This window comes from Paracoccus zhejiangensis (assembly GCF_002847445.1).
Classification (GTDB): Bacteria; Pseudomonadota; Alphaproteobacteria; order Rhodobacterales; family Rhodobacteraceae; genus Paracoccus; species Paracoccus zhejiangensis.
The window spans coordinates 1,343,019-1,566,332 of sequence record NZ_CP025430.1 but is presented as its reverse complement, the minus strand read 5'-3'; the positions used below and the strand labels follow the sequence as shown (position 1 = coordinate 1,566,332).

The 223,314-nt window shown below is 65.4% G+C and carries 226 protein-coding genes, 4 tRNA genes, 4 pseudogenes and 2 riboswitches (1 of these 236 cut by a window edge); of the genes and pseudogenes, 126 read left to right on the top strand and 108 right to left on the bottom strand.

Translation table 11 applies throughout. The features are described 5' to 3' along the window. Positions 1-186 precede the first annotated feature (186 nt). Complete coding sequence (locus tag CX676_RS07755) at positions 187-732, top strand: recombinase family protein (protein WP_101752105.1); 546 nt, start codon at positions 187-189, stop codon at positions 730-732. A 225-nt stretch (positions 733-957) separates the two neighbouring features. Continuing rightward, positions 958-1,704: a hypothetical protein gene (locus CX676_RS07750; RefSeq protein WP_101752104.1), complete on the top strand. Its 747-nt coding sequence runs from the start codon at positions 958-960 to the stop codon at positions 1,702-1,704. 271 nt (positions 1,705-1,975) lie between these two features. On the opposite strand, the gene CX676_RS07740 is transcribed toward CX676_RS07750, so the two are convergent. The 6 genes from CX676_RS07740 to CX676_RS07715 form a co-directional block, all read right to left on the bottom strand. After that, positions 1,976-2,383: a transposase gene (locus tag CX676_RS07740; protein ID WP_101754208.1), complete on the bottom strand. Its 408-nt coding sequence runs from the start codon at positions 2,381-2,383 to the stop codon at positions 1,976-1,978. 86 nt (positions 2,384-2,469) lie between these two features. After that, positions 2,470-3,675, bottom strand: coding sequence for an IS256 family transposase (locus CX676_RS07735; RefSeq protein ID WP_101752090.1), 1,206 nt, complete (start codon positions 3,673-3,675; stop codon positions 2,470-2,472). 548 nt (positions 3,676-4,223) lie between these two features. After that, complete coding sequence (locus CX676_RS07730; RefSeq protein ID WP_157935874.1) at positions 4,224-7,220, bottom strand: hypothetical protein; 2,997 nt, start codon at positions 7,218-7,220, stop codon at positions 4,224-4,226. Positions 7,221-7,325: 105 nt separating this feature from the next. Then, complete coding sequence (locus CX676_RS07725; protein WP_101752101.1) at positions 7,326-7,580, bottom strand: helix-turn-helix domain-containing protein; 255 nt, start codon at positions 7,578-7,580, stop codon at positions 7,326-7,328. Between the two features lie 163 nt (positions 7,581-7,743). Next, the gene (locus tag CX676_RS07720; RefSeq protein WP_101752100.1) at positions 7,744-8,193 is read right to left on the bottom strand and encodes a hypothetical protein; all 450 of its coding nucleotides are present in this window, start codon (positions 8,191-8,193) and stop codon (positions 7,744-7,746) included. Beyond that, positions 8,190-9,515, bottom strand: coding sequence for a tyrosine-type recombinase/integrase (locus tag CX676_RS07715; RefSeq protein WP_198590303.1), 1,326 nt, complete (start codon positions 9,513-9,515; stop codon positions 8,190-8,192). The genes CX676_RS07720 and CX676_RS07715 overlap by 4 nt, the downstream gene beginning before the upstream one ends. A 389-nt stretch (positions 9,516-9,904) precedes the next feature. Between CX676_RS07715 and CX676_RS07710 the strand changes: the two genes are divergently transcribed. Together CX676_RS07710 and CX676_RS22930 are read left to right on the top strand one after the other, a co-directional pair. Further along, a complete protein-coding gene (locus CX676_RS07710; RefSeq protein ID WP_101752098.1) occupies positions 9,905-10,651 on the top strand; it encodes an alpha/beta hydrolase in 747 nt (248 codons plus the stop codon). A 204-nt stretch (positions 10,652-10,855) separates the two neighbouring features. Beyond that, positions 10,856-11,419: pseudogene (locus tag CX676_RS22930) on the top strand (alpha/beta hydrolase); the annotation flags it as partial. A gap of 269 nt (positions 11,420-11,688) precedes the next feature. On the opposite strand, the gene phaZ reads toward CX676_RS22930, so the two are convergent. Together phaZ and CX676_RS22925 are read right to left on the bottom strand one after the other, a co-directional pair. After that, a complete protein-coding gene (phaZ, locus tag CX676_RS07700) occupies positions 11,689-13,032 on the bottom strand; it encodes a polyhydroxyalkanoate depolymerase (RefSeq protein ID WP_408634482.1) in 1,344 nt (447 codons plus the stop codon). 308 nt (positions 13,033-13,340) lie between these two features. Further along, a complete protein-coding gene (locus CX676_RS22925) occupies positions 13,341-13,592 on the bottom strand; it encodes a hypothetical protein (RefSeq protein WP_232816614.1) in 252 nt (83 codons plus the stop codon). A 196-nt stretch (positions 13,593-13,788) separates the two neighbouring features. Here CX676_RS22925 and phaC point away from each other — a divergent pair, with 196 nt between their 5' ends. Together phaC and CX676_RS07690 are read left to right on the top strand one after the other, a co-directional pair. Then, positions 13,789-15,573, top strand: coding sequence for a class I poly(R)-hydroxyalkanoic acid synthase (phaC, locus tag CX676_RS07695; RefSeq protein WP_232816642.1), 1,785 nt, complete (start codon positions 13,789-13,791; stop codon positions 15,571-15,573). A 168-nt stretch (positions 15,574-15,741) separates the two neighbouring features. Next, the gene (locus CX676_RS07690; protein WP_101754206.1) at positions 15,742-16,194 is read left to right on the top strand and encodes a Phasin; all 453 of its coding nucleotides are present in this window, start codon (positions 15,742-15,744) and stop codon (positions 16,192-16,194) included. An 86-nt stretch (positions 16,195-16,280) separates the two neighbouring features. Here CX676_RS07690 and CX676_RS07685 read toward each other — a convergent pair whose 3' ends face one another. Genes CX676_RS07685 through CX676_RS07675 form a run of 3 tightly spaced genes read right to left on the bottom strand, consistent with a single transcriptional unit; the run spans position 16,281 to position 19,148 of the window. After that, the gene (locus tag CX676_RS07685) at positions 16,281-17,207 is read right to left on the bottom strand and encodes a serine hydrolase domain-containing protein (protein ID WP_232816613.1); all 927 of its coding nucleotides are present in this window, start codon (positions 17,205-17,207) and stop codon (positions 16,281-16,283) included. Next, positions 17,204-18,634 (bottom strand): cardiolipin synthase, encoded by a 1,431-nt coding sequence (gene cls / locus CX676_RS07680; RefSeq protein ID WP_101752095.1) that lies wholly within the window; start codon positions 18,632-18,634, stop codon positions 17,204-17,206. The genes CX676_RS07685 and cls overlap by 4 nt, the downstream gene beginning before the upstream one ends. 43 nt (positions 18,635-18,677) lie before the next feature. Further along, entirely contained in the window at positions 18,678-19,148 is a 471-nt protein-coding gene (locus tag CX676_RS07675; protein WP_101752094.1) for an SRPBCC domain-containing protein, read from the bottom strand. Positions 19,149-19,347: 199 nt separating this feature from the next. Here CX676_RS07675 and phaR point away from each other — a divergent pair, with 199 nt between their 5' ends. Further along, positions 19,348-19,980 carry a polyhydroxyalkanoate synthesis repressor PhaR gene (phaR, locus tag CX676_RS07670; RefSeq protein WP_101752093.1) on the top strand — a complete coding sequence of 211 codons (633 nt, stop codon included), beginning with the start codon at positions 19,348-19,350 and terminating at the stop codon, positions 19,978-19,980. A gap of 44 nt (positions 19,981-20,024) precedes the next feature. Then, positions 20,025-20,114: transfer RNA gene (locus tag CX676_RS07665), tRNA-Ser, on the top strand. Between the two features lie 484 nt (positions 20,115-20,598). On the opposite strand, the pseudogene CX676_RS07660 reads toward CX676_RS07665, so the two are convergent. Next, a pseudogene (locus CX676_RS07660) lies at positions 20,599-21,221 on the bottom strand (transposase); the annotation flags it as partial. A gap of 662 nt (positions 21,222-21,883) precedes the next feature. Between CX676_RS07660 and CX676_RS07645 the strand changes: the two are divergent. Together CX676_RS07645 and CX676_RS22920 are read left to right on the top strand one after the other, a co-directional pair. Further along, positions 21,884-23,241 (top strand): annotated as a pseudogene (locus tag CX676_RS07645) (transposase); the annotation flags it as partial. A 374-nt stretch (positions 23,242-23,615) separates the two neighbouring features. Then, a complete protein-coding gene (locus CX676_RS22920) occupies positions 23,616-23,870 on the top strand; it encodes an NUDIX hydrolase (protein WP_232816612.1) in 255 nt (84 codons plus the stop codon). Between the two features lie 381 nt (positions 23,871-24,251). Here CX676_RS22920 and CX676_RS22505 read toward each other — a convergent pair whose 3' ends face one another. Both CX676_RS22505 and CX676_RS07630 read right to left on the bottom strand, forming a co-directional pair. Then, positions 24,252-25,058 (bottom strand): hypothetical protein, encoded by an 807-nt coding sequence (locus CX676_RS22505; RefSeq protein WP_157935873.1) that lies wholly within the window; start codon positions 25,056-25,058, stop codon positions 24,252-24,254. Between the two features lie 238 nt (positions 25,059-25,296). Then, positions 25,297-25,530, bottom strand: coding sequence for a hypothetical protein (locus CX676_RS07630; protein WP_101752091.1), 234 nt, complete (start codon positions 25,528-25,530; stop codon positions 25,297-25,299). Positions 25,531-26,315: 785 nt separating this feature from the next. Here CX676_RS07630 and CX676_RS07625 point away from each other — a divergent pair. Then, positions 26,316-27,521, top strand: a complete 1,206-nt coding sequence (locus tag CX676_RS07625; protein WP_101752090.1) for an IS256 family transposase — start codon at positions 26,316-26,318, stop codon at positions 27,519-27,521. Between the two features lie 94 nt (positions 27,522-27,615). Then, entirely contained in the window at positions 27,616-27,912 is a 297-nt protein-coding gene (locus tag CX676_RS22500) for a hypothetical protein (protein WP_157935872.1), read from the top strand. Here the strand turns inward: CX676_RS22500 and CX676_RS23310 are convergent. From CX676_RS23310 to CX676_RS07605, 4 genes are all read right to left on the bottom strand, one after another. After that, positions 27,813-28,343: an amidohydrolase family protein gene (locus CX676_RS23310; RefSeq protein ID WP_408634487.1), complete on the bottom strand. Its 531-nt coding sequence runs from the start codon at positions 28,341-28,343 to the stop codon at positions 27,813-27,815. The genes CX676_RS22500 and CX676_RS23310 overlap by 100 nt on opposite strands. 80 nt (positions 28,344-28,423) lie before the next feature. Then, complete coding sequence (locus CX676_RS07615) at positions 28,424-29,206, bottom strand: amidohydrolase family protein (protein WP_232816610.1); 783 nt, start codon at positions 29,204-29,206, stop codon at positions 28,424-28,426. A gap of 626 nt (positions 29,207-29,832) precedes the next feature. Further along, a tRNA-Ala gene (locus CX676_RS07610) sits at positions 29,833-29,908 on the bottom strand. Between the two features lie 236 nt (positions 29,909-30,144). Next, positions 30,145-30,468 carry a TIGR02300 family protein gene (locus CX676_RS07605; protein WP_101752087.1) on the bottom strand — a complete coding sequence of 108 codons (324 nt, stop codon included), beginning with the start codon at positions 30,466-30,468 and terminating at the stop codon, positions 30,145-30,147. 103 nt (positions 30,469-30,571) lie between these two features. Here CX676_RS07605 and CX676_RS07600 point away from each other — a divergent pair, with 103 nt between their 5' ends. The 3 genes from CX676_RS07600 (at position 30,572) to CX676_RS07590 (ending at position 32,820) form a co-directional block, all read left to right on the top strand. Further along, positions 30,572-31,258, top strand: a complete 687-nt coding sequence (locus CX676_RS07600; RefSeq protein WP_101752086.1) for a M48 family metallopeptidase — start codon at positions 30,572-30,574, stop codon at positions 31,256-31,258. Positions 31,259-31,289: 31 nt separating this feature from the next. Continuing rightward, on the top strand, positions 31,290-31,958 hold the full coding sequence (locus CX676_RS07595) for a GntR family transcriptional regulator (protein WP_101752085.1): 669 nt from the start codon (positions 31,290-31,292) through the stop codon (positions 31,956-31,958). 121 nt (positions 31,959-32,079) lie between these two features. Beyond that, a complete protein-coding gene (locus tag CX676_RS07590; protein WP_101752084.1) occupies positions 32,080-32,820 on the top strand; it encodes an intradiol ring-cleavage dioxygenase in 741 nt (246 codons plus the stop codon). Positions 32,821-33,009: 189 nt separating this feature from the next. On the opposite strand, the pseudogene CX676_RS07585 reads toward CX676_RS07590, so the two are convergent. Beyond that, positions 33,010-33,579: pseudogene (locus CX676_RS07585) on the bottom strand (lipid-binding SYLF domain-containing protein); the annotation flags it as partial. Positions 33,580-33,650: 71 nt separating this feature from the next. Continuing rightward, on the bottom strand, positions 33,651-34,646 hold the full coding sequence (hemB, locus tag CX676_RS07580) for a porphobilinogen synthase (RefSeq protein WP_101752083.1): 996 nt from the start codon (positions 34,644-34,646) through the stop codon (positions 33,651-33,653). Between the two features lie 69 nt (positions 34,647-34,715). Here hemB and CX676_RS07575 point away from each other — a divergent pair, with 69 nt between their 5' ends. The 4 genes from CX676_RS07575 (at position 34,716) to CX676_RS07560 (ending at position 40,502) form a co-directional block, all read left to right on the top strand. Continuing rightward, positions 34,716-35,273, top strand: a complete 558-nt coding sequence (locus CX676_RS07575; protein ID WP_198590302.1) for a hypothetical protein — start codon at positions 34,716-34,718, stop codon at positions 35,271-35,273. Positions 35,274-35,335: 62 nt separating this feature from the next. Further along, positions 35,336-38,773: a transcription-repair coupling factor gene (gene mfd, locus CX676_RS07570; RefSeq protein WP_101752082.1), complete on the top strand. Its 3,438-nt coding sequence runs from the start codon at positions 35,336-35,338 to the stop codon at positions 38,771-38,773. Beyond that, positions 38,773-39,903 carry an aminodeoxychorismate synthase component I gene (locus tag CX676_RS07565; RefSeq protein WP_101752081.1) on the top strand — a complete coding sequence of 377 codons (1,131 nt, stop codon included), beginning with the start codon at positions 38,773-38,775 and terminating at the stop codon, positions 39,901-39,903. The genes mfd and CX676_RS07565 overlap by 1 nt, the downstream gene beginning before the upstream one ends. Beyond that, positions 39,864-40,502, top strand: a complete 639-nt coding sequence (locus CX676_RS07560) for an aminotransferase class IV family protein (protein ID WP_232816609.1) — start codon at positions 39,864-39,866, stop codon at positions 40,500-40,502. The genes CX676_RS07565 and CX676_RS07560 overlap by 40 nt, the downstream gene beginning before the upstream one ends. Before the next feature lie 7 nt (positions 40,503-40,509). Here CX676_RS07560 and CX676_RS07555 read toward each other — a convergent pair whose 3' ends face one another. Continuing rightward, a complete protein-coding gene (locus CX676_RS07555) occupies positions 40,510-41,277 on the bottom strand; it encodes a GNAT family N-acetyltransferase (RefSeq protein ID WP_101752080.1) in 768 nt (255 codons plus the stop codon). 150 nt (positions 41,278-41,427) lie between these two features. Beyond that, positions 41,428-42,570, bottom strand: a complete 1,143-nt coding sequence (locus tag CX676_RS07550; protein WP_101752079.1) for an AI-2E family transporter — start codon at positions 42,568-42,570, stop codon at positions 41,428-41,430. A gap of 247 nt (positions 42,571-42,817) precedes the next feature. Here CX676_RS07550 and ndk point away from each other — a divergent pair, with 247 nt between their 5' ends. After that, complete coding sequence (gene ndk / locus CX676_RS07545) at positions 42,818-43,240, top strand: nucleoside-diphosphate kinase (RefSeq protein WP_101752078.1); 423 nt, start codon at positions 42,818-42,820, stop codon at positions 43,238-43,240. A gap of 60 nt (positions 43,241-43,300) precedes the next feature. On the opposite strand, the gene CX676_RS07540 is transcribed toward ndk, so the two are convergent. Continuing rightward, complete coding sequence (locus CX676_RS07540; protein ID WP_101752077.1) at positions 43,301-44,488, bottom strand: cytochrome b/b6 domain-containing protein; 1,188 nt, start codon at positions 44,486-44,488, stop codon at positions 43,301-43,303. Between the two features lie 109 nt (positions 44,489-44,597). Between CX676_RS07540 and fabD the strand changes: the two genes are divergently transcribed. The 4 genes from fabD (at position 44,598) to CX676_RS07520 (ending at position 48,427) form a co-directional block, all read left to right on the top strand. Beyond that, positions 44,598-45,524 (top strand): ACP S-malonyltransferase, encoded by a 927-nt coding sequence (fabD, locus tag CX676_RS07535; RefSeq protein ID WP_101752076.1) that lies wholly within the window; start codon positions 44,598-44,600, stop codon positions 45,522-45,524. 58 nt (positions 45,525-45,582) lie between these two features. Continuing rightward, positions 45,583-46,320: a 3-oxoacyl-ACP reductase FabG gene (gene fabG, locus CX676_RS07530; RefSeq protein ID WP_101752075.1), complete on the top strand. Its 738-nt coding sequence runs from the start codon at positions 45,583-45,585 to the stop codon at positions 46,318-46,320. Between the two features lie 167 nt (positions 46,321-46,487). Beyond that, positions 46,488-46,721, top strand: coding sequence for an acyl carrier protein (locus CX676_RS07525; RefSeq protein WP_101752074.1), 234 nt, complete (start codon positions 46,488-46,490; stop codon positions 46,719-46,721). Between the two features lie 173 nt (positions 46,722-46,894). After that, a complete protein-coding gene (locus tag CX676_RS07520) occupies positions 46,895-48,427 on the top strand; it encodes a matrixin family metalloprotease (protein WP_101752073.1) in 1,533 nt (510 codons plus the stop codon). Positions 48,428-48,444: 17 nt separating this feature from the next. Here the strand turns inward: CX676_RS07520 and CX676_RS07515 are convergent, their stop codons facing one another. After that, positions 48,445-49,263, bottom strand: a complete 819-nt coding sequence (locus tag CX676_RS07515; protein ID WP_101752072.1) for a sulfotransferase family protein — start codon at positions 49,261-49,263, stop codon at positions 48,445-48,447. Between the two features lie 162 nt (positions 49,264-49,425). Between CX676_RS07515 and CX676_RS07510 the strand changes: the two genes are divergently transcribed. The 3 genes from CX676_RS07510 (at position 49,426) to CX676_RS07500 (ending at position 52,228) form a co-directional block, all read left to right on the top strand. Beyond that, a complete protein-coding gene (locus CX676_RS07510) occupies positions 49,426-51,000 on the top strand; it encodes a DUF5928 domain-containing protein (protein WP_101752071.1) in 1,575 nt (524 codons plus the stop codon). 20 nt (positions 51,001-51,020) lie between these two features. After that, positions 51,021-51,401 carry a histidine triad nucleotide-binding protein gene (locus CX676_RS07505; RefSeq protein WP_101752070.1) on the top strand — a complete coding sequence of 127 codons (381 nt, stop codon included), beginning with the start codon at positions 51,021-51,023 and terminating at the stop codon, positions 51,399-51,401. Positions 51,402-51,550: 149 nt separating this feature from the next. Continuing rightward, entirely contained in the window at positions 51,551-52,228 is a 678-nt protein-coding gene (locus CX676_RS07500; RefSeq protein ID WP_101752069.1) for a ZinT family metal-binding protein, read from the top strand. Positions 52,229-52,254: 26 nt separating this feature from the next. Here the strand turns inward: CX676_RS07500 and CX676_RS07495 are convergent, their stop codons facing one another. After that, positions 52,255-52,701: a GFA family protein gene (locus CX676_RS07495; protein WP_101752068.1), complete on the bottom strand. Its 447-nt coding sequence runs from the start codon at positions 52,699-52,701 to the stop codon at positions 52,255-52,257. A gap of 4 nt (positions 52,702-52,705) precedes the next feature. Continuing rightward, positions 52,706-53,656, bottom strand: a complete 951-nt coding sequence (locus CX676_RS07490; protein ID WP_101752067.1) for an ABC transporter ATP-binding protein — start codon at positions 53,654-53,656, stop codon at positions 52,706-52,708. A 68-nt stretch (positions 53,657-53,724) separates the two neighbouring features. Between CX676_RS07490 and CX676_RS07485 the strand changes: the two genes are divergently transcribed. From CX676_RS07485 to CX676_RS07475, 3 genes are all read left to right on the top strand, one after another. Continuing rightward, positions 53,725-53,928, top strand: a complete 204-nt coding sequence (locus tag CX676_RS07485) for a zinc-finger domain-containing protein (protein WP_101752066.1) — start codon at positions 53,725-53,727, stop codon at positions 53,926-53,928. A gap of 154 nt (positions 53,929-54,082) precedes the next feature. Then, positions 54,083-56,899 carry a DNA polymerase I gene (polA, locus tag CX676_RS07480; protein WP_101752065.1) on the top strand — a complete coding sequence of 939 codons (2,817 nt, stop codon included), beginning with the start codon at positions 54,083-54,085 and terminating at the stop codon, positions 56,897-56,899. Beyond that, positions 56,899-57,897, top strand: coding sequence for a cation diffusion facilitator family transporter (locus CX676_RS07475; RefSeq protein ID WP_101752064.1), 999 nt, complete (start codon positions 56,899-56,901; stop codon positions 57,895-57,897). Before polA ends, CX676_RS07475 begins: the two co-directional genes overlap by 1 nt. A gap of 10 nt (positions 57,898-57,907) precedes the next feature. Here the strand turns inward: CX676_RS07475 and CX676_RS07470 are convergent, their stop codons facing one another. Then, positions 57,908-58,747 carry a universal stress protein gene (locus tag CX676_RS07470; protein WP_101752063.1) on the bottom strand — a complete coding sequence of 280 codons (840 nt, stop codon included), beginning with the start codon at positions 58,745-58,747 and terminating at the stop codon, positions 57,908-57,910. Between the two features lie 375 nt (positions 58,748-59,122). Between CX676_RS07470 and CX676_RS07465 the strand changes: the two genes are divergently transcribed. Further along, positions 59,123-59,329 carry a cold-shock protein gene (locus CX676_RS07465; protein ID WP_101754201.1) on the top strand — a complete coding sequence of 69 codons (207 nt, stop codon included), beginning with the start codon at positions 59,123-59,125 and terminating at the stop codon, positions 59,327-59,329. Positions 59,330-59,399: 70 nt separating this feature from the next. On the opposite strand, the gene miaB is transcribed toward CX676_RS07465, so the two are convergent. Beyond that, positions 59,400-60,728, bottom strand: coding sequence for a tRNA (N6-isopentenyl adenosine(37)-C2)-methylthiotransferase MiaB (gene miaB / locus CX676_RS07460; protein ID WP_101754200.1), 1,329 nt, complete (start codon positions 60,726-60,728; stop codon positions 59,400-59,402). 116 nt (positions 60,729-60,844) lie between these two features. Between miaB and CX676_RS07455 the strand changes: the two genes are divergently transcribed. Beyond that, entirely contained in the window at positions 60,845-61,177 is a 333-nt protein-coding gene (locus CX676_RS07455) for a TfoX/Sxy family DNA transformation protein (RefSeq protein WP_101752062.1), read from the top strand. A gap of 6 nt (positions 61,178-61,183) precedes the next feature. Here the strand turns inward: CX676_RS07455 and CX676_RS07450 are convergent, their stop codons facing one another. Together CX676_RS07450 and CX676_RS07445 are read right to left on the bottom strand one after the other, a co-directional pair. Then, positions 61,184-61,471 (bottom strand): GNAT family N-acetyltransferase, encoded by a 288-nt coding sequence (locus tag CX676_RS07450; protein WP_101752061.1) that lies wholly within the window; start codon positions 61,469-61,471, stop codon positions 61,184-61,186. Continuing rightward, positions 61,471-62,109, bottom strand: coding sequence for a CDGSH iron-sulfur domain-containing protein (locus CX676_RS07445; RefSeq protein ID WP_101752060.1), 639 nt, complete (start codon positions 62,107-62,109; stop codon positions 61,471-61,473). Before CX676_RS07445 ends, CX676_RS07450 begins: the two co-directional genes overlap by 1 nt. A gap of 187 nt (positions 62,110-62,296) precedes the next feature. Between CX676_RS07445 and CX676_RS07440 the strand changes: the two genes are divergently transcribed. From CX676_RS07440 to CX676_RS07425, 4 genes are all read left to right on the top strand, one after another. Next, positions 62,297-63,877: a cytochrome ubiquinol oxidase subunit I gene (locus CX676_RS07440; protein ID WP_101752059.1), complete on the top strand. Its 1,581-nt coding sequence runs from the start codon at positions 62,297-62,299 to the stop codon at positions 63,875-63,877. Between the two features lie 5 nt (positions 63,878-63,882). After that, the gene (gene cydB, locus CX676_RS07435; RefSeq protein WP_101752058.1) at positions 63,883-65,049 is read left to right on the top strand and encodes a cytochrome d ubiquinol oxidase subunit II; all 1,167 of its coding nucleotides are present in this window, start codon (positions 63,883-63,885) and stop codon (positions 65,047-65,049) included. Between the two features lie 15 nt (positions 65,050-65,064). After that, positions 65,065-65,202 (top strand): cytochrome bd-I oxidase subunit CydX, encoded by a 138-nt coding sequence (gene cydX, locus CX676_RS07430; RefSeq protein WP_101752057.1) that lies wholly within the window; start codon positions 65,065-65,067, stop codon positions 65,200-65,202. A gap of 82 nt (positions 65,203-65,284) precedes the next feature. After that, complete coding sequence (locus CX676_RS07425) at positions 65,285-66,385, top strand: pyridoxal phosphate-dependent aminotransferase (RefSeq protein ID WP_101752056.1); 1,101 nt, start codon at positions 65,285-65,287, stop codon at positions 66,383-66,385. A 76-nt stretch (positions 66,386-66,461) separates the two neighbouring features. Here CX676_RS07425 and CX676_RS07420 read toward each other — a convergent pair whose 3' ends face one another. After that, entirely contained in the window at positions 66,462-69,551 is a 3,090-nt protein-coding gene (locus CX676_RS07420; RefSeq protein ID WP_101752055.1) for a valine--tRNA ligase, read from the bottom strand. Between the two features lie 199 nt (positions 69,552-69,750). On the opposite strand from CX676_RS07420, the gene CX676_RS07415 reads away from it, so the two are divergent. The 4 genes from CX676_RS07415 (at position 69,751) to CX676_RS07400 (ending at position 73,574) form a co-directional block, all read left to right on the top strand. Beyond that, the gene (locus CX676_RS07415; protein WP_101752054.1) at positions 69,751-70,755 is read left to right on the top strand and encodes a DctP family TRAP transporter solute-binding subunit; all 1,005 of its coding nucleotides are present in this window, start codon (positions 69,751-69,753) and stop codon (positions 70,753-70,755) included. 72 nt (positions 70,756-70,827) lie between these two features. After that, positions 70,828-71,508 carry a TRAP transporter small permease gene (locus CX676_RS07410; protein WP_101752053.1) on the top strand — a complete coding sequence of 227 codons (681 nt, stop codon included), beginning with the start codon at positions 70,828-70,830 and terminating at the stop codon, positions 71,506-71,508. A 3-nt stretch (positions 71,509-71,511) separates the two neighbouring features. Further along, positions 71,512-72,900: a TRAP transporter large permease gene (locus CX676_RS07405; protein ID WP_101752052.1), complete on the top strand. Its 1,389-nt coding sequence runs from the start codon at positions 71,512-71,514 to the stop codon at positions 72,898-72,900. 188 nt (positions 72,901-73,088) lie between these two features. Further along, positions 73,089-73,574, top strand: a complete 486-nt coding sequence (locus CX676_RS07400; RefSeq protein WP_101754199.1) for a DUF2087 domain-containing protein — start codon at positions 73,089-73,091, stop codon at positions 73,572-73,574. A gap of 183 nt (positions 73,575-73,757) precedes the next feature. On the opposite strand, the gene CX676_RS07395 is transcribed toward CX676_RS07400, so the two are convergent. The 6 genes from CX676_RS07395 to CX676_RS07370 are packed head-to-tail and all read right to left on the bottom strand — an operon-like array spanning position 73,758 to position 77,808. Beyond that, on the bottom strand, positions 73,758-74,426 hold the full coding sequence (locus CX676_RS07395; protein WP_101752051.1) for a glutathione S-transferase family protein: 669 nt from the start codon (positions 74,424-74,426) through the stop codon (positions 73,758-73,760). Further along, entirely contained in the window at positions 74,423-75,106 is a 684-nt protein-coding gene (locus CX676_RS07390) for a YceI family protein (RefSeq protein WP_101752050.1), read from the bottom strand. Before CX676_RS07390 ends, CX676_RS07395 begins: the two co-directional genes overlap by 4 nt. Positions 75,107-75,117: 11 nt before the next feature. Beyond that, the gene (locus tag CX676_RS07385) at positions 75,118-75,585 is read right to left on the bottom strand and encodes a VOC family protein (protein WP_101752049.1); all 468 of its coding nucleotides are present in this window, start codon (positions 75,583-75,585) and stop codon (positions 75,118-75,120) included. Further along, complete coding sequence (locus CX676_RS07380) at positions 75,582-76,247, bottom strand: glutathione S-transferase family protein (RefSeq protein ID WP_101752048.1); 666 nt, start codon at positions 76,245-76,247, stop codon at positions 75,582-75,584. The genes CX676_RS07385 and CX676_RS07380 overlap by 4 nt, the downstream gene beginning before the upstream one ends. Beyond that, a complete protein-coding gene (locus CX676_RS07375) occupies positions 76,244-77,038 on the bottom strand; it encodes a VOC family protein (protein WP_101752047.1) in 795 nt (264 codons plus the stop codon). The genes CX676_RS07380 and CX676_RS07375 overlap by 4 nt, the downstream gene beginning before the upstream one ends. A gap of 47 nt (positions 77,039-77,085) precedes the next feature. After that, a complete protein-coding gene (locus CX676_RS07370; RefSeq protein ID WP_101752046.1) occupies positions 77,086-77,808 on the bottom strand; it encodes a DUF1428 domain-containing protein in 723 nt (240 codons plus the stop codon). Positions 77,809-77,896: 88 nt separating this feature from the next. Between CX676_RS07370 and CX676_RS07365 the strand changes: the two genes are divergently transcribed. Beyond that, entirely contained in the window at positions 77,897-78,556 is a 660-nt protein-coding gene (locus CX676_RS07365) for a winged helix-turn-helix transcriptional regulator (RefSeq protein ID WP_101752045.1), read from the top strand. Here the strand turns inward: CX676_RS07365 and CX676_RS07360 are convergent. Continuing rightward, positions 78,547-79,011 (bottom strand): Lrp/AsnC family transcriptional regulator, encoded by a 465-nt coding sequence (locus CX676_RS07360; RefSeq protein WP_101752044.1) that lies wholly within the window; start codon positions 79,009-79,011, stop codon positions 78,547-78,549. The genes CX676_RS07365 and CX676_RS07360 overlap by 10 nt on opposite strands. 128 nt (positions 79,012-79,139) lie before the next feature. Here CX676_RS07360 and hppD point away from each other — a divergent pair, with 128 nt between their 5' ends. The 5 genes from hppD to CX676_RS07335 all read left to right on the top strand — a co-directional run bounded on the left by hppD (position 79,140) and on the right by CX676_RS07335 (position 82,341). After that, on the top strand, positions 79,140-80,252 hold the full coding sequence (gene hppD, locus CX676_RS07355) for a 4-hydroxyphenylpyruvate dioxygenase (RefSeq protein WP_101752043.1): 1,113 nt from the start codon (positions 79,140-79,142) through the stop codon (positions 80,250-80,252). A gap of 68 nt (positions 80,253-80,320) precedes the next feature. Then, entirely contained in the window at positions 80,321-80,683 is a 363-nt protein-coding gene (locus CX676_RS07350) for a Rieske (2Fe-2S) protein (protein WP_101752042.1), read from the top strand. A 110-nt stretch (positions 80,684-80,793) separates the two neighbouring features. Next, positions 80,794-81,174: a translation initiation factor 2 gene (locus CX676_RS07345; protein WP_101754198.1), complete on the top strand. Its 381-nt coding sequence runs from the start codon at positions 80,794-80,796 to the stop codon at positions 81,172-81,174. 112 nt (positions 81,175-81,286) lie between these two features. Continuing rightward, positions 81,287-82,060 carry an SDR family oxidoreductase gene (locus CX676_RS07340; RefSeq protein WP_101752041.1) on the top strand — a complete coding sequence of 258 codons (774 nt, stop codon included), beginning with the start codon at positions 81,287-81,289 and terminating at the stop codon, positions 82,058-82,060. After that, entirely contained in the window at positions 82,057-82,341 is a 285-nt protein-coding gene (locus tag CX676_RS07335; protein ID WP_157935871.1) for a putative quinol monooxygenase, read from the top strand. The genes CX676_RS07340 and CX676_RS07335 overlap by 4 nt, the downstream gene beginning before the upstream one ends. Here the strand turns inward: CX676_RS07335 and CX676_RS07330 are convergent. The 5 genes from CX676_RS07330 to CX676_RS07310 are packed head-to-tail and all read right to left on the bottom strand — an operon-like array spanning position 82,338 to position 85,399. Next, positions 82,338-82,964, bottom strand: a complete 627-nt coding sequence (locus tag CX676_RS07330) for an HAD-IA family hydrolase (protein WP_101752039.1) — start codon at positions 82,962-82,964, stop codon at positions 82,338-82,340. The two genes, CX676_RS07335 and CX676_RS07330, sit on opposite strands and share 4 nt — an antisense overlap. Then, a complete protein-coding gene (locus CX676_RS07325) occupies positions 82,961-83,446 on the bottom strand; it encodes a GNAT family N-acetyltransferase (RefSeq protein WP_157935870.1) in 486 nt (161 codons plus the stop codon). Before CX676_RS07325 ends, CX676_RS07330 begins: the two co-directional genes overlap by 4 nt. Continuing rightward, the gene (locus CX676_RS07320; RefSeq protein WP_101752037.1) at positions 83,443-83,919 is read right to left on the bottom strand and encodes a DUF2948 family protein; all 477 of its coding nucleotides are present in this window, start codon (positions 83,917-83,919) and stop codon (positions 83,443-83,445) included. The genes CX676_RS07325 and CX676_RS07320 overlap by 4 nt, the downstream gene beginning before the upstream one ends. Next, a complete protein-coding gene (gene murA / locus CX676_RS07315; protein ID WP_101752036.1) occupies positions 83,912-85,198 on the bottom strand; it encodes a UDP-N-acetylglucosamine 1-carboxyvinyltransferase in 1,287 nt (428 codons plus the stop codon). Before murA ends, CX676_RS07320 begins: the two co-directional genes overlap by 8 nt. Then, positions 85,199-85,399 (bottom strand): hypothetical protein, encoded by a 201-nt coding sequence (locus CX676_RS07310; protein ID WP_101752035.1) that lies wholly within the window; start codon positions 85,397-85,399, stop codon positions 85,199-85,201. 162 nt (positions 85,400-85,561) lie between these two features. On the opposite strand from CX676_RS07310, the gene CX676_RS07305 reads away from it, so the two are divergent. The 4 genes from CX676_RS07305 (at position 85,562) to CX676_RS07290 (ending at position 87,986) form a co-directional block, all read left to right on the top strand. Continuing rightward, a tRNA-Thr gene (locus CX676_RS07305) sits at positions 85,562-85,636 on the top strand. A 94-nt stretch (positions 85,637-85,730) separates the two neighbouring features. Further along, positions 85,731-87,044, top strand: coding sequence for a histidinol dehydrogenase (gene hisD / locus CX676_RS07300; RefSeq protein ID WP_101752034.1), 1,314 nt, complete (start codon positions 85,731-85,733; stop codon positions 87,042-87,044). Beyond that, positions 87,041-87,523 (top strand): UPF0262 family protein, encoded by a 483-nt coding sequence (locus CX676_RS07295; RefSeq protein WP_101752033.1) that lies wholly within the window; start codon positions 87,041-87,043, stop codon positions 87,521-87,523. The genes hisD and CX676_RS07295 overlap by 4 nt, the downstream gene beginning before the upstream one ends. A 4-nt stretch (positions 87,524-87,527) precedes the next feature. Continuing rightward, positions 87,528-87,986 (top strand): arsenate-mycothiol transferase ArsC, encoded by a 459-nt coding sequence (locus CX676_RS07290; protein ID WP_101752032.1) that lies wholly within the window; start codon positions 87,528-87,530, stop codon positions 87,984-87,986. 164 nt (positions 87,987-88,150) lie between these two features. Here the strand turns inward: CX676_RS07290 and CX676_RS07285 are convergent, their stop codons facing one another. Beyond that, positions 88,151-89,068 carry a DMT family transporter gene (locus CX676_RS07285; protein WP_101752031.1) on the bottom strand — a complete coding sequence of 306 codons (918 nt, stop codon included), beginning with the start codon at positions 89,066-89,068 and terminating at the stop codon, positions 88,151-88,153. A gap of 74 nt (positions 89,069-89,142) precedes the next feature. Further along, positions 89,143-89,293: riboswitch (FMN riboswitch) on the bottom strand. Positions 89,294-89,348: 55 nt separating this feature from the next. Beyond that, positions 89,349-89,582: a DUF1127 domain-containing protein gene (locus CX676_RS07280; protein WP_101752030.1), complete on the bottom strand. Its 234-nt coding sequence runs from the start codon at positions 89,580-89,582 to the stop codon at positions 89,349-89,351. 141 nt (positions 89,583-89,723) lie between these two features. On the opposite strand from CX676_RS07280, the gene CX676_RS07275 reads away from it, so the two are divergent. Continuing rightward, positions 89,724-90,596: a LysR family transcriptional regulator gene (locus tag CX676_RS07275; RefSeq protein ID WP_101752029.1), complete on the top strand. Its 873-nt coding sequence runs from the start codon at positions 89,724-89,726 to the stop codon at positions 90,594-90,596. A gap of 3 nt (positions 90,597-90,599) precedes the next feature. Here the strand turns inward: CX676_RS07275 and dtd are convergent, their stop codons facing one another. The 4 genes from dtd to CX676_RS07255 are packed head-to-tail and all read right to left on the bottom strand — an operon-like array spanning position 90,600 to position 92,166. Beyond that, positions 90,600-91,049, bottom strand: a complete 450-nt coding sequence (dtd, locus tag CX676_RS07270) for a D-aminoacyl-tRNA deacylase (protein ID WP_101752028.1) — start codon at positions 91,047-91,049, stop codon at positions 90,600-90,602. Beyond that, positions 91,046-91,459 (bottom strand): DUF6691 family protein, encoded by a 414-nt coding sequence (locus tag CX676_RS07265; RefSeq protein ID WP_408634481.1) that lies wholly within the window; start codon positions 91,457-91,459, stop codon positions 91,046-91,048. Before CX676_RS07265 ends, dtd begins: the two co-directional genes overlap by 4 nt. Beyond that, positions 91,459-91,884, bottom strand: coding sequence for a YeeE/YedE family protein (locus CX676_RS07260; RefSeq protein ID WP_101752027.1), 426 nt, complete (start codon positions 91,882-91,884; stop codon positions 91,459-91,461). The genes CX676_RS07265 and CX676_RS07260 overlap by 1 nt, the downstream gene beginning before the upstream one ends. 54 nt (positions 91,885-91,938) lie before the next feature. Continuing rightward, a complete protein-coding gene (locus CX676_RS07255) occupies positions 91,939-92,166 on the bottom strand; it encodes a hypothetical protein (RefSeq protein ID WP_101752026.1) in 228 nt (75 codons plus the stop codon). A 117-nt stretch (positions 92,167-92,283) separates the two neighbouring features. Here CX676_RS07255 and CX676_RS07250 point away from each other — a divergent pair, with 117 nt between their 5' ends. From CX676_RS07250 to CX676_RS07230, 5 genes are all read left to right on the top strand, one after another. Continuing rightward, positions 92,284-92,529 carry a DUF2312 domain-containing protein gene (locus tag CX676_RS07250; RefSeq protein ID WP_101752025.1) on the top strand — a complete coding sequence of 82 codons (246 nt, stop codon included), beginning with the start codon at positions 92,284-92,286 and terminating at the stop codon, positions 92,527-92,529. Between the two features lie 118 nt (positions 92,530-92,647). After that, positions 92,648-93,925: an imelysin family protein gene (locus CX676_RS07245; RefSeq protein ID WP_101752024.1), complete on the top strand. Its 1,278-nt coding sequence runs from the start codon at positions 92,648-92,650 to the stop codon at positions 93,923-93,925. 10 nt (positions 93,926-93,935) lie between these two features. Next, complete coding sequence (locus CX676_RS07240; protein WP_101752023.1) at positions 93,936-95,498, top strand: di-heme oxidoreductase family protein; 1,563 nt, start codon at positions 93,936-93,938, stop codon at positions 95,496-95,498. Beyond that, on the top strand, positions 95,498-96,490 hold the full coding sequence (locus CX676_RS07235; protein ID WP_101752022.1) for an imelysin family protein: 993 nt from the start codon (positions 95,498-95,500) through the stop codon (positions 96,488-96,490). Before CX676_RS07240 ends, CX676_RS07235 begins: the two co-directional genes overlap by 1 nt. Position 96,491: 1 nt before the next feature. Continuing rightward, the gene (locus CX676_RS07230) at positions 96,492-97,568 is read left to right on the top strand and encodes a DUF1513 domain-containing protein (protein WP_101752021.1); all 1,077 of its coding nucleotides are present in this window, start codon (positions 96,492-96,494) and stop codon (positions 97,566-97,568) included. A gap of 10 nt (positions 97,569-97,578) precedes the next feature. Here CX676_RS07230 and CX676_RS07225 read toward each other — a convergent pair whose 3' ends face one another. Further along, positions 97,579-98,103: a CAP domain-containing protein gene (locus tag CX676_RS07225; protein WP_101752020.1), complete on the bottom strand. Its 525-nt coding sequence runs from the start codon at positions 98,101-98,103 to the stop codon at positions 97,579-97,581. A gap of 138 nt (positions 98,104-98,241) precedes the next feature. On the opposite strand from CX676_RS07225, the gene CX676_RS07220 reads away from it, so the two are divergent. The 3 genes from CX676_RS07220 (at position 98,242) to CX676_RS07210 (ending at position 101,339) form a co-directional block, all read left to right on the top strand. Further along, positions 98,242-99,063, top strand: a complete 822-nt coding sequence (locus tag CX676_RS07220; RefSeq protein WP_101752019.1) for a TIGR00282 family metallophosphoesterase — start codon at positions 98,242-98,244, stop codon at positions 99,061-99,063. Between the two features lie 93 nt (positions 99,064-99,156). Continuing rightward, positions 99,157-100,938 carry an SLC13 family permease gene (locus tag CX676_RS07215; RefSeq protein WP_101752018.1) on the top strand — a complete coding sequence of 594 codons (1,782 nt, stop codon included), beginning with the start codon at positions 99,157-99,159 and terminating at the stop codon, positions 100,936-100,938. Positions 100,939-101,102: 164 nt separating this feature from the next. Next, entirely contained in the window at positions 101,103-101,339 is a 237-nt protein-coding gene (locus CX676_RS07210) for a DUF1127 domain-containing protein (protein ID WP_232816608.1), read from the top strand. Between the two features lie 126 nt (positions 101,340-101,465). On the opposite strand, the gene CX676_RS07205 is transcribed toward CX676_RS07210, so the two are convergent. The 3 genes from CX676_RS07205 to CX676_RS07195 form a co-directional block, all read right to left on the bottom strand. After that, positions 101,466-101,819, bottom strand: a complete 354-nt coding sequence (locus tag CX676_RS07205) for a hypothetical protein (RefSeq protein ID WP_101752017.1) — start codon at positions 101,817-101,819, stop codon at positions 101,466-101,468. Beyond that, positions 101,819-102,676, bottom strand: coding sequence for a hypothetical protein (locus CX676_RS07200; RefSeq protein WP_101752016.1), 858 nt, complete (start codon positions 102,674-102,676; stop codon positions 101,819-101,821). Before CX676_RS07200 ends, CX676_RS07205 begins: the two co-directional genes overlap by 1 nt. Before the next feature lie 237 nt (positions 102,677-102,913). Further along, the gene (locus CX676_RS07195) at positions 102,914-104,698 is read right to left on the bottom strand and encodes an SLC13 family permease (protein WP_101752015.1); all 1,785 of its coding nucleotides are present in this window, start codon (positions 104,696-104,698) and stop codon (positions 102,914-102,916) included. Between the two features lie 150 nt (positions 104,699-104,848). On the opposite strand from CX676_RS07195, the gene CX676_RS07190 reads away from it, so the two are divergent. Beyond that, positions 104,849-105,592: a YebC/PmpR family DNA-binding transcriptional regulator gene (locus CX676_RS07190; RefSeq protein ID WP_101752014.1), complete on the top strand. Its 744-nt coding sequence runs from the start codon at positions 104,849-104,851 to the stop codon at positions 105,590-105,592. Between the two features lie 130 nt (positions 105,593-105,722). After that, a complete protein-coding gene (gene queF, locus CX676_RS07185) occupies positions 105,723-106,184 on the top strand; it encodes a preQ(1) synthase (protein ID WP_101752013.1) in 462 nt (153 codons plus the stop codon). Positions 106,185-106,205: 21 nt separating this feature from the next. Here the strand turns inward: queF and CX676_RS07180 are convergent, their stop codons facing one another. Then, positions 106,206-107,591 carry a dipeptidase gene (locus tag CX676_RS07180; RefSeq protein ID WP_101752012.1) on the bottom strand — a complete coding sequence of 462 codons (1,386 nt, stop codon included), beginning with the start codon at positions 107,589-107,591 and terminating at the stop codon, positions 106,206-106,208. A gap of 165 nt (positions 107,592-107,756) precedes the next feature. On the opposite strand from CX676_RS07180, the gene hemA reads away from it, so the two are divergent. Both hemA and CX676_RS07170 read left to right on the top strand, forming a co-directional pair. Continuing rightward, a complete protein-coding gene (gene hemA, locus CX676_RS07175) occupies positions 107,757-108,986 on the top strand; it encodes a 5-aminolevulinate synthase (protein WP_101752011.1) in 1,230 nt (409 codons plus the stop codon). A gap of 159 nt (positions 108,987-109,145) precedes the next feature. Beyond that, on the top strand, positions 109,146-110,387 hold the full coding sequence (locus CX676_RS07170; RefSeq protein WP_232816607.1) for a helix-turn-helix domain-containing protein: 1,242 nt from the start codon (positions 109,146-109,148) through the stop codon (positions 110,385-110,387). Between the two features lie 74 nt (positions 110,388-110,461). Here the strand turns inward: CX676_RS07170 and CX676_RS07165 are convergent, their stop codons facing one another. Further along, entirely contained in the window at positions 110,462-111,511 is a 1,050-nt protein-coding gene (locus tag CX676_RS07165; protein WP_101752010.1) for a dipeptidase, read from the bottom strand. Positions 111,512-111,681: 170 nt separating this feature from the next. On the opposite strand from CX676_RS07165, the gene CX676_RS07160 reads away from it, so the two are divergent. Further along, positions 111,682-112,005: an antibiotic biosynthesis monooxygenase family protein gene (locus tag CX676_RS07160; protein ID WP_101752009.1), complete on the top strand. Its 324-nt coding sequence runs from the start codon at positions 111,682-111,684 to the stop codon at positions 112,003-112,005. 62 nt (positions 112,006-112,067) lie between these two features. Here CX676_RS07160 and CX676_RS07155 read toward each other — a convergent pair whose 3' ends face one another. After that, on the bottom strand, positions 112,068-114,323 hold the full coding sequence (locus tag CX676_RS07155) for a hypothetical protein (RefSeq protein ID WP_157935869.1): 2,256 nt from the start codon (positions 114,321-114,323) through the stop codon (positions 112,068-112,070). 276 nt (positions 114,324-114,599) lie between these two features. On the opposite strand from CX676_RS07155, the gene parA reads away from it, so the two are divergent. After that, positions 114,600-115,232 (top strand): ParA family partition ATPase, encoded by a 633-nt coding sequence (gene parA / locus CX676_RS07150; RefSeq protein WP_101752007.1) that lies wholly within the window; start codon positions 114,600-114,602, stop codon positions 115,230-115,232. A gap of 2 nt (positions 115,233-115,234) precedes the next feature. Here the strand turns inward: parA and CX676_RS07145 are convergent, their stop codons facing one another. The 7 genes from CX676_RS07145 to CX676_RS07115 all read right to left on the bottom strand — a co-directional run bounded on the left by CX676_RS07145 (position 115,235) and on the right by CX676_RS07115 (position 121,290). Continuing rightward, positions 115,235-115,972 (bottom strand): ABC transporter ATP-binding protein, encoded by a 738-nt coding sequence (locus CX676_RS07145; protein WP_101752006.1) that lies wholly within the window; start codon positions 115,970-115,972, stop codon positions 115,235-115,237. Continuing rightward, positions 115,969-116,958 carry a FecCD family ABC transporter permease gene (locus CX676_RS07140; RefSeq protein WP_101752005.1) on the bottom strand — a complete coding sequence of 330 codons (990 nt, stop codon included), beginning with the start codon at positions 116,956-116,958 and terminating at the stop codon, positions 115,969-115,971. Before CX676_RS07140 ends, CX676_RS07145 begins: the two co-directional genes overlap by 4 nt. Continuing rightward, entirely contained in the window at positions 116,955-117,758 is an 804-nt protein-coding gene (locus tag CX676_RS07135; RefSeq protein WP_101752004.1) for an ABC transporter substrate-binding protein, read from the bottom strand. The genes CX676_RS07140 and CX676_RS07135 overlap by 4 nt, the downstream gene beginning before the upstream one ends. Then, entirely contained in the window at positions 117,745-119,577 is a 1,833-nt protein-coding gene (locus tag CX676_RS07130) for a TonB-dependent receptor plug domain-containing protein (protein WP_101752003.1), read from the bottom strand. Before CX676_RS07130 ends, CX676_RS07135 begins: the two co-directional genes overlap by 14 nt. A 131-nt stretch (positions 119,578-119,708) precedes the next feature. Then, a riboswitch (cobalamin riboswitch) is annotated at positions 119,709-119,899 on the bottom strand. Positions 119,900-119,925: 26 nt separating this feature from the next. After that, positions 119,926-120,609 carry an NAD-dependent deacylase gene (locus CX676_RS07125; RefSeq protein WP_101752002.1) on the bottom strand — a complete coding sequence of 228 codons (684 nt, stop codon included), beginning with the start codon at positions 120,607-120,609 and terminating at the stop codon, positions 119,926-119,928. A 7-nt stretch (positions 120,610-120,616) separates the two neighbouring features. Next, a complete protein-coding gene (locus CX676_RS07120; RefSeq protein WP_101752001.1) occupies positions 120,617-120,919 on the bottom strand; it encodes a hypothetical protein in 303 nt (100 codons plus the stop codon). A 185-nt stretch (positions 120,920-121,104) separates the two neighbouring features. Next, on the bottom strand, positions 121,105-121,290 hold the full coding sequence (locus CX676_RS07115) for a heavy-metal-associated domain-containing protein (protein WP_101752000.1): 186 nt from the start codon (positions 121,288-121,290) through the stop codon (positions 121,105-121,107). Between the two features lie 51 nt (positions 121,291-121,341). Between CX676_RS07115 and CX676_RS07110 the strand changes: the two genes are divergently transcribed. Beyond that, positions 121,342-122,028 (top strand): HAD family hydrolase, encoded by a 687-nt coding sequence (locus CX676_RS07110; protein WP_101751999.1) that lies wholly within the window; start codon positions 121,342-121,344, stop codon positions 122,026-122,028. Beyond that, complete coding sequence (locus CX676_RS07105; protein WP_101751998.1) at positions 122,025-122,909, top strand: DMT family transporter; 885 nt, start codon at positions 122,025-122,027, stop codon at positions 122,907-122,909. The genes CX676_RS07110 and CX676_RS07105 overlap by 4 nt, the downstream gene beginning before the upstream one ends. On the opposite strand, the gene CX676_RS07100 is transcribed toward CX676_RS07105, so the two are convergent. Further along, entirely contained in the window at positions 122,906-123,331 is a 426-nt protein-coding gene (locus CX676_RS07100) for a hypothetical protein (protein ID WP_101751997.1), read from the bottom strand. The two genes, CX676_RS07105 and CX676_RS07100, sit on opposite strands and share 4 nt — an antisense overlap. 100 nt (positions 123,332-123,431) lie before the next feature. On the opposite strand from CX676_RS07100, the gene lepA reads away from it, so the two are divergent. Both lepA and CX676_RS22495 read left to right on the top strand, forming a co-directional pair. Next, positions 123,432-125,228, top strand: coding sequence for a translation elongation factor 4 (lepA, locus tag CX676_RS07095; RefSeq protein WP_101751996.1), 1,797 nt, complete (start codon positions 123,432-123,434; stop codon positions 125,226-125,228). Between the two features lie 142 nt (positions 125,229-125,370). Continuing rightward, positions 125,371-126,279, top strand: coding sequence for a DUF6414 family protein (locus CX676_RS22495; protein WP_157935868.1), 909 nt, complete (start codon positions 125,371-125,373; stop codon positions 126,277-126,279). A gap of 89 nt (positions 126,280-126,368) precedes the next feature. On the opposite strand, the gene CX676_RS07090 is transcribed toward CX676_RS22495, so the two are convergent. Then, a complete protein-coding gene (locus CX676_RS07090; RefSeq protein ID WP_408634486.1) occupies positions 126,369-126,842 on the bottom strand; it encodes an REP-associated tyrosine transposase in 474 nt (157 codons plus the stop codon). A gap of 204 nt (positions 126,843-127,046) precedes the next feature. Between CX676_RS07090 and CX676_RS07085 the strand changes: the two genes are divergently transcribed. Continuing rightward, complete coding sequence (locus tag CX676_RS07085) at positions 127,047-128,537, top strand: alkaline phosphatase (RefSeq protein WP_101754194.1); 1,491 nt, start codon at positions 127,047-127,049, stop codon at positions 128,535-128,537. A gap of 127 nt (positions 128,538-128,664) precedes the next feature. On the opposite strand, the gene CX676_RS07080 is transcribed toward CX676_RS07085, so the two are convergent. From CX676_RS07080 to CX676_RS07070, 3 genes are all read right to left on the bottom strand, one after another. Continuing rightward, on the bottom strand, positions 128,665-129,156 hold the full coding sequence (locus CX676_RS07080) for a hypothetical protein (protein ID WP_101751994.1): 492 nt from the start codon (positions 129,154-129,156) through the stop codon (positions 128,665-128,667). A gap of 88 nt (positions 129,157-129,244) precedes the next feature. After that, on the bottom strand, positions 129,245-129,436 hold the full coding sequence (locus CX676_RS07075) for a hypothetical protein (RefSeq protein ID WP_101751993.1): 192 nt from the start codon (positions 129,434-129,436) through the stop codon (positions 129,245-129,247). Positions 129,437-129,569: 133 nt separating this feature from the next. Further along, on the bottom strand, positions 129,570-129,983 hold the full coding sequence (locus CX676_RS07070; protein WP_101751992.1) for a DUF7282 domain-containing protein: 414 nt from the start codon (positions 129,981-129,983) through the stop codon (positions 129,570-129,572). Between the two features lie 181 nt (positions 129,984-130,164). On the opposite strand from CX676_RS07070, the gene CX676_RS07065 reads away from it, so the two are divergent. From CX676_RS07065 to CX676_RS07045, 5 genes are all read left to right on the top strand, one after another. Beyond that, positions 130,165-130,776, top strand: a complete 612-nt coding sequence (locus CX676_RS07065) for a holin-associated N-acetylmuramidase (RefSeq protein ID WP_101751991.1) — start codon at positions 130,165-130,167, stop codon at positions 130,774-130,776. Continuing rightward, positions 130,767-131,288: a holin family protein gene (locus CX676_RS07060; protein WP_101751990.1), complete on the top strand. Its 522-nt coding sequence runs from the start codon at positions 130,767-130,769 to the stop codon at positions 131,286-131,288. Before CX676_RS07065 ends, CX676_RS07060 begins: the two co-directional genes overlap by 10 nt. Positions 131,289-131,382: 94 nt before the next feature. Beyond that, positions 131,383-133,344, top strand: coding sequence for a heme lyase CcmF/NrfE family subunit (locus CX676_RS07055; protein WP_101751989.1), 1,962 nt, complete (start codon positions 131,383-131,385; stop codon positions 133,342-133,344). Beyond that, a complete protein-coding gene (locus tag CX676_RS07050; protein ID WP_101751988.1) occupies positions 133,341-133,808 on the top strand; it encodes a cytochrome c-type biogenesis protein in 468 nt (155 codons plus the stop codon). Before CX676_RS07055 ends, CX676_RS07050 begins: the two co-directional genes overlap by 4 nt. Before the next feature lie 78 nt (positions 133,809-133,886). After that, positions 133,887-134,657: an enoyl-CoA hydratase-related protein gene (locus CX676_RS07045; protein WP_101751987.1), complete on the top strand. Its 771-nt coding sequence runs from the start codon at positions 133,887-133,889 to the stop codon at positions 134,655-134,657. 192 nt (positions 134,658-134,849) lie between these two features. On the opposite strand, the gene CX676_RS07040 is transcribed toward CX676_RS07045, so the two are convergent. The 3 genes from CX676_RS07040 to CX676_RS07030 are packed head-to-tail and all read right to left on the bottom strand — an operon-like array spanning position 134,850 to position 137,038. Next, positions 134,850-135,830 carry a methyltetrahydrofolate cobalamin methyltransferase gene (locus CX676_RS07040; protein ID WP_101751986.1) on the bottom strand — a complete coding sequence of 327 codons (981 nt, stop codon included), beginning with the start codon at positions 135,828-135,830 and terminating at the stop codon, positions 134,850-134,852. A gap of 24 nt (positions 135,831-135,854) precedes the next feature. Further along, positions 135,855-136,739, bottom strand: a complete 885-nt coding sequence (locus tag CX676_RS07035; protein ID WP_101751985.1) for a methylenetetrahydrofolate reductase — start codon at positions 136,737-136,739, stop codon at positions 135,855-135,857. A 14-nt stretch (positions 136,740-136,753) separates the two neighbouring features. Next, positions 136,754-137,038: a virulence factor gene (locus CX676_RS07030; protein WP_101751984.1), complete on the bottom strand. Its 285-nt coding sequence runs from the start codon at positions 137,036-137,038 to the stop codon at positions 136,754-136,756. A 221-nt stretch (positions 137,039-137,259) separates the two neighbouring features. Here CX676_RS07030 and CX676_RS07025 point away from each other — a divergent pair, with 221 nt between their 5' ends. Together CX676_RS07025 and CX676_RS07020 are read left to right on the top strand one after the other, a co-directional pair. After that, a complete protein-coding gene (locus tag CX676_RS07025; RefSeq protein WP_101751983.1) occupies positions 137,260-138,879 on the top strand; it encodes a GMC family oxidoreductase in 1,620 nt (539 codons plus the stop codon). A 41-nt stretch (positions 138,880-138,920) separates the two neighbouring features. Then, positions 138,921-140,612 (top strand): amidohydrolase family protein, encoded by a 1,692-nt coding sequence (locus tag CX676_RS07020; RefSeq protein WP_101751982.1) that lies wholly within the window; start codon positions 138,921-138,923, stop codon positions 140,610-140,612. Here the strand turns inward: CX676_RS07020 and CX676_RS07015 are convergent. The 4 genes from CX676_RS07015 to CX676_RS07000 form a co-directional block, all read right to left on the bottom strand. After that, a complete protein-coding gene (locus CX676_RS07015) occupies positions 140,609-141,442 on the bottom strand; it encodes a metal ABC transporter permease (protein WP_101751981.1) in 834 nt (277 codons plus the stop codon). The two genes, CX676_RS07020 and CX676_RS07015, sit on opposite strands and share 4 nt — an antisense overlap. Next, the gene (locus CX676_RS07010) at positions 141,439-142,302 is read right to left on the bottom strand and encodes a metal ABC transporter permease (protein WP_101751980.1); all 864 of its coding nucleotides are present in this window, start codon (positions 142,300-142,302) and stop codon (positions 141,439-141,441) included. The genes CX676_RS07015 and CX676_RS07010 overlap by 4 nt, the downstream gene beginning before the upstream one ends. A gap of 70 nt (positions 142,303-142,372) precedes the next feature. Beyond that, on the bottom strand, positions 142,373-143,221 hold the full coding sequence (locus tag CX676_RS07005) for a manganese/iron ABC transporter ATP-binding protein (protein ID WP_101751979.1): 849 nt from the start codon (positions 143,219-143,221) through the stop codon (positions 142,373-142,375). Beyond that, positions 143,218-144,120: a metal ABC transporter substrate-binding protein gene (locus CX676_RS07000; RefSeq protein WP_101751978.1), complete on the bottom strand. Its 903-nt coding sequence runs from the start codon at positions 144,118-144,120 to the stop codon at positions 143,218-143,220. The genes CX676_RS07005 and CX676_RS07000 overlap by 4 nt, the downstream gene beginning before the upstream one ends. 101 nt (positions 144,121-144,221) lie before the next feature. On the opposite strand from CX676_RS07000, the gene CX676_RS06995 reads away from it, so the two are divergent. From CX676_RS06995 to CX676_RS06985, 3 genes are all read left to right on the top strand, one after another. Continuing rightward, entirely contained in the window at positions 144,222-144,647 is a 426-nt protein-coding gene (locus CX676_RS06995; protein ID WP_101751977.1) for a Fur family transcriptional regulator, read from the top strand. A gap of 74 nt (positions 144,648-144,721) precedes the next feature. Then, complete coding sequence (locus tag CX676_RS06990; protein ID WP_101751976.1) at positions 144,722-145,897, top strand: E22 family MetX-like putative esterase; 1,176 nt, start codon at positions 144,722-144,724, stop codon at positions 145,895-145,897. 77 nt (positions 145,898-145,974) lie between these two features. Then, positions 145,975-146,051 (top strand) — tRNA-Ile (locus tag CX676_RS06985). Positions 146,052-146,126: 75 nt separating this feature from the next. Here the strand turns inward: CX676_RS06985 and CX676_RS06980 are convergent. The 4 genes from CX676_RS06980 to ispG all read right to left on the bottom strand — a co-directional run bounded on the left by CX676_RS06980 (position 146,127) and on the right by ispG (position 150,191). After that, entirely contained in the window at positions 146,127-146,777 is a 651-nt protein-coding gene (locus CX676_RS06980) for a c-type cytochrome (protein WP_101751975.1), read from the bottom strand. Positions 146,778-146,790: 13 nt separating this feature from the next. Further along, positions 146,791-148,374: a flavin monoamine oxidase family protein gene (locus CX676_RS06975; protein WP_232816606.1), complete on the bottom strand. Its 1,584-nt coding sequence runs from the start codon at positions 148,372-148,374 to the stop codon at positions 146,791-146,793. Positions 148,375-148,476: 102 nt separating this feature from the next. Further along, positions 148,477-149,025 (bottom strand): DUF1697 domain-containing protein, encoded by a 549-nt coding sequence (locus CX676_RS06970; RefSeq protein ID WP_101751973.1) that lies wholly within the window; start codon positions 149,023-149,025, stop codon positions 148,477-148,479. A 41-nt stretch (positions 149,026-149,066) separates the two neighbouring features. Further along, entirely contained in the window at positions 149,067-150,191 is a 1,125-nt protein-coding gene (gene ispG / locus CX676_RS06965; RefSeq protein WP_101754193.1) for a flavodoxin-dependent (E)-4-hydroxy-3-methylbut-2-enyl-diphosphate synthase, read from the bottom strand. A gap of 191 nt (positions 150,192-150,382) precedes the next feature. Here ispG and CX676_RS06960 point away from each other — a divergent pair, with 191 nt between their 5' ends. Further along, positions 150,383-152,932 carry a penicillin-binding protein 1A gene (locus CX676_RS06960; RefSeq protein ID WP_101751972.1) on the top strand — a complete coding sequence of 850 codons (2,550 nt, stop codon included), beginning with the start codon at positions 150,383-150,385 and terminating at the stop codon, positions 152,930-152,932. A 191-nt stretch (positions 152,933-153,123) separates the two neighbouring features. Here CX676_RS06960 and CX676_RS06955 read toward each other — a convergent pair whose 3' ends face one another. After that, a complete protein-coding gene (locus CX676_RS06955; protein ID WP_157935866.1) occupies positions 153,124-153,588 on the bottom strand; it encodes a hypothetical protein in 465 nt (154 codons plus the stop codon). A gap of 158 nt (positions 153,589-153,746) precedes the next feature. Between CX676_RS06955 and prfB the strand changes: the two genes are divergently transcribed. The 5 genes from prfB to CX676_RS06930 all read left to right on the top strand — a co-directional run bounded on the left by prfB (position 153,747) and on the right by CX676_RS06930 (position 158,297). Then, positions 153,747-154,874 (top strand): peptide chain release factor 2, encoded by a 1,128-nt coding sequence (prfB, locus tag CX676_RS06950; RefSeq protein ID WP_101751970.1) that lies wholly within the window; start codon positions 153,747-153,749, stop codon positions 154,872-154,874. Positions 154,875-154,895: 21 nt separating this feature from the next. Beyond that, positions 154,896-155,441 carry an isochorismatase family protein gene (locus CX676_RS06945; protein WP_101751969.1) on the top strand — a complete coding sequence of 182 codons (546 nt, stop codon included), beginning with the start codon at positions 154,896-154,898 and terminating at the stop codon, positions 155,439-155,441. 108 nt (positions 155,442-155,549) lie between these two features. After that, positions 155,550-156,020 carry a GNAT family N-acetyltransferase gene (locus CX676_RS06940; protein WP_101751968.1) on the top strand — a complete coding sequence of 157 codons (471 nt, stop codon included), beginning with the start codon at positions 155,550-155,552 and terminating at the stop codon, positions 156,018-156,020. A gap of 111 nt (positions 156,021-156,131) precedes the next feature. Further along, on the top strand, positions 156,132-157,115 hold the full coding sequence (locus tag CX676_RS06935) for an aldo/keto reductase (RefSeq protein ID WP_101751967.1): 984 nt from the start codon (positions 156,132-156,134) through the stop codon (positions 157,113-157,115). Positions 157,116-157,247: 132 nt separating this feature from the next. After that, positions 157,248-158,297, top strand: coding sequence for a patatin-like phospholipase family protein (locus CX676_RS06930; RefSeq protein WP_101751966.1), 1,050 nt, complete (start codon positions 157,248-157,250; stop codon positions 158,295-158,297). On the opposite strand, the gene CX676_RS06925 is transcribed toward CX676_RS06930, so the two are convergent. The 4 genes from CX676_RS06925 to CX676_RS06910 all read right to left on the bottom strand — a co-directional run bounded on the left by CX676_RS06925 (position 158,261) and on the right by CX676_RS06910 (position 161,284). Beyond that, the gene (locus CX676_RS06925; protein WP_101751965.1) at positions 158,261-158,977 is read right to left on the bottom strand and encodes a DUF502 domain-containing protein; all 717 of its coding nucleotides are present in this window, start codon (positions 158,975-158,977) and stop codon (positions 158,261-158,263) included. The two genes, CX676_RS06930 and CX676_RS06925, sit on opposite strands and share 37 nt — an antisense overlap. An 85-nt stretch (positions 158,978-159,062) precedes the next feature. Next, entirely contained in the window at positions 159,063-159,977 is a 915-nt protein-coding gene (locus CX676_RS06920; protein ID WP_101751964.1) for a pseudouridine-5'-phosphate glycosidase, read from the bottom strand. A 70-nt stretch (positions 159,978-160,047) separates the two neighbouring features. Further along, a complete protein-coding gene (locus tag CX676_RS06915; protein ID WP_101754192.1) occupies positions 160,048-160,929 on the bottom strand; it encodes a PfkB family carbohydrate kinase in 882 nt (293 codons plus the stop codon). After that, a complete protein-coding gene (locus tag CX676_RS06910; protein WP_101751963.1) occupies positions 160,919-161,284 on the bottom strand; it encodes an ArsR/SmtB family transcription factor in 366 nt (121 codons plus the stop codon). Before CX676_RS06910 ends, CX676_RS06915 begins: the two co-directional genes overlap by 11 nt. Before the next feature lie 187 nt (positions 161,285-161,471). Here CX676_RS06910 and CX676_RS06905 point away from each other — a divergent pair, with 187 nt between their 5' ends. The 5 genes from CX676_RS06905 (at position 161,472) to CX676_RS06885 (ending at position 164,188) form a co-directional block, all read left to right on the top strand. Continuing rightward, positions 161,472-161,849 (top strand): AtpZ/AtpI family protein, encoded by a 378-nt coding sequence (locus tag CX676_RS06905; RefSeq protein ID WP_101751962.1) that lies wholly within the window; start codon positions 161,472-161,474, stop codon positions 161,847-161,849. A 1-nt stretch (position 161,850) separates the two neighbouring features. Then, positions 161,851-162,606, top strand: coding sequence for a F0F1 ATP synthase subunit A (locus tag CX676_RS06900; RefSeq protein ID WP_198590301.1), 756 nt, complete (start codon positions 161,851-161,853; stop codon positions 162,604-162,606). A 59-nt stretch (positions 162,607-162,665) separates the two neighbouring features. Continuing rightward, positions 162,666-162,902, top strand: a complete 237-nt coding sequence (locus CX676_RS06895) for a F0F1 ATP synthase subunit C (RefSeq protein WP_101751961.1) — start codon at positions 162,666-162,668, stop codon at positions 162,900-162,902. A gap of 84 nt (positions 162,903-162,986) precedes the next feature. Next, positions 162,987-163,634, top strand: a complete 648-nt coding sequence (locus CX676_RS06890; RefSeq protein WP_101751960.1) for a F0F1 ATP synthase subunit B' — start codon at positions 162,987-162,989, stop codon at positions 163,632-163,634. Beyond that, positions 163,631-164,188, top strand: a complete 558-nt coding sequence (locus tag CX676_RS06885) for a F0F1 ATP synthase subunit B (RefSeq protein ID WP_101751959.1) — start codon at positions 163,631-163,633, stop codon at positions 164,186-164,188. Before CX676_RS06890 ends, CX676_RS06885 begins: the two co-directional genes overlap by 4 nt. 67 nt (positions 164,189-164,255) lie before the next feature. Here the strand turns inward: CX676_RS06885 and CX676_RS06880 are convergent, their stop codons facing one another. Genes CX676_RS06880 through CX676_RS06870 form a run of 3 tightly spaced genes read right to left on the bottom strand, consistent with a single transcriptional unit; the run spans position 164,256 to position 167,713 of the window. Next, entirely contained in the window at positions 164,256-165,968 is a 1,713-nt protein-coding gene (locus tag CX676_RS06880) for a chloride channel protein (RefSeq protein ID WP_101751958.1), read from the bottom strand. Between the two features lie 28 nt (positions 165,969-165,996). After that, complete coding sequence (locus tag CX676_RS06875; RefSeq protein ID WP_101751957.1) at positions 165,997-166,809, bottom strand: NAD-dependent epimerase/dehydratase family protein; 813 nt, start codon at positions 166,807-166,809, stop codon at positions 165,997-165,999. Positions 166,810-166,819: 10 nt separating this feature from the next. Next, positions 166,820-167,713, bottom strand: a complete 894-nt coding sequence (locus CX676_RS06870; RefSeq protein WP_101751956.1) for a glycosyltransferase — start codon at positions 167,711-167,713, stop codon at positions 166,820-166,822. A 169-nt stretch (positions 167,714-167,882) separates the two neighbouring features. Between CX676_RS06870 and CX676_RS06865 the strand changes: the two genes are divergently transcribed. The 8 genes from CX676_RS06865 to CX676_RS06830 all read left to right on the top strand — a co-directional run bounded on the left by CX676_RS06865 (position 167,883) and on the right by CX676_RS06830 (position 176,414). Further along, a complete protein-coding gene (locus CX676_RS06865) occupies positions 167,883-169,262 on the top strand; it encodes an FAD-binding oxidoreductase (protein WP_101751955.1) in 1,380 nt (459 codons plus the stop codon). 164 nt (positions 169,263-169,426) lie between these two features. After that, positions 169,427-170,224: a glycoside hydrolase family 25 protein gene (locus CX676_RS06860; protein WP_101751954.1), complete on the top strand. Its 798-nt coding sequence runs from the start codon at positions 169,427-169,429 to the stop codon at positions 170,222-170,224. Further along, positions 170,197-170,856 (top strand): CPBP family intramembrane glutamic endopeptidase, encoded by a 660-nt coding sequence (locus tag CX676_RS06855; protein WP_101751953.1) that lies wholly within the window; start codon positions 170,197-170,199, stop codon positions 170,854-170,856. Before CX676_RS06860 ends, CX676_RS06855 begins: the two co-directional genes overlap by 28 nt. A gap of 12 nt (positions 170,857-170,868) precedes the next feature. After that, positions 170,869-171,225, top strand: a complete 357-nt coding sequence (locus CX676_RS06850; protein ID WP_101751952.1) for a VOC family protein — start codon at positions 170,869-170,871, stop codon at positions 171,223-171,225. 51 nt (positions 171,226-171,276) lie between these two features. Then, positions 171,277-173,052, top strand: a complete 1,776-nt coding sequence (aspS, locus tag CX676_RS06845; protein ID WP_101751951.1) for an aspartate--tRNA ligase — start codon at positions 171,277-171,279, stop codon at positions 173,050-173,052. Between the two features lie 75 nt (positions 173,053-173,127). Beyond that, positions 173,128-174,498 carry a DUF1800 domain-containing protein gene (locus CX676_RS06840; RefSeq protein ID WP_101751950.1) on the top strand — a complete coding sequence of 457 codons (1,371 nt, stop codon included), beginning with the start codon at positions 173,128-173,130 and terminating at the stop codon, positions 174,496-174,498. Positions 174,499-174,507: 9 nt separating this feature from the next. Continuing rightward, positions 174,508-175,677, top strand: coding sequence for a DUF1501 domain-containing protein (locus CX676_RS06835; RefSeq protein WP_101751949.1), 1,170 nt, complete (start codon positions 174,508-174,510; stop codon positions 175,675-175,677). A gap of 23 nt (positions 175,678-175,700) precedes the next feature. Further along, positions 175,701-176,414: a GNAT family N-acetyltransferase gene (locus CX676_RS06830; protein WP_101751948.1), complete on the top strand. Its 714-nt coding sequence runs from the start codon at positions 175,701-175,703 to the stop codon at positions 176,412-176,414. Positions 176,415-176,443: 29 nt separating this feature from the next. Here CX676_RS06830 and CX676_RS06825 read toward each other — a convergent pair whose 3' ends face one another. Next, positions 176,444-177,181, bottom strand: a complete 738-nt coding sequence (locus CX676_RS06825; protein WP_101754190.1) for a response regulator — start codon at positions 177,179-177,181, stop codon at positions 176,444-176,446. A 146-nt stretch (positions 177,182-177,327) separates the two neighbouring features. On the opposite strand from CX676_RS06825, the gene mce reads away from it, so the two are divergent. Both mce and CX676_RS06815 read left to right on the top strand, forming a co-directional pair. Then, a complete protein-coding gene (mce, locus tag CX676_RS06820; protein WP_101751947.1) occupies positions 177,328-177,732 on the top strand; it encodes a methylmalonyl-CoA epimerase in 405 nt (134 codons plus the stop codon). Further along, positions 177,732-178,004, top strand: coding sequence for a DUF1467 family protein (locus CX676_RS06815; RefSeq protein ID WP_101751946.1), 273 nt, complete (start codon positions 177,732-177,734; stop codon positions 178,002-178,004). Before mce ends, CX676_RS06815 begins: the two co-directional genes overlap by 1 nt. Here CX676_RS06815 and CX676_RS06810 read toward each other — a convergent pair. Both CX676_RS06810 and CX676_RS06805 read right to left on the bottom strand, forming a co-directional pair. Then, positions 177,958-178,677, bottom strand: a complete 720-nt coding sequence (locus CX676_RS06810) for an EI24 domain-containing protein (protein WP_101751945.1) — start codon at positions 178,675-178,677, stop codon at positions 177,958-177,960. The genes CX676_RS06815 and CX676_RS06810 overlap by 47 nt on opposite strands. Further along, positions 178,674-179,261, bottom strand: coding sequence for a nitroreductase family protein (locus CX676_RS06805; protein WP_101751944.1), 588 nt, complete (start codon positions 179,259-179,261; stop codon positions 178,674-178,676). Before CX676_RS06805 ends, CX676_RS06810 begins: the two co-directional genes overlap by 4 nt. A gap of 95 nt (positions 179,262-179,356) precedes the next feature. Between CX676_RS06805 and CX676_RS06800 the strand changes: the two genes are divergently transcribed. Beyond that, the gene (locus tag CX676_RS06800) at positions 179,357-179,608 is read left to right on the top strand and encodes a DUF167 domain-containing protein (protein WP_101751943.1); all 252 of its coding nucleotides are present in this window, start codon (positions 179,357-179,359) and stop codon (positions 179,606-179,608) included. Here the strand turns inward: CX676_RS06800 and CX676_RS06795 are convergent. Beyond that, positions 179,605-179,850, bottom strand: coding sequence for a hypothetical protein (locus CX676_RS06795; protein ID WP_101751942.1), 246 nt, complete (start codon positions 179,848-179,850; stop codon positions 179,605-179,607). The genes CX676_RS06800 and CX676_RS06795 overlap by 4 nt on opposite strands. Before the next feature lie 234 nt (positions 179,851-180,084). Between CX676_RS06795 and CX676_RS06790 the strand changes: the two genes are divergently transcribed. Together CX676_RS06790 and CX676_RS22750 are read left to right on the top strand one after the other, a co-directional pair. Then, positions 180,085-180,843, top strand: a complete 759-nt coding sequence (locus tag CX676_RS06790) for a M48 family metalloprotease (RefSeq protein ID WP_101751941.1) — start codon at positions 180,085-180,087, stop codon at positions 180,841-180,843. A gap of 206 nt (positions 180,844-181,049) precedes the next feature. Further along, the gene (locus CX676_RS22750; RefSeq protein WP_198590300.1) at positions 181,050-181,412 is read left to right on the top strand and encodes a hypothetical protein; all 363 of its coding nucleotides are present in this window, start codon (positions 181,050-181,052) and stop codon (positions 181,410-181,412) included. 67 nt (positions 181,413-181,479) lie between these two features. Here CX676_RS22750 and ilvN read toward each other — a convergent pair whose 3' ends face one another. The 3 genes from ilvN to CX676_RS06770 form a co-directional block, all read right to left on the bottom strand. Continuing rightward, positions 181,480-182,040, bottom strand: a complete 561-nt coding sequence (gene ilvN, locus CX676_RS06780) for an acetolactate synthase small subunit (RefSeq protein WP_101751940.1) — start codon at positions 182,038-182,040, stop codon at positions 181,480-181,482. A 67-nt stretch (positions 182,041-182,107) separates the two neighbouring features. Beyond that, a complete protein-coding gene (locus CX676_RS06775; protein WP_101751939.1) occupies positions 182,108-183,862 on the bottom strand; it encodes an acetolactate synthase 3 large subunit in 1,755 nt (584 codons plus the stop codon). Positions 183,863-184,022: 160 nt separating this feature from the next. Continuing rightward, positions 184,023-184,898: an arginyltransferase gene (locus CX676_RS06770; RefSeq protein WP_101751938.1), complete on the bottom strand. Its 876-nt coding sequence runs from the start codon at positions 184,896-184,898 to the stop codon at positions 184,023-184,025. A gap of 182 nt (positions 184,899-185,080) precedes the next feature. Between CX676_RS06770 and CX676_RS06765 the strand changes: the two genes are divergently transcribed. Further along, entirely contained in the window at positions 185,081-187,891 is a 2,811-nt protein-coding gene (locus tag CX676_RS06765; protein WP_101751937.1) for a [protein-PII] uridylyltransferase family protein, read from the top strand. 81 nt (positions 187,892-187,972) lie between these two features. On the opposite strand, the gene CX676_RS06760 is transcribed toward CX676_RS06765, so the two are convergent. Together CX676_RS06760 and carA are read right to left on the bottom strand one after the other, a co-directional pair. Further along, positions 187,973-190,348 (bottom strand): glycosyltransferase, encoded by a 2,376-nt coding sequence (locus CX676_RS06760; RefSeq protein ID WP_101751936.1) that lies wholly within the window; start codon positions 190,346-190,348, stop codon positions 187,973-187,975. A 68-nt stretch (positions 190,349-190,416) separates the two neighbouring features. Next, a complete protein-coding gene (gene carA, locus CX676_RS06755; protein ID WP_101751935.1) occupies positions 190,417-191,580 on the bottom strand; it encodes a glutamine-hydrolyzing carbamoyl-phosphate synthase small subunit in 1,164 nt (387 codons plus the stop codon). A 143-nt stretch (positions 191,581-191,723) separates the two neighbouring features. On the opposite strand from carA, the gene CX676_RS06750 reads away from it, so the two are divergent. Continuing rightward, on the top strand, positions 191,724-192,188 hold the full coding sequence (locus tag CX676_RS06750) for a GatB/YqeY domain-containing protein (protein WP_101754189.1): 465 nt from the start codon (positions 191,724-191,726) through the stop codon (positions 192,186-192,188). Positions 192,189-192,257: 69 nt separating this feature from the next. On the opposite strand, the gene CX676_RS06745 is transcribed toward CX676_RS06750, so the two are convergent. From CX676_RS06745 to CX676_RS06730, 4 genes are read right to left on the bottom strand one after another with little or no spacing between them, the layout of a single operon-like run. Further along, positions 192,258-192,737, bottom strand: a complete 480-nt coding sequence (locus CX676_RS06745; RefSeq protein WP_101751934.1) for a DUF2244 domain-containing protein — start codon at positions 192,735-192,737, stop codon at positions 192,258-192,260. A gap of 60 nt (positions 192,738-192,797) precedes the next feature. Further along, positions 192,798-193,259: a hypothetical protein gene (locus CX676_RS06740; RefSeq protein WP_101751933.1), complete on the bottom strand. Its 462-nt coding sequence runs from the start codon at positions 193,257-193,259 to the stop codon at positions 192,798-192,800. 30 nt (positions 193,260-193,289) lie between these two features. Then, positions 193,290-193,757, bottom strand: a complete 468-nt coding sequence (locus CX676_RS06735) for an Lrp/AsnC family transcriptional regulator (RefSeq protein WP_101751932.1) — start codon at positions 193,755-193,757, stop codon at positions 193,290-193,292. Beyond that, positions 193,754-194,209, bottom strand: coding sequence for an Lrp/AsnC family transcriptional regulator (locus CX676_RS06730; protein ID WP_101751931.1), 456 nt, complete (start codon positions 194,207-194,209; stop codon positions 193,754-193,756). The genes CX676_RS06735 and CX676_RS06730 overlap by 4 nt, the downstream gene beginning before the upstream one ends. 129 nt (positions 194,210-194,338) lie before the next feature. Between CX676_RS06730 and ilvC the strand changes: the two genes are divergently transcribed. Both ilvC and CX676_RS22490 read left to right on the top strand, forming a co-directional pair. After that, the gene (gene ilvC / locus CX676_RS06725) at positions 194,339-195,361 is read left to right on the top strand and encodes a ketol-acid reductoisomerase (protein WP_101751930.1); all 1,023 of its coding nucleotides are present in this window, start codon (positions 194,339-194,341) and stop codon (positions 195,359-195,361) included. A 178-nt stretch (positions 195,362-195,539) separates the two neighbouring features. Next, a complete protein-coding gene (locus CX676_RS22490; protein WP_157935865.1) occupies positions 195,540-195,854 on the top strand; it encodes a hypothetical protein in 315 nt (104 codons plus the stop codon). A 442-nt stretch (positions 195,855-196,296) separates the two neighbouring features. On the opposite strand, the gene CX676_RS06720 is transcribed toward CX676_RS22490, so the two are convergent. Continuing rightward, positions 196,297-196,674, bottom strand: a complete 378-nt coding sequence (locus CX676_RS06720; RefSeq protein ID WP_101751929.1) for a VOC family protein — start codon at positions 196,672-196,674, stop codon at positions 196,297-196,299. A gap of 96 nt (positions 196,675-196,770) precedes the next feature. Here CX676_RS06720 and soxR point away from each other — a divergent pair, with 96 nt between their 5' ends. Further along, positions 196,771-197,220: a redox-sensitive transcriptional activator SoxR gene (gene soxR / locus CX676_RS06715; protein ID WP_101751928.1), complete on the top strand. Its 450-nt coding sequence runs from the start codon at positions 196,771-196,773 to the stop codon at positions 197,218-197,220. A 44-nt stretch (positions 197,221-197,264) separates the two neighbouring features. Beyond that, positions 197,265-197,933: a lipoyl(octanoyl) transferase LipB gene (gene lipB, locus CX676_RS06710; protein ID WP_101751927.1), complete on the top strand. Its 669-nt coding sequence runs from the start codon at positions 197,265-197,267 to the stop codon at positions 197,931-197,933. Here lipB and CX676_RS06705 read toward each other — a convergent pair. Continuing rightward, positions 197,915-198,730: a helix-turn-helix domain-containing protein gene (locus CX676_RS06705; RefSeq protein ID WP_101751926.1), complete on the bottom strand. Its 816-nt coding sequence runs from the start codon at positions 198,728-198,730 to the stop codon at positions 197,915-197,917. The two genes, lipB and CX676_RS06705, sit on opposite strands and share 19 nt — an antisense overlap. A 616-nt stretch (positions 198,731-199,346) precedes the next feature. On the opposite strand from CX676_RS06705, the gene CX676_RS06700 reads away from it, so the two are divergent. The 3 genes from CX676_RS06700 (at position 199,347) to CX676_RS06690 (ending at position 203,169) form a co-directional block, all read left to right on the top strand. Next, positions 199,347-199,847, top strand: coding sequence for a c-type cytochrome (locus tag CX676_RS06700; RefSeq protein ID WP_101751925.1), 501 nt, complete (start codon positions 199,347-199,349; stop codon positions 199,845-199,847). 220 nt (positions 199,848-200,067) lie between these two features. Further along, a complete protein-coding gene (locus CX676_RS06695) occupies positions 200,068-201,747 on the top strand; it encodes a cytochrome c oxidase subunit I (RefSeq protein WP_101751924.1) in 1,680 nt (559 codons plus the stop codon). Positions 201,748-201,894: 147 nt separating this feature from the next. Then, positions 201,895-203,169, top strand: a complete 1,275-nt coding sequence (locus CX676_RS06690) for an NAD(P)/FAD-dependent oxidoreductase (protein WP_101751923.1) — start codon at positions 201,895-201,897, stop codon at positions 203,167-203,169. Between the two features lie 9 nt (positions 203,170-203,178). Here CX676_RS06690 and CX676_RS06685 read toward each other — a convergent pair whose 3' ends face one another. The 3 genes from CX676_RS06685 to CX676_RS06675 form a co-directional block, all read right to left on the bottom strand. After that, entirely contained in the window at positions 203,179-203,976 is a 798-nt protein-coding gene (locus CX676_RS06685) for a hypothetical protein (RefSeq protein ID WP_101751922.1), read from the bottom strand. 134 nt (positions 203,977-204,110) lie between these two features. Next, positions 204,111-205,304: a UbiH/UbiF family hydroxylase gene (locus CX676_RS06680; RefSeq protein ID WP_101751921.1), complete on the bottom strand. Its 1,194-nt coding sequence runs from the start codon at positions 205,302-205,304 to the stop codon at positions 204,111-204,113. Further along, on the bottom strand, positions 205,301-205,963 hold the full coding sequence (locus tag CX676_RS06675; RefSeq protein ID WP_101751920.1) for a pyrimidine 5'-nucleotidase: 663 nt from the start codon (positions 205,961-205,963) through the stop codon (positions 205,301-205,303). Before CX676_RS06675 ends, CX676_RS06680 begins: the two co-directional genes overlap by 4 nt. Positions 205,964-206,028: 65 nt before the next feature. Between CX676_RS06675 and CX676_RS06670 the strand changes: the two genes are divergently transcribed. Genes CX676_RS06670 through CX676_RS06655 form a run of 4 tightly spaced genes read left to right on the top strand, consistent with a single transcriptional unit; the run spans position 206,029 to position 208,261 of the window. Further along, entirely contained in the window at positions 206,029-206,655 is a 627-nt protein-coding gene (locus CX676_RS06670; RefSeq protein WP_101754188.1) for a GntR family transcriptional regulator, read from the top strand. Then, positions 206,645-206,968 carry a hypothetical protein gene (locus tag CX676_RS06665; RefSeq protein ID WP_101754187.1) on the top strand — a complete coding sequence of 108 codons (324 nt, stop codon included), beginning with the start codon at positions 206,645-206,647 and terminating at the stop codon, positions 206,966-206,968. Before CX676_RS06670 ends, CX676_RS06665 begins: the two co-directional genes overlap by 11 nt. Further along, positions 206,965-207,588 carry a DNA-3-methyladenine glycosylase family protein gene (locus CX676_RS06660; protein WP_101751919.1) on the top strand — a complete coding sequence of 208 codons (624 nt, stop codon included), beginning with the start codon at positions 206,965-206,967 and terminating at the stop codon, positions 207,586-207,588. Before CX676_RS06665 ends, CX676_RS06660 begins: the two co-directional genes overlap by 4 nt. 16 nt (positions 207,589-207,604) lie before the next feature. Then, a complete protein-coding gene (locus tag CX676_RS06655; RefSeq protein WP_101751918.1) occupies positions 207,605-208,261 on the top strand; it encodes an alpha/beta hydrolase in 657 nt (218 codons plus the stop codon). On the opposite strand, the gene CX676_RS06650 is transcribed toward CX676_RS06655, so the two are convergent. Further along, positions 208,262-208,807, bottom strand: a complete 546-nt coding sequence (locus tag CX676_RS06650) for a carboxymuconolactone decarboxylase family protein (protein WP_101754186.1) — start codon at positions 208,805-208,807, stop codon at positions 208,262-208,264. It abuts the gene before it with no gap. A gap of 42 nt (positions 208,808-208,849) precedes the next feature. On the opposite strand from CX676_RS06650, the gene CX676_RS06645 reads away from it, so the two are divergent. The 8 genes from CX676_RS06645 to CX676_RS22485 all read left to right on the top strand — a co-directional run bounded on the left by CX676_RS06645 (position 208,850) and on the right by CX676_RS22485 (position 220,430). After that, positions 208,850-210,172 (top strand): aspartate aminotransferase family protein, encoded by a 1,323-nt coding sequence (locus tag CX676_RS06645; RefSeq protein WP_101751917.1) that lies wholly within the window; start codon positions 208,850-208,852, stop codon positions 210,170-210,172. Positions 210,173-210,374: 202 nt separating this feature from the next. Then, a complete protein-coding gene (locus tag CX676_RS06640; RefSeq protein WP_101751916.1) occupies positions 210,375-211,346 on the top strand; it encodes a TAXI family TRAP transporter solute-binding subunit in 972 nt (323 codons plus the stop codon). 83 nt (positions 211,347-211,429) lie between these two features. After that, positions 211,430-214,279 (top strand): TRAP transporter permease, encoded by a 2,850-nt coding sequence (locus CX676_RS06635; RefSeq protein ID WP_198590299.1) that lies wholly within the window; start codon positions 211,430-211,432, stop codon positions 214,277-214,279. Beyond that, positions 214,272-214,694 carry a universal stress protein gene (locus tag CX676_RS06630; protein WP_101751915.1) on the top strand — a complete coding sequence of 141 codons (423 nt, stop codon included), beginning with the start codon at positions 214,272-214,274 and terminating at the stop codon, positions 214,692-214,694. Before CX676_RS06635 ends, CX676_RS06630 begins: the two co-directional genes overlap by 8 nt. 110 nt (positions 214,695-214,804) lie before the next feature. Next, the gene (locus CX676_RS06625; RefSeq protein ID WP_101751914.1) at positions 214,805-216,217 is read left to right on the top strand and encodes an amidase; all 1,413 of its coding nucleotides are present in this window, start codon (positions 214,805-214,807) and stop codon (positions 216,215-216,217) included. A 192-nt stretch (positions 216,218-216,409) separates the two neighbouring features. Then, complete coding sequence (locus tag CX676_RS06620) at positions 216,410-218,134, top strand: transcriptional regulator (RefSeq protein WP_157935864.1); 1,725 nt, start codon at positions 216,410-216,412, stop codon at positions 218,132-218,134. Between the two features lie 14 nt (positions 218,135-218,148). Then, positions 218,149-219,036 carry a phosphatase PAP2 family protein gene (locus CX676_RS06615; protein ID WP_232816604.1) on the top strand — a complete coding sequence of 296 codons (888 nt, stop codon included), beginning with the start codon at positions 218,149-218,151 and terminating at the stop codon, positions 219,034-219,036. Next, positions 219,033-220,430 carry a S8/S53 family peptidase gene (locus tag CX676_RS22485; protein ID WP_157935863.1) on the top strand — a complete coding sequence of 466 codons (1,398 nt, stop codon included), beginning with the start codon at positions 219,033-219,035 and terminating at the stop codon, positions 220,428-220,430. Before CX676_RS06615 ends, CX676_RS22485 begins: the two co-directional genes overlap by 4 nt. 6 nt (positions 220,431-220,436) lie before the next feature. Here CX676_RS22485 and CX676_RS06605 read toward each other — a convergent pair whose 3' ends face one another. After that, the gene (locus tag CX676_RS06605; RefSeq protein ID WP_101751911.1) at positions 220,437-221,312 is read right to left on the bottom strand and encodes a phosphoribulokinase; all 876 of its coding nucleotides are present in this window, start codon (positions 221,310-221,312) and stop codon (positions 220,437-220,439) included. A gap of 18 nt (positions 221,313-221,330) precedes the next feature. After that, positions 221,331-222,335 (bottom strand): class 1 fructose-bisphosphatase, encoded by a 1,005-nt coding sequence (locus CX676_RS06600; RefSeq protein ID WP_101751910.1) that lies wholly within the window; start codon positions 222,333-222,335, stop codon positions 221,331-221,333. Between the two features lie 89 nt (positions 222,336-222,424). On the opposite strand from CX676_RS06600, the gene CX676_RS06595 reads away from it, so the two are divergent. Beyond that, positions 222,425-223,314, top strand: partial view of a LysR family transcriptional regulator gene (locus CX676_RS06595; RefSeq protein ID WP_101751909.1) — the 5' portion only. The gene runs 43 nt beyond the window's last position; 890 of the gene's 933 nt are visible here — the first part of the coding sequence; its start codon is at positions 222,425-222,427; its stop codon lies beyond the right edge, outside the window.

Sequence of the window (223,314 nt, the reverse complement as noted above, 5' to 3'; positions counted from 1 at the left end):
AACACCCGCCCCGACAAGTGCGGGGCTTTTGTCGTTTTCCAAAGCGTCCTTGCCTGGTTCGAGTGTCCTACATGAGTATACCCTATAAGCGCTCCATGATCGGACAGTTTTTGTGTCCGAATAGGATTGAATTTTTATTCATCGGACGTCATTAGGGATGGGTCTAGATCCTAAAAGGACAGATCCATGAAGATCTACGGTTACGCCCGCGTGTCGACTGCTGACCAAGACCTGACCATTCAGCGCGAGGCACTGAAGGCCGCAGGGTGCGACACCATCCGTGAGGAGAAGGTCAGCGGCGCGAAGCTGCAGGGGCGTGATGAATTGCGTACCCTGCACCAGTTCATGCGGGAAGGGGACACGCTGGTCGTGACACGGCTGGATCGACTGGCCAGGTCGATGGATGACCTCTCGAGTATCGCTCGGCAGCTTGAGGTCAAGGGCGTGGCATTGAAGGCCACCGAGCAGCCCGTGGATACCAGCACTGCGGCAGGCAAGGCGTTTTTCCAGATGCTGGGGGTCTTCGCTGAGTTCGAGACCAACCTGCGCCGTGAACGTCAGATGGAAGGCATTGCCAAGGCGAAGGCCGAGGGCGTCTACAAGGGGCGCAAGGCGTCGATCGATCCGGCGCAGGTGAAACAATTGAAGGAGGTCGACGGTCTCAGCCCAACTGAGATCGCCAAGCGGTTGGGAGTTGCTCGGTCTTCGGTCTACCGATTGCTGGCATGCTGATTGGATCCCACTCCGCCACTATGGGGTCAAATACGACAAGGCAGTCACCAAGCAGGTTAAAGATCGAGCCGTATTGCGGAGGTCCGTAGACGGTTTGGTGAAACAAGAAGTTTCAATTTGCAGAGCGTGTCGTACCAAGACCGGCGCCAACACAAAGTTGGGTTCTTTTTTGATTTCTGTCGACTGTTCTAGGATGAATTTGCGGCACACATTTGGGGTATCTTCTTGACGCTGAACTTTCTGAATCTTACCGAAACTGAACGCGACAAGCCCATCTACCGGATCATGAAGGAGGAGCATGTAATCCGGTTATTTACGGAACGGCGGAATGTTTTGAGCCAGATACATAACTGGAAGGACAAGTTTGAAAATTTCCAAATGGCCCTAGGCGGCGTTCTGGACGGCGAGCGCTTTAACTACGGTTTCAAAAACGATTTCGTCGGTCAGTGCTGGACCAGGCACGCCCGGTCCGAGGCCATGTGGGGTATCTACGCCAATGATGCGTCTCAGCGCTTCCTGCGCATCAAATCTACTCCGCGAAAATTGCTCACCGCTCTGGTCAACGCGCATCCCGAGATGCCGCAAGATACCTGCTTCCTAGGCAAAGTTCTGTACAAGACCGAGAAGGAGCTGAAGGGCATTATCTGCGCCGGTGGGCAGTTGTCTATCTCAGCGGAAGATCTTGCACGCCCTCTGCTGCTGAAGCGCAATGCGTTCAAGCATGAGAATGAAGTGCGGCTTCTGTTTTTCGGTAAGGCAGAGGAGTATCACGACAAAGGGCTGTACCGGTACGATGTGGACCCTCACAACATGGTCACGCAAATTATGGCCGATCCGAACAGGGACCGTGCAGAATGGACGAAAGACAAAGCTCGTCTCAAAAGGGAGACGGGCTTTGCTGGAGAGATCAAGCGTTCGAAGATGTATGACCCGCCGGATTGGGCGCCACCAGTTTACAGCACCGTGGGCTAGCTCGCGGCTATCTGTCGGATGAAGTTAGTGTCCGAACTGTTTCTCTAATCGCCTCAGTCAAGGCTGACCTTTCTTGCCGGGTCTGGAACCGCATCCCCGATGGGGTGCGGGGCCAGATCATCGAGCTGGCCCTGGATGAGCATGAGCTGTCGCCGCGGGAGTTGGCCAGCTTCACCGACGAGAGTGTCAGGTCTTTTATGTATAGGTGATCCGTTTCATGCTTCCGTAACCCCGACAGCAAGCCAGATCCTAGTGTTGCTCGGCACTGGGATTATTGCAACAGGCCCTGAACCAGCCCCAGAACCGCCGGCAGGCTCGTCGGACCCTCAATCAGGATCCGCCGCCCGTCGGACAGCGAGATGTCGACCCGTTGAGCAAGGATCCTGCCCTCTGAAGATCGAGGCGTCTCGACAGCGTCATCCGTCGAATGCGGTCCTGCGGGCGATACGGAGATTTCGACCGGCAGAAACACGTCACCATCGGCGGCAATACTCGGCGCTTTGTCATCAGCCGGTGCAAACCGCGGATCTCTCAGCCAGGTGAAGAGCAGGTTCGAGTTCATCGAATAGCGCCGCGCAACTTGCGCGACAGAAACACCCGGCGCGCGTGTTTGCAGGCAGATCGATCGCTTCTCCTCAGCCGACCAGAACCGGTTCCAGTGCCCCTTCGTGCCCGCCATAGCGTGCCTCAAGATGTCCATTCCCGAGCATGAACAGGTCACGTCCGTCAAGGTGGTGTAATTTCTCGGATGGCCTGAGGGCATGATTAGGCGGCTTTCGTTGTGATGCTAAGAATGGGATCGATCTCCTCCTTGTCGATCTGGGCGAAGGCCTCGACCATCATGTAGCGGCTTGCAGTCTGCCACTCGTCGTTTTGTTCGAAGAGGACGGCACCGATCAGGCGCATGATGGAGGCCTCGTTGGGGAAGATCCCGACGACGTCGGCGCGGCGTTTCACTTCCTTGTTCAGACGCTCGATCGGGTTGGTCGAGTGCAGTTTGGTGCGGTGCTGGCGAGGGAAGGACATGTAGGCCAGCACATCGTGCTCGCTTTCGTCCATGAGGTCGGCCAGCTTTGGCCATCTCGGGCGCAACTGCTCGGCCACCTTGCGCCAGGTTTCGCCGGCATGGGCACGGTCGGGCTGGTCGAAGGCCTGCCGGATCGCGGCTGCGATGACGGTGTGCTGGCCGCGCGAAACATGAGCGAGGGCATTGCGCATCCAGTGAACGCGGCACCGCTGCCACGTCGCTTCGAACACCCGGGCGATGGCGGCCTTGAGACCGGTGTGGGCGTCGCTGATGACCAAGCGGACCCCACCGAGGCCGCGCGCCTTCAGCGAGCGCAGGAACTCTGTCCAGAAGGTTTCGGCCTCAGAAGGACCGATGCCCAGACCGATGATTTCCCTGCGCCCCTCGGTGTTCGCGGCCACGGCGATTATCGCCGCCACCGGCACGATACGGCCGCCCTGCCGGACCTTCAGATAGGTGGCATCCAGCCAGAGATAGGGCCAATCGCCGGTCAGCGGCCGGTTCAGGAACTCGCCGACCCTTTCGTCGATGTCCTTGCACAGCTTGGACACGGTGCTCTTGGAGATGCCCGACAGCCCCATGGCCTGCACCAACTCGTCGACGCGACGGGTCGAGACGCCACCGATCCAGGCTTCCTGGATCACCGCGACCAGCGCCTGTTCCGAGGTCTTCCGGGCTTCGAGGAAGCCGGGGAAATAGCTGCCCTTCCGGAGCTTCGGCACCCGCAGGTTCAGCGTGCCCAAACGGGTATCGAGAGCGCGCTCTCGATACCCGTTGCGCCAGGTCGTGCGTTCGCCGCTGCGTTCATGCCGGCCGGCGCCGATCAGGCCGTCGACATCACTCTCCATGATCAGCTGAAGAACGGCCTCGGCAATGCCGCGCAGGAAATCGCCCTGATCATGCTTGGCCAGAAGCTCGGACAGGTCCATGTTGGTCTTGGTCATCGGGGTCTCCGTAAGGTTCGTGGTTGAAGCGTCGAAACTCCACCTCGACCATACACCTCGATGGCCACCCGGGATTACACCGATGAAGGCGTAGAAATTACACCACGTCCGCGGACGCTAACCATGAACATTATCAGCCCAGGACCAGCATCGTCAGGGCAGACACGCCACACGGATACACCTAAATATAAGAAAGTACGCTATCTAAGAACGACATAAGGCCCCGCCGCTTGCGCGACGGGGTGAGGTTTTATTATACCTCATTCTGAGATGCTGGCATCATCAAACGCCGAATTGCTCTTCGGCTCTTGGCAGGTTGCATCATTGGAGTAGATCAACTGGTCTATGATCCCTTGCTTGATTCCGTGGTCGAATGGACGAGTGCGCCAAGATGCGCCAAGATGCGCCAAGTGCGCCAGGCTTTCCTCAGCATGCCAACCACATATACCTGCCGCTATTCGCTCATTACGAATGATAGAGATGCGCCGAAGAGATTTGCTGAGGGGGTAAACGTCGGCGCACTTGGCGCATCTTGGCGCACTTTCACCTCAATCCCCCTCGTTTGTGCTTCCAGTTTGGTTTTTGGGGAGCAGTTCGTTAGCTTGTGACACCCTGTCTCCAAGACTGAGAACCTTTCCCACGGCGCCGGCTGATGACCCGAGGCGCTTGATCCGGAAGACCGGACGAATCTTGCGGTCAGTTCTAGCTCCCAGGTTTTGCCGCACTGTCTCGACACGGTAGCTCCCGAGGTCGCCCTCATAAGTGACCCCCGCACTGCGCCTCAACAGGAATGCCAGTGCTTTCGCCGTCGGTACCTCATTCTCTCTCAGTGCCGCGACAAGGAGGTGTGCCAAGCTCGTGTCATTTAGGTGATCGATCGCTTCTGCCGCTGTGAACCACCCGCCATTGATGGAAAAAACGCCATTCTGTTCTCCTACGCGGACGGATGACAGAGCTTGGACCAACGGATATCCCTCCCGTAGTTGAACACCCTTTCCGTCCTCCTCCGATGCCTCCAACCACGGTTCAAAGAATCCGTCAGCCGGCAAGACGGACAGGATCGGCTGTGCTACAGCGGCGGACCATTCCGGGAACCCCCCTATATTACCCCGTGGCACTACCATCGGGTTCTGCAGGATCTTGACCAGGGCACCCAGGATTCGACTACGGTTATCGAGGGTCCAGCGGATGAAATGCGGATGCTTAAACTCCCGTCTGGCTGCAATCTCCCCCTGCAAATCGAGTCGGATGTTGATCGTCCGGCGAGCCATATCGCCGTCGACAACGACATTATTCCCCGTCGCAACTGTCACGATACCGGCCGGCCCTTTGAACATTTTGCTCTGTCCCAGCACTCGTCCAGACCAGACCACGTCAGTGATCAGCTTGGTCAGTGCAACATCACCCCGCCCAAGGAAGCTCCCAGACTTCAGGTTGTCGAGAAACAGCGCTGGGTGCCCTTCCATGATCGCAGCAGTGATTCTTTTCTCGCGCTCTTCCTCCTTGTCCGGATAATGCGTCGACGGTGGTAGTTCTCCAGTCACGGCAGCGATCAACCCCATAGCAAGCAGGCTTTTCCCTGTGCCTGCGCTGGGGGCCGTGATCAGGAAAAGTGGCGGCCCCATCGCATTGGACAAGGTCGTTTTGGCCATCAGGATGGATATCGGCACCATCAATGCTCCGGAGAGATCTTCCTGCGCTGCGAAGGGGAAATCTGCAAGCCACGCGTCACGGAGGAACTTCAACGCGTCTTCGACGCTGTCGAAATTCTCAAGGTTCAGCCTCGCTGTTTGCAACATCAAGCAAGTATCGGCATGGTAGGTGTTATCCCCGACCAAAAGCTCGCCTGCATGCCAGACGGGATAAGATGCGAAGCCGCGCAAGGGCGGCAGTCTCTCCCCCCATCCCTTGGCCATCAGGCTTGGATATGGAGCGCACAGGTGGCAGGAAAGCACTTCGTTGTTGCGCTTTGTTCTGACGAACCTCGCAACATCTGCGGCAACTAGATGTGCGCCGGCGGCGCTCAGCGGCTCGGCTTGGAGGAGGTGGGTCGGTGCGGTAACCAGCACCCCACCCTTGTCCCGCATCGGTAGTCCGCCTTCGCCAAGGACCGGTACCCGAGCATAGGCTGATTGCATGCGTCGTAGGACGGAGGGGATCCCACCGAACGCAAAGGCGAGATGGGCTTCCCCGACGAGACGTTCGAGCTGCTGCACGTTTTCAAGCACCATGTCCGGGTCAGTCAGATCAACGGTAACGCGGCGATCCGATGCATCCGGCAATTCTTGAGGCCCGAGCCGGTAGCGGGTTTCTGCGCCATGCGCATGGGAATAAATGATGCCCCCCTCGGCGAAGATCGTCGCCGAACGCGCCCAATCTCGATAATCTGGCTCGATCGGGTCACAGCATGGCATCTGCTTGTAGCGCTGGGGATCGTTGAGGATCTCGGCAACGCTCACCACCTCGTTCTCGCTCAGATGGATCAAATGCTGAGGAGAAAGGTCTTTGACCTCTCCTTTAGCCACCCTGATCAATTCGTCGCGCCGCTTTTGTGCCTTCCTCATTTTGACCTGCACGCGACGCTCGCCCAACTCTGGGTGTGCGCGCCGGATCTCGTTTTCGAGCCTGACGTCCACCCATGCCCCTCGGACGGCTTGGCCCTCGGCCTCACGCGCTGCCTTAGCCTCTCGGACCAGTTGCCGGTAATGTGCCTCATCGGCCTCGCTCAAATCCGGCAGGGCCCTCCGGCTATCGAACAGGGGAGCACCGTCGTGGTTCAGCAAAACGGGTTCTCCACGTTTTTGCTCGAGATCCTTTGAGCATTTCGCACCTGCGGCAAAGTCCAGCCTCTCCGGCTGCCACACAGCAGTGTCGAAGAGTCCGCGTTCGAGAAGTTGCCCCGATCCGCTTATCCGTATTTCGCCATACCCGGCCAACCACAGGCGCTTGTGCAACACCATCATCGCCCGCGAAGTATCAGATGCCTCCTCAAACATGATATGCCCATGCAAGCCCCGGAGACCGGTCAGGTCCTCACCGGTGGCGGTGATATGGATATGGGACGACGATGACGGCAACCACAGCGATTGCGTTCTCCCAAGTTCTGGGCAGACTTCGGCTAGGATAGCAACCAGATCTTCGGGTCGTTTGCCCTGCTTGCCCTTGTCCGGGTCGTGATCCAAAAGCGCGATCCCCGGACCGTCCGGGCAGGTAAAATCTTCGCGCGATCGAGCGATCGCCGGCGTCTTGTCACCCCGCCATTTGTGGGATGCCAGCTTTCCCTTGGAGAGGACAAGCAGCCCGGCCTCAGGCACCGATGCTTTAGGTATTCCGTAGGTCAGTACACTTTGCCCGGGCTCCAATTCCTTCAGCAACTCGGCAAAGTCACTGAGGGATGCAACGGTCTCTAGAAAGGCGGTGCCCTTTGCGAGCCAAAGCTTTCCCCCTTTCCCCAGCTTACGATCATCGACAAGCCACACCCGCTTGCCAATGCTATTCGGGGCGATAGTGTCGATGCGGGTCAATCGTGCGGGTTTATGTGCCATGATGCCATCCGTGGTGGAGTCTGGTTGCACTGTGTCGGTGAAACTCAGGGGACTATTGCCGGCTCGGTTGAGGTTCGCGCCGCCCTCGTGGACGGCGGACTCGTCTCAGGCGAGGATTCCCCTCGGCTTGATGCGGTTGCGCTCTTTCATCGCGTTGATGCTGGCGCGGGTGATCTTGACTCTCGCTCCGACCTTGTAGGCGACTACATCACCGGCATTGATCAGCGACCACGCGTAGGATGGGCAGCAGCGCACCTCGGCGCAGAACTCCTTGATAGTGGCGTCGGCATCGGCGACCGCCTCGCTCCGGGGTGGGATGCGTCGGGTCAGATTTGGACCTGATTTTGCGGGGATTGGCATGGTGGATCACCTTCGCTGAATGTCGGGTGATCCCTTCTCTACGCACGATTTTTCAGCTGAAGAACAGCTATTTTGTGCAACACCGAGGGCGTTTCACAAAATAGCTGTGCAGTACCGATGGCGTTGCACAAACGAGGTTCGCGGCCTTTAACCCAGGGACGAATCAGATTGTAATTCCTGCTTTCTTCAGCACATCGAAAACCGTCCGACCGCTGACGCCGCAGGCCTTGCCGACATCCTCACGGTAGGTTGCCTTTTGAGTGGCACCGCGCGGGTTGTCCCGGACATAAGCCAATATTCCGGCTGCCGTCTTCGCGGCAACCTCCTTCCGTTGCTTGTTGCGCCCGGCCAGCCGCGCGACCTGCAGTTCTTCAGCGACATGCCGCGCGATATCCCATTCCCTGCGAGCGGCCTCCAGTTCCCCGCCCTCGCTGTTCTCATATCTGAGGCGCATCCAGTCGTGGGTCGATACCTCTTCACTGCCGTCTTGATACTTGCTCAGCACCTTCGGCTTCCAAGGCTTCGGCTTGGGCAAAGATTGAGCAAACCGGAGTAATGCGGCCCGCAGCTCCTCTGGTGTCATTTTGTTCCGGTCGTCGGAGGACCCGCTCATGCCCGAACCTCCTCGAATAGCACGACTTTTCCATCCTCTTCGATAGCATCGATGCGGTCTGCCCACCGCTGCCACCATTCGCCCGCCTCGCGGTTCAGGGTGGAGAGCTGGTAATGACTGTCGCTGTCCGTTCCCCGGCTATGGGCGCTCAGACGGTCACGGATGTCGCGCCCGCCACCATGCTCGGCGACCCATGTCAGTAGCGACTTGCGATGGCAGTGAGTGCCGTACTCGTCGGGTAGCTTGAGTTCCGCACGGCGCTTGGCCCAAGCCTTGATGGTCGTCTCGTGCGCGCGATGACCGAAGATCCGGCCCTCGCGGGTCGTTTGCGAGGTCAATAGCGCTAGCGCTTGATTGGAGAGCATGACCGTATGGGGACGTTTGGCCTTCATTCGCGCGGCGGGGATAGTCCAGCGGCGTTCGGAGAGATCGATTTCGGACCAGACGGCTTCTCGGGCTTCGCTAATGCGCGTTCCGGTAAGGAGTTGGAAACGGATGATCGCGGCATCGGCGGGGTTCATTCCGGCGAGACCGCCCAGCATCGTCCGAAGGTCGGCGGGACCGGGGTAGTATTCCTTCACCTGCGCCTTGGGCGCTTTCCGCAACTTCATGGCCTGCATGCCCGTCGGTAAGAGGCGCTGCTCGTGCGCCCAGCCGAACATCGCGCTGATGCTGGCCTTGATGTTGTGTGCGGCTCCGGGCTGCGTATCCATGAGGTGCAAGTAGCAGTTCTCGAGGGCCTCGGGCGCCACCTCGCCCAGCGTCATGCCGCCGTGATGGGCGAGCAAATGCTTCGCCAGCACCTTCTGTGTCCGCTGCCATGAGCGGCGGCCCTTGGCTTGCTGGGCGGTGATGAACTTGTCCGCCAGCGCCTCCAGCGTCGTCGTGGAGCGCGTGTCCGCTGACTTGACGTCCAACCCCTCGCTGCGCATGACTGCCCACTTTTCGCGCGCTTCAGCGAGGCTGATGGCGGGGTACCGCCCGATGGTCGCCTGTCGCTGCCTGCCATTCGCTTGGCTGCGGTAGATCCAGCGTGAGCCACGCGTCGAGGCGACGAGGACCAGGCCGGCATATTGCGGATCGGTGAGGCGTTGGCCCGCCCTGAGGCGACGGCACTGTAGGTCGGTCAATTCGCGCGATGGGGCACCCTTGGCCTGCTCAAGTGCAGCGGAGACCGTGGAACGGAGTTCGCGCCGGATGCCGGTCGAGAGCGCGGCCTCGAGCAAGGCGCGGGCGATGTCGCGCGGATCGATGCCGTCCTCGCGTGCGCTGACGGCGAGGGTTGAAATGGCGGTGCGGAAATCGGATGTCTGTGATGGCATGGCCGGTGTCCTTAGCAAGAGCGGTCGTGTCAGTCGGGCGGTGTTGGTAGCGCCGCCCGACGCGTTCAACATAAGTGATGCCGTCCTCCGATTCTATAGTCGTCACTGATCCGTCACTGCTGGATGGGGATATTGCGGGGGTCAGGTGGGATCAGGAGAGGTGAGTGGTCAGGGTGTAAATAGAGTGCATCTTACTGATTTTATGGAAAAATAACCAATAAAATTATAGGCCTGAATATGTGCCGATGCGCAACGCCCGGTTGCGGGTTATGTCGGCGGGCGTCTTGCGCGCTGTGGCGCGGAAAGTCAACATGACCGAAAGACGGGGCGAACGCCCCCGAGACCAGCAAGACACGGATGCCAGCGCCGGGTCGGAAAGAGGATGGACGATGGTTGATTTCCTGAACGGACCCGAGGGGCGGCGCATCGCCCATGAGTATATGCCGGGGCAGGGACCGGGCGTGGTGTTTCTGGGCGGGTTCAAATCCGACATGGAGGGGACCAAGGCGCTGTTCCTGAAGGACTGGGCCGCAACGCAGGGCCGCGCCTTCCTGCGCTTTGACTATTCGGGCCATGGGCAAAGCAGCGGCGATTTCGAGGCCGGCAGCATCGGTGACTGGTTTCAGGATGCACTGGCGGTGATCGCCGAGCGGACCGAGGGGCCTCAGGTTCTGGTCGGCAGTTCCATGGGCGGCTGGATCAGCCTTGTGGTGGCGCGTGCCATGCCCGAGCGCATCGCGGGGCTGGTTACCGTGGCGGCGGCACCGGACTTTACCGAGGATGGCTATTGGGCCGGTTTCACCGAGGCGCAGCGCGAGGTGGTGATGCGCGACGGCCGGATCGAACTGCCAAGCGAGTACAGCGATGAACCCTATGTCATCACCCGCCGGCTAATCGAGGATGGCCGAAACCAGCTGGTTCTGCGCAGCCCGCTGTCGCTGCCCTTCCCTGTGCGCTTCCTGCAGGGCACGGCGGATGCGGACGTGCCGATGGGTTGGGCGCTGCGGCTGCTGGACCATGCCGAGGGGCCGGACCTGCGGCTCGCGCTGGTCAAGGGCGCGGATCACCGCTTCTCGACCCCGGACAACCTGGCGCTGATCGCCGCTTCGGTAGAGGAGGTGCTGGCGCGTGGCTGACCGGCGGGGCAGGTCGTGACCAAGCTTATCCTGCTGCTGGCGCTGGTTGCGCTGGCGCTGTGGCTCTTTGGGCCGCGCGAGCCGGTCCGGCTCGAGCCGGTGGCGGTGGACCTGCCGGGTGATCTGGATGGCTGGCTGACCGCGCGCGAGGCGGGGATCCGGCCGGATGTTGCCGCAAGGCTCATCTGGGCCGGTGAGCCGGGGATGCAAACCGATTTGTCGATCGTCTATCTGCACGGCTTCTCGGCCTCGCCACGGGAGCTGTCACCGGTGCCCGAGCGGCTGGCGGCGGAATTCGGGGCGAACCTCTTCATCACCCGACTGACCGGGCACGGACAGGATGGCGCGGCGTTGGCCGGGGCCAGCGTGGCCGACTGGTGGCGCGACACTGCCGAGGCCATTGCGGTCGGCCAGCGGTTGGGGCGGCGGGTGGTGGTCATCGGCACCTCGACCGGCGCGACGCTGGCGGCGGAGGCCGCGCGCGATCCCGCGCTGGGGCAGGGGATCGACGGGGTGGTGCTGATCTCTGGCAATTTCCAACTGAAGGCACGGGGCGTGCAGCTGTTGACCTGGCCCTTCGCGCGCTGGTGGCTGCCGCGGGTCGCCGGCGAGACGCGCTGTTTCGAGCCGCGCAGTCCCGATCACGCGGCAGCCTGGACCAGCTGCTATCCCACGGTCTCGGTCCTGCCGATGGCGGCGCGGGTGCGGCACGCGCGGGGCGGAGACTACGCCGCGGCCAAGCAACCCGCCCTGTTCATCTGGGCCGAGGCAGATCAGGTCGTCGATCCGGCGGCGGCGATGCGGGTGGCGCAGGGCTGGGGCGGCCCGGTCACCAAGGCCCCGATGGTGCCGGGACCGGGTGACGATCCGTCGCGGCATGTGATTGCGGGCGACATCGTCTCGCCGGGCATGACCGGCCCGGTCACCGGGATCATCGCGGACTGGCTGCGCGCGAGCCTGAACTGTGCTGGGCTGGCCGCGCAAAAGAAAACGGGCGGCACGAGGCCGCCCGATAAATCTGTCAGGCCAAGATCCCGTCAGATTGCCATCTTGTGGGTATCGGCCGGGCCGCCCGGGCCGGTACCATCCTTGCCGGAATCGATCGGACGCAGACCGGCGCGACGGCGATGCGGACGTCCCATGTTCTCGTCGATGAAGTCGAGAACCAGCGGGCGGATGTTCAGCCGCCAGCTCTTGCCGGCGAAGATGCCGTAATGGCCCGCGCCCTCTTCCAGGTGCTGGACCTTCTTGGCCGCCGGCACGCCGGTACAGAGCTTCAGCGCGGCAACGCATTGACCCGGAGCCGAAATGTCATCCTCGGCACCCTCGACAGTCATGATGGCGACATCGCTGATCTTGCCGATATCGACCTGCTTGCCATGGACGGTAAAGCGGTTCTCGGCGATCTCGAGGTTCTTGAAGATGCGCTCGACGGTCGAGAGGTAGAACTCGGCCGTCATGTCCATGACCGCCAGATATTCGTCATAGAAACGGTTGTGCTTGTCGCTTTCGCTGCCCTCGCCACGCGCATCGGCCAGCACCTTGTCGGCAAAGGCCTTGACATGTGTCTCGGCATTCATGGCGATGAACGACGTGAGCTGCGCCAGACCCGGATAGACCATGCGCCCGGCACCAGCATATTTGAAGCCGACCGACTGGATCGCCAGGTGTTCAAGCTGGCCCATGGTCAGGCGGTTGCCGAAATCGGTGACCTCGGTGGCCGCCGCATCGGGATCGACTGGACCACCGATCAGGATCAGCGCGCGCGGCTGCGACTTGGGGTCCTCTTCGGCCAGGATCGCGGTCGCGGCCAGCGCCAGCGGGGCCGGCTGGCAGACCGCGATGACATTGGTGTCCGGGCCGAGATGGCGGATGAAATCAACCAGATAGCCGGTATAGTCCTCGATGTCGAACTTCCCCTTGCTGACCGGGATGTCACGGGCATTGTGCCAATCTGTCACATACACATCGCAGTCCGGAAGCAGTGATGTGACGGTCGAGCGAAGCAGGGTGGCATAGTGACCCGACATCGGTGCGACCAGCAGGACCTTGCGCGGCATCGGGTTGCGGCGGGCAACGCGGAAACGGACCAGATCGCCGAAGGGACGCCGCAATTCGGGCTCCACATAGACGATGTGATCCTGCCCGTCCTCGCCGGCGATCGGCGGGATTTCCCAATCGGGCTTGACCACCATGCGCGAGAAACTGCGCTCGACCACGCTACCCCAGGCGCTGAGCACGCGGAACATCGGGTTGGGGATCAGCGCGAAGGTGGGGTAGGACGCAAAGGCTCGGGTGGTCGCACCCAGCCATTCATTGGTATTTCGAATCGTTTCCAATGCGTCGTAGGAAACGATCCCTTTGATGTTCTTGGTCGCCACGTCGTCCCCTTTCTGCGCTGCAGAGCCGGATTCGCCGCTGTTTTGCCGGGTTTCGTTGCGGAAACCCGCCTTTACGGTTCCTGCGCTCTGCGCATATGATCCTAGAGAGGTTAGGGGGGAGTTTGTTCCATGGCAAGCAAGCGCGACGGGTCCAGTACTAAAGTGTCGCGGCAGCGCGGCGTTGCCGCAACATCCGCAAAGCCCCTGAAGGAAAAAGTGAAAAATTCGGATCAGAGTGACGTTGCGTCACAACGCCGCGCTGCGGCGAAGCCGGCAGAATCATCTGCCGAGTCTGCAAGCAAATCCGCTCAAAGCGCCCGCTCGACCGCGAAGACCGGGGCGAAATCGGCCGCCAGGGGCGCCACGGGACCAGAAGCCAAGGCTGCTACTGCAGAAAAAACCTCCGGTGGTGTCGCGAAGACACGGGTAGCGGCCGCACGAAAGCCGGCCTCGCCGGCCGCAAGCAAGGCGGCAGAGTCGAAACCGGCGCGGAAAACCGCAGCCAAGTCGACCGACAAGCCGGCCAAGACCAGCGCTGCGCCGAAACCCAGCGCAGCCAAGCCCGCTGCGCGCCGGGCCTCTACGACCAAGGTCGTGGCTGCGCCGGAGAAAGAGGTGGCCGAAGCCGCCTCGACCCGCGCCAGCGAGGCCGTGGCCGAGCAGGCCAAGCCCGCCGCCGGGGCCAAGGCTGAAGGCGCCACCGCCTCCGCGACCGATGCGGCGACCGATGCGATGGAATCGGCCTTTGCCCGGCTGATGCCCGGAAACGGCTCGCTCGCGGCACAGAACCTGACCCAGAACCTCGAGCGGATCGAGACGCTGAGCCAGCGGCTGGTCAGTGCCATGTCGCAGCGCGGTATGCCCAACCCCTCGGTCGAGATGCCGGGGCCCGATCTCTATGTCGCCACAGCCGGCGCCTTCATGAAGACGCTGACCGAGCAGCCCTCGCGGATCATCGGCCAGCAGGTCAATTTCTGGGGCGAGACGCTGAAGCATTACGCGCAGGCGCAGGCTGCGCTCGCGCGCGGCGCCGCGCCAAGCGAGGACGAGGAAGGGACGAAGGACAAGCGCTTCAAGAACCCGCTTTGGCGTAGCCATCCCTTCTTCAGCTTCGTGCGCCGGCAATACGAGATCAACGCCAAGGCGATGTCCTCGGCGACATCCGATCTGGACATGCCCGACGAGACGGCGCGGCGGCGGCTGAACTGGCTGACCGGGCAGATCATCGACATGATGGCGCCGACCAATTTCCTCGCCACCAACCCGGACGCGCTGGAAAAGGCGGTCGAGACAGAGGGTGAGAGTCTGGTGAAGGGGCTGGAGAACCTGGTCCGCGATGTCGAGCAGAATGGCGGCGAGATGCTGGTCTCGCTGGCCGACCGCGACGCCTTTACCGTGGGCGAGAATATCGGCACGGCCGAAGGCACGGTTGTGCACCGCACGCCCCTCTTGGAACTCATCCAGTACAAGCCCACCACGGAATCGGCCCATGCCCTGCCGCTGGTGATCTTCCCGCCCTGGATCAACAAGTTCTACATCCTCGACCTGAAGCCGCAGAACAGCCTGATCCGTTGGCTGGTCGACCAGGGCCATACGCTGTTCGTCGTCAGCTGGAAGAACCCCGATGCCAGCTATGCCGAGACCGGCATGGATGACTATGTCTCGGCCTATCTCGACGTGTTCGAGAAGGCACTGACCCTGACCGACCAGAAAAAGCTGAACGTCGTCGGCTATTGCATCGCCGGCACCACCCTGTCGCTGACGCTGGCGCTGATGGCCAAGCGTGGCGACACGCGGGTGAACAGCGCCACCTTCTTCACCACGCTGACCGATTTCTCGGACCAGGGCGAGTTCACCACCTTCCTGCAGGATGATTTCGTCGACGGGATCGAGGCCGAGGTGCATCGCCACGGTATCCTGCGCTCGCAGATCATGTCGCGCACGATGAGCTTCCTGCGCGCCAATGACCTTGTCTGGGGTCCGGCCATCCGCAGCTACATGATGGGCGAGACGCCGCCGGCCTTTGACCTTCTGTTCTGGAACGGCGACAGCACCAACCTGCCGGCGAAGATGACCATCGAGTACCTGCGCGGCCTCTGCCAGCAGAACGCCTTTGCCGGCGACGGCTTCCCCGTTCTGGGCGAGATGGTGCGGCTGTCGGACGTGACCCTGCCGCTCTGCTCGGTCGCCTGCGAGACTGACCATATCGCGCCGTGGAAGGATTGCTGGCGCGGCGTGGCGCAGATGGGCAGCCCCGACAAGCGCTTCATCCTGTCGGAATCGGGACATATCGCCGGGATCGTCAACCCGCCCTCGAAGAAGAAATACGGCCATTATGCCGGAGGCAGCGATTTCGGCCATGGCGATCAGGGCTGGAAGGACAGCGCCACCTTCCGCGAGGGCAGCTGGTGGCCGCTCTGGGGCAAATGGCTGGAGGAGCGATCGGGAGAGATGATTCCCGCACGCGACCCGGGCAAGGGCTATGGCCCGGCGCCCGGCACCTATGTCCATGAACGGGGCGGTGCGAAAAGCGACGACTGATCAGGGGGTTGGCCCGCAGCCGCCGCGGTATCGGCAAGATTTTGCTGCATTGCAGCGAAAAAAACTTGAAATGCCGCGGCGCAGCATTCATATTGGCCTCACAGACGAACAACCCCCAGCGGTTTAGGGCAGTGACCCGGTCGAACCGCACCTCTAATGGAGACCATCATGGCCAAGACCACCGATTACACCAAAGCCTTCCAGGACATGTTCGCCAACTTCCCGGTTGACACCTCGTCCTTCACCGAAGCCTTCAAGTCGCAGAGCGCGCTGGGCGAGAAACTGTCGAAAGTGGCTCTGGAAGCTGCCGAGCGTTCGACCGACATCTCGGCTCGCTGGGCCAAGGACAGCATCGCCCGCGTTGGCGAGCTGGCTGCTTCGAAGCAGGAACCGGCCGAGTACACCAAAGCCGTGACCGACTTCGCTTCGGCCTCGGCCGAGCTGGCCGCCGAGCACCTGGCTGCCTTCGCCGAAGTCGCCAAGAAAGTCCAGATGGACACCGTCGACCTGATGCTGTCCTCGGGCAAAGACTTCGCTGCCGACGCTCAGAAAGCCGCTGAAAAAGCGACCAAAGAAGCTCAGTCGGCTGTCAAGAAAGCCACCGCCGCTGCCAGCAAGTAATCGCTGCGCGAGACGGATGTTTCGGGAAAAGGGGTGCGCAAGCGCCCCTTTTTCTTTGGGAAAGCTGCTGGCGCGTAGCGAAGCGGTCAGCCCCTGCCGGCGCAGCCGATCGCGGCGAATTCGGCGAGGCCTTCGTCTTGTCCATCCGTGAAGCTCGCCACGGTGACCGGGTCGTCAAGATCCGGAAAGTGATAGACCGCATTCACGCTGAAGGGACCGCCGCCGGAATGGCCGATGGTGCGTCCAATCCGGTCCCATTGACCGCTCATCAGGCCAAGGGCGTAACCGCATTCGGTCCAGGGTCGTCCCTCGATGGCCCCGCCGAGGGGGACGCGGTCCAGCATCCGGTTTAGTGTTCGGGGACCGAGAAGCCTGCCGGTGAATAGCCCGTGCAGCAACCTCGCGGCATCCGCCGCGGTTCCGACAAGGCAACCGTGATAGACCCAGCCGGGATGATAGCTGCGGGCGGCGTCCCAATGGACTTGGGCGAACTGTGCTCTCGTCAGGGCAAGTTCCACGCTGTGCAAGTCAAGGGGGCGGCAGATCAGGTCCTGTACCAAATGCGAGAACGGGCGGCCAGAAACCTCTTCGATCAACTCGCGGGCGAACATGGATCCGAGATTCGAATAGGACCAGCCGGCCCCTGGTTCGAAAAGCACGCCCTGCGCCATCGCAGCCGTGACAAGGTCGTCGCGAGACCACGGCTCGTCATCGTTCGCGACTGCCTGCCTGTATCGCGGAAGCCCGGTATAGTCAGGCAATCCGGCTGTGTGGTTCAGAAGCTGGCCGAGGGTAAACCGTCGCCCGGGCAGGCGGGTATCGAGATCGATGAGGCCCTGTTCGACCAGCCGCAGGGCGCAGATGGCGATCGCCGTCTTGGTAAAGCTCCAATAGGGAAAAATCTTCTCGGTCTCGCCAGGGCAGCGGTCGGGATCAGTGCCGGTCACACGGCAGCAAAAGATGCGTTGGTCGCGGGTCAACGTTGCGTCTGCTGAACGGGCGGTGTCGCTCACAACACCGGCCCCGCAATCGCCAGCGTGTTGTTCCACAGCCTTCTGCCCATGCCCCAGTTCTCGACCTCGGCCAACGTCACCTCGCGGCTCTGGCCCAGATAGTCCTGCTGGCGCGCGCGCATCGCGGCGGTGGTTGCCGGGTCGGCCAGCAGGATGTTGTTCTCGTAATTCAGGTCAAAGCTGCGGCGGTCCATATTGGCCGAGCCGATCAGGGTGATCTCGCCGTCCAGCGTCATCGACTTGGTGTGCAGAAGCCCGGGTCGGAACTCCCAGACCTTCACCCCCGCCGTCAACAGGTCCTCATAATAGCTGCGGCTGGCGGCGCCGACGGCGAAATCGTCGTTGCGGGCGGGGAAGATGATGGTGGTGTCGACGCCGCGATTGGCGGCGGCGCAGAGGCCCGCCTGGATGGCGCGGTCGGGGACGTAATAGGGCGTGGTCACGAACAGCTCGCGCCGGGCGGCATACATCAGGTTCTCGAACATCTCGGGCATGGCGGAATGGCGTACCGTCGGGCCGGTGCCGACGGCCTGGGCGGTGAAGCCCGCATGGGCAGGGGGCATCGGCTGGCGCAGCAGCGCTGACAGGTCCTCGCTGACATTGACCATCCAGTCGCTGCAGAAGAGATGCTGGTTCTGGCGCACGATCGGGCCCTCGAAGCGCATGACCGCATCGACCCAGGGGCCGAATTTTGCCTTGGGCAGGAAGGCCGGATCGGCGCAGTTCTGGCTGCCGCAATAGGTGATGCGATTGTCGATGACGACGATCTTGCGGTGGTTGCGGAGGTCGATCCGCCCGGTGAGGAAGGGTAGAAGCGGGTTGCCGGTCTTCAGCGCGATGGCCGTGTGAACCCCCGCCGCCGTCATCGCCGCCCAGTCCGGGCTGCGGGTCATGTCGCGCGAGCCGATGGCATCGACCATCGCTCGGCAGGTCACGCCGCGCGCCGCCGCGCGCTTCATCGCCTCGACCATCTTGGTGCCGTTGTGGTCGGTCAGCCAGATGTAAAAGAGCAGGTGCACATGATCCTGGGCCGCGTCGATATCGGCGACCATTTCGTCGATGGCGGCATCGGAATTGGCCATCAGCCGGGCGCTGTTGCCGCCGACCGGGGCATAGCCGCTGATCGAGCGGCCGACGGCAAACAGCGGGCGGTAAAGCTCGGGGATCGCGGCGGCGTTCCCGGGCGCGTCCCAGCCCGGCGCGGCGTCCGGGCGGGGCAGGCCGGCCATCACCTTCTGCATCCGCGCGACCCGCTTGTGGCCGATATCGGTCTCACCCAAGAGCACGTAGGCGATGGCGCCGATATAGGGCAGGGCGATCACGACCAGCAGCCAGGCGGCGCGGGAATCGGGCTGGCGGTTCTGGCGCAACAGGATGCGCAGGCCCACGGCAATGACGATCAGCACATGCAAAAGAACGAAGATCATGGGTCACAACTCCATCAAACCAATTACAACCGCAGCAGCGGCTCTACCCCAGCGATCCGACCGTGGCGGCCAGCTGATCCAGCGCCGCGCCCCAACCGGGTTCAAAGCCCATCTCGTCATGCTTCTGCGCCTCATTGGCACTGCGATGCAGCACCCGGGCGGCATAGCGGGTGCCGCCATCTTCGGGCGTGAAATCGAGGATCGCCGTCAGCGCCAGCCAGGGTTCTATCGGCCGCCAGCCCTCGGCCAATTGCGTGGTGAAGACCAGCCGGCGCTCGGGGATTGCTTCCAGAAAGCAGCCCTCGACATGGGGCTGGAAGGGGCCGTCGCCCTCGCGCATCAGCGTCTCGAGGCCCCCGCCCGGCCGCAGGTCCAGCTTGACCACCCGGCAGGCGTAGGGCGCCGGGATCCACCAGCGGGCAAGGATGGCCGGATCGCTCCAGGCCCGCCAGACCAGCGAAGGCGGGGCCGGGATCAGGCGCGAGATGGTCAGTTCGGCGGTGGCGTCAGTCATCGGCTTCTCCTCTCGCGCGCGGCTGTGGCCACCAGAATGACAGTGTCGCGCGCCGTCGCAACGGGAATCCGCGGCGCCGCACCCCCGTGCCAGCGCGCTACACTCCCGTGGCACGCTGCGACAAAATGGTGCTTTTCTTTTGCCTTTTCGCTGCACTGCGCCCATCATGCTGCAAATGCATCAAGACGGGGCTCAGTCCATGGCCGCAACCGAAACGCCGCTGCTGATCAAGCGCTATGCCAGCCGGCGGCTCTACAATACCGAGACCAGCGATTACGTCACGCTCGAGGATATCGCGGTCTTCGTCCGCGAGGGCCGCGAGGTGAAGATCGTCGACCTGAAGACCGGCGATGACCTGACCCGGCAATACCTGCTGCAGATCGTCGCCGATCACGAAAGCCGTGGCGAGAATGTCCTGCCCATCGACGTGCTGACCGACCTGGTGCGCAGCTATACTACCCAGGCGCAATCCGTGGTGCCGCAATTCCTGGCCGCCAGCTTCGAGATGCTGCGCGAGGGCCAGTCGAAGATGATGGAGAACATGGCGACCATGCCGAACCCGATGGCCAAGATGCCAGGTTTCGACGCGCTGCAGCGCCAGCAGCAGATGTTCCTGAAGGCGATGATGGGCGGCTGGCGCGGCGGTGCCTCGGGGCCTGACCCGGACGAGGCCGAGGAGGCCGAAGCCGCCCCGATGCCCGCGGCCCGCAAGGGTAAGTCCGCCCCCGCGCCCCAATCCCCGCCCGCTGCCGACGGTGCTGGCGACGGCGACGACATGGTCGAGATCCGCCGGCAACTGGCCGAATTGCAAAACCGCATCTCGAAGCTCTGATCCCGGTCTTGCGCGCCTGACGCCACCACGCTACACCCGCCGACGGAGAGGTGGCCGAGTGGTCGAAGGCGCACGCCTGGAAAGTGTGTAGGCGGGGAACCGTCTCGAGGGTTCGAATCCCTTCCTCTCCGCCAAACGTACTTGATTTTATTGAAAAATTCAGACGTTATTGAGATTTGCCCACCAACAAGCCCGCCATGCCATTTGCGCTTGTTTGCGATGAGATACGACAGGTTCGCACGAGCGGACCAGCCCAAGCCGCGAACCTGCAACACACTTTTCATGCCCTGCCACTTTTGCCGCATGGTGCGCGGCTTGCGAGTGCATTCAGAGGAAAAAAATTGTTCTGGGACGCGGGTTGTTGGGTCAACATCTGCTCAGGCATTCGATCGCCCCCATCTGACATACGCCCGCACCTCGAAAGTCACTATTTGCTAGCATCATTACGGCAGGCTCGGCCCGATGGCATGTGACAGCCCATGACGTAGCGGGCACCGAGCATGTCAGGTTTTATCAGGTTTCTGTACGGCAATTCTATGGGACCTTGCAGCCCGCTCGCGGTATGCCTCACGGCAATACCGTAAGCCGGTGCGGTGACACTCCGTCACAGGGAAACCACATGATCCTGAACCGACGACCATCCGTCAGCTGATCGGATACGAAGTCGAGCGACCAGCGCTGGTTCGGCATCAGCGGCACCGCCATCGTGGCTCGCATGCCGATCGCCCGCTTGCGGCCACCGCGGCGGCGGACAAGCGGCCGTTCCTCGCGGTAGATGCGGAACAGGCGCTTATGGTTCACCGCATGGCCCTCGCGCCGCAGGAACACATGCAGACGACGGTAGCCGAACCGACGGCGCACCCGCGCCGACTCCTTCAACCGTTCCCGCAGCACGGGGTCGTCCTGCTGGATCGCCTCGTAGCGCATGGTCATCCGACAAGAGCCGATCATCCGACACGCCCGCCGTTCGCTCATCCCGTGGACCTTCACCAGATGCACGACCGCTTGCCGTTTCCCGGCGGGCGTCACCACTTTTTTCCAAGGAGGTCCTTCAGCGCGTCATTATCCAGCATGGCATCCGCCAGCAGCCGCTTCAGACGCGCGTTCTCGTCCTCGAGCCCCTTCAACCGCTTGGCCTCGCTGACATCTATGCCGCCATACTTGTCCTTCCACTTGTAAACGGTGGCATCACTGACGCCATGCTTGTGGTATAGATCGACGACGGAAACCCCGGCCTTATGCTACAGAATTTCAATCGTGTCGGCTTGTTGATCCCCGAGGGAGTGCCGCACATGTGGCACGCGGCGATGGAGTCGAAAACCGTTCGGCTAACTGCTCTTGGGGAGCGCTATAGAAGCATTGCGGCAAAGGGACTGATATAGGCGGCAAATGAAACGGAGAGAGATTGAAGACGCCCTACAACGAGCTCTGGAAGATCTAGCGAATATTGAGCACGAGCGGTGGTCGCTTTGGCAAAAATATATGCACGGCAAGGGGCGTCAGCAGCCAGATGGAAGCCTGCTAATTCCGGCAGAGCTCGTTGCCCAGTGGAATCGGCAGCTCGCCAAACCATATGCGGGGCTGTCGGAACATGAGAAGGAGAGCGATCGTGCACATTGCTCAAATATCTACCAACAATCATCGATGTGTTGTGCTCCGAATAAATAGAGTGCCGAGCTTAACATCCTGTTTTTTGTCCAAATCGGAAAATTTAAGGACGTTGATCAAGTGGCAGCCGCTCGACTGCTTTGGGCCGACCATACCGAACGGCTCTGGCCGAGGTTGAATAACATTGCCGCAGCGCCGCAGGTCGGCAGTGAGCCGATGCTGTTCAAAAACTGTGGCCTTGATCGGGGCTGAGGCTTCTGATTCCCTTGATTTACAGGGATCTGGAGGGTCTGCGATGCTTGGAAAGCAAAAGGTTCATGCCCGGCTGTTTTACGAGTTTGATCTGGAGACGCACATCCCGTCCGACCATCTCCTTCGGGGTGTCGGCCGCTTCTTGGATCTGGTGGACCAGCACGAGGAGATGCGCGACTTCTACAGCCATACCGGGCGGCCTTCGATCGATCCTGAACTCATGATCCGGATGCTGGTGATCGGCTATGTCATGGGGCAGCGGTCCGAGCGGCGTCTCTGCCGGGAAGTGCACCTCAACTTCGCCTATCGCTGTTTCTGCCGGCTGGGGATCGAGGACAAGGTACCGGATCATTCGAGCTTCTCGAAGGTTCGACATGGCAAGTTCCGCGACAGCGATATCTTACGCCACGTCTTCGAGCGCGTGGTTGCGCAGTGCATCGCCCATGGCCTGGTTGGCGGTCAGGGCTTTGCCGTCGATGCCAGCCTGATCAGCGCCGATGTCCAGAAGCAGAGCTCCAGTCGCCAGAGCGAATGGGATGCCTCAACCGTCGATCCGCCGGAGGCCCCCAGGGCGGTGCGCGAGTATCTCGACACGCTCGATGAGGAAGCCTTCGGCGCAGCCACGCCCGTCAAACTCAAGTTCACGGCCCATGCCGATCCCCCCAGTCAGTGGACGGCAGCACGCAAAGGGCCTGCCTCTTCGCCTATTCGGACAACTATCTGATCGACACGGATCACGGGATCATCATGGATGTCGAAGCGACCCGTTCGGTTCGGCAGGCCGAGGTCGGCTCCACGCTTACGATGCTGGATCGCACGGCGGAACGCTTCGATATTCGCCCTGCCTGGCTGGCCGCCGATACGGCCAATGGTTCTGAGGAGAGCCTGGTCGAGATCGTTCTGAAGCGGCAGATCCTGTCTTTCATCCCGGTGATCGACAAAGGCGAGCGCACGGACGGCACGTTGTCACGTTCCGACTTCACCTGGGATGAAGTAATTGACCGCTACATCTGCCCGGAAGGTAAGGAGCTGCGGCACAGGCGACGGAACTATTCCGATCCGGCGCGCTTCTCGGCCGAGATGAAACCACGAAGATATCGCGCTTCGAAAGCCGACTGCCAAGCTTGCCCATTGAAGGCGCAATGTTGCCCGAACAGCGAAACGCGCAGCCTGCAACGCGGCAAATACGAGATCGTGCGCGAGTTCGCCCGAACCTGCACGGCGTCTGCCTTCAACGAGACGGCCTCAAGGCGGGGCAAGAAGGTTAAGATGCTCTTCGCGCATCTGAAACGTATCCTGGGGCTCAGCCGATTGCGGCTGAGGGGACCATTGGGAGTGAAGGACGAGTTCACACTCGCCGCCACCGCCCAGGACCTCCGGAAATTGGCCAAGCTCTGCCCGACATACACTACTGCGATGCAGATCGGCCGAAGAAGCCGATCAAGCGCACGCCATGCATGGAAGGAATTCCCCGAAGAGGACGTGCGGCACCATTCCAGGGCGAAGATCGCCGGCGAGTTTTTCAACACCATCAGCCCATTGCAGTCGTTTGGTCCTAGGCGTATCCCGCTCACATGAGCAAATGGCGCCCTGCATCCGGAATTCGCTTTGAGGCTTTGGGCCTGCACTGGAGAGGCAATCGGCTGCTCGCCTCCGAAGTATACGAGGACTCAGGGCGGCTAAAGGGTGTGCGCCCGCTTGGCGGTACGGTGGAGTTTGGCGAAACGGCATGGGCCGCTCTCATCCGAGAGTTTTAGGAAGAACTTGGCATAACGGTGAAAATCGTTGACGGCCCCGCTTTAGTCGAAAACATCTATGTTCACGAGGGGAGCCTCGGGCATGAGATGCTGGCAATCTTCGACGTGACGTTTCCGCCTGAGGCTTTCGCCGGACAGACCCGTATCGCGTTTCGAGAGGATAACGGTGCGGAGTGTTTCGCCGAATGGTTTGCTCTAGAAGAGCAGGACGGTCCTGGCCAGCCTCAACTCTATCCGACAGGCTTGAAGGCACACCTGCAAAGCAAGCGCTAAGCGGCAGCTTCGTCCCGCATTGCTACAGTCTGACGTTTGAAAATGCTGCGCCGGGGCGAGTGGCAGGTTCGGAGAAGCTGCACTGCAGCAGTGCGCTGCCAGCGAATAAGAGGAAAGGGCCGCTACTGTCTTTGCCATTTTCCGTATGGCCCTTCGCTGGTATGATTATGCACCTTGTAATTCGCGTCAGAAATATCTCGATAACGCAATACTGATTCAGCTATCTCCTTGGGAAATTATTTCATCAGATGCTTTACCGCCAATTAGTATTTGAATCGATAATATTTCCTGGTCCTTTGCTGCACCGATCTCAATGGATTTTCCATACAGCCGGTTCATTTCTTTGTTTGAGATACCGACCAGAAACTCGCTGTGATCCTTTTAGCCATGACCAGCGGTATTATCTTCAGCAAGAATATAGTCCTCGGCGGCACGGGCTCCTTCGACGCTGTCAAATTCATAGCTCGATTGCTTTGACCAAAGCGTCTCCCCGAGGGAACCACGTCGGTACCTGTTCAACTCTGCCACACGCTCTGACGCTTTGCCGGAGCCAACTTTGTAGGTCAAACCATGTCTGTCAGCGATCCAAGCGATGTAGAGTTCACGTCCGGGATCGATAACGGTTGCAGCGCGCGGTCCTGCCTTCGGGTGCCAGGGGCGTTTCAAAGACCCAGCAAATGGAAGCCGTTCTGACTCACCAGCCTTAATCACCTCGCGAACCTGCAAAGACATAAGCTGGGCGATCTGGTCGTGAGACATCGGGTGAATGGTCGCGGCACCTTGCATCCCGTAGTCCGCATGGTTTGGAATTAGTACGTTGTTGCTAACCTGATCAATGAATCTCCATGATCTCGAGATCGAAATTCCAAATGGCCAGCGGAATTTTCCGTCCTTACGATAATGTTCGACCGGTCTTTTAATACCGGGACGTCGGAATTCAATGTCGATAGTTTCGATTGGATCCGCGATCTGGACAGCACCTGCAAGGCGCCCATGCAGCATTGGATCCGCCTCCTTAGCGTCGCTGGTCAAATAGAGAACGACATCGCTAGGCTGGATGTACTCAAGGATCTTGGCGCGATATCCCTCATGGCTTAGAGCGAGGCCATCATACTCAGGAACATCGGGTGCCCCCAGGTCTTCGTCCAGTAATAGTTCATGCTGATCGGGCCTTTGCTCTGGTTCCAAACACTGGACCGCCTGAAGCTAGAATTTCCTTGCGGTCTCAAGATTAGGGTCTGGTGACGCCATCGGAGCAATGTACGGCCGCTTTGCGGAAGCCGCAGCGCAGCAGGACTATCCCGCCGCCGTGGACTAATTTTGCACTGCCGTTCTCAGGCGGCGTTACCATGAAAATGACGCGCGAATGGGCCGGTACTATGCCCAGCCGTTCGCTACGGTAAGTGCCGATTCTTTCCGCGACACCTTAGCGATAGGGGCAGATCAGACGGGCGGGTTCGATGGCCTCTTCGATATGCGGCAACCAAGTGGAGAAATCGTCGTTGGTTCGCTTGGCGCGGATTTCCTTCTGCGCATTGACCTCGGCCAGAGCAATAGAGATATCCTCGAAGACCAAGTGCCGTTCACCCGCAATCGCTTCAAGCGCATCCATCGTCATCTCGATGCCATCCGCAAACACTGCGGCGTAGATTGCCTTCATGAGTGCCTGTCGCTTTGTCGGATCAGACTGGGACCAGCAAGTGAGCGCCAAGGCATTGGGCGGAAGTGCGGAAATCTTAGGTTCGGCATACGCGATCCCATAGTAGGCCGCTCACCTGCATGTGTCTCGATGGCGGAACTCAGGTGCGTACTGCCCCGAAAGCACAGGCTGATCGAAGGGCGATCCTTCGGGCCGCGCGCGACGAATGAGTTCCACAGAGTTGACAGGGCACCATCCGATGTCTGTGCCAGTTTCGCTGGCAACGCGGCCAAGCTGCGACGAAGCCAGATAGGAGTATCGGCTACCCAGTCAGAGATATGCCTTCACCTTCACAACCGGCGCCTCCCAAGGAAAGGTTAGCGTGAGAACGTTCTGACCGCCAACGGCAGCTTTGTCCCGCATTGCTACCATCTGACGTTTGAAAATGCTGCGTTGGGGGGGCGAATGGCAGGTTCGGAGAAGCTGCACTACAGCATTGCGCTGCCCCGCGAGTGACCGCAAAGGGCCGAAGCACACTTAATAGTCACGAATAGTGGAGGCGGGAACCGCTGCGATAGCTAGGGTCTTCGCGTTTCCCACCTTTGCCTAGTCTACGCTGCCGACCATCATTTGCCCATTTGAGCAATCGGCGTCGATCGACTTGAATATGGCTGTCGGTTTTCGGTTAGCGTCCGCGGACGTGGTGTAATTTCTACGCCTTCATCGGTGTAATCCCGGGTGGCCATCGAGGTGTATGGTCGAGGTGGAGTTTCGACGCTTCAACCACGAACCTTACGGAGACCCCGATGACCAAGACCAACATGGACCTGTCCGAGCTTCTGGCCAAGCATGATCAGGGCGATTTCCTGCGCGGCATTGCCGAGGCCGTTCTTCAGCTGATCATGGAGAGTGATGTCGACGGCCTGATCGGCGCCGGCCGGCATGAACGCAGCGGCGAACGCACGACCTGGCGCAACGGGTATCGAGAGCGCGCTCTCGATACCCGTTTGGGCACGCTGAACCTGCGGGTGCCGAAGCTCCGGAAGGGCAGCTATTTCCCCGGCTTCCTCGAAGCCCGGAAGACCTCGGAACAGGCGCTGGTCGCGGTGATCCAGGAAGCCTGGATCGGTGGCGTCTCGACCCGTCGCGTCGACGAGTTGGTGCAGGCCATGGGGCTGTCGGGCATCTCCAAGAGCACCGTGTCCAAGCTGTGCAAGGACATCGACGAAAGGGTCGGCGAGTTCCTGAACCGGCCGCTGACCGGCGATTGGCCCTATCTCTGGCTGGATGCCACCTATCTGAAGGTCCGGCAGGGCGGCCGTATCGTGCCGGTGGCGGCGATAATCGCCGTGGCCGCGAACACCGAGGGGCGCAGGGAAATCATCGGTCTGGGCATCGGTCCTTCTGAGGCCGAAACCTTCTGGACAGAGTTCCTGCGCTCGCTGAAGGCGCGCGGCCTCGGTGGGGTCCGCTTGGTCATCAGCGACGCCCACACCGGTCTCAAGGCCGCCATCGCCCGGGTGTTCGAAGCGACGTGGCAGCGGTGCCGCGTTCACTGGATGCGCAATGCCCTCGCTCATGTTTCGCGCGGCCAGCACACCGTCATCGCAGCCGCGATCCGGCAGGCCTTCGACCAGCCCGACCGTGCCCATGCCGGCGAAACCTGGCGCAAGGTGGCCGAGCAGTTGCGCCCGAGATGGCCAAAGCTGGCCGACCTCATGGACGAAAGCGAGCACGATGTGCTGGCCTACATGTCCTTCCCTCGCCAGCACCGCACCAAACTGCACTCGACCAACCCGATCGAGCGTCTGAACAAGGAAGTGAAACGCCGCGCCGACGTCGTCGGGATCTTCCCCAACGAGGCCTCCATCATGCGCCTGATCGGTGCCGTCCTCTTCGAACAAAACGACGAGTGGCAGACTGCAAGCCGCTACATGATGGTCGAGGCCTTCGCCCAGATCGACAAGGAGGAGATCGATCCCATTCTTAGCATCACAACGAAAGCCGCCTAATCATGCCCTCAGGCCATCCGAGAAATTACACCACCTTGACGGACGTGACCGGTTTTCGCCGACCTGCGCTGTCGGTCGAGTGTGGCCAAGCCTGATGAATTTGATGTCGATCTGCACACAAGCCGACAAGCTGGCGAAGCGCCGGCAACTGCTTGAAGACATTGCGGTCGATCTGGAAGCAAACCCGGCTGCACCACCGTCCTGGTTGCGCCATGGGGCGTGCCTCGGCACGGAGATCTTGGTGGGCGGCAAGGCGCGCGAGGTTCAGTGCCACCGCTGGACCGATGAGGGCTATTTCATCGTCACCGAGGAGGCTCCGTTCCCTATCTCGATGCGAAGGCAGAGAACGGCAGCGCGTTTCGCGATCCGCAGGAGTTTGAGGCCCCGGTGAGGGATTACCGACAGCCTGACGGCGAGAAGTAGCAACGGGCCATGTCCCAGCCTGTCGCCAGCCTGACCGGCGAGGAATTGGGCGGGTGGGCGGATATGCATCGGGAACAGCGAAGGAATGACGCCGAGCGCATTGAACTTCGCGATCTGATCGAAACGTTCGAACTGGCCGTGGATCAGGACCGGGCGTCGATCCCCCTTGCCGTGCTTCGCCTCTGCTGCCGCCAGTCCTTCGATGAGAAGATCACTGGCCTTTTCCCCGTTGGCATGGGTAATGACCGGAAAATTATTGGCGTAGCTCCAATCCACCAGTTCGATAAACAGTTCTAGTGTTATTGATGCATATCCGCTGTATCCCTTCGGATAATCACCGGCCGGCGCATAGTAGGGTTGGTCGCGCCAGGCGGTAAAGCCCTGCGGCGATCCGTTGATGACCAGTTTCGCGCCGGCAACCCTGAAATGGTTTTTGTATTATCGGCTGTAATTCTTCGCACTATAATCGCGGGCAACCGTCAGGTCAGGAAAGGTGACGACATCGATCTTGAAACCGCCGGCTTCGGCAAGGCCGCGCCTGCCTCGCCGACGCCTTCGAGGATCTTGGGTAAAACCACGAAGAAAGCGTTCTCCTCGACCACGCCATTCGGCGTCTTGCCATCTTCCTCGCGTCGGATCACACCCCCCTCCGGGTCGGGCGTATCCGCCTCATAGCCCATCATCGCCAGCGCGGCCGAGTTCAGCACGCCGATATGGGTCGATTGGTGGATGATGATGACCGGGATGTCCTTCGAAACTGCGTCCAGATCCTCGCGCGTCGGGTGGCGCACTTCCGTCAGCTGGGCATTGTCATAGCCGAATCCCACGATCATGCCGAATTTCTCGACCTTTTCCGCGTTCTTCTCGGCCCATTCGGTTAGGATACGCTGGAGGCCGGCGATGTCGCTGCCCTCGCCACCGGGCGGCGGCAGAAGATTGGCCGAGAGCGCCTGCATGCCTCCCAGAAAGATATGACCATGCGGATCGACAAAGCCCGGCAGCATCGCCTTTCCGCCCGGGTCGACGCAGGCCGTATTCGCGCCGCGAAGCGCATCAAGCCCGCCCTCGTCGCCGGTATAGGTGATCTTGCCATCCTCAACCGCGACCGCCTGCACATAGACCGGCGTGTCACCTTCCATGGTCAGAATGGGGCCGCCCGAATAGATGGTATCGGCGTCGGCATGGGCAACTACGGGCAATGCCAGAATGGCAAATGCAGAACATGCTGTCAGGATGGATCGTTTCGTCGACGTCAGGCGCATATGTTCCATGAACTGATCTCACTGTTCCTCGAGAATTTTAACAGAACTGGATCGAAATGTGTCGGAAATATCCATGATATATGGAGCATGTCTTGGCGCGTCATAAGCCGACCAGTTTCGAACGAGACATTTGCTTACCTAGGTTAACGCGTCAAGCATTTCGTCATAAAATTTTCAATATCGCGTTGAAATATTTAAGAATCGTTTCGTCAAAATTGATTGGTCAATTTTCCCGCTGGGCCGATATTCTATCGCAAAGATGGAGTTTTCGAAATATACAAACCGTAATCAGAGAGATTATGCCGCACGCGCCGGTCCAAGCCATGCAGGAGGATCAAGGAGCTGACGGGTAGAGTTGATCGCCATGGTCGGGACGGTCCGCGGTCTCTCGGTCACCATGCGCCCGCGAAGGTCTGACTCGGCGAGACGCATGATCCACTGGACCGATACTACGTCAGGGATACCTCTCACGGACGCGGTTCAACGAGCTTTGCTCCGCGTCTTCCAGGTCGACAGATGCAGCAAATTCTGTAGTAAAACTTGTAGTGAAATGCCCTTACACAAAAGCGGTTCTGGGCGCAAATTATTGATATATATAAATATACTATCGCAAATCGGAGAATATTTGGTGGAGCCAAGGGGAGTCGAACCCCTGACCTCTTGAATGCCATTCAAGCGCTCTACCAACTGAGCTATGGCCCCACCGGAGGTCTCGCGCCGGCTTGTCGTCCTGCGCGTGGAGGGTCGTATATGAGGGGTGGCGGCGGGGCGCAAGGGCTAAATTCGGGTTTTCGTGCAGATTGTTTTGGGCATCGCCCAACCTCGTCCTTTCCGGCTCTGCGGCCCGAAAAAGCGCCATGAAAAAGGGCGGGGACCGATGACCGGACCCCGCCCCCTGTCACGCCCCGAGGGGCATGCGCGCCGTGAAACCGCGCGGCTTACTCGTCGTTCTCGTCCGAGACATCGGCGATGTCGTCCAGCGAGACGTCATCGTCGTCATCGTCTTCGTCCAGCAGGTCGTCGTCCAGATCGCCGCTGTCATCATCATCCAGATCATCATCGGAATCGATCACATCGTCATTGTCATTGGTGATCTTCGACGACTTCTCGGTCGCGATGACACGGCCGCGACCGTCGGTCAGGCTCTCGACCGTGAAGGTCGCGCCGCAGGCCGGGCAGGTCATCGGATCGTTCTGCAGATCATAGAAGCGCGTCGCGCAATGCGGACACAGGCGTTTCGTGCCCCATTCCTCTTTGGGCATGGTATTCTCCTTCAGCCGCGATTAGGGAAATCGGATAAATCGGCGTTCCCCTGCCACAGTGCAAGGGGGGTGTCAAAGGCTTTTCTGACGGGATTTTTCCGGCATGACCGGCAGCTTCACCACCGCGGACGGCACCCAGGTCCTTCTGCGCCGCTCGGCCCGGGCGCGGCGGATGACGCTGCGCGTGGCGCGCCATGGCGGCGATGTGGTGTTGACCCTGCCGCCACGGGTCAGCGAGGCCGAGGGGCGGGCTTTCGCCGAGTCGAAATCCGACTGGCTCAAGCGCACGGTGGCGCGTCTGCCGTCGGCGCAGCTGGTGGGGCCGGGGGTGCTGGTCCCGGTGGCGGGGCAGGGGGTGGTGGTCACGCCGGCGCCGGTCCGGGCCGCGCGGGTCGAGGATGGGGCGCTGTTGGTGCCCGAGGGGCGACCGGCGGGGCCGGTGGTCCAGGCCTTCCTGAAACATCGTGCCCAAGCGGCGCTGCTCGAGGCCTGCAACCGCCATGCCGGCGCGCTGGGGCGGCCGTTCCAGGCGCTCTCGCTCAGGGATACCCGCTCGCGCTGGGGCAGCTGCACCTCGGACGGGCGGCTGATGTTCTCGTGGCGGCTGTCGATGGCGCCCCATGAGGTGCTGGATTACGTTGCGGCACATGAGGTCGCGCATCTGGCCCATATGGATCATTCACCGCGCTTCTGGGCGGCGGTCGAGCGGCTGATGCCCGGCTATGCCCCGCGCCGGCACTGGCTGCGACAGAATGGCGACGGGCTGCTGGCCTGGCGCTTCCGCGATTGACCTTGCCGGGATTTGTGATCACAAGCGGGTCATGGACGCGGTGACCGACATTTCGCAACGCACGGGCGGCGGCGCCGAGCCCGCCGCGCATGAGCGGCTGTATCGCAGCCTGCGCAGCCAGATCATGCTGGGCGAATTGCCGCCGGGCCATGCGCTGACCCTGCGCGGGCTGGCGGCCGATCATCACCTGTCGATGACGCCCGCGCGCGAAGCGGTGCGGCGGCTGGTGGCCGAGGGGGCGCTGACGCTGTCGATCTCCGGCCGGATCGCCACGCCCGAGCTGACCGATGACCGGATCGAGGAACTGGCCGCCCTGCGCGCCCTGATCGAGCCGGAACTGGCGGCGCGCGCGCTGCCCAGGGCGCATTTCGCCCTGATCGACCGGCTGGCGCGGATGAACGGCCAGATCGCCGATGCGGTCGAGCGGCATGACGCCGTGGGCTATATCCGCAACAACCTGGATTTCCACCGCACGCTTTACCTGCGGGCGCAGGCCCCGGCGATGCTGGCGATGCTGGAAACCATCTGGCTGCAGCTTGGCCCGACCATGCGGGCGCTTTACGGGCGGGTGAAACGCAACGAGCCGCCGCGCCATCACCGGATGATCCTCGCCGCCCTGCGCGCGGGGGATGAGCCGGCGCTGCGGTTGGCGGTCCGGGCCGATGTCACCCACGGGCTCAGGCATCTGACCAGCGGTTAGCTGCGTGTAATCGGGCATTTTCCCGGGTGATCGGCGGATTTCAGCCATCGTCGTGAAAAGTTCTGGATCGAATCGCCAAAAGGTTGCGCAATTAACAAATGTGCCTTTGTGGGGGAGGCGTATGACGAATCGACGCGAGCTGCTGCGTCTTCTGGCTGCTTCGGCACCTGCGGTTGCCGGGATCGGCCTGTGGCCGTCGACACTTCTGGCGCAGGCCGAAGGCGCCGGGCTGATTGCGGCCAATGTCTGTCACCTGACACCGGAACTGACCGAGGGTCCGTTCTACATGGACCCGCATCTCGTGCGCAGCGACATCCGCGAGGATCGCGGCGGCGTGCCGATGACCATGCGGATGCAGGTGGTGACCGCCGATTGCCGCCCGATCAAGGGTGCCCGGGTCGATCTGTGGCATTGCGATGCGCAGGGCAATTATTCCGGCTTTGCCAATCAGGGCAGCCGCAGCACGCGGGGCGAGACCTTCCTGCGCGGTACCCAGATCAGTGGCGATGGCGGCGAGGTGGCGTTCCAGACCATCTTCCCCGGCTGGTATCGCGGGCGCACCACCCATATTCATTTCAAGGTGATCCTCGGCCGCGACGAGGCGCTGACCGGGCAGATCTTCTTCCCGGATTCGCTCAGCCAATACGTGTTCGAGAATGCGTCTCAATATGGCCGCAGCGCCGAGCAGGACACCACCAATGCCGATGACTGGATCGCCATCGAGGCGGGCGAGGGGGCCTATGCCAGCGTCAGCGACCGCAGTGACGGCTATGATGCGTCGCTGGTGGTGGCGGTTGACTATGCCAGCGACCACGCCGCCTATGAAACCCCGCACCCGCAGCGCGAGTTGATGCGCGCCTGAGCGGCAACGGCTGTTTCCCTTACGTTCGGTGGTGCTGGCCTGTCAGGCTGGCGAGGTCGGCCCCGCCAGCCCCTTCCCGGTAAGTCGGGCCGAGGTTCAGGCCGGCGGCTGACCACCAAGGCGCGGCATCTGCAGCTGCGGCATCTGCATCCCGGGCGTCATCGGTCGCATGCCGACATCCATCGACGAGGGGATGATGCGGGTGTATTTCGTGCCCTCGATGGTCGCGCCCGCCATCAGCCCGCTCTGGCCGAAGATCAGCGCCACGACGGGATGCTGCGCGGTGACCGTATCGGCGCCCATCGCCAGACCGCCGGAAGGCATGGCGTAATAGGCATCGGCCCCCGCCACCCAGCCCGGCGCGGTGCGGAAGGCCGCCAGCGCCTGCGGCGTCTGGAACACCAGCACATGCGCATATTGCTGCGCGCCCGCCTGGAAGCCGATGCTGGCCTGCGTGGCCGAATAGTAATCGACCGTCGCTCCGCCGATGCGCAGCGCGCCCTGACCGTAAGCCCCGCCGATGCCCAGCCCCGCCTCGGTCATCAGCGGCATGTAAAGGACACCCGCCGCGCTTTGCACCATCGCCGCGGTCGAGGGATAGGTGCTGACCATGTATTGATGCGTGGCATCGACCCGTGCATCCAGCCGCGCCGACGCGTTCTCTCCGACCGCGTTGTTGCAACCGGCCAGCGCGAGCGTCGTCAGCGCCCCTGCACCCAGCAGCAATCCACGACGGCTTACCCGATTGATATTGCTCATTGTCGCCTCGTTCATTGGTTGATCGGGCGCTTTACGGCCCGTTACCGGCAAACATATGGCAATTTCGCAGATCAGGCCAGCAATTCAGCCATCTGCGGCGCGAAATAGCTCAGAACCCCGTCGCAACCGGCGCGGCGGAAGGCCAGAAGGCTTTCGGCCATGGCATCGCGCGACAGCCAGCCATTTCGGATGGCGCCCTCGATCATCGCGTATTCACCGCTGACCTGGTAGGCAAAGGTCGGAACGCCGAACTGGTCCTTCACCTCGCGGCAGATATCCAGATAGGGCATCCCGGGCTTCACCATGACCATGTCGGCGCCCTCGGCCAGATCGCGGGCGACGCAGCGCAGCGCCTCTTCACGGTTCGCCGGGTTCACCTGATAGGTTTTCTTGTCGCCGATCAGCCGGCCCGAGGCGCCGACCGCATCGCGGAAGGGGCCATAGAAGGCGCTGGCGAATTTCGCTGCATAGCTGAGGATCGCCACATCCTTGTGGCCCGCCGCCTCCAGCGCCTCGCGGATCGCGCCGATGCGGCCGTCCATCATGTCGCTGGGGCCAAGGATATCCGCCCCCGCCTCGGCCTGCGCCAGCGCCATTTTCACCAGCGCCTCGACGGTCTCGTCGTTCAGGATCACGCCATCGACAACAAAGCCGTCATGGCCGTTGATGTTATAGGGATCGAGCGCGATATCGGTCATCACCGCCAGTTCGGGCGCGACCTCCTTGATCGCCCGGATCGCCTGGTTGCCGATGTTCATCGGGTCCCAGGCCCGCTCGCAGGTGTCGTTCTTCAGGTCGGGATCGGAATGCGGGAAGATGCAGATCGCCGGGATGCCAAGGCTGGCCGCGCGTTCCGCCGCCCGTTTCGCGCCGTCCAGCGTCAAGCGCTCGACCCCCGGCATCGACGGGATCTCGCCCTCGGCACCGGCCACCTCGGTCACGAAAATCGGCCAGATCAGGTTGCCGGCGGTAAAATTCACCTCGGTCACCATGTCCCGCAGCGCAGGGGTGCGGCGCAGCCGGCGCAGGCGCGTGGCCGGGAAGGGGGCGATGATCGGCGTTGCCATGAGGGGGCCTTTCCTTGGGATTGGGCACGTTCTAAGGTCGCGCGCACCTGATCACAAGGATGGCTGAACGTGCCGCAGATCGACGGATTCCTGGACCTGATGGACGCGCGCAGCTTTGGCAGCGTCTGGTTCTGGTTCGTGCTGATCCTGATCTGGGCCGGCAGCGGCCGGGCGGTGCTGGGTGTGCCCTCGGATGTCATCAATCGCGCCCGCCGCGATCCCATGGGCTTGCCCAGCCTCGCGCTGCTGGACTGGCTGACGCTGGCCCTGCCGCGCTGGCAGCTGGACCCGCGCGAGGGCGTGGCCTTTCTGGCGCTCGGCTCTTTCCTCGTCACCTCGCTCGGGGTTCTAGGCTTCGGCTATGGGCTGGAGCTGGCGCAGGCGGTGACACTGCTCTCGGTGCCGCTCTTGCTGCTGTTCCTCATGCGCCTCAGGCTGGCGCGGCGACTGAACCCGGTTCTGGCCGGCGCGCAGGATGGCACTGTCGCCCCGGACGAGGCGGCAGCGCGCGTGCTGAAGATCATCGGCTGGCACCGGCGGTGGGCCTTTCTTCTGTCGATGTCGGCCGTGGCCGTGACCGCGCTCTGGGGGACCTTGTGGCAATTGATGCATCCGAACGGGCTGTGACAGAGTCTATGAGAGGGGCCGCGCAACTTGACTTTGCCGGCCCGTGGTCTACCTGACCGCTCATGCCCGACCAGATCACCCTTTCCGGCGCCCCCGAGGGCCATGACGCTGCCCTGATCGCCCGCGAACTGTCGCGCGGCGCCCCGGTCATCCACATCGCCCGCGACGACCGCCGCATGGCCGCGATGCGCGACGCGCTGGCCTTTCACGCGCCGGATGCCGTGGTGCTGGATTTCCCGGCATGGGACACCACGCCCTATGACCGGGTCTCGCCGCAGGGCTCGGTTCAGGCCGCGCGCATGGCGACGCTGGCGGCGCTGGCGCAGGGCCGGATCAAGGGGCCCTTCGCCCTCCTGACCACTCTGAACGCCGTGCTGCAGCGGCTGCCGGCGCGGGATCTTCTGTCCCATGCCAGCTTCGCGGCGCGGGTGGGCGACCGGGTGGACGAGGGCGCCTTGCGCAATTTCCTCGTCCGCATGGGCTTCGTTCAGGCCCCGACCGTCACCGAGCCGGGTGATTATGCGATCCGCGGCGGCATCATCGACATCTTCCCGCCGGGCGACAGCGGCCCGGTGCGGCTTGATCTCTTCGGCGATGTGCTGGACGGCGCGCGCCGCTTTGACCCGGTCAGCCAGCGCACCACGGAGACGCTGAAGCGGGTCGAGCTTGCCCCCATGTCCGAGGTCATCCTCGACGAGGACGCCATCACCCGCTTCCGCCAGAATTACCGTCAGACCTGGGGCGGCGGCACCAATGATCCGCTGTATGAATCGGTCAGTGCCGGGCGCAAGCAGGCGGGGATGGAGCATTGGCTCCCTTGGTTCCACGAGCGGATGGAGAGCCTCTTCGACTATCTGCCCGGCGCATCGGTGATGCTGGATGACCAGATCGCGCAGGTCGAGGATGCCCGCCGCGCCATGATCGCCGAGCAGTATCAGGCCCGCCGCGACGCGCTGGCTGCCAAGAACCGCAGCGATACCGTCTATCGCCCGGTGCCGCCCGACCTGATGTTCCCGACCCGCGACGAGTGGCAGGGCTGGCTGAAGAACCATCGCACCATCCAGCTGCGCGTTCTGCCCGCCCCGCCGGGGCCGGGCGTGCTTGATGGCGGCGGCCGCATCGGGCGCAACTTCGCCCCCGAGCGTCAGTCAGAAGACGCGAACCTTTTCAAGGCGCTGGCCGATCATGTGAAGGCACTGCAGAAACAGGGCCGGGTGATCATCGCCAGCTTCTCCGAGGGCGCGCGCGAGCGTCTGTCGGGGCTGATCGCGGATGAGGGTGTCACCGGCGCGAAAGCCATCGCCGATCTGCGCGACCTGTCTGACGCGCCCGGCACGCTCGGCCTTGCGGTCTGGCCACTGGAGCAGGGCTATACCGCGCCGGGACTGGCGGTCATCTCGGAACAGGACGTGCTGGGCGACCGGCTGATCCGGGGCGCCAAGAAGCGCCGCCGGGCCGAGGATTTCCTGAAGGACACCACCAGCCTCACGCCGGGCGATCTGGTCGTCCATGTCGAACATGGCATCGGTCGCTATACCGGGCTCGAGACGATCAAGGCCGCCGGCGTGCCGCACGACTGCGTGGCGCTGGAATATGCCGGTGGCGATCGGCTGTTCCTGCCGGTCGAGAATATCGAGCTGCTCAGCCGCTATGGCCACGAGGAGGGCCTGCTCGACAAGCTGGGCGGCGGTGCCTGGCAGGCGCGCAAGGCCCGGCTGAAGGAACGCATCAAGCTGATCGCCGACAAGCTGATGCGCATTGCCGCCGAACGCCTGCTGCGGCCCGCTCCGGTGCTGGAACCCGATCACCATGACTGGGAGGCCTTCGCCGCCCGCTTCCCCTATAGTGAGACCGACGATCAGGCCTCGGCCATCGAGGATGTGGCGAATGACCTCTCGGCCGGTCGGCCGATGGATCGCCTCGTGGTGGGCGATGTGGGATTCGGCAAGACCGAGGTTGCCATGCGCGCGGCCTTCATCGCCGCCTCGCAGGGCGAACAGGTGGCGGTCATCGCGCCGACCACGCTTCTCGCCCGCCAGCATTTCAAGACCTTTGCCGAGCGGTTCCGTGGTACCCCGATCACCGTCCGCCCGCTGTCGCGCTTCGTCTCGGCCCGCGATGCCGCCGAAACCCGCAAGGGTCTGGCGGATGGCAGCGTCGATATCGTCGTCGGCACCCATGCGGTGTTGGCCAAGGCGGTCCGGTTCAAGCGCCTCGGCCTGCTGATCGTCGACGAGGAACAGCATTTCGGCGTCGGCCACAAGGAACGGCTGAAGGAGCTGCGCAGCGATATTCACGTGCTGACCCTGACCGCCACGCCGATCCCGCGCACCTTGCAGATGTCGCTGACCGGGGTGCGGGACCTGTCGATCATCGGCACGCCGCCGGTCGACCGTCTGGCGATCCGCACCTATGTCAGCGAGTTCGACAGCGTCACCATCCGCGAGGCGCTGCTGCGCGAGAAATATCGCGGCGGGCAAAGCTTCTTCGTCGTGCCGCGCATCTCGGACCTGCCGGATGTGGAACATTGGTTGACCGAGAACGTGCCGGAAGTGCGCTATCTGGTGGCCCATGGTCAGATGGCGGCGGGCGATCTGGATGCCCGGATGAACGATTTCTACGATGGCGGCCATGACGTGCTGGTGGCGACCTCGATCGTGGAATCGGGCCTCGACATCCCGACCGCCAACACCATGGTCGTCTGGCGTGCCGACATGTTCGGTCTTGCGCAGCTCTACCAGATCCGCGGCCGGGTCGGGCGCTCCAAGACCCGCGCCTATTGCTACCTGACCACCAAGCCCCGCGCGCCGCTGACCCCGCAGGCGATGCGGCGGCTGAAATTCCTTGGCGCCATCGACAGCCTTGGCGCGGGCTTCAACCTTGCCTCGCAGGACATGGACCTGCGCGGGGCCGGCAACCTTCTGGGCGAGGAGCAGTCGGGTCACATCAAGGAAGTTGGCTTCGAGCTGTATCAGGCGATGCTGGAAGAAACGATCGCCAAGCTGAAATCCGGCGAGATCGAAGGTACGCCCGAGGATGAATGGGCGCCGCAGCTGAACCTTGGCGTGCCGGTGACGATCCCCGAAAGCTATATCCCCGATCTGGACGTTCGCCTCGGCCTCTATCGCCGTCTGGCCGAGCTGACCACCAAGGTCGAGCTCGAGGGCTTCGCCGCCGAACTGATCGACCGCTTCGGGCCGCTGCCGCGCGAGGTTTCGACGCTGATGAACGTGATCCGCATCAAGGCGCGGGCGAAGGTCGCCAATATCTCGCGGCTGGATGCCGGGCCGAAGGGCGCGACGGTGCAGTTCCACGGCGACAAGTTCCCGAACCCCTCCGGTCTGGTCGAGTTCCTGACCGACCAGCGCGGGCAGGCCAAGGTCGAGGGCAACAAGATCGTCATCCGCCGCGACTGGGGCAGTGATGCCGAGCGGATCAAGGGCGCTTACGGCATTGCACGTGATCTGGCGGTCAAGGCCAAGGCCGTGGCGAAGGCGTGATGGACGGGCCGTCGATCCGCTTTGACACCGGGCCGCTGGACGGCGGCACGCTGTTTGCCGATCCCGTTCGCCTGATCCGCGCCGATACGCCCGACGAGGTCGCCGGGGCCTTTGCCGAGATCGAGGCCGCCCGGCGCGAGGGGCTTTGGCTTGCGGGTTATTTCTCCTACGAACTGGGCTATGCCCTGACCCCGCGCCTTGCCTCGCTGATGCCCGAGGGGCGTGACGTGCCGCTGATCCTGATCGGCGCCTTCGACGCCCCGCGACCCGCGCCGCCCTTGCCGGACTCGGCGGGCGCCAGCATTGGCCCGGCGCAGCCGCTCTGGACCCGCGAGACCTACAATCGCGCGATTGCCCGCGTGCATGACTATATCGAGGCGGGGGACAGCTATCAGATCAACCTGACCTTCGCGATGCGGGCCGCGTTCACCGGCAGCCCGGCAGAGGTCTATGCCGCGCTTTCCGCGCGCCAGCCGGTGGGCGAGGGGGCCTTTGTCGATCTGGGCGGCCTGGCGATCCTGTCGCGCAGCCCGGAACTGTTCTTCGCCGTCGATGCGCAGGGCAGGATCGAGACCCGCCCGATGAAGGGCACCGCGCCGCGCGGCGCCACGCCCGAAGCCGATGCAGCGGCGGCGGCGGCTCTGCTGGCCTCGGAAAAGGACCGGGCTGAGAACCTGATGATCGTGGACCTTCTGCGCAATGACATCAGCCGGGTCTGCACCGCCGGTTCGGTCAAGGTGCCGCAGCTGTTCCAGATCGAGACCTATGCCACCGTCCACCAGATGACCTCGACGGTCCAGGGCCAACTGGCCGAGGGTGCGGGACTGACCGAGATCATCGCGGCGCTCTTTCCCTGCGGCTCGATCACCGGCGCGCCGAAGGTCCGGGCGATGGAGATCATCGCGGAACTCGAGGACAGCCCGCGTGGCATCTATTGCGGCGCGATTGGCTGGGCCGATCCGGCCGGCCCGATGCGCTTCAACGTCGCCATCCGTACGCCCGTGGTCGAGGCGCCCGGACGCTTGCGGCTGAACGTCGGCGGCGGCATTGTCTACGACAGCCAAGCCGATGCGGAATGGAGGGAGGCGCTGTGGAAATCATCCTTCGCCGACCTCTCCCCGAGGGGCTGACCATCATCGAGACCATGCGGCAAGAGCCGGATGGATCGATCCCGCTCTGGCCGCTGCACCGCGCCCGCCTGCGCCGCGACTGCGCGGCGGTGGGGTTTCCGCTGGACGAGGCCGAGGCGGAACGGATCGCGCGGGAGCGCCGCCCCGAGGCAGGTGCGCTGCGGGTGCGGCTGACGGTGGATGCCGCGGGGCAGATCGCCACGACCCACGCGCCCCTGCCGCCCAATCCACCGGAATGGCGGGTGGCGCTGTCCGTGGTCCGTCTGGACAGCGCCGATCCCTGGTTGAGGATCAAAAGCTCGCAGCGCCCCGCCTATGATGCGGCACGGGCGGCGCTGCCCGAGGGCGTTGATGAAGCAATCCTGCTCAACGAGCGCGGCGAGTTTTGCGAGGGCACGATTACGAACCTGTTCCTGCGGCAGGACGGGCTGCTGCTAACCCCGCCGCTGACCTGCGGGCTGCTGCCCGGCGTGCTCCGGCAATCGCTGCTGGATCAGGGCGCGGCGCGCGAGGCGGTGCTGCATCCCGCTGACATTCAAGGCGATCTCTTCATGGGCAATGCGCTGCGCGGGCTGATCCCGGCGCGGCTGGCCGGCTGACGCGCGCTCAGGTCGGGTCGGGCAGGCTGGCCGGGCCACCGCGCAGGAAGCGGCGGCGGTTGGCCGAGATGGCGCTGACCTCCAGCCCGGTAAAGACATGCAGCGTGTTCATCTGCGGATCGACCACGGCATGATCGCTGACCCATCCCCCCATCGCCAGATAGCTGCGCAACAGCGGCGGCATCGCTGCCATCGCCTTCTTCGGATCGGGCCGGGCAAAGCGCAGCGCCCGGGCAAAGCGGAAGACCTGCGGCGCCTTGACCCTTGGCAGCCAGCGTTTCGGCGCCAGATGCCGTTCGCGCAGTATGGCGAAGGCATCGCCATAGGCTTCGGGCTCGGTGCCGATGAAGCTGGAACAGCCGAACAGCAGACCCACGCCCTCGGCCTCGACATAATCGGTCAGCATCGCCCAGGCCAGCCGCAGGATATCGGGATCGCTGTGGTCGGGATGGACGCAGAAGCGCCCCAGTTCGACCAGCTTGCCATCGTAATCCGCCAGCGAGGCGAGGTTGTAGTATTGTGCGGAATAGCTGCGGGCGATCTCGGACCCGCCCGACAAGGGCAGGATGCGGAAGCAGCAGACCAGGGTCCCGCTCTGCGCCTCTTCGATCAGCACATGGCGGCAGAGCGCGTCATGGCTGTCGCGGTCCAGCGAATCGTGATCCCCGCCCTCGGCCCGACTGCGCGCGAGAAAGCACTGCCAGCGCAGGTGCTGCGCGCGGCTGAGATCGGCTTCGGTTTCGGCGAAGCGGGTGGAATAGCGGCCTTGACGCATCAACAGTCTCGCCCATGCCCTTCTGCAGTTCGAGCCTATCCTAACCGGTTGCTGTGACGGAATCACAAAACAGCGCAGTCGAGGTTAATCCGGTGCGAAACCGCCGAAACCCGGTGCCGAAGGGCACATCCCGCCTTTCCCGGTTCCCGATCATCCGCCCACCTGTGCCGGAGCCTGTGCCGGGGGCGCGGGCGCATCGCCCAGAATCCCCTCGATATAGACCCGCTTGACCAGCACGATCAGCACCAGCACCAGCGGCGTCGCCAGCAGGATGCCGGCAAAGCCGAACAGCCCGCCGAAGGCGACGATGCCCATGACGCTGAGCACCGGCGGCAGGTCCGAGGCGTATTTCTGGATCAGCGGCATCAGCAGGTTGCCCTCGAGCTGCTGCACCGCGACGAACAGCAGCAGCACATAGACCGCCATGTCGACACCTTGGGTCAACGCGAACAGCACCGCAGGCGCGCCTGACAGGAACGGCCCGACATAGGGGATAATGTTGGTTAGCCCGGCGATCAGCCCCAGCACCATGGCGAGCGGCATCCCCAGCAGCCACAGGCCCAACCCCGTCAGCAGCGCCACCACCGCCATGTCCACCGCCTGTCCCGCCATCCAGCGGCCAAGCGAGATGTCGAGCTCGTCGCTGATCAAGCGCGCCCTCGGGCGATGGGGAATCGGCACCAGCTTCAGCGCGCCATCACGATAGCTTGGGCCATCGAGCGCCAGGAAGATCGCCATGGTCAGCATCAGCACCACGTTGGCAACGCCGCCGAAGACCGTGGTGATGGTGCCGGTCAGGAAGCTGAAGATGCCGGGCAAACCGCTGGCCGCGGTCGTGCCGCTGCCGCCCGAGCTGCCCGAGGGTTCCAGCTGCCGCTCGATGAAGCTGCCGATGTTGCTTTTGTCCAGCCAGTCGCTGACCTGCTGCCAGGCGGCGGGCAGGCCGCGCATCAGCTCGTTGAACTGGGCCGAGATCGCCGGGCCGATGCTGCGCATCAGCAAGAACGCGACCAGCACCAGCAGCGCCATGGTCAGCACCACGCCCAGCTTGACGCCGATCCCGGTCCAGCGATTGAGCAGCTTCGCCCCGCCCCTGAGTGCGATGGCGACGAGGATGGCGGCGAAGGTCAGAAGGATCAGCCCCTTCCAGACCCAGAGCGCGGCCAGAAGGATCGCGAGCGCGAAGACGGTCAGGATGGTCGCGACCGGCACCGCCCGTCTTGGCGCCAGCGGTCCCTGTGCGAGCGCATCCGTGTGGTCCTTGTTCTCGGCTGTCGGTGTCGTCTCGGGCATCGGTCGGCGGCTCCGGCGTGGGGGGCAGCCTCCGCGAGGGTGCCGATCCGTGGTGTTTCATCGCCCGCATCTTGGCAGACGGGGCGGGAATGTCAGCGGCGATCTTCCCGCGTCGGTGGAAAAGGCAGGTTGGCGCCGGTCCGTCACCTGCGAGCAATGCTTGCCCCTTGGCCGCAAGCCTGTTAACCGGTCGCGGATTTTTCCCGGGTGCGGCGCAGATGCCGGCCCCCCTGACAGGACGAAAACCATGGCGATCGAACGCACGCTTTCCATCATCAAGCCCGACGCGACCCGTCGCAACCTGACCGGCAAGATCAATGCCAAGTTCGAGGATGCCGGCCTGCGCATCGTCGCGCAGAAGCGCATCCACCTGTCGCCCGCCCAGGCCGGCCAGTTCTACGTCGTCCACAAGGACCGCCCCTTCTATGGCGAGCTGGTCGAGTTCATGGCCTCCGAGCCGGTCGTCGTGCAGGTTCTGGAAGGCGAGAACGCCATTGCCAAGAACCGCGAAGTGATGGGCGCCACCAACCCGGCCCAGGCCGATGCCGGCACCATCCGCAAGGACTTCGCCCTCTCGGTCGGCGAGAATTCGGTCCACGGTTCGGACGCCCCGGAAACCGCCAAGGAAGAGATCGCCTTCTTCTTCAGCGGCCTGGAACTGGTCGGCTGATCTGACTGCTGATTGATTGAGGGAAAGGGGGCCGGAATGGCCCCCTTTTTCATGCCGCGCCTACTGTCGCTTCGCCGTCAGCGCCACGTCGACCGTCACCCCGAACCCCACCGTCCCCTCATCCGCATAGCCCGCGCCGATGCCGAAATCGCGGCGATCCAGAACGGTCTGGCCGGTCATCGTCGCCGTGTCGCCGGTGATCGTCAGGGTGAAGGGCAGGGTGAGCGGAACCTCGGCGCCGGCCAGTTGCAGCGTCCCTCGGGCGACGTGGTCGGCGCCTTCGGGCAGGATATCGGCTTCGAAAATGGCGCGGGGATGGGCCTCGGCCATGAGGAAGCCGGGGCCGAGCGCGGTCTTGGTGATGGCGCCGAGCGACAGCGAGTCGAGCCGGATCGAAACCTCGACATGGCCGGTGCGGCTCGGCTCGTCATAGGCGATGGCGGCGGTCCAGGCGGCGAAGGTCCCGCTGACCGGGCTCGCCCCCTGCAGGACCGAGAGCCGCAGCGTGCCCTCCTCGACCTGCCATTCGGCGGCGCTTACGGGGGCGGGCGCGGTCGGCATCGGGGCTGTCGCCTCGGGCACGCGGGTCAACGCGAAGGTAAAGGCCGCGCTCCAGATCGCCAGCGCCAGCAGCGGCGCGACGAAGCCGGGCAGGCGGGGACCGACGGGCGGCTCGGGCAGGTCGCCGCGCCCGGTCATCCGCGCCAGCGTGGCATCGCGGTCGATCAGCCGGTGCTTTGCAACTCCTGCCATATGCAGGGCGATCAGCAGGGCGAGCAATATCCATCCGGTCCGGTGCATCGCGGAAAAGGCGGCGCTGACCGTCTGGTCCACCGGCAGCCCGGGCAGGCGCTGGCCAAAGGGCCAGAGGATGCGGGCGAAATCCCCCGGCGCGCTGGCATGGCGCAAAAGGCCCGAGAGCGGCATCAGGATCATCCCGCCATACATCGCCCAGTGGACGGTCGCAGCGAGCAGCGTCTCGGCCCGGCGTTCAGGGTGCAGCGGCGCGGGGCGCGGCTGGGTCAGGCTCCAGCCAAGCCGCAGCAGCGCCAGCGCCAGCAGGGTGACGCCGAGGGTCTTGTGGATCGAGAAGACCCCGAAAAGCCGCGCAATATCGCCGTCCGATGCTGCCGGCAGGCTGGTGGCATAGAGCCCGAGCCCGATGGCGGCCAGGATCAGCACCGCCATCAGCCAGTGAAAGCCTCGGGCAACGCGGCCATAGCCGCGCGAGGTGTTCCGGATGCCCATTGCAAGCTCCTGTTTTCCACGGCTTCCGGACCTAGCCCAACCCGCCTGTGGTTGCGAGTGGGCAAAAGCCCCGCTATCGGTAACAAGACCAAGAGAGTGAGGTGAGACCATGCGTGCATTCGTCTTCCCGGGCCAGGGCGCCCAGACCGTCGGCATGGGCCGCGAACTGGCCGAGGCCTATCCGGCGGCCCGGGATGTCTTTGACGAGGTGGACGAGGCCCTGGGCGAGAAGCTGTCCGAGCTGATCTGGACCGGCGATATCGACACCCTGACGCTGACGCAGAACGCGCAGCCGGCGCTGATGGCGACCTCGATGGCGGCCTTCCGGGCGCTGGAATCCGAGGGCATCAATATCCAGGACGCGAATTTCGTCGCCGGCCATTCGCTGGGGGAATACTCGGCGCTCTGTGCGGCCGGTGCGCTGACGCTGGCGGATACCGCGCGGCTTCTGCGCCTGCGCGGTCTGGCCATGCAGGAGGCGGTGCCGGTGGGTGTGGGGGCGATGGCCGCGATCCTCGGCCTCGATTTCGAGGCGGTCGAGGCGATCGCCCGCGACGCGGCCGAGGACGAGGTCTGCCAGGCCGCCAATGACAATGACCCGGCCCAGGTGGTCATCTCGGGGCACAAGGCGGCGGTGGAACGTGCGGCGGTAATCGCCAAGGAACGCGGTGCCAAGCGGGCGCTGATGCTGCCGGTCTCGGCCCCCTTCCATTCGGTGCTGATGCAGCCGGCGGCGGCGGCCATGGCCGATGCGCTGGCGGGGGTGGATATCCAGCCCCCGGCGGTGCCGGTCATCGCCAATGTCCGCGCCGAGGCGGTGATCGAGCCGGGTGCGATCCGGCGGCTGCTGGTCGAGCAGGTGACCGGCGCGGTGCGCTGGCGGGAATCGGTCGCCAACATGGCCGAGGCCGGCGTGACCGAGTTCTGGGAGATCGGCGCCGGCAAAGCGCTGTCGGGGATGATCAAGCGCATCGCCAAGGATGTGACCGTGCGCAATATCGGCCTGCCCGATGACGTGCGGGCGGTGAAGGGCTGAGAACGGGCCGGGGGCGCTGCCCCCGGGCCCCCGGGATATTTGGACCAGGTGAAAGCAGATGTTTGACTTGACGGGAAAGAACGCGCTGGTGACCGGCGCATCGGGCGGCATTGGCGGGGCGGTGGCCGAGGCGCTGCACGCGGCGGGCGCCACCGTGGCGCTGTCGGGTACGCGCGAGGAGCCGTTGCGCGAGCTGGCCGAGAAGCTGGGCAGCCGCGCCCATGTGGTGCCGGCGAACCTCTCGGATGCCGAGGCGGTGGTGGCGCTGCCCAAGGCCGCGGCCGAGGCGATGGGTTCGGTCGACATCCTGGTGAACAACGCGGGCATCACCCGCGACAACCTCTTCATGCGCATGTCCGACGAGGAATGGGCGCAGGTGATCGAGGTGAACCTGACCAGCGTCTTCCGGCTCAGCCGCGCCGTGCTACGCGGGATGATGAAGGCGCGCTGGGGCCGCATCGTCAACATCACCTCGGTCGTGGGGGCCACCGGCAATCCCGGGCAGGGCAATTACGCCGCCGCCAAGGCCGGTCTGGTCGGCATGTCGAAATCGCTGGCCTACGAGGTGGCGAGCCGCGGCATCACCGTGAACTGCGTCGCCCCTGGCTTCATCGAGACGGCGATGACCGACAAGCTGAACGAGCAGCAGAAGTCTGCGATCCTGACCCAGATCCCTGCCGGGCGCATGGGCGGGCCGGGCGATATCGGCGCGGCGGTGTTGTATCTCAGCAGCGCCGAGGCCGGATATGTGACCGGCGCGACACTGCATGTGAACGGCGGCATGGCGATGATCTGAACGCCGCCGGGGCGTTCACGAAAAGGCGACGAAAGCGGGTTGCAAGACGCATATCCGGTGCTATATCCCGGCCATAAGGCCGAAGGGGAACCGCCCTCGGCTGTCAATACGCCCTGCAATCAGGGGCGGGACCTTTGGGCGGATGCCCACGAAAGTGAGGAAGTGACATGAGCGATATCGCTGATCGCGTGAAGAAGATCGTTGTCGAGCATCTCGGCGTCGACGAGGACAAGGTCGTCGAGTCGGCCTCGTTCATCGACGATCTGGGCGCCGACAGCCTCGACACCGTCGAGCTGGTGATGGCCTTCGAGGAAGAGTTCGGCATCGAGATCCCCGATGACGCCGCCGAGACCATCCAGACCTTCGGCGACGCGGTCACCTTCATCAAGGGCGCCGTCTGAGTTTCGGACAGGCCTGAAGGCATTAAGCAGATGTGGCGCTTTCCCTTGTCGGAAAGCGCCATTTTTCTTATCCAGATGACATGTCCCGATTGAAACGCCATCGCCCTTCGCCCCTGTTGGCTCGCCAATTGCCGGGAAATCCGAGCGGCAATGAGACGAGGTAAGCTGTCACCATGGCCTATGTGAGCAACTACACCGCCCTGACCACCGGGGTGTGGCGCTGGAACAAGGCCGAGAAGGTCGGCACGCCGACGGTCGTGACCTACAGCTTTCTCGAACGCGGGGAACTGCCCAGTTTCGCTGAAAGCCCGCCCGCACAGACCGATGCCGGCAATCAGTATGTCCCCATGACCACGGCGCAGCGCGCGGCCATCCGCAGCGCCATGGCGCAATTCGAGGCGAAGTCGGGCCTGCGCTTTGTCGAGGTGAACGATCCGGCCGATGCCTCGATCAAGCTGCATGGCAACCGCTCGCCCGACCTGACCTCATGGGCCTACCTGCCGCCGACACCGACCGTCAGCGGCGATATCCACACCGGCGATGTCTTCGTCACCATCACCTATGATCCGAACCAATCCTGGACGATGAGTAGCTCGCGCGGCAGTTCGATCTATACCGTCATGATGCACGAGATCGGCCATGCGATCGGGCTGGAGCACCCGCATGAGGGGCGACGGCTGGCGCCCTCGATGGACAACCACGATTACACCGTCATGTCCTATGACTGGAGCTGGTCGGGCGACAGCACCGGGCGGTCGCGCGATACGTTGGGGCCGCTGGACCTGCAGGCGATCCGCTATCTCTATGGCGACAGCGCGGGCTATACCGCCGTCTGGCGCACCGCCGGGCAGTTCCTCGACATCGATGGCGGGGCCGGCAATGACAGCATCGTGACCGGCCGCGCGCCGAGCCTGATGAACGGGGGCACGGGCCATGACCGGCTGATCGGCGCGCAGTTCAACGACACGCTGAAGGGCGCAAGCGGCAATGACCGGCTGGACGGCGGCGGCGGGCAGGATCAGCTGGTCGGGCATCTTGGCGTCGACTCCCTGCGGGGCGGTGGTGGCGATGACGTACTGTTTGGGGTCGAGGGGAATGACCGGCTGTGGGGCGATGCCGGGAATGACAGGCTGAGCGGCGGCGCCGACAATGATACTCTGGAAGGAGGCGACGGCGATGACCAGCTTACGGGATCTGCCGGGGTGGATATTCTGTTTGGTCGCGCCGGCAATGACCGACTGAGCGGCGGAACTGGCACTGATACATTGGCAGGCGGTCTGGGAAACGATCAGGTTAATGGCAACGAGGGCGATGACCGCCTTTTGGGCGAGGGCGGGCGGGACAGCCTGTTCGGCGGCGATGGCCGGGATCGGCTAGATGGTGGGAAAGACAACGACCGGCTGATTGGCGGAGCCGGCAACGACCGGTTGGTTGGCGGAGCCGGTAATGACCGGCTGAATGGCGGGGCCGGGGCGGATGTCTTTGCCTTTGCCGGGCGGTTTGCCTCTGACGTAATCGAGGACTGGGAAGACGGCACCGATCAGATCTCGCTTCAGGGCTATGTGGAGTTTGACGATTTCGCCGATGTCGCGGCGGTTGCGCGCCAGCAGGGCGATCTTGTGTCGATCTCGCTCAGCGCCAGCGAGATCATCCTGATATCTGATACCCTTCTGTCCGAACTGGACCGCAGCGACTTTGTTTTCTGAAGTCCGGCCCGGACGGTTCAGCGCCCCAGCTTGGCGTGAACCTCGTCCAGGTCGACCTCGCCAAGCGGCATCTTGTTGTCCGGGTCGTCGAAATCATAGCGGAACAGCCGGAAATCTCTGCTGTACATTTCCCAGACCAGGTGCCGCGACAGGTCGTCGAAATAGTCGCTGACCTTGTGGGCGCGTTTCGGCCCGTGGCCCTCGGATTCGTTGAAGCGCGGCACGTCCTTCACATCGACCTTGACCGGGGTCTCGCTGGCATCCAGCACCTTCTGCATGCCCTCGTCGAATTTCTCGGTGAAGAAGATCTGGTCGTAATGCCCGCCATTGGTGATCAGCGTCGAGATATGGCCCGACATCGAGGACCAGTGGATGTCCGGCTCCATCGGCCGGCGCCAGCGGGCGGTGTCGCGGGCAAACAGCAGGAAGCGGCGGAAGGACTTGATCTGGTCGAAGTCGAACCCGTCCTCGGGGCTGCCGACCTCGATGCCATAGGTCTGGATCAGTTGCGGCACCAGCTTGCCGCGATAGCGTTTACCATTGCGCTGGATGCCGGCGATCTTGTCGAAGAACGAGGACAGGATGCGGGCATAGGGGTTGCGCACGCAGGTAAAGCTGACCCCGCGACCCTCGCGCACGGAGGTCTCGATCGGCTGCTGGCTGTGATCCTGCGCCCATTTGTGCAACCCATCGGTCGAGTCATGGATGTCGCCGTCGAAATAGCGGCCGTGATCGGAATAGAACATGATCTGGCCGATGGACGAGCAGGCGCATTTCGGGACGACCCGATAGACCATGCTTTCGCTTTCCGTCATCCAGACGCCGGGGAAACCCATGTCAGACCTCTTGTCCTTCGCTGCCGGCTCCTAGGGCATATTGCCTCGGGCTTCTTGCCCTGCCGGTCAAACTCGTTAGAGACAGAAAGCAAATCGGTGCGATGTTTTCAACGCCAGACGACAAGGTCTGCTTAATAGATTACAGGAACAGACGCCAAGACCATGGCCCGGATCGCCTTCATCCTGCTGACCCATAAAGAGCCCGAGGCCATCATCCAGCAGGCCACGCGGCTGACGGCGACCGGGGATTACGTCGCGATCCATTTCGACGGCCGCTCGGACCCGGGCGATTTCGCCCGCATCACCGAGGCGCTGGCCGGTAATCCCGGCGTCACCTTCGCGCGCCGGCGCTACAAATGCGGCTGGGGCGAATGGTCGCTGGTGGCCGCAACGCTGTCGGCGCTGCGGGCGGCCAGCGAAGATTTTCCGCTGGCCACGCATTTCTACATGCTCTCGGGCGATTGCATGCCGATCAAGTCGGCCGAGGAGGCGCATGAATTCCTCGATGCCGAGGATTGCGACTATATCGAGGCGGTCGATTTCTTCGATGGCGGCTGGATCAAGACCGGCATCAAGGACGAGCGGCTGACCCGCTATCACCTGTTCAACGAGCGCAGGAACAAGCGGCTGTTCTATGCCAGCCTCGATTTGCAGCGCCGGCTGGGGATCGAACGCAAGGTGCCGGATGACATCCGCATGATGATCGGCTCGCAATGGTGGTGCCTGCGCCGCCAGACGGTCGAGAAACTGCTGAAACTCTGCGACAAGCGACCCGAGATCATCCGCTTCTTCGCCCGGACCTGGATTCCCGACGAGACCTTCTTCCAGACGCTGGTGCCCCATGTCGTGCCGCGTGACGAGATCCGCTCGCGCACGCCGACTTTCCTGATGTTCACCGATTACGGAATGCCGGTGACCTTCTACAACGACCATTACGATCTGCTGGTCTCGCAGGACTACCTGTTCGCCCGCAAGATCAGCCCGGAGGCGCAGGAGCTGAAGGCCAAGCTGGGGGTGCTGTGGCAGGCCGAGGGCACGCGCTTTGCCATCTCGAACGAGGGGCCGGGCCTGTTCCGCTTTCTCGCCGGGCGGGGGCGCGTCGGTCGCCGCTTCGCCCCGCGCTTCTGGGAAGGGGATGCCGGACTGGGGCGAAAGCACTCGCTGCGGATCGTCGTGGCGAAGAAATGGCACGTGGCCAAGCGCCTGACCGCCGCCATCCGTGAACAGACCGACATCGCGGCGGTCGATTACCTCTTCAACGAGGAAGCGGCGAACCTGCCCGATCTGGGGGGCACCGAGAATACCCTCGCCAAGCGGCACCGCCACCGCCGCGCGCTGCTGCGACTTCTGTTCGAGCAGTTCGACAGCCGGCAATTGGTGATCTGCCTTGACCCCTCGGCGCTGGAGCTGATCAGCGATTTCAGCGGCGATCGCGCGAATATCCGTATCCTGCTGATCGATACACAGTTCGACGACGCCTATGTGCGCGGCCATATCGGCCGGGTCGGGCTGGCCGGCAAGAACACCTCGCCCGAGCTGATCGAACGCATCCTGCCGACCGTCCGCGCCGATCTGGAAGAAGAGACCGAGCGGCTGAGGGACATGAGCTATGCCGATTTCCATGTCATCTCGGCGGTTCAGGATGACGAGTTGAACACCGATGCGATGATGGCTTTTCTGGATGTGCCGCCGCAGGTCGCGCATGATCTGGTTTCGACGCCGAAGCTTTTTGACTGACCGCAGGAAAGGAACGCCCCATGGCCCCCGCCTATGACGACCAGAACATCTTCGCCCGCATCCTGAGGGGCGAGATCCCGAACCAGACCGTGGCCGAGAACGAGCATGCCTTGGCCTTCCGCGACATCGCGCCCAAGGCGCCGGTGCATGTGCTGGTCATTCCCAAGGGCAAATATGTCAGCTTCGACGATTTCTCGGCCAAGGCCTCGCCCGAGGAAATCACCGGCTTCATGCGGCTCTGCGCCGAGGTGGCACAGCTTGAGGGCGTGACGCTGGACGGCGGCAATGGTTACCGCGCGATCACCAATGCCGGCGCCGATGGCGTGCAGGAGGTGCCGCATTTCCACCTGCATATCATGGGCGGGCGGATGATGGGGCCGATGGTGACCACGCGCGGCTGATCTGTCGCAGGGCAGGGGTGGCGATGCCGCCCCTTGCCTGACCTCACGTCAGGCAGATCGATTGCAGCCCTTCGTGGTTTCGTCTAGACCATAAATGTTATGTTATCACGTAACATTAAATGATTCAAAACAACGAAAGGTCAAGGGACATGAAACCCCACTTCCTCCGCCCGATCAGCCTTCTTGCAACCCTCGCCATGCTGGGAATGGCCAGCTCCGCCGCGGCGACCGAGAGCACCGCCGAGGCGCAGTCGCACGACCATCACGGCCACAGCCATGCCGACGAGGCCGCCGAGCAGATCCACAAGGGCTATTTCAAGGACGACCAGATCGCCGCGCGCGAGTTGTCAGACTGGCAGGGCGACTGGCAGTCGGTCTATCCGTTGCTGAAGGCCGGAAGCCTCGATCCGGTCATGGCGCACAAGGCGGCGCATGGCGACAAAAGCGCCGAGGAGTATCGCAGCTATTACGAGACCGGCTACGGCACGGATGTTGATCGCATCACCATCGACGGTGACCGCGTCACATTTCATCGCGCATCGGGCAAGTTCGAAGGCCGCTATGCCAGCGACGGGCACGAGATCCTGACCTATGAAAAGGGCAATCGCGGCGTTCGCTTCATCTTCGAGAAGCAGGAGGGCGATGCCGCTGCGCCGCGCTTCATCCAGTTCAGCGATCACCGCATCGCACCCGAAAAGGCCGATCACTATCACCTCTACTGGGGCGATGACCGGGCCGAGGTGCTGGCCGAGCTGACCAACTGGCCGACCTATTATCCGGCCGCGCTGAGCGCCGACCAGATCGTCGCCGAAATGACCGCGCATTGACCGCACGGGCGGGGCGCGCCGATCGGTCAGCCCCGCCCGGACTGCTGGGCAAATTCCGCCATCAGCGCGGGAAACTCGGCCTCGGGCGGAAACTGTGTATAGGCATGGGTGGCGCCGATGCTGACCCAGGGCAGCTTTTCCTCGAGCCAGCATTCGATGAAGGGTTTCTCGGCTGCGCCGCCCTGGATCATGGTGCTGCGGATATTGACCAGCGGGCCGAGGAAGTCGGCGCGGGTGAAGACCCAGCTGAGGCAGAAGGCGCAGCAGTGATGCTGCAACTCGCCCTGCATCCCGCCCATCACCGTTTCGCCCTCGATGGTCACGACGTCCTGATGATAGAGGCTCGACAGCGAGAAGGCGCTGGCGGTCATCCTCTGGCAGCCGCTGCAATGGCAGGCCATGGTCAGCATCGGCGCACCGGTTACGCTGATCCTGACCTTGCCACAGCGGCAGCTTCCGGTGTGAACGGTCATGACATCACCCCCGTGTCAGATCGACAAAGACATCTTCCAGATCCGGCGCCTCGATCACCACGTCGATGATCGGCACCCCGGCACCGCGCAGTGCGTCGATCAACTGGTCGGCCCGGATCCGCGAGGGCGGATAGCTGATCGCCAGCCGTCCGTCTTCCCGCCATTCCGACCGCGCGCCTTGGGGCAGGGCTGGCACCGCCACGCGCCCGCCCGCATCGATCACCAGCGTCTTGCCATCCATGCGCCCCAGCAGCGCCTCGGTGCGGTCTCGGATGATCAGGCTGCCATGGTTGATGATGGCGATCTCGTCGCACATCTGCTCGGCCTCTTCGAGATAATGCGTGGTCAGGATGATGGTCATGCCCGCCTCGTTCAGCTTGCGCACATTGGCCCAGAGCATCTCGCGCAGCCCGATATCCACCCCCGCCGTCGGCTCGTCCAGCACCAGCACATGCGGCCGGTGGACCAGCGCCTTGGCCAGCAGCAGCCGCCGCTTCATCCCGCCCGAGAGGTTGCGGGTATAGCTTTCGGCCTGATCGGTCAGGCCGACCAGTTCCAGCAACTCGTCGGTCCAGCGTTCGGATTTCGGCACACCGTACAGCCCCGCCTGCACCTCGAGGCTGGCGCGCGGGGTAAAGAACGGGTCGATGTTCAACTCTTGCGGCATGACGCCGATGGCGGCGCGCGACTGGCGCGGGTTCACGTCCTGATCGAAACCCCAGATCACCACCTGTCCGGCGGTCTTGTTCACCAGCCCGGCGAGGATGTTGATCGTCGTCGACTTGCCGGCCCCGTTCGGCCCCAGAAGCCCGAAGATGCTGCCCGCGGGAATCGCCAGGTCCAGCCCCTTCAGCGCCTCTTTCGGCGCCTGACGCCCGCTTGCCGCATAGGTCTTGCGCAGCCCGGTGATTTCGATGGCATTGCGCGCCCTGTTCTGGCCCGATCCGTCTGGCATCGTCCTCTGTCTCTCGCTAATATCGGCACCAACTAACCCCTAATCCGGGCAAAGCTCAAGGAACCGACATGACCGCATCGCAAGGCCAGGACGCACCCGAGACCGTAACCGTCACCCGCTGGAAGGTCGCCTGCGATGGCGACGAGGATCTGGTCGGCCTCGGCCATCCCCGCGTCTGGCTGGCGATCCCGCGCGATACCGGCTGGGTCGAATGCGGCTATTGCGACAAGCGTTTCGTCATCGACCGCGAGCACGCGCACGACGACCACTGAGCGTGCACCGGATGTGCACCGCGCGTATACCGCCGGTGCACTGACCGCGCCAATCAACTTGCCCTGACGATCCCGGCTCTGGGGGCATCGCCCCCTTGGCCTTGGCCCGCGCTTTGTGTCAGAACGGACCCTGAACCGGAAAGGGACCAAGACCATGAGCTTCGGCAAGGGCCACCACCTGCACCTGATTGACGGCTCGGCCTTCATCTTCCGCGCCTATCACGCGCTGCCGCCGCTGACCCGGAAATCCGACGGGCTGCCCATCGGCGCGGTGGCGGGCTTTTGCAACATGCTGTGGAAATATGTCACCGACGAGCGCGGGGCGGATGCGCCGACCCATGCGGCGGTGATCTTTGACCATTCGGCCAAGACCTTCCGCAACGAGATCTATCCCGAGTACAAGGCCAATCGCCCGGAACTGCCCGAGGACCTGCGCCCGCAATTCCCGCTGACCCGCGAGGCGACCAAGGCCTTCAACATCGCCTGCATAGAGACTGAGGGTTATGAGGCCGATGACATCATCGCCGCGCTCTCCTGTCAGGCGCGCGATGCCGGCGGCTCGGTCACCATCATCAGCTCGGACAAGGACCTGATGCAGCTGGTGGGCAATGGCGTCGGCATGCTGGACCCGATGAAGAACCAGCCGATCGGCCCCGACGAGGTGTTCGAGAAATTCGGCGTCGGTCCCGACCGGGTGGTCGATGTGCAGTCGCTGGCCGGGGATGCGGTCGACAACGTGCCGGGCGCGCCCGGCATCGGCATCAAGACCGCCGCCCTGCTGATCCAGGAATATGGCGATCTGGAAACGCTGCTGGAACGCGCCGGCGAGATCAAGCAGCCGAAGCGCCGGCAGACCCTGATCGACCATGCCGAACAGATCCGCATTTCCAAGCGGCTGGTAACGCTGGATTGCGACACGCCGCTGGATTTCACGCTCGAAAGCCTCGAGGTGAAGGAACCGGACCCGCAGGTGCTGATGGGCTTCCTGTCCGAGATGGAATTCCGCACCCTGACGAACCGCGTGGCCGAACGGTTCAAGACCGAGGCGCCGGTGATCAGCAGCGCCCCGGTGGCGCCAGCCGCCGATGGGGCAGGGGTCGCGCCCAAGGGCGGGCCGGATTTCCCGGCCATCGACCGGGCCAGCTACACGACCATCTCGGACGCCGCCACGCTGGAGCAATGGATCGCCGAAATCCGCGAGGCGGGCCATGTCGCCATTGATACCGAGACCACCAGCCTCGACGAGATGCAGGCCGAACTGGTCGGGATCTCGCTTTGCGTGACGGCGGGCAAGGCGGGCTATATCCCGCTTGGCCATGTCGCGGGAGAGGCCGACCTGTTCGGCGGTGGCGCGAAGGCCGAGGGGCAGATGGACCGCGATGCGGTGCTCAAGGCGCTGAAGCCGGTGCTGGAAGACGATGCGATCCTGAAGATCCTGCACAATGCCAAATATGACTGGAAGATCCTGGCCCGACACGGCGTCCGCATGGCGCCCCTGGATGACACCATGCTGCTCTCCTATGCCCTTCACGCGGGGCTGCACAATCACGGCATGGACGAGCTGTCGCAGAACTACCTGAACCATGCGCCGCAGCCGATCAAGGATCTGATCGGCTCGGGCAAGTCGCAGATCAGCTTTGCGCAAGTGCCGGTCGACAAGGCCACCGGCTATGCCGCCGAGGATGCCGACGTGACCCTGCGCCTGTGGCAGATCTTCCGCCCGCAGCTGATGCCCAATGCCGTGACCACCGCCTATGAGCGGCTGGAGCGCCCGATGATCCCGGTTCTGGCCGGGATGGAGATGGCGGGCATCCGCATCGATCCGCAGCACCTGTCGCGCATGTCGGGGGCCTTTGCCCAGAAGATGGCGCAATACGAGGACGAGGCGCAGCGGCTGGCGGGGACCAAGTTCAACCTTGGCAGTCCGAAGCAGCTGGGCGAAATTCTTTTTGATCAGATGGGCTTGCAGGGTGGAGCCAAGGGAAAATCGGGGGCCTATTCCACCAGCGCCGATGTGCTGGAGGATCTGGCGGCCGAGGGGCATGACCTGCCCGCGCGCGTGCTGGACTGGCGCGGGGTGGCCAAGCTGAAATCCACCTATACCGACGCGCTGCCGACCTATGTGAACCCGGAAACCGGGCGGGTTCATACCAGCTATTCCATCACCGGGGCGCAGACCGGGCGGCTGGCCTCGACCGAGCCGAACCTGCAGAACATCCCGATCCGCACCGAAGAGGGCCGCCGCATCCGCGAGGCTTTCATCGCCGAGACGGGCAACAAGCTGGTCAGCCTCGATTACAGCCAGATCGAACTGCGCATCCTCGCCCATGTCGCCAATATCCCGGCGCTGCAGCAGGCCTTTCACGAGGGCATCGACATTCACGCCATGACCGCAAGCCAGATGTTCGGCGTGCCGGTCGAGGGCATGGACCCGATGGTCCGCCGTCAGGCCAAGGCGATCAATTTCGGGGTGATCTACGGCATCTCGGGCTTTGGCCTGTCGCGCAACCTGCGTATCCCGCGGGCCGAGGCTCAGGCCTTCATCGACACCTATTTCCAGCGTTTCCCCGGCATCCGCGAATACATGGACAAGACCGTGGCCGATGCCAAGCGCGACGGTTTCGTGCGCACTCTGTTCGGGCGGCGGATCAACACACCCAACATCAACGCCAATGGCCCGGCGGCGGGCGGGGCCAAGCGCGCCGCGATCAACGCACCGATCCAGGGGGCGGCGGCCGATATCATCCGCCGCGCCATGATCCGCATGCCCGTGGCCATTGCCGATCTTCCGGCAAAGATGCTGCTGCAGGTCCATGACGAACTGGTCTTCGAGGTGCGCGAGGATGCCGTCGATGACCTGATCGCGACTGCCCGCCGGGTGATGGAGGGCGCGGCCGAACCGGCGGTGAAGCTCGACGTGCCGCTGGTCGTCGATGCGGGGGTGGGAGACAACTGGGCGGAGGCGCACTGATGGGGGCGGGTCACAGCCACGGCGGGCACGGCCATCACGGGCACAGCCATCCGGTTCCCACGGGTGACCGCGCGATCCTCTGGGCGGTGATCGTCAATCTGGCGCTGACGGCGGCGCAGATCGTCGGCGGCTATGTCGCCGATTCCACCGCGCTGATCGCCGACGGGGTGCATAACCTGTCGGACGCTATGGCGCTGGTTCTGGCCTTTGGCGCGCGCCGGCTGGCGCAGCGCCCGGCCACGCCGGATTTCAGCTTTGGCTGGGGCCGGGCCGAAATCGTCGCCGCCTTCGTGAACTTCCTCGCGCTGATCGCGGTGTCGATCTGGCTGGCGATCGAGGCCTTTGGCCGGCTGACCGATCCGCCCGAGGTGGCGGGCGGGCTGGTCATGGGGCTGGCGAGTTTCGCGCTGATCGTCGATCTGGCGACGGCGGCGCTGGTCTATCGCTCGGCCAAGGAAAGCGTGAACATCCGCGCGGCCTTCCTGCACAATCTGGCCGATGCCGGTGTCTCGGTCGCGGTCATCATCGGCGGGGCGCTGATCTGGGCCTTTGGCTGGTACCTGGCCGACCCGATCCTGACCGTGCTGATCTCGGTGGTGATCCTGTGGCACATCGCCGGCGAGATCGGCCCGATCTTCCGCAGCCTGATGCTGGCCGCGCCGCCGGGCATCGAGCCCGACGAGGTGCTGGGCGCGCTTGGCCAGATGCAAGGCGCTGCGGGCGCGCATCACCTGCACCTGTGGCAGATCGATGAAAAGCGCAACGCCGCCTCGGTCCATCTGATCGCCGAGACGACCGAGTTCCACGGGCTGATCCGTGACGCGAAGTCGATGCTGCGCGAGAAGTTCAGCATCCATCACACCACGATCGAGATCGAATTGCCGGGCAGTGACTGTGCCGACGAGCCGGGCGAGGATCTGGCCGAGGATCATGATCACGACCACGATCATGACGACGACCATGGCCATGACCACGGGGGTCACGGCCACCGGCATTAGGCGCGGCGCGTCAGCGGGCCATCAGAACGGGCACGCGGGATTTCTCCAGCATGTTGCGCGTCGCGCCGCCCAGGATCGCCTCGCGGAAGCGGGAATGGCCATAGGCGCCCATGACGATCAGGTTGGCGTCGATCTCCATCGCGCGCTTGTTGATCTCGTCGCTGATGGTGGGGGTGGTGCGGGCGATGACAGCGACATCGGCCTTGACCCCGTGCCGGGTCAGCATCTGCGCCAGTCCGGCGCCGGGCTCCGAGCGTTCGACCCCGCTGCGGCCCGGATCGATGATCGCGATCTCGACCGATTCGGCGGCGCGCAGCAGGGGCAGGGCGCGGCGCACCGCGCTCATCGCCTCGGTCGACTGGTTCCAGGCGATCAGGATGCGCTTGAAGCCGCCGGCGGGCAGCCCGGCATCGGGCACCACCAGAACCGGGCAGCCGCCCTCGAACATCGCCGCCTCGATCACGGCCTCGCCGCCGGCCGAGGCCTTCTTGCCATAGGGCTGGGCCATCACCGTCAGGTCGGAATAGCGGGCGCGCATCCCCACTAGGTTGGTCATGCCGCCGGTCTGGGCGACGGCGGCGCGGACGCACCAGCGCAGGCCCGATGTGTTTTCCAGCCGGACGGTGACCGCCTCTTTCAGCGCCTCGGCCTCTTCGACCGCCGAATCGACCGATTCCTGGAAGACATAGGGGGTGCCGCCGGGGAAATAGTAACCGGGCTGGCTGAAATCGAAGCCGAGGCAGAGGATTTCCAGGTGGCCGTCCTCTTGCCGGGCCATCGCCTCGGCAGCCTGAAGTTGTAGCAACTGCCCTTCATCGGACAGGATGGTCAGGATACTTTTATAGCTCATGTCAGCCTCCTCGTGGCTGGTCGGGCGTGATGCTGCCCTTCCTTACAGGTAATCACGAAGCCCGGTCCCCACAAAGGCGTTTGCGCAAAAGAGCCGTGATTTCAGGGCAGAATTCCGGCAAAGCGGGCCAGCATTTGCTGCTGTCCTTGTCATCCTGCGACGGCATGCCGCAGGCGATTCCTTGCCGAAATGACGCAACGACGCGAATCCATGCTAGATCGCTTGATTATTTGCCCGAACGCGCTTAGGTGGCGCTGGCTACGTTATCTCTGCTTCGACCTGTTCTCCGCGTTGCGGCATCAGTCATCGAGTTTGATCTGACTGCGCCGGGCCGCCGCACTTCCGCGGGCGGCAAACATGAATGGAGACATCACGATGGCCAACGGCACCGTGAAATGGTTCAACGCCACCAAGGGTTACGGCTTCATCGCCCCCGAGGGCGGCAAGCGCGACGTGTTCCTGCACATCTCGGCGATCGAGCGCGCCGGTCTGTCGCACCCGCAAGACGGCCAGGCTGTCAGCTTCGACATCGAAGCCGGCCGCGACGGCCGCGAATCGGCGACCAACCTGAAGTTCATCTGACCTTCAGGCGCTGAGCGCGAACGGAAGGCGTCCCTCGGGGCGCCTTTTTTCGTTTCCGGATGTGCCGGCCTCAGGCGGCGAGTTCGCCGTGCAGCGAGTTCGGCGCGCTTTCGATGATGCGCACCTGCACCAGATCGCCCACCTGCGCCTCGGGCGCCTCGACAAAAACCGAATGCAGATAATCGGACTTGCCGATCATCTGGCCGGCGATCCGGCCCGGCTTTTCGAACAGCACGCCAAGCGTCCGGCCGATCATGCCTTCCTGCGCGGCCTTCTGCTGGCGCGACAGCAGGGCCTGCAATTCCTGCAACCGGGCATCTGCGACGGCGCCATCGACCTCGGGCCGGTCATAGGCCGGGGTGCCGGGGCGGGGGGAATACTTGAAGCTGAAGGCGGTGCCGAAACTCACCGCCGCGACCAGGCGCAGCGTGTCGGCATGGTCCTGGTCGGTCTCGCCGGGGAAGCCGACGATGAAGTCGCTGGTCAGCATGATGTCGGGACGCGCTGCACGGATGCGGTCGATCAGCCGCATGTAGTGATCGGCCGTGTGCTTGCGGTTCATCGCCTTCAGGATGCGGTCGGACCCTGACTGCACCGGCAGATGCAGGTAGGGCATCAGCTGCGGCACATCGCGATGCGCATCGATCAGGTCATCGGCCATGTCATTGGGGTGGCTGGTGGTATAGCGGATGCGGTCCAGCCCCTCGATCTCGCCAATGGCGCGGATCAGCCGGCCAAAGCCCCAGTCGCGCCCGTCTTCACCCGCGCCATGCCAGCCGTTGACGTTCTGGCCCAACAGGGTGATCTCGCGCACGCCGCGCGAAACAAGGTCGCGGGCCTCGCGCAGGATACGCTCGACCGGACGGCTGACCTCGGCGCCGCGAGTATAGGGGACGACGCAGAAGGCGCAGAACTTGTCGCAGCCCTCCTGCACGGTCAGGAAGGCGGCGGGGGCGCGGCGGGTGGCGCGGCGCTGGGGCAGGTGGTCGAACTTGTCCTCTTCCGGGAAGTCGGTGACGATCTTCGGCGCCTCGCCCCGGACCATCGCCGGCAAGCGGTGATAGGCCTGCGGCCCGACGACCAGATCGACCAGCGGCATCCGCCGGGTGATTTCCTCGCCCTCGGCCTGCGCCACGCAGCCGGCGACGCCGATCTTCAGATCGGGCTTCTCGGCCTTCAGCGGCTTCAGCCGGCCAAGGTCGGAATAGAGCTTCTCGGCCGCCTTTTCCCGGATATGGCAGGTGTTCAGCAGCACCATATCGGCCTGCGACTGATCCTCGGTCAGCTCATAGCCTTCCGCGCCCATGGCCTCGGCCATGCGCTGGCTGTCATAGACATTCATCTGGCAGCCATAGGTCTTGATGAACAGCTTTTTCGGGGCTGCGGTCGGATCGGTCATCGGCATTGTCCTCGGGATTGCCGGGCTGATACAGGAAAGCGGGGGAATTGGAAAGCCGGGGGCGCCGCCCCCGGACCCCCGGGGATATTTAGGCCAAGATGAAGGCGAGGGTGCGGATGGACAGCGATCTGACCACGATCCAGAGCATCGGGCCGGCGACAGCCGCCCTGCTGATCGAGGCCGGGGTGCCGGATGCGGCGACCCTCAGGGCGATGGGGGCGCATGAGGCCTATCGGGCGCTGCTGATCGCCGGGAACAAGCCGCATTTCATCTGGTACTACGTCATGCACATGGCACTGCAGGGCCGGCCCTGGAACGATTGCCGGGGCGAGGAAAAGGCCGGGCTGCGGCGGCAGTTCGACGATCTGGTCGCCGAGGTCAGGGGCGTGCCGTTGTCGGGGATCGAGGCCGAGTTGAGGGCGCTGGGTCTTCTCGCGCCACGGGGCTGAAAGGGCTCAGGGTAGAAGGTCCGACCAGTCCGGGTGGCGCTTGAACTGCGCGTTCACGAAGGGACAGAGCGGCATCACCTTGATGCCGGCCGCGCGGGCATCGGCGATCATCGCCTCGGCCAGCGCCAGCCCGACCCCGCGCCCGCCGATCTCGCGCGGAACGCCGGTATGGTCGGCGATGATCATGCCGGTGCCGGCCTTGGAGAAGGTCAGTTCGGCCTCGACCCCGTCGACCACGGTGACATAGCGGCCGCGGCTCTCGCTTTCCTCGCGCCGGATCTGGAAATCGCTCATCAGTCTGCCCCGTCCGCCTTGAACCCGGCTGCCTTGTGGCTGCCGTCACAGAAGGGCTTGTTCTTAGACTGGCCGCAGCGGCAGAGAAAGGCCTTGCGCACGGTCGTCACCTTCCGTCCGCTGCCGGCGATGATCTGCAGGTTGCCGGCGATCATGTTCGGGCCATCCTTGGTGGGCGTGACCTCCAGCGGGCCGTCGAAGGCCTCGAGCGGCTTGCCGTCTTTCGAGGGAATGTCGGAGGTGGCGCGAAACTCGGCCTTCAGATGGCTGTTGTCGCAGAAGGGCATCCGCTGCGACTGGCCGCAGCGGCACAGCACCGCCCGCATCCGCGGCTCCTGCCCGGCAATGCGGACATCGCCGCGCAACTCGTTGGGACCATCCTCCCAGGGGCGCAGGGTGTTGACCCCCGGCGCCTGTTCCTCGAGTCCGCCATCCTTGCGCTGATAGGTCAGCGCCCCCGAGGGGCAGGCGCCGATGACCCGGGCGATCTCCTCGGCGGGGGCGCTATCGGGAAAGATCCACTGGCCCTCGACCCCGGCGCGGAACACGCCCGGCAGGGCCAACACGCAGCGCCGCGCGTGGATGCAGCGCTTGCCGTCAAAGGTCACGATGATGCTGTCGGAGGAGGCGGGGGGCATGGGCAGGCTCCGTTGGCTGGCAATTGGGCTGGCGGGACGAATGCCCCGATTGATGCCGGATCAGAGGCCCCTGTCAACCAAGCAGAAATTAAGGGGGGGCGCGACGACACGCCGCGCCAGTTGACCATTGGTGCGGGCTTGCAAATCCGCTAGCGTGGCAGAACCCAAGCAAGGAGACCCCCCGCTCATGGAGTTTGGTGTTGTCGAACTGTCGCGACTTCAATTCGCGATGACTGCGCTATTTCATTTCCTGTTCGTGCCGCTGACCATCGGCCTGTCGATTCTCGTCGCCATCATGGAGACGGTCTATGTGATGACCGATCGCCCGATCTGGCGGCAGATGACCAAGTTCTGGGGCATGCTGTTCGGCATCAACTTCGCCATCGGCGTCGCCACCGGCATCACCATGGAATTCCAGTTCGGCATGAACTGGTCCTATTACTCGCATTACGTTGGCGATGTGTTCGGCGCGCCGCTGGCCATCGAGGGGCTGATGGCCTTCTTCATGGAGGCGACCTTCGTCGGCCTCTGGTTCTTCGGCTGGGACAAGCTGTCGAAACAGGCGCACCTGCTGGTCGGCTGGCTGGTCGCCATCGCCACCAATTTCTCGGCGCTGTGGATCCTGATCGCCAATGGCTGGATGCAGAACCCGGTCGGCGCCGAGTTCAACCCGATGACCATGCGGATGGAGTTGACCAGCTTCTACGAGGTCATGTTCAACAGCGTGGCGCAGGCGAAGTTCGTCCATACCGTCAGCGCCGGCTATGTCACGGCCTCGATGTTTGTCCTCGGTGTCTCGGCCTGGTACCTGCTGAAGGGCCGGCATGTCGATCTGGCGCGGCGCTCCATCGCGGTGGCGGCCAGCTTTGGCCTCGCCTCGGCGCTGTCGGTGGTCGTGCTGGGCGACGAATCTGGCTACGATACCGGGCTGAACCAGAAGATGAAGATGGCCGCGATCGAGGCCATGTGGCACACCGAGCCGGCCCCGGCCTCCTTCACCCTGTTCGGCATTCCCGACAAGGAAGCGCGCGAGACGAAATGGGCGATCCACATCCCCTATGTCATGGGGCTGATCGGCACCCGGTCCTTCAACGAGGTCATCCCCGGCATCGAGGACCTTGAATCCGAGGCGCGCCAGCGCGTGCGCTCGGGCCTGATCGCCTACGAGACGCTGATGACCATCCGCGAGGACCGCGAGGCGACCGACCCGGCGGTGATCCAGCGATTCGAGCAGCATTCCGAGAACCTCGGCTATGCCTTCCTCTTGCGTCGCTATCTCGACGATCCTTTGCAGGCCAACGACGAGCAGATCGCGCAGGCGGCCGAGGATACCATTCCCCCGGTCTTCCCGCTGTTCTGGGCCTTCCGCATCATGGTCGGCTGCGGCATGGCGCTGATCGCGATCATGGGCTTCTTCTTCTACCGCTCGTCCTTCAGCGGCGGACGGCACCCGCGATGGGCGCTGCGGCTTGCGGTGCTGGCCATCCCGCTGCCATGGATCGCGGTCGAGATGGGCTGGATCGTGGCCGAGGTCGGCCGCCAGCCATGGACCGTGGACGGCATCCTGCCCACGGCCATGTCGGTCAGCAATCTTTCGGTGACCGAGGTTCTGATGACGCTGATCGCCTTTGCCGTCTTCTACTCGGTGCTGGCCGTGGTCGAGATGGGATTGATGCTGAAATACATCCGCAAGGGTCCGCATGAGGATGTGGAGCTGACCGAAACCTGGATGGACGCGCATCGCGCCCGCCTGAGCCCGGCGGAGTAACCCCGATGATCATGCATGAACTGATTTCCTTCGAGATCCTGCGCGTCATCTGGTGGCTGCTGATCGGGCTGATGCTGATCGCCTTTGCCCTGACCGACGGTTTCGACATGGGGGTGGGGGCGCTTCTGCCCTTCGTCGCCAAGGACGATCTGGAACGCCGCATCGTCATCAACACCGTCGGCCCGGTCTGGGAGGGCAACCAGGTCTGGTTCGTCCTTGGCGGCGGCTCGATCTTTGCCGCATGGCCACCGCTTTACGCGATCAGCTTCTCGGGCTTCTACCTCGCCATGTTCCTGATCCTCGCGGCGCTGATCTTCCGGCCCGTGGCGTTCAAGTATCGCAGCAAGCGCGACGATCCGCGCTGGCGGGCGATGTGGGACCGGGCGCTGTTCCTGTCGGGCACGGTGCCGCCACTTCTGTTCGGTGTGGCGGTCGGCAACGTGCTTCTGGGCGTACCCTTCCACCTGACCGACGACCTGCACGCGGTCTACGAGGCGGGGCCGTTCATGAAGCTTTTCGGCCTCTTGCGCCCCTTCGCGATCCTTTGCGGGGTGGTGTCGGTGGCGATGATGGTGATGCATGGCGCCGGCTGGCTGGTGCTGAAGACCGAGGGCGCCATTCAGGCGCGGGCGCGCGACTATGGCGCCAAGGCCGCCGTGGTCGTACTGGCCGGCTATGCGCTGGCCGGGCTGTGGATGGCCTTTGGCGTCGACGGCTTTGCCTTCGTGACCGAGCCGCCGCATGACGGGCCGTCGAACCCGCTGGTCTCGGAGGTGGTGCACCAGGGCAGCTGGTTTGCCGCCTATGCGACCCGTCCCTGGATCATCATTGCCCCGATCATGGGCTTCGTCGGCGCGGGCATGGCAATGCGTGCGCTGCGCAATACCCGGGACGAGCTATCGCCGCTGATGTGGTCGAAGATGGCGATCGTCGGCATGATCTCCTCGGTCGGGCTGGTGATGTTCCCCTTCATCCTGCCCTCGAACACCAATCCGAACAGCTCGCTTACGGTCTGGGACGCCTCGTCCTCGCATCTGACGCTGTTCGTCATGCTGATCTGCGCGCTGATCTTCCTGCCGCTGATCCTGCTCTACACGGCCTGGGTCTACCGCACGCTCTGGGGCAAGGTGACCAAGGCCGATGTCACCGATCCCGACACACACAGCTATTGAGGAAAGGAGGCTCGCATGTGGTATTTCGCCTGGATCCTCGGCCTGCCGCTGGCGGCGCTGTTCGCCGTGGTCAACGCCATGTGGCTGGAACTGCAGGAGGACCGCCGGCTGCTGAACCAGCGCCGGCCGCCACGCTCGCGCGACGAACTTTAGGGGGGCGGTTTCACGATCTTCGGCACGTTACCGTCGCCGCGGGGCTTGCGCGAGATCACCAAATCGCGGAAGCCTCGGCATCATGAAAACGCCCCGCTTCGCCCCGATCCCCGCCAGCCTGCCCGCCACCGTGCCCTTCGTCGGCCCCGAAACGCTGGAGCGTCAGCGCGGCGCGCCCTTTGCCGCCCGGCTTGGCGCGAACGAGAACGGCTTCGGCCCCTCGCCGCGCGCGGTGGCGGCCATGGCAGAGGCGGCGGGCGAGATCTGGAAATATGGCGACAGCACCAATCACGAGCTGATGGCGGCGCTGGCCGCGCATCTGGGGGTGACGCCGGATCACCTGGTGGTGGGCGAAGGGATCGACGGGCTGCTGGGCCTTGCCGTCCGACTGATGATCGCGCCGGGCGATCAGGTGGTCACGTCCGAGGGCGCCTATCCGACCTTCAACTATCACGTCGCGGGCTTCGGTGGGGTGCTGAACAAGGTGCCCTATCGCGATGACGCCGAGGACCCGGCGACGTTGGCGGCAAAGGCGCGTGAGGTCGGGGCGCGGCTGACCTATCTCGCCAATCCCGACAACCCGATGGGCACATGGAGCGAGGGCAGGGCGATCGAGGCGATGCTGGACCAGCTTCCCGAGGGCGGTCTCCTGCTGCTCGATGAGGCCTATGTGGAGTTTGCCCCGGCTTCGGCCATCCCCACAATCAACGCCGACGACCCGCGCGTCATCCGCTTCCGCACCTTCTCCAAGGCTTACGGCATGGCCGGGGCGCGCATCGCCTATGCCTTCGGCAATCCCGAGCTGATCGCCGGCTTCAACCGCATCCGCAACCATTTCGGGGTGAACCGCATCGCGCAGGCCGGCGCACTGGTGGCGCTTGCCGATCAGGACTGGCTCGAGGCGGTGAAGGCGCAGGTCGTCGCCGCCCGCGACCGCATTGCCCGGATCGGCCAGCAGAACGGCTTGACCGCGCTGCCCTCGGCGACGAATTTCGTCGCCCTCGATACCGGGCGAGACGGGGCCTATGCCCGCGCGCTGGTGGCGGGGCTGGCCGAGGAGGGGGTGTTCATCCGCATGCCCGGTATTGCGCCGCTGGACCGCTGTGTCCGCATATCCTGCGGGCCGGAGGCCGAATTGGACCTCTTCGCCGAGGCTCTGCCAAAGGTTCTGGCGCGGCTCTGACCCCGAGGTTGGATGGATATTTGAACGAGAAAGAAACCAGCCTCTCGCTCGTCCAAATATCCCCGCCGGAGGCGTCCTACATCGCCGCCAGCTGCGCCAGTGCCGCGTCGAGCCGGGCAATATCCTCGTCCAGCGCCGCCAGCTTCTCGCGGGTTTCCTCGATCACCTCGGGCTCGGCGTTCTCGACGAATTTCGGGTTGCCGAGGCGCTTGCGCAAACCATCGGCATCCTTGATCGCCTTGCCTTTCGCCTTGTCCAGCCGCGCGCTTTCCGCCGCCGCGTCGATGACGTCACCGATGGGCAAGGCGAAGCTTGCCCCCTGCGCCGCCACCGCGATCATGCCCTTGGCCATGGCACCGTCCTGCGGCGCGTTCACCCGGGCCAGACGCTCGATCAGCGGTGCATTGGCGGCCAGTGCCGCGCGGGCGGCCGCGTCAGCTTCAGTCACGATCAGGTCGAGCTTGGCACCCGCCGGCACGCCCATCTGGGCGCGGGCCGAGCGGATGCTCTCGATCAGCGCGATCACCCAGTTCATCTGCCGGTCGGCGTCAGTATCGATCAACTCGGCGCCGTAGGTCGGCCAGTCGCCATGGACCAGCATCTTGGTGCGGTCGCCGGTGAGCCGCCACAGGTCCTCGGTGACGAAGGGCATGATCGGATGCAGCATCAGGTAGCACTGGTCCAGCACCCAGCCCATCGTGGCGCGGGTTTCCTCGGCATGTTCGCCATCGAAAAGCGGCTTGGCGAACTCGACATACCAGTCGCAGACCTTGCCCCAGACAAAGGCATAAAGCCCGGTCGCGGCGTCGTTGAAGCGATAGGTGTCCAGCGCCTCGTCGGTGGCAAGGCGGATGCGGGCGACCTCGCCGATGATCCAGCGGTTCACGGTATGGCTCGGCTCGGGCCGCGCGCCGCCGCCGCGGACGCCGTTCATCTCGGCAAAGCGGGTGGCGTTCCAGATCTTGGTGACGAAGTTGCGGAAGCCCTCGACATGGCGCGGCCCCAGCTTGGGGTCGCGGCCCATGGCGGCCATGCTGGTCAGGGTCATGCGCAGCGCGTCGGCGCCGAACTCGTCGATCAACAGAAGCGGATCGATGACGTTGCCTTTCGACTTCGACATCTTGGCGCCCTTCTCGTCGCGCACCAGACCGTGGACATAGACGGTGTGGAAGGGCACATCCTTCACCACCTCCATCTGCATCATCATCATCCGGGCGACCCAGAAGAAGATGATGTCGAAGCCGGTGACCAGCACATCGGTCGGGAAGTATTTCTGCATCTCGGGCGTGGTCTCGGGCCAGCCGAGCGTGCCGATGGGCCAGAGACCAGAGGAGAACCAGGTGTCCAGAACGTCCGGGTCGCGCCAGACGGGATAGACCAGTTTGGTCGGGTCCTGGCTGAGGTTATAGTCAGCCAGCCCCTGCGCGAAGGCATCGATGGCGGCGGCGCGGTCGGCAACCTCGATCACCCGGGCGATCTCCAGCGGCTGCGGCAGGCCGGCGATGCTGTCGCGGAAACGCTCAACCACCTCGGCGAACTGCGGCGCGGCATGGTGGATCTGGTCGCGATGAACCAGACCCTCTTCCAGCAGGGCGAAGATTTCCACCTCGTCCAGCGCGCCGTCATGATCATCGTCGACCTGGCCTTCCAGCGACAGGTCGAGCCCGTACCAGACCGGGATCTGGTGGCCCCACCACAGCTGGCGCGAGATGGTCCAGGGCTCGATATTCTCGAGCCAGTTGAAATAGACCTTCTTGTGCTGCTCGGGCAGGATCTGGGTGCGGCCATCGCGCACGGCCTCGAGCGCGGGGCCGACGATCTTCTGGGTATCGACGAACCACTGATCGGTCAGCATCGGCTCGATCACCACGTTCGAGCGGTCGCCGAAAGGCTGCATGATCGGCTTGGCATCGACCAGCGCCCGGCGCTCGAGATGCTCGGCGTTGGTTTCCTTGTCGATTTCCTTGTGCAGATAGGTGACGGCCAGACCTTCGGCCGTGATCTCGTCGATCACCCGCTCGCGCGCCTCGTAGCGGTCAAGGCCGCGCAGATGTTCGGGGACGAGGTTGACGTTCGAGACATCGCCAACATCCTCGCCCTGCGCGGCGCGGGTGGCGATCTCGGCGCTGTCCTCGTAGGACAGCCCGTCCTCGCGCATGGCGCCCTTGCTGTCCATCAGCGCGTAGAGCGGGATGCCGTTGCGCATCGCCACGGCATAGTCGTTGAAGTCATGCGCCCCGGTGATCTTCACCGCGCCCGAGCCGAATGTGGGATCGGGATATTCATCGGTGATGATCGGGATCAGGCGGCGGTGCGCCTTGGGTCCGACCGGAATTTCACAAAATTTCCCGACGATTGCGGCGTAACGTTCATCCGACGGATGAACCGCGACCGCGCCGTCGCCCAGCATGGTCTCCGGTCGGGTGGTGGCGATGGAGATATAGTTGCGGGTCTCGCGCAGGGTGACGTTGCTGTCCTCGTCGCGCTCCACGTATTCATAGGTTTCGCCGCCGGCCAGCGGGTATTTGAAATGCCACATATGGCCCGGCACTTCGCGGTTCTCGACCTCGAGGTCCGAGATCGCGGTCTCGAAATGCGGGTCCCAGTTCACCAGCCGCTTGCCGCGATAGATGATGCCCTTGTCGTAGAGATCGACGAAGACCCGGATCACCGCATCGTGGAAATTGCCCTCTTCGCCCTTGGGCGCACCCGGCGCGCCGGACATGGTGAAGGCATTCCTCGACCAGTCGCAGGACGCGCCGAGACGCTTCAGCTGGTTGATGATCGTGTCGCCGGATTCCTGCTTCCAGGCCCAGATCTTCTCGACAAAGGCCTCGCGGCCGATCTCGCGCCGGTTCGGCTCCTGCCGTTCGGCCATGCGGCGCTCGACCACCATCTGCGTGGCGATGCCGGCATGGTCCTGTCCCGGCTGCCACAGCGTGTCGAAGCCGCGCATCCGGTGCCAGCGGACCAGGATGTCCTGCAGCGTGTTGTTGAAGGCGTGGCCGATATGCAGGCTGCCGGTGACGTTGGGCGGCGGGATCATCACCGTGAAGGTTTCCTTGCGCGAGGCATTGGCCCCCGCCGCGAAGGCATTGGTTGCTTCCCATTCGGCCGCGATGCGGGCCTCGGCGGTCGTCGCGTCGAAGCTTTTGTCCATGGTCATGGTTCTGGTCCCGTTTTCTCTGCAACGGGGCTTAGCGAAACCGCGCGAAAAGGCCAAGGCTTGCCATGCGTTTCTGCCGGAACCGTCAAGGGCCGGGGCGGGAGTTTAGGGTTGCCATATCTGGATCGGTTGCCGAAAGTGAAAGCCTAAGCAAGCCGGGCCACATAATCCGGCTGCGAAAGTTTGGGAGGACTGCTTCATGAAATCGATTCTCACCGCCGCCTGCGGGCTGGCGCTCATGTCCACTGCTGCGCTGGCCGATCCGGCGAAATGCGATGACGGCGAAACCGTGGTGAAATTCAGCCATGTGACCAATTCCGACAAGCACCCCAAGGGCATCGCGGCGCAACTGTTCGCGGACCGGGTGAATGCCGAGATGGATGGCAAGATGTGCGTCGAGGTCTATCCGAACTCGACGCTTTACGATGACGATGCGCTGCTGGAGGCCATGCTGCAGGGCGATGTACAGCTGGGCGCGCCCTCGCTGTCGAAATTCGAGGCCTTCACCAAGGTCTTCCAGATCTATGACCTGCCGTTCGTGTTCAAGAACATCGCGGCGGTGGATGAATTCCAGGCCTCGGAAGCGGGGGCGGCGATGAAGGCCAGCATGGAGCGTCGCGGCATCCTTGGCCTCGAGTTCTGGCACAATGGCATGAAGCAGCTGTCGGCGAACAAGCCGCTGATCACGCCCGAGGATGCCAAGGGGCTGAAATTCCGCGTCCAGCCCTCGGATGTCATCATCGCGCAATTCGAGGCGCTTGGCGCCTCCGCGCAACCCATGGCCTTTGCCGAGGTCTATGGCGCGCTGCAGACCGGCGTGGTCGACGGGCAAGAGAATGCCTGGTCGAACATCTATGGCCAGAAATTCTACGAGGTGCAGGACGGCACCACCGAGACCAACCATGGCGTGCTGGACTACCTGGTCGTGGCCTCGGTCGACTGGCTCGACAGCCTCGACCCGGCGGTGAAGGACCAGATGCTGACCATCCTGAACGAGGTCACGGTGGAACGGAACGGCGCGGTCAACGATGTCGACATGGCGGCGCGGCAGTCGATCCTCGATGCCGGCGGCAAGATCGTCGAGCTGGATGATGCGCAGCGTCAGGCCTGGGTTGATGCGATGAAGCCGGTCTGGTCGCAATTCGCCGAGGGCGTCGGGCAGGAGAACATCGACGCCGCGCAGGCGATCAACGAGAAGCACTGACCCTGAAGAACAGGACCCGTCCCGCGCGCGTCGCGGGGCGGGCCGTTTCCCGCGCCACTCGGGGAGGGGGCAATGAGCTATCGTTACGAGCCGAAGGGTCCGGTCGGGCGCTTCGTCAACAGTCTTGAAGAAAACACCATCGCCATCCTTCTGGGGCTGATGACGATCCTGACCTTCGTCAATGTCATCCTGCGCTATGTGTTCCAGTCCTCGCTGATCTGGGGGCTGGAGCTGACGCTGGCGCTGTTCGCCTGGCTGGTGCTGCTGGGGATCTCCTACACGGTCAAGATCAATGCCCACCTGGGGGTGGATGCGCTGATCAACATCCTGCCTGCGGGCGCACGCAAGGCGCTGGCGCTGATGGCCGGGGCGCTGTGCATCTTCTATGCGCTCTTGCTGCTGAAAGGGGCCTGGGATTACTGGGCGCCCTTCGCCGGCTACCAGCAGACCGGAGGGCGCTGGTTCCCGACGGGCTTCATCCCGACCCGCGACCGCGCCTTCTACGTGACCGAGCAGATCCCGATGCCGGCTTTCCTGGCCTGGATGGGCGATGTGTTCAACATGGGCGAGCCCTACGAGAAGCTGCCGCGCCTGATCCCCTATTTCGTCCTGCCCTTCGGCATTGCACTTTTGCTGTTTCGCCTGCTGCAAGCCACCTGGCAGGTCTGGACCGGCGAGCGGCAGAGCCTGATCGTCAGCCATGAGGCCGAGGACGCCGTCGAGGAAGTCCGCCATCTCAATCGCGGAGACTAGGGCATGGATGTCCTTCTGCTGTTCGTCCTGATCGTCGGGCTGATGCTGCTGGGCCTGCCCATCGCCATCGCGCTTGGCCTGTCCTCGACCCTGTTCCTGTTGTGGTTCTCGGACACCTCGCTCGCCTCGATCGCACAGACGCTCTATAACGCGATGGAGGGCCATGCGACGCTGCTGGCCATCCCCTTCTTCATCCTCGCCTCCAGCTTCATGTCTACCGGCGGCGTGGCGCGGCGGATCATCCGGTTTTCCATCGCCTGCGTCGGCCATCTGCCGGGCGGGCTGGCGATTGCCGGGGTCTTTGCCTGCATGATGTTCGCGGCTTTGTCGGGCAGCTCGCCCGCCACCGTGGTCGCCATCGGCTCCATCGTCATCGCCGCCATGCGGCAGGTCGGTTACTCCAAGGATTTCGCCGCCGGCGTGATCTGCAATGCCGGCACGCTTGGCATCCTGATCCCGCCCTCGATCGTCATGGTCGTCTATGCCAGCGCCACCGATGTCTCGGTCGGGCGGATGTTTCTTGCCGGCGTCATCCCGGGCCTTCTGGCCGGGTTCATGCTGATGGCCACCATCCTGATCATCGCCATCTGGAAGAACATGCCGCGCGGTGAGTGGCAGGGCTGGGGCGAGATCTGGGCCAGCTTCCGCGAGGCCTTCTGGGGGCTGATGCTGATCGTCATCATCATGGTCGGGCTTTACGGCATACCGGGCGTGACCAAGGCGATCTTCACGCCGACCGAGGCGGCGGCGGTGGCGGCGGTCTGGGCCTTTGTCGTAGCGATCTTCATCTACCGCGACATGGGGCCGCTGCGTGACGGCGAGCGTCGCATCCCGCTGTGGCAGAAGCCGCAGGCGCTGGTCACGGCCTTCTTCCACCGCGGCACGCGCGATGTGCTGCTGGAGGCCGGCAAGCTGACCATCACGCTGATGTTCATCATCGCCAATGCGCTGATCCTGAAGCACGTGCTGACCGACGAGCAGATCCCCCAGCATATCGCCGGGGCGATGCTGGATGCGGGCTTTGGCAAGATCATGTTCCTGATCATCGTGAACGTGATCCTGCTGATCGGCGGGCAGTTCATGGAGCCCTCGGGCCTGATCCTGATCGTCGCGCCGCTGGTCTTTCCCATTGCCATCGAGCTGGGCGTCGATCCGATCCATCTCGGCATCATCATGGTGGTGAACATGGAGATCGGCATGATCACCCCGCCGGTGGGGCTGAACCTCTTCGTCACCTCGGGCGTGGCCGGCATGTCGATGATGCGGGTGGTCAAGGCCGCGCTGCCCTTCCTCGGCGTGCTGTTCGTCTTCCTGATCCTGATCACCTATGTGCCGATCCTGTCGACATGGCTGCCGACGCTGATGATGGGGCCGGAAACCATCGTGAGGTGAGACTTGCAGCGCGGCCGTGGCGGGGCTAGCCTGCCGCCACGGTCCGCAGTTCACCGAGGCGTCGCCGGCCATCTGGCCAAGCTGAACCTGTGCGAGAGATTGGACAGCCGCATCTTTTGCCGCGCGCTGACAAGGGCGACCATCGGCACCCCGCCTTGGGGTTTTCGCGTGGCTGGAAGGATGCCGCCATGACGCGTGATCTGAACGCCGTCTTCATCACTGACCTGTCGGGCTTTGCCCGCACGCTGGCCCGCGATCTGTCGGGGCAGGAAGTCCCCGGCCATCAGGCCATGCTGGCCCTGATCGCCCGCGCCGCCGGATTCAGGAACTACCAGCAGCTTCGGGCCGAGGCGCCCCGGCCCGCCGTCTCGAAATCGGTCGAGCGGGCGCTGCGCAATTTCGACACGCAGGGCCGGATGATCGCCTGGCCGGCGCAGACGAAACTGCAGGGCCTTTGCCTCTGGCGCTTCTGGGCCGGTCTGGCGCCGGGGCGTGATTACCGCGAAGCGGATCTGAACGCGGCGCTGAAGGAGTGGCACCTGTTCGGTGACCATGTGTTGCTGCGCCGATCGCTGATCGACCACCGGCTGGTCGAGCGCGCCACCGACGGCAGCTGGTATCGCCGCATCGAGCAAGCCCCGCCGCCCGAGGCGCTGGCGATGATCCGGGGGTGAGCGGAGCGCCCGGCCCGGAACAAGCGCGAAGCGCGCCGGGCCAGCGCCTGCCCGTCCGGGCGGGTAGGCGCTTTGGTGCGGCTGGTCCCGAGTTCCGGCAGGAGAGGGACTTGGCACCATAAAGCGCGCAGTCGGGCCGTTTGGGGCGCCTACCCACGGACAGGCGCTTGCCCTCTGCCGCGTTCAGCGAAACCGATCGGGCATCCGCTCGACAAAGGGGAACATGTCGAAATAAGGCTTTGCCTCGGCCAGCACCCTTGCGCAGGAAGGCCGTTCGAACAAGCGTTCGGCATAGCCCGTCAGCGCCGGAAAACCCTCGAACGGATGCAGGATGCCGGCATAGAACAGCGCCGGCATGGCGGCGCAATCGGCCATGCCGAACTCGCCAGCTGCCCAGTCCCGGCCCTGCAGATGCGCCTCGGCCGTCTTGTAAGCGGTGTCGAGCGTGGCGCGGGAGGCGGCGGCGATGGCAGGCTGCGCCTCGGCCGGCATGAAGAGATGCGACACGACGATCCGCTGCATCGGGTCATGGACATAGAGATCGAAGAACCGGTCCCACAGCCGCACCTGCCGCGCGGCATCCGGGTCGGCGGGGATCATCCGGCGCGGGCCGGGATGGTGCTGGTCGAGATAGTCGATGATGATCGAGGTCTCGGCCACGGTCTCGCCGCGCCCCTGATCGATCAGCGCCGGCATCTTGGCCACAGGCCAGACCCCGGTCATCAGCGCCTGATCCGCCGGATCACCCAGATCGATCAGCCGCGGGGTGAAGGCGGTGCCGTTCTCGTAAAGCGCGATCAGCACCTTCCAGCAGAACGAGGCCAGCGGGTGATAGTAAAGCGTCAGGCTCATGATTTCGGCGCGGGCTTGCGGGCGAATTCGGCGTCGATCTGGATCTCGATCGGGTCGGTGAAGAAGGCGTTCAGCCCATAGGCCTGCGGGTCGATGGTGGTCTCGGCATGCATCCCGATCAGATGGGCGAGAATCGGCAGGTCGTTTTCATCCCCGGTATAGCCCTCGCCGGCGCCGATCAGCGTCACGTCGAAGGTGGCGGGATGGGTCTGGCCCATGATGGTCAGATCGCCGGTGACGGTGCCGGCGGTATTGCTGACTGCATCAAATCCGGTGGCGGTGAAACTCGCCTCGGGATGGGCCTCCACGTTCAGGTAATCCGCGCCGGTCAGCGTTTCGGCAAAACCCGGATAGGGGTTGCTGATCGAGCCGGCCTGAACCGTCGCGGTTAGGGTGCTGGCAGCGGGATCCTCGGGGTTCCACTGAAGGCTGCCCGAGACAGTGTCAAAGCGGAAGACACTGACCGAGAAGTTCATATGCGGCACCCGGGCGATCACCGCCGTATGCGCCGGGTCGAGCACATAGGCGCCGGCACCCGCCGCGTGGTAATCGGGCTGGCCGCGCGGCACATCGGCGGGGGTGATGGCGGCGGGATCGACCGTCGCGGTGGTTTCGGCCCGTGCAAGGGCAGGGGCCAGCGCAAGGGACAGCGCCAGCAGCGGGGCAATGCGGGTCTTCATCAGTTATCCTTTCACTGGCCGTCAAAGGCCGCGCGCATCGTCGCAATGTCGAGCTTGGTCATCTTGTACATGGCCTGCCGCGCGCGTTCCGAGGCCTCGGGATCATCGGCAAAGGTCATCTCCATCACCGCGCGGGGGGTGATCTGCCACGACAGGCCCCAGCGATCGATCAGCCAGCCGCATTGGCTTTCCTGCCCGCCATCGGCGGTGAGGGCGTTCCACAGCCGGTCGGTCTCGGCCTGATCCTCGGTCAGGACCGAGATCGAGGCGGCGGGCGACAGGGTGAAATGCGGCCCGCCGTTAAGGATCATGTAGGGCGTGCCGGCGAGGTGGAAATTCACCACCAGCGCCGGGGTGTCGCCGCCCTGAAAGCCCACGGCCCCTTCGACGGCGCTGCCGGGGATCAGCGCGGTGTAGAAGGCGGCGGCAGCCGCGCCGTCCTTCTCCATCCAGAGGCAGGTGCGGACGGGAGAGGTCATGCCGGCGCCCCCTGCTTCTCGGCCTTGGCGCGGTCGGCATCGGTCCAATGCGCCATGTGATCGGCCATCGCCTTCTTGAAGCCCGGCCGCGCGGTGGCGCGGGCGACATAGGCTTTCAGCACCGGATGATCATCCAGCGCGCCATCGTCGCCGGCACCGCGCAGCACCTCGACCATCATCAGATCGGCAACCGAGAAGGTGTCGCCCACAAGCCAGTCGCGCCCTTCGAGCGCGGCAGCCAGTTGCGCAAGGCGGGGCTGAAGGCGCTTCATCGCTCGCTCGGCGGCGGCCTCGTCCTTGTCGAACAGTCCGGCGGTGACCCAAGCCATCACCTGCGGCTCGACGCTGTTCAGCGCGGCGATCAGCCATTGCGTCACCTCGGCCCTGCGCGACTCTGGCAGAAGCGCCGTGCCCTCTGCCAGATAAAGCGCGATGGCGCCGCTTTCGAACAGCGTCAGATCGCCATCCTTCAGCACCGGCACCTGCTCGAAGGGCTGCATCTCCCGATGGGCGGCAGATTTGGGTGAAACCGGCACGGTTTCGATGCGATAGGGAATGCCGGCCTCTTCGGCGGCCCAACGCGCGCGGATCTCGCGGACATAGCCCTGGGCAAAGGGTGGCACCCAGTCATAGGTGACGATGGTGACGGGCGCGCGGGTCATGGGGTGACCTCCTTCGGGCCGACCACGGCGAAATGCGCGCCCTGCGGGTCTTGCGCGATGGCGATGAAGGCGCCGCCCGGCACCTCTTGCGGGCCGTGGATGATCTGGCCGCCATTGGCGCTGATCCGGTCCATGGCTGCCGTCACGCCATTCGCGCCGAAATAGGGCAGCCAAGAGGTGAAGGGCGCATTGCCCAGGCCCATCATCCCGCCAATATCGGCACCGTTGTGCGAGAACAGCTGATAGGTGCCCATCTCGCCCATGTCGACAGGCGTCGATTTCTGCCAGCCGAAGAGACCGGAATAGAAGGCAAAGCCCGCCTCCGGGTCGCTCGACATCAGCTCGTTCCAGTTGCCATGCCCGGCCTTCTTCTGGTCGAAGGCGCCGGTCTCGTTGGCCTTGGCGATCTGTTCGGGCGTCATATTGCCGAGATCGGGCTGCAGGATGCCGAAGCGCCCACCCTGCGGATCGCCGACAATGGCGAAACGGCCGGTGCCGGGAATGTCCTCGGGGCCGACGAAATCCTTGCCGCCGGCCTTGAGGATGGCCTGCACCGTCGCGTCGCAATCATCGACGGCGAAATAGATCAACCAGTGCGGCGGCTGGTTGCCATCGGCATTGGCGAGGCCGGCGACCATGTCCTCCCCCGACTTCGCCAGCAGATAGTCGAAGCCGGGCACGCCCGCATCCTGCGCGGTCCAGCCCAGCACCTTGCCATAGAAATCTGCCGCTGCGGGGGAATCGCCGGATGTCAGCTCATACCAGCAGGGATTGCCTTGAAAGCTCGTCATGATCGCCTCCTCTTGATCAGGCGGTTGATCGGTCCCGAGACCGGATGTCAGGATTTCGCGGAATCGAAGATCGTGTCAAATCCCCCCCACATCATCCGCTTGCCGTCAAAGGGCATCTCGGGGAATTCCTGCCCCTCCATGTCGGCCTCCATCGATTTGGCGGCCGCGTCGCAGGTGGCGCGGTCGGGCCAGGCGATCCAGCTGAAGATCGGCGCCTCGCCCTCTTCGGCCAGGGTGGCGCGGTAGAAATCAGTCTTCTTGCCATGCGGCACGTCCACGCCCCAGCCCTCGATGGTGCCAAGCGCGCCATAGCCCTCGAACATCGACCAGGCCTCGCCCGCCATCTTGGTATAGGCGTCCTTGTTCTTCTCGGGCGCGGCCAGCGCGAAGCCCTGAACATAGGCCCCGCCATTCGGCTGCCCGGCCTCCCAGACCGGCTGGAAGCCGCCATAGATCATCCGGCTGCCATCGAAGGGCATATTGCCCATCGCCGCCATCTCGGGATCGCTCTGCATCTTCTCCCATGCCGCATCGGCGGCGGCCTTGTCGGGCCATTCGATCCAGGAAAACACGACCGTTTCGTCATCCTTGGCCGCGACCGCGCCCTGCAGGTCATTGACCTTGCCCTTGGGCACATCGGCGCCCCAGGTTTCGATCATCCGGGTCGCGCCATATTTCGAGAACAGACCCCAGGCCTGTTTCACATGATCAATATAGTCTTGCTTGTTAGCGGTGGGGACAGCCGCGATGGTGCCAAAATAATAGCTCATCAGAACCTCCTGTTGCCGGGGCGGAATCCCCGATCCGACTCGCATCCTGTCGCTTGCAGTATGAAAAAGCAACTGATAGTATGAAAATATGACCAAGAACGGCGAAACATCGCGCATCCGCTATGACGAGGGCTGCCTTGAGGCCCACGCCCTGAACGTCATCGGCGATCGATGGGCGCTGCTGGTGGTGCGCGAGCTGATGGTGGTGCCGAAGCGGTTTCAGGCGATCCGCGCCGGGATGCCGGGGATCACCGCCGGGGTGCTGACCCAGCGGCTGACGCAACTGATCGAGTCGGGCGTGGTCAGCCATGATCCTGACCTTGGGGTCTATGGGCTGACGCAATCGGGGCTGGCGCTGCATCCGGTGCTTATGGCGCTCTGCCATTGGGGCAGCCAGCATCAGGGCCATGACCCGCGCCGATTCATCAGCCCGACGGCGCTGATGCTGTCCATGTGCGCCAAAATCGACCGCGCCGCCGCCGCAGGGCAAGAGGTGGTCGCCGGTTTCGATATGGAGCGCGAGGCGTTCGAGCTGCGGATCTCGTCGGACGGGTCACTCACGGTGAAAGCCACCCGCAAACCCGAGGGCGATTTCCTCTTGCGCGGCAATGGCAACACGCTGGCCCGCGCGGTCTATGGACCCGAGCCGGTGGCGCGTCTGGCCGAGGCGGGGGTGATCGGGCTGATCGGCGATGCCGCGCGGGCGCAGGGTTTCGTGGATCTCTTCAGCCTGAACAATCAGGGCTGAAGCGCCAGCCCTTCCTCTTCCTTCAGCGTCTTCAGCACGATCTCGGACCGCACATGCGCCACCTGCGGATGCGGCAGCAGGTGCTGGTGAAGGAAGGCGGCGAAATCCTCGAGATCGCGGGCTCGCACGTCCAGAACGTAATCGGCATCGCCCGCGACCGAGAAGGCGGCGCGGATGTTCGGCTGCGTCTGGATGAAGCGGGCAAAGCTGTCATCGGTACCCTGTCCGTGGCTCTGCAGGTTCACCCTCGTGATGGCGCGCAGCCCGAAGCCCAAGCCCGCGGCGTTCAGCCGCGCTGCGTAGCCGAGGATTAGCCCGGCCTCTTCCAGAGCCGCCCGCCGGCGCGAGCACTGCGAGGGCGAGAGGTTGACCACCTCGGCCAGTGCCGCGTTGGTCATCGCCCCGTCGCGCTGCAATGCGGTCAGAATCGCAAGGTCAAAGCTGTCTATGGCCATTTCGTGCGCCAATCCGTCTCATGGTGCGAATTTCGTGCAATATGACCCGAAAACCGGCGAAAGATGCAAGCCCCATGCGCGGCCCCTGTGACATACTGTCGCCAAGCCGCAGATTGAGGAGTAGCGCCATGGGTCCCTTCCCGCATAACGCCCCGAAAGCCACCATCACCGCCGCCAACCCGGCCGGCACCGACGGGTTCGAGTTCGTCGAATTCGCCCATCCCCAGCCCGAGATCCTCGACCGCATTTTCCGCCAGATGGGTTTCGTTCCGGTGGCCAAGCACAAGACCAAGGACATCGTTCTCTATCGTCAGGGCGACATCAACTACCTGCTGAACGCCGATGCGGATGGCCATGCCGCCCAGTTCGTCAAGGATCACGGCCCCTGCGCCCCGGCCATGGCCTGGCGCGTGGTCGATGCGCAGCATGCGCTGAAACGCGCGGTCGAACTGGGCGCGGTGGAATATACCGGCCCCGGCAAGTCGCTGGACGTGCCGGCGGTGATCGGCATCGGCGGTTCGCTGCTCTACTTCGTCGACACCTATGGCGAAACCGGCAGCGCCTATGCGCGCGACTTCGACTGGCTGGGCGAGGTCAATCCGCGCCCCACGGGCTTCGGCTTCTTCTACCTCGACCACCTGACCCACAATGTCATCCGCGGGAACATGGACACCTGGTACAAGTTCTACCACGACGTGTTCAACTTCCGCGAAATCCGGTTCTTCGACATCAAGGGCAAGCAGACCGGCCTGACCAGCCGCGCCCTGACCAGCCCCGATGGCAAGATCCGGATCCCGATCAACGAAAGCGCCGACGAGAACAGCCAGATCGAGGAATATCTGAAGGAATACAAGGGCGAGGGCATCCAGCACATCGCGATTGCCTCGAATGACATCTATGCCGGCACCGATGCGATTTCCGCCGCCGGGATGGAATTCATGCCCGGGCCGCCCGCCGTCTATTACGACATGTCGAAAAAGCGCGTGACCGGCCATGAGGAACCGCTGGAGCGGATGAAGAAGCACGGCATCCTGATCGATGGCGAAGGCGTCGTCGGCGGCGGCGAGACCCGCATCCTGCTGCAGATCTTTTCCAAGACGGTGATCGGCCCGATCTTCTTCGAATTCATCCAGCGCAAGGGCGATGACGGTTTCGGCGAGGGCAATTTCCGCGCGCTGTTCGAATCGATCGAGGAAGACCAGGTTCGCCGCGGCGTGCTGAAGGCTGAACCCACCGCCTGATCGCATGTCGTAAACGGTATTTGCGCCCGGCCTTTGGTTCGGGCGCATTTTCATGACAGGAGCGACCCATGGCCTGGACCGATTACAGCACCGCCCCCGCACCCGGCACGCCCATCGCCACGCTCTCTGAGGTCAGCGGGGCAATGACGCTGATGCTGGACGGTCCGCAGGGCGAGTTCCCGCTGCTGCTGGTGCGCGCGGGCGAGGCCGTCCATGCCTATGTGAATGCCTGCCCGCATCAATACCTGCCGCTCGACTATCGCGGGCCGCAGATTCTCTCGGCAGACGGGGCCAAGCTGATGTGCACCGGCCACGGCGCGATGTTCGAGGCGGCGACGGGCGAGCCACTGTCAGGCGCCGATTGCGCGCTGGACCGGGTGCCGCTGGTGGTCGAGGGGGGACTGATCCTGATCGGCCAGGACGCGGGCTGAACTGAATCGGGTTAACATATCTGAAAGTACATAATAAAATTGGATCAGGTCAATTGTGATCACCGGGAGTTGAACATATAGGTTGCATCTCTGTTTATCGAGGGATGCTTATGATCAAGACAGTGATTGCAATTGGCACGGTGCTGGCCCTGGCCGGCTGCGCAACGATTACCCGCGGCAGCAAGGACGTGCTCATCGTCGAATCGACCCCGGCCGGGGCTCAGGTTCAGATGAGCAATGGCCAGACCTGCGATTCGACCCCCTGCACGTTCAAACTGCCCCGCAAGTCGGAACTGAATGTACTGGTCCAGAAGCAGGGCTGCAAGCCGCAGCAGATCCGCGTGACCAACAAGGTCGCCAATTCGGGCGGCGCGGCGATGGCGGGCAATGTCCTTGTCGGCGGCATCATCGGTGCGGGCGTCGATGCCAGCAGCGGCGCGATGCTGGATCTGGTGCCGAACCCGGTTGTTGCCAATCTCGAATGCCGCTGACCCGCGGTTGAGTTTGGCGAAGCCCCGGCCCTCTGGTCCGGGGCTTTTTCGTGGCTGGTCGACAATCACGGCGACGCATGCTCATCTGCCCCCGTCAGACACGGGAGGCAGCATGACGAGAACCATCCTCATCACCGGCGCGGGCTCGGGATTCGGCAAGGGCGTGGCGCTGGGGCTGGCCGAGGCGGGGCACAAGGTCATCGCGTCCTGCCAGATCTGGCCGCAGGTGACCGAGCTTCGGGCCGAGGCCGCGCAGCGGGGCCTGACCATGCAAGTCATCAAGCTGGACGTGCTCTCCGCGATCGACCGCGACCACGCGCTGGCGCTGGACTTCGACACGCTCTTCAACAATGCGGGCATCATGGAATCCGGGCCGGTGGCGGAACTTCCGCCCGAAATCGTCCGGCGCATCTTCGACACCAATGTTTTCGCGGCCCTCGAGATGGCGCAGGGCGCGGCGAAGAAGTTCATTCGCGCCGGGGCCGGGCGCATCGTCTGGACCTCGTCGGTGGCGGGTCTGGTCAAAGTGCCCTGGGACGGGGCCTATTCCGCCAGCAAATTCGCCGTCGAGGGCTTCTGCCTCGCGCTGCGTGAAGAACTGGCCCCCTATGGCGTCGAGGTCTGCACCATCAATCCCGGCGCCTATCGCACCGGCTTCAACGATACCGGGATGGAGGCGCAGGACCAATGGTGGGGGCACGGCGAGCGGGTGATGGATCACTGGCCGGTGCGCGAACTGACCCGGCAGGCCGATCCCGCCGAGATGATCGCGGCGATGATCCGGGTGCTGACCGAGGCCAATCCGCCCTATCGCACGGTGCTGCCGAAAGCCGCCCATGACATGGCCCGGCGCGAGCAGCAGGAGGAATGGGAGCGGCAGTTGTGAGCGGTCCGGTTCATGTCACCGCCCGCTTCCGCGCCCGCGCCGGTCAGGCCGGGGCGTTGATCCCGCTGCTTCGTGCACTGGCCGAGCACAGCCGGGGCGAGTCGGGCTGCCTCGGCTATGACTACCTGCAGAACGGCGATCTCTTCACCTCGGTCGAGATCTGGGCCACGCCCGAGGCCGAGCGCGCCCATAACCAGACGGAATTTCTCGACGCGCAACTGGTGAAGATCCTGCCGCTGCTGGACGGCAAGCCCGAGGTGATCCGCTGGCAGCGGATCTAGGCGCCGAAATCCAGCCGGATGTCGGGGCCGGGCAGCCGGGTCACGCCCGTATAATCGGCAATGCTGGCGGCACTGCCGGTGGCGCCGCCAAGGCCGACGCTCGGCATTCCGGCGTCTTTTGCCGAGGCGAGGCCGGCGGTCGAATCCTCGAAGGCCAGCATCCGGTCGGGCGCGAGGCCAAAGGCCTGCGCCGCCCGGGTGAAGGGTTCGGGATCGGGCTTCGGATGGGTCACGTCATCGGCGGTGATGACGATGCCGGGCAGGGGCAGCCCGCAGATACCTATCCAGCGCCGCGCCAGATCGGACGGCGCGGATGTGACCAGCGCCCATTCGTCAGGGTCGAGGCGCGCCAGCAATTCCGGCGCACCGGCCATCGGGCGCAAGAGATGCTCCAGCGCCGGCAGCCGGTCCAGCACCCATTGCCCCTCGGTCATCAGCTCGGCCTCAGGGGCGAAATGGGCGATGATCCGGTGCAGCGGACGGCCATGGCAGAAATGGATGACCGCCGCAGGGTTTAGCCCCCGGCGCTCAGCCCATTCGGTCCATGACGCGGCGATGACCGGGCCGGAATCGACCAATGTGCCGTCCATGTCAAAGGCCAGCGCCTCGGCGGAGAGGATCATGGCAGGCTTCTCAGCATCTCGATCTCGGGGTTGTCCGGGCTGTTGCTCGGCTCGTGCCGGTCGGAGGGGCGGAACCCAAGCCGGCGATAGAGCGCCTGCGCATGGGCCGCCCGATCCCGGACATTCAGGCCGATCGAGGTCATGCCCTGCGCCGCCGCATCGGCGATGGCGGCGCGGATGGCGGTTTCGGCAAAGCCCCGGCCACGCGCCTCGGGCCGGGCATAGACCGACAGAAGCCAGCCCCGCTGGTCATCGCTCGGGTCCAGACCCGCCTGCCAGGCGGCGACCGCCAGCGGCTCGCCCTCGGTCCGGCCAGCCGCGAAGGTGGGGACGTTGGCCAGCCGTTCGGCGAAATCCGCAAGCGGTCGGTCCTGCCAGTCGTCCAGCGTCGAGCCAAAGGCCTCGGGCGCATCGATCAGCGCCGCAAGCCGGATGGCGCGCCATTCCGCGGCGCGTTCGGGATCAAGCCGCCAGACTCTCATTCCGGGTGATGCGGTGCCTTGCCCGAGGGCGCGACATAGGGCCGGGTCACGTCGCGCAGGTCGAGATTGATGCATTCCACATCCGCTGCCAGCGTGCCGTCGCCGGCGAATTCCAGCAGCAGCCGCCCGGTGCCATCCGCACCCGGTTGCCAATCGATCGTCAGCAGTTCCAGAACCGTGTCGGCATCGCGGCTGAGCCCGTCGCTTTGCAACTTGAGCACGTCATTGACGATCAGCAGCGCCCGGACCCGCTCGAACTCGCGCTTCTCGCGCCGCGCGGCCTCGGCATCTTCCCACCGGAAGCGATTGATCAGCAGCGCCAGACGTCGGGCCTTGCTGTCATAGCTGAGTTCGTTCGCCGGCAGGATCGCGTCCTGCACCAGCGCCGAGATCACCCTCAGATCGGCCTCGCCCTCGGCCTTCAGCGCCAGCGGGCTGTCCGGCCCGGCATCAAAGAAGCCCGCATCAGCCATGGGCGGCCTCGCCTTCCTTCACCCGCTCGATCTTGGCGCCGACGCCGCGCAGCTTGCGCACGACATGCTCATAGCCGCGATCAAGGTGATAGACGCGGCTGACGATGGTTTCGCCCTCTGCCGCCAGGCCGGCGAGAATCAGGCTGACCGAGGCGCGCAGATCGGTCGCCATGACCGGCGCGCCTTTCAGCTTGCTGACCCCGGTGACGGTGGCATGGCCGCCATGAACCTCGATCCTGGCGCCCATCCGCGCCAGTTCGGGCGCGTGCATGAACCGGTTCTCGAAGATGGTTTCCTCGAGCACGCTGGTGCCTTCGGCAGTGCACATCAGCGCCATCATCTGCGCCTGCAGATCGGTAGGGAAGCCGGGGAAGGGTTCGGTCTTTACGTCCACGGCCTTGATGCGGCCATTCTTGCGCGCGACCTTGATGCCGCGATTGGTCTGCTCGACCGAGACCCCGGCCTCGTCCAACTTCTCGCAGAAGGCGCCCAGCAGATCGATCCGGCCGCCGAGGCATTCGACCTCGCCGCCGCAGATGGCAGGCGCCAGCATGTAGGTGCCCAACTCGATCCGGTCGGTGACGACCGGGTGGGTCGCGCCATGCAGGGCATCGACGCCCTCGATGGTGATGGTGCCGGTGGTCTCGCCCTCGATCCGCGCGCCCATGCGACGCAGGCATTCTGCCAGATCGACGATCTCGGGTTCGCGCGCGGCATTCTTCAGCACCGTGGTGCCGCGCGCCAGCGTGGCGGCCAGCAAAGCGTTCTCGGTCGCGCCGACCGAGACGATCGGGAAGTCGATCACCGCACCGCGCAAGCCCCCCGAGGGCGCCTTGGCGTTCACATAGCCCTCGCGCAGGTCCAGTTCCGCGCCCATCGCCTCCAGCGCCCGCAGATGCAGGTCCACCGGCCGCGCGCCGATGGCGCAGCCACCGGGCAGCGAGACCTCGGCATGGCCATAGCGCGCCAGAAGCGGACCCAGCACCAGGATCGAGGCGCGCATCTTGCGCACGATGTCATATTCGGCCCGCTGGCTGGTCAGGTCATGGCTCGACAGCGCCAGCACCGTGCCGTCCTGCAGAGAGGCTACCTCGGCGCCGAGACTGCGCAGCAGTTCGGTCATGGTGCGGATATCCGACAGCCGCGGGGCATTGGTCAGCGTAAGCGGCTGATCCGTCAACAGCGTCGCCGGCATCAGCGTCAGGCAGGCATTCTTGGCCCCGGCAATCGGGATCTCGCCATTCAGCGCCCCGTTGCCCGTCACGATGATCTGATCCATCTACTCGTCCCCTTCCGGCTTGCCGGTTATCTGGTCGTCCGGCTCGGCCTGACTGTGTTCCATATCGGTCTGCGCATCGGCCCGCTGATCGGTCCGCGCCCGCGCCTGCGCCTTGCGCTTGGCCAGGTTGGCCCTCAGCGCCGCCCGCAGGCGGTCCTCGCGGCTGTTCTTGCTCTGGCCTGTCTCGTGCTTCCCGTTCATCCGCCCCTGTTAACGATCAGGCCGCCGACAGTCCAGTTTTGAACGCGACACAGACCCGGCGTGACCCAAGGTCAGCAACGGTCAGCCGACGCCTTCCGGCAAAAATTCGCACACGAGGCCCTTGCGCCGCGTCGCCGCTTTGTCTAAACGCCCCTCCACGATGCTGTGGTAGCTCAGTGGTAGAGCACTCCCTTGGTAAGGGAGAGGTCGAGAGTTCAATCCTCTCTCACAGCACCAGACCCCCCACACCCTCCGAAACGCCTCGCCTGCACGCGCCCGCTTGAGGCCCCTCGCGCATGGCGCTAACAAGGCCGAAGCGCAGGAGCGGACGATGCCGATCACACTGAACACCTCGGATGCGGATTTCGACGCGGGTTTCACCCGGATGCTGTCGATGAAGCGCGAGGATTCGGCCGATGTGAATACGGCCGTCGCGGCGATCATCGATGATGTGCGTGCCCGTGGCGACCAGGCGCTCTGCGAACTGACCGCGCGGTTTGACCGGCTGGAGCTGACGCCGGAGGCGCTGCGCTTCACGCCCGACGAGATCGAGGCCGAAATCGCCCGGGTCAGCGACGAGGATCGCGCCGCCCTGACCATGGCGGCCGAGCGTATCCGTGCCTATCACGCCAGGCAGATGCCCGAGGATGCCAGTTGGACCGATCCCGAGGGCGCGACCCTTGGCTGGCGCTGGACGCCGGTGTCGGCGGCCGGGCTTTACGTGCCGGGCGGGCTGGCCTCTTATCCCTCATCGGTGCTGATGAACGCCATTCCCGCGCGGGTCGCCGGGGTCGAGCGGCTTGTGATCTGCGTGCCGACACCGGATGGCGTGGTCAATCCGCTGGTCCTCTTGGCAGCGAAGCTGGCCGGGGTCGAGGAGATCTACCGCATCGGCGGGGCGCAGGCGATTGCCGCGCTGGCCCATGGCACCAGGACGATCGCGCCGGTCGACAAGATCACCGGGCCGGGCAATGCCTATGTTGCGGCGGCCAAGCGGCAGGTCTTCGGCAAGGTCGGGATCGACATGATCGCCGGCCCGTCGGAGGTGCTGATCATCGCCGAGGGCGCGCAGAACCCCGACTGGATCGCGCTCGATCTGCTGGCGCAGGCCGAGCATGATGCCGATGCGCAATCGATCCTGATCACCACCGATCCCACGCTGGCCCATGCGGTCGCGGGCGCGGTGGACCGCATCCTGCCGACGCTGCCGCGCGCCGAGATCGCCGGGGCCAGCTGGCGCGACTATGGCACGCTGATCATCGCCCGCGATCTGGACGAGGCGGCGCGCCTGTCGAACCGCATCGCGCCCGAGCATCTGGAGCTGGTGGTCGACGATCCCGAGGCGCTGGCCCTGAAATGCGTCCATGCCGGGGCGATCTTCCTTGGCGCGCATACGCCCGAGGCCGTCGGCGATTATGTCAGCGGCCCGAACCATGTCCTGCCCACCGCCCGCTCGGCCCGGTTTTCCTCGGGCCTGTCGGTGCTGGATTTCCTGAAACGCACCACCATCGCCCGGCTGACCCCCGGCGCGCTGGCCGCCATCGGCCCGGCTGCCGTGCGGCTGGCGGGGGCCGAAGGGCTGCAGGCGCATGGCGCCTCGGTTCAGGCACGGCTGGAGCTGCTGAACGAAAGGAGCGGGGGATGAGCCGTCTCTGCAAGATCGAGATCGACGACAGCGGCGTCCCGCCCGCGACCCCCGAGATGGAGCAGGAGCGCAAGGTCGCGGTCTTCGATCTGCTCGAGGATAACAGCTTCGAGGTGCCGGGCCGCGACGGCCAACCGGTCCCCGCCGGGCCCTATCTGCTGGATCTCGCCATCCGCGAGGGGCGGCTGGTCTTTGACTTGACCAACGAGGGGGCCGAGAAGGTGGCCGAGTTCCACCTGTCGCTGGGTCCCTTCCGGCAGGTGGTGAAGGATTATTTCCAGATCTGCGAAAGCTATTTCGACGCGGTGAAGCGGCTGCAGCCGGCCCAGATCGAGGCCATCGACATGGCCCGGCGCGGCATCCACAACGAAGGCGCGCGCACCCTGCAGGAACGGCTGGAGGGCAAGGCGACGCTGGATATCGACACGGCGCGGCGGCTGTTCACGCTGATCTGCGCCCTGATCCCGCAGAAGGTCTGAGGACATGGCGGCAGACATCCCCGGCTCGGTGCTGTTCTGCTGCGACCATAACGCCATCCGCTCGCCCATGGCCGAGGGGATGATGAAGAAGTTCTATGGTCGCGCCGCCTATGTGCAATCGGCAGGGGTGAAGAACGATCTGGAGATCGACGGCTTCGCCGTGGCGGTCTGCAACGAGATCGGCGTGACGCTGAACAACCACCGCACCCGCAGCTTCGAGGAAATGAAGGCCTGGGGCGACGACCTGGGCGGGTTCGACCTGGTGGTGGCGCTGTCGCCGGCCAGCCAGCGGCTGGCGCTGGAACTGACGCGGGTGTTCCATCTCGACGTGGAATACTGGCCGATCATGGACCCGACCGGCATGGCCGAGGGGCGCGACGCCAAGCTGAACATGTATCGGCAGGTGCGCGACCAGATCCGCCGGATGATGATCCAGCGATTCGGGGAACCGACGGCGCTGTGACCTCTCGAGGCAGGACCCGGCCCGGGGACAAGGGCGAAGCCCGCCCGGGCCAGCGACCGACCGCCCCCTGGGCGGACGCTTTTTCACCGCCCCGCGCCGAACAGTCGTTCGATGTGGCGGCACCATAAACTGCCCCGAGCAATCGCCTCAGCGTCTCCCCGCGGTCAGCCGCCGGCCCTCTCACGCGTCAGGCGGTGGCCTATGCCACGCCTCTCCCGCGCCAGCAACCACAGCGACGCGCCCACGATCAGCGCCGATCCCAGCCACATGCTGCCCGGCGGCACGAAGCCAAAGACCAGCGCGCCGAGGCCGACATTGAAGGCCAGCTTCACATGGTCGAAGGGCTGCAGGAAGGCGGCATCCGCCGTGGCATAGGCCCGCGCCAGCGCGTACTGCGCCAGTGCCGTCAGCAAACCGGCGACGACCAGTGCCGCAATGGCCGGGGCCGAGGCGATGGCAAGCCCACCCGCCTCGGGCATCAGCGCCAGCCCCAGATTGAGCGGCGTCAGCAGCGCCAGCAGATACAGCGTCAGCGTCTCGGGCGATTCGGTGGCGGTCATGCGCTTGGTCATCAGCGAGGCCGCCGCCCAGAGCGCCGCCGCCCCGATGGGCGCGAAGGCCCAGAGGGTGAAGCCGTCCGACCAGGGCGACAGGATCACCGCGCCTCCGACGAACCCGGTCAGCACCGCGATCCAGCGCGCGGGCGTCACCTCTTCGCGCAGCAAGAGGCCGGCCCCGGCGGTGACGAAGAAGGGCGACAGCATGATCAGCGCGATGGCCTGCCAGATCGGCACATGCGCCAGCCCCAGCGTCCAGAGCTGCACCCCGCCCACCGCGAAGGCCACGCGCAAGAGATGCGCGCCGGGCCGGGCCGTGGCAAAGCCCTTCAGCCCGATCCCCTGCCAGGGCAGCAGGACCAAGAGCGCGATGAAATATTGCCAGAAGGTCGCCGTGGGGGCCGAGACGCCCAGCATCATGGTGACGTATTGCAGCAGCGTGTTGACGCAGGCGAAGCCCGCTCCGGCCCCGATCATCAGCGCCGCGCCGGTCATGGCAGGCTGTCCGCTTGCAGAAAGTCGCATCGATTAGGCCCCCTTCGTCATATCCGTCACGCAGGGGGCAATGGGCAAAATCCCGCGCCTGTGGCGCAGGGGAATGCCGCTCTCTCTCATCCGGACTGTGACCGTCGGCCCTGGAGTTGCACCAGATCTGCTGACCCCCGGCCTTGTGCGGCCGGGGCGCTCGCGGGCTTTGCGGGCAGGCCGCTTACCGCCGGTGGGGAATTTCGCCCCGCCCCAAGAGTGACGCGGCCAACCATGGCCGCGCCTTCCAGATAGGGCCGGGCAGGGCGGCTGGCAAGGCTCAGCGCCGGGCGTAGAAATGTTCGGGGGCGTCCCACATGCTGCGCCGGATCTCCTCGTCCACCTGTTCGCGGGTCAGGCCGACGTCCTGCAGCTGCTCATCGGTCAGCTTCGACAGGTCGATGCGGGTCTTGCGGACGTCGAAGGCAGTCAGGATACGCTCCAGCCAGTTCGGCCGGGGGATGATCCCCTGTCCCGTCACGACGCGCAGCATGGCGGCTGATTTCTGTGCCATCGTTCAATCCTCCTGATACCTGACATCATCAACAAAGATGAATGGTTTCTTTGAATCCATCTTCATTGCTGATAAGATGGCATCTGGAGAGTCATTCGTAAAATGAATGATTTTGATTTCATCGATCAAAGAGGTTGAGCAATGCGCAATCTGGATATCGCCACCCTCCGCTCTCTGCAGGCGGTGGCGGAACATGGGGCGGTGACCCGCGCCGCCGAGTCGCTGAACATGACGCAAAGCGCCATGTCGATGCAGATCAAGCGGCTGGAAGAGGTGTTCGAGCGGCCCTTGCTGGAAAAGCAGGGACGGGGCGTGGTGCTGACCGATTTCGCCAGGCTTCTTCTGACCGAAAGCCGCAAGCTGGTGGCGCTGAACGATGGCATCATCGCCCGCTTTACCGGGGTCAAGCCGGAATGCCGCTTGCGGGTCGGGCTGACCACCGACTGGCCGATGCTGCATTTCACCCAAGCCGTGCGCGAGTTTCGCAAGGCCCATCCCGAGGTCGAGGTGGTGCTGTCGGACGGGGTCAGCATCGAATTGCGAAAACAGTTCGAGCGGGACGAGCTGGACGTGATCCTGACCACCGAACTCGATTGCGGTGCGGGCGGCATCCAGCTTTACGAGATCGATCTGGTCTGGATGGGCGCGGTGGGCGGCAAGGCCTGGCGCGAACGACCGCTGAAGCTGACCAATTCGCTGAACTGCGCTTTCCTCAAGGGCGCCATCGCGCGGCTCGAGGCGGCGGGGATTGCCTGGGAACATGCTTCGGGCGTCGGCGGCTGCGAGCGGAACCTGATGCTGTCGGCGGCCGATCAGGGGGTGAACACCTTCCTGCGCCAGATCCCGCGCGAGGGGCTGGAGCCGATCGACCATGGCGGCGCTCTGCCGCCCCTGCCGCGCAGCAGCCTGAACATGTACCTGACCTGCGGCCCGGTCTCGGCGCTGGCCAGTGAGTTCGGCCGCTACCTGCGCCGCGCCGTGCAGGAGGAAAAGCTGGAGCAGGAGGCGGCGTAAGCCCTATCGCGGCGCTTCGGTATCCAGCCAGATGGTCACCGGCCCGTCATTGACCAGCTCGACCGCCATGTCGGCGCCGAACGCGCCGGTCTCGACGGGCAGGCCCAGATTGCGCAGGGCCTGCGCGAAGTGCTCGTAAAGCCGCTTGCCGTCTTCGGGCGCGGCGGCGGCAGAGAAGCCGGGGCGGTTGCCACTGGAATTGTCGGCGGCCAGCGTGAACTGGCTGACCACCAGGCAGCCGCCGCCCACATCCGTCACCGAGCGGTTCATCTTGCCCGCGTCGTCGCGGAAGATGCGCAGCTTTGAAATGCGCGCCGCCAGCTTTTCCGCCGTCGCCTCGTCATCGCCGCGCATGGCGCAGGCGAGGATCATCAGCCCCGCTCCGGTCTGGCCGATGATCTTGCCCTCGACCGTCACCGAAGCGCGGCTGACCCGTTGCAACAAGGCTCTCATGCGCGGCCTCTCCCATATCCATAGATCATCATGGCAGCGACCATAGCGGCGAAGAAGGCCCAGAAGGGCAGCCCGCCAATGCCGAGCGTGGCCATCGACGGACCGGGGCAGAGGCCCGAGAGACCCCAGCCCAGCCCGAACAGCGCCGAGCCAAGGACCAGTTTTCTGTCGATGCGCGGGGCAGGGGGCTCTGGAAAGGGCGTGCCGCTGACCGAGGCCCGCCGCCGCGCCGCGATCCGCCAGGCGATCGCCATGGGGATGATCGCGCCCGCCAGCACGAAACCGAGCGTCGGATCCCAGTTGCCAAAGACATCCAGCCAGCCCCGCACCTTTTCCGGCTGGGTCATGCCCGAGACCAGCAATCCCGCCCCGAACAGCCCGCCCGCCAGCGCCGCAAAGACCAGCCGCATCACGGCGCCCACCCGAGCGCGCGGGCGATCAGCACCGCGAGGCCTCCGGTGAGAAGATAGATCAGCGTGGCGACGATGCCCCGCAACGACAGGCGCGAGATGCCGCAGACGCCATGCCCCGAGGTGCAGCCATTGGCCATCCGTGTGCCGATGCCGACCAGCAGCCCGGCCAGAACCATGACGCCCAGCCCGGCCACCGGCAGGGCCGGTCCACCGATGCCGGCGCGTGACAGAAGGGCGGGAACTAGGATCAGCGCGGCGATGAAGACCGCGCGCTCGGGCGCATTCGCCCGGCCCGATCCATCGATCAGCCCGCCCAGCAAACCGCTGGCCCCCATGATCCGGCCGTTCAGCAACAGGAACATGGCGGCCGCAAGGCCGATCATCAGCCCGCCGATCAGACCGGCAATCCAGTCAGGGTCCATCTGCACCTCGCGCAAAGCGTTCGGGTGACAGGTTTAGGCCGATCGGTGCCAGTTTCAACTGCCGAGAAAGATCCCCAGCACCACCGCCATCAGCCCGATGGTCGAGGCGCCAAGCGCGGCCATGTTGACCATCAGCACGCGGCGCATCTTGTCCTTCAGCGCGGCATCATCCAGCCCCGCCTTGCGCGCCCGCGCCACCGTCGCGATGCACCACATCAGCAGCACCACGCCCAGCATGGTCAGCGCCGCACCGCCCCAGATCAGCCAATCGAATATCGTCATTCAGCGCCCCCTTGCGCCTTGGCCCTAGCCCCGATTGCACGGCGCGGCAAGACCGCCTATGCCTGCCCCCCGACGAGCCCGCGACGAGGCAGCAACCGAACCGGAGAGAAGATCAAGATGACCGACCCCTATAACGTGACCGCCGACGAGCTGCGCCAGTTCATCGAACGCATCGAGCATCTGGAAGCGGAAAAGAAGGACATCGGCGAGCAGGTCAAGGAAGTCTATGCCGAGCTGAAGGGCCGTGGCTATGACAGCAAGGCGATCCGCAAGCTGGTGACGCTGCGGAAGAAATCGGCCGACGAGCGGCAGGAAGAGGACGCCATCCTCGAGCTCTACAAGCAGGCGCTCGGCATGGTCTGAGCCGGCGCGGGCCCTGCGACACTTTTCCGATTGTTTCCCTTGGTCTATCCGATTGACAAATCTGAGGTCTTCGCTCAGGTTTTCGCGGATTGCCCCGAGTCCTTCGGAAGGAAAGCTCATGTCCCGCACCCGTTTCTCCCGCCCGCTGCTGCTGGCCGTTGCCCCCGTGCTGATGCTGGGCGGGGCTGCCTGGTCGGCCGAACCCGCCGAGGTTCTGGCGACCTATGCCGACATTGCCGAGGCCGGCTATGGCGACAGCCTGACCACCGCGCAGGCGCTGCGCGATGCGGTGGCGGCGCTGGTCGAGGCCCCGTCCGAGGAAACGCTGGCGGCGGCGCGCGAGGCCTGGCTCGCCGCCCGCGTTCCCTATCAGCAGACCGAGGCCTTCCGTTTCGGGAACCCGATCGTCGATGACTGGGAGGGCAAGGTGAATGCCTGGCCGCTGGACGAGGGGCTGATCGACTATGTCGATGCCGCCTATGGCGGGGCGACGGACGAGAACGATTACGCGGTGCTGAACGTCATCGCCTCGCCGACCTTCGAGCTGTCGGGCGAAGAGATCGACGCCACCACGATCACGCCCGAGCTGCTGCAGGACAAGCTGCACGAGGCGGCTTCGGTCGAGGCCAATGTCGCCACCGGCTATCACGCCATCGAATTCCTGCTCTGGGGGCAGGATCTGAACGGCACCGGCCCGGGCGCGGGCAACCGCCCCTTCACCGATTACGCCGCGAGCGATGCCTGCACCAACGGCAATTGCGACCGGCGTGGGCAATATCTGGTTGCCGCGACCGATCTTCTGATCTCGGATCTCGACTGGATGGCGCAGCAATGGGCCGAAGGCGGCGCGGCGCGGACGGCCGTCACCGCCGATCCGCAGGCCGGGCTGGCCACCATCCTCACCGGCATGGGCAGCCTCTCCTATGGCGAGCTGGCGGGCGAGCGGATCCGGCTTGGGCTGATGCTGAACGATCCCGAGGAAGAACATGACTGCTTCTCGGACAATACCGTGAACAGCCATTACTATGACGGGCTGGGCATCCGGAACGTCTACCTGGGCCAGTACGAGCGCGTCGATGGCAGCACGGTCCGCGGCCCCTCGCTGTCGGAACTGGTCGCCGCCGCCGATCCGGCGGTGGACACGCAGCTGAAGACCGAGCTTGATGCCAGCGTCGCGGCACTGGACGGGCTGCGCGAGGCGGCCAAGGGCGGCATGGCCTATGACCAGATGCTGGCACCCGGCAATGCCGAGGGCGAAAAGCTGATCATGGCGGCGGTGGACAGCCTGATCACCCAGACCCGCTCGATCGAGCGGGCGGTGACGGCGCTGGGTCTGGCCGATCTGTCGCTGGAAGGTTCGGACAGCCTCGACAATCCCGAGGCGGTGTTCCAGTAAACCGCGCATCATGCGTCTGACCTCTGGACTAACCCTCGCCCTTCTTGCCGCGCTGAGCCTGCCGCTTGGCGCGGAGCCGGTGGCGGGCGGCGACCCGCTGGCCGCTGATCCGCACCTGCAGGCGCTGCCGCGCACCGCACCCGAGGCCGAGCGCATCGCCCGCGTGACCGCGCCGACCACGGATTTCTCGGCCCCCGAGAAGTTCGAATCCAATCCCGGCGGCGGCGGCACCGTGCGGGTGCTGCCCACTGCCGATGCCTTCTCGCAATTTTCGGCCAATCTCAGTTTCGAGGACGAACTTCGTTTCAAGCTGGGCAACGGGTTATTCCGCAAGCTCTGGGTCTCGTCTCCCTCGTCAACGCTGGCCTCGGACGGGCTGGGGCCGCTGTATAATTCGCGCGGCTGCCAGTCCTGCCACCTGAAGGACGGGCGCGGCCAACCGCCCTTGCCCGACGAGGCCGGCGCGCATTCGATGCTGCTGCGCCTGTCCGTTCCCGCCGAGGCGGCCACGGGCGAGGTGGCGGACTACCTCGCCAGCCGCGACGGCACGCCGCTTGAACCCGCCGCGCCGCATCCGGCCTATGGCAGCCAGCTGCAACCCCTGGCCACGCCCGGCAAGGCGCCCGAGGGGCAGGTGGCGGTGTCCTGGACCGAGGAACCCTTCACCTTTCCCGATGGCGAGACCGCCAGCCTCTTGCGCCCCGACTGGCGCATCGATGATCTTCATTATGGACCGCTTGGCGATGGGGTGATGATCAGCCCCCGGGTCGCGCCGCAGATGATCGGGCTGGGTCTGGTCGAGGCGATCCCGGCGGGGGACATTCTGGCGGGCGAGGACCCCGAGGATGCCGATGGCGATGGCGTTTCGGGTCGGGCGGCGGTGGTGAAAAGCCCCGAATATGACCGGCTGATGCTGGGCCGCTTTGGGCTGAAGGCCGGGGCCGCCACCATCCGCGAACAATCCGCCGCCGCCTTTTCCGGCGATATCGGCATCTCGACGCCGCTGTTCCCCGATCCTTGGGGCGAATGCAGCGTGGTCGAGGCCGAATGCCGCGCGGGACCGCATGGCGACAAGGATGCGCGCGGCACCGAGATCGACGAGGAGGGACTGTCGCTCGTCGCCTTCTACTCGCGCAACCTCGCCGTGCCCGCCCGCCGCGATGTGGACGACCCCGAGGTTCTGGCCGGCAAGAAGCTGTTCTATGACTCGGGCTGCATCGCCTGCCACCGGCCGAAATTCGTCACCAGCCGGATGAGCGACCGGCCCGAGCAGAGCTTTCAGCTGATCTGGCCCTATTCCGATTTCCTGCTGCATGACATGGGCGAGGCTCTGGCCGACAACCGCCCCGAGGGCCGCGCGACCGGGCAGGAATGGCGCACCCCGCCGCTCTGGGGCGTCGGGCTGACCCAGCAGGTCAGCGGTCATAGCCGCTTTCTTCACGACGGCCGGGCGCGTAACCTGACCGAGGCGGTGCTGTGGCATGGCGGCGAGGCCGAGGCAGCGCGAGAGCGTTTCGTCACCCTGCCGGCCAAGGATCGCGCCGCGCTGATCCGCTTTCTGGGAAGTCTCTGATGCCTGGTACCAAGACATTCTTCCTCGCGGCGGGACTGGCCCTGTCGCTAGCCGCACCCGCAAGCGCCGATCTGGCCCGCGCGGTCGAGACGCAGATCCTGCCGGGCTATTCCGCGCTGGCCAGCACCACGCAGGCGCTGGCCGAGGCGACGGCGGCAAGCTGCGATCCGGCGGCGATCCGGCCCGCCTATGGCGCGGCTTTTGACGCCTGGATGCAGGTCGGTCATCTGCGGCTTGGCCCCGGCGAACTGGCGGCGATCACCATCGCCTTCTGGCCCGATACCCGCTCGGCCACACCGCGCGCACTGAACCGGATGATCGCCGATCAGGACCCGCTTGGCACCGATCCGGCGGAATATGTGCAGGTCTCGGCGGCGGCGCGGGGGTTCTTTGCGCTCGATACGCTGGTCTTTGACCCGGACCCCGCCGGCGATCCCGCCTATCGTTGCGCCCTGACCGCCACGGTGGCCGCCGATCTGGCAGCGCAGGCCAAGGCGCTGGACGCGGGCTGGCGCGAAGGCTTTGCCGCCACGCTGACCACGGCGGGAGAGGCGGGCAACAGCACCTATCTGGCCCCTGAAGAGGCGGTGCAGGCGCTTTATACCCAGCTTCTGGCCGGGCTCGAATTCACCGAGGATCAGCGCCTTGCCCGGCCCTTGGACAGTTTCGACAAGCCCCATCCTAAGCGCGCCGAGGCCTGGCGCTCGGCCCGGTCGCTGCCGAATATCCGCGCCTCGCTGAAGGCGCAGCGGGCGCTGGCAGTCGCGCTGGCCGATGCGCCGATCCCGCTGACCGAGGCCGCTTTTGACGCGGCAGATGCGGCGGCCAGTGTGGTGGTCGATCCCGGCTTTCAGGACATCACCGATGCGCAGGCCTGGTTCCGCGCCGATGTGCTGCGCCAGCGGGTGCTGGAGATCCGGCAGGCGGTCGAGGCGGAGCTGGGCGCGCAGCTTGGCGTTGCCGCCGGCTTCAACTCGGCGGATGGCGACTGAGATGCGGACCAACCGGCGCAGCTTCCTTGCCGCCCTTCTGGCCGCCTCGGCGGTGCCCCGGCTCAGCTGGGCCGATGCCGGCAGCCCGTCCTTCCTCGCCTGCGCGCGCGAGGCGGATGAAAGCTATGCGCTCTACGGGCTGACCGAGGGCGGCGCCGACACTTTTCGGGTGCCGCTGCCCGCGCGCGGCCATGCCGGGGCCGGTCATCCGACCCGGCCCGAGGCGGTGGTCTTTGCCCGCCGGCCCGGCGCCTATGCGCTGGTTCTCGATTGCGCCGGGGGCGAGGTCCGCCATCGCCTGACCCCGCCCGAGGGCCGGCAGTTCAACGGCCACGGAGTCTTCATCGCGGGCGGTGATCTGCTGGTCACGACCGAACAGCGGGCCGAGGATAGCGCCGGCTATCTGGGCCTCTGGTCGGTGACAGACAACTATCGCCGCATCGGCGAACGGCCCACCGGCGGCATCGGCCCGCATGAGGTGGTGCGGCTGGCGGATGACACGCTGGTCATCGGCAATGGCGGCATCGCCACCGACCCGGCGGATCGGACCAAGCTGAACATCCCGGTGATGCGGCCGAACCTCGCCTATCTCTCGCCCGAGGGTGATCTGCTGGAAACGGTCGAGCTGGCGGAAGACCTGCATTTCAACTCGATCCGGCATCTGGCCGTGGGGCCGGGCGGGGTGGTCGGCTTTGCCATGCAATGGGAGGGCGATCCCGAGGCTATCGTGCCGCTGCTCGGGCTGCATCGCCGGGGCGCGGCGCCGGTTCTGGCCAGCGCGCCCGAGGTTGAGCAGCGGGTCTTGCAGGGCTATGCCGGCAGCATCGCCTTTGACCGGACGGGGGCCGAGGTGGCGATCACCTCGCCGCGCGGCGGGCGGCTGCATCGCTTTGATGCAGCAGGGAGTTTCCTTGGCGCGGTGACGCGGGCCGATGTCTGCGGCCTGGCCGGGCTGGCACAGGGCTTCCTGATGACCGATGGCAGCGGCGGCGTGCTCATGTCCGAGGGCGAGGCGGTCAGGCCGCTGGCCCGCAGCCCGCGCAACTGGGACAATCACGTCATCGCGCTGAGCGTCTGAACGCCGGGGGCTACCAGCGGAAGGGCTGCACCTTGCCGGCGGCGGCTCTGGCTTCCTGCACCGCGCACCGCGCCGCATAGAGTCCGACCCAGTAAAGCCGCCCATCCGCCCCCTGCGCCACGCCGAAGCCCATAGATTTCGCCCGTGGGTCCTGCTGGTTCCGGGCATGGCCGGCGGAACCCTGCCACGCCTTCACCGTGCCACCCGCCGATTTCGTGCCCTGCGCGACGTTCTCGGCCGAGAAGCAGGCCCGGAAGCCTGCGCTTTTCACCCGTGCCATCGGCTTGCGGCCTTTGCTGTCGCGATGGCTGACCACCTGACGGCGGGCCAGATCGCAGGCATGGCGCTGTGCCACCTGGCTCAGCTTCGCATCGACCCGCAGCTGCGCCTGTCCGCGCGCCGCCCGCGTGGCATTGGTTTGCTGGGCCAGCGCCGAGACCGCCGGTGCCAGCCCGCTGCTGCTGCAACCGCCCTCTGACGCGAGGGCAGGGGCGGCAAGCATTGCCAATAGAAGAGATATCGCGATATGCCGCATAGACCGATCCTGAACCGTTCGTTTCAGGGTGGTTCTACCGGTAGTGGTATGAATGAAAAACTAACAACTCAAAGTATAGCAATAATCCGCCGGTCGCGATCCCTTGCCGCGCCCCGGCGCTTGGCTTAGGCAGATATCATGCGGATCCTGTTTCTCGGCGATGTGATGGGCAAGGCGGGCCGCCGCGCCATCACCGAGCGTCTGGCCCCCCTGCGGCAGCAATTGCGCGCCGATTTCGTCGTGGTGAACGGCGAGAATGCCAGTGGCGGCATGGGGCTGACCGCCGCCCATGCCAAGACGCTGCTGGAGGCCGGGGCCGATTGCCTGACCCTTGGCGACCATGCCTTTGACCAGAAAGACATGCTGGGCTTCATCGACAGCGAGCCGCGGATCATCCGGCCGCTGAACTTCGCCCGAGAAGCGCCGGGCCGGGGGGCGCGGGTATTCCAGGACCAGCGCGGGCGCAAGATCCTGGTGGCGCAGGCGTTGGGGCAGGTTTTCATGAAGCGGCCTTTTGATGATCCGTTCTCGGCCCTCGATGCGGTGCTGCGTGCCCATCCGCCGGGTGGGATGGTGCAGGCGGCGCTGATCGATTTCCATGCCGAGGCCACCAGCGAGAAGATGGCGGCCGGTCATTTCTGCGATGGCCGCGCCAGTCTGGTGGTCGGTACCCATACCCATGTGCCGACGGCGGATGCGCAGATCCTCAATCGCGGCACCGCCTATCTCAGCGATGCCGGCATGTGCGGCGACTATGACAGCATCATCGGCATGGAGAAGGCCGAGCCGCTGCGCCGTTTCCTGACCGGCATGGCCCGCGACCGCTTTACCCCCGCCAATGAAGAGGCGACGCTCTGCGGTGTCTTCGTCGAGACCGATGACCGAACCGGGCTTGCCACCTCGATCCTGCCGATCCGGCAGGGGCCGCGGCTGCAGCCCTCGCCCGGGACCGGCGCTTGATCGCTGGCCGGCAGCAGCACGGTCCTTGCAGCGCCTGCGGGAATCGGGGAAACATGCCGGCAGATCACGGCAGATCGCAGCCATGAGGGTTGAATGTTCGGATTTGAGCTGACCGGGACGGCATCGGCAATCGCCACGATTGTCATCATTGCCGGGATGCTGACCCTGTTCGTCCGCGAGGTCTATCCGCCCGAGGTGACCGCCATCCTCGGCGCGACGGTGCTCTTGTTCCTCGGCATCCTGAAGGTCGACCATATCGCCGGGGTGCTGTCCAACCCGGCGCCCTGGACCATCGCCTTCATGTTCATCATCGTCGGCGGGCTGGTCCGAACCGGGGCGCTGGACTGGATCGGCCAGAAGGCCGCGCGCCATGCGGGCGACCATCCGATGATGACGCTGGGGCTGATCTCCTGCGTGGTCTGCGCCATGTCGGCCTTCGTCAACAACACGCCGCTGGTCGTGGTGATGATGCCGATCTTCATGCAGCTGGCAAAAGAGATGCAGATGTCTCCGTCCAAGCTGCTGATCCCGCTGTCCTACCTGTCGATCCTCGGCGGCACGGTGACGATGATCGGTACCTCGACCAACCTTCTGGTCGATGGCGTGGCGCGCAGCGCCGGGCTGGAACCCTTCTCGATCTTCGAGATCACCCCGGTCGGCCTGCCGATGGCGGTGGTCGGCATCCTCTACCTGCTCTTGGTGGCACCGAAGCTGCTGCCCGAGCGCGATTCCATGTCGCAGCTGATGGGCAGTGGCCGCTCGAAGATGAAATTCTTCACCGAGGTCGCCATCCCCGAGGATTCGGCGCTGATCGGCAAGGCGCTGGACGAGGTGGATATCTTCACCCGCGACACCGCCCGGGTGATCGACGTGCTGCGCGGCGACGATTCGCTGCGCCGCGATCTGGCCGCCGTGCGGCTGGAGGCCGGCGACCGGGTGGTGCTGCGCACCCCCATGTCCGAGGTGCTGGGCCTGCAGAACAACAAGAACCTGCGGCTGGCCGACAAGCTTTCCTCGGTGCAGACTTCGACGGTCGAGGTGCTGATCACGCCGGGCTGCCACATGGTCGGGCGCTCGCTCGGATCGATGCGCCTGCGCCGCCGTTACGGCGTCTATGTGCTGGCGGCCCATCGCAAGAACCAGAATATCGGCCGCCAGCTGGACGACCTGGTGGTGCGCGTGGGCGATACGCTGCTCTTGGAAGGGGCGCCGGGCGATATCCAGCGGCTGTCGAGCGACATGGAGATGGTCGAGGTGAACGCCCCCTCGGACCGCGCCTATCGCCGCAAGAAGGCGCCGATCGTGGTGGCCGTGCTGGTCGCCGTGGTTACGCTCTCGGCCCTCAACATCGCGCCGATCCTTGTGCTCGCCTTCATCGGCGTGTGCGTGGTGCTGATCACCCGCTGCATCGATGCCGACGAGGCGCTGAGCTTTGTCGACGGCCAGCTGATGGCGCTGATCTTTGCCATGCTGGCGGTGGGGGCGGGGCTGGAAAGCTCGGGTGCGGTGGAACTGGTGGTCACGCGCATCGCGCCCTGGCTGGCCGAGGTGCCAAGCTGGGGGCTGGTGCTGGCGGTCTACCTGGTCGCCATGTTCCTGACCGAGACGGTGACGAACAATGCCGTCGCGGTGATCGTGACGCCGGTGGCGATCTCGCTGGCCGGGCAGCTGGGCGTCGATCCGCGTCCGCTGGTCGTGGCGGTCATGATGGGCGCCTCGGCCAGTTTTGCCACCCCGATCGGCTATCAGACCAACACGCTGGTCTATGGTCCCGGCGGTTATCGCTTCGCCGATTTCATCCGGGTCGGCCTGCCGCTGAACATCCTCATGGCGATCGTCGCCTCGCTGGTCATTCCGATCTTCTGGGATCTCTGACCTGGCGGGTGATACAGCGGGGCGCCTCTGACGCTACGTCAAGCATTTCCTGCCATGTCCCTGATGCAACGCAGCTTTGCGGCATCGGTCCTTGTCTCGGGCTGTCCCCTGTCCCACATGTTGCGGCGGGAGGAAGACGCAATTGAGACGACAAGGAGGCCATCATGGCTGACATCACCAGCGCCGCCCCGAAAACCGCCAATCCCGTTGCCAGCATCGCCAGCACCCTGACCGCGCCCTTCCGCGCCATCGGTCGCGGCTTGATCGCGCTGGCCGAGGCCGGCCCCCGCGCCGCCGCGCTGCGCCGCCTGAGCCAGCAGACCGACGCCCAACTGGCCGCGTGCGGCACCACCCGCGCCGACGAGGTCCGCCGCATCTTCGGTCCGGGTCTCTACCTCTGAGTTTCCTTGCATTGTGACGATTGCGCCGCGCCGGACCTGACGGGTCCGCGCGGCTTTTTGGTTAAGTAGCTGCTGCGTTCAACTCAGTCGGGAAGTTCGAAGTTCAGACGCGTCAGCGCTATCTCGTTAAACAGCGAGTCCGGCAAGCTGGATCAGGACCCCGAGCGGCAGAAAAATCAACACGCTCAGGACGTAGAGCAGAAGCGCAGCATTCTCGCTTGGCTGTCCTGTTGCGATCTGATCAAAACCGACGATCCCCAGAGTGCTGATGATGACGGCAATGATAGCAAGGACCGCCAATCGCCATCCTTTCAGCTCGGCTGCTGCGATGCCGATGGCCCCGCCGCCTATGCAGGCAACGGTGCCCACGGCTCTAACGGTCAGCTCGAGTCCGGGATGCGGTGGCAGAAGGTTCGTGCCGAACCAGCCGACCAAAGCGGCGACGCCAATCAGGCCCGCCTCTTTCACGCCAAATGCCATTACCGTGATTCCTGATTTTCGATGAGTGGCCCAAGATCGATCTTGGTGGCGGCAAGCACCTGACCCTCGGCGTTCAACATCGCTAAGGGCAGTGTCACCGGAGCCAATTCGGCCACATCGTTGAATACAAATTCAACTTCTCCGGAGAACCGGAGCGTCATGGCCCGACTGCTTTCGACGGGTTCAACAAACTGGACGCCAAAATCACCAGTGCCCGCAAAAACGTCGAGGTTTTCTTCGAAGATTGGCGCAAAATTAATTCTATCCGAAATTACGCCAGTCAGCACGTCCTCCGGAATGCCGAGGCCGGTAACACCGAGAAGGAAGCCTATATCGTTGCTGGAGGAATATAACTGCATGACAAGTACCTTATCACTCTGGAAATAGCGAATGATCGCGCGAACGAGACCGTTGATCTCACCGCCGCCGCGTCCGACCTCGGCACCGGTCTTCTGTGCGTTTCCGCTGGGGAGGTAGGCCCTGGCATCCTTCCGACCATCCGCACTCGTTATGATCGGCGCGTCTTGATCTATTGTGAACGTCGCGCTGTATTTGTTGAAACACGAGACCTGATCCTTGCCGAGTGGTTGGTCGAAAGGGATAAGGGCATCTGTTTTTTCCCAGATCAGCGATAGGTTATCGTCATGGAGGTTGCGGATGAAGTGCCAGGCACGTTGACCGTGCCCGTCGGGTGATGGATCGGCGTCAGAGGCCCATTCGAAATGCGTGGCAGTGCCTTGCGCCGTATCGCGCACGGCCCCTGGGGGCGACTGGTCGAACTGAGCAAGGTCGCATTCGGCAAAAGCAGCAACTGCCGTCAGACAGAGAAAGCCAAGCGAAAGTGAAAGGAACTTCATGGACAGATCCTCTATGCGAGTAAAAGAATCATATCAAACCCAGCTTATCACAAAAATCTTTCCTTGCATGAGATGTGATTGAATTCGGATTTTTAAGGGCGCAAGTTTAACCAAACTGCAGTCAATTCAGTTGGTGAAGATCAAAATGTGGGTTAGCCACCGCAGTTGCGACAGAGGTAAAATTCTAAACTGGTGATTTCCCTTTGTTCCCGATGATGGCTTCAGCAGTGCCGAGCCTCACCCCAGCGGCCAGACGATCAGCAGCATCGGCACCGAGACCAGCATCACGATCACCTCGAGCGGCAGGCCCATGCGCCAGTAATCGCTGAAATGGTAATCGCCCGGGCCGAGGATCAGGGTGTTGTTCTGATGTCCGATGGGCGTCAGGAAGGCGCAGGCGGCCGAGACCGCCACGCCCATCAGGAAGGCATCGGCATCCACCCCCAGCTGCTCGGCCAGCCTTATGCCGACCGGGGCGGCGACGATGGTGGTGGCGTTGTTGTTCAGCACGTCCGACAGGAACATGGTCGTCGCCATCAACAGGACCAGCGCCACCCAGGCCGGCGCGCCTTGCGTCGCCGCGACGATGCCGCTGGCGATCAGCGCGGTGCCACCGGTTGCGTCCAGCGCCACGCCAAGCGGGATCATCGAACCCAGAAGCACCACCACCGGCCAGTCGATATGGTCATAGACCTCGCTGATCGACAGAACCCCGAACAGCACATAGGCCACCAGCACGCAGCCAAGCGCGATGGGCATGGTGACAAGCCCAAGGCTGGTCAGGCCCACCGCCAGCGCGAAAAGCCCGATGGTCTGCCACATCTGCGCCTCGCGCATCACCGGGCGCGACGCCCCGTCGAGCCTGAGGCCGCCCAACGCCGCCGGCACCTCGTCCACCCGGCTTTCGGGGATCAGGAGCAGCATCAGGTCGCCCGGCTCGATGGTCTGGCGCGAGAGGCCGCGGGCGATGATCCGGCCCCTACGGCGCAGGCCCAGAAGCACCGTGTCATAGCGGTTCACCATGCCGATCGACTGCGCCGTCCGCCCGACGATCGGAGAGCCGACCGGCACGAGGCATTCGATCAGTCGCTGGTTCTCCTCGCGCCGACGGGCGCGCGGTTCGAGCCGGCCATCGGGAAAGGCGAGCTTGCGGGCCGAGCGGAAATCATCCAGCGCATCCGGGGTGCTGCGCAGCGCGAGGACATCGCCGGCCTCCAAGACGATCTGCTCCAGATCCGCCTCGACCGGGTGGCCGTGGCGGCTGACCGAGAGGATGCGGATCTCGGCCTTCTCGGCCTCCTCCTGCAGATCGCCGACGGCGCTGCCCAAGATGCTGCTGTCCTCGGTCACGACCAGTTGCGTGCGATAGTCGCGCAGCGCGGCATGGGCGGGGTCTTCCGAGGCACCACTGCCGTGGATCGGGATCAACCGCCAGCCGATCAGGGCGATGAAGGCGATGCCGGCCAGCGCGACCACGCCACCCACGGGAAGGAAATCGAACATCCGGTAGGGCTCGCCCAGCACCTCCTGCCGGAAGCCCGAGACGATCAGGTTCGGCGGCGTGCCGATCAGCGTCAGCATGCCCCCGAGGATGGTGGCAAAGGCCAGCGGCATCAGCGTCAGCCCGGCGGCCCGCCCGGCCTTGCGAGCGACCTGCATGTCGATGGGCATCAGGATCGCCAGCGCCGCGATATTGTTCATGAAGCCCGACATCAGCCCGCCGATGCCGCCCATCACCGCGATATGCAGGCTGACCGAGCGTTCGCGCGCCTCGATGATCCGCGTCAGCATCGCCTCGGCACCGGAACGCCTGAGCCCCGCCGTGACCACGAGGATCAGCGCCACCACCATCGTCGCCGGGTGTCCGAAACCGGCAAAGGCCTCGGCCGAGGGCACCACGCCCAGCAGAACCGCCGCCATCAGCCCGGCAAAGGCCACCAGGTCATGCCGCCAGCGGCCGGCGAACATCAGCACCATGACGGCGGCGAAGATCGCGAACAGGATGATCTGGTTATAAGTCATGTCCGCACCCTCGCACTCGTCACGGTTGAAGGATAGCGACGCGGGGCAATTGCGCAATCTGCCGGCGCTGCCGGTCTTGCGATCCGGGTGCAGGCTGGACTAAAAGCGCCACGATTGAACACTTCCGATGACCGCATAGGACCAGAGATCATGGCAGGCCATTCCAAATGGGCGAATATCCAGCACCGCAAGGGCCGGCAGGACGGGATCCGCGCAAAGCTGTTCTCGAAACTGTCGAAGGAGATCACCGTCGCCGCCAAGATGGGCGACCCTGATCCCGACAAGAACCCGCGCCTGCGCCTGGCGGTGAAAGAGGCCAAGTCGAACTCGGTCCCCAAGGACGTGATCGACCGGGCCATCAAGAAGGCCATCGGCGGCGATGCCGAGAACTATGACGAGATCCGTTACGAGGGTTACGGCCCGAACGGCATCGCCATCATGGTCGAGGCGATGACCGACAACCGCAACCGCACCGCCTCGAACGTGCGCAGCTATTTCACCAAGTCGGGCGGCGACATGGGCCAGACCGGCTCGGTTGCCTTCATGTTCGACCGCGTGGGCGAGATCATGTACCCGCTTTCCGTGGGCGATGCCGACACGGTGATGATGGCCGCGATCGAGGCCGGCGCCAGCGATGTCGATACCGATGACGAGGGTCACTGGATCTATTGCGCCGACACCGACCTGAACGACGTGACGGCGGCGCTGGAAGCGGCCCTGGGCGAATCGGAAACTGCGAAACTGATCTGGAAGGCGCAGGCGCCGACCGAGATCAGCGACCTGGAAACCGCGCAGAAGCTGATGAAGCTGATCGACACGCTGGAAGACGATGACGACGTGCAGACCGTCACCGGCAATTTCGACCTGTCGGAAGAGGTCGCGGCGCAGCTGTGACGGGATCGCCCGGCCGGGGGTTTTGCACCCCCGGACCCCCGTAGGATATTTGAGCCAAGATGAATGCGGCACGGGTTCTTGATCCGCGCCGATCCGGTCGCAGCCCACCCGGTCAAAACAGGAGCCTTGCATGAGCCATTACACCGACGCGCTGACCCAGCTGGGCCAGCCGACCCGCCTGCCGCAAAGCCCGGAGGAGGCGGTGCTTGAGCGGGTGCCCAATCCGCAGGCCGATACCGGCTACGTGGTGCGCTTTACCCAGCCCGAATTCACCAGCCTCTGCCCGCTAACCGGCCAGCCCGATTTCGCCCATCTGGTGATCGACTATGTGCCGGGCGACTGGCTGGTCGAGTCGAAGTCGCTGAAACTGTTCCTCGGCAGCTTCCGCAATCACGGTGCCTTCCACGAGGATTGCACTGTCTCGATCGGGCGGCGGCTGGTTGACCTCTTGTCCCCGCGCTGGCTGCGGATCGGCGGCTACTGGTATCCGCGCGGCGGGATGCCCATCGATGTCTTCTGGCAGACCGGTGCCGCGCCCGAGGGGATCTGGATCCCCGATCAGGGCGTCCCCGGCTATCGCGGACGCGGCTGAGCGCCGCGCCCGCGCCGCACGCTATTGCAGCGTCGCGAGGATGCGCGCCCAGGAGCGCGCGCCCTTGCTGAAGCTTTCGACGTTGTATTTCTCGTTCGGCGAATGGATGCGGTCATCGTCGCGGCCAAAGCCGATCAGCATCGAATCCATGCCGAGGATCTGCTGGAAATCCCCGGCAATGGGGATCGAGCCGCCGGCGCCGATATAGGCCGCCTCGCGCCCCCATTCCTCGGAAAGCGCTGCCTTCGCCGCCGCGAAGGCCGGGTCCGAGGTGTCCATGACGCTGGCCGGGCTGCCGCCATGTTCGTGGAACTCGACCCGGCAATCGGCGGGCAGGAAGCTTTCGACATGGGCGCGGAAGGCGCTGCGGACCTTGGCCGGGTCCTGCTGGCCGGTCAGGCGAAAGCTGACCTTGGCGCGGGCCTCTGCCGGCAGCACGGTCTTGAACCCCTCGCCGGCATAGCCGCCGGCTATGCCGTTGATCTCGGCGGTGGGCTGGTTCCAGACCATCTCCAGCGCGGTGCGGCCTTTCTCGCCGATAGGGTGCTTCAGCCCGACCCGGGACAGAAACTCCGCGGCGTCGAAACCGAGCGCTTGCCAGTCGCGGCTGAGCTCGTCGCTGAGTTCCTGCACCCCGTCATAGAAGCCGGGCAGGGTGACGCGGCCGTTCTCGTCCTTCAGCGCTGCCAGCGCGCGGGCAAGGACCAGGATCGGGTTGGCCGCCAGCCCGCCGAAACTGCCCGAATGCAGGTCGCGGTCGGCGGCGCGGATGATGACCTCTTCCCCGACCAGCCCGCGCAACTGCGTGGTGATCGCGGGCCGGCCATCGGCATACATGCCGGTATCGCAGATCAGCGCCAGCGAGGCCTTCAGTTCCTCGGCATTCTCGGTGAGGAAGGGGCGCAGCGAGGGCGATCCCGATTCCTCCTCGCCCTCGAACAGCAGCGTAAGGCCGGCGGGCAGGGCGCCGTGCACCGATTTCCATGCCCGGCAGGCTTCGACGAAAGTCATAAGCTGGCCCTTGTCATCGGCTGCGCCGCGACCGCGGATCACCGGACCTTCCGGCGTCTCTTCCAGCGCCGGCTCGAAGGGCGGATTGTCCCAGAGATCCAGCGGATCGACGGGCTGCACGTCGTAATGGCCATAGAACAGCACCGGCCGCGCGCCGCCCGGCTGCGAATGGGCGACCACCATCGGATGCCCGGTCGTGTCGCGCACGGAAGCTTCGAAACCAAGCGATTTCAATTCGTTGCACAGCCATTCTGCGGCGTCGCGGACATCGCCCTTGTTTGCCGGGTCGGTGGAAATCGAGGGGATGCGCAGGAAACCCAGCAGCCGTTCGATCGCCGCAGGCTGGCCTGCATCCAGTGCGGCCAGAACCTCGTCCAGCCTCGATTGATCCGCCACTCTGTGCTATCCTTTCCGAGAGATTTTATCTGTTTTCGGCATACGTCTTTCGCCGCATTGCGACAATTTGGCCCTGTCATTCTGCAGCCACTGCAGTTAACAGTACAAGACGCGCGTGATCAGACCATGATCGCACCCAGCCAGCTATGCAAGGGACACGCCGGGATGAACTACGACGCCCAACTGGATCAGGCCATCAACAAGCTGCACGAGGAAGGCCGCTATCGCACCTTCATCGATATCGAGCGCAGCAAGGGCCGGTATCCGCAGGCGGTCTGGACCCGTCCCGATGGCAGCAAGCAAGACATTACCGTCTGGTGCGGCAATGACTATCTGGGCATGGGCCAGCATCCGGTCGTCCTGACCGCCATGCACGAGGCGCTGGACGCGACCGGCGCCGGCTCGGGCGGCACCCGCAACATCTCGGGCACGACGGTCTATCACAAGCAGCTGGAAGCCGAACTGGCCGACCTGCATGGCAAGGAAGCGGCGCTTGTGTTTTCAAGTGCTTACATCGCCAATGATGCGACGCTCTCGACCCTGCCGAAGCTGTTCCCGGGCCTGATCATCTATTCCGACGCGCTGAACCATGCCTCGATGATCGAGGGGATCAAGCGCAATGGCGGCGCGCGGCGGATCTTCCGCCACAATGACCTTGAGCATCTGCGCGAGTTGCTGGCCGCCGACGACCCGGCCGCGCCCAAGCTGATCGCCTTCGAATCGATCTATTCCATGGATGGCGATTTCGCCCCGATCGGCGCGATCTGCGATCTGGCCGAGGAGTTCGGCGCGCTGACCTATCTCGACGAGGTTCATGCCGTCGGCATGTATGGCCCCCGCGGTGGCGGCGTGGCCGAGCGCGACCGGCTGAGCGCGCGCATCGACATCATCAACGGCACCCTTGGCAAGGCCTTTGGCGTCTTCGGTGGCTATATCGCCGCCTCGGCCAAGATGGTCGATGCAATCCGCTCCTATGCGCCGGGCTTCATCTTTACCACCTCGCTGCCGCCGGCGGTGGCTGCGGGGGCTGCGGCCTCGATCGCCTTCCTCAAGGGCGAGGGCGGTCAGAAGCTGCGCGATGCCCAGCAGCTTCATGCCCGCATCCTGAAGATGCGGTTGAAGGGCCTCGGGATGCCGATCATCGATCATGGCAGCCATATCGTGCCGGTCCATGTCGGCCATCCGGTGCATTGCAAGATGCTGTCCGACATGCTGCTGGCCGATTTCGGCATCTATGTTCAGCCGATCAATTTCCCGACTGTGCCGCGCGGAACCGAGCGTCTGCGCTTCACCCCTTCGCCGGTTCATGACAGCAAGCAGATCGAGCATCTCATTCGCGCCATGGATGCACTCTGGTCACGTTGTGCGTTGAATCGCGCCGAAATCGTGGCGTAAAATGCGCGAGGGGGTGTGAGGCTCTCACATCCGTGATAACCTTTCCCGACACAAAGGACGTTGCCCTCGTGATTCGCGTGGGTGACCGATAATCGCGCTGTGAGGCAGTTCGGTATGAGCGGTATTCGGGCAACTGGCCCGGAAGAAGGGGTGGCTCCGATGACGGACACCACTGGATTCTACGACGATGACACCCGCCTTGGTGACATCATGCGCGGCGAGCGTGCCACCAAGGGCAAGTCGCTGCTTGATGTGCAACGCGAGTTGCGCATTCGCGCCTCCTATGTGGCGGCGATCGAGAATTGCGACATCACCGCCTTTGACGCGCCCAGCTTCATCTCGGGCTATGTTCGGTCCTATGCGCGCTACCTGGACATGGACCCGGACTGGACCTTCCGCCGCTTCTGCGCGGAATCGGGATTCCAGCCGACCCATGGCATGTCGGCCTCGGCTGCCGGGCCCAAGCCCGCACGCCGCCCCTCGGACCCGGCCGAGGCGCTGGCCAATCCCCGCGCCCTGTTCATTCCCCAGCCCGAAAGCTTCTGGTCCTCGGTCGAACCGCGGGCGATCGGCTCGCTGGTGGTGCTGATCGCGCTGATCGCTGGTCTGGGCTATGGCGGCTGGTCGGTGCTGCAGGAAGTGCAGCGGGTCAACGTGACGCCGGGCGATGACGCGCCGACGGTGGTGTCGGACCTGGACCCGGTGCAGGCCGGCGGTCTGCCGCAACCGGAACTGGACCAGGGCGAGGGCGTCGATCTGGCCGCCAGCCTGCCGCAGCCGGAATCGCTCGACCGGGCCTATCGCCCGCAGATCCTCGAGGCGCCGGTGCTGACCGCCCGTGACGGGCCGATCTCGGCCATCGATCCGGGCCTGACGCTGCCGCCGGCACCCGCGGAAGCGGTCGTGGCGAACACCGGCACGACCGGGACGGGGACCGCGCCGGCGACGGTCGTGGCCTCGGGTGGCCAGCCGATGGATTTCGGCCCGCAACTTCCCGCCGAGCAACTGGCCGTGCGCACGGTTGCGCCCGATGCCCCCGCGCTGGAGCTTTTGGCCGCGCGTCCCGCCTGGGTGCGGGTGACGGCTTCGGATGGCACGGTGCTGCTGGAAAAGATCATGGATGCGGGTGAGCGTTTCACCCTGCCCAATCTGGAGGAGCCGCCGCAACTGCGCACCGGCAATTCCGGCGCCGTCTATTTCGCCGTCAATGGCCGCACCTATGGCCCGGCGGCGCCCGGTCCGCAGGTGGTGAAGAATGTCGAGCTGTCGGCGAACAGCGTCACCGCGAAATACGCCTTTGCCGACCTGACCGCCGATCCCGAACTGGCGCAGATGATTTCGGTGGCACAGGCGGGGCCGGTGCCGGGCGAGATCGGCCAAGAGGCGCCGCGCACCGAATAGATGGCTTTGCAGATTACAAAAAAGGCCCGGCGCGCCTGTGCGAGCCGGGCCTTATTTCTGTTGGGCCGTCAGCCTCAGCCGCCCCAGGTCCGTTCCAGCACGCCGATCCAGTTCTCGCTGGCGATCTTGCGGGTCAGGCTCTCGCCATAGCCGTGATCCAGCATGGCTTGGGTCAGGGCCGGCAGGGCGGCGGCATCGGGCAGGTCGGCGGGCATCAGCGCGCCGTCGAAATCCGACCCCAGCGCCACGCCATCCTCGCCCAGGATCGCCAGCATGTGGTCGAGATGGCGCAGGATCGGATCGAAGCCCTTGAACGGCACGCGCCGGCCATCGGCATTGAGGAAGCTGACGCCATAGTTCAGCCCCACGAGCCCGCCACTGTCTGCGATGACCCGCAACTGCCGGTCGGTCAGGTTGCGCGGCGTGGTGCAGAGCGCGTGGACGCAGCTGTGACTGGCGACCAGCGGGGCATCGGACAGCGCCGCCACGTCGTTGAACCCGGCCTCGTTCAGATGCGACAGGTCGATCATGATGCGCAGCCTGTTGCATTCGCGGATCAGGTCGCGCCCGGCGGCAGTCAGCCCCGGCCCCTGATCCGGACCGCCCGGATATTCGAAAGGCACGCCATGGCCGAAGACGGTCGGCCGCGACCAGACCGGCCCCAGCGATCGCAGCCCGGCCTGATGCCACAGATGCAGCGCATCCATGTCGCGGATCGCCTCGGCCCCCTCGATATGCAGGATGGCGGCGATGCGGCCGGCGGCGATGCTGTCGCGGATGCCCTTGGCGCTGCGGACCACGTCCAGCGTGCCGGTCCGTTCCATGCGATACAGCGCCGCCGCCTGCTCGAAGGCATGGGGCAGGGCGCTGTCATGGTCGATCTCGCCGGCCAGCGGCAGGGCATAGGGCGGGTTCTCCATCGCCGCCGCCGCTGCCGCGCCATTGGGATTGTCCCGCGCCGGGATCCAGATGGCAAAGAAGCCCCCGACCATGCCGCCCGCCTTAAGGCGCGGCAGATCCATATGGCCGCTGCCATCTCCGTTCAGCCACAGGTCATCGGCCGCAGGGCCAGCCGCCACGGCGCGCTGCAGATAGTCGTTATGACCGTCGAAGACCGGGATCATTTCAAGCTCCAAATAATTCGCTACCCTACATGCACCTTCGCGCCCGGCGGGACAATGGGCAGCTTTGCCGATGGCGGCAGCTTGCCGAACATGCCCCGTTAACCGTCTTTCCGCGCAGCGAGAATCGGCCTAACCCGAACGCCAGCCAAGCTCTGTGAAGGAGGCCAGCCATGCCCGAAATCCGCGCCGAATTCGACGGTCAGACCGTCATCTGCACCTTCGAGGTCACCCCCGGCAGTGCCGAGGATGTGCTGGAACTGCTGCAGGCTGCCTGGGACCAGGTCATCCGCCAGCAGCCCGGCTTCATCTCGGGCGCGATCCACCTGAACGACGCCCATACCCGCATCGCCACCTATTCCCAGTGGCGCGACCGCAAGGATTACCAGGCGATGCTGCGCAGCCAGGAAATGCGCCGTCGCAACCGCGACATCCATGCCATGTGCAAAAGCTTCGAGCCGGTGATGTACGAGGTGCAGGACGTGTTCCGCGCCTGACCCCGGCGCGCGAAAAAGGGCGGCGGAGTGACCCGCCGCCCGTTCCTCCCCAAGATCCCGCCTCAGCGGTTGCGGTAGTAGTCGACCACGTCGCCCTCGGTCTGCACCTCGCCCGCGATATCCAGCGCGGTGCCGATCTCGGACTGGATGGTGGCGCGGAAGCTGCCGTCACGCAGCCCTCCGCCCTGCAGGCTTTCCAGATGCGCGATGGCCTCGGGCCGTGCACTGAGACCAAGCGCGATCAGCGCGTATTCACTCAGCGTCCGGTCCTGCGCCCCGGTTTCGGGTGAAAGGCCCGTCACCGGCGCGAAGTCGCGTTCGGTCCAGACTCTCGGCTCGGTGCTGGCAATCAGGTAATCCAGCGCCGCCGGATCCTCCGAGCGGTTGGCGATGTAGCCAAGTGCCACCAGCGCCGAGACCCGGCCCTTCTCGGCCATGGCGGCGGCCCGGTCGGGCTCGATGCCTTCGGCACCGCCTTCGCCCGCCGGCCCCTGTTCGACATAGTCGATCAAGGCGGCGGTCGAGGCCGGATCGCCGATCATGCCGATCACATTGGCGATGTTCTCGTGATAGAGCACCTCGGCCGGGTCGTTCAGCATGTTGAGCAGGGTCTGGGCATCCGCCGGGCTGTAGCGCGCGGCCACATCCAGCGGCAGGCCCTCGAACCAGACCTGGCGCACGAACTCCTCGACCGGCATCAGCGCGGCCTCATTGCCCCCGCCAGCTTCGACCGTCATGTCGACCGGCACGATGAAGGCCGAGACCAGCGCCGAACCGCCATAGGAGCCGCATTCGCTGGCGTTGATGCGAAGCCGGTTCGAGCCGATCGAGGGGAACATCAGCGCGTCCGAGGTATCGGTGCGATGCGGCAGGCCGGTATTGTGGCCAAACTCATGCGCCCAGAGAATGCCCTCCTGCGTGGCGGTGAAGCGCTCGGTGATGAAGGACGCGCCCGGCGTCTGGCCGCAGCCGATGATCGAGGTGTTGAAGCCCGCCGAGCCGCAGAAATCGACCGTTGGCACCACCTTGATGTTGCCGTTCAGCCCGAAGACCTGCTGCACCTCGGCATTGGTGTTCAGGTTGCCATCGGTCTCGGCAAAGGCGCCGACCGCGCCATTGCGGGTCACGCCGACGGCGCAGGCGACATCGCCCGGCCCGTCATTGCGGGTCAGCACCGTGCCCAGATCGTTCAGGATGCTGTCGGCCTGCCCATCGGTCATGGCCAGCGTGTTGTGGCGCCGGATGGTCAGCGCGCGCACCGTGCGCGGCTGCACCTCGGACCACCAGCGATGCCACATGGCGCGATCGGTGCCACGGGCAAAGCAGTCCAGCCGGTTCGTACCCCAGCTGACGCATTCGGGCTGTTCCAGAATGGTGCCGCCAAGGCTTTCCCATCCGCCCCAGTTCTGGCCATCCCACCAGCGGTGATACATGGCGCGGTCAAGGCCGCGGGCAAAGCAGTCGATGCGGTTCGCACCCCAGTTCACGCAATCCGGGGCCTCCAGGATGGTGCCGCCCAGGTTCTCCCATCCGCCCCAGTTCCGGCCATCCCACCAGCGATGATACATCGCGCGGTCGGTGCCGCGGGCGAAACAGTCGATGCGGTTCGCGCTCCAGCTGGTGCAGTTCGGTGTTTCCAGGATGGTGCCGCCAAGGTTTTCCCATCCGCCCCAGTTCCGGCCGTCCCACCAGCGGTGATACATGGCGGCATCGGTGCCACGGGCGAAGCAGTCGATGCGGTTGGCCGCCCATGCGGTGCAGTCGGGCCGGTCCAGCAGCACGCCGCCGAGGTTCTCCCATCCACCCCAGTTCCGGCCGTCCCACCAGCGATGGTACATGGCCGCGTCGGTGCCACGGGCGAAACAGTCGATGCGATTGGCGCTCCACGTGACGCAGTCGGGCTTGTCCAGGAGCACGCCGCCAAGGTTCTCCCATCCGCCCCAGTTGCTGCCGTCCCACCAGCGGTGATACATGGCCGCGTCGGTGCCGCGGGCGAAACAGTCGATGCGGTTCGCCCCCCAGCTGACACATTCGGGCGAATCGAGGATCACGCCGCCAAGGTTCTCCCATCCGCCCCAGTTGCTGCCATCCCACCAGCGGTGATACATGGCGCGGTCGGTGCCGCGGGCGAAGCAGTCGATGCGGTTCGCCCCCCAGCTTGTGCAGCTTTGTTCTTCCAGCACGACGCCGCCGAGGGATTCCCATCCGCCCCATTCGGCGCGGGATTGTGTCGGAGCGGAGATCAGGGCGGCAAGCGCCAGCAGGGCCAGCGCGGCGAGCCGCCGCCAGCGCCCGATCAGACCAGACAAACGAAACATTTCAGCCTCTTACACAGGCGCGGCCAGTGGCGCGCGCCAAGGGTTGCTGTCGCCCGTTGGGCGGCATTTGATAATCTTATGGAATTATCCAACCGGCTGGATTTATATTTATTAATATAAATTAATGTGAAATTCAATCTGAATATAATTTGCAGGATGTTATTCAATTAAGCTAGTTAACCGTATTCTCCCCAACCCATGCTGCAGCTGCAAAATTGCCCGTGCATCCTGTGGTCGGCCACAGTAACCTGCGGAAAAGCGGAGGAAGGGACAGGCATGGCCGGACAGATCATCACCGTGGCCCAGCAGAAGGGCGGATCGGGCAAAACGACCATCGCGGTCAATCTCGCGGTGGCGCTGCGCTCGCGCGGGCATTCGGTCGCGCTGGTCGATACCGACCCGCAGGGCAGCATGGGCCGCTGGTTCATGGAGCGCAGCGAGCATTATGCCGAGGACGAGGCGCTGGATTTCTCGACCTCCTCGGCCTGGGGCGCGTCCTACGAATCCGAGAAGCTGAAGAAGCGCTTCGATTACGTCATCATCGACACGCCACCCAAGATCGACAGTGACCTGCGCCCGGCGCTGCGGGTGGCCGATCTGGTGATCGTGCCGGTCGCCTCGAGCCATGTGGACCTGTGGGCGACCGAGGGCGTGCTGGATCTGGCGCGGCGCGAGAAGGCGCCGGTGCTGATCGTGCTCAATCGCACCAAGGCCGGGACGCGGCTCGGCGCCGAGATCGCCGAGAAATGCGCGGAACTGGGCGCCGAGATCGCGGCGACGCAACTGGCCAACCGTGTGGCCTATGCCGAGACGCTGGGGCAGGGTCTGGGTGCGGCGGAAAAGCCCAAGGCCACCCCGGCGCGGGTCGAGATCGAGGCGCTGACCGACGAGATTCTCGCCAAGCGCTAGGCTCAGATCGGCAGGATGGCCGGGCCGTGCGGGGTGTCGATGCGGTGAACGCTGATGCCGAAGGCGCGGCTCAGGTTCTCCGCCGTCAGAACCTCGCCCGGCGCACCATCGGCCAGCACCTCGCCGCCCGCCAGCAGCACCAGACGGGTGCAGAACCGCGCCGCCAGCCCCAGGTCGTGGATCGAGGCGAGGATGCAGTGGCCTTCGCCCGCCAGCGCGCGGAAAAGCCGCAGGCAGGCCAGTTGCTGCGCCGGATCCAGCCCCGCCACCGGCTCATCGGCCAGAAGCAGCGGGGTTTCCTGTGCCAGCGCCCTAGCGATCAGCGCGCGGCCCTGCTCGCCCCCTGACAGCCGCGTGGCGGTGCGGGCGCGGAACGGTTCCAGCCCCATGCGGGAAATGGCCGCGTCGATGGCGGCGCGATCCTCGGCCCCGCTGGCACCGGGCCAGGGGATGCGGCCAAGCGCCACCAGGTTCTCGACGCTGATCGGCCAGGCGATCTCGCGCGATTGCGGCAGATAGGCGGCGCGGTGGGCACGGTCACGGGCCGAGAGGGCGGCCAGATTCGAACGGCCTACAAAGGGGATCAACCCCAGTGCCGCTTCCATCAGTGTCGATTTCCCGGCACCGTTCGGCCCCAGAAGGCCCACGAACTCGCCCGGCTCGACGCTGAGCGAGACCCCGCGCAGAACCGGGCGGTTGCGGCGGGTGACGGACAGGTTTTCGAGGGTCAGGAGGCTCATCCGAGGCCCCCGCGCGACCGTGTTTTCCAGATCAGGTGCAGGAACAGCGGCGCGCCGACCAGTGCGGTCAGCACGCCCAGCTTCAGGTCGCGCTCGGGCAGGATCAGCCGCACGGCAATATCGGCGGCCAGCACCATCGCCGCCCCGCCAAGCGCCGAGGCCGGCAACAGCCGCGAGGGTTGGGCGCCGACCAACGGGCGCAAGAGATGCGGCACCACCAGCCCGACGAAGCCGATGGTGCCCGCCACCGCCGTCGCCGGTCCGATCATCAGCGCCACGCCCGCAACCAGCAGCCAGCGCAGCCGTCCGGGTGCGATGCCCATGGCGGCGGCGGCGCTTTCGCCGAGGGTCAGCGCGTCGAGGCCGCGGCCAAGACGCATCAGGATCAGCCCGCCGAGGATCATCACCGGCAAAGCCAGCGCCACATGCAGCATCGAACGATCCGCCAGCGAGCCCATCAGCCAGAAGACGATCTCGTTCGCCGCATAGGGATTGGGCGAGAGGTTCAGCACCAGCTGCGTCCCCGCCCCGGCCAGCGCCGAGATGGCGATGCCGGCGAGGATCAGCGTCACCGAGCCACCGCGCGGACCGGCCAGCGCCATCAGCACCGCCACGCCCAAGGCAGCACCGGCCAGCGCCATCAGCGGCAGGCCAAGGGCGAGGCTGGCCGACAGCCCGATCTGGATGGCGATGACCGCGCCAAGCGCCGCCATGCCGCTGACCCCGATCAGCCCCGGCTCGGCCAGCGGGTTTCGCAGATAGCCTTGCAACGCCGCGCCCGAGAGACCAAGCGCCGCGCCAACGCCCACACCCAGAAGCGCGCGGGGCAGGCGGATCTCGCGCATCACGATGGGCAAGGGGCCGTCACCGCCAAGGATCAGCGCGCGGATCCCCTCGACGAAGCCGATGCCCGCCGGGCCGGTTGTCAGCGAGACGAGGAACAGCAGCGCCACCAGCGCCGCGAGGGCGAGCATCAGACGGCTCATTGCAGCGCCTCGATGGCATCGAGCACGAAAGGCGTGCCGCAGACCCAGTCGCGGTCGGTCACCTCGGCCATGCCGGGGGCCGCCTGTTGCAGCGCCGGGTGGTCCAGAATGGCCTCGGACCGCGACTGTCCGGGCCATTTCGCCCCGGTGATCAGCCGGTCGGGCTCGGACATGACCAGCAGTTCCAAGGGCAGGGCGGTGGTCGTCTCGATGCCGTAATCGCCGGCGATATTGTCGTAACCCGCCGCCTCGACAATCGCCCCGGCCAGCGTCGAACGCCCCGAGGTGAAGCCATTGGCATAATACAGCGCCGCCCGGCCATGCGTGGCGTCCTTGGCCAGCGCCGCAAGCCCCGCATCGAAATCTTCGATCAGCCGCGCGGCCTCGGCCTCGCGACCGAGCCAGTTTCCGATCTGGCTGATCTGCGCGCGGATGGCGTCGAAATCCTCGGCAGGCGGCAGCACCTCGACCCGGATCGCCAGCCGGCGCAGCATCGCCACCGCCGGCCCCGAGGCATATTGCCCGGCAATCACCAGATCGGGCCGCATCAGGTAGATCTCTTCGGCGCGGCCGTAATTCGGTGGATAGGCCGCCGCCACTTCGGCCATCGGCGACATGTTCGGGTCAGCCGCCAGATCGCTGACCGACACGAGTTGCCCCGGCGCCGCCAGCAGCATGGCGATCTGGTCGGTGCAGAGGTTCATCGACACCACCCGCCGGGGCGCCTCAGCCCCCGCGACCGCCGGCAGGGCGACGACCAGCGCCGCCGCCACACCGCGGACCAGATCAGAACTCCGCACGGATCCCCGCGAAGAGGGCGCGGCCCGAGGTGCCGTAGCCGCGCAGCACCTGGTAGTCCTGGTCGAACAGGTTCTCGACCCGCAGATAGCCGGTCGACCGGCCGGTCAGGTCATATTCGACCGAGGCATCGACCAGCGTATAGCTGGGCATTTCCGCCCCGCGATCGACCAAGCCCGAGGCATGGGTCAGCCCCAGCCCGAAGCGCGAGCGGTCCGAGATGTCGCCGTCGAGCCGCAGGTTCAGCACCCGCTCGGGCACCCGTTCCAACTGTTGGCCGTCGGGGCGCTCGGTATCGGTATAGGTGAAGTTGCCGCTGAGCCGCAGCCGGTCGTTCAGCGGCGTTTCACCCGACAGCTCGATCCCCTGACTGCGCGTGTCGCCGGGGATCTGTTCGTAGTGGAAGGTCGCATAGGAATAGTCGATCAGATCGGTCACGACCGAGTGGAAGGCGGTTGCGCGCAGGGTCGCGCCATTGGCAAAGCTGCGCTCGACGCCGATCTCGCCACCCTTGGCGGTTTCCGGCGTCAGGTCGGGCGTGCCGGCCCAGAAGCTGTAAAGCTCGTAGGGCGAGGGGGCGCGATAGCCGGTGCCCCAATTGGCGCGGAGCGTCCAGTTGTCATCTGGGCGCCAGGCCAGCGCCAGCCGGCCCGTGGCCTCGCTGCCGAATTGCGAATTGTGGTCGTGGCGCAGCGACAGGGCCAGATCCAGCCGGTCGTTGGGCGTATAGCGCGCCTCGGCAAAGGCCGAATTGGTGATGTAACCGGCATCGGTGCTGTCGCCCTGGAACTCCTCGCGGCTATGGGCCGCGCCCCAGGCCAGCACCACCTGCGGGTTCAGATCGACCGAGCCCTTGTATTCCAGCTCGGTCCGCTCGCCCTCGAAGGGATAGGTGAAGCCGTCATAGGTTTCCTGCCGCGAGGTCTCGCTGCGCTGCAGGGCCAGCCCGTGGCGGATGCCGCCGGCGTCGTAATCGGCATAGATCCGGCCACCGCGCAGGATGCCGTTGCTGGCATCGGCGCCATCTTCCAGCACCGGGAAATCGCCATCGGTCTCGGCCTCGGTCTTCTGCCAGAAGCCGGCGGCGCCGATGGTCAGGGCGTCGTTGACATCATAGCGGCCCGACAGCGTGGCGCGGGTGGCGCGGGCGCCATCGTCCTCGCGGTTGCCATCGGCCTCGTCCGCGACCGAGAAGCCATCAGTGTCGAGATGCTGAACCGTGAAGGCCAGCGCATGACGCTCGCCGGAAGTGGTGATGCTATAGGCCGCCCGCTTGGTGTTGTAGCTGCCATATTCCAGAGTCGCGCGCTGGCGGGTGCCGGGTTCGGTTGCATCCAGCGTGCTGATGGCGATGACCCCGCCGATGGCCTCGGAGCCGTAAAGCGCCGATTGCGCGCCCTTCAACACCTCGATCCGGGCGATGTCACCGGTCATCATCGCGCCGGGATCAAAGCGGATCTGGGTCGAGGAGGGGTCCGACACGTCGATCCCGTCGACCAGCACCTTCACATATTGCCCGGCAAGGCCACGGATACGCAGGGTCGACTGGGTACCGAAGCCGCCATTGGCGGTGGCCGAGATGCCGGGCAGGGTGGCCAGGTAGTCGGTCAGGCGCAGGGTGCCGTCGCGCTGAAGTTCCTCCTGCGTCACGACCTCGACCGTGGCGCCGGTGCGGCCCAGTTCGGCCTCGGTCTGATAGGCGTAGAGCGTGATCTCGGGCAGCACGTAATCGGCCGGCGGCAGCGCGGCCCCCTGCGCGGCGGCGAGGCCGGCAAGGGCGGTCAGCGCGGTCGAGGCGGCCAAAAGATGGCGGAGTTGCATCGGTTCGGTCCTTCAGGGCGCCCGGTCGTTGCGGGCGGGGATGGGTGATCCGGTGGGAAGGCGTTTCCGGCCGGACGGGTCAATGAACCACCGCGACGGACAAACCGTTTCGCACATGCGCCCCGCATGTGGTCAGGGTGATGGCCTTGGCAGGTCTCCTGGCTTCGCGGGTCGGGGCTTGGCCGGGTCTTCCCATCCGCAACCGCGAACAGTGACATGTCCGGCCTCGCTCGCCGCTGACAGTTGCGGGGGCAGCCGCGGAATTGCACCGCGTTCCCTTTTCACCGGGATCACTCCCGGAACCGAGGCAGGGCGGGGATTAACCGAAGCCGCGAAACGGGGCAAGAACTATCGGCGGCCGAGCCCGGCCACCCAGTTCGGCACCGTCTCGCTGGCCGGGCCGATGATGCGCTTGGCAAAATCGCGGGCATTGGCGCTGGCGGCGAGGTTCAGTTCCACGCAGGGGATGCCCCGGCGGGCGGCGTGCTGGGCAAAGCCGGCGGCGGGATAGACATTGCCCGAGGTGCCGATGGCGGCGAAAAGATCGGCTTCCTCCAGCGCCTGCCAGATCCGCTCCATGTGATAGGGCATCTCGCCGAACCAGACGATATCGGGGCGGGTGGCGGCGGCGCCGCAGGAGGGGCAGGGATCGGCGGGCTGCATGACCAAAGGCGCCGGCCAGCGATGGCCGCAGGCGGCGCAGAGGGCGCGGGTCAACTCGCCATGCATGTGGATGACATCCGCGCTGCCGCCGCGCTCGTGCAGGTTGTCGACATTCTGGGTGATCAGCGTCAGGTCATGCGACTGCGCCAGATCGGCCAGCGCGCGATGGGCCGGGTTCGGCTGAACCTCGGCCAGCCGGGCGCGGCGCTGGTTGTAGAAGCGGTGGACCAGGTCGGGGTCGCGTTCGAAGGCCTCGGGCGTCGCCACGTCCTCGACCCGGTGGTTTTCCCACAAGCCATCGGCGGCGCGAAAGGTCGCAAGCCCGCTTTCGGCGGAAATGCCCGCCCCGGTCAGAACGGCGATGCGCAACGCCGGCTCAGCGGCAATAGGCCTCGGCACTGCTGGCAAAGCGCTTGTAGCGCGACCAGAAGGCGTTGTCGGCGTCGCTTTTCGACATGCGGACCTCTTGCGCCTTGTGCGGCTCGCGGAAGAAGCCGGCGGCACGGCGCTGGTCGGACCGCGACAGCGTCTGGTTCGCCACCTGCTGGATGCAGCCGCAGAGCGGCGCATTGCCACGCGCGCGGTCCGAGCGCACGCAGGCGCTGTCGATCGGGCCGGCCATGGCCAAAGGGGTGGTCAGCACGACGGCGGCGGCCGCAATGATGATGCGGTTGAGCATTGGGACTGTCTCCTCGGTTCCTCGTCATCGGATGCCGCGGGCTTGTCGCCCGTCTCCTTTGGCACCGTCATGCCCCCAGATATAGCAAATTCCGGGGCGTCGCTCAATCTCTTGGGTATAACCCATTGGTCAGGGGCGGGCCGCCCGCAACATCAATATCTTGTGGCGTCGCGGCCCCGCGCGGATCAGGCCGGCTCGGGCGAATAGCCGGCGCCGCGGATCGCCGCCTCGGCCTCGGTCGCGTTGATTCCCTCGACCCGGACGCGCTTCGTCTCAAGGTCGATCTGCGCCGTGCCGCCGGCCTCGGTGACAGCTTCCTCGATCGCCGCCTTGCAATGGCCGCAGGTCATGTCGGAAACGGTGAACTCCATCGGATATCCTTTCGCTTGACGGCCCCGCACGGGCCGGCCACACCCGCGGGCATGGAATGGATCGGTTTCGACGCAGATGACACGCTTTGGGAAAACGAGACGTTTTTCCGCAGCACCCAGGCTGGCTTCGCCCGCCTGCTCGAGGGCCATGCGCCACCCGAGCGCATTGCCGCGCATCTCTTCGACACCGAATGCCGCAATCTGGCGCGTTACGGTTACGGCATCAAGGGCTTCATGCTGTCGATGGTGCAGACCGCGCTGGAGCTGACCGAGAACCGCCTGCCGGGCGAGGCGGTGGCGGAAATTCTGGCAATGGGGCAGGAGATGCTCGCCCATCCGGTGCATCTGCTGGAGGGCGCGGCGGGGGCGGTCGAGGCGCTGTCGGACCGCCGCCGCATCCTCATCACCAAGGGTGACGTGCTGGATCAGGAGCGCAAGATCGCGCTGTCGGGTCTGGCCGAGCGGTTCGACGCCATCGAGATCGTCCAGCACAAGACGCCCGATGCCTATGCCGCCGTCTTTGCCCGCCACGGCATCACCCCGGACCGTTTTCTGATGGCCGGCAATTCGATGAATTCGGACGTCCTGCCGGTGCTTCAGGCCGGCGGCAATGCGGTGCTGATCCCGCATGATCTGACCTGGCTGCACGAGCAGGGCGATGACCCCGATCATCCGCGCTTTCACCGGCTGGAGCGCATCGCCGACCTGCCGGCCCTTGTCGCGAAGCTGACCCCATGACCGGCAATGCCCGCGCGGCGGGGCTGATGGTCTTGGGCATGGCCTTCTTCGCCATCGAGGACCTGCTGCTGAAGCTGTTGGCCGTGCGGCTGAGCATCGGCGAGGTGCTGTTCCTGCATGGCGCGCTGGGGGCGGTGCTGTTCGCGCTTCTGATCCGGTTGCGCGGTCAGCCGACTGGCTGGCAGGGCGCGCGGCGACCTGTGGTGCTGCTGCGCAGTCTGGGCGAGGGGCTGACGGCGCTGACCTTTGTGGCGGCGCTGGCGCTAGGCGATCTGGCCTCGGTCTCGGCCATCACCCAGGCGCTGCCGCTGGCCATGACCATGGGCGGGGCGCTGATCCTGGGCGAGCATGTCGGCTGGCGGCGCTGGCTGTCGGTGGCACTTGGCTTTCTGGGCGTGTTGATGATCATGCGGCCGGGGACCGAGGCCTTTCACCCCGCGGCCCTGCTGGCGCTCGCCTCGGTCTTCTTCGCGGCGATGCGCGACCTGACCACGCGGCGGGTGCCGGTCGATGTCGGATCGGGCCTTCTGACCATCACCGCCTTCACCGCCATCGCCCTGTCGGGGCTGGTGCTGATGGCGGTTGAGGGGCAGGGGCTGCGGATGCTGGACCTGAACCAGTGGCTGCTGCTTCTGGCCTGCGTCTTCGTCGGGCTGGCGGGCTATCAGGCCATGGTCGTGTCGGTGCGGCTGGCCGATCTGTCGCTGATCGCGCCCTTCCGCTATACGCGGCTGGTCTTTGCGCTGATCCTCGCCGTGCTTGTGCTGCGCGAGCGCCCCGATCTTTGGACCCTCGCCGGGGCCGGGGTGATCGTGCTGTCGGGCGTCTATGCGATGTGGCGCGAGGCGCAGCTGCGCCGGCGGGCGGCGCGGCGGGCCTAGTCGGCTGATGCACGCGGATCGCTGGCAAGGCAGGGGTCCAGCATCACCCGCCGCCCCTCGGCCCGGATGAAGCCGCCGGCCAAGACCGCTCCGTCGCCCGGCTCAAAATCGCCGGTCTCGTAGGTGACGCAGAGCACCTGCACTTCTGCTGCCTCACACAGCACCAGGTAGGCCAGCACCCCGTCGCTTTCGACCGCGCTCAGCCTTCCGCGCACCGTCAGGCTGATCCGCTCCCCGGTCTCGGGCGCGTAGCCGACCCAGTCAGGCAGGGTGGCGCAGGTGGCGGCGCGGTCGGCCAGCGCCTCGCCGGGCCGGAACGGGGCCAGCGGGCCGAACGGGTCGGGCTCGACCGCCAAGGCCGCAGCCGCCAGGCCCGCACCGAGCGCCAGCGCCGTCACCCCCGTTTGCCACAGACTCGCCATTCCCCGATCCTGCGCCCCTGCGCCGGGCCTGTCCAGTGCCGGGTCCGCTGCCGCTCGAAACCCTCTTTCCGCGGCTCTTGCGCCCCTGTATAGCCCGGCCATGACCGACCTTGATCTCATCCGCAATTTCTCGATCGTGGCCCATATCGACCACGGCAAATCCACCTTGGCCGATAGGCTGATCCAGATGACGGGGACTGTCGCCGAACGCGACATGAAGGCCCAGCTTCTGGACAGCATGGATATCGAGCGCGAACGCGGCATCACCATCAAGGCGAACACCGTGCGCATCGACTATCCGGCCAAGGACGGGCGCAAATACGTGCTGAACCTGATCGACACGCCGGGCCATGTCGACTTTGCCTACGAGGTCAGCCGCTCGATGCGCGCGGTCGAGGGCAGCCTGCTGGTCGTCGATGCCAGCCAGGGGGTCGAGGCGCAGACGCTGGCCAATGTCTACCAGGCCATCGATGCCGGGCACGAGATCGTGCCGGTGCTGAACAAGATCGACCTGCCGGCGGCGGAACCCGAGCGGGTCAAGGAAAACATCGAGGATGTCATCGGCATCGACGCCTCGGACGCGATCCCGATCTCGGCCAAGACCGGGCTTGGCATTCCCGACGTGCTGGAAGCCATCGTCCAGCGCCTGCCCGCGCCCAAGGGCGACCGCAACGCGCCCCTGAAGGCGATGCTGGTCGATTCATGGTATGACGCCTATCTCGGCGTCGTCGTCATGATCCGGGTGATGGACGGCATGGTGAAGAAGGGCGACCGCATCAAGATGATGCAGACCGGCGCCATCTACGGCATCGACAAGCTGGCCGTGCTGCGCCCGCAGATGCAGGACATCGCCGAATTGGGGCCGGGCGAGATCGGCGTCTTCACCGCCTCGATCAAGCAGGTCCGCGACACCCGCGTCGGCGACACCATCACCCATGAACGCAAGGGCGCCGAGACGCCGCTGCCGGGCTTCAAGCCGGCGCAGCCGGTGGTCTTCTGCGGCCTCTTCCCGGTCGATGCCAATGATTTCGAGGCGCTGCGTGATGCCATCGAGAAGCTGGCGCTGAACGATGCCAGCTTTTCCTACGAGATGGAGACCTCGGCCGCGCTCGGCTTCGGCTTCCGCTGCGGCTTCCTGGGCCTCCTGCATCTCGAGGTGATCCGCGACCGGCTGGAACGCGAATACGACCTGGACCTGATCACCACCGCGCCAAGCGTGGTCTTCCGGCTGCACATGAACGACGGCGAGGTGCGCGACCTGCACAACCCCGCCGACATGCCCGACCTGACCTATGTCGACCATATCGAGGAACCGCGGATCAAGGCGACGATCATGGTCCCCGACGAATATCTGGGCGACGTGCTGAAACTGTGCCAGGACCGCCGCGGCATCCAGCTGGACCTGACCTATGCCGGCCAGCGCGCCATGGTGGTCTATGACTTGCCCCTGGCCGAGGTGGTCTTCGACTTCTACGACCGGCTGAAATCGGTGACCAAGGGTTATGCCTCCTTCGACTACCAACTGTCGGAATACCGCGAGGATTTCCTCGTGAAGATGTCGATCCTGGTGAATGACGAGCCGGTCGACGCGCTGTCGATCATGGTGCACCGCGACCGCGCCGAAAGCCGCGGCCGGGTGATGGTGGAAAAGCTGAAAGAGCTGATCCCGCGCCACATGTTCAAGATCCCGATCCAGGCGGCGATCGGGTCACGCGTGATCGCCCGCGAGACCCTGTCGGCCATGCGCAAGGACGTGACGGCGAAATGCTATGGCGGCGACGCCACGCGGAAGAAGAAGCTGCTGGAAAAGCAGAAGGCCGGGAAAAAGAAGATGCGCCAGTTCGGGAAGGTTGAGATCCCGCAGACGGCGTTTATTCAGGCGTTGAAGATGGAGTGAGCGGTGTGGGTTTGGCTCAAATCTCTGCTTGCACGAAAGGCGGATGCCGAACCTGACCTATCGGATAGAGCGGACACAATTAAGCGAAAATCCGCTGAAATAGAACGCGAGATAGGTGATTTTGAAAAGGACATTCGACAGGGTGGCAGAACAAGCAAAGGAAAATTTGATCCTTGATTTTTTGTATGTTGATCAAGATCGAATCTCCTCGATACTTTCGCAACTTAACGATTATGGCGCACTTGTTCAAATGGTGAGCCAAGAAACCGCAGTCCGAGCGAAAACCGAGGAGGTGGGTGCGCATGGGAAAGGTAACATCGGCGTCGCCAGCGGACAACTAGATGTCAAAGATGGGTACTCGGCGTCACTCCAGCGTCAGCGCCAACAGCTTTATGATGCTCGTTGGCTTAACACACTTAACTTTCTAGATGAAGCAACAGCGCGGGGCATGATCAATAAGACTATCGAGAATGCGCCTCCTGGCTCGATAGTAAGGCACTCTGGCCACCTATCAGTTCGCGATCTTGGTCAGTTAAAAAGCTTTTGGAAGCTACCCTCGTTTCAAGCAGCGGCACGCTCGGGAGTTGATGCGCAAGCGGGGATGCCACGGCAGCAAGTGCGAGCTAAGAATCGCACATCAACCAAGACTAAGAAAACTGAGCCTGATGGCCTAGAGCTTTTTCTAGAAATGTCAGAGCATCTGCCTCATACTGTTCAGGCCATTTTCCAGGGCGAAAAGGCGAGGGTGTGGAGCATACTACGCGAAGACTCGTTGCGTATTCGCAGTTCAGATATGATGCTCAACTATGGCTCGAATATCCCGGGAGTTTGGTCGGTTATCGGTATCGTCGATGCGTTACCCGGAGGGTTAGATCAGCAGGCTCCCGATTTTAGCAATTTTACTGGTGACGAAAGTGCAGCTGTAACAGCCATACTTGATGCGTTTGTTCCTGTATTTAGAAGCACAATGGGGAGGCCAAGTAACTGCTTCGGCGTAACGCCACTAGTCGTCTACAGAACTGTTGGCGCAAATTATGGTGAGCAACCGTAGGGTGGGGTTCCACCCCACCATCCGCGCGCGCCACATCAATAAACGCCAACCTGAACCGGACCCACGCAATGGTGGGGTGAAACCCCACCCTACGTCCGGGCGTCGCGATCAAACCGGCTGACCCAATCCATCCGCCCCCCCGCCTTGTCCCGATGGAAAGACGAATAGGGCCAATCCTCGGGCCGCTCGACCAACCTATGCTTCACCGGGTTCCACCAGCAATAGCGCAGATGCGCCGCGAGATCGGCCTCGTCGCGGAGATGATGCTCCCAGAACCTGCGCTGCCACAGCCCGGCATCGCCCTTCGCTACCTTGGAGGCCGAGCGTAGGGTGGGGTTCCACCCCACCTCCGCCGTCACCGCCCGGGTGCACCGCGCCTTGATCGCGCCCCACCTTGCCGAGTAATCTGTATCCCCATCCGGCAGGCGCCAGATGCAATGCAGGTGATCAGGCAAGACCACCCAGGCCTCGATCGCAAAGGGCCGCGTGGAGCGCGTCGCGGCAACCGCCATGCGCAGGCGGTCGATCTCCTCGACCAACAGCCAGCTATCCCGTTGCGCCAGCGTGACGGTGAAGAAGATCGGAACGCCGGGCAGGCGGGGGCGGAGATAGCGCGATATGCGCCAACCTCGCGCGGAACCGTTAAATCCGGGTGAACGGCCTCACGACCACCCCTCAACTCTACCCCCACGCGAAGCATTCCGCATTTGCTCTGCTCACGATTTCGTGTCCTTAATGTCTCTCGGATCATGAAAGGGGAGGAAATCATGTCTGTTCGACTCGCAACGCTGATCTCTGCCGCTCTTGCACTGCCGGCTTTCGCCGAGGTGCCGATCGCCCAGAAAGACAGCAAATGGTACACCGATGCCGAGGCGGTCATCGCCGCGCGCGAGGCGATCGCGCCCAACACGAAACGGGCCAAGAACGTCATCCTGTTCGTGGCCGATGGCAACAGCCTCTCGACCCAATATGCGACGCGGATCTGGATGGGGCAGAAGGCCGGGGGCCTCGGCGATGATTTCGTGCTGCCGCAGGAAAAGCTGCCCTTCGTGGGCCTGTCCAAGACCTATACCTCGAACGGCCAGACGCCGGATTCGGCGCCGACCGCCAGTGCGCTGAACACCGGGATCAAGTCGCGCAACGGCACCGTGAACATCGACGATGCCGGCGATTTCGACAGCTGCGATGCGGCGGCCACGGCCGGACTGACCACCTTCGCCGAGATCGTCACCGATATGGGCAAGTCGGTGGGCATCGTCTCGACCGCGCGGCTGACCCATGCCACCCCGGCGGCGGTCTTCGCCAAAAGCGCGCAGCGTGACTGGGAAGATGACAGCGAGCTGCCGCCTGATTGCGCGCAGAAGGACATTGCCGCGCAGATGGTCGATGCCGCTGATGCCGGCATCATCGACCTTGCGCTTGGCGGCGGCAGCCGGGGCTTTTTCCCCAATGGCATCACCGATGAAAACGGCGCCGCAGGCCGGCGGTTGGACCGAAACCTGGTCGAGGAACTCAAGGCCAAGGGCTGGCAATATGCCTGGAACCGCGAAACCACGCTGGCCGCCGATACGACCAAGCCGATCCTGGGTCTCTATGGCGAAAGCCACATGAATTACGAGGCGGACCGCCCCGAGACCGAACCCTCGCTGACCGACCTGACCGAAGTGGCGATCAAAAGCATGCAGGGCAACGAGAACGGCTATTACCTGATGATCGAGGGCGGCCGCGTCGACCATGCCAACCACGCCGGCAACATGGCGCGCGCGGTGACCGATGGCGAGGCCTTCGCGCTGGCCATCGAGAAGGCCCTGACCATGGTGGATACCGAGGAAACCCTGGTCATCGTCACCGCCGATCACGGCCACGGGCTGGAGTTCAATGGCTATTGCGGACGCGGCACGCCGATCACCGGCCTCTGCTATGACGTGGCCGATAATGGCAATGAGCACGCGGAAACCTTCGCCCAGGGTCTGGACGGCAAGCCCTTTACCGTCGCGGGCTACATGAACGGCCCCGGCTCGGTCATGGTCGGGGAAGAGGGCGCGAATGACTGGACCGGCACGCGCAAGGTGCCGACGCAGGAAGAGGCGACCCATATCGACTATCTGCAGGATGCGCTGGTGCCATTGCCCTCGGAAAGCCATTCGGCGGTCGATGTGCCGATCATGGCAGCCGGCCCCTGGGCGCATCTTCTGGGCGGCGTGGTCGAGCAGAACGTGATCTTCCACGTCATGCTGAAGGCCGTTTCTACCGAATAGGGCCGAGCCTGCAGGTCAACCGCATGGGGGGCAATGGCCCCCCATGCTCATTTCTGCCGCTTGCCGGGTTTGGCCGGGCATTCCCGGCAGGCCCGACGTGCGTGCACCCACCCAAGAGACCTCTCGCTTACAGCCACATCATCGCCAGCGTCACCGGCCCGGTGCCATCCGCGCGCTTCAGCAGATGTAGTGCCAGGTTCGCGCCATCGGGATAGATCGAGGCGATCAGATGCCCGCCGAGATCAGCGGAGGGGAAGAGATCCGGCAGATCGGCGAGTTGGCCCTCCGGACCCCATTCCACCGGACCCTCGTAAGCGGTGAAAGCGATCCCGCCGGCGATGCTGTCGCGTGCCATGACCAGCAATTGCGTCTGCCCGCCACCGGGAAAGCCATAGGGGCAATTGCTGCGCAAGACCCGGGCGGTGGCAAGCTGCGGGAAATAGGCCGAGGCCTGATGGCGGATCAGCGCAACCTGCTGGTCATCGCAGGCGCGTGGCCCCTCGGGTGCCGAGAAGGTCATCCTCGCCAGCAACATGATCGCCACGGCGATGGCAAGGAGGATGCCCAAGAGGCCCAACAGGGCGATCCCTGCGACCCGCATCACCCTGCCCCTGGCCATTGGCGTCACATCCGTCCTGCTCACTTGGAAACCCGATCCAGCAGACCATGCGCGGTAGCGGAGGACAAGGTCGCCGGATCAGCGCGCCTTATTTCCGCCGCTTGCCGCCCTTTGCCGTGCCGGGGAACCACATCCCCATCCAGGCCTCCATCCAGGCCTTCTGCCAGTCCTGCATCATCTGCGTCTGTGCCTTGCTCAACTCGGACATCATCTGTCCGCGCGCCGCGCCGGTCATGCTGTTGGCGGCGGTGAGCCAGGCGCTCATCCAGGGGTTCTTCATCGGGGTCTCCGGTTTCGGGTCATGTCAGGCAGGCTCAACGCGGCAGGGCGGCGGCTGGTTTCCAGTGGCGCAACAGCAAAAGGCCCCCCGCATCGCCTGCGGGAGGCCTTGGCCTGCATACTGACACGCAGGTTTACTGGGCCGTGATCGTGGCCATAACCAGCTTGTCATCGATGCGGATCGGGCCGTCTTCCTTGGCCCCCAGCGTGTATTCGAAGCTGCCGGTGGTCATGCCGCCATCCTCGCCATGGACCATCAGCATCAGCATGTCGCCCGTGGCGACCGGCTCGGTCAGGATGGCGGCGACATCGGCGGTTTCGCCTTCGCGGATCGGGGCGTAGGCCACGACCGGGCCGGGCTTCATCTCGGCATCGGTGCGGTGCACCACCAGCCAGCCATTGGCCGGGGCGACGACCTTGGTGGCGCTGACGATGCCATTGGCGACGCTCTGGTCGCTCGCCTCCACCATCGGGGCCATCGCATCCTGGGCAAGGGCAGAGCCGGCGGAGAGCGCCAGCAGGCAGGCGGTAAGGGTCAGTTTCTTCATGGTTTTCCTCCTGTCATGTGCCGGCGTCACGGGCCGGTTAATTACAGACACGCAGGCCATCCGGGATCGGACGCACCGCCTCACGCCTTTGTGAGGCCGCGCGCAACGCCCGCCCGGTTCATCCCGGCTTAACCAGCCTGCCGCAGTCTTCTCGCAGGTGATCGCGGAAAGGGGACAGCAGATGCCGAGCGTCGAGGAGATTGCGGCCGAGATCGTGGCGCGCGAGGGGGGCTTTGTCGATGACCCGGACGATCCGGGCGGGGCGACGCAATACGGCGTGACCCTTGGCACGTTGCAGAAGCTGGGCCGCGATCTGAACCGCGACGGGCGGGTGACGGCGGCGGATGTGCGGGCGCTGACACGGGCAGAGGCGCGACAGATCTTTGTCGAGCATTACTTCCAGCGCCCGCGCCTCAGCGAACTGCCCGAGGCGGTGCAGGCCAGTGTCTTCGACATGTATGTGAATGCCGGGGCGAATGCGGTGAAGATCCTGCAGCGGCTGGTCAGTCGCATGGGGTTTCCGTGCGCCGATGACGGTCTGGTCGGGCCGGCAACCATCGCGAGCGCCCGCGCGGCAGCCGAGGCCGCGCCGCGCCACCTGGGCGATGCTTACGGCATTGCCCGGCGGAACTATTACTACGCGCTGGCCGATCAGCGCCCGGCCAGCCGCAAATACGCGCGCCGCCGCGATGGCGGCAAGGGCGGCTGGATCACCCGGGCCGAGGAATTCATCTCGCCCGCCTATCACCTCAGCGCCAGCCAGCACCGCGAAAGGACCGCGAGATGGGGATGATCGACCGCTTTATCGGGATGGGGCCGACCGTCAGTGCCGTCGGGCAGGCGGCGACCGGCATGGCCGAGGTGTTCACCCAGAACGCCACACGGCGGATGGAGCTGGACGAGGAAGCCTATGCCCGCGCCATCACCCAGCTGGGGCAGGAGTTTCAGGCGGTGCCGGCAGGCGGGTTCGACCGCTTCGTCGACGGGCTGAACCGGATGCCGCGCCCGCTGATGACGCTGGGGGTATTGGGCTTGTTCGCCTATGCCATGGTTGAGCCGATCGGGTTTTCGGCCCGGATGCACGGCCTCGCGCTGGTGCCCGAGCCGCTCTGGTGGCTCTTGGGTGCCATCGTCAGCTTCTATTTTGGCGCCCGCGAGGCGCATCATTTCCGCAATCGCGGGGGGATTCCCGCGCAACCTGCGCAAGCCGCGACAGACGCTTCGGCGCTGATCGCCGCGCCGCAGCCCGGCGACGATTTCGCCGACAATGCCGCGCTCAGGGACTGGGCTGCGACCAAGGTCTAGCGGGCCACACGCAAAACTGACGATCTGCGGCCAAGGGGGGACTGTTCCCCCCTTTTTCGCGGGGGTAGACTGCCCACCAACCACCGGAGGTTCCATGATTGCTGAACTTGGCCATTTCGCCCTGATCCTCGCCTTTGCGGTGTCGCTTTATCAGATGGTCGTGCCGATGATCGGCGCGGCACGCGGCAATCGCGGCTGGATGGACAGCGCCCGACCGGCGGCGCTGGCGCAGTTCGGCCTGACCGCGATCAGCTTCGCGGCGCTGACCGTGGCCTTCGTCACCTCGGATTTCTCGCTGAAGCTGGTCTACGAGAACAGCCATACCGACAAGCCGATGCTCTACAAGGTCACCGGCGTCTGGGGCAATCACGAGGGCTCGATGCTGCTCTGGGTGATGATCCTCGCGCTGTTCGGGGCGGCTGCTGCGGCGTTTTCCGGCAACCTCCCGCCCAGTCTCAGGGCGCGCGTCCTGTCGGTGCAGGCGGCGATCGGTGCGGCGTTCTACGCCTTCATCATCTTCACCTCGAACCCCTTCCTGCGCTTGGGCAATCCGCCCTTCAACGGGCGCGACCTGAACCCGCTTCTGCAGGACCCCGGCCTCGCCTTTCATCCGCCCTTTCTCTATCTCGGCTATGTCGGCCTCTCGGTGTCCTTCAGCTTTGCCGTGGCCGCGCTGATCGAGGGGCGCGTCGATGCGGCCTGGGCGCGCTGGGTCCGGCCCTGGACGCTGGCGGCCTGGCTGTTCCTGACCATCGGCATCGCTTTGGGGTCGTGGTGGGCCTATTACGAGCTTGGCTGGGGCGGCTTCTGGTTCTGGGACCCGGTCGAGAACGCCAGCTTTATGCCCTGGCTGCTGGCGGCGGCGCTGCTGCACTCGGCCATCGTGGTGGAAAAGCGCGAGGCGCTGAAAAGCTGGACCATCCTTCTGGCGATCATGGCCTTCGGCTTCTCGCTGATCGGCACCTTCATCGTGCGGTCTGGCGTCATCACCTCGGTCCACAGCTTCGCCAATGATCCCGAACGCGGGGTGTTCATCCTTGCCATCCTCGCGGTCTTCGTCGGCGGGGCGCTGACGCTCTTTGCCGCGCGGGCGGGGGCGATGGCGGCCAAGGGCGTGTTCTCGCCGGTCTCGCGCGAGGGCGCGCTGGTCCTGAACAACATCCTCCTGGCGGTCTCGGCCTTCGTGGTCTTCATCGGCACCATCTGGCCCTTGGTGGCCGAATTCTTCTGGGACCGGAAACTGTCGGTCGGGGCGCCGTTCTTCAACCAGGCCTTCACCCCCTTCATGATCGTGCTGGCCGTGGTGCTGCCGGTGGGCGCGATCCTGCCGTGGAAGCGGGCGCAGGTCAGCCGGGCGATCCGCCCGCTGCGCGGGGCGCTGGCCGTCACGCTGGCCATCGCGCTGTTGATCTGGGCGGTGTCGAGCGGCCATTCCGCCATTGCCGTGATCGGCGCGGGTTTGGGCAGCTGGCTGATCGCCGGGTCGGTCGCCGAACTGATCCACCGCACCGGCAAATCCGGCCTCTCGCGCCTGTTGCGCCTGCCGCGCGCCGACTGGGGCAAGGCGGTGGCGCATTCGGGGCTGGGCATCACCTTCATCGGCGTGGCGCTGCTGACCGCGTGGCAGGTCGAGGATATCCGCGTCGCCCGGATCGGCGAAAGCTTCGATGTCGGCGGCTACCAGATGACCTTGCAATCGGTGGACGAGATCAAGGGACCGAACTACCTCTCGACCATGGCGGCCATCGCCATCGCCAAGGACGGGCGCGAGATCACCACGCTCTATCCCGAGAAGCGGGTCTACCCGGTGCAGGCCATGCCCACGACCGAGGCCGCCATCGACAACGGCATCTTCCGCGACATCTATGTGGTGATCGGCGACGCGCAGGCGGGCGGGGGCTGGGCGGTCAGGTCCTATGTGAAACCCTTCGCCAACTGGATCTGGCTCGGCTCGATCCTGATGGCGCTTGGCGGGCTGATCAGCCTTTCGGATCGCCGCTACCGGGTGGCTGCCGGGGCGCGCAAGGCGCCGGTCAACGCGGTGCCGGCGGAATGAGGCGCGTTCTTGCCATTATCGCGCTGGCGCTGCTGCCGACGCTCGCGCTGGCCGTTCAGCCCGACGAGGTGCTGCCCGATGCCGCGCTCGAGGCCCGCGCGCGCGAGATCTCGCAAAAGCTGCGCTGCCCGGTCTGCCAGGGTGAGAATATCGACGAATCGAATGCGCCGATCAGCCGCGACCTCAGGCTTTACGTGCGCGAGCGGCTGGTCGCGGGCGACACGAACCCGCAGGTGATCGAGGCGGTCACCGACCGCTTTGGCGAATTCGTCCTGTTCGAACCACCGGTGCGCGGGGCGAACCTGCTTCTCTGGCTGGCCGGGCCGCTGATGGCGCTGCTGGCGCTGCTGGTCGGCTGGCGCTTCCTGCGGTCACGCGAACGGGCCGAGACCGCCCCGCCCGCGCCCTTGAGCGACGAGGAACGGGCGCGGCTTGAGACCATCATGGGTGACGTGAAGGAATGAGCCGCCCGTGACGTTTGGTCCGGGCTTTCCCTTCGCGTCAATCTGGGCAAGATGGCGCGAACCCGAGGGAGGACCGCCATGAGCTTCGAGACCATCCAGTTTTCCGTCCGCGACGGCATTGCCACCGTGGTGATGAACCGGCCCGACGTGATGAACGCGCTGAACAGCCGGATGCGGTCCGAGATCACCGCAGCCATCAGCGGCGTCGGTGCGGAAGTGCGCTGCGTGGTGCTGACCGGCTCGGGCCGGGCCTTCTGCTCGGGTCAGGACCTGACCGATTTCGCCGCCGCCGCCGATGTCGAGGCGGTGCTGCGCGACGAATACGAGCCGATGCTGCAAGCCATCGTGAATTGCCCGGTGCCGGTGATCGCCGCGATCAACGGCGTGGCGGCGGGGGCAGGGGCCAATCTGGCGCTGTGCTGCGACGTGGTGATCGCCACTGAAAGCGCCCAGATCATCGAGGCCTTTACCCGTATCGGCTTGATCCCGGATGCCGGCGGCACCTGGTTCATCCCGCGCCTGGTGGGCCATGCCCGCGCCATGGGGATGATGCTGTTCGCCGAGGGCGTCCCGGCGAAACAGGCCGAGGAATGGGGCCTGATCTGGAAGGCGCTGCCCGACGAGGAATTCGTCGAGGGCGTGGCGGCTGCGGCGCGCAAGCTGGCCGCCGGCCCCAGCGGCGCCTATCGCCGCATCCGCACGCTGGTGTCGCAGTCGCTGGACAATGATCTGGAGGATCAGCTGAAGCTGGAAGCCCGGATGCAGAAAGAGGCGGCGAATTCGCGTGATTTCAGCGAGGGCGTGCAGGCGTTCCTGCAGAAACGTCCGGCGCAGTTCAGCGGGCGGTAATCACTGCGGAAGCACAGGCTGCGCACGGCCGCGGGTGGGCGTGCGCGGCGGGTGTGATCGTCACTTTATGGTGCCGCCACATCTGCGTTCACGCCCTGCGCAGGTGGTGAAAAGCGCCCGCCCGAGCGGGCGGCCGGGCGCCGCCTGTGCTGGTCGCACAGGCCCGTGTTCGTCGTTCAACCCTTGAGAGGCTTACCCCCGCGCGCGCCGACGCCCGCCACGCCCGCCACTGGCGGCAGCCGCCGCAGCAGCGGCCTCGGGGAAGGAGGTGCCGGCATGGACGGCCTCGATCACCCGGCTGAACTTGATCCATTCGCCGCCATTCGGGTCATGGTTCATCAGGAAGTTCGCGGCCTTGATCGCCTCCATCTCGGCGGCGCGGACCGGGTTCATGATGGCGCTGGTCATGCCGGCGCCGATGGCCATGGGCAGGAAGGCCGCGTTGATGCCGTGGCGGTTCGGTAGGCCGAAGCTGATGTTCGACGCCCCGCAGGTGGTGTTCACGCCCAGCTCGTCGCGCAGCTTGCGCACCAGCGCAAAGACCTGCTGACCGGCCGAGGCCATGGCGCCGACCGGCATGACCAGCGGATCGACCACGATGTCATGGGCCGGGATGCCGAAATCGGCGGCGCGCTCGACGATCTTCTTGGCCACGGCGAAGCGGACCTCGGGGTCCTCGCTGATGCCGGTATCGTCATTCGAGATCGCCACTACCGGAACGTTGTATTTCTTGACCAGCGGCAGCACCAGTTCCAGCCGCTCCTCTTCGCCGGTGACGCTGTTCAGAAGCGGACGACCGTTGCAGGCCTCGAGCCCGGCCTTCAGAGCGCCCGGAACCGAGCTGTCGATGCACAAGGGCACATCGACCAGCGCCTGGATCCGGGTGATCAGTTCCGGCATCAGCATCGGCTCGACGAAGTTGTTGTCGGCATAGCGCGGGTCTTCGGCCATCTTGTTGGTGAAGACCGCGCCCGAGTTCACGTCCAGCACCGTTGCCCCGCAGGCCACCTGTTCCAGCGCGTCCTTTTCGACGGTCGAGAAATCGCCCATCTCAAGCTCGGCCGCCAGCTTCTTGCGGCCGGTGGGGTTGATGCGCTCGCCGATGACGCAGAAGGGTTCGTCAAAGCCGATGATGACGGTCTTCGATGCGGATTCCAGAACGGTGCGGGTCATTATGGGCCTTTCAGGGCTAGTCGGTCAGGCCGCTTTGGCGCGGCTCAGCCAGTCGGTCGAGGCGGTGATACCACCAAGCGGAAAGATATGCGCGGCCTCGATGGCGAAACCGGGATTGGCGGCCTTGTGGCGGGCGATGGCGGTGATGAAGTCGGTCGGCTCGTAGGGAACCAGCAGCTTCGTCACGTCGCGGGCGCGGCGCTGCAGCACGCGCAAGGACGGGCCGACGCCGCACATGATGGCGAATTTCAGCATGGTCTGCAGTTTCGCGGGTCCCGCCAGACCGATGCGGATCGGCAGATTCAGCCCGACCGCCTGCATCCGGTTGGCCCATTCGATCACGGGTTTCGCGTCAAAGCAGAACTGCGTCACCACGGCCATCTGGGCATCCGTCCGCTGCGCGAAGTCCTGCTTCCAGCGAAGGGCCCGCAGCACCTCGGCCTCGCCGCCATTGGGGTCGATGTCGCGATTGCCCTCGGGATGGCCGGCGACATAGAGCCGCTCGAAATCCGCGAAAAGGCCGGTATCCAGCATCTGCATCGAATCGGCAAAGGGACCGCGCGGGGTGCTGAGCCCGCCGCCCAGAAGCAGCGCCGAGGTCGCGCCGGCGCCGCGATAGGCGGCGATCCATTCGGCCAGCGCCGCCTGCGACGGCACCACGCGGGCAGGGATATGCGGCACGGGCGCAAAGCCCTCGCGCGCCAGGCGGGTCACGGTCGCCTGCATGTCGGCCGGATCGGTGCCGTCGATATGGGCCACGAAGACCTGCGTCCCGGCCGGCAGGATGGCGCGGAAATCGGCGATCTTCTCGGCCGTTTTCGGCATCACCTCGATCGAGGCGCCCTGCAGGAAGGCGGGCAGGGGCGAGGTCATATCCTTCTTGGGCGTCCGAAACTGCATGAGCGACATCTTTTCAGCCTGTATTAAACCGGGTTCCAGCCGTCATTGGCGATCAGTGCCTTCAGACGGTCCTTGTCGTATTCGGCCTCGAGCCGGGTGGCTTCGGCCTGCGGGTCATCCCCCTCCGCCGGCGCGCGGCGCCATTGGTTCAGGTAATCGTCGGTTCCCGCCAGACCGGCCTTCATCGCGGCGCGGTCGATGGCCTGTTCGAAACGCTCGTCCAGCACGACGCGGGTCGCATTGCGGCCCTTGCCCATGGTCACCTGGGCAGGAATGTCGCGCCAATAGACAAGCGTCAGTCCGGACATGCGGGGATCCTCCTTACCGGCCTCAATAGGGCGCGCGCGGCGGGGCTGATCCACCGCTTGCGACCATGATGCGGGCCATTTGCGACACCGCCCCACGCTTCTGCCGCGCATGAGGCGCCGGCGCAACAAGCGGGGGCGTGAAACCTTTGCATGATCTTCATGAGCGGGGCCGAGAACGGGGGCGGTTGCGCGGCGAAAACCCGCGCGCTAGCGTCCGGTCCATGGATGAGACACGCGACTTCGGAACCTATGATTTCGTCATCATCGGCGCGGGCAGTGCCGGCTGCGTGCTGGCCAACCGCCTCAGCGCCGATCCGCGCCACAAGGTGCTGCTGCTGGAGGCGGGCGGCAGCGACAACCGCTTCTGGGTGCATGTGCCGGTGGGCTATCTCTATTCCATGGGCAACCCGGCGGTGGACTGGTGTTACAAGACCGAGGCCGAGCCGGGGCTTAACGGGCGGGCGCTGAACTATCCGCGCGGGCGGGTGCTGGGCGGCTGTTCCTCGATCAACGGCATGATCTACATGCGCGGGCAGGCGGCGGATTACGACGGCTGGCGGCAGGCGGGCAATCCGGGCTGGGGCTGGGACGACGTGCTGCCCTTTTTCCGCCGCTCGGAACGCCATTACGGTGAAGCCAGCGAGTTGCACGGCACCGAGGGCGAGCTGCGGGTGGAACAGCAACGGCTGAGCTGGCCGATCCTCGATGCGGTGTCCGAGGCGGCGCAGGAAATGGGCCTGCCGGTGTGTGATGATTTCAATGCCGGCGACAATGAGGGCGTGGGTTACTTCCCGGTGAACCAGCGGCGCGGCATCCGCTGGAACGCGCGCAAGGCATTCCTCGACCCGGCGCGGAGACGGGCGAACCTGCGTATCGAGACCGGGGCCGAAGCGGAACGGCTAGTGATCGAGGAGGGCCGGATCACCGGCGTCATCTTCCAGAAGGGCGGGCAGCGGCATCTGGCGCGCGCGGGCGGCGAGGTGGTGCTGGCGGCGGGGGCGATCAATTCGCCGGCGCTGCTCGAATGGTCGGGGATCGGGCAGGGGGCGCATTTGGCCTCGCTCGGGATCCCGGTGGTTCTGGACGTGCCGGGCGTCGGGGCGAACCTTCAGGACCATCTGCAATTGCGCAGCGTCTTCCGCATTTCGGGCGCGCGGACGCTGAACGACCGTGCGGCGAGCCTCTGGGGCAAGGCCGGGATCGCGCTGGAATATGCGCTCAAGCGGTCCGGCCCGATGGCGATGGCGCCCTCGCAACTGGGGATCTTCGCGCGCTCCTCGGACCGTTTCGCGACGGCCAATATCGAATACCACGTCCAGCCGCTGTCCTTGGACAAGTTCGGCGAGCCTTTACATCGCTATCCCGGCCTGACCGTCTCGGTCTGCAACCTGCGCCCCGAAAGCCGGGGCAGCAGCCATGTCCGCAGCGCGACGCCCGGCGAGGCCCCGGCCATTGCGCCGAATTACCTCTCGACCCAAGGCGACCGCGAGGTGGCGGTCGATAGTATCCGTCACGCGAGACGGCTGATGGCGACCCGGCGCATGGCCGAGTTCGCGCCGGTCGAGACGCTGCCGGGGGCGAGCCTGCAAAGCGAGCCCGAGCTGGAACAGGCGGCGGGGAATATCGGCACGACGATCTTCCACCCGGTCGGCACCACGCGCATGGGCACGGACGCGATGGCCGTGGTCGATCCCGAGTTGCGGCTGCGCGGGCTGGCGGGGCTGCGGATTGCCGATGCCGGGATCATGCCGATGATCCCCTCGGGCAATACCCATGCGCCGGTGACGATGATCGCCGAAAAGGCCGCCGCGATGATCCTCGAGGATGCAACCGGCGCGTGAGCCATGCTAGGCTGGCGCGGAAGTGTCAGCCGAGATGTGCCATGATCAGTCGCCGCTTGTTCACCGCCACCGCCCTTTCCTCGGGTGTCCTCGCACTGTCCGGCTGCGGTTCGGGCCTTGCCCGTCCGGGGCGGCAGGCCGATCTGGGCGAAGGCGCCATCGATGCGCATATGCATCTGTTCAATGGCCGCGACGTGCCGGCGCTCGGCTTTCTGCGGCAGGTGATCCTGCCCGATCTGGGCAGTAGGTTCCCGGTCGCGCTGATCGGTCCCTTTGCCGAGATGATCGTCACCTTCCTGCTGCAGGGCACGCGCGATGCGGCGGCGGAACTGGCGGATCTGGGCCGGGCACCGCTGCCCCGGATCGACCCGGCCGAGGACGAGGCGCGGCTGGCCCGCGCCATCGACGGCTATTTCGGCGCGGCACAGGCCCGGGCCGAGACGCAGGTTTCCGCCAGTCGGGCGATGCGAAGTATCGCGCCGGGCGAGTCGGCGCCGGTGCTGCTGCAGGAGCCCGACCAGCAACTCCTGTCGGCGCTGTCCGATGCGGCAGGTGTGCCGATGGGTCAGGCGGCGGCGGGGATGGGTGACCAGCCCAGCATCACCGCCCGCCGCGCCGCGCCGAGCACTGGCCAGCAACTGGCCCCGGGTCTGCTGAACCCCGACCGCCGCAGCGCCACGGCCTCCAGCCTCAGCCTGTCGAACACGCTGCAATGGGCGATGCTGATGACCCGTGACCGGGCGGTGATCCGGGATCAGGCCGCGCGGCTTTATGGCCGACCGACCGAGGCGCGGATCTTCTGCAACCATCTGGTTGATATGGCCCTGTGGCTGAATGCGACCGAGCCGCAGAGCGTCAGCCCGATGGCCCAGCAGGTCGATCTGGCCGCGCGGCTGAGCCAGCGTGAGGCCCGTGTGCTGGTCCTGAACTTCGTGCCCTTCTGCCCGCTGCGTGCCGCGCTTGAGGGCGCATCGGTGCTGGAAGGCGTGCAGCGGGCGATCACTCAGCAGGGCTTTGCCGGGGTCAAGCTTTATCCACCGATGGGCTTTCGCCCCGATGGCAACAGTACCATCAGCTTTGCCCATGCCCGCCCCGACATCGCCCGGAACCCGCCGCCCCGCGCCGCGCTGGACCGGGCGCTTGGGGCGCTTTACCGCTGGTGCGCGGAAAATGACGTGCCCATCGCCACCCATGCCTCGCACAGCATGGGGGCGGGGCCGGGGACCAAGGCCTATTCCGCGCCGTGGCACTGGGCGCCGGTCCTGCGGCGCCATCCCGACCTACGGGTGAACCTTGCGCATTTCGGCGGGTTCAACGGCCATGACGCGCCGGACTGGCAGGCGCGGCTGGGGCAGATGATGACCGAGGACCGCAACCTCTACTTCGATACCGGCTATTGGGACGAGGCGGCGCGGGATGCTGCCAACGCGCCGGGCGGGCCGCTGGCGATGACGCAGGCCTTTCTGGCGACCTATCCCGTGGCGGCCGAGCGGATGCTCTATGGCAGCGACTGGCACATGATCGCGCGCGAGCCGGATCACCCAAACTATCACCGGATGATGCGCGATTTCGTCGGCCGGCTGACCCCTGATGCCGCCGCGCAGCAACGCATCATGGGCGGCAACGCGCTCGGCTGGCTGGGGCTGGACCGGCCCGAGGGGGCGCAGTTCCGCCGGCTCGCGGCCCATCACGGCGGCAACCCGGCCTGGCGCGCGCTGTTCGAGGCCTCCTAGGCAGGCTGGCCGGCGGTGGCGCGGCGGGTTCGGACCTGTCGCCAGACAAAGGCCGCGACGAAGAAGCCGGTCAGCACCAGAACGATGGTCGGCGCCGGGGCGCTGTCGATCCAGAAGCTGAGCCAGACGCCCGCAAGGCAGGAGACCAGTGACACCGCCGAGGCGACCGCCAGCATGGCCTGCATCCGCCGCGTGACCAGGAAGGCGATGGCTCCCGGCGCGATCAGAAGGCCCACGGCCAAGATGATCCCCACCGCGGTCAGCATCGCAACCACCGTCAGCGAGATCGCCGCAAGCAGTCCATAATGCAGCCAACGCACCGGCAGCCCGATCACCCGCGCCTGCACCGGGTCGAAACTGTACAGCGTCAGCGCCCGCCAGTTCATCAGGATGCCGCCGCTGACCAGCAGCGCGATCAACCCGGTGCGCAGGATCTGCTCGGGCGAGACGCCGAAGATATTGCCGAAGAGGATGTGGAACAGGTCGACCTCGGGGCCGATGGCGACATAGAGCACGATCCCGCCCGCGAACATGCCCGACATGACCACGCCGAGGATGGTGTCCTGCTTGACCCGGCTGTTCTCCTGCAGGAAGCCCGCCGCCAGCGCGCAACCCATGCCGGCGGCAAAGGCGCCGATGACCAGCGGCCAACCCAGCAGATGCGCCAGGACCACGCCCGGCAGCACCGCATGGCTGATCGCATCGCCCATCAGGCTCCAGCCCTTGAGGACCAGGAAGCACGAGAGCAGCGCCGCCGGCACGGCAATGATCGCGGCGATGACGAAGGCCTCGCGCATGAAACCGTAGTCGAGCGGGGCGAAGAGGATCATGGCGCGACCTCGCGCAGGGCCTGCCGCGCCCGGCGGCGGGCGGCCAGCATCCCGTGGGTCGGGGCGAAGATGAAGGCGGCGAGGAAGATCAGCGTCTGCAGCAGCACGATGATCCCGCCGGTCGCGCCGTCGAGGAAGAAGGACAGATAGGCGCCGAAGCCCGAGGTGAAGGCGCCGATGAAGACCGACAGCGCGATCAGGCGTGGAAAGCGGTCGGTCAGCAGGTAGGCGGTGGCGCCGGGCGTTACCACCATGGCGACGACGAGAAACGCCCCAACGGTCTGCATCGCCGCCACCGTGCAGGCCGAGAGCAGGGTGAAGAACAGGACGCGCAGCCGGGTCGGATTGAGGCCGATGGTGCGGGCATGCGTCTCGTCGAAGAACACGGCCAGAAGGTCGCGCCATTTCATCAGCAGGATCGCCAGCGAGACAAAGCCGATGATCGCCAGTTGCAGCACATCCTCGGGCGGGATGGCGAGGATATTGCCCATGGTGATCGTCTGGATGTCGACCGCCATCGGGTTCAGCGAGACCATGAACAGCCCCAGCCCGAAGAAGCTGGTGAAAATGAGCCCGATGATCGCATCCTCGCGCAAGCCGGTGCGGTTGTTCAGGAACAGCATGGCCAGTGCCGCCAGCCCGCCCGACAGGAAGGCCCCGATGGCGAAGGGCAGGCCCAGCATATAGGCCCCAGCCACGCCCGGCACGATCGAATGGCTGAGCGCGTCTCCGATGAGGCTCCAGCCCTTCAGCATCAGGTAGGCCGAGAGGAAGGCGCAGACCCCGCCGACCAGCGCCGCGACCCAGATGGCGTTCGACATGAAGCCGTATTGAAAGGGAATGAGAAGGGTCTCGATCATCTGCGCCGCGCGGTGGTTCTAGACCCCTGCGCCCCCGTGGGATATTTCGGTGAAGAAGAAGCGGGCCGCATCATGCGCTGTCTTTGGTGCGGGCCTGCTGGTCATAGAAGATCAGCGGGCGTTCGTCGTCGCTGAAGACATCGACGGCACGGGCATCGGGATCGTCATGCAGCGCCGCGCCGCCAAGGACGAAATGGCGCAAGACGCCGCCGAAGGCGCGTTTCAGGTTCTCCGGCGTGAAGGTGGTGGCGACCGGTCCCGAGGCCAGAACCGTGCCTTTGACCAGCACCACCCGGTCGCAATATTCGGGTACCGATCCGAGGTCATGGGTCGAGACGAGGATCACCCGCCCCTCGGCCCGCATCTCGCGCAGAAGCGTGATGATCGCCTCCTCGGTCTTCACATCCACGCCGGTGAAGGGCTCATCGAGGAGGATCACCCGGCCCTCCTGCGCCAGGGCCCGGGCGAGGAAGACGCGCTTTTTCTGCCCGCCCGACAGCTCTCCGATCTGGCGCTGGCGGAACTCGGCCATGCCGACGCGGGCAAGGGCCTCGGTGACCGCCTGTTTGTCCACGGCGCGCGGGCGGCGCAGGAAGCCCATATGACCATAGCGGCCCATCATCACCACATCCTCGACGAGGACCGGGAAGGTCCAGTCGACCTCTTCGGCCTGCGGGACATAGGCGATCAGGTTCTTGCCAAGTGCCTCGGCGACGCTGCCACCCAGCACGGTAATCTTGCCCTGTGCGGCAGGGATGAACCCCATCAGCGCCTTGAAGAGAGTCGATTTCCCCGCGCCGTTCACGCCGACCAGCGCGGTGATCGAGCCTTCCGGTACGGTCAGGCTGGCCTCGCGCAGGGCCGTGTGGCCGTTGCGATAGGTGACGGTCAGGTCGGAAACAGTGATGCCATCGGTCATTTCTGCAACTCGGTCAGGATGGTTTCGCTGGTGACCTTCAAGAGGTCCAGATAGGTCGGCACCGGCCCGTCGGCTTCGGACAGGCTGTCGACGTAAAGCTGCCCGCCATAGCGCGCCCCGGTTTCGGCGGCGATGGCGCGGGCGGGGCGGTCCGAGACGGTGGATTCGGAAAAGACCACCGGGATCTTTTCGGCTCGAACCGTGTCGATCACCCGGCGCACCTGCTGCGGCGTGCCCTGTCCGTCGGAATTGATCGGCCAGAGAAACAGCTCGTTCAGCCCGTAATCGCGGGTGAGGTAGGAGAAGGCGCCCTCGGAACTGACCAGCCAGCGGCGGTTGTCGGGCAGGGCATGGGCGGCCTCGCGCAGGGGGCCAAGCGCGGCCTCGATCTGCGCCTTGTAACCTTCCGCATTCTGCCGGTAGGTGGCGGCGTTCTGCGGATCGGCCTCAGCCAGCGCGGTGGCGATGTTCTCGACATAGACCAGCGCGCTCGACAGCGACATCCAGGCATGGGGATTGGGCTTGCCGTCATAGTCGCCGCCGCGGATGGCGATGGGCTCGACCCCCTCGCTGACCACCGCCACCGGCACATCGCCCAGCTTTTCGATGAACTGCTGGAACCAGGCCTCGAGATTCATCCCGTTGGCGAGGATCAGCCCGACATCCGAGGCCCGGATCATGTCACCTGCCGTTGGCTGGTAGGCGTGGATATCGGCGCCGGGGCGGGTGATCGATTCCACATCCGCCGCATCTCCGGCCACGTTGCGGGCCATGTCGGCGATGATGGTGAAGGTGGTGACGACCTTCAGCCGCTCGGCCAGCGCGGGCTGGGCCAGCAGCAGCGGCAAGAGGGCGGCAAGGGCAAGGCGGCTGAGGGTCCGGATCGGGTTCGGGGTCATGATGCGCCTTGTATCTGCGAATCATTCTCAACTGTCAACAGTTGCGATTGATTCGCAACTGGCTAGTTGCAACTGGTGCCGTGCTGGGGCATGACAGTCCCATGTCCGAGTCCCGTGCCCTGCAACTGGAAACCGCGCTCCGCGATGCCGGCGTCCGCATCACCCGCCAGCGCAAGCTGCTCTTGAGCGTGCTGGCCGATTGCGCCGATCACCCCGATGCGACGGAATTGCACCGCCGCGCCGAGGCGGCAGGGGCTGGAGTGTCGCTGGCCACCGTCTATCGCACCCTGACCACGCTGCAGGCGCAGGGCGTCATCGAGAAGCTGGAATTCCAGGGCGAACCGGCGCGGTGGGAGCCGGCTGACCAGCACCACCACGACCACATGATCGACGTGGAGACCGGGCAGGTGATCGAGTTCACCAATGACCGGATCGAGCGCCTGCAGGCCGAGATTGCCGCCGAGATGGGCTATGAGATCGTCCATCACCGGCTGGAGCTGTATGTGCGCCGCAAGCCGACCGCCTAGGTTGAATTACACCTTTACGAATCCTTAAGCTCTTTGTTCGATACCCGGGTACGGAAACCAACCGGGATATTTGCATGAAACATTTCGCCCTGATCGCCGCGCTGATCGCCGCCGGCCCTGCATTCGCCTATGAGCCGCTGGTCGAGAAGCAATCCTTCACCCTGACCGATTTCACCACCGATGGCGGCGCGACCATCCCCGAGATGACCCTGGGCTACGAGACCTATGGCACGCTGAACGAGGCCAAGGACAATGCCATCCTGATCCCGCATTACTTCAGCGGCAACAGCCATGCGGCGGGGAAATATGCCGAGTCCGATGCGGCACCCGGCTATTGGGACACGATCATCGGTTCGGGCAAGGCAATCGACACCGACAAGTATTTCGTCGTCGCCGTGGACAGCCCGGTGAACCTTGGCGCCAATGATCCGAATGTCATCACCACCGGCCCGGCCTCGGTGAACCCGGCGACCGGCAAGCCCTGGGGCATGGATTTTCCGATCCTGACCATCGGCGATTTCGTCGAGACGCAGAAGGGGCTGATGGATCAGCTGGGCATTCCGAAATGGCACGCGGTCATGGGCGCCTCGATGGGGGGCCTGCAAAGCTATGAATGGGCGGCGCGGCATCCCGATCTCTTGGAGCGGGTGATCCCGGTCATCGCCTCGGGCTGGGCCGATGCCGACCTGATCGCCTGGCTGGATGTCTGGGCCTCGCCCATCAAGCTCGATGCGAACTGGAACGGCGGGGACTATTACGAGGGTGAAGCACCCAATGCCGGGCTGGCCGATGCGCTGAAGGTGGTGACGCTGCACGCCAATTCGGCGGAATGGACCAATGGCACCTTCGGGCGCAACTGGGCGGCCGAGGGTGCCGATCCGGGCAAGGCCTGGGCCAATGACTATGCCGTGGTCGATGCGCTGAACAAGGCCGGCGCGGCGCGGGCCAGCCTGTCGGATGCGAACCATTTCCTCTATCTCGTGCGCGCCTGCCAGCAATTCGTCGCCGGCCATCCCGAGGACGGGATCTACAAGGGCCTGCTCAACATCGACGTGCCGGTGATGCTGATCCATACCGATGAGGACCTGGTCTTTCCGGGTGACGCCGTGCGCGAAACCGCCGGCATCATCAAATCCGACGGCACCCCGGTCGAGATCGTCGAGCTGCAGGGCACCCGCGGCCATCTGGACGGGGTGCTGAACATCGCCCAGGCCAGCGACCGGCTGAAGGCCTTCCTCGACGCCGAATGATCCGTGCCAGATGAAAGGGCCCTGCGCCGCGCCTTGACCGGGCGCGGCGCAGGTTCTACGAGGATGGCGATCATTGGGGGCCTGTAGCTCAATTGGTTAGAGCAGGGCGCTCATAACGCCTTGGTTGCGGGTTCAAGTCCTGCCGGGCCTACCATCATCCCAAGTCATCGATGACGTTCGGCGCCTTGCGGCAAGGCGCGCCAGCCGGAGCGGCCAGCGCGCCGCCTTGTCAGTTGCCGCCCGAGCCGCCGGCGCTGGCGGTCGGTTCTTCCGGGCGGACGCCGGCGACCGTCTCGACCGTCGGGTGTTCGGTATAGCTGTTGCCGAAGCTGGTCTGGATATAGGTGACCACGGCCACGACCTGCTCGTCCGACAGCATATGACCCAAGGGCGGCATGCCCTTCTGGCCATTGACCACCAGCATCACCGGATAGTCGCCGAATTCGAGGTTCTCGTTGCCCGCAAGCGCCGGGTAGGCACCGGCACCCTTGGCCCCCGAGCCGTCATACTGGTGGCAGCCCCGGCAGAGATATTGGTAGATTTCCTCGCCGGTCGAAAAACCAAGCTGCTCGCTGCCATCATCAAGGCCCGGCGCGGTTGCGCTGGTCAGCGCCCCGGCAGCGGCTTCCGCCGCCGCGCTGTCGGGCGCGTCGGTGATGATGTCAGTGATGGTCTGGGTCAAGGGCATGGCCTGCGCCGTTCCGGGGGCGGCGTCCTCGGCAGCCGGGGGCGTGGCATCGGCCTCGGCCACTGCGGTTGCCTCGGCGGTCGCCGCTTCGGCCTCGGCAGCTTCCGGGGTGGCTTCAGGTGCGGCTTCCTGCGCAAAAGCCGGGGCGGTCAGCATCAGCGCCGCCAGAAGGGTCGGAATGATCGGTTTCATGGTTCGGTCCTCCTCAGCCGGCGATGACGCGTTGATGCAGGCGGGTGATGGCGTCCAGCGCCGACAGGATGGCGCCCTCCTGCCAGCCCGGCCATTGCGACAGGTGCTCTCCGGCGCAGACCAGCCGACGATCGACCTCGCAGGCCTTGAAGAAGGTGTCGCCATACTCGTCCCAATGGCCATAGCAGCCAAGGGTCCAGGAATTGCGGTGCCAGCCGAAGCTGGCGCCGGCGGTGAATTCCTGGCGATAGTTCGGCCCGTGGATCTTCTCGCCATCGGCCAGGCAGCGCTCGATCCGCTGTTCGGGCGTCAGCGCGGTGAATTCATAGGCGGGCTTGCCGAACTGGTAGGCGCCCAGAAGCACGCCCGGCCCGGCGCTCATCATGTCGGCGGAGGGATAGCTGATCTGGCCGATGGAGAGATCGGTGAAGGTGATCCCGCCATAGATCTTCTCGTCCTGCTCCCAGAAGCGGCGCTTCATCTCCAGCCCGGCCTTGAAGCCCTCGTAATACCAGACGGTATCGACGGCGTTCTGCAGGTCCGAGGACAGGTCGGCCTCGATCTGGCCCAGAACCGAGAAGGGGATGGTGCAGACGCAGTAATCCGCCGTCACCTGCCCACCTTCACCCTCGCCCGAGGAGCTGTCGTAATCGATGGTCACGCCGGTCTCGCTTTGCGCGATGCGGGTGACGCGGGCGTCATAGGTGATCAGGTCGCCGACCTCGTTGGCAAAACCACGGGCGATCATGTCCATGCCGCCGATGGGCTGGAACAGCGGGGCGTGGTGTTCGTAGATGTCATGCTCGCGCAGGTGATGCCAGAGGCCCGAGCGCAGCAGGTCGTCGCGCCCGATCGGCGTCGAGGGAACGGGGGCCGAGGTCATGCCGCCGCCGGCGGGCTTGTCATAGCCGCGCAGGTTCGAGGTGCCGATATTGCTGGCATAGCGCATGTCCTTGTCCAGCGCGCCATACTCGCGCAGGCTTTCCAAGAGCATGTCCTTGGTCTCGCCGGTCACCTCGTCATCCAGCGCGCCGGCATTGACCGCCTTGGTCAGAAGCTCGGTCACATGGCCCTGGTAATCGGCCTTGATCCAGGACTGGCGCTGCGGCTTGCCGTCGAAGGCATCCTTGGAATGCAGGTAGGCGCTGAGGTTTTCCTGAACGAAGGGTTGCAGGGCGACACCGAGGCGCTGGCAGTAATGGATCACCCCCTGGTGGTGATGCGGGATGCGCCAGGGTCCGTTGTTGAAGAACTGGCCTTCCGAGAAGCCGACCTTCTGGACGAAACCGCCCATCTCGTGCACCTCGTCGCCACCGCGCAGGGTGATGCAGCGGCCTCCGGCGCGTTTCTGGTATTCGAGGATGGTGACCTTGTAGCCCGCATCGCGCAGTTCCAGCGCCGCGGTCATCCCCGCAAGACCGGCGCCAAGGATGACGACCGAGGCGCCCTTGGGGTCGCCCTCGAGCTTCACCGGCTTGTAATCGCTTTCCTGTGCGTGACCCATCGTGGTCATCGCCCGCAGCATCGCTGCGCTGCCCGCCGTCGCCCCGATCAGGGTCAGCAGGCTGCGCCGCGACATGGTTCCGAATGGTGACATAACTGGTCCCTCCCCCATGCTACCAAGGTAGGATGATAACAGACCCGTGAGGGGATTGTTCCCCCTCTGCGTGCAGAATCCGCAAATAGTCGCCTATGAGGCTCAGCCCGGCGCGCAGGCGGCTAGGATCTTGCCGAGGCTGTTCCAGTTCCGCGCCGTGCCAGGCTGGCCGAAATGCCGTTCCAGCCGGGCCGGGGTCAGCTTCGACTGGCCGATGGTCTCGGGATAGTCGATGAAGACCTCGCGGCCGACCAGCCTCAAGCGCTCCGGGCCGGGATAGCCGGTGGGCAGGCAATCGGCGGCAGGGTCGGGCGGCTGCGACAGGAACATCACCAAGAGACGGCTGGGGCGTTCCGTGGCGACCTCGGGGAAGGGGTTCGCGTTCAGGACCTGCCGCAACTCCGCCGGGCGGCGCAGGAAGACCGCATTCGTCAGCCCATGCGCCGCCATGATCCCGTTGAGATGGTCGCCGATCTCGGCTTCGGGCTGTGCCGAGCGAAAGACGACATTGCCGGTGGCGAGAACTGTCCGCGGGCCGCGAAACCCGCGCGCCTCGCAGGCCCCGCGCAGGTCGGCCATCGACAGTTTCGCATGGGTGCTGCCGCCAATGGCGCGGATCAGCGCGATCCAGGTATCCGGCTCATGGTTCATGCAGCCACCCTGCCGCCGGGACGACCCGCCGGCAAGGCCGGTTATTCGGCCGCCTTCGCCGCCTCGGCCTCGAGCTTCGAGGCGCGTTCCTCGACCAGTTCGACGATGTGGTCGACCATCTGCGCATTGGTCATCTTGTGCGCCTGCTTGCCGGCCAGGTAGACCATGCCGCTGCCCGCGCCGCCGCCGGTGAAACCGATATCGGTCATCAGCGCCTCGCCCGGCCCGTTCACCACGCAGCCGATGATCGAGAGCGACATCGGCGTCTTGATATGTTCCAGCCGCTGCTCCAGCGTCTCGACCGTGCGGATCACGTCGAACCCCTGCCGCGCGCAGCTGGGGCAGGAGATGATCTGAACGCCGCGGGTGCGCAGACCCAGAGATTTCAGGATCTCGAAGCCGACCTTCACCTCTTGCACCGGATCGGCCGAGAGGCTGACCCGGATGGTGTCGCCAATGCCCGACCACAGCAGGTTCCCGAGCCCGATGGCGGATTTCACCGTGCCCCCGACAAAGCCGCCGGCCTCGGTGATGCCCAGATGGATCGGGGCATCGGTCGCCTCGGCCAGCTGCTGATAGGCGGCGGCGGACAGGAACACGTCCGAGGCCTTCACGCTGATCTTGAACTCGTGGAAGTCGTTGTCCTGCAGGATCTTGATGTGGTCGAGGCCGCTTTCGACCATCGCATCGGGGCAGGGCTCGCCGTATTTCTCCAGGAGGTGCTTTTCCAGCGACCCGGCATTCACGCCGATGCGGATCGAGCAGCCGTGGTCCTTGGCCGCCTTGATAACCTCGCGCACGCGGGCGGCATCGCCGATATTGCCCGGGTTGATACGCAGGCAGGCGGCGCCGGCCTCGGCCGCCTCGATGGCGCGCTTGTAGTGGAAATGGATGTCCGCGACGATCGGCACCGGGCTTTCGCGGCAGATCTCGCGCAAAGCCTTGGTGGTTTCCTGATCAGGGGCGCTGATGCGGACGATATCGGCGCCGGCCTCGGCCGCCGCGATCACCTGCGCCAGCGTCGCCTTGACGTCATGGCCATTGGTGTTGGTCATGGTCTGCACCGAGATCGGGGCATCGCCGCCGACCGGCACATTGCCGACCATGATCTGCCGCGACTTGCGCCGCTCGATGTTGCGCCAGGGGCGGATCGGGTTGTGGGTCATCGGGACCTCCGGGTTTCGCCCCCGCAGATACGCCATCGAGACCCGGGCGGCAATGCCAAGCGGGTCCGCGCGCAAGGCTGTGAACGGGGCAGAAGACAGGCCGGGCCGGCGCAAGCCAATAACCCAAGGTTGTTTTGACGCGCCCCGGCCCAGAGACTATAGAGGCAGGCGATTCACGAAAGGTCCGGTCCTTGCTGCGCAGCATCTTTTCTTTCTTCGGTGGCATCTTTTCCTGGGTCGTGACAGCGGCCGTCTTTGTCGCGCTGACCATCGGCGGGATCTTCTGGATCTATTCCCGCGACCTGCCGAGCCACGAGACGCTGGCGCAATACACCCCCAAGACCATCAGTCGGATCTATTCCGGCGAGGGCCGGCTGATTGACGAATTCGCGCAGGAGCGCCGGTTGTTCGTGCCGATCGACGAGATCCCCGACCTGGTGAAGCAGGCCTTCATCAGCGCCGAGGACAAGAATTTCTACACCCATCCGGGCTATGACCCGCGCGGCATGATTGGCGCCATGGTCGAGGCCGTGCGCTCGGGCGGCAGCAATGTGCGCGGTGCATCGACCATCACTCAGCAGGTGATGAAAAACTTCCTGCTGTCCAGCGACCGCAGCATCGAGCGCAAGGTCAAGGAACTGATCCTCGCCACCCGGCTCGAGGATACGTTGACCAAGGACCAGATCCTCGAGCTGTACCTGAACGAGATTTTCCTCGGCCAGAACAGCTTCGGCGTTGCCGCCGCCGCCCAAACCTATTTCAACAAGACGCTCAGCGAACTGTCCCCGCACGAGGCCGCGACCCTGGCCGCCATGCCGCAGGCGCCCGGCCGCTATCACCCCGTCCGCGCCAAGGACCGGGTGACGGAACGGCGCAACTATGTCCTGCGCGAGATGTGGCAGAACGGCTATATCGAGCAGGCGACCTATGAGAGCGAATCCAAGCTGCCGCTGCGCTCGGTCCAGAACGGTGATTTCCCCTCGTTCCAGGAGCAACTGCCGCCGCGTGATTATTTCACCGACGAGATCCGCCGCCAGCTGAGCCGGGAGTTCGGCGAAGAGGAATTCTTCGGCGGCGGTCTGACCATCCGCGCCACCGTCGAGCCCGACATGCAGAACGTCGCCGCCGATGCGCTGCGCGAGGCGCTGGAGGATTACGACCGCGGGCGTGGCGTCTGGCGCGGCACCGGCCTGACCCTTCCGCCCGAGGCGCTGACCGACGAGGCCGCATGGCGCGGGGCGCTGTTCGAGACCGAGGCGCCGCGCGACATTCCGGGCTGGATCCCGGCGGTGGTGCTGGAACTTGGCCAGAGCGATGCCCGCATCGGCATCGAGGGCATCGAGGAAGATGCCGACGGCCACTGGATCCCGGCCAAGGACGTGCAATGGGCGCGCAAGCGTCAGGCCGATGGCAAGCTCGGTCCCCGCGCGCAGGTGGCGGGCGACCTGGTCTCGGTCGGGGACGTGGTGCTGGTCCGCGCCATGACCGAGGATGGCAGCGGCGCTTTCATCCGCTGGACCTTGCGGCAGGTGCCCGAGGTCGAGGGCGGCTTCATGGCGATGGACGTGAATACCGGCCGCGTCGTGGCGATGCAGGGCGGCTTTTCCTACCAGTCCTCGGTCTTCAACCGTGCGACACAGGCGATGCGCCAGCCGGGCTCGAGCTTCAAGCCCTTCGTCTATGCCGCCGCGCTGGACAACAACTACACCCCGGCGACGATCGTCGTCGACGAGCCGATCAAGATCAACACGCCGCAAGGGTTGTGGACGCCGAAGAATGCCGGTGGCAATTTCTATGGCCCGACGCCCTTGCGCACCGGGATCGAGCAGTCGCGGAACCTGATGACCATCCGCATCGCCGACGATATCGGCATGGAGCGGGTGGCCGAATATGCCGAGCGCTTCGGCGTCTATGACCATCTGGACCCGTTCCTCGCCAACAGCCTCGGCGCGCAGGAAACCACGCTGTTCAAGATGGTTGCCGCCTATGCCATGTTCGCCAATGGCGGCGAGCGGGTAGAGCCGACGCTGGTCGACCGGGTGCAGGACCGCCGTGGCCGCACCGTCTATCGCCATGACAAGCGGATCTGCGAAAGCTGCGGCCAGCAGGCGCTGCCCGCCGGGCAGGGGCCGGTCATCGACAACAACCGCGAGCGGGTGATGGATGCGGTGACCGCCTATCAGCTGACCTCGATGATGGAAGGCGTGGTCAAGCGCGGCTCGGGCAAGGGCGTGAACCTGCCGGTGCCGATCGCCGGCAAGACCGGCACCACCAATGACGCCAAGGACGTGTGGTTCATCGGCTTCTCGTCGAACATCGTCGCCGGCTGCTATCTGGGCTATGACACCCCGCGCACCCTGGGCGAGAACGCCTTTGGCGGGACGCTGTGCGTGCCGGTGTTCAACGCCTTCATGCGCGAGGCGGTGAAGCAATATGGCGGCACCGAGTTCAAGGTTCCGCCCGGCGGCTACTGGGTCAAGATCAACCGCCATACCGGCCAGCGCATGGCCGACAACGCCACCGGCGATGACGTGATCGCCGAGTATTTCCGCGATGGCAGCGACCCCAGCTGGAACTCGCCGGTCATCGTCGCAGGCTTTGGCGATGGCGACGTGGTGCTGCCCTGGGAGGCCTCGGCCCCCGGCGCCGGCGCCACCGCCGTCACCACCTCGACGGGCCAGAAGCGGGTGATCCCGAAGAAGGCCGATTTCGGCACACTGTCCTCGGGCGGCCTGTATTAGGCAAACTTGCAGACCCGGCCCGGGGACAAGCGCGAAGCGCGCCCGGGCCAGCGGACGACCGCCCCATCGGGCGTCCGCTTTGGTGCCGATCAGCGCCGAACAGCCGTTCGATATGCTGGCGCCATAAAGCGTCTGCCTTCAACCGCCAGCAGCGGAAGCCCGCGGTCGCCCGCCGGCCCTCTCTTTGCGCGTCAGGGGCAGGGTCGGTTGGTGAAGACCCCCGGATTGCCCCCGCGCCGGCATGTCTGCCGCGTGCCATAGGCCGTGGCCGCCGCCGCGCCGGTTTCGGCGTAGATGGCAAATTCGATCACGTGCTGCTCGGTCTCGACCGCGTCATCGGGCAGCCCGCTCTGGGTCAGCACCACCGCGCCGCGGTCAAGCCCGATGATCTCGCCCGAAAAGATCTTCAGCGTCTCGGCGTAGTTTCCCTCGGGCCGCTCGGCCGGCGCCAGCCGCGACTGGATCACCGCCCCGGCCTCGTCCAGCGATTCCTGCCCGGTCAGGCCGAACATCGCCGCATCGCGCAGCAGGTAATCGCCGGCGCTGATCGCGGGCACATCGCCCCAGCCGCCGCCCGCCGGGCGCAAGCCGGGCGCGGGGCCGCAGGCAGCGGTGATGAGGCAGAGCATCAGGGCAGGGCGGATCGCGGATCGCATGGCGGGACCTTTCGCGGGCGGCATTGCGTTCATCCCAGCATAAGCCTGATTGGGCGCATGACCAGACGCTGCGGTCACCTGCGGCACCGCCCGGTCTTGTTCCCGGGCCGGCTGCGCGCTATCTACCCGCTTCGACACAAATCCCGAGGAATCCGCTGATGCGCGCAGAAACTCAGTCCACGATTGATGCCATCCGCAAATCCCTGACTCTCTTGGGCCAGCGGATGGATTGGGAAACCGCGCCGCACCGGCTGGAAGAGATGAACGCCATGATCGAGGCGGGCGACCTCTGGTCGGACCCGGCCCGGGCGCAGAAGCTGATGCGCGAACGGCAGGCGCTCTTGGACGCGGTCGAGACCTATCGCCGGATCAGCACCGATCTCGAGGCCAATGCCGAGATGGTGGAACTGGCGGGCGAAGAGGGCGATGCCGAACTGGTGGCGGAATCCGAGGCCAACCTGAAGGCGCTGGCCGAGATGGCGGCGCAGAAGGAGTTGGAGGCACTGCTCAACGGCGAGGCCGATGGCAATGACACCTTCCTTGAAATCAACGCGGGCGCCGGTGGCACGGAAAGCTGTGACTGGGCCTCGATGCTGGCGCGCATGTATGTGCGTTGGGCCGAGAAGAAGGGCTATGAGGTCGAGCTGATGTCGGAAAGCGCGGGCGAAGAGGCGGGGATCCGCAGCGCCGCCTACAAGATCTCTGGGCATAACGCCTATGGCTGGCTGAAATCGGAATCGGGCGTGCACCGGCTGGTGCGCATCTCGCCCTATGACAGCGCGGCGCGGCGCCATACCTCGTTCTCGTCGATCTGGGTCTACCCGGTGGTGGACGACAATATCGAGATCGTCATCCCCGATAACGAGATTCGCATCGACACCTATCGCTCGTCGGGCGCCGGCGGACAGCACGTCAACACCACCGACTCGGCGGTGCGGATCACCCACCTGCCGACCGGCATCGTGGTGACCAGTTCCGAGAAATCGCAGCACCAGAACCGGGCGAACGCGATGGCGGCGCTGAAATCGCGGCTCTACCAGGCCGAGCTGGATCGCCGCAACGCCGCGATCAACGCCCAGCATGACGCCAAGGGCGATGCCGGCTGGGGCAACCAGATACGTTCCTATGTGCTGCAACCCTATCAGATGGTGAAGGACCTGCGCACCGGCGAGGAGACCAGCGACACGCAGGGCGTGCTGGACGGCGATCTGGATGCCTTCATGGCGGCGACGCTGGCCCTCGACGTGGCGGGCAAGTCGCGCGCCGAGGCGAATTCCGAGGATTGATCGGCTGATGGGGGCGCGGGAGTGACGACGAAAACCGCGCTTCTGGTCGTCGACATGCAGATGCTGATGCTCGACCGCATCGCGCAAGGCCGCGACTGCCTCAACGCCGATGCGCCGGATCGGCTCGCGACGCTGTTGGCGGATTTCCGGGCCGAGGGGCGTCCGGTGATCCATGTCCTCCATCACGAGCCGGATCCGGCCGCCGAATTGCACGCCGATGCACCGGCCAGTCAGCCCATTCCGCAGACGCAGGCCGTGCCGGGTGAGCCGGTCTTCATCAAGCACACTTCCTCGGCTTTCGCATCGACCGGGTTGGAACGCTTCCTGCGCGATGCGGGCATCACCGATCTGGCCGTTGCCGGGGCAGTTGCCGGGTTCTGCGTCAATTCCACCGTCCGCGCCGGTGCCGATCTGGGTTTCCGGATGCAGGTGATCCGGGATGCGGTGATGGGTTTCGACCTGCCGGCGGCGGGTCTTTCCGCCCAGGCCATCTTCGACGTGACCATGGCGCATCTGGCGGCGGATTTCGCCCGGCTGGTCGATACGGGCGATCTGCTCGCGGGCTGAGGTGAAGGCGCAGGGACCGGCCCGCGCAATCGCCGGCGTAGTCGCGGAGCCGTGTTTGGCTGTCTCGAGCCCATTGCAGCCAATCGATGGAACGAGCAGGTTTGGCGCATGGACGAATCCAGACTGACCATACGACGCGCCATCAAAGCCGATATCCCTCAGCTGTTGGAGCTGTACCGGCACCTCATTCCCGGAGATGAACAACCCACGGAAGCTCAGGCGGGTGACGCTTTCGCGCGCTTTCTCACCTATGCAGGAAGTGCGATCTTTCTGGGCGAACTGAATGATGTGCTGGTTGCTTCCTGCGCGCTTGTCGTGGTCCCCAATCTCACGCGGGGGGCGAAGCCCTTCGGTCTGATCGAGAACGTTGTAACGCATAGTGACCATCGAAACTGCGGCTACGGGCGCCAGATCCTCGATGCGGCATCGGAATCCGCCTGGGCGTCAGGCTGCTACAAGGTCATGCTCATGACGGGCTCGCAGAAACCTTCGACGCTCAGCTTCTATCTCGCGGCGGGTTTCGAGCAATCAAAGACCGGCTTCCAGAAGCGGCGCTTTCCAGTTCGATCCGAAATCTGACACTCGTCTGCCCCGCCCGGTAGACCCGATCCGTTCGAATTGGCGACATTGCCTTTCCATTTCCCGCGCCGGCGGGCAGGGTTGCCCCGGAAAACGTGAAAGGGGTCGGTGATGCAGACACGGAAACTGGGCGCGGATGGTCCCGAGATCGGTGCGGTGGCGCTTGGCACGATGAATTTCGTCGGCGCCTATGCGGCCGGTGATCCCGACGAGGCGCTGCGCTGCATGGCGCGCTGCCTTGATCTCGGCATCAATCACTTCGACACCTCGAATGTCTATGGCAAGGGCCGGGCCGAGGAGTTGCTGTCGGGGTTCCTGAAGACCCGCCGCGATCAGGTGGTGCTGGCCAGCAAGGTGGGCATCACCCGCGAGAAGGAACGGCCCTTCAACAACGAACCCGATTACCTGCGCGATTGTCTGGACGCCTCGCTGAAGCGGCTGAAGGTCGATCATCTTGACCTCTACTACATCCACCGCCGCGACCCCTCGGTCCCGGTCGAGGAGGTGATCGGCCAGATGGCGCGATTCCGGGACGAGGGCAAGATCCGCGCCATCGGCCTGTCCGAGATCGCGCCCGCGACGCTGGAACGCGCGGCGGCGGTGGCACCCATCGCGGCGGTGCAGTCGGAATATTCGCTCTGGACCCGGCTGCCGGAACTGGGGCTGGTGCAGGCCTGCGCCCGGCATGGCGCGGCGCTGGTGGCTTTCTCGGCACTGGGCCGGGGCGTGCTGACCGACGCGCCGCCGCAGCCCGATGACCTGCGCGAGGGCGATCTGCGCCGCGGGATGCCGCGCTTCGATGCCGAGAACTATCCGCGCAACATGGAGAGGATCGCGCGTTTCGCGGACTATGCGCACGAGATCGGCCACAGCGCCGAAGCCGTCGCGCTGGCCTGGCTTCTGTCGCGTGCGCCCCATGTCATCGCCCTGCCCGGATCGCGCAGCAGCGCGCATATGGAGGCCAATGCGAAGGGCGGCGACCTGGTCCTGACGCCCGGGCAACTGGCCGAGATCGAGACGCTGCTGCCGGTCGGTTTCGCCCATGGCGCGCGCTATAACCGCGCCATGTCGCGCGGGCCCGAGGCCTATTGCTGAGCGCAAGGCCTCACGGCGCTTCACATCCGGGCGATATGACGCGGCGCCGGTGCGGAGCTTCCTCAGCAACGCCGTGCAAAGCCTGTCGCGCTTTGCTATGCTGCGCCTGCAAAATAGAGGCAGGTATCTGATTTGGAACCGAAACACATCAATCTGGCGCTGCAGGGCGGCGGTGCGCACGGGGCCTTTGCCTGGGGCGTGCTGGACCGCTTGCTGGACGAGGACTGGCTGATCGTCGACGGCATCAGCGGCACCTCGGCCGGGGCGCTGAACGGCGCGGCGGTCAAGGCTGGGCTGGCGCTTGGCAACAGCCGGGCCGGGCGCAAGGCGGCCAAGAAGAACCTGGCCTATATCTGGGAAAATGTGAGCCAGGTCAGCGACAACCGGATGATCCGCTGGCTGAGCTCGAACATGATGGTGCCGCGCGGGTTGCAGCGTTGGGCCGAGCTTTTCACCCCAGCCGCCTGGCTGGAGGGGATGACCCGGGTGTTCAGCCCCTATGATTACGGCCCGCTTTATTCCAACCCGCTGTTGCCGATCCTGAAATCCATGCCGCATCCGGTCTTCTGGGGCGAGGCGGGGCCGCGTCTCTTCATCAATGCCACCAATGTCCGCACCGGTCGTATCCGGGTCTTTACCGGGACCGAGGCGACCTGCGAGGCGGTCACCGCCTCGGCCTGCCTGCCCACGCTGTTCCGCGCGGTCGAGATCGATGACGCCAAGACCGGGCGGCGCGAGGCCTATTGGGATGGCGGCTATTCCGGCAACCCGGCGCTTTACCCGCTGTTCGCGCCCGCCCTGCCGCGCGACATCGTCATCGTGAACATCAACCCGATGATGCGCGAGGCGCTGCCGAAGACGCCGGCCGAGATCCAGGACCGGATCAACGAGGTCAGCTTCAACAGCAGCCTGCTGCGCGAGTTGCGCGCCATCAACTTCGTCAAGAAGCTCTGGGCGGAACAGCGGATCAACGACCGGCAGATGAAGAACCCGCTGATCCACATGATCATGGATGACGTGCTGATGAACGACCTGAACGCGCGCTCGAAGCTGCTGCCCAATCCGCAGATGCTGGAACGGATGCGGAATGCGGGGCAGGCGGCAGCGGATGCGTTCCTCTCGGAGCACGCCGATGACCTGAACAATCAGGATACGGTGGATTTGCCGGCGCTGTTTTCCTGATCCTTCGCCGCCTGGCCGGCCGGGTAGACCAGCCCGGCCGAGATGATCAGCTTGGCCGCGTCCTCGATGCTCATGTCCAGCACATGCACATCCTCGGCCGGGACATAGAGGAGAAAGCCCGAGGTCGGGTTGGGCGTGGTCGGCAGGAACACCGCCAGCATCTCGCGCTGGGTCGCGGTGGCCAGCTCGCCCTTGGCCGGGCCGGCGACGAAGCCGATACCCCACAGCCCCTTCCTTGGATATTCGATCAGGCAGGCACGGTCAAAGCGTGCCTCGTTCTGCGACAGGATGGTCTCGGCGATCTGCTTCACCCCGCCATAGACCGATCGGACGATGGGCATGCGGTCCACGATGCGCTCGCCGGTGCGGATCAGCGAACGCCCGAACCAGCCCTTGGCCGCCCATCCGATCAGGATGGTGACCAGCAGGAACACCACGACGCCCACGCCGCGCAAGGGAATGCCGATCCATTGCTCGGGCCGCCAGCGTTCCGGGATCATCGGCAGTACCCAGCTGTCCATCCAGCCGGTCAGGGTCCAAATCAGCCAGACGGTGATGCCGATGGGCGCCACCACCACCAGCCCGGTCAGGAACGAGGCGCGCAGGGCGGCGACGGGACCGGGCTTGCGCAGGGGCGCGGGATTCGGGTGCAGCGGCGGCAGGTCGTCGGGATGGCGCATGATGTCCAGCGGAAAAGATCGCCGCCATCAGCCCGCGATTCGCGCCGCCGGTCAAGTGAAAGGCTGGTGACGGTTAACGCGCCCTTCAGCGCATGGCAGCGGCAATCTGCGCCGCCAGCCGTGCATTGTTCAGCACCAGCGCGATGTTCGAGGCGAGCGAGCGACCCTCGGTCAGCTCGAAGATGCGCGACAGAAGGAAGGGCGTCACCGATTTCGCGGCAATCCCCTGCGCGGCCGCCTCGGCCAGCGCCTGTTCGATCACCGGGTTGATGATCGCGGCGGCGATCTCGTCACCCTCGGGGATCGGGTTCGCCACCAGTTGCCCGCCGGGCAGGCCAAGGGCGGCGCGCATGTCGGCGGCGGCGGCGATCTGGGCGGGGGTGTCCATCCGCAGCGGCGCGGCAAGGCCCGATTTGCGCGACCAGAAGGCGGGGAATTGGTCCTGCCCATAGGCGATGACCGGCACGCCGAGGGTTTCCAGCACCTCGAGCGTCTTTGGCAGGTCGAGAATGGCCTTGGCCCCCGCCGCCACCACGGTGACCGGGCTGATCGCCAGTTCCTGCAGGTCGGCGCTGATGTCGAAGCTCAGTTCCGCGCCGCGATGCACGCCGCCGATGCCGCCGGTGGCAAAGACCCGGATGCCGGCCAGCGCGGCGCAGATCATCGTCGCGGCCACGGTGGTCGCGCCGGTGCGGCCATTGGCGATGCAGACAGGCAGATCGGCACGGCTCAGCTTCATCACCTCGGCGGGCGGGGTTTTCGCCAGTGCCTCCAGCGCTGCATCGTCCATGCCGATATGGATGCGCCCGCCCATGATGGCGATTGTGGCGGGCACGGCCCCGCCCTCGCGGATCGCCGCCTCGACCTTGCGCGCCATGTCCAGGTTGTCGGGCCAGGGCATGCCATGGGTGATGATGGTCGATTCCAGCGCCACGACCGGCTGGCCGGCATCGAGCGCGGCCTGAACCTCGGGCGAGTAGGAAAGGGGGGCTTGGGTCATCGGGCTGGCTCCGTCTGCTGTTGGGGGGCTGGTGCCATGATGCGGCGCCTCTGGCAAGCGCGTGCGGCGGTCAGGGCAGGTCCTTGCCCGCGACATGGGCGGCGGCGGCTTGCGTCGCGGCCATCAGCGCCGCCTCGCGCGCCGCGCCGGCCTGTTCGGCCACAAGATGCGCGGCGAGGAAACAATCGCCCGCGCCGGTGATCCGGGCGATGCGGACGGCGGGGGGCGTGGCGGTCAGGGTGGGCTGGCCGGCCATGGCATCGGCCACACGCTCGCCGCCATCGGTTACGATGACGCGGCGCGCACCCCGTGCCACCACCGCCTCGGCTGCCGTCACCGCATCGGCGCAGGGAATGCCGGCGAGGATCTCGCCCTCGAGCCGGTTCAGGTAGAAGCAGCCGCGCCCGGCGGCGATCAGCGGGGCCAGCCGCTCGGCCTTGCCGGGACTCGCCGGGACCACGCGCAGATCGGCCTGCGCCAGTCGTGGATCGGCCGACATCTGCGCCAGAAGGCGTTCGGTCAGGTTGCCATCCAGCACCACCGGGCCATCCCAGCCCTTCAGCACACCATCGAGCGGTGCAAGGATGCGATCGCCCGCCGCCTCAAGCGAATGCGCGTCGGCAATGGCGGCGACCAGCCCGGCATTATCCTCGACCGCCATATAGCAGTCGGTCGGCAGGTCCGGGTCGCGCAGGATGTGCTCGATCACCACGCCGAGCCGGACGGATTGCGCCACCAGCGCATCGCCCTCGGGTTCCGTACCGACGGCGGACAGGACCGCAGGCCGCATCCCTCGGCGGGCCAGCGCGATGGCGACATTCAGCGCCACGCCCCCCGGGATATGCGCGATCCGGCCCGGAACGTCATGGCCGGCCTGCATCGGGCGGGTGGACCGCCCGATCACGTCCCAGAGCATCGCCCCGATGCAGAGGATGTCTGGCTTACTCGTCATCATCGTTTCCCTTGTCCTCGGCCCAGTCCGCCATCTCGATTTCCAGAAAACGCTCGAAATCGTCAAGATCGACCGGATCGAACTGGCCGAAACCCTGCATCCAGATCGAGGCCGCGCGCATTCCGGCGGGTTCCAGCTTGCACCAGGTGATCCGCCCGCGCCGCTCCTGCCGGATCAGCCCGGCAGCCGCCAGCACCGCCAGGTGCTTCGAGATTGCCGCAAGGCTCATCTGGAAGGGCTCGGCCACATCGCTGACCGCCATGTCGTCTTCCAAGAGCATCGACAGCACCCGCCGCCGAGTCGGATCGGCGAGGGCGGCGAAAATCTGGTCGAGAGGGTCGATCTGAAGGCTCATCTGGGCGCTGATGCTTAACCGGGCGGTTGACTATCGCCGCGCCACTTCCTGAATGCAAGCGCGGTTTCCGGCCTGGGGCGTTTTTCAAATCAAAACAAATTCAGTCACTTGCGATCTCGGACGGCTTGCTTGACTCGGGCGGCTCCAGCCCCTATCACCCGGCCAACCTGTAACGAGGGCGTGAGACATGGCCGACGGGCCCCTGGAAGATGCGGAGAGGGCGAAAGATGCCGCCCGGCTACGCGACTTCGAGGAGCGGCTGGCCAAGAAAACGCGGATCGACGACGGGCCGAAGCCAATGGCGACCCATGACCAGGCACACCTTGCCTGGCGCATGGTGATCGAGCTGGTGGCGGGGCTTGGTCTCGGTTTCGGCATCGGGTTCGGGTTGGATAAGCTGTTCGGCACCATGCCGTTGATGCTGATCCTGTTCATATTCCTCGGCTTCGCGGCCGGCGTCAAAACCATGATGCGCACCGCGGCCGAACTGGGCGAGAGGTCGGTCCGAGCGGCCGGCGAGACGGAACAACCGGCCGAAGCGGCCGAGAAGGACGAGAGGGGCTGACGTGGCGACCGAAGCGCATGGCGAAAGCACAGGGCTGGAATTCCACCCGATGGATCAGTTCATCGTCAAGCCGTTGTTCGGCGACGGTCCGGTCCAGTGGTACACGCCCACCAACGTGACGCTGTGGATGGGGATCATTCTCCTCGCCATCATCGCGCTGTTTGTCATGGGCACCCGTGGCCGCGCCATCGTGCCGAACCGGGTCCAGTCCATCGCCGAACTGGGCTATGGCATGGTCCACAAGATGGTCGGTGACGTGGTCGGCAAGGACGGGCTGAAATACTTCCCCTATATCATGTGCCTGTTCCTGTTCATCGTCTTCGCGAACATGCTGGGCCTCTTGCCGAAAGCCTTTACCGTGACCTCGCATATCGCCGTGACCGCCGTTCTGGCGCTGGCGGTGTTCATCAGCGTGACGGTGATCGGTTTCGTGAAGAACGGCACCCATTTCCTCGGCCTCTTCTGGGTCACCTCGGCGCCCCTGGTGCTGCGCCCGGTGCTGGCGGTGATCGAAGTCATCAGCTACTTCGTCCGCCCGGTCAGCCACTCCATCCGACTTGCCGGCAACATGATGGCCGGTCACGCCGTGATCAAGGTTTTCGCCGGCTTCGCCGCGCTGGCGCTGGTTTCGCCCGTCTCGATCCTGGCGGTCACCGCCATGTACGGGCTCGAGGTGCTGGTGGCCTTCATCCAGGCCTATGTCTTTACCATCCTGACCTGTGTCTACCTCAAGGACGCGCTGCATCCGGGCCACTGAGGCCGGGTCGTCAGGACATTCACCCTCATTCACAACTTCCAACCGCAAGGAGACATCTCATGGAAGGGAATATCGCAGAGCTGGGTCAGTACATCGGTGCCGGTCTTGCTGCTATCGGTTCGGGCGCTGCCGCCGTCGGTGTGGGCAACGTTGCCGGTAACTTCCTGTCGGGCGCCCTGCGCAACCCGTCGGCCGCCGCTGGCCAGACCGCGACGCTGTTCATCGGCATCGCCTTCGCGGAAGCTCTGGGGATCTTCGCGTTCCTCGTCGCGCTTCTGCTGATGTTCGCAGTCTGATCCAGCCTCATCCTTGCGGCGGGATGGGGTGTGCGTGACCCGCGCCCCCATCCCATCGTGACCTTCAAGGCCAAGGGGTAGGACATGATCAGCCTGTTGCAAGAGGCCGCCAATACCGCGGCCGAACATAGCGAAGACGTTGCCGGCCACGCTGCCGACGCGGCTGCGCATGGGGCCGACGCTGCGGCGCACGGGGCGGAAGCCGCTGCTGCGCATGGGGCAGAAGCCGCCAGCTCGGGCATGCCGCAGCTGGATTTCAGCACCTTCCCGAACCAGATCTTCTGGCTCGTGGTCACCATGCTGATCCTTTACTGGGTGATGTCGCGCATTGCCCTGCCTCGCATCGCTTCGGTCCTGTCGGACCGTCAGGGCGCCATCACCGGCGATCTGATGGCGGCCGAGGAATTCAAGCAGAAGGCCAAGGACGCCGAAGCCGCCTATGACGCGGCGCTGGCCGAGGCCCGCAGCGAGGCGCAGAAGATCGTCGCGGCGAACAAGGCCGAGATCCAGAAGGTTCTGGATGCCGCCATCGCCGATGCCGATGCCGAGATTGCCGCCCGCACGGTGGAATCGGAAAAGCGTATCGGCCAGATCCGCGACTCGGCCCAGGCCGATGCGCAGACCGTTGCCAAGGATGTCACGGCCGAACTGGTCCGCATCTTCGGTGGTACTGCCGATCAGGCACAGATCGATGGCGCGGTGGACAGCCGCCTGAAGGGGGTTCGGCAATGAAGAAACTGACTGCTGCCCTTCTGGCCCTGTCGGCCAGCCCGGCCTTTGCCGCGACCGGTCCGTTCTTCTCGCTGAAGAACACCGACTTCATCGTCACCATCGCCTTCCTGCTGTTCGTCGGCATCCTGATCTACATGAAGGTGCCCTCGATCATCGGTGGGATGCTCGACAAGCGTGCCGACGGCATCCGTGCCGATCTGGACGAGGCCAAGCGCCTGCGTGAAGAAGCGCAGGAGATCTATGCCAGCTACGAGCGCCGCCAGCGCGAGGTGAAGACCCAGGCTGACGAGATCATCGCCAATGCCAAGCGCGAGGCGGAAGCCCAGGCCGTCAAGGCCCAGGCCGATCTGAAACTGTCGATCGCCCGTCGCCTGAAGGCGGCCGAGGACCAGATTTCCAGCGCCGAAAGCGATGCCGTGCGTGCGGTCCGTGATCGCGCCGTGCAGGCGGCGGTTGCCGCCGCCTCGGACATCCTCGGCAAGCAGGTGGCCTCGGGCCAGCGCTCGGCCGGTATCGACGACGCCATCGACGAAGTGGCGCGCCGCCTGAATTGACGTCGTTCACGACGGGACAGTGAATCGAACCCCGGCCAGAAATGGCCGGGGTTTTTCCTTTGGCGGTTCAGCCGTGCTCTTCCGCCGCCGCCTCGGCCAGCGCCTGGTTCAGCGCCCGCAGCGCATCGACGTGATAGACGACGCCGAGGATTTCGGGATCGGGCAGGCTGTCGGGATCGTCGCCCTGATCGGCCTCCTCGGGCGGGCGGATCACCGGCAGGAAGGCGGCGCCGGTGCGCTCGAACTCGGCCAGCGCCTGGTAGAGCCGCATCCCCTCGGTCAGTGCCTTGCCGGTGGCGACGAGGTTGCGGACTAGGTCTGCTGGCGGGGCATTCTCGGCCGTGATCGGGCGCAGGATGGCGGTGATGCGCATCTTCTGCGGCAGCCAGACCTGCGGCCCCTCGGCAATGCGCACGCCGCGATTTTCCAGCTGCGTCAGGAAAAAGGAGCGATGCACCAGCCGCGAGGCCAAGGCCGAGGACAGCGACACGGCGGTCATCACCGCGATCCCGGTCTGCCAGTCGCCCGTCATCTCGAAGACGATCAGCGCGGTCGAAATGGGCGCGCCCAGCACCGCCGCACCCACTGCGCCCATTCCGGCCAGCGCGTAGAGGTTTACCGAACCCGACACGTCGGGCAGGATGCCGGTAGCGACGATGCCAAACGCGAGCCCGGTCAGCGAGCCCATGACCAGCGCCGGCGAGAAGATGCCGCCGCCCATGCGCCCGCCAAGGGTGATCGCCACGGCCACCGCCTTGACCACGGCAAAGATCACCGCCTCGGACAATCCGATGCGCCCCTGCAGCGCCGCCGAGGTGGTCTCGTAGCCGACGCCGATGATATGCGGGAAGGGGATGGCGATCAGCCCCAGCAAGCCGCCCGCCACGGTCGGCCTGATCCAGCGCGGCCAGCTGCGCCCGGCCATCAGGTGATTGCCAAGCGCATCGGCGCTGAGCACCGCCTTCATCAGCGCGGCGGCGACCAGTGCCGAGACGAGGCCCAGCAGCATGAAGGCCGGCAGTTCTACGTTGAAGGCCAGCGAGGCCTGTTGCGTCAGGGTGAACTCGGTCAGCCCGCCGAATTCCAGCCGATTGATGACCGTGCCCGCCACGGCGGCGATGGCGATGGGGGCGAAAGAGTGGATGGCGAAATGGCGCAGCACCACCTCATGCGCGAACAGCGCCCCGGCGATGGGGGCGTTGAAGCTGGCCGCGACGGCCCCGGCGACGGCACAGCCCAGCAGATCGCGTCCGGTCATCGGGCTGGCCTTGATCCGGCTGGCGACCAGCGTCGAGATGACGCCCGCCAGATGCACTACCGGCCCCTCGCGACCGGAACTGCCGCCGGATCCCAAGGTGATCAGCGAGGCCGCCGCCGAGGCCAGCCCGGCTTTGACCTCGACCCGCCCGCCATCCAGCGCCGCCCCCTCGATCACATCGGGAACCGAGCGCACGCGCCCGTCGGGGGTAAAGCGATCAAGGATCACGCCCACGACAAAGCCGCCGATGATCGGCACCACCAGCACCCAGTACCAGGGCAGATGCGCCCCCGCGCTGGCCAGTGTCAGGTCGTCGGCGCCATAGATGGTGCGTTGCAGGGCGCTGATCCCCAGCCGGAACCCCAGCGCCGCGAAGCCCGCGCCGACCCCGATCAGCAGCGCCAGGAACCAGAATTCCAGCTTGTTCGGGCCATGCTCCAGCATCACCCGCAGCGCATGGCGGCAGCGGCCAATGGCATAATGCCAACCCCTGACGACCCAGCTGCGCTTGCCTGAACTCATCGCTCCATCCCCTTGAGGGACCAGCGAATCACACTTCCGGGCTTTGGTCCAGCAGCCTTGGCAGGGTGGCACGCAACAAATCCATCCTGCCGGGCCGCCAGCCAAGCGCCACGAGACCGCTGCAATCGGCGATCCGCAGGGCCGAGGCATCGGCGCGGGGCGGCAGCGGATGGCGGCAATCGGTCAGCCGGGCGACCTCGGCCAGCAGGTCGTGATGGTCCAGCACGAGATCGCTGACGTTCAGGCTCGCCGGGGCATCGTCGCGCAGCGCCAGCAGCGCGGCGGAGGCCAGGTCATCGCCATGCACCTCGGTCGCCACGCGCGACGGCACCGGACGCCCGGCCAGGTAATCCGCGAACATTTCGCGCCACTTGTTGCCCTTGCCGGGGCCATAGACGCCGGTCGCCCGCAGCGAGACCGCGTGCAGCGGCAATGCGGCCAGGGCCGCCTCGGCCTGTGCCTTCACCTCGCCATAGAGCGTGGTCGGCGCGGGCGGCAAGTCGTCGGTCAGCAGCGTCCCGGCCGGACGCCCGTCATGCACCGCCCGCGAGGACAGGAAGACGATCCGGGCCACACCAGCCGCTGCCGCCGCCCGGAAGAGGCGCAAAGTCCCGTCGAGGTTCAGGTGCAGAAAACCCTCGGGATCATCGCCCTCGCCACCGCGATAGCGGCCGGGCGCATGGGCGAAGGCGGCATGGATCAGCGCGTCATGGCCCGAGAGGTCCGGGGCATCGCCAAGTCGGTAGCCGGGCAGGGGGTTCAAATCGTGACCGGCGGCGCGGACCCCTCGGGCCAGAAAGCCGCCGACGATGCCGCTGGCCCCGGTCAGCGCGATCCGCATTGCGTTAGGCTCACGCGGCCGGGCGTTGCTGGGCGGCGAGGTCCGGGATTGGCCCGCCCTCGGCGATCTGCCGCCAAAGCGCGATCAGCGGGGCCAGTTCGGCCGATTTGGCGTGATCGTCCCAGGGCTTTTCATACTGGAAATGCAGGATGTGGATGTCGTTCCAGCTCCAAAGGTCGGGCAGGTTCATCCAGACATATTGCAAGAGGTTGTACTGGATCGGCAGGCCGTGCCAGTCGGGGAAATACTCCTGCAGGAAGGTCTGGTCGGTGCGCGGCCAGAAGAGGCCGGGCCGGTCCAGACGCGCCAGCATCCGGCGGAAGGTCTCGGCATCGGGGCGGGCGGTGAAGACGCCGGAATTCATCCGGTGGAACCCATCCAGCCCGTCATAGACATTCGGCGCGGCGCAAAACTCGGGGAAATCGAACAGCTTGTCCACCGGCCGCAGCACCACCGCATCGGCATCGATGAAGACGCAGCGGGCGTAATCCAGCTGCCACAGCCGCAGCTTGACGAAATTGTCCAGGGGCGTGTGGAAATCGGGTTTGCTGCCGCGGGTGAAGGCGGCGCGGGCGTGCAGCGCATCGCGGGCGTGAAGGGCGTCGAACCCCTCGCTGGTGGGGAGAAGATCGGCCTCGATCAGCCGCGCGCCAAGCGCGCGCAGCCGCGCCAGCCCCTCGGCCGGGATATGGCGATGCATCACCGCGATGTCGGCATCGGTGCCCGACAACCGCAGCGAGCGGACCAGCGCCTCGGCCCCGGGAAGGTAATCGGCATTCGTCACCAGCGTGACAAAAGCGCGCTCTGCCCGGGCCGGCAATTCGGCACGAAGGCCCGGCGCGATGCGGTAGCCGCTGCGCCATTCGACCGGATGAGAGAACTGGCTGATACGTTCAGATGTCATTGCGGAACAGTTCCTTGCCTCACAACCCTGAAACGAACCTGATGCAAGGCTAGTTCCCCTGCATGACATGAAGATGGCAGCTTCATGCAGGAATTATGACAGTGGCGGGGGCGCTTTCCCATCCCCGCGGCGCGCGATAGGCTGCAATCCTCCTATCAGAGGTTGTGTGATGCCGATCCCCGATTCCGTCCTTGCCGAATTGCAGTCCCTTCTGGGTGCGCGGCTCTCTGTCACCCAGGTCGACCGCGACCAGCATGGCGCCTCGGAAAGCTATCACAGCGCGCCGCCGCCCGATGCGGTGGCCTGGCCCGAGACGACCGAGGAGGTCTCGGCGATCCTCCGGCTCTGCAATGCGCATCTGGTGCCGGTGATCGGCTGGGGCACCGGCACCTCGCTGGAAGGTCACGCGCTGGCGGTCAAGGGCGGGATCACGCTGGACATGAGCCGGATGAACAAGGTGCTGGAGATCCGGGCCGAGGACATGCAGGTCTCGATCCAGCCCGGTCTGACGCGCGAGGAGCTGAACACCGAGCTGCGCGCCACCGGGCTGTTCTTCCCCGTCGATCCCGGCGCCAACGCGAGCCTTGGCGGCATGGCCGCCACGCGGGCCAGCGGCACGACGGCGGTGCGCTATGGCACCATGCGCGACAATGTCCTGGCGCTCGAGGTGGTGCTGGCCGATGGCCGCGTCATGCGCACCGGCACGCGGGCGGCGAAATCCAGTGCCGGCTATGACCTGACGGCGCTGATGGTCGGCTCGGAAGGGACGCTGGGGATCATCACCGAACTGACCCTGCGCCTGCATGGCCAGCCCGAGAAGATCGCCGCCGCCGTCTGCGCCTTCCCGACGCTGGAGGGGGCGGTCGATTGCGTCACCGCCACCATCCAGTCGGGCATCCCGATGGCCCGGATCGAGTTCATCGACGAGGTGTCGGTCCGCGCCTTCAACAGCTATGCCAAGCGCGATTTCCCCGAACAGCCGCATTTGCTGATCGAGTTCAACGGCAGCGAGGCGAGCGTGGCCGCCGATGCCGAAAGCTTCGGCGCGCTGGCCGAGGAATTCGGCGGGCAGGGTTTCCAATGGGCTGCGACGCCCGAGGAACGGAACGCGCTGTGGAAGATGCGCCACCAGGCCTATCCGGCGCAGCTGTCAGTGCGCCCGGGCAGCACGGCCATGGTGACGGATATCTGCGTGCCGATGTCGAAACTGGCCGAAGCCGTCGCCGCCGCGCATGAGGATATCGCCGCGGACGGCATGGTCGGCCCGATCCTCGGCCATGTCGGCGACGGCAATTTCCACTCGGCCCTGCTGGTCGAGCCGGGCAACGAGGACGAACTGAAGCGCGCCAAGGCGCTGGCCCGGCGCATGGCCGAGCGGGCGCTGGCGGTCGGCGGTACGATCAGCGGCGAGCATGGCGTGGGCATCGGCAAGCGCGCGCTGATGGCCGAGGAGCATGGCGAGGCCTGGGCGGTGATGGGCGTCATCAAGGCAGCGCTGGACCCGAACAACATCCTCAACCCGGGGAAGCTGGTGCCGGATAGGGGCTGAGGGCCGAACGGCAGCCCCCGGCCGATGGGCGGGCTGCGAGTTCGCCCACCCTTCGCCCCTGCCTTTCACCGTTCTGACGCAGTCGTGACCGACACGGCCCGGTGACTTTTGTTCACGGCTTTGCGATAAGTGGAAAAAAAGCAGAGCAGTGTTTCGGGGCAGCAATGAAATTTCTGGTAAAACTGATCATGGCCATGATGCTGGTGACGATGGTCGTCAGCTGTGGCCGCACGCCGTCGCGCGGCGGAGGGGGCGGGGCCGTCTATGTCGGCGGCAATACGCCGCAGCTGGGCGACAGCGATCCGCATATCTGGCGCTCGGGCCATCCCTATGGCCACCAGGTCCACGGCATCGACATCTCGCGCTGGCAGGGCGACATCAACTGGGCGCAGGTGCGCGGCGCCGGGATCAGCTTTGCCTTCATCAAGGCGACCGAGGGTGGCGATCACAGCGACCCGAACTTCCAGCGCTACTGGCGCGAGGCCGGCGCGGCCCGCATCCCGCGCGGCGCCTATCATTATTTCTACTTCTGCCGCTCGGGCGCCGAGCAGGCGGCCTGGTTCATCCGCAACGTCCCGCGTGAACGCGGCGCGTTGCCGCCGGTCATCGACCTGGAATGGACCAATTCGCGCACCTGCCCGCGCCGCCCGCCGCCGCACGAGGTCAAGCGCGAGGCCGAGATCTTCATGCAGATCGTCGGCCAGCACTACGGCCAGCGTCCGCTGATCTATACCACGGTCGACTTCTACAAGGACAACCAGCTGGGCACGATGCGGGCCGAGTTCTGGCTGCGCTCGGTTGCCGATCATCCCCGCGCGCGCTATCCCGGTCAGCGCTGGACCTTCTGGCAATATACCGGCACCGGCATCGTTCCGGGCATCCGCGGCGACGTGGACCTGAACGCCTTTGCCGGGTCGAGCGCGGATTGGGCAAGATGGCTGCAGACGCATCTGTCGCGATAGGCTCGCGACGCTGGCTTTGGGTTGAATTTGCGGCGCTCTATATCGGGGCGCCGCTGGCCATTGCCCTCTGCCTGCCGCCCGAGCGGATGTTCACGGCGCTGTTCCTCTTCAGTCTCGTCGGCCTCGTGCTTCTGTGGCGCACCGGCGGCTTCCAGTGGCGCAACCTGGTCCGTGGCCGGCGGATGCCCTGGCACGAGATCGCCGGGATCGCGCTGGCCACGCTGGTCGCCGGGGTGGTGATCCTGTCCATCTCGCGCCCCGAGGCGATGTTCGGCATCCTGCGCACGCGGCCGGAATTCCTGCTGCTGATCTGGGCGCTCTATCCGATCCTGTCGGCGCTGCCGCAGGAGTTGATCTTCCGGCCGCTGTTCTTCCATCGCTACGGCGCGCTTCTGCCGCAGGGCAAGGCGGGCATCGCGGTGAATGCGGCGGTGTTTTCCTTCGCCCATCTGATGTACTGGTCCTGGATCGTGGCGATCATGACCTTCATCGGCGGCTGGTTCTTTGCCCGCGCCTATCTGCGCCACGGCTTCCCCGCCGCATGGATGCTGCATGCGGTCGCGGGCAACATGCTGTTCGCGGTCGGCATGGGCTATTACTTCTACAGCGGCAACGTGGTGCGACCGTTCTGAGGGGGCAGGGGCATGGCCAGCGTAACCGGCATCGGCGGCTTCTTCTTTCGCGCCCGCGACCCTGAGGCGCTGGCCGCCTGGTATGACCGGCACCTGGGCATCGGCTGGCTGGGGGAGGGGCCGTGGCAGCAGGCGGCGGGTCCGACCATCCTTGCGCCCTTCCGCCACGATACCGACTATTTCCCCGCCGACCGGCGATGGCTGCTGAACCTGCGGGTGGACGATCTGGCCGGCATGATCGCCCGGTTGCAGGCCGCCGGCATCGCGGTCGAGACCCGGCCCGAGGAATGGGACAGCGAGGTCGGGACTTTCGCGCGAATCCACGATCCCGAGGGCAATCCGATCGAACTTTGGCAGCCGCGCGCTTGACTTCCGCCCCGCGCCGCGCTTTGAGCAGGGGCTGAACGAAAGAGGTCCGCCATGCACGCCTATCGCAGCCATACCTGCGCCGAACTGACCGCCGCCAATGCCGGGGAAACCATCCGCCTGTCGGGCTGGGTTCATCGCGTGCGCGATCATGGGGGCGTGCTGTTCGTCGACCTGCGCGACCATTACGGCATGACCCAGGTCATCGCCGACAGCGATAGCCCGGCCTTTGCCGCGATGGAGAAGCTGAAGGCCGAGACCGTCATCCGCGTCGATGGCCGGGTCAAGCTGCGCGATGCCAGCCTGATCAACCCCAAGCTGCCGACCGGCGAGATCGAGGTCTATGCCACCGGGCTGGAGGTGCTGGGCCCCGCCGACGAGCTGCCGCTGCCGGTCTTCGGCGATCAGGAATATCCCGAGGAAACGCGCCTCGCCTATCGCTTCCTCGACCTGCGCCGCGAAAGCCTGCACCAGAACATCATGCTGCGCTCGAAGGTCGTCCGCTCGATCCGCAACCGCATGTGGGATCAGGGCTTTACCGAGTTCCAAACCCCGATCATCACCGCGTCTTCCCCCGAGGGCGCGCGCGACTTCCTCGTGCCCTCGCGCCTGCATCCGGGCAAGTTCTATGCCCTGCCGCAGGCCCCCCAGCAGTTCAAGCAGCTGATCATGGTCGCGGGCTTCGACCGCTATTTCCAGATCGCGCCCTGCTTCCGCGACGAGGATCCGCGTGCCGACCGCTCGCCCACCGATTTCTACCAGCTCGATGTCGAGATGTCCTTTGTCGAGCAGGAGGATGTGTTCAACACCATCCAGCCGGTCATCCAGGGCCTGTTCGAGGAATTCGGCAATGGTCGCCCGGTCGATGTCAACTGGCCGCGCATCCCCTATGCCGAGGCGCTAAAGAAATACGGTTCCGACAAGCCCGACCTGCGCAACCCGATCGAGATGCAGGATGTGAGCGATCACTTCCGCGGCTCGGGCTTTGGCATCTTCGCCAAGCTGCTGGAACAGGAGGGCACCGAGGTCCGCGCCATTCCCGCGCCGACCGGCGGCTCCCGCAAGTTCGCCGACCGGATGAACGCCTTCGCGCAGAAAGAGGGCCTGCCGGGCATGGGTTACATCTTCTGGCGCAAGGCCGAGGATGGCTCGACCGAGGCCGCCGGCCCGATCGCCAAGGCATTGGGGGCGGAGCCGACCGAGGCGATCCGCCTGCAGCTGGGTCTGGGCGAGGGTGATGCCGCCTTCTTCCTTGGCGGCAAGGCCGAGCAGTTTGAACCCGTCGCCGGCCGCGCCCGGAACGAGATCGGTCGCGAACTGGGTCTGACGCAGGAAAACCAGTTCAAATTCGCCTGGATCGTCGATTTCCCGATGTATGAGAAGACCGACGAGGGCAAGATCGACTTCAGCCACAACCCCTTCTCGATGCCGCAGGGCGGTCTTGAGGCGTTGAACGGCGATCCGCTGGCAGTGAAAGGCTATCAATACGATCTGGCCTGCAACGGCTACGAGCTGATTTCCGGCGCGATCCGCAACCACAAGCCCGAGATCATGTTCAAGGCCTTCGAACTGGCGGGTTACGGCCATGACGAGGTGGAAAAGCGGTTCGGCGGCATGGTCAAGGCCTTCCGCTATGGCGCCCCGCCGCACGGGGGCTGCGCGGCCGGGATCGACCGGATCGTGATGCTTCTGGCGGACGAGGTGAACATCCGTCAGGTCATCATGTTCCCGATGAACCAGCGGGCCGAGGATCTGATGATGGGCGCGCCGTCCGAGCCCACCAACGAACAGATGCGCGAACTGCGCCTGCGCGCCCTGCCGAAAGAGTGATCTGACATCCCGCTTCGGGGCATGCGATAAGACGCCGGGGGCCCTGCCTCCGGCGTTTTGTGTTGATGGTCAGAGATGTCGGTTTCCTTTCCCGAACTTGCGGCCATAAGGCTGGGATATGGCCTGTCGCCGCTGATGCCGCCGCCCGCGACCCCGGGCGAGGTGCTGGACAGCGTGGCCGCCGCCGCGCCCGGGCCTGAGGCGGTGACGCTCGAACAGGCGCGCGAGGTGATTGGCCGGCATTTGGCCCTTGGCCGGAACCGCATGGACAGCGGCAGCGAGGGGCAGGCAGAGTTTCGCGCCCTGAACCGGGAACTGGCGCTGATGCCGATGGTCGAGCTGCGCCAGCGGTTGGCCCGCGCGGTGGATGCCCCTGCCGGTTTCGGCGAGCGGCTGGTGCAGTTCTGGTCCGATCACTTCACCACCCGTTCGAACGCCACCAACACCCACCATCTGCGCCTGGCCTTCATCGACGAGGCCATCCGGCCGCATCTCGGCGGGCGGTTCGAGGCGATGCTGATCGCCGCCAACACCCATCCGATGATGCTGCGCTACCTCGACCAGGGCCGCTCGATCGGGCCCAATTCCCGCGCTGCGCGAAACAACCCGAACCGCAGGATGGGCCTGAACGAGAACCTTGCCCGCGAGACGATCGAGCTGCACACGCTTGGCGTCGATGCGGGCTATGACCAGGACGATGTGCGGCAGCTGGCGGAATTGCTGACCGGGCTGGTGTTTCGGCCCAAGACCGACGAGCTGTTCCTGAAGAACTGGGCCGAGCCGGGGGCCGAAACCGTGCTGGGCCGCAGCTATGGCGGCGACGGCCCGGCGCGGATCGAGGATATCCATGCGGTGCTGACCGATCTGGCGCGCCATCCCGACACCGCCCGCCACCTCGCGCGGAAGCTAGCGGTGCATTTCGTCGCCGACGAGCCCAGCCCGGCACTGGTGGATGAGCTGGCTGCCACCTGGGGCGAGAGCGGCGGCGATCTGTCGCAGGTCTATGCGGTGCTGGTCGGCCATCCCGATCTGGCTGCCCAGTTCCGCCAGAAGGTGCGCCAGCCCTTCGACTATCTGGCCAGCACTTTGCGCGCGCTTGGCGTGTCGGGGCAGGCGATCCTCGCCATCGAACCGCGGCGGATCAGGAACGATTTCGGCGCCGCGCTGACCCGGATGGGTCAGCCCTGGTACCAGCCGGTCGGTCCCGATGGCTGGGCCGAACCGGCCGCCGACTGGATCACCCCGCAGGGGCTGGCGGCGCGGATCGAGTTCTCGCTGAAGCAGCCTTCGCGACTGGTCGAGACATTGCCCGACCCGCGCGATTTCCTGCACACGGCGCTGGGGTCGACCGCCGGCGAGGCGCTGAACTGGGCCGTTCCCAAGGCGGAATCGGCGCGCGAGGGGGTGGCGATGGTGCTGGCCTCGAACGACTTCAACAGGCGATAGGGGGCGATCATGCTGAGCCGCCGGCTGTTTCTGAAATCCACCGCCCTGATCGGCTGTTCCGCCGCCGCCCATCCCTTGCTCAGCAGCATGAGCTTTGCCGCCGCCCCGGGCGAGAACCGGCTGGTCGTCATCATCCTGCGCGGGGCGATGGACGGGCTGGATGTCTTGCAGCCCTATGGCGACCCGGAACTGGCGCGCCTCCGCCCGACGCTGGCGATGGGGCCGGCCAAAGGGGCGCTGGATCTCGATGGCTTCTATGCGCTGCATCCGGGCCTCTCGGCGCTTTACCCGCTGTGGCAGGCGGGCGAGCTGGGCTTCGTGCCGGCGGTCTCGACCCCCTACCGCGACAAGCGCAGCCATTTCGATGGGCAGGACCTCTTGGAGGCCGGAACCGGCAATGACCTGCCGGTGCGCTTCCGCCAGGGTGGCTGGCTGAACCGGCTGTTGCAGGCGATGCCGGGGGCAATGTCCGAGACCGCCTATTCGGTCGGGGTCGAGGAGATGTTGATCCTGTCGGGCAAGGCACCGGCACGCAGCTGGGCGCCCGATGCCGAGCTGGAGCTGTCGCCGCAGGCGCAGCTGCTGCTGGATCACCTCTATCACGAGGACGCGCTGTTCCGCGACGCGGCGGCAGAGGCGAACCAGATCGCCGCCGAGACCATGCAGCCCGAACGGCGCAGCCGCGCCGATGCCGCCGGGCTGGGGCGCTTCGCGGCCACGCGGCTGAACGGCGAGACCCGGATCGCCAGCTTCTCGGTCGCCGGATGGGACAGCCATGCCAACCAGCCCGCCGTGATCGGCAAGGCGATGACGCGGCTGTCGGATGCGATCCTTGCGCTGCGCGAGGGGCTGGGGGCGAACTGGGCCAAGACCACGGTGCTGGCGATGACCGAGTTCGGCCGCACCGCGCGGCAGAACGGCTCGAACGGCACCGATCACGGCACCGGCGGCGCGATGCTGATGGCGGGGGGCGCGATCCGCGGCGGCCGGGTCATCGGCGACTGGCCGGGGCTGGGCGAGGGCGATCTTTATGCCGGGCGCGACCTGATGCCCCTGCGCGATGTGCGCGCCCATGCGGCCTGGGCCATGGCGGGCCTCTATGGCATCCCGCGCAACCAGCTGGAGACCAGCATCTTTCCGGGTCTGGACATGGGGGACGATCCGCGCATTCTGGCCTGAGCCGATTGCCCGAGGATGCGCCCATGCCGACCGATCCCCGCCCCCTGGGCGACGCCCTGACCGCCTTCACCCCGCCGCCTGCGCCGGGACCCGCCGCCATCGATGGCCGTTTCGTCCGGCTGGAGCGGCTGGACCCGTCGCGCCATGCCACCGACCTCTTCGCTGCCAACCAGGGCGGTGACCAGGTCTGGGACTACCTCGGCTATGGCCCCTTCACGCGGGTCGAGGATTACCGCGACTGGCAGGCGGCGATGGCCGCATCATCCGACCCCTATTTCTACGCCATCCGCGATCTGGCCTCGGACCTTGTACTGGGCGTGGCCTCCTATCTCAGGATCGACATTGCCAATGGCGTTATCGAGATCGGCCATATCCAGCTGTCGCCACCCCTGCAGCGCACGGCTGCGGCCAGCGAGGCGCTAATGCTGATGGTGGGCTGGGCCTTCGACGCGGGCTATCGCCGGGTCGAGTGGAAATGCAACGGCCTGAACGCCCCCTCGCGCCGGGCGGCGATCCGGCTTGGCTTTACCTACGAGGGCACCTTCCGCCACCACATGATCACCAAGGGCCGCAACCGCGACACCGCTTGGTTCGCGATCATCGACAGCGAGTGGCCGATGCTGAAACAGGCCTATCACACATGGCTTTCGCCGCAGAATTTCGATGCGGATGGCCAGCAGCGCGCCAGCCTGAACGCGCTGACCGCGGCGGCGCTGCCGGGGCGGGTGGACGGGTAGGGCGGCAGGGCGCGGCGCTGTGCGGCGCCTCAGATCCCCTTTGCCGCCGCCAGCCGCTCGTAGACCAGCCCGCTGATCCGGGTCAGGTCCGCCGCCAGGGACCGTCCATCGGCATGGTCGCGTGCCAGCAGGTTGGCCGCATCTTCCAGCGCCGTGTCATGGGCCGAGCGGCCCAGCCCGGCAAGGAAGCCGGCGATGTAATCCACCGCGCCAGTATTCTCGGCCGCGGCCATCACCTCGACGATATGCAGCAGATCGTCGCGCAGCGCCGTGGCATCGGGCGCGATCACGTCATCGGTCAGCAGGCGCGGACCGCCGAGCCGCACGGCGGCGGGCAGGTGGCGCAGCACCATCTGCTGGAAGGCGGCAAGGCTTTCGACGGGCTTGGCCAGGAAGCCGTTGGCACCCGCCTCCATCGCCGCCTGTTCGTTGTCCGGATCGCCCGACATGCCGAGAATCACCGGCACGCGCGGATGCGCCACCACCATGCGCCGGATCAGGTCGGCACCATTGCCGTCGGGCAGACCCAGGTCGACGATCACCACCGAGGGGCGGTAGGTCTGCAGGTGCCGGGCGGCCGAGCGCAGGCAATCAGCCCGCCGGATCCTCGCGCCAGAGCGCAGGCACAGAAGGCGCACAGCCTCGCTGGCAAAGCGCGAATCCTCGACCACCAGCACCGTCAGGCCGGTCAGCGGGCGGTTCGGCAGGTCGATTTTCCACTGCGGCAGGCCCTGTCCCGGTGTTTCCTTTCCAACTTCTGTCAGCATCACCTTGTCCTCGTTGCGATTCTCCCATTGCTCCACCTAAAGTCCTAATCGCTAAGATCAGGTTAACCGCGGCCTTGTTTCCCTTTCCCTCCGGGGCCAGCCGTCCTAGAACCACGCGCAAAGCCCCTGGCCCTGCGGAGACCCCCATGATCGGACGCCTGAACCACGTCGCCATTGCCGTGCCCGACCTCGAGGCCGCCTCGGCGCAATACCAGAACACCCTTGGCGCAAAGGTCGGCGCGCCGCAGGACGAGCCCGATCACGGCGTCACCGTGGTCTTCATCGAGTTGCCGAACACCAAGATCGAGCTGCTTTATCCCCTGGGCGAGAACAGCCCGATCCAGGGCTTCCTGGACAAGAACCCCTCGGGCGGCATCCATCACATGTGCTTCGAGGTCGAGGACATCATCGCCGCCCGCGACAAGCTGAAATCCGAGGGCGCGCGCGTCCTTGGCACGGGCGAGCCGAAGATCGGTGCCCATGGCAAGCCGGTGCTGTTCCTGCATCCCAAGGACTTCAACGGCACCCTGATCGAGCTGGAGCAAGTCTGATGAACCTGACCGGCGGCATCGTCCTTTACGCGGTGATCTGGTTCCTGGTGCTGTTCATCCTGTTGCCCATCGGCCAGCGCAGCCAGGCCGAGGCGGGCGAGGTGGTGCCGGGCACGCCCGCAGGTGCGCCCGACAATCCCCGGCTGAAGCGCAAGATGCTGTGGTCCACGCTGATCTCGGCGGTGCTCTGGGGGATCTGCGCCTATATCATCCTCGGCGGGGTGATCACCCGCGAGGATCTGGAAGCCTGGGGCCGGCTGACCGGCGTATGAGGTGAAAGAGGTGGGTGAACACCGCCGAGGCCAGCACCGGCACGGCGATGTTCAGCACCGGCACCGTCAACAGCACCGCGATGGCGATCCCGGTCAGGGTGATCTGGCCGCTCCGCGCGCCCCTCAGCGCATTGGCCTGCGGCGCCTGCAGATGCCGGCGTGCGGCCATCTGGAAGAATTCGCGCCCCAGCAGCCAGCCGTTCGCGGCATAGAACAGAATGGGCGCGAAGGGGCCAAGGAAGGGCGTGGCGATCAGCGACAGGACCGCGACTCCCAGAACCGCCGCCATCACGCCGAGCGATTCCAGAAGACCATCCAGAAAATCAACGCCTTGCCCGCGATCATTCGGGTAATGGATCATCTCCACCCGATCCGAGACCTGCTCGGCGAACAGCCCCGAGAAGGCGGCGGCGACCGGGGCCATCAGGAAGAAGCCCATCAGCGGGAACAGCGCCAGAGACGACCACGACAGCGCATTGCCGACATCGATCACCGTGCCGATCCAGGGCAGGGTGAAGCTGCCGGGGGTAAAGATACGCACCAGCGCAAAGACCCCGGCCTGCAGCGCCACGAACAACAGAATCGTCAGCCCGATCCCGGTCAAGAGCAGCGACAGGATGCGCGGACGGAACAGGTCGGCCCAACCGAGGGCCAGCGCGCGCGTGAAGGTCATGCCTCGCCGCCTGCGGTGAGATAGCTGGTCTTGGCCGCGATATCGGGGCGCGGACGCTCGGGCGGGGTCTCGCCGCGCGTGCCCAGATGCACCAGCCCGACGATCTTCTCGCCCTCCTGCAGTCCCAGATGGGCGCGGCCGAATCCGGGGTTCAGCGCCGCCAGCCCGGTCAGCCAGGCCGCCCCCCAGCCCGAGGCCAGCGCCGCGTTCACCAGTCCAAGGCAGACCGCGCCTGCCGACAGGAACTGTTCCCAACCCGGCACTTTCGGGCTTTCCACCGGGGTTGAGATCACCGCGACGATGACCGGCGAGGCAAAGGCGGCGGCAGCCTTCTCGGCCCCGGCGGCATCCTGCCCGGCGGCCAGCGCCTCCTGCCGCACCAGCGGTGCCAGGTGATCCAGCGCCGCGCGCTCGATCACCAGGAAGCGCCAGGGTTCCAGCTTGCCATGATCGGGCACCCGTGCGGCCAGCGTCAGCAGGCGCTCGATCTCGGCGCGGTCGGGGCCGGGGTCGCGCAAAAGCTTGGGCGGATAGGACCGGCGATGGGCCAGAAACTCCAATGCGGCGTCGTTGCGATGGTCCATGCGGCTCTCCTCGTGACTTCGGCAGTGATGTAGGCTGCGCCGTGGGGGTTGAACAGGGGTTGCGGGCGCGCGCCCCGCCGCTGCACCCTTGGCGCATGAGCAATCTCAGCCATCTGGCCGTTCCCGGCGCGGTGATCGCGGTGCGCGTCACCCCGCGCGCCGCGAAGAATGCCGTGCTCTCGGACGAGGACGGGCGGGTGCGGGTGCTGGTGACCACCGTGCCCGAGGGCGGGCGCGCCAATGCCGAGGTGCAGAAGCTTCTGGCCAAGGCGCTTGGCGTGGCCAAGACCCGGCTGGTGCTGATCCGCGGCGCCACCGGCCGCGACAAGCAGTTCCGGCTGGATTAATCCCCGCGGCTCAGCCGGTAATTGCCCTCGGGCAGGTCCAGCGCCGCCCGCAATTCCTCAAGCTGTTCCAGCGTGAAGGTGATCCGAGCCACCTCGTTGCCCTCGGGTGTCATCTGTTCGACCACCACCCGGTCGTCGAAGGTCAGGATCACCACGTCCTCGTTCAGCGGGCGCGTCCCGGCATCGGCCTCGTCGATCAGGGTGATGACGGTGGCATCGAAATCATGCTCGATGGTGAACATTCAGGTGATTCCTTCCTTCGCTGGCCTTGGCTGGGGCAGGGGGTCGGGCAGCCCGCTGCTGCCGGCCATCTGATCCGGTTCTGCGGATCGGCGCAACCTCGGGGCCGACAATCGCGTGAACGGCTGCGTGAACAGGTCGATAAGATGCAACCGGGGGGTTTGCGCGCCCGTCCGCAGAGGGTAAAGTCAGCGGAAAGCCGCCGAGACGGCTGACCGATGCATGAGGGCAGTGAAATGCAGATCGCGAAATTGACAGGCCTGTCGCTGGGGGCTGCCTTGGGACTGGCCTCCTGCGCGCCGGTTCCGGGCGGCGTGGTGATGCCGCCGGCCAGTGACAGCGCGCCGATCACCCCCTCGCCCTCGGCCGATCATCCGAACACGGCTTCGGCGGCGGCGCGGTCTTTCGTCACCGTCATGCGCAAGATGGAACCTGCGGTCGAGCGCGAATGCCTGCAGCGCCGCAGCCAGCCGATCAATTGCGATTTCCAGTTCGTCGTCGATGACCGCGCCGGGCTGGAGCCGAATGCCTTCCAGACCGTCGATTCGACCGGCCGCCCGATCATCGGCTTCACGCTGGCGCTGATCGCCTCGGCCCGCAACGCAGACGAGCTGGCCTTCGTCGTCGGCCACGAGGCCAGCCACCACATCCTCGGCCACCTGGACCAGAAGAACCGCGCCGCGCAGGCAGGGGCGGTGCTGGGCAGCATCCTGGGCACCTATACCGGCGGCAATGCCGAGGTGGTGCGCACCGCGCAGCAGATCGGCGCCTCGATCTCGTCCCGCACCTTCTCGAAGGAATGGGAGCTGCAGGCCGATTACATGGGCGCGCTGATCACGCTGAACGCCGGCTATGACCCGCGCCACGGCGCCCGCTTCTTCGAGCGCATCCCCGATCCGGGTGACCGCATCCTCGGCTCGCACCCCTCGCGCGCCGCTCGCATCGCGCAGGTCGATCGCGCCGTGGCCGATTACACCAGCGGCCGCGCCCGCTGATCCCCTGGTTTCGGTCCCCTTGTGGGACCGAAATGACACACATGCGGTTTTTCTGCGGCCCAATGCGGGATTGGTCAGAAACTGCGGATTCAGCCGCAGATTCCGCTTTCTTCAGGCCGAACTGACCCATATGGTTCAATCAATCGTGATGGAAACAGTCGGCGGCGCGGTCGCGCGCCAGCAGTCGCAGGAAGAAGGAGCGCCAGATGATTGGCGTGGTGGTTTGGAGCAGCGCCGAGCGGCAGAAAGCCGTCATCTGGTGCGATGACCATGGGGCGCTCGCCTATCTTCAGGGACCGGAACATCTGATCGGGCAGGGCGAATGGCCCTGTGCCGGTGATCTGGTGTCGCTGGAGTTCGAGACCATCGGCGACCTGCGCCATGCCCGCGCCGTCTCGATCATCGGCCCCCAGCATTTCCCCGGTCTGCCCGATGTGCTGCGCGATGTCGCGCGCGAGGAGCCGCCGCTGCGGCTGGTTACCTCGAACGGCAAGCGGGTCGATCAGGACTACGAGGCCGAGGAAGCACCGGCGGACCGGCTGCGCCGCGTCGCGGGCTGGGCCGGCTAGGCCGCACAGCGCGATCATCCATGGTGACGGGAAGGGGCGGGGCGCGACAGCCGCGCCCCGTTTGCGTTCAGAGCCCGCGGGCCAGCGCGGCCACGCCGGTCCGGGCGATATCCGCCAGACCCAGCGGCTGCATCAGCTCGGCAAAGGCATCGAGCTTGGCCGGGGTGCCGGTCATCTCGAAGACAAAACTTTCCAGCGTCGAATCGACCACGTTGGCGCGGAAGATCTCGGCGATGCGCAGCGCCTCGACCCGCTTCTCGCCCTTGCCGGCCACCTTGAAGAGGCCCAGCTCGCGCTCGACCGAGGGTCCCTCGACCGTCAGGTCATGGACCTCGTGCACCGGCACGATGCGGCCCAGCTGCGCCTTGATCTGCTCGATCACGGCGGGGGTGCCGCGCGTCACCACGGTGATGCGCGAGCGGTGGCCGGTATGATCGACCTCGGCCACGGTCAGGCTGTCGATGTTGTAGCCACGGCCGGAAAACAGCCCGATCACGCGGGCCAGCACGCCCGGCTCGTTCTCGACCAGCACGGCGAGGGTATGGCTTTCCTCGACCTGGGCATTGGGGTCGCGCAGATCATAGGCCGAATGGCTCGATGCGCCCTTCTGGATCTTCAGTGCATTCATCGCTCGGTCTTTCTTCTTCAAGCAAATATCCCGGGGGCGCGGGGGCAGGGCCCCCGCAGCCAACCGGTCAAACCAGGACCGCGCCGCCCGACTGGATCGCGCCGGCGGTTTCGGCCTCGCCCAGCAGCATCTCGTCATGCGGGCGGCCCGAGGGGATCATCGGGAAGACGTTCTCATGCTTCTCGACCAGCACGTCGAGGATATAGGGACCGTCGTAATCCAGCATCGCCTGGATCGCCGCGTCGAGATCGGCCGGATCGCGCACCACCGCGCCGGCGCAGCCAAAGGCTTCGGCCAGCTTGACGAAATCGGGCAGGCTGTCGGACCAGCTCTGGCTGTAACGCTCGCCGTGCAGCAGCTGCTGCCATTGCCGCACCATGCCCAAACGCTCGTTGTTCAGGATGAACTGCTTCACCGGCAGGCGGAACTGCACCGCCGTGCTCATTTCCTGCATGTTCATCAGCCAGCTGGCATCGCCCGCGACGTTGATGACCAGCGCCTCGGGATGCGCCATCTGCACCCCGATCGAGGCGGGCAGGCCATAGCCCATGGTGCCCAGCCCGCCCGAGGTCATCCAGCGGTTCGGCTCGTCGAAATGCAGGTATTGCGCCGCCCACATCTGGTGCTGGCCGACCTCGGTGGTGATATAGCGGTCACGCCCCTTGGTCAGAGCCTCAAGCCGTTCCAGCGCGTGCTGCGGCTTGATGATCTTGTCGGAATTGCGATAGGCGAGGCAGTTCTTGGACCGCCAGCCCTCGATCTTCTCCCACCACTTGCCCAAGGCCGCGCTGTTCACCTTGCGGCCTCGCGATTTCCACACTTTCAGCATGTCTTCCAGCACATGGCCGACATCGCCGACGATGGGAATATCGACATGGATGACCTTGTTGATCGACGAGGGATCGATGTCGATATGGGCCTTGACCGAGCCGGGGCTGAAATCGGCGACGCGGCCGGTGATGCGGTCGTCAAAGCGCGCGCCCAGGTTGATCATCAGGTCGCAGCCATGCATCGCCAGGTTGGCCTCGTAGAGGCCATGCATCCCCAGCATGCCGATCCAGTTCTTGCCCGAGGCCGGGTAGGCGCCCAGCCCCATCAGGGTCGATGTCACCGGGAAGCCGGTCGCATCGGCCAGTTCGCGCAGAAGCTGGCTGGCCGCGGTGCCGGAGTTGATCACGCCGCCACCGGTATAGAGGATCGGACGCTCGGCCCGTTCCATCAACTCGACCAGCCGGGTGATGGCCTGCAGATCGCCCTTGCGTGCAGGCTGGTACGCGCCCGGCTCGACCTGTTTCGGGCCGACATAATCGGCCTCGGCGAATTGCACGTCCTTCGGAATGTCGATCAGCACCGGGCCGGGGCGGCCCGAGGTGGCGACGTGGAAGGCCTTGTGGATGGTCTGGCTCAGCTGCGCCGTGTCCTTCACCAGCCAGTTATGCTTGGTGCAGGGCCGGGTGATACCGACGGTATCGGCCTCCTGGAAGCCATCGGTGCCAATGAGGAAGGTCGGAACCTGCCCCGAGATGACGACAAGCGGGATCGAATCCAAGAGCGCATCGGTCAGCCCGGTGACCGCATTGGTCGCCCCGGGGCCCGAGGTCACCAGCACGACACCCGGCTTGCCGGTCGAGCGGGCATAGCCCTCGGCCATGTGGACCGCGCCCTGTTCGTGGCGGACCAGCACATGGGTGATGTCGTTCTGCTGGAAGATCTCGTCATAAATGGGTAGCACGGCGCCCCCCGGATAGCCGAATACGGTGTCGACGCCCTGATCGCGCAGAGCTTCAATCACCATTTTCGCACCCGTCATGCTTCGGGACATGTCCGTCTCTCCGTAATGAAAAATAAGGCGCGGATTTACGCCGCGCTGCCGCAAACTAGGGGGGCACTCGGGAAGGGTCAATGCCAATTCGCGGAGAAAATGACGCGAAAATCGCGTTTTTTGTAATTTTATTTCCAGAAGCGCGCCTGTGGCGCAAGTTTCATTCAGGTTGCGGCAGGGAAATCCGCGCCACCTGCTCGACGATCGGATCGACCGACAGCGGGTGGGTTTCGCTGTTATGGTTCTCGGGATCGCCGATATTCTGCCAGACCCCGCCCTTGTAGATTTCCAGCGCCGAGAAGCGCGCCTTGTAGTCCATCTTGCGGCTGCCCGGCACCCAATAGCCCAGGTAGACATAGGGCAGCCCGGCCGAGCGGGCGAGTTCGATGTGATCGAGGATGATGTGGCTGCCCAGGCTGGCCGCGCGCAGGTCCGGGTCATAGAAGCTGTAGACGAGGCTCAACCCGTCATCCAGCACATCGGTCAGGCAGACGGCGGCCAGGTGATCCTCGGCTGCCTTGCCCCCGGCAGGCGCGCTGTCGGCTGGCGCTGCGGGCTTCTGCCCGTCACCAAGCGCGCGCGGGCCGCGATACTCGATCACCCGGCTTTTCACCGGGGTTTCCTCGATCATCGCGGCGAATTCGAAGATGTCCATGTCGGCCATGCCGCCATCGGCATGGCGATGGTCGAGATAATGCCGGAACAGCTCGTACTGTTCCTCGGTTGCCCAGGCACTGGTCGACAGGCGCCGCAGCGCGGCATTCCGGCGGATCAGCTTGCGCTGGGTCCGCGATGGGGTGAAATCGGCGACCCGGATACGGGCCGACATGCAGGCGGTGCAGCTTTCGCAGCTGGGACGATAGAGCACGTTCTGCGACCGCCGGAAGCCCTGGCGCGACAGCGCGTTGTTCAGCTCGGCGGCGTTTTCCCCGTGCAGCGCGGTGAACAGCTTTCGCTCGGCCCGCCCATGAAGATAGGGGCAGGGCTGCGGAGCCGTCACATAGAATTGCGGCGCATGGGGCAGGGTATGGCGCATCAGCTGCCTGCCGCAAGAAGCCTGGAAAGGTCAGTCGTCATGCACCTCGCCGGCGCTCGCCGACGCTCCTGATAATCGCGCCAATTGGCGGAACCCTACCAACCTTTGCCGGACGCGCCAAGCATTGTCGCAGTCCTCCGGGGGCCGTTGACGCGATTCCCGCGATGGCTAGTGTGGCGGGCATGGATTTTGCCGCCTCGATCAGCCATTCGCCCATTCCCCATGATTCGGTCCGTGCCGAGGCCGCGCGCGAGGCGCTGGCCGGTCTGCCCGCCCCGGTTGTCGACCTTGCCGCCGGCGCGGCGGGCTGCAGCCCCTACCTCGCCGGGCTGATCGAGCAGGAGCGGGACTGGCTGGCCGGCGCGCTGGACCTCGACGACCCGGTGGCCGCCGTCACCGTGGGGTTCGAGGCGCTGGATGCCGATGACCTGGGCGTGGCGCTGCGTCAGGCCAAGCGGCGGGTGGCGCTGTTCACCGCGCTGGCGGATCTGGGCGGGGTCTGGCAGCTGGAACAGGTGACCGGCGCGATCTCGGACCTGGCCGACCGGGCCGTCGATCTGGCGCTGCGCGTCCATGTCGCCGCCGAGGCGCGGCGCGGCAAGCTGCCCGCCCCGCGCGAGGGCCGCGAGGTGGACGCCGCCGGCATCTTCGCGCTGGCGATGGGCAAGGGCGGCGCCGGCGAGCTGAACTATTCCTCCGACATCGACCTGATCGTCCTCTATGACGATGACGCTTATGATCCCGACGACCAGCACGAGGCGCGCGCCGCGCTGATCCGCGCCACCCGCAAGATGGCCGCGACGCTGTCGGACAATACCGAGCATGGCTATGTCTTTCGCACCGACCTGCGGCTGCGTCCCGACGCGGCGGTGACGCCGGTCTGCATCTCGGCCTCGGCGGCGCTGACCTATTACGAGGCCGAGGGCCGCACATGGGAACGCGCGGCCTATATCAAGGCGCGCCCGGCGGGGGGCGACCTGAAGGCCGGGCAGCGGTTCCTCGAGGAGCTGCGGCCCTTCGTCTGGCGCAAGCACCTGGATTTCGCCGCCATCCAGGACGCCCATGACATGCGCCTGCGCATCCGCGACCACAAGGGTCTGGGCGGGCGACTGGAGGTGCCGGGGCACAACATGAAGCTGGGCCGGGGCGGCATCCGCGAGATCGAGTTCTTCACCCAGACCCGCCAGCTGATCGCCGGTGGCCGCGATCCCGACCTGCGCCGCCGCGACACCGTGGGCGGGCTGGCGGCGCTGGCCGCGAAGGGCTGGATCCCGCCCGAGGTTGCCGCCGAGCTGACCGATCACTATCGTCAGCACCGCGACATCGAGCACCGCATCCAGATGGTGCATGACGCCCAGACCCACAGCCTGCCCAAGGATCACGAGGGGCTGCAGATCATCGCCGAGATGATGGGCGAGGCTGACGTGGACGCATGGTCGGCGCGGCTGAAGGCCCGGCTGGAGCGGGTGCACGAGTTGACCGAAAGCTTCTTCGCGCCGGGCGAGGCCGGCAAGCTGCCCGATCTCTCGGACGAGGCCAAGGCGATCATTGCCCGGTGGGCGGATTACCCGGCGCTGCGGTCCGATCGGGCGCGGGCGATCTTTCGCCGGGTCCAGCCCGAACTGCTGTCGCGCATGGCCCGCGCCTCGCATCCCGACGAGGCGCTGGCGCGGTTCGACGCCTTCCTGTCGGGCCTGCCCGCCGGGGTGCAGCTGTTCTCGCTGTTCGAGGCCAATCCGCAGCTGATCGAGCTGATCGTCGATATCTGCGGCACCGCGCCGGGGCTGGCCAGTTATCTGTCGCGGCATCCGGCGGTGCTGGACGCGGTATTGGGCGGCAGCTTCTTCGCGCCCTGGCCCCGGGCTGAGGGGCTGCAAGCGAGCCTTTCGGCGGCACTGAAATCGGCGCTGGACGCGCCGGGCGGCGGCTATGAACAGGCGCTGGATACGGCGCGGCGTTGGGCGCATGAATGGCATTTCCGCGTCGGCGTGCACCTGCTGCGGGGGTTGATCGATGCCGACGAGGCGGCGGTGCAATATGCCGATCTGGCCGATGCCGCCATCGCCGCGCTGTTCCCGGTCACCGTCGACGAATTTTCCCGCCGCCACGGCCCGCCGCCGGGGCGCGGCGCGGTGGTGTTGGGCATGGGCTCGCTGGGGGCGCGACAGCTGAACACCGGCTCGGATCTTGACCTGATCGTCATCTATGACGCCGAGGGGGCCGAGATGTCCGAGGGGCCGCGCCCCTTGGCGACCCGGCCCTATTACGCGCGGCTCACGCAGGCGATGATCACCGCCGTTTCCGCCCCGACCGCCGAGGGGCGGCTTTACGAGGTCGACATGCGGCTGCGCCCCTCGGGGCGGCAGGGGCCGGTGGCGACCTCGGTGCAGAGCTTCGAGAATTACCAGATGACCGAGGCCTGGACCTGGGAGCACCTCGCCCTGACCCGCGCCCGTCCGGTGGCTGCCGCCGGCCCGGATGGCGCGGCGCTGGCCGATCAGGTCGAGGCGCTGCGCCATAAGGTGCTGCAGGACCGGGGCGGCGAGACGCAGGTGATGCCCGACCTGGCCGAGATGCGCGGCCGCATCTTCCGCGCCAAGGCCCCGGACGGGGCCTGGGAGGCGAAGATCGGGCCGGGCCATCTGCAGGATATCGAGCTGCTGGCGCAGTCCTTTGCGCTGCGCAGCGGCGATCCCGCGCGCGGGGTGGCGGCGCAGGTCCGCGCCGGCAAGCGCGCCGGGCTGATCGCGGGTGCCGAGGCCGACAGGCTGCTGTCGGCGCATCGTTTCCTCTGGCGGCTGCACGCCTCGGGACGGCTGCTGACCGACCGACCGCTCGACATGGAGGAGATCGGCGCGGGCGGGCAGGACCTCTTGCTGCGCGAAACCGGGGCTGCGACGCTGGACGCGCTGGCCGAAACGCTGGCGCGGCAGGGGCGCGAGGCCGAGGCGATCATCGCCGCGCAATTGCCGACGGCCGAGGTCGAGGGCTGACAAGGCAGCTTTGGAATGGCGAGAACCCGGCGCGGGCGCGCGCCGGGTTGTGGCAGTCGCAGGATTGGAAGGTGTGCCGGATCAGGCGGCCCCGCGCCGGCGGCGCAAGAAGGACAGCTGCAGATGGCGGGGTAGGGGTGCGGGAACGGGCGCGCGCCCGGCCGATTCGCTTGACCGATCGCGGCGCAGGGTGGCGGCAGGCCCCGACATGTCCTGCGCCGCACCGATCGCGTCATCGGCGTCCGCTGCAAAATCCTGCCCAAGGATGCTGTTCGAGGCGACCAGCAGCTCGCGCAGCTTGTCCTGCAGCTCGGGTGCCGGCGGGGTCCGCCTAGCGCGGCCATCCTCGAGCACGCCCAGCACCGGGATCGTCACCGTGCCCGGCAGATGCGCGGCGGGGTTCTGCGGCATCGCCGCCACCGGCGGGACCTCGGCTTCGGCGGCGTCCTGCGGCCCGTCATAGACGCCATGCACGGTCTTGTCCCAGTAGAAGGGCTTGACGACGGCCTCGTAGATCGCCTTCCACCCGGCAAGGCAGCCAAGCGGGTGATAGACATGCAGCGTCGGCACCCAGGGGCGCAGATGCCCGCGCTTGGGTCCCCGCACCGCCCAGAGGCCGATGGCGATGTTGACCGCCTCGGCCGATAGCAGCAGCGCGACCAGCACCGCGACCGCATGACCCGGCCAGAGCGCCGAGAGCGGCGCGGCCAGCGGATGCGGCAGGCCAAGGGCGATCAGCCAGAAGCTCAGCAGCACCGGGGCCAGCAGGTATTGCGACAGCGATCCGAGGAACTGCACCTGGAAGGCGATGAAGCGTTTCGCCCCCAGTTCCGCCAGTAGCCGGCGCGGATCGCGCATATGCACGGCCCAGGTCAGCGCATGGCCCTTGATCCAGCGCGAGCGCTGCTTGACCCAGGGCACCGTGCGGCAATTGGCCTCTTCGTCGGTGGTGGTGTCCAGCATCTCGGTACGCAAGCCGCGGCGGGCAAAGCGCACGCCCAGATCGGCATCCTCGGTGACGTTCCACGCGTCCCAGGCCCCGACCTGTTCCAGCGCGGCGCGCCGGCAGAACAGCGTGGTGCCGCCAAGCGGAATGACCAGCCCCAGCCGCGCCGCGCCGGGCAGGATGGCGCGGAACCAGCCGGCATATTCGACGGTGAAACAGCGCGCCAGCCAGTTGGTGCGGGGGTTGTAGAAATCCAGCGCCCCCTGCAGGCAGGCCACGTCATCCGGGGCGAAGTGAAAGCGGCGGGCGACCTTGTGCAGCTGCTCGGGCTCGGGCGCGTCCTCGGCATCCCAGACCCCGATGATCTGACCGCGGCAGAAGTTCAGCGCATAGTTCAGCGCCCGAGGCTTGGTGCGGATCGGGCCATCGGGCACGGTGACGACGCGGATCCAGCGCGGCAGCCCGGCAATGGCCAGCGCGTCGCGGGTGATCCGGTCGCCTTCCTCGATCACCAGCAGGATATCGGTCAACTCGCGCGGATAGGTCAGCCGCGCCAGCCGCCCGACCAGCCGCTCGGCAATGTCGCTTTCGGCGAACATCGGCACCATGACGGAAATCAGCGGCAGCGGCCCGGTCATCTCGGGCGGGGTGCGGCTCAGCGCGGCCAGATCGGCCTTGGCCCGCCGCTCGGCCCGCTCTCCGGCAAGGGTCGCGGCGAAGCAGAGCGCCTTCAGCACGGTCACGCAGACCAGCGTGCCCACCACCCAGATCGCCAGCACCGCGAGAATCGCCACCGGTGCGAAGACCAGCCCAAGCGCCAGCATCGCCAGCGCCCCCAACGCGATCCGGGTGGCGCGGCCTTGGCTGGCCTGGCGGCAGCTTTCCGGGGCCGGCACCCTTGCCTCGGCGGCGCGGATCAGTTGCGTGCGGCGAGTGAGCAGGATCGCCTCCTGCGCGGCGACTTCAGAGCAGAGCAGCATCCGCAGGTTGCCAAAGCCCTCGGGGAAACGGTGCGATACCTCGGCAAAAGCCTCGGGCCGCGCGGTGGCGATCCAGGTCAGCCCGGCGGTGCGGCGCCAGGGGACGAGGGCATGGGTCATGCAGAACTCGGCCCCCAGCTCGTCGATCAGGCGCGGATCGGGGGGCTGGGCCTGCAGATCGACGGTATTGGTGCGCCATTGCCGCGCCAGCGCCCGGGCCAGCGCGTCTTCGGTAACCCAACCCTGGGCCAGCAGGATGTCCTCGAGCCGGGCATCCTGACGCCGGCGCAACACCGCCGCCCGCAGCAGAAGCTCGGAACTGACCGCACCGTCTTCGAGAAGGATCTGGCCGAGGGGGCGCAACTCGCGCGGTGGGGGCGCGGCGTCGCGCGATGCCTTATGACGGGCGAGGGCGGCAGAGCGAAGGCCCGGCCCTGGCAGGGGCAGGACATTGTCAGCGCGATCCGGCGCGGCGGCAGCCGTGATCGGGGTGGTGGGGTCTTCGGCAGGCTCGGAAGCAATGGGCAGCATTGGGCGACTCCCTGCGGTTCACCCATTGCTTGCATGTCAGGCGTTAAAAAGCTGTTAAAGCAGCGTTTTCAGCCCGCGCGCCTTTGCGCCATCGCCTCGGCGAAGCGTTCGAACAGGTAGAAACTGTCCTGCGGACCCGGTGCCGCCTCGGGATGATACTGCACCGAGAAGACCGGCCGGTCCTCGACGCGCAGTCCGCAATTGCTGCCGTCGAACAGGCTGACATGGGTCTCCTTGACGCCGGCGGGCAGGGTCTGGCTGTCGACCGCGAAGCCGTGGTTCATCGAGGTGATCTCGACCTTGCCGGTCTCGATATCCTTCACCGGATGGTTGGCGCCGTGATGTCCGTGGTTCATCTTGATGGTCTTGGCGCCAAGGGCCAGCGCCAGCATCTGATGGCCAAGGCAGATGCCGAAGATCGGCAGGTCGCGGGCCAGCAGCGTCTGGATCATCGGCACGGCATAGGCGCCGGTCGCCGCCGGATCGCCGGGGCCGTTCGACAGGAACACCCCCTCGGGATCATGGGCCAGCACTTCCTCGGCGGTGGCCGTCGCCGGCAGCACTGTCACCTCGGCCCCGGTCGAGGCCAGCGAGCGCAGGATGTTGCGCTTGGCGCCGTAATCCAGCGCCACGACGCGGAAGGGTTTCTCGCCCTGCGGCCGCTCGGGGGCCTCGTCAAAGCCCTTTTCCCAGGACCACAGGCCCTGATCCCACCGGTAGCTCTGGGCGCAGCTGACATCCTTGGCCAGATCGAGGCCGACCAGCCCCTTCCAGTCACGGGCGCGGGCGACCAGCGCGGCAATGTCGAAATTCCCCTCGGGATCATGGGCCAGCACCACATGCGGCGCGCCCTGCAACCGGATCGCGCGGGTCAGCCGGCGGGTGTCGACGCCGCCCATGCCGATCCGGCCACGGCGTTCCATCCATTCAACCAGGTCGCTGGTGGCGCGCCAGTTCGACGGCTCGGTCGGGTCCCATTTCACGATGATGCCGCTGGCCACCGGCTCGGGTGCCTCGTCATCCTCGGGCGTGACGCCGGTATTGCCGATATGGGGGAAGGTGAAGGTGACGATCTGGCTGGCATAGGAGGGATCGGTCATGATCTCCTGATAGCCGGTCATCGCGGTGTTGAAGACCAGTTCGGCCACGACCTCGCCGGTCGCGCCGAAGCCCTGGCCAAAGAACACCGTGCCGTCGGCAAGCGCCAGGCAGGCTGTGGGTTTGTCGGCCATCGCGGCACCTCTGTCTTGAAATCGGCCTGTCAATAGGGGGGGCGGGTGCCGGGGTCAAGCCGGCGCGGCTTGATTTGCGGCGGCAGAATCCCTAAATGACCGGCTTTCCGCCAGATGGGCGGAGCATGAGCAAGGATCAGACAATGGATTTGCGTGTCCGACTGCAGACCGCGACCAAGGAAGCGATGAAAGCCCGCGACAGCGAGCGGCTGTCGACGCTGCGCCTGATCGGCGCGGCCATCAAGGACCGCGAGATCGCCGCGCGCACCGGTGCCGGCGACGAGGCGGTGCTGAGCGATGCCGACCTGATCGCCATCCTGTCGAAGATGGTCAAGCAACGCCAGGAATCCGCCCGCGCCTATGAAGAGGGCTGCCGGATGGAACTGGCCGAGAAAGAGTATAACGAGATCAAGGTGATCCAGGAATATCTTCCGCGCCAGATGTCGGTCGAGGAATCGGCCGAGGCGGTGCAGAAGGCGATCGCCGATCTGGGTGCCGATTCCGTGCGCGACATGGGCCGGGTGATGGCCGAACTGCGCACCCGCCATGCCGGGCAGATGGATTTCGGCGCGGTCGGGCCGATGGTCAAGGAAAAGCTGCTGGCCTGAACCGGGCCGGTCGTCACGACGAAGATGCGGCGTCTGGCCTTGGGTCAGGCGCCGTTTTCTTTTGCCGGGTCAGCGCAGATCGGCCAGCCGGCGCAGCAATTCCCCGTGAAGTTCCCGCCGTTCCTCGGGCGTCAGGAAGGCCCCCAGTTCGATCTCGCGCTGGCCGTCGGTGACGGTCAGGTAATCCTCGACCGGGCCTTTGCGCAGCACCGGGCGCGCCCAATAGGTATTCGTTTCCCAATCCCGCGCCGCGCGACCCGGATCGCTGCGATGGATGCTGAGCCGCTGGCGGTCCATGCGCAGCACCTCACGCGTCTCGCCGCTGCGATAGCTGCGCTGCAGCCCCCACCAGATGCCGCCCACTGCCAGCGCCATGAAGGGCAGAAGCCCCCAGAGCACCGCCGTGCCCAGGACCGCCGCCAGTGGCACGGTCAGCAGCACGACAGTCACGCCGATGAACCAGACAAACCCCTTGCGCGGCAAGGAGCGGAAGGGCCACAGCACCAGCTCGGCCCCGCCCTCGTTCCTGTTGGTCCACGCATATGGCATGGGGCGATTTCTGCCGGGTCGCGCGGCAAAGCGCAACGGTTCCTAAGGATCAGCGCCGTATCAGCCGTCCTTGGCCGCTGCCGCTGCCCGGCAGCCGATCAATTCCTGCGCCTCGTCGCCCAGTTTCCCGGCTGCTGCGGCAACGGCGCGGTCGATCAGCAGGCCCGGATCGGCGGTCACCGCCTCCGTCGTCTCGGTCAGCCCTGCCAGACGCGCCTGCAACCCCTCCGCCGCCACGCCCAATCGTTCCACCGCCTCGGGCATTTCGGCCCCCTCGCGCATTGCCGCCAGATCGCCGCGCAGGCCGGCCACCTCGCCGGTCAGCGCCGCCACCTCGTCCCTGAGCGGCTGCACCGGGGCAAGGTTCTGCGCCAGCTCCCCGGCCACATCGGCGGTGACGGCATGGACCTCGCTGGTCAGCCGCCATGCGAGCCAGAGGCAAAGGGCCACAAGGATCAGCGTGGCATTCAGCAGCGCAAGGATCAGGTTGCGCAGGGTGGGCCAGAGGCGGCGGGCAGGCATGGCATTAACTCCTGAAGCGGCGAACAAGGGTCACGGCGCGGCCCCCAGCGGTCCCGGCCGGCGTTCCTCGGACAGCATCACATTGGCCTCGACCTGACCGACGCCGGGCAGGGTCATGATCCGGCGGCGCAGGATGCGCTCGAAATCGGAAATGTCGCGGGCGGTGATTCGCAGGCGGTAGTCGAACTGGCCCAGCACGTGCTGGACCACCTGAACCTCGGGGATCGCCGTCACCGCGCGCTCGAAATCTTCCAGCGAGGTGCGGCCCTTGGTGGCGAGCCTGATGCCCAGGAACACCGTCACCCCGAACCCCAGCGCGGCGTTGTCCAGCACCACCCGCCGCCCGGCCAGCACGCCGGCATCGGTCAGCCGCTTGATCCGCCGCCATGTGGCGGGCTGGGTCAGCCCGAGGCTGCGCCCGATGGAGGCCGCGCTCAGCGTGGCATCGCGCGAGAGCAGCCGCAGGATCGCCTGATCGGTGGCATCGATGTCGGTCACAGCGCTACCTCGGTGCTGTTCTTGATGGTCGAGACCAGCATCAGCGCGTCACTGTCGCTGACATGGGGCAGGGTCAGGATGCTGTCGCGATAGATGCGCTGCCAATGCGACATATCGCGCGCGATGACCGAAAGGCGCAGATCGACGCTGCCCAGAAAGGTCTGGATCTCGGTCACCTCGGGCACCTTGCGGGCGGCGGCGATGAATTCGTCGAAGGCGCGCGGGTCGGTCTTGTCGAGGGTGAAGCGCAGCGAGACCTCGACCTCCCAGCCAAGGGCGCGCCAGTCGATGCTCTGCTCGATGGCTTTCAGCACCCCTTGGGCCCGCAGCTTTTCCAGCCGCCGCCACAGGCTTGCCGTGGTCAGCCCGGCGCGCTCGGCCAGCTCAGTGGCGGGGGCATCGGGATCGGCCATCAGGTGGCGCAGAATTCGGCGGTCGGTGGTGTCCGGCATGATTTTTTCGATCTGTTCATCTGGTGAGCATGATTTTTTCGAAATCATGGCAAGATTCGTGATGAATGAACAGGACAAGGGCGAGGCTTGGGCGTAGAAACCCCACATCGGTTAACAAAGGACCACGACATGCGTGTCTATTATGATCGCGATTGCGATGTGAACCTCATCAAGGACAAGAAGGTCGCCATTCTGGGCTACGGCAGCCAAGGCCACGCCCATGCGCTGAACCTGCGCGATTCGGGCGCCAAGAATGTCGTCGTCGCCCTGCGTCCGGGCAGCGCCTCGGCGGCGAAGGCCGAAGCCGAGGGCCTGAAGGTCATGGAGATCGCCGAGGCGGCCAAATGGGCCGACCTGATCATGTTCACCATGCCGGACGAGTTGCAGGCCGAGACCTACAAGAAATACGTCCATGACAACCTGCGCGAAGGCGCGGCGATCGCCTTCGCCCATGGCCTGAACGTGCATTTCGGCCTGATCGAGCCGAAGCCCGGCGTCGATGTCATCATGATGGCGCCCAAGGGCCCCGGCCACACCGTCCGCGGCGAATATGTCAAAGGCGGCGGCGTGCCCTGCCTGGTGGCCGTTCATCAGGACGCCTCTGGCAAGGCCATGGATATCGGCCTTTCCTATTGCTCGGCCATCGGCGGCGGCCGCTCGGGCATCATCGAGACCAATTTCCGCGAGGAATGCGAGACCGACCTCTTCGGCGAGCAGGCAGTTCTTTGCGGCGGTCTGGTCGAACTGATCCGCATGGGCTTCGAGACGCTGGTCGAAGCCGGCTACGAGCCGGAAATGGCCTATTTCGAATGCCTCCACGAGGTGAAGCTGATCGTCGACCTGATCTATGAAGGCGGCATCGCCAACATGAACTACTCGATCAGCAACACCGCCGAGTATGGCGAATATGTCAGCGGCCCGCGCATCCTGCCTTACGACGAGACCAAGGCCCGGATGAAGGCGGTGCTACGCGACATCCAGACCGGCAAGTTCGTCCGCGACTTCATGCAGGAAAACGCCGTCGGCCAGCCCTCCTTCAAGGCCACCCGCCGGATCAATGACGAGCACCAGATCGAACAGGTCGGCGCCAAGCTGCGCGAGATGATGCCCTGGATCTCGAAGGGCAAGATGGTCGATAAGGCGCGGAACTGATTTCGCGTCAGGTGAAATGAGAAGGCCCGGGGTGTTTGCCCCGGGCTTTTCTGTTCTTGGAAGGTTTGCACCTGTACTGGTGTGCCCGCGGTTTGAAGCCTGCTGCACTTGGGATGCGAGGCAGACCCTACAAGACTATTTTCGTGGTAGGCTAATTTTCTTCAAACGGGAGGGAGAAATGACGACCACCGCGGAAAAGATTGCAGTATCTATTTCAATACTGGCTCTTTGTCTTTCGATTTACACGACGTGGCGGCAACACAACAACGATATGCGGGCCATTGAAGCAACTGTCCTGTCCGCCCAAATCGACGCATGTACAAAGCTATCCGCCCATCATTACACGCAAGAAAATATCGATGAAGCCGTGCAAGCTATCAATGCGGCGCGTGCGTTGACTGACTGCCTTTCTGCCGGAGACATCGGGGCTTGTCGACGTGACGTGAACATGAGGAATGCGGGGCAAATGTGTATAGGACTAGAGGCTCAGTAAGCTGCCTGCATATTCTCTTTGTGGCTACTAAATTCTGGGTCATATCCCCGACCCGGAATCAAGGCGCATCGCGCCGCCGGGTCAGCGGCCTGCCGTTCCGGCGGCTGGCCGCTTGGGTGACCATCCGCGCCGAACAGCCGTTCGATGCGCTTTGCCCCATAAAGTACATCGACGATCTGCCGCAGCGGCCATCCACGGCGGGCCGCCGACCCTCCGCTGCGCTTCCCCCGCCAGCGGAACGACCTACCAACCATGCGGCCTGTCACGCCACAGATCCGGGGCTTTGTGGGTCACCGGCGACAAGCCGACATCACGCCGCATATGATCGCTTTCGGGGATCGGCGCGGCGCGCCGGCGTAGGGTTGCGAGGTGGATGAGACCGGCAGCCAACCCGCCGAAGACAGGCAGGGACCTGCGCCCGACGCCCCGCGCTTCGCTGATCTCAGACATAGCTGACCACCTCGATCTCCACCCCGTTCTCTTCGGTGAAATAGAAGCGGCGACCGGGTTCGTAGTCCTGATGCGCGCCGGGCCGGTAGCCCGCGGCGATGATGCGCTGCTCGGTTCCCTCGAGATCGTCGGTGACGACGGCGATATGGTTCAGCCCGGCCCGGGTGCGATAGCTGTCGATGGCCGGGGCCTGATCGCCGCCATGGGAAAACAGCGCGACATAGCTGTCATCGCTGCCGACATGAACGCTGCGGCCGGTCTCCATCGCGGCGCCGGACCAGCGGATATGCCAACCGAAGAGTTGGCACAGGATCTGCGCCGTGGCATCGGGATCGGCGACGGTGACATTCACATGTTCAAGCCGGGTCATGGTTTTCTCCTGTGGCAAGGGTCTGGGTCGAAGGGCTGGACAGGACGCCCGATTCGTTTGTAATTTCTCAAGTGAACTTTAGATCAAGAGGAAATCATGGCCGCCTTGCCGCAACAGGGGCTGACCATCGGCGATCTGGCGGCGCGGACCGGGCTCGCGGTCTCCGCGATCCGCTTCTACGAGACCCACGGCATCCTCGCGCCCTTGCGCAACGAGGGCGGGCATCGCCGCTATGCCCGCAGCGATATCCGGCGCATCTCCTTCGTCATCGCGGCGCAGCGCCTGGGGTTTCCGCTGGCAGAGATCGCCGAGCATCTGGCGCATCTGCCGCCGCACAAGGCGCTGAGCAAAGCCGACTGGCAACGCATTTCAACCGCGTTCGGCCAAGAGATCGACCGGCGCATCGCCGACCTGCAGCGGCTTCGCGCGCGGCTGGATGGCTGCATCGGCTGCGGCTGCCTGTCGCTGGAGAACTGTCACCTCTACAATCCCGATGATGCCGCCGCAGCGGGCGGGCCGGGGCCGCAGCGGGCCTATCACGACTGACGGGGCATCTTGCACCCGCCGCCACCCGATGCCACATCCACGCCATGGTGGAATGGCTCACAACCCCCGGTCTGACCGATTACGACGAGGCGCTGGCCGTCATGGAGGCCCGCGTCGCCGCGATCCATGCGGGCGAGGCTGACGAGCTGGTCTGGCTGGTCGAGCATCCGCCGCTCTACACCGCCGGCACCAGTGCCAAGGCCGAGGACCTGCTGCAGGCGCGCTTTCCGGTGCACGCGGTCGGGCGGGGCGGGCAATATACCTATCACGGGCCGGGCCAGCGGGTGGTCTATGTCATGCTCGACCTGAACCGGCGCGGGCGGGATGTGCGGGCCTTCGTGCAGCGGCTGGAAAACTGGGTCATCGCCGCGCTGGCCGAGTTCGGGCTCAAGGGCGAGATCCGCGAGGGCCGCGTCGGCGTCTGGGTCGCCCGGCCCGACAAGGTGCCGCTATTCGACGGCAGCCCGCGCGAGGACAAGATCGCCGCCATCGGCGTCAAGCTGCGCCGCTGGGTCAGCTTTCACGGCATCGCCATCAATGTCGAACCCGATCTCAGCCATTACGGCGGCATCGTCCCTTGCGGCATCAGCGGCCATGGTGTCACCAGCCTGGTCGACCTGGGGCTGCCGGTGGGCATGGCCGATCTGGACGTGGCGCTGCGGCGCAGTTTCGATGCAGTCTTTGCCGAGGCGGATCAGAACCTCTCGTCCTGAGGCGCGATCAGCGGCAGCACCTGCTTGGGCACCTGGTCCCAGGGGACAAACCCGCTCTGCCGGCCGGCGCGCAAGCGGGCGCTGCACTCATTGCTGACATGCAAAAGCAGGCTGCGGGTGATCCTTGCATGATCGGGCATGGCGCTGCGGGCGAGGCAGCTGAAGCCCACGGCGGCGGGCTGATAGTTCAGTTCAAAGGGCGTGAGGAAGGTCATGGTGACATGGCGCCCCGGTTCGCTGTGGAAATAGAGCCCGACATAGCCCGCCTGGCAATGCAGCAGCACCCCGCGATACTCGCGCTGGCGGCCGGTGACGCGGTCCTTGCTGTCGCAGACGCCACGGATGTCGAAACTGCGCACCACCCGCGCCCGCTCCAGCGTGCGGATCTGGATCAGGCTGACATAGGCGCAATCCAGCCGCGATTTCGCTCCCCGCCAGCGTTGGTAGATGCCATCGGGCAATTCCCGGCTTGGCGTGAAGTAATCCTGATCGGGGCAGGCATAGGCCATGGCTTCCTGCATCCCCAGGTCGCCCCGGAGTGGCGCGTCGGCAATTGCCCGGCCATTCTGCAGCCTCGCCAGTTGCTCGGGGGCAAGGATCTCGGTCAGGATGCGCGCATCGACTCCGAAGAAGCGACAGATGCGCTGCAAGACGTTGGGTTTGGGGAAGGATTCAGACCGCAGGTAACGCTGGAACTGGACGCGGCTAATGCCAAGCTGCCCGGCCACCAGCGTTTGCGGGCCGCGCAGGGCTGTCAGCTGGCGCAGGTTCGCGCCAAAGACCTGCAAAACGTTCATGGCGGAACGGGGGTGAAACACGCTGAAAGACAGTATTATCGCGCTTTTCGCGCCGGCTTTCAACGAAATTGCTGCACTTGCACAGTCCGCAACCCGCCCGTCACGCAAGCGCCGTTCCGGCCCTGGAGCCGCAAGAGCTGGTCGAGGATAGCGGTATCGCGACACGTCGGCGCAACCAGTCGGTTGCGCGGTACCGGCCCCCCCCGAGGCATTGCGCGGCCCGCCATCCTCTCCAGTCCCGGTCAAGCGCGGCCGCCGGATCGAACGGGTTTTCCGCCAGGGAGGGCCCGGTTGATCCCGTTCGTGTGAGCATCCGGCCCGATCAGCGCAAGCAGGTCGCCGATGCGCCTGCCGAGGAGGAGAATGTGCTGTCGGGCCTTTGGCCAGCCGTCCTTGTCCGAAGACGAGATCGTTATACTCCTGCGTGTGCCAGACCGCGAGAGTCGTGTTTGAAGCAGCTGGCTACGCAATTGTTAACGACGCCGGCTCTTTTTCGTCCGCAGTCGCGATGCGGGTCGGCTGGTCGCGCAATTGCGACTAACCGACCATTGGCAGCCGGGCGTTTGCAGACCTATAACTGGCCGGGAGAACCAATTCTTGCAGTTGAGGAGTTGCAATGAAACAGATCATCATCAGCGCCGTGGCCACCCTGGCCCTTGTCAGCCCGGCCTTGGCGCAGGACGTGGCCACCGGCGAAAAGGAATTTCGCAAGTGCAAGGCCTGCCACATGATCCAGGATGCCTCGGGCACCGACATCGTGAAGGGCGGCGGCGTCGGACCTAACCTGTGGAACGTCGTCGGCCGCAAGGTCGCCGGTCAGGAAGGCTATGCCTATGGCGACGGCATCAAGGAAGCGGCCGAGATGAACCCGGACCTCGTCTGGACCGAAGAAGAACTGGCCCATTACATCACCAACCCGAATGACTGGCTGGAAGCCAAGACCAACGATCCGGCGGCCAAGACCAAGATGACCTTCAAGCTGAACAAGGGCCAGGCCGACGTGGCCGCCTACCTGGCTTCGGTCTCGCCCGATGCCGGGGCAGCGGCCCCCGCCGCGGATGCCGCCGCCGCCCCCGCCGCCGAAGGCGAATCGGCCGAGGCGCCGGCTACCAACTAAGGTCGCGGTCCGACCCGTTCGCCGGCACGGCAAGTCAAGGCGGCTGCGACAAACCGCCGCCCGGAAAATCCAGAGCGCCCCCGCTGAAAACGCATTTTTTGGCGGGGGCGCTGCGTTTTAGGCCAAAGGACGCATTGCCGCGTTCTAAGGCCTCGTCTACAAAGGCGCGCAATATTGCCGGCCTCAACGCCGGCCGCACGACTTACGAGGGAGATCGCGCATGGCAGACGCAGCCGCACATGGCCACGACGACCATCACGACCAACGCGGGTTCTTTACCCGCTGGTTCATGTCCACCAATCACAAGGACATCGGCATCCTGTATCTGTTCACCGCCGGTCTGGTGGGTCTGATTTCGGTCAGCTTCACCGTCTACATGCGGATGGAGCTGCAGCATCCCGGTGTCCAGTACATGTGCCTTGAAGGCGCGCGGTTCATCGCCGCCGCGGCGGAAGAGGTCTGCACCCCGAACGGCCATCTGTGGAACGTCATGATCACCTATCATGGCGTCCTGATGATGTTCTTCGTCGTCATTCCCGCGCTTTTCGGCGGTTTCGGCAACTATTTCATGCCGTTGCAGCTGGGCGCCCCGGACATGAGCTTCCCGCGGCTGAACAACCTCAGCTACTGGATGTATGTCGTCGGCGTCTGCCTCGGCATCGCCTCGCTTCTGGCCCCGGGTGGCAGCGAGCAGATGGGTTCGGGCGTGGGCTGGGTGCTTTACCCGCCGCTCTCGACCACCGAAGGCGGCTACTCGATGGATCTCGCGATCTTCGCCGTCCACGTCTCGGGTGCCAGCTCGATCCTCGGTGCGATCAACATCATCACCACCTTCCTGAACATGCGTGCCCCCGGCATGACCCTGTTCAAGGTGCCGCTGTTCGCCTGGTCGGTCTTCATCACCGCCTGGCTGATCCTTCTGTCGCTGCCGGTTCTGGCCGGCGCCATCACCATGCTGCTGATGGACCGCAATTTCGGCACCACCTTCTTCGATCCCTCGGGTGGCGGTGATCCGATCCTCTACCAGCACATCCTGTGGTTCTTCGGCCATCCGGAAGTCTACATCATCATCCTGCCGGGCTTCGGCATCATCAGCCAGGTGATCGCGACCTTCTCGAAGAAGCCGATCTTCGGTTACCTGCCGATGGTTCTGGCCATGGCCGCCATCGGGGTTCTGGGCTTCGTTGTCTGGGCGCACCACATGTACACCGTCGGCATGTCGCTGACCCAGCAGAGCTACTTCATGCTGGCCACCATGACGATCGCCGTGCCCACGGGCATCAAGGTCTTCTCGTGGATCGCGACGATGTGGGGAGGCTCGGTCGAGTTCAAGACGCCGATGCTCTGGGCCTTCGGCTTCCTGTTCCTGTTCACCGTCGGCGGCGTGACCGGCGTGGTGCTGTCGCAGGCTCCGCTGGACCGCGTCTATCACGACACCTATTACGTCGTGGCGCACTTCCACTACGTGATGTCGCTGGGGGCCGTCTTCGGGATCTTCGCCGGTGTCTATTACTGGATCGGCAAGATGTCGGGCCGGCAGTACCCGGAATGGGCCGGCAAGCTGCACTTCTGGATGATGTTCATCGGGTCGAACCTGATCTTCTTCCCGCAGCACTTCCTGGGTCGCCAGGGCATGCCGCGCCGCTACATCGACTACCCGGTGGAATTCGCCTACTGGAACAACATCAGCTCGATGGGCGCCTACCTGTCCTTCGCCTCGTTCCTGCTGTTCATCGGCATCGTCTTCTACACGCTGTTCTACGGCAATAAGGTCGGAGTCGCGAACTACTGGAACGAGCACGCCGACACGCTGGAATGGACCCTGCCGTCGCCGCCGCCGGAGCACACCTTCGAGCAGCTGCCGAAGCAGTCGGACTGGGATCACCACCGCGCGCATTGAGCGCCTGATCGGTGACGAAACGGAAACGGCCCCGCAGCGATGCGGGGCCGTTTACCATTCCGGCAACCAGTTCTGACGCCGCGTTCTCCTTCATTTGACGAATGTCCGTCCCCAAGTGCAGGGTGAACGAGTGGCAGGAGGTTGACGATGAAGCAGGAAACCGAAGGCCGGCGGGTCGTCGTGATCGGCGCGGGTTTTGCCGGGCTGCAGCTGATCAAGGAGCTGAAGGGCGCGGGGTGCGAGATCACCCTGATCGACCAGCGCAACCACCACCTGTTCCAGCCGCTGCTCTACCAGGTGGCGACGACGCTGCTGGCGACCTCGGACGTGGCCTGGCCGATCCGGCGGTTGTTCGCGCGGCGGAAGGACGTGACCACGCTGCTGGCAACGGTGACCGGCGTCGACAAGGAGACGCGGCAGGTGCTTCTGCAGGATGGCGGGCGGGTGCCCTACGACATCCTGGTCATCGCCACCGGCGCGCGCCACGCCTATTTCGGCCATGACGAATGGGCCGAACACGCCCCCGGTCTCAAGACGCTGGAAGATGCCACCACCATCCGCCGCCGGTTGCTCTTGGCCTTCGAGCGGGCCGAGATGAGCCGCGACCCGGCCGAGCGCGCGGCCTACCTGACCTTCGCCGTCATCGGTGCCGGCCCGACCGGGGTGGAACTGGTCGGCATCATCGCCGAGCTGGCCCATCGCGTGTTGCCCGAGGAATTCCGCCAGATCGACACGCGCGATGCCCGCATCCTGCTGATCGAGGCCGGGCCGCGCATCCTCGGTGCCTTCAGCCCCGAACTGTCGGCCTATGCCGCCGAGGCGCTGGAAGAAAAGGGCGGGGTCGAGGTGCTGACCGGCAAGCCGGTGACCGACATTTCCGCCGAGGGCATCAGGCTGGGCGAGGATTTCATCGCCACCCGCACGGTCATCTGGGCCGCCGGGGTGCAGGCCTCTCCCGCCGCCGAATGGCTGGGTGCCGAGGCCGACCGGGCCGGGCGGGTGATGGTCACGCCCGAGCTGACCGTGCCGGACCAGCCCGAGATCTTCGTGCTGGGCGATACCGCCCATGTCGAATGCGAGGGACAGATGGTGCCGGGCGTGGCACCGGCGGCCAAGCAGCAGGGCAATTATGCTGCAAGGGTGATCCGCGCCCGGCTGACCGGCCGCAAGCTGCCGGGGCCGTTCCGCTTCCGCTCGATGGGGAACCTCGCCACCATCGGGCGCAACGCGGCGGTGATCGAGTATGGCAAGCTCAGGATGCGGGGCTGGCCGGCCTGGTGGGCCTGGGGCATCGCCCATATCTACTTCCTGATCGGCACCCGCTCGCGGTTGGCGGTGGCGCTGAGCTGGGTGTGGAGCTTCATGACCGGGCAGAACTCTGCCCGGCTGATCACCCAGGGCGAAAAGCCCCGGGTCCGATAGAACCCCGCCTCAGCGCGGGAAGAGGAAGGTCACCACGGCGCGGGCACCCCAGCCATCGGGGCCGTTCTCCGGCGCGTCCGCCCAATAGCGGATGCCGCCGCCGACGCTCAGCAGGTTCGGCCCCACCTTCACCACCTTGGTGGCAACAAGGTTCAAGGGCAGCGAACCCTCGTTCTGGACCCAGTCATAGGTGGCCTCGGCATTGAACGAGATGGTCATCGCATCCGGGGTCGAATAGCTGACGAAGGGCTGGAAGAAGGTCGCGCTGATATCGGTCGCGTCCGAGCCGCCGCCGACATCCCAGAGGTGATTGGCCAGCGCGCCGTAGGACCAGGGTCCGCTTTGCTTCAGCACCACCCCGGTCACGCCGGCGGCAAACTGGTCGGCGCCCAGGTCATCCGTCGCGGTCGGCAGCAGGAAGACCGGACCAGCGCCCCAGATCAGCCCGCCCTCGGTCGGTGCTTTCGGCGAGAAGAAAAAGCTCTGCACTAAATCGCCCATGCCCGAGCGCGACTCGCCCGGGACGATGTCGCTGACATGGACGAAGGGGATGATCGTCCGCGAGATCAGGTTCCAGTCCTCGCCCAGTGAAATCGGCACGACCGGCTGGACGTTCATCGTGGTGCGCGTGCCATTCCCGTCCGGCCCGATCCCGGAATCATAGTTCAGCTGATAGGGAACGCTGATCAGCGAGGCGACCGGGTTGCTCAGGTCCTTGGCCAGGTCGCTGACATCCTGCGCGAAGGCCGCCGGGGCGGCCAGCAGGGCAAGACCCGCAAGCCGGGATAGATGGATGCATGTGGACATCGTTTCGATCTCTCAAACACAGCGGCGAGGGAAATCTTGCCGCTGCGTCAACTTACACCCCTAGGGTGCACAAGAGGAGACGAGAGCAGCCCCTGCGCGCATCGGTCGCAGCGTCTGGGGCAGGCTGGCGGGGGTCAGTCCCCGCCCATGCCAGCACGCATCAACAGCCGGCGCAGCGGGCTGATCGCGTGCAGCGCGCCGAGGCCCGCGGCCCGCAGATCGCGCAATGGCCGGGCCTCGGCCATGCTGATCCGGTTCAGCGCATCGATGCCGGTCAGCCGCGCCTGCGCCTCCGCGCGGCGCGCGCGGCCATAACCGGCCAGCGCCGTGGCATTGCCGGGATCATCGGCGCTGAGATCGACCAGCGCGGCCAGATCGGCGAGGCTCATGTTCAGCCCCTGCGCGCCGATCGGCGGCACCACATGTGCGGCCTCGGCGATCAGCGCCACGCGCGGCGCGCTGAAGCGGTCGGCGATCTGGCTGATGATCGGCCATGTCGTCAGCCGCGTCACCAGCGTCAACTTGCCAAGGATACCCGCCGACCGGTCGTTCAGCGCCTCGGTAAACTCGGGCAGGGGCAGGGCCTGCAGCCGGGCGATCTCGGGCCCGCGCTCCATCCAGACCACGGCCGAGCAGGGTTTGCCATCGCGGTCGGGCAGGGGAACCAGCGTGAAGGGACCGCCGCTGCGATGCACCTCGGTCGAGACGTTTCGGTGCGGAAATTCATGGGTGACGGCAAAGGCCAGCGCCTTCTGGCCATAGCGATAGGTCCTGACGCCGATGCCAAGCGCCTGCCGCACCGGGCTGTTCCTGCCATCTGCCGCGACCACCAGCCGGGCGCGCAATCGGCTGCCATCGGTCAGGGTGACGAAGGCGGCATCGTCGCGGGCGATCAGCCCGGCGGTGCCCGTGCCGGCGCGGAATTCCACGTTCGGCAATTCGGCCAGCTGCGCCATCACCTCGCGCCGGATCAGCCAGTTGGGCAGGTTCCAGCCAAAGGGACCGTCGCCCAGATCGCCGGCATCGAAATCGCGGACCAGCCGCGCCTTGGGCTCGGCCCCGCCGGCATCGACGATGCGCATGACCTCCAAGGGCGCGGCATGGGGGGCAAGGCGCGGCCAGAGGCCGATGCGGTCCAGAAAGGCCACCGAGGGGCGCAGGAAGGCGGTGCTGCGCAGGTCGGCGCCGGCCCCGGCCTCGTCTGTCACCGGCGGGGCCGGATCGACGCAGAGCACCCGATGCCCCTGTGCCCCGAACGCCGCCGCCGCGATCAGCCCGGCGGGACCGCCACCCGAGATCAGGATGTCGATCGGATCGCCGCTATTCATGCCAGCCCCCTCAGAAATGCCGCCAGATCATCGGTGCGATGCTGCACATGCGGCCCGTGTTCGTGATCGGTGGTCAACTCGTCCGGCCCGTGGCGGCCGATGCCGACCAGCACGGTGCGCATTCCCAGGTCATGCGGCACGATCAGGTTGCGCGGATCATCCTCGAAGAAAGCGGCGCGGGCCGGGTCGATGGCCTCGGCCTCGATCACCCGGGCATAGGCGCGGGCATCGGGCTTGGGGTGGAAATCCACCTCCTCGACCCCCCAGATCGCGTCGAAGATATTCAGCCCGCGCCGGTCCAGCACCCGGTTTGCATAGGCGCTGTCGGCATTGGTGTGGATGATCTTGCGGCCGGGCAGGGCGCGGATCGCCGCAGCCAGCGCCGGATCGGGCGTGAGCACCGACATGTCGATGTCATGCACATCGGCGAGATAGGGCCCCGGCTCGATCCCGTGCTCGGCCATCAGTCCGGCCAGCGTGGTACCGTGATGGCGCCAGTAATCATCGCGCAGCCGCGCGGCCTGATCGGCTGTGACCCCCAGCTGCCGGACGACGTAATCGGTCATCCGCCGCTCGATCTGAGCGAAGAGCGCCGCCGAGGGGTCGTAAAGCGTGTTGTCCAGATCGAAGATCCAGACGCTGACATCCTTGAAATCCATGGCCTTGGCATAGCGGCTGCGATGGGTGCTTGCAATTGCGCCCGGTGCGGCAGAACGTGCCGGGCATGAAGGACGCTTATTCCATGATCCTGTCGGCGATCGATGCCGGCGTCTACCAGCCCGGCGACAGGCTGGTCGAATCCGAACTGGCCGAACGCTTCGGCGTCTCGCGCACGCCCGTCCGCGAGGCGCTGCAACGGCTGGAAACGCAGGCCATGCTGACCCGCGACGGGCGCAGCCTGATCGTCTCGACGCTGGATCACAACCAGTTGGCCGAACTTTACACCGTGCGCGCCGAGCTGGAGGCACTGGCGGCACGGCTTGCCGCCCGTCATGCCACACCCGAAGAGGTGCGGGTGATGAGCCAGATGGTCGCAGAGGATCGCAAAAGCCTCGACAACCCCCGCGTGCTGGCCCGCACGAACCGGCGCTTTCATCACCAGATCCATCTGGCCTCGCATAACCGCTATCTCGTGCAGCAGCTGGACCTGGTTCATCGCAGCATGGCCTTGATGGCGCGCACCTCGCTGGCCGCCGAAGGGCGCGGCTCGGTGGCGCTGGACGAGCATCAGGCGATTGTCGACGCGATCGGCGCGGGCGATGCGCAGGCGGCGGACAAGGCGCTGCGCAACCATATCTCGATGGCCTGGGAAACCCGGCTGAAATTGGATGCGGCTTCCGATGACTTCTGAACCTTTGAGCCCCACCCCTCTCACCCTTGAGCTTGCCGACCCCAAGCGGCTGATCTTCGAAAGCTTCCGCATCGAGGGCATCACCCCCGAGGAATGCCGGTCGATCTTCGTCGATTGGGCGCTGTCGCTGCCCGAGGGCGTCGATGCCGCGGATGCCGCGCGCCTGTTGCTCGAAACCCATGCGCCCAAGGCACAGGCGGCGGGCGAGGCGGGGCATCCGATGGTCAAGGTGCTGGTCGAGGGCGCAACCGCCGCCCGCACCACGCCGCGCCGCAAGGGCGGGCGCGCCGGGCGCTTTGCCGAGATGGAATGAGGCTGATCGAGAGTGCCGAGGACTTGGCCGAGGGATCGGCCTATCTGGCGCAGGTCTGCCCGGTCTGGGCGCGGGTGCTGCCGGAGCTGGGGCCATTGCCGCTGCGCCGCCGCGCCGACGGGTTTTCAGCGATTGTCGACGCTGTTGTCGGACAGCAGATCTCCACCCATGCCGCCGCCGCCATTGCCGGGCGGATGACCGAGGCCGGTTTGACCTCGGCCGAGGCGATTGCCGCAGCCGACGACGCGGCCTTGCAGGGCGCCGGTCTGTCGCGGCCGAAGATCCGCTATCTGCGCGGCATTGCCGGGGCCGGGATCGACTGGCCGGCCTTGCGCGCGCTGCCGGATGACGAGGTGATCGCGACGCTGGTCGCGCTTCCCGGCATCGGCCAATGGACCGCCGAGATCTACCTGAAATTCGCCCTTGGCCGCGCCGATGCCTTTGCCGCCGGTGATCTGGCGCTGCAGGAGGCGGCGAAGGTCTTGTATGACCTGCCGGAACGCCCCGCGCCCGCCGCGCTGGTGCAACTGGCCGAGCCGTGGCGGCCCTGGCGATCGGTTGCGGCGCGCGGGCTCTGGGCCTATTACCGGTTGGCAAAAGGGCGCGAGGGCGTCCGCTAGACACCCGGGGGACAGCATGGTTCGAGAGTTGAAATCGCAGCGGCGCGGGCCGCAAAAGGCCGATGCGGTGGTGGTTTTCCTGCATGGCTATGGCGCAGACGGGGCGGACCTTCTGGGTCTGGCCGACCCGCTGGCCCCGCATCTGCCCGGCACCGCCTACTATGCCCCGAACGCGCCCGAGCCCTGCCTGAACAACCCGATGGGCTACCAGTGGTTTCCGATCCCCTGGCTCGACGGGTCCAGCGAGGCGCAGGCGAAATCCTCGATGGCGCTGTCGATCGCCGATCTGAACGCCTTCCTCGACAAGGTGCTGAAGGACGAGGGGCTGGGTGCCGACCGCATGGTCATCTTCGGCTTCTCGCAGGGCACGATGATGGCCCTGCACGTCCTGCCGCGCCGCGATGAGGCGGTGGCCGGGATCATCGGCTGTTCCGGGCGGCTGTTGCAGCCGGAGCTGCTGGCCGCCGAGGCCAAGGCAAAGCCGCCGGTCCTGTTGATGCATGGCGATCAGGACCCGATGGTTCCCTTCGCCGATATGGGTCTGGCCGGCGAGGCGCTGAACGCCGCCGGCTTCGAGGTCTATGCCCATGTGATGAAGGGCACCGGCCACGGCATCGCGCCCGACGGGCTGTCGGCCTCGCTTGGCTTCATGAAGCAGGTGCTGGGGAAGTAATTAGGGGGCAGGGCGGCGGGCCAGTTCCGCCGCTACATCGTCATCCACCGGCGTCTCACAGCTGTTCACGATGAAGCCCAGCACCGAGTAAAACCCGACCGTCGCCATCAGGTCGAACATGCCCTCACTGCCCACCGCCGCCAGCAGGTCGGCACGGGTCGAGGGCAGAAGCCGCGCGTTTTCCATCAACTCGTCCACCGCCCGGGCAAGGATGCGGTCGCCGTCGCCGATCCCCTCGAGCGGGCCGGTCAGCGCGGCGATGCGCGCGTCCTCCATGCCCACGGCGCGGCCACGGCTGACGTGATGCGCCCATTCGTAGGGTGCCTGCAGGTTATGCCCGGTGCGCAGGATCACCACCTCGCTTTGCTGGTCCGTCAGCGCCCGGTCCAGCACCACATGCTGGCGCAGCGGCGCCCAAGACGCCAGCAGCGCCGGGTGATGGGCCATGGTGCGGTAGACGTTCAGCCGGGTGGCAAAGCCGCCCTTCAGGTCGGCCACCGATTCCGGCCAGTCATTGTCGCCAAGGGGTTGGAATTCCTTAACCATCATTGCATCCTTTTTGGACAAGCCTAGCAGCAGGATCCGGCCATGTCTCATGTCTTTCCGCGCCATTCCAAGTCCCAGCCCCCGGTTGCCGTCGGCGGCGAGGGCGTCTGGCTGATCGATGCCGAGGGCAAACGCTATCTCGACGGTTCGGGCGGGGCGGCCGTCAGTTGCCTTGGCCATGGCGATCCCGAGATCACGCAGGCGATCAAGGATCAGCTGGACAAGCTGGCCTTTGCCCATACCGGCTTCCTGACCAGCGAACCGGCAGAGGCGCTGGCCGATCTGCTGATCGACCATGCGCCGGGCGATCTGGACCGGGTCTATTTCGTCTCGGGCGGGTCCGAGGCGACCGAGGCGGCGATCAAGCTGGCGCGGCAATACTGGGTCGAGAAGGGCGAGCTGCAGCGCTCGCGGCTGATCGCGCGCAAGCAAAGCTATCACGGCAATACCATCGGCGCCCTGTCGGCGGGTGGCAATGAATGGCGGCGCCAGCAATTCGGGCCGCTGCTGCTGGACATGAGCCATATCGCGCCCTGTTACGACTATCGCGACCGGGCCGAGGCCGAGAGTCCCGAGGAGTACGGGTTGCGCGCCGCCAATGCGCTGAAGGACGAGATCGAGCGGCTTGGTCCCGAGACCGTCATGGCCTTCATGGCCGAGCCGGTGGTGGGCGCGACCGCAGGGGCGCTGCCGCCGGTGCCGGGCTATTTCCGCCGCATCCGCGAGATCTGCGACGAGTACGGCATCCTCTTGATCCTCGACGAGGTGATGTGCGGCATGGGCCGCACTGGCACGCTGTTCGCCTGCGAGCAGGACGGGGTGGAGCCGGATATCCTCTGCATCGCCAAGGGGCTGGGGGCGGGCTACCAGCCGATCGGTGCGATGCTCTGCACCTCGGCCATCTATGACACCATCGCCAAGGGCAGCGGCTTCTTCCAGCACGGCCATACCTATATCGGCCACCCGGTCGCCACCGCCGCCGGGCTGGCCGTGGTCCGCGCCATTCTGGATCGCGGGCTGTTGCCACAGGTGCGGCAGAAGGGCGAGGCGCTGCAACAGAAGCTGGAGGCGCGCTTTGGCCAGCACGCCCATGTGGGCGATATCCGGGGGCGGGGCCTCTTTCGCGGCATCGAGCTGGTCCAGGACCGGGCGACGAAAGCCCCGTTCGATCCCGCGCTGGGGATCGCCGGCAAGATCAAGAAGGCCGCCTTTGCCGAGGGGCTGATCTGCTATCCCATGTCCGGGACCATCGACGGGCGGCAGGGCGACCATGTGCTGCTGGCGCCGCCCTTCATCATCTCCGAGGCCGAGATGGATCAGCTGGTCGAGCGGCTGGGTCGCGCCATCGATGCAGTGCTGCCCTGACCGCGCCCCGCGAGGTCTGGTGGCGCGAGGTCTGGTGGCGCGAATCGGAATTTGCGCAAGATACGGGGTACAATGGCCTGACGGGCAAGGAAAATTCGTGATAGGTATTGTTACCGATTGCCAATCCAGATCACTGCGTTACCGTGGTTAATAACCCGTATGTGAAGCTGCGGGACAAAATCGTACAATTAGGGAGCATCCTATGACCATGTTCAAACCCGTTTTCCTGACCGCTGCGCTTGCACTTTGTGCAGGCACCGCCTCGGCTCAGGAAGAGCGTTTCATGACCATCGGCACGGGCGGCCAGACCGGCGTCTACTATGTCGTCGGCCAGTCGATCTGCCGTCTGGTGAACCGCGACACGGCGACGACCGGGATCAAATGCACCGCGCCTTCGACCGGCGGCTCGGTCGCCAACGTGAACGCGATCAAGGCCGGCGACATGACCATGGGCGTCGCGCAATCCGACATCCAGTATCACGCCTATAACGGCAGCTCGGCCGAGTTCGAGGGCGACAAGAAATTCGAGGGCCTGCGCTCGGTCTTCTCGGTCCATCCCGAGCCCTTCACCGTGGTTGCCCGCAAGGACGCCAACATCGCCGCATTCGACGACCTGAAGGGCAAGCGCGTCAACGTCGGCAACCCGGGTTCGGGCCAGCTGGCGACGATGGAGGTGGTTCTGGCCGCCAAGGGCTGGACGATGGGTGATTTCTCGCTGGCCTCGCAGCTGAAGCCGGCCGAGCAGTCGGCGGCGCTGGGGGACAACACCGTTGACGCCATCATCTACACCGTCGGCCACCCGAACGGCTCGATCCAGGAAGCGACCTCGACCGTCGAGGCCAACCTGGTGCCGGTCGAAGGCGCCGAGATCGACAAGCTGGTCGAGGAAAACCCCTATTACGCCAAGGCGGTCATCCCGGGCGGCATGTATGCCGGCACCGATGCCGACACCAATACCTTCGGCGTCAAGGCGACCTTCGTGACCTCGGCTGATGTGCCCGAGGACATGGTTTACGAGGTGGTGAAGGCGGTCTTCGACAATTTCGACCGCTTCAAGGGCCTGCACCCGGCCTTCGCCAATCTCGAGCCCGAGCAGATGGTCAGCGAGGGCAACAGCGCCCCGCTGCATCCGGGCGCCGAGAAGTACTATCGCGAGAAAGGCTGGATCCAGTAATCCACGCAGAACTATCAGGGGTCCGGTTCACGCCGGGCCCCTTGTCTCCACAACCAGCACGAGACTGACGAGGGAAGACAGGGATGAGCGATCACAACACCAACAACCCGGACCCGCAGAAGCCCAAGCGCGATGACGAGCAATGGGAAGCTGCCGCGGTCGAGATGGACGCCTCGGGTGCGGGCGGTCTGTCGCAGGATGAACTCGACGAGCTTGTCGCCTCGTCCGATACCGGGGCGCGCACGCCGGCGGGCATGGTCGGCAAGATCATCCTTGTGACCGCGCTCTGCTGGTCGCTGTTCCAGCTGTGGATCGCCTCGCCTTTGCCCTTCATGTTCGGCTTCGGGGTCTTGGACAGCACCGAGACCCGCTCGATCCATTTGGCCTTCGCGCTGTTCCTGGCCTTCATGGCCTATCCCGCCGAGCGTTCGCCCTTCCAGCTGGCGCTGGCTGTCGGCGTGCCGGTGCTCTTGGCCTTCCTCTTCATGTCCGGCGCCAAGGCCGGGATCCCCAGCTGGTGGATCCCCGTGGTCGCCGCCGCCATCATCGGCTGCATCCTCCTGGGCAGTCCCAAGACCTGGGTGCCGCCCTGGGAATGGGCGCTGGCGCTGGTTTCGGCCTTCTGTGCCCTCTACATCTACCTGAACTATGCCGCGATCAGCACCCGCGTCGGTGCGCCGATCCTGATCGACTACGTGGTCTCGGTCGCCGGCCTGATGCTGCTTCTCGAGGCCACGCGCCGCAGCCTCGGCCCGGCCCTGATGATCGTGGCGACGCTGTTCCTCGCCTATACCTTCCTTGGCCCCTACATGCCCGACATCATCGCGCATAAGGGCAACAACCTGTCGGAAGTGGTGAACCACCAATGGACCACGACCGAGGGCGTCTTCGGCATCGCGCTTGGCGTTTCGACCAGCTTCGTGTTCCTGTTCGTGCTGTTCGGCGCGCTGCTGGACAAGGCCGGGGCCGGCAACTACTTCATCCAGGTCGCCTTCAGCCTGATGGGCCACCTGCGCGGCGGGCCGGCCAAGGCCGCCGTCGTCAGCTCGGCCATGACCGGGCTGATCTCGGGGTCCTCCATCGCCAACGTGGTGACCACCGGCACCTTCACCATTCCGCTGATGAAGAAGGTCGGTTTCTCCAGCGAAAAGGCCGGCGCGGTCGAGGTGGCTTCCTCGGTCAACGGCCAGATCATGCCGCCGGTGATGGGTGCCGCGGCCTTCCTGATGGTCGAATACGTCGGCATTCCCTATTTCGACGTGGTGAAACACGCCGTCGTTCCGGCTTCGATCAGCTATATCGCGCTGGTCTATATCGTCCATCTCGAGGCGATGAAGGCCGGCATGAAGGGTCTGCCGCGTGCCTATGAGCCGCCGCCCATCCTGCGCCGGCTGCTGACCACCGCCTTCATCATTGCCGGCATCTGCATCCTGTCGCTTCTGACCTATTACCTGATGGGCTGGATCCGCCCCGCCTTCGGCGATGCCGCGATCTGGGTGGTCTTTGCGCTGCTGACGGCGGTCTATATCGGCCTGTTGTGGCTCGGCGCGCGCGAGGAGCCGCTGGAGATCGACGACCCCAATGCCCCGGTGACGCAATTGCCGCTGCCGGGACCGACGGTGCGCTCGGGTCTCTACTTCATCCTGCCGGTGGTGGTGCTGGTCTGGGCGCTGATGGTCGACCGGCTGTCGCCGGGCCTCTCGGCCTTCTGGGCCACGGCCTTCATGATCTTCATCCTGCTGACGCAGCGACCGCTGATGGCGATGTTCCGGGGCGAGGATCGCAACGGCAACAGCGGCCTGGGCGCGACCTTCAGGGCCGGCTTCGGCGATCTGATCGATGGTCTGATCTCGGGCGCGCGGAACATGATCGGCATCGGCATCGCCACGGCGACGGCGGGCATCATCGTCGGCGCGGTCAGCCAGACCGGTGTCGGCTCGGCGCTCGCCGATGTGGTCGAGGTGCTGTCGGGCGGCAACCTGCTGGCGATCCTGTTCCTGACCGCGATCCTGTCGCTGATCCTTGGCATGGGCCTGCCGACCACGGCGAACTACATCGTCGTATCGGCGCTGCTGGCCCCGGTCATCGTCACGCTTGGCCAGCAGAACGGGCTGATCGTGCCGCTGATCGCGGTGCACCTCTTCGTGTTCTACTTCGGCATCATGGCCGACGTGACGCCACCCGTGGGCCTTGCGAGCTTTGCCGCTGCCGCCGTATCGGGCGGTGATCCGATCAAGACGGGCGTGGTGGCCTTCGGCTATTCGCTCAGGACCGCCGCGCTGCCGTTCCTGTTCATCTTCAACACCGATCTCCTCTTGATCAACACGGACTGGTTCCACGGCATCTTCGTCTTCATCACCGCGACGATAGCCATGTTGCTGTTTGCCGCGGCGACACAGGGCTGGTTCCTGGTGCGCAACAAGATCTGGGAAACCGTGCTTCTGTTGTTCATCGCCTTCACCATCTTCCGCCCTGGCTTCTGGATGGACATGATCGCGCCGCCCTGGAACGATCGTCCGCCGGCGGAGCTGGAGCAGGCCATCGCTGAATCCCCGGTCGGCGCCGACATGCGGCTGTGGGTGGAAGGTCTGAATGACGTGGGCGACCCGGTCGAGTTCGTGGCGCTGCTCACGGTGCCCGAGGGGGCTGACGGGGCCGAGCGGCTGCAGAATGTCGGCATCCTCGGCCTCAGGACCGACGGCGACCAGGTGCTGATCGACGACGTGGCCTTTGATAGCGTGGCGCAGAAGGCCGGTCTCGATTGGGACCAGAAGGTCCTGCTGGTGCGCCAGCCCGCCGCTGCGCCGTCGAAATACTGGATGTACATCCCGGCCTTCCTGCTTCTGGGTCTGGTCATCTGGTTGCAGCGCCGCCGCGAGGACCCCAATGACCGGGCGCCTGCCCAGAGCAAGAAAGGGCTGAGCCATGCCTGAGAATGTGCTTCTGCCAATCGCCGTCAACCAGCCCGAAAGCTGGCAGAAAGCCTTGCCCGCCGCGATCCGCCAGGCGGGCGAGGGGGGCACGATCCATCTGCTCGGCATCGTGCAGGATTTCGGCAGCTCGATGGTCGCCACCTTCCTGCCCAAGGATTACGAGAAGACCGTGCTCGAGGCGATGAAGGCCAGCCTGAACGAATTCGCCGCCGCGAATGTGAAGGGCGTCAAGGTCAAGACCCATGTGGGTCACGGCCATATCGCCGAGACGATCCTGAAAAGCGCCAAGAAGCTGGGTGTCGATCTCATCGTCATGGGCAGCCAGAAGCCGGACGAGCTGCGCAGCATGCTGCTGAGCAGCTATGCCAACGCTGTGGTGCGCCATTCGCCGGTCTCGGTGATGGTGGTGCGGTAGGCCGCGCGCGATACGAAGATCAGGGCGCGGGTTTTCCCGCGCCTTTTTCATGTCTGCCCCTGCCGCCCCGTATCTTGCCACCGGCCCTTGGCCCGCTCTAACCTTCCTCCATGAGCGATCTCACCCAACGTACCGCCACCGAGCTTTCCGCCCTGATCCGGTCCCGCGAGGTCTCGCCGCTCGAGGTGATGGAGGCCTGTCTCGACCGGATCGAGGCGGCTAATCCCGCGATTAACGCCATCGTCAGCCTGCGCCCGCGCGAAGAGTTGCTGGCCGAGGCCCGCGCCGCCACCGAGGCGCCGGGCGAGGGCTGGCTGCATGGCATGCCCATCGCGGTGAAGGATCTGGCGCAGGTGCGCGGGCTGCGCAGCACCTGGGGCTCGCCGCTGTTTGCCGACCATATCCCGACGGCGGATGACCTGGTCCCGGCACGGATGCGGGCGGCGGGGGCGATCTTCATCGGCAAGACCAATACGCCCGAATGGGGCCTCGGCTCGCACAGCTTCAACACAGTCCATGGCGTGACCGGCAATCCCTATGACCCGGCGCTGAGTGCCGGGGGTTCCTCGGGTGGCGCGGCTGCGGCGCTGGCGGCGCGGATGCAATGGGTCTGCGACGGTTCGGACATGATGGGCAGCCTGCGAAACCCTGCCGCCTTCTGCAATGTCTATGGCTTCCGGCCAAGCTGGGGACTGGTGCCTGGCGAGGCGCTGGGGGACAGCTTTCTGGCGACCATGGCCACGTCCGGCCCGATGGCGCGAACGGTCGAGGACCTGGCGCGGCTGTTGGAAACCCTCGCCGGGCCCAACCCGGAAATGCCCTTCGACCGCCCGAACCAGCCCTTTGCCGCGCTGCTGGATCAGCCGGTTAAAGGGCTGCGCATCGGCTGGCTGGGTGATTGGGGCGGGGCCTATCCCTGCGAGCCGGGGATTCTGGCGCTCTGCGAGGGCGCGCTGGGGCAGATGCAGGATCTGGGTGCCACGGTTGTCGAGCTGGCCCCGCCCTTTCCGGCGGAGCAGCTGTGGCAATCCTGGACCACGATCCGCGCGGTGCTGAATGCCGGCGGCAAGCGGCGGCTCTACGACGACCCCGAGAAGCGCCGGCAATTAAGCCCCGAGGCGATCTGGGAGATCGAGCAGGGGCAGGGGATCACCGCCGCGCAGCTTTACACTGCCAGCGAACAACGCTCGGCCTGGTATCGTCGGCTGGCGGGGCTGTTCCGAGAGGTCGACCTGATCGCCTTGCCCTCGGCCCAGGTCTGGCCCTTCGACAAGACCCTGCGCCGCCCCGCGACGGTGGGCGGCCAGCCGCTCGACACCTATCACCGCTGGATGGAGGTGGTGGTGCCGGTCAGCCTTGCCGGTCTGCCCTGCCTCTCGGTGCCGGTTGGCTTCGGCACCGCCGGCCTGCCGATGGGGATGCAACTGGCCGGGCCAGTGGGCGCGGATGCGCGGGTGCTGGCCATGGGGCAGGCCTGGCACAGGGCGACCGACTGGCCGGGGCGGCGCCCGCCCGCGATCTAGGCGGGGGCGCTGCCGCCGGACTGCAAAACGCCGCGGCAATCACCATCTGTTAATAAATCGTTGGGCGATCACATTTCGCCGGATTAAATTCACAGTGGAATCACATTGGGTCGTCAATATCTGGACACAGCTGATTAATTTCCGGTTGGCGATTTCGACATCATGTCCTTCTGCGGAGTTTCGGACAGCGAGATGACCCATTCAGGCGACATCATGGCAGGCTTTCCGCGCCTCTATCTGCTGGGGCGCTTCAGCCTGATCGGCGCGGATGGGCGTGACGTGACCCCGAAAAGCAAGAAGACCTGTGCGCTGCTGGCGCTTCTGGCGCTGTCGCCGCGCGGCACCCGCACGCGGGTCTGGCTGCGCGACAAGCTGTGGAGCGAGAGCGACGAGGAAAAGGCCTCGGGCAGCCTGCGCCAGACGATCCGCGACCTGAAGCGCGCCCTGGCCGAGATGGAGGGCGCGATCCTGACGGTCGATCGTACCGCGCTGAGCCTGAAACTGGACAGCCTCTGGATCGACCTGCGCAGCATTCACGAGGCGCGGGCGCTGCCCTCGGGGATCAGCGCCGATGTCGACCTGCTGGAAGGCTTCGACATTGCCGACGAGGAATTCGAGGACTGGCTGGCGATGGAGCGCGCGGTCTGGGCCGATTTGCGCGACAGCCTGCAGGACAGCGAGTTGGAGGACGAGGTCACACCGCCGCGCGTCGAGACCGGTTCCGGCCAGCGCCCGATCTATCCGCACCTGATCGTCATCGGCCTTCTGCCGAGCATCGTCCATGGCAGCGACCAGCTGGCTCGCTATGTCGGCGATTACGTCACCGAATCCGTCGCCTGCACGCTGGCCGAGTATCAGCCGGTGCAGATCGTCAACCTGGGCGACCGCTTCGGGGGCGATGCCGATGACGCGCTGTCGCCCGACCCTGATTACCTGATCCGCACCCGGGCGCTGGTAGTGGGCAGCAAGGTCTCGCTGACCTTCCTGATCTACGAGGCCAGCAACCGGTCACTGGCCCTGAGCCAGTCGGTGCAGATCCCGCAGCAGGATCTGGTCAATGACGATTTCATGCTGGCCAACCAGTTTGTCTCGCAGAATGTCGATCACCTGGCCAAGATCATCCTGCAGCCGGGGCCAAGGCGCGCCGGCGTGTCGCACGACCAGGGCACGCTGATCGGCTACCGCATCCTCGCCAGCATGTTCGACCTGGATGCCGGCCGCATCCAGCAAAGCCAGTCGATGCTGGAACGGGTGCAGGACCGCGAGGCTTCGAGCCTGTTTCACAGCCTTGGCGCCTATGCCAGTTCCTTCTCGCTTGGCGAGAATATCGGGGGCTGGGATCAGGGGCGGCTGGAGCAGACCGAGAAATTCGCCCGCGACGTGATGCAGGCCAATCCGTTCAACTCGATCTCGCTGGCCTGCATCGGCCATACGATGGGCTTCGTGCTGAACCGCCATGACATCGCCGCCGAGATCTTCGCGCGCGCGGTGAAGCTGAACCCGATGCAGGCCTTTGTCTGGGATCACCTGGCGTTGCACCGGCTTTACAACGGCGATCTCAATGGGGCGAGGACGGCGTCGGACCGGGCGGTGATGCTGGGCCGCTACAGCCCGATCAGCTATACCTACGAGACGACGGCCTGCATGATCTCGGCGCTGCAGGGCGATCATCACCGCGCCGTCGAGATCGGCAGCCGCAGCCTGATGAAGCAGCCGCGTTTCCACGCCGCCATGCGCTACACGCTCTCGGCGCTGGGGCATCTGGGCGATGGCGAGCGCGCAGTGGCGCTGCGCGGCCAGCTGCTGGGCATCGATCCGTCCTTCGCCAATCGCGACACGCAGGAAATGCGCTTCCGGCTGCCGCTGAAGGAGGCGCGTGGTCATGTGCTGAACGGGATAGCGAAGGCGGGATTATGAGGGAGGTTCCGGTGGTGTCCACAGACCTGGATTTGTTGAAGCGGACAGAGCTGGTCGTCACCTCGACCGGGCTGATCCTGCGGGGCGTCGCGCTGTCCCTTGGCGATGCCGGCTTCCCGACGCTGGAGACGCGCGGCAATACCGCCGGCGGATCGCTGGGGACGCTCTTGTCGATGAACCGTTCGGCCCGGTCGAGCCTGAACCGCAATCGCAACCGGAACCGCAATCGCAATCGCAACGCCGCCGCCGCGACCAACCAGGGCGGGCTGGCGCTGGAGCCGTGGCAGGAGCGCGCGGCGCTTTATGCGCGGGAGAAGGACTGGGTCAACCTGCCGATCGACCTGCCGCCCGCGCCGGCGCAGCTGCAGGCCGAGGCCATCGAGATGCTGCGCAAGCAGGTGCTGCTTCACGGGCCAGCCGAGGCGATGCGGCGCGACGAGATCATTACCCAGAGCCAGCTGGAGCTTTCGGCCTATCTGCGCCCCCTCGGGATCGAGGAGGTCGCCGGCTACGAGGCGACGGTGGCGCTGGTTTACCTGGTGGTGATGCTCTGTGACGAGATCGGGTTGCGCTACAAGAACCGCTTCAACGCGCCACGCCCGAACAATGTCGAGCCGCGCTTGCGCCCCTTCCTGCCCAATCCGCCGCATTCCTCCTATCCCAGCAACCATTCCTTCCAGTCCTTCGCCGTGGCTTTTACCCTGTCGCGGATCATCCCCGAGCATCCGGCCAGTTCGGAACTGTTCCTGCGCGCCCGGCGCGTGGCCGAGAACCGGGAATGGGCGGGGCTGCACTACGCCGCCGACACCCGCGCCGGCCATGATCTGGCGCGGATGCTGATGCCGGTGCTCGAGGTGGTCTGCCGCGACCAGATGCTCGCCGCCCAGAAGGAATGGATATGATGATCCCCGTTGCCAAGCCCATGCCGCAGGGGTCCGAGATCTATCCCGAATATGCTGCGCTCTGGCATCTGGAAAGCATCGGCGTGCTGGATGCGCTGCGCGACGGTGCGCGCCCGCCGGCCAATGCCAAGGTCAGCCGCGTTGCCATCATCGACACCTCGGTCGCGGTGAACCATCCCTGCCTGAAAGGGGCGGTGAACGATAAACTGGCCATCGACTTCTTCTCGAACCGGCTGGGGGCCTTTCCCTATCTGGGCGAGGCGCTGGCCGCGCCCTCGATCCCGAGCAACCTTGAAACCGACATTGCCGATGACCTGCCGGGCAGCCTTGCGCTGCTGCGCGAGCTGATCGACCGGCTGTCTCCCGGCGCGGCGGCGCATGTGAACGGTGTCGCACCGACCAGCTCGGCCGATTTCTCGAACCACGGCACGGCCATCGCCGGGCTGGTCGGCGCGCGTCCGGCGATCATGCAGATCGCGCCAGACTATCAAGGTCAAGACCCCGCCGAGATCGACGTGCCGCTGCCCTATTGCGGCACCGATCCCTTCTGCGAGCTGGTGCCGATCTCGACCAATTTCGACACCGATCCCGAGGCGCTGATCCTCGCGCTGCTTTATGCCGAGGTCATCGATGCCTCGGTCATCCTGATCCCGCGCTCGTTCCCCGATCCGTTCCGCACGCTTGGCGCGATCCCGGTCGATCTCGACCTGCTGGAAGCGGCGCTGCCGGCGCGGCCCACGGCGCGGGAACGCGCGCTGTGGGAGGAGCTGGCGCAGCTGCTGGTCGCGGTGTCGATGCGCCGCCCGATCATCTGCGCGGCGGGCAATTTCCAGGAGGTCGGGGGTATCTACCCCGCCAACCTGGCGAGCGAGTATAACGGCATCATCTCGGTCGGTGCGGTGAACGCCAAGGGCCTGGTCGCCGGTTACTCGACCTCTCAGGGCATCACCGTCATGGCCCCCAGCAATGATGGCGAGACCTATGACCGGGTTTCGGTGCGGCTGGATGAACAGGATGCGGATTTCCCCGATCGGCGCAGCCCGGCCGAGAACGAGAATGGCAGCTTCTCGCATTTCGAGATCGTCTCGACCGATGTGCCGGGGCGCCACGGCTATTCCCACGGGCCCTTCTCCAGCGCCGAGCCGGCCGACGGGCTGCGGGAATTCGGCTCGTATTTCTGCCGTTTCGGCGGCACCTCGGCGGCCTCGGCCATCGTCGCGGGCTTCGTCTCGCTGGGGGTCTCGCTTGGCCAGATCCCGCGCGCGGTCGATGGCGGCCTCGGGGTGAAGACCTGGCTCATGTCGCGGACGGTCCAGCTCGATACCGAGGAGAACGGCTCGTTCCACTATCTCTCTTGGAACGGCGCAGTCAGCTTCCCGGACCTGAAGGTCTGAGCCGGCTCAGCGCAGCCGACGGGCGGTCGAGACCAGACGCTCGATCAGCGGGGTCAGGATCAGTTGCATCGCCAGATCCTGCTTGTTGCCGGGGATGACGATGGAATTGGCGCGGCTCATCCACGAGCCATGGATCATCGACACCAGGTAGGGAAAGTCGATCCCGCGCGGGCTGCGGAAGCGGATGACCACGAGACTTTCATCCGAGGTGGGTATCCAGCGGGCGATGAACGGGTTCGAGGTATCGACCACCGGCACGCGCTGGAAGTTGATGTCGGTGGCGGTGAATTGCGGGCAGACGCAATGCACATAGGCGTGCATCCGGCGCAGGATCGTGTCGGTGACCGCCTCGGTCGAATAGCCCCGGCTTTCGCGGTCGCGGTGGATCTTCTGGATCCATTCGAGGTTCATCACCGGCACCACGCCGATCTTCAGATCGCAGAGCGGCGGCAGGTCGACCTCGCCATTCGAGACGCAGCCATGCAGCCCCTCGTAGAACAACAGGTCCGCGTCGCTGTCGAAGGGCGTCCAGGCAGTGAACTCGCCCGGCGGCACGCCATGGCGATCAGCTTCCTTGGCGTCATGGACATAATGCCGGGTGCGGCCGGTGCCAGTCTCGCCGAACTCGCGGAAGGTCCGTTCCAGTTCCTCGAGTTCGTTGGCCTCGTAAGAGAAATGGCTGAAGGTGTGATCCCCCGCCTCGAAGCGGCGGCGCAATTCGGCCTTCATCTCGGTGCGCGAAAAACGGTGGAAGGAATCGCCCTCGACCGAGATCGCCTTGACCCCCTCGCGCCGGAAGATCTGGTCGAAGGTGCCCTTGACCGTCGAGGTGCCCGAGCCCGAGGCGCCGATAACCGAGATGATGGGGAATTTCTTGCTCATGTCTGGTCTCCGGTCTTCTCAGCGAAACAGGCCGCGCCGCCCGAACAGCGCGCTTTCATCTTCGGGCAGATCGTGATGGGTGGCCACCCGCGCCACCTGGTTGGCACTGCCGAAGACAAAGGGCGTGCGCTGGTGCAGCGAGGTGGGCACGAGGTCGAGGATCGGCCGGACACCATCGCTGGCGCGCCCGCCGGCGCCCTCGACCAGGTGGGCGATGGGGCCGCATTCATAGACCAGCCGCAAGCGGCCGGTCTCGTATCCCTTCCGGCTGTCTCCCGGGTACAGGTAGATGCCGCCACGGGTCAGGATGCGATGGGTCTCGGCCACCAGCGCGGCGATCCAGCGCATGTTGAAATCATGGCCGAGCGGACCCTCGTTCCCGGCCAGCCGGTCGTCGATGAAGCTGCGGATCGGCGCCGGCCAGTGGCGGTAATTGGCGGCATTGATGGCATATTCCGGCATCTCCAGCGGCATGTCGGGCAGGGGGCCGAGGTCGCGGAACTGCTCCGTGCCGCTGTCCAGCACATATTTCCGGGTCTGGCCCTGACCGATGCGCAGCATCATCCCGCCTTGCGGACCGTAGATCAGATAGCCCGAGGCCAGCAACTCGCGGGCAGGACGCAGCAGGCTTGCCTCGCCCGTGGCTTCCGCCGGGTAGATCCCGAAGATGGTGCCAAGCGGGGCGTTGCCGTCGATGTTCAGCGCGCCGTCCAGCGGGTCGATCACCAGCGCCAGCGCGCCCTCGGGGTCGAGTTCGACCACCTCCGCCTGCTCCTCCGAGGCGAAGAAGCGCACCGCCGATCCCATCAGCGCCACCTGCGCCATGCCATCGGCGATCAGGTCCAGCGCCGTCTGCCGGTCGCCACTGGCATTGACGCCGCCATCTGCCGCGCCAAGGTCTTCGGACAGGCCATTGCGGGCGATGCGGGCGGCAAGGGTGATGCCCAGCCCGGCCAGCCGGTCCAGCACCTCGGCCAGGTCGTCGGGCGTCGCAGCGGGCAGGTGGTCCAGATGGCGTGGCATGATGCGTCCTCCCCTCACCGCAACAGTGCTTGCACGGGCCTCAATTCCATGAAATTTAAAAAGATGATAGCCGAATTAGAAAGAAATTAATGTCGCAGATCGCTGCCATCACGCTGAAACAGCTTCGGGCGCTGATCGCGGTGGCCGAGCAGGGGTCGCTGACCGGCGCGGCAGGGGTGCTGAACCAGACGACGCCGGCGATCCACAGCCAGATCCGCAAGCTGGAGGAAGCCGTGGGCCAGGCGCTGCTGGTCCGGGGCGGGGCTGCGGACGGGTTCAGCTTGACGGCGGCAGGCGTGGCGATGGAGCGGGTGGCGCGGCGGATCGAAGGGAACCTGTCGCAGGTCGGGGCCGAGATCGCGGCGATGACCCGCGGCTATAACGGCCATGTCCGGCTCAGCGTGGTTTCGACCGGCAAGTATTTCGCCCCGCGTCTGGTCCTCAGCCTGCGCCAGCAGGCCCCCGAGGTCGAGGTCAGCCTGCGCGTCGGCAACCGCCAGCAGGTGATCGCCGATCTGGATCAGGGCGCGACCGATCTGGCGGTGATGGGCCGCCCGCCAAGCGAGCCGAAGGTCGTCTCGGTGCCCTTGGGTGCACATCCCCATGGCATCATCCTGCCGCCCGGTCACCGGCTGGCGGCGACCGATGGGTTCGACCCGGCGATGCTGATGGAGGAGACCTTCCTGGCACGCGAAAGCGGTTCAGGCACGCGCGACCTGATGATGCGCTATTTCGACCGTCTGGGTGAGGGGATCGAGCCGCAGCTGATCACCATGGATTCGAACGAGACGATCAAGCAGGCGGTCATGGCCGGCATGGGGATCGCGCTCTTGTCGCTGCATACCTGCAGCGAGGAACTGCAGATGGGCCGGCTGGTGGCGCTCAGGGGCAGCGGTCTGCCCTTGATGCGGCAATGGTACCTGGTCCGTCCCGCCGCCGCCAAGCCCGATGCCGCGACGCTGCGCGTGGCGCAGGCGAT

Coding starts and splice junctions, on each gene's coding strand:
- CX676_RS07755 (WP_101752105.1), top strand. CDS start 187: ATGAAGATCTACGGTTACGCCCGCGTGTCGACTGCTGACCAAGACCTG.
- CX676_RS07740 (WP_101754208.1), bottom strand. CDS start 2,383: ATGGCGGGCACGAAGGGGCACTGGAACCGGTTCTGGTCGGCTGAGGAG.
- CX676_RS07735 (WP_101752090.1), bottom strand. CDS start 3,675: ATGACCAAGACCAACATGGACCTGTCCGAGCTTCTGGCCAAGCATGAT.
- CX676_RS07730 (WP_157935874.1), bottom strand. CDS start 7,220: ATGGCACATAAACCCGCACGATTGACCCGCATCGACACTATCGCCCCG.
- CX676_RS07725 (WP_101752101.1), bottom strand. CDS start 7,580: ATGCCAATCCCCGCAAAATCAGGTCCAAATCTGACCCGACGCATCCCA.
- CX676_RS07720 (WP_101752100.1), bottom strand. CDS start 8,193: ATGAGCGGGTCCTCCGACGACCGGAACAAAATGACACCAGAGGAGCTG.
- CX676_RS07715 (WP_198590303.1), bottom strand. CDS start 9,515: ATGCCATCACAGACATCCGATTTCCGCACCGCCATTTCAACCCTCGCC.
- CX676_RS07710 (WP_101752098.1), top strand. CDS start 9,905: ATGGTTGATTTCCTGAACGGACCCGAGGGGCGGCGCATCGCCCATGAG.
- phaC (WP_232816642.1), top strand. CDS start 13,789: ATGCCCGGAAACGGCTCGCTCGCGGCACAGAACCTGACCCAGAACCTC.
- CX676_RS07690 (WP_101754206.1), top strand. CDS start 15,742: ATGGCCAAGACCACCGATTACACCAAAGCCTTCCAGGACATGTTCGCC.
- cls (WP_101752095.1), bottom strand. CDS start 18,634: ATGATCTTCGTTCTTTTGCATGTGCTGATCGTCATTGCCGTGGGCCTG.
- CX676_RS07675 (WP_101752094.1), bottom strand. CDS start 19,148: ATGACTGACGCCACCGCCGAACTGACCATCTCGCGCCTGATCCCGGCC.
- phaR (WP_101752093.1), top strand. CDS start 19,348: ATGGCCGCAACCGAAACGCCGCTGCTGATCAAGCGCTATGCCAGCCGG.
- CX676_RS07630 (WP_101752091.1), bottom strand. CDS start 25,530: ATGAAGGCAATCTACGCCGCAGTGTTTGCGGATGGCATCGAGATGACG.
- CX676_RS07625 (WP_101752090.1), top strand. CDS start 26,316: ATGACCAAGACCAACATGGACCTGTCCGAGCTTCTGGCCAAGCATGAT.
- CX676_RS22500 (WP_157935872.1), top strand. CDS start 27,616: ATGAATTTGATGTCGATCTGCACACAAGCCGACAAGCTGGCGAAGCGC.
- CX676_RS07615 (WP_232816610.1), bottom strand. CDS start 29,206: ATGCGCCTGACGTCGACGAAACGATCCATCCTGACAGCATGTTCTGCA.
- CX676_RS07605 (WP_101752087.1), bottom strand. CDS start 30,468: ATGCCCAAAGAGGAATGGGGCACGAAACGCCTGTGTCCGCATTGCGCG.
- CX676_RS07600 (WP_101752086.1), top strand. CDS start 30,572: ATGACCGGCAGCTTCACCACCGCGGACGGCACCCAGGTCCTTCTGCGC.
- CX676_RS07595 (WP_101752085.1), top strand. CDS start 31,290: ATGGACGCGGTGACCGACATTTCGCAACGCACGGGCGGCGGCGCCGAG.
- CX676_RS07590 (WP_101752084.1), top strand. CDS start 32,080: ATGACGAATCGACGCGAGCTGCTGCGTCTTCTGGCTGCTTCGGCACCT.
- hemB (WP_101752083.1), bottom strand. CDS start 34,646: ATGGCAACGCCGATCATCGCCCCCTTCCCGGCCACGCGCCTGCGCCGG.
- mfd (WP_101752082.1), top strand. CDS start 35,336: ATGCCCGACCAGATCACCCTTTCCGGCGCCCCCGAGGGCCATGACGCT.
- CX676_RS07565 (WP_101752081.1), top strand. CDS start 38,773: ATGGACGGGCCGTCGATCCGCTTTGACACCGGGCCGCTGGACGGCGGC.
- CX676_RS07555 (WP_101752080.1), bottom strand. CDS start 41,277: ATGCGTCAAGGCCGCTATTCCACCCGCTTCGCCGAAACCGAAGCCGAT.
- CX676_RS07550 (WP_101752079.1), bottom strand. CDS start 42,570: ATGCCCGAGACGACACCGACAGCCGAGAACAAGGACCACACGGATGCG.
- ndk (WP_101752078.1), top strand. CDS start 42,818: ATGGCGATCGAACGCACGCTTTCCATCATCAAGCCCGACGCGACCCGT.
- CX676_RS07540 (WP_101752077.1), bottom strand. CDS start 44,488: ATGGGCATCCGGAACACCTCGCGCGGCTATGGCCGCGTTGCCCGAGGC.
- fabD (WP_101752076.1), top strand. CDS start 44,598: ATGCGTGCATTCGTCTTCCCGGGCCAGGGCGCCCAGACCGTCGGCATG.
- fabG (WP_101752075.1), top strand. CDS start 45,583: ATGTTTGACTTGACGGGAAAGAACGCGCTGGTGACCGGCGCATCGGGC.
- CX676_RS07525 (WP_101752074.1), top strand. CDS start 46,488: ATGAGCGATATCGCTGATCGCGTGAAGAAGATCGTTGTCGAGCATCTC.
- CX676_RS07520 (WP_101752073.1), top strand. CDS start 46,895: ATGGCCTATGTGAGCAACTACACCGCCCTGACCACCGGGGTGTGGCGC.
- CX676_RS07515 (WP_101752072.1), bottom strand. CDS start 49,263: ATGGGTTTCCCCGGCGTCTGGATGACGGAAAGCGAAAGCATGGTCTAT.
- CX676_RS07510 (WP_101752071.1), top strand. CDS start 49,426: ATGGCCCGGATCGCCTTCATCCTGCTGACCCATAAAGAGCCCGAGGCC.
- CX676_RS07505 (WP_101752070.1), top strand. CDS start 51,021: ATGGCCCCCGCCTATGACGACCAGAACATCTTCGCCCGCATCCTGAGG.
- CX676_RS07500 (WP_101752069.1), top strand. CDS start 51,551: ATGAAACCCCACTTCCTCCGCCCGATCAGCCTTCTTGCAACCCTCGCC.
- CX676_RS07495 (WP_101752068.1), bottom strand. CDS start 52,701: ATGACCGTTCACACCGGAAGCTGCCGCTGTGGCAAGGTCAGGATCAGC.
- CX676_RS07490 (WP_101752067.1), bottom strand. CDS start 53,656: ATGCCAGACGGATCGGGCCAGAACAGGGCGCGCAATGCCATCGAAATC.
- CX676_RS07485 (WP_101752066.1), top strand. CDS start 53,725: ATGACCGCATCGCAAGGCCAGGACGCACCCGAGACCGTAACCGTCACC.
- polA (WP_101752065.1), top strand. CDS start 54,083: ATGAGCTTCGGCAAGGGCCACCACCTGCACCTGATTGACGGCTCGGCC.
- CX676_RS07475 (WP_101752064.1), top strand. CDS start 56,899: ATGGGGGCGGGTCACAGCCACGGCGGGCACGGCCATCACGGGCACAGC.
- CX676_RS07470 (WP_101752063.1), bottom strand. CDS start 58,747: ATGAGCTATAAAAGTATCCTGACCATCCTGTCCGATGAAGGGCAGTTG.
- CX676_RS07465 (WP_101754201.1), top strand. CDS start 59,123: ATGGCCAACGGCACCGTGAAATGGTTCAACGCCACCAAGGGTTACGGC.
- miaB (WP_101754200.1), bottom strand. CDS start 60,728: ATGACCGATCCGACCGCAGCCCCGAAAAAGCTGTTCATCAAGACCTAT.
- CX676_RS07455 (WP_101752062.1), top strand. CDS start 60,845: ATGGACAGCGATCTGACCACGATCCAGAGCATCGGGCCGGCGACAGCC.
- CX676_RS07450 (WP_101752061.1), bottom strand. CDS start 61,471: ATGAGCGATTTCCAGATCCGGCGCGAGGAAAGCGAGAGCCGCGGCCGC.
- CX676_RS07445 (WP_101752060.1), bottom strand. CDS start 62,109: ATGCCCCCCGCCTCCTCCGACAGCATCATCGTGACCTTTGACGGCAAG.
- CX676_RS07440 (WP_101752059.1), top strand. CDS start 62,297: ATGGAGTTTGGTGTTGTCGAACTGTCGCGACTTCAATTCGCGATGACT.
- cydB (WP_101752058.1), top strand. CDS start 63,883: ATGATCATGCATGAACTGATTTCCTTCGAGATCCTGCGCGTCATCTGG.
- cydX (WP_101752057.1), top strand. CDS start 65,065: ATGTGGTATTTCGCCTGGATCCTCGGCCTGCCGCTGGCGGCGCTGTTC.
- CX676_RS07425 (WP_101752056.1), top strand. CDS start 65,285: ATGAAAACGCCCCGCTTCGCCCCGATCCCCGCCAGCCTGCCCGCCACC.
- CX676_RS07420 (WP_101752055.1), bottom strand. CDS start 69,551: ATGACCATGGACAAAAGCTTCGACGCGACGACCGCCGAGGCCCGCATC.
- CX676_RS07415 (WP_101752054.1), top strand. CDS start 69,751: ATGAAATCGATTCTCACCGCCGCCTGCGGGCTGGCGCTCATGTCCACT.
- CX676_RS07410 (WP_101752053.1), top strand. CDS start 70,828: ATGAGCTATCGTTACGAGCCGAAGGGTCCGGTCGGGCGCTTCGTCAAC.
- CX676_RS07405 (WP_101752052.1), top strand. CDS start 71,512: ATGGATGTCCTTCTGCTGTTCGTCCTGATCGTCGGGCTGATGCTGCTG.
- CX676_RS07400 (WP_101754199.1), top strand. CDS start 73,089: ATGACGCGTGATCTGAACGCCGTCTTCATCACTGACCTGTCGGGCTTT.
- CX676_RS07395 (WP_101752051.1), bottom strand. CDS start 74,426: ATGAGCCTGACGCTTTACTATCACCCGCTGGCCTCGTTCTGCTGGAAG.
- CX676_RS07390 (WP_101752050.1), bottom strand. CDS start 75,106: ATGAAGACCCGCATTGCCCCGCTGCTGGCGCTGTCCCTTGCGCTGGCC.
- CX676_RS07385 (WP_101752049.1), bottom strand. CDS start 75,585: ATGACCTCTCCCGTCCGCACCTGCCTCTGGATGGAGAAGGACGGCGCG.
- CX676_RS07380 (WP_101752048.1), bottom strand. CDS start 76,247: ATGACCCGCGCGCCCGTCACCATCGTCACCTATGACTGGGTGCCACCC.
- CX676_RS07375 (WP_101752047.1), bottom strand. CDS start 77,038: ATGACGAGCTTTCAAGGCAATCCCTGCTGGTATGAGCTGACATCCGGC.
- CX676_RS07370 (WP_101752046.1), bottom strand. CDS start 77,808: ATGAGCTATTATTTTGGCACCATCGCGGCTGTCCCCACCGCTAACAAG.
- CX676_RS07365 (WP_101752045.1), top strand. CDS start 77,897: ATGACCAAGAACGGCGAAACATCGCGCATCCGCTATGACGAGGGCTGC.
- CX676_RS07360 (WP_101752044.1), bottom strand. CDS start 79,011: ATGGCCATAGACAGCTTTGACCTTGCGATTCTGACCGCATTGCAGCGC.
- hppD (WP_101752043.1), top strand. CDS start 79,140: ATGGGTCCCTTCCCGCATAACGCCCCGAAAGCCACCATCACCGCCGCC.
- CX676_RS07350 (WP_101752042.1), top strand. CDS start 80,321: ATGGCCTGGACCGATTACAGCACCGCCCCCGCACCCGGCACGCCCATC.
- CX676_RS07345 (WP_101754198.1), top strand. CDS start 80,794: ATGATCAAGACAGTGATTGCAATTGGCACGGTGCTGGCCCTGGCCGGC.
- CX676_RS07340 (WP_101752041.1), top strand. CDS start 81,287: ATGACGAGAACCATCCTCATCACCGGCGCGGGCTCGGGATTCGGCAAG.
- CX676_RS07330 (WP_101752039.1), bottom strand. CDS start 82,964: ATGATCCTCTCCGCCGAGGCGCTGGCCTTTGACATGGACGGCACATTG.
- CX676_RS07325 (WP_157935870.1), bottom strand. CDS start 83,446: ATGAGAGTCTGGCGGCTTGATCCCGAACGCGCCGCGGAATGGCGCGCC.
- CX676_RS07320 (WP_101752037.1), bottom strand. CDS start 83,919: ATGGCTGATGCGGGCTTCTTTGATGCCGGGCCGGACAGCCCGCTGGCG.
- murA (WP_101752036.1), bottom strand. CDS start 85,198: ATGGATCAGATCATCGTGACGGGCAACGGGGCGCTGAATGGCGAGATC.
- CX676_RS07310 (WP_101752035.1), bottom strand. CDS start 85,399: ATGAACGGGAAGCACGAGACAGGCCAGAGCAAGAACAGCCGCGAGGAC.
- hisD (WP_101752034.1), top strand. CDS start 85,731: ATGCCGATCACACTGAACACCTCGGATGCGGATTTCGACGCGGGTTTC.
- CX676_RS07295 (WP_101752033.1), top strand. CDS start 87,041: ATGAGCCGTCTCTGCAAGATCGAGATCGACGACAGCGGCGTCCCGCCC.
- CX676_RS07290 (WP_101752032.1), top strand. CDS start 87,528: ATGGCGGCAGACATCCCCGGCTCGGTGCTGTTCTGCTGCGACCATAAC.
- CX676_RS07285 (WP_101752031.1), bottom strand. CDS start 89,068: ATGCGACTTTCTGCAAGCGGACAGCCTGCCATGACCGGCGCGGCGCTG.
- CX676_RS07280 (WP_101752030.1), bottom strand. CDS start 89,582: ATGGCACAGAAATCAGCCGCCATGCTGCGCGTCGTGACGGGACAGGGG.
- CX676_RS07275 (WP_101752029.1), top strand. CDS start 89,724: ATGCGCAATCTGGATATCGCCACCCTCCGCTCTCTGCAGGCGGTGGCG.
- dtd (WP_101752028.1), bottom strand. CDS start 91,049: ATGAGAGCCTTGTTGCAACGGGTCAGCCGCGCTTCGGTGACGGTCGAG.
- CX676_RS07265 (WP_408634481.1), bottom strand. CDS start 91,459: ATGCGGCTGGTCTTTGCGGCGCTGGCGGGCGGGCTGTTCGGGGCGGGA.
- CX676_RS07260 (WP_101752027.1), bottom strand. CDS start 91,884: ATGGACCCTGACTGGATTGCCGGTCTGATCGGCGGGCTGATGATCGGC.
- CX676_RS07255 (WP_101752026.1), bottom strand. CDS start 92,166: ATGACGATATTCGATTGGCTGATCTGGGGCGGTGCGGCGCTGACCATG.
- CX676_RS07250 (WP_101752025.1), top strand. CDS start 92,284: ATGACCGACCCCTATAACGTGACCGCCGACGAGCTGCGCCAGTTCATC.
- CX676_RS07245 (WP_101752024.1), top strand. CDS start 92,648: ATGTCCCGCACCCGTTTCTCCCGCCCGCTGCTGCTGGCCGTTGCCCCC.
- CX676_RS07240 (WP_101752023.1), top strand. CDS start 93,936: ATGCGTCTGACCTCTGGACTAACCCTCGCCCTTCTTGCCGCGCTGAGC.
- CX676_RS07235 (WP_101752022.1), top strand. CDS start 95,498: ATGCCTGGTACCAAGACATTCTTCCTCGCGGCGGGACTGGCCCTGTCG.
- CX676_RS07230 (WP_101752021.1), top strand. CDS start 96,492: ATGCGGACCAACCGGCGCAGCTTCCTTGCCGCCCTTCTGGCCGCCTCG.
- CX676_RS07225 (WP_101752020.1), bottom strand. CDS start 98,103: ATGCGGCATATCGCGATATCTCTTCTATTGGCAATGCTTGCCGCCCCT.
- CX676_RS07220 (WP_101752019.1), top strand. CDS start 98,242: ATGCGGATCCTGTTTCTCGGCGATGTGATGGGCAAGGCGGGCCGCCGC.
- CX676_RS07215 (WP_101752018.1), top strand. CDS start 99,157: ATGTTCGGATTTGAGCTGACCGGGACGGCATCGGCAATCGCCACGATT.
- CX676_RS07210 (WP_232816608.1), top strand. CDS start 101,103: ATGGCTGACATCACCAGCGCCGCCCCGAAAACCGCCAATCCCGTTGCC.
- CX676_RS07205 (WP_101752017.1), bottom strand. CDS start 101,819: ATGGCATTTGGCGTGAAAGAGGCGGGCCTGATTGGCGTCGCCGCTTTG.
- CX676_RS07200 (WP_101752016.1), bottom strand. CDS start 102,676: ATGAAGTTCCTTTCACTTTCGCTTGGCTTTCTCTGTCTGACGGCAGTT.
- CX676_RS07195 (WP_101752015.1), bottom strand. CDS start 104,698: ATGACTTATAACCAGATCATCCTGTTCGCGATCTTCGCCGCCGTCATG.
- CX676_RS07190 (WP_101752014.1), top strand. CDS start 104,849: ATGGCAGGCCATTCCAAATGGGCGAATATCCAGCACCGCAAGGGCCGG.
- queF (WP_101752013.1), top strand. CDS start 105,723: ATGAGCCATTACACCGACGCGCTGACCCAGCTGGGCCAGCCGACCCGC.
- hemA (WP_101752011.1), top strand. CDS start 107,757: ATGAACTACGACGCCCAACTGGATCAGGCCATCAACAAGCTGCACGAG.
- CX676_RS07170 (WP_232816607.1), top strand. CDS start 109,146: ATGACGGACACCACTGGATTCTACGACGATGACACCCGCCTTGGTGAC.
- CX676_RS07165 (WP_101752010.1), bottom strand. CDS start 111,511: ATGATCCCGGTCTTCGACGGTCATAACGACTATCTGCAGCGCGCCGTG.
- CX676_RS07160 (WP_101752009.1), top strand. CDS start 111,682: ATGCCCGAAATCCGCGCCGAATTCGACGGTCAGACCGTCATCTGCACC.
- CX676_RS07155 (WP_157935869.1), bottom strand. CDS start 114,323: ATGTTTCGTTTGTCTGGTCTGATCGGGCGCTGGCGGCGGCTCGCCGCG.
- parA (WP_101752007.1), top strand. CDS start 114,600: ATGGCCGGACAGATCATCACCGTGGCCCAGCAGAAGGGCGGATCGGGC.
- CX676_RS07145 (WP_101752006.1), bottom strand. CDS start 115,972: ATGAGCCTCCTGACCCTCGAAAACCTGTCCGTCACCCGCCGCAACCGC.
- CX676_RS07140 (WP_101752005.1), bottom strand. CDS start 116,958: ATGAGCCGTCTGATGCTCGCCCTCGCGGCGCTGGTGGCGCTGCTGTTC.
- CX676_RS07130 (WP_101752003.1), bottom strand. CDS start 119,577: ATGCAACTCCGCCATCTTTTGGCCGCCTCGACCGCGCTGACCGCCCTT.
- CX676_RS07120 (WP_101752001.1), bottom strand. CDS start 120,919: ATGCTCAACCGCATCATCATTGCGGCCGCCGCCGTCGTGCTGACCACC.
- CX676_RS07115 (WP_101752000.1), bottom strand. CDS start 121,290: ATGGAGTTCACCGTTTCCGACATGACCTGCGGCCATTGCAAGGCGGCG.
- CX676_RS07110 (WP_101751999.1), top strand. CDS start 121,342: ATGGAATGGATCGGTTTCGACGCAGATGACACGCTTTGGGAAAACGAG.
- CX676_RS07105 (WP_101751998.1), top strand. CDS start 122,025: ATGACCGGCAATGCCCGCGCGGCGGGGCTGATGGTCTTGGGCATGGCC.
- CX676_RS07100 (WP_101751997.1), bottom strand. CDS start 123,331: ATGGCGAGTCTGTGGCAAACGGGGGTGACGGCGCTGGCGCTCGGTGCG.
- lepA (WP_101751996.1), top strand. CDS start 123,432: ATGACCGACCTTGATCTCATCCGCAATTTCTCGATCGTGGCCCATATC.
- CX676_RS07085 (WP_101754194.1), top strand. CDS start 127,047: ATGTCTGTTCGACTCGCAACGCTGATCTCTGCCGCTCTTGCACTGCCG.
- CX676_RS07080 (WP_101751994.1), bottom strand. CDS start 129,156: ATGGCCAGGGGCAGGGTGATGCGGGTCGCAGGGATCGCCCTGTTGGGC.
- CX676_RS07075 (WP_101751993.1), bottom strand. CDS start 129,436: ATGAAGAACCCCTGGATGAGCGCCTGGCTCACCGCCGCCAACAGCATG.
- CX676_RS07070 (WP_101751992.1), bottom strand. CDS start 129,983: ATGAAGAAACTGACCCTTACCGCCTGCCTGCTGGCGCTCTCCGCCGGC.
- CX676_RS07065 (WP_101751991.1), top strand. CDS start 130,165: ATGCCGAGCGTCGAGGAGATTGCGGCCGAGATCGTGGCGCGCGAGGGG.
- CX676_RS07060 (WP_101751990.1), top strand. CDS start 130,767: ATGGGGATGATCGACCGCTTTATCGGGATGGGGCCGACCGTCAGTGCC.
- CX676_RS07055 (WP_101751989.1), top strand. CDS start 131,383: ATGATTGCTGAACTTGGCCATTTCGCCCTGATCCTCGCCTTTGCGGTG.
- CX676_RS07050 (WP_101751988.1), top strand. CDS start 133,341: ATGAGGCGCGTTCTTGCCATTATCGCGCTGGCGCTGCTGCCGACGCTC.
- CX676_RS07045 (WP_101751987.1), top strand. CDS start 133,887: ATGAGCTTCGAGACCATCCAGTTTTCCGTCCGCGACGGCATTGCCACC.
- CX676_RS07040 (WP_101751986.1), bottom strand. CDS start 135,830: ATGACCCGCACCGTTCTGGAATCCGCATCGAAGACCGTCATCATCGGC.
- CX676_RS07035 (WP_101751985.1), bottom strand. CDS start 136,739: ATGTCGCTCATGCAGTTTCGGACGCCCAAGAAGGATATGACCTCGCCC.
- CX676_RS07030 (WP_101751984.1), bottom strand. CDS start 137,038: ATGTCCGGACTGACGCTTGTCTATTGGCGCGACATTCCTGCCCAGGTG.
- CX676_RS07025 (WP_101751983.1), top strand. CDS start 137,260: ATGGATGAGACACGCGACTTCGGAACCTATGATTTCGTCATCATCGGC.
- CX676_RS07020 (WP_101751982.1), top strand. CDS start 138,921: ATGATCAGTCGCCGCTTGTTCACCGCCACCGCCCTTTCCTCGGGTGTC.
- CX676_RS07015 (WP_101751981.1), bottom strand. CDS start 141,442: ATGATCCTCTTCGCCCCGCTCGACTACGGTTTCATGCGCGAGGCCTTC.
- CX676_RS07010 (WP_101751980.1), bottom strand. CDS start 142,302: ATGATCGAGACCCTTCTCATTCCCTTTCAATACGGCTTCATGTCGAAC.
- CX676_RS07005 (WP_101751979.1), bottom strand. CDS start 143,221: ATGACCGATGGCATCACTGTTTCCGACCTGACCGTCACCTATCGCAAC.
- CX676_RS07000 (WP_101751978.1), bottom strand. CDS start 144,120: ATGACCCCGAACCCGATCCGGACCCTCAGCCGCCTTGCCCTTGCCGCC.
- CX676_RS06995 (WP_101751977.1), top strand. CDS start 144,222: ATGTCCGAGTCCCGTGCCCTGCAACTGGAAACCGCGCTCCGCGATGCC.
- CX676_RS06990 (WP_101751976.1), top strand. CDS start 144,722: ATGAAACATTTCGCCCTGATCGCCGCGCTGATCGCCGCCGGCCCTGCA.
- CX676_RS06980 (WP_101751975.1), bottom strand. CDS start 146,777: ATGAAACCGATCATTCCGACCCTTCTGGCGGCGCTGATGCTGACCGCC.
- CX676_RS06975 (WP_232816606.1), bottom strand. CDS start 148,374: ATGTCACCATTCGGAACCATGTCGCGGCGCAGCCTGCTGACCCTGATC.
- CX676_RS06970 (WP_101751973.1), bottom strand. CDS start 149,025: ATGAACCATGAGCCGGATACCTGGATCGCGCTGATCCGCGCCATTGGC.
- ispG (WP_101754193.1), bottom strand. CDS start 150,191: ATGACCCACAACCCGATCCGCCCCTGGCGCAACATCGAGCGGCGCAAG.
- CX676_RS06955 (WP_157935866.1), bottom strand. CDS start 153,588: ATGCGATCCGCGATCCGCCCTGCCCTGATGCTCTGCCTCATCACCGCT.
- prfB (WP_101751970.1), top strand. CDS start 153,747: ATGCGCGCAGAAACTCAGTCCACGATTGATGCCATCCGCAAATCCCTG.
- CX676_RS06940 (WP_101751968.1), top strand. CDS start 155,550: ATGGACGAATCCAGACTGACCATACGACGCGCCATCAAAGCCGATATC.
- CX676_RS06935 (WP_101751967.1), top strand. CDS start 156,132: ATGCAGACACGGAAACTGGGCGCGGATGGTCCCGAGATCGGTGCGGTG.
- CX676_RS06925 (WP_101751965.1), bottom strand. CDS start 158,977: ATGCGCCATCCCGACGACCTGCCGCCGCTGCACCCGAATCCCGCGCCC.
- CX676_RS06920 (WP_101751964.1), bottom strand. CDS start 159,977: ATGACCCAAGCCCCCCTTTCCTACTCGCCCGAGGTTCAGGCCGCGCTC.
- CX676_RS06915 (WP_101754192.1), bottom strand. CDS start 160,929: ATGACGAGTAAGCCAGACATCCTCTGCATCGGGGCGATGCTCTGGGAC.
- CX676_RS06910 (WP_101751963.1), bottom strand. CDS start 161,284: ATGAGCCTTCAGATCGACCCTCTCGACCAGATTTTCGCCGCCCTCGCC.
- CX676_RS06905 (WP_101751962.1), top strand. CDS start 161,472: ATGGCCGACGGGCCCCTGGAAGATGCGGAGAGGGCGAAAGATGCCGCC.
- CX676_RS06895 (WP_101751961.1), top strand. CDS start 162,666: ATGGAAGGGAATATCGCAGAGCTGGGTCAGTACATCGGTGCCGGTCTT.
- CX676_RS06890 (WP_101751960.1), top strand. CDS start 162,987: ATGATCAGCCTGTTGCAAGAGGCCGCCAATACCGCGGCCGAACATAGC.
- CX676_RS06885 (WP_101751959.1), top strand. CDS start 163,631: ATGAAGAAACTGACTGCTGCCCTTCTGGCCCTGTCGGCCAGCCCGGCC.
- CX676_RS06880 (WP_101751958.1), bottom strand. CDS start 165,968: ATGAGTTCAGGCAAGCGCAGCTGGGTCGTCAGGGGTTGGCATTATGCC.
- CX676_RS06875 (WP_101751957.1), bottom strand. CDS start 166,809: ATGCGGATCGCGCTGACCGGGGCCAGCGGCATCGTCGGCGGCTTTCTG.
- CX676_RS06870 (WP_101751956.1), bottom strand. CDS start 167,713: ATGACATCTGAACGTATCAGCCAGTTCTCTCATCCGGTCGAATGGCGC.
- CX676_RS06865 (WP_101751955.1), top strand. CDS start 167,883: ATGCCGATCCCCGATTCCGTCCTTGCCGAATTGCAGTCCCTTCTGGGT.
- CX676_RS06860 (WP_101751954.1), top strand. CDS start 169,427: ATGAAATTTCTGGTAAAACTGATCATGGCCATGATGCTGGTGACGATG.
- CX676_RS06855 (WP_101751953.1), top strand. CDS start 170,197: ATGGCTGCAGACGCATCTGTCGCGATAGGCTCGCGACGCTGGCTTTGG.
- CX676_RS06850 (WP_101751952.1), top strand. CDS start 170,869: ATGGCCAGCGTAACCGGCATCGGCGGCTTCTTCTTTCGCGCCCGCGAC.
- aspS (WP_101751951.1), top strand. CDS start 171,277: ATGCACGCCTATCGCAGCCATACCTGCGCCGAACTGACCGCCGCCAAT.
- CX676_RS06840 (WP_101751950.1), top strand. CDS start 173,128: ATGTCGGTTTCCTTTCCCGAACTTGCGGCCATAAGGCTGGGATATGGC.
- CX676_RS06835 (WP_101751949.1), top strand. CDS start 174,508: ATGCTGAGCCGCCGGCTGTTTCTGAAATCCACCGCCCTGATCGGCTGT.
- CX676_RS06830 (WP_101751948.1), top strand. CDS start 175,701: ATGCCGACCGATCCCCGCCCCCTGGGCGACGCCCTGACCGCCTTCACC.
- CX676_RS06825 (WP_101754190.1), bottom strand. CDS start 177,181: ATGCTGACAGAAGTTGGAAAGGAAACACCGGGACAGGGCCTGCCGCAG.
- mce (WP_101751947.1), top strand. CDS start 177,328: ATGATCGGACGCCTGAACCACGTCGCCATTGCCGTGCCCGACCTCGAG.
- CX676_RS06815 (WP_101751946.1), top strand. CDS start 177,732: ATGAACCTGACCGGCGGCATCGTCCTTTACGCGGTGATCTGGTTCCTG.
- CX676_RS06810 (WP_101751945.1), bottom strand. CDS start 178,677: ATGACCTTCACGCGCGCGCTGGCCCTCGGTTGGGCCGACCTGTTCCGT.
- CX676_RS06805 (WP_101751944.1), bottom strand. CDS start 179,261: ATGGACCATCGCAACGACGCCGCATTGGAGTTTCTGGCCCATCGCCGG.
- CX676_RS06800 (WP_101751943.1), top strand. CDS start 179,357: ATGAGCAATCTCAGCCATCTGGCCGTTCCCGGCGCGGTGATCGCGGTG.
- CX676_RS06795 (WP_101751942.1), bottom strand. CDS start 179,850: ATGTTCACCATCGAGCATGATTTCGATGCCACCGTCATCACCCTGATC.
- CX676_RS06790 (WP_101751941.1), top strand. CDS start 180,085: ATGCAGATCGCGAAATTGACAGGCCTGTCGCTGGGGGCTGCCTTGGGA.
- CX676_RS22750 (WP_198590300.1), top strand. CDS start 181,050: ATGATTGGCGTGGTGGTTTGGAGCAGCGCCGAGCGGCAGAAAGCCGTC.
- ilvN (WP_101751940.1), bottom strand. CDS start 182,040: ATGAATGCACTGAAGATCCAGAAGGGCGCATCGAGCCATTCGGCCTAT.
- CX676_RS06775 (WP_101751939.1), bottom strand. CDS start 183,862: ATGTCCCGAAGCATGACGGGTGCGAAAATGGTGATTGAAGCTCTGCGC.
- CX676_RS06770 (WP_101751938.1), bottom strand. CDS start 184,898: ATGCGCCATACCCTGCCCCATGCGCCGCAATTCTATGTGACGGCTCCG.
- CX676_RS06765 (WP_101751937.1), top strand. CDS start 185,081: ATGGATTTTGCCGCCTCGATCAGCCATTCGCCCATTCCCCATGATTCG.
- CX676_RS06760 (WP_101751936.1), bottom strand. CDS start 190,348: ATGCTGCCCATTGCTTCCGAGCCTGCCGAAGACCCCACCACCCCGATC.
- carA (WP_101751935.1), bottom strand. CDS start 191,580: ATGGCCGACAAACCCACAGCCTGCCTGGCGCTTGCCGACGGCACGGTG.
- CX676_RS06750 (WP_101754189.1), top strand. CDS start 191,724: ATGGATTTGCGTGTCCGACTGCAGACCGCGACCAAGGAAGCGATGAAA.
- CX676_RS06745 (WP_101751934.1), bottom strand. CDS start 192,737: ATGCCATATGCGTGGACCAACAGGAACGAGGGCGGGGCCGAGCTGGTG.
- CX676_RS06740 (WP_101751933.1), bottom strand. CDS start 193,259: ATGCCTGCCCGCCGCCTCTGGCCCACCCTGCGCAACCTGATCCTTGCG.
- CX676_RS06730 (WP_101751931.1), bottom strand. CDS start 194,209: ATGCCGGACACCACCGACCGCCGAATTCTGCGCCACCTGATGGCCGAT.
- ilvC (WP_101751930.1), top strand. CDS start 194,339: ATGCGTGTCTATTATGATCGCGATTGCGATGTGAACCTCATCAAGGAC.
- CX676_RS22490 (WP_157935865.1), top strand. CDS start 195,540: ATGACGACCACCGCGGAAAAGATTGCAGTATCTATTTCAATACTGGCT.
- CX676_RS06720 (WP_101751929.1), bottom strand. CDS start 196,674: ATGACCCGGCTTGAACATGTGAATGTCACCGTCGCCGATCCCGATGCC.
- soxR (WP_101751928.1), top strand. CDS start 196,771: ATGGCCGCCTTGCCGCAACAGGGGCTGACCATCGGCGATCTGGCGGCG.
- lipB (WP_101751927.1), top strand. CDS start 197,265: ATGGTGGAATGGCTCACAACCCCCGGTCTGACCGATTACGACGAGGCG.
- CX676_RS06705 (WP_101751926.1), bottom strand. CDS start 198,730: ATGAACGTTTTGCAGGTCTTTGGCGCGAACCTGCGCCAGCTGACAGCC.
- CX676_RS06700 (WP_101751925.1), top strand. CDS start 199,347: ATGAAACAGATCATCATCAGCGCCGTGGCCACCCTGGCCCTTGTCAGC.
- CX676_RS06695 (WP_101751924.1), top strand. CDS start 200,068: ATGGCAGACGCAGCCGCACATGGCCACGACGACCATCACGACCAACGC.
- CX676_RS06690 (WP_101751923.1), top strand. CDS start 201,895: ATGAAGCAGGAAACCGAAGGCCGGCGGGTCGTCGTGATCGGCGCGGGT.
- CX676_RS06685 (WP_101751922.1), bottom strand. CDS start 203,976: ATGTCCACATGCATCCATCTATCCCGGCTTGCGGGTCTTGCCCTGCTG.
- CX676_RS06680 (WP_101751921.1), bottom strand. CDS start 205,304: ATGAATAGCGGCGATCCGATCGACATCCTGATCTCGGGTGGCGGTCCC.
- CX676_RS06675 (WP_101751920.1), bottom strand. CDS start 205,963: ATGGATTTCAAGGATGTCAGCGTCTGGATCTTCGATCTGGACAACACG.
- CX676_RS06670 (WP_101754188.1), top strand. CDS start 206,029: ATGAAGGACGCTTATTCCATGATCCTGTCGGCGATCGATGCCGGCGTC.
- CX676_RS06665 (WP_101754187.1), top strand. CDS start 206,645: ATGACTTCTGAACCTTTGAGCCCCACCCCTCTCACCCTTGAGCTTGCC.
- CX676_RS06660 (WP_101751919.1), top strand. CDS start 206,965: ATGAGGCTGATCGAGAGTGCCGAGGACTTGGCCGAGGGATCGGCCTAT.
- CX676_RS06655 (WP_101751918.1), top strand. CDS start 207,605: ATGGTTCGAGAGTTGAAATCGCAGCGGCGCGGGCCGCAAAAGGCCGAT.
- CX676_RS06650 (WP_101754186.1), bottom strand. CDS start 208,807: ATGGTTAAGGAATTCCAACCCCTTGGCGACAATGACTGGCCGGAATCG.
- CX676_RS06645 (WP_101751917.1), top strand. CDS start 208,850: ATGTCTCATGTCTTTCCGCGCCATTCCAAGTCCCAGCCCCCGGTTGCC.
- CX676_RS06640 (WP_101751916.1), top strand. CDS start 210,375: ATGACCATGTTCAAACCCGTTTTCCTGACCGCTGCGCTTGCACTTTGT.
- CX676_RS06635 (WP_198590299.1), top strand. CDS start 211,430: ATGAGCGATCACAACACCAACAACCCGGACCCGCAGAAGCCCAAGCGC.
- CX676_RS06630 (WP_101751915.1), top strand. CDS start 214,272: ATGCCTGAGAATGTGCTTCTGCCAATCGCCGTCAACCAGCCCGAAAGC.
- CX676_RS06625 (WP_101751914.1), top strand. CDS start 214,805: ATGAGCGATCTCACCCAACGTACCGCCACCGAGCTTTCCGCCCTGATC.
- CX676_RS06620 (WP_157935864.1), top strand. CDS start 216,410: ATGACCCATTCAGGCGACATCATGGCAGGCTTTCCGCGCCTCTATCTG.
- CX676_RS22485 (WP_157935863.1), top strand. CDS start 219,033: ATGATGATCCCCGTTGCCAAGCCCATGCCGCAGGGGTCCGAGATCTAT.
- CX676_RS06605 (WP_101751911.1), bottom strand. CDS start 221,312: ATGAGCAAGAAATTCCCCATCATCTCGGTTATCGGCGCCTCGGGCTCG.
- CX676_RS06600 (WP_101751910.1), bottom strand. CDS start 222,335: ATGCCACGCCATCTGGACCACCTGCCCGCTGCGACGCCCGACGACCTG.